A 230,686-nucleotide genomic window follows, 5' to 3' on the forward strand; every position below is an offset into this window, starting at 1 on the left:
GCCTGTTCGAGCACACTTCACGTATGTTTTTAACGATGAACAGCCAGTACTATCGAGCGATCGATATCCCCATCATCTACTTTGGGTTTATTGGTGCAGGGATAAGTTTGCTGCAAATTGTATTGGCAGGGCAAAGTCGAAAGTTAGCGGAAAGCATCGGTCCAAGAAGATTTATTGCCATCATGGGCATCGCGACGATGGCGACCTATTATTGGATTAGCTTAGGCTGGTCTATTTATGGGGTGATTCCGGTATTGCTGTTAATCTTCATCATAATGACGATGAATATCTTTATTAGCTATCACCTCAACAAAAACACTGAATCACACAACCGAGCCACAGTACTGAGCTTTAAAGGGCTGATGTTTAATCTCGGCTATGGTCTGATTGGTATCTTGTACGCCTACTACTACAAACTGCTGTCTAAAAGCTATAGCGAAGAGCAGATAGAGCAGCACATTGACTTTATTGCGTCTCTTTCATCATTTTTCTACTACTTTACGTTTTTGTTTGTTGCTATTAGCCTGTATTTCTATGTAAAGGATAAGAAAAAGGCGATTTTTTGAGCCCAGTAAAATTTAGGGGTTAGCTTATTCTTAGTGATTGATTATATTCAATATTTAGTAAAGATTTAGCTTCCTCTACTGTTCCTGTAACCCAGTTTAGAACATGGCTTGCGTCAATCAGTAGTGGCATGCGGTGATGATATTGGGCACATTGCGAATTGGGCTTAGTGGTGAGAGTGACCACGTTTGAGTTATTTTCGAGTGCGATAGCTGCCATATACAGAGCCCCATTGCTTGGCTTTTCAAATAGGTATTTCACCTTTCGTCCTTGTTCCTCACGCCACTCATACCATCCACTGCAAGGGACAATAACCCGACTGAACTGAAACGAACTCGCAAAGGTGGGTTTCTGTGCAATAGTTTCTGCTTGGGCGTTAATGATAATCCGCTTTGCCCAGTCAGGCTTGATGCCCCAAGCTAGGTTACGCTGCTGTAGCTTGCTACCATAACTGGCTATACAAGCCACTTGTTCTGTCGGACGTAAGTCGTTGTTGCTATGAGTATTAAAATCTAAGCCAAGCTGTTCACAGACGATATTGCACAAGGGGTCGTCGATGACATTGAGTCTTCCGCACATTGCTTCCACCTTTCTCAAATGAGCTTAGTCAGTATAGCAATCACGTTGGAACCGTTTTAAAAAGCCGCGCTAAGTGGCGCGGCTATTTGAGAGATAATTAGTACCTTTTAGCTCCGACACTCGGCTGGAGCCGGTCTGTTTTGCCTGATGGCGAGTATCGCTTGAGGTAACAACGACATCACAATCATGCCGATCATCAAGCTGTACTGGAATGGGGTGAAGGATTCACCAAGCAAGACGAGTCCAGATACGATTCCCGCGATTGGGTTGGCGATTCCGCCGAAGGTAAAGTCGACCACAGACATACGTTGCAATAGCCACACATACATACCGTAACCCAGTGCAGTGTTCAGCCCGACCACCCATAGCAAACCAGACAGGTTGGTGATTGAGAAGTTAGCGAAAATCGCCGCATATTTCGCCGGTTCCATTGCCCCCTGAACACCTGCTGCGATAGACAGAATCACACCACCGAGGATGAGCTGCCAGGTTAAGACTGTCCACCAGTGCATACGGTTTCCGAGTGATTTAGTGATCGAGCTGCCAACCACAATACACATGATCGCCGCGAGCATAGCCCCCAAACCAATCGGGTTTAGGCTAATTGAACCTGGGTCAAACAGCATCCAAGCGAGTGCTATCAGGGTGGCACCACATACCGACTGAATCAAGCCTGGGCGATGTTTGTTGATCAGCCAGTTGTAGAGCATCGCAAATACAGGCACTGAGATCATGCCAACACCAGAAATGGCAGAAGGCAAAGTCAGCGCCATGACAAAGATCAGCCCGAAGAAGGTCGCAATATTGATCAAACCTAAGCTAAACAAAATCTGCCAGTCGCCTTTTTTCGGCAGGCTTGGCTTAAATGCCAACAACAGAAGTCCGGCTGGTAGTGCACGGATCGCACCCAGTAATAGGGGAGGCCAGTCCGCAAGTGTGTATTGCGTGACGGCATAAGTGGTTCCCCAAAAGAACGCCGGAATCATGGCAAGTAATATATTCATAACAATTATCTTTACGTTAAGATACTTTTGTGAGGAATGTACGCCTAAAAACGCTGTTTGTAAAGTATCTTTATGTTAAGATATTCAAAACAGCATTTTGTTACTGGAGACAAATATTCATGGACGCTATTGATAGAGTAGTAGACCAGTGGGCTAAGGAAAAGCCAGAGCTAGAAACTGAACCTATGGCGATAATGGGTCGATTGATGCGCATTGCCAAGTATATGGAGACAGAAGTGGCTCAGCTACATAAGCGCTATGATTTGAAACTTGGGGAGTTCGACGTGTTGGCGACTTTGCGTCGTAGTGGTAAACCTTTTCGCCTAACCCCTTCAGAGCTGATTGATTCTATGATGCTGACATCTGGCGCGATGACGAACCGATTAGATAAGCTTGAGTCTAAAGGTTTGATCAGCCGCGAGCACAGTAAAGAAGACCGTCGCAGCGTGACGGTTGAGCTAAGCCAAGATGGTTATGTGCTGATCGACAAAATTATTGAAGAGCACGTCGCAGTACAGGAAAAGCTGGTTAAAGGCATTAATGCTAATCAGAAGAAACAGATGAACACCATTTTGAAAGGCTGGCTCACTCAATACGAGTAATCTCCTTGAAAATACGAAATAGAAAAACGCCCTCATTTGCGTGTGCAACTGAGGGCGTTTTGTTTTGCTTTGTTAGTCAGTGCTAAGAGACGGCGTCATCACAATAAAGCTGGGCGTGGTCAATTCCCCCGAGTGCGCAGCTTTCATCGATATCAGATAAATCACCACTAACCCCAACTGCGCCAAGAATGTTTTTCTCGGCATCGCGAATGAGCAATCCGCCTGGAACGGGAACCATATTACCGTGTGCGAGAACATTAACAGCGGAGATAAATGCAGGTCGATTGTCGGCATCCTGAGCGAGCTTTCGTGAAGAACACCCGAGCGCTAGCGCGCCCCAAGCTTTAGCAATCGCGATATCTGGTCGCATCATGCTAGAACCATCTTGGCGTTGTAGAGAGATGAGTTTCCCTCCACTGTCGAGAACGGCGACCGTGAGCGGTGCGCATTTGCTCTTGGAACCTGCCTGAAAGGTACCGTCAATGACGGAGAGTGCTTGATCTAGAGTTAAACTTCCCATGTTATCTCCTGTTAATGTCCTACCGTCCTAGCTCGAATAGACGAACTAGGTTGGTATTACGCAGCCCCGTTAAGAAGCTGATAGCTTGGTAAGGTCAGGAAGGTGGCGAACTCTTTCGCTGTTGACAGCTCGAAGAAAAGGTCAGCGGTTTGTTCAAAGCGGCCAGCTGCGAATCGAGCATCGCCCACTTCCTGTTTGATAGTGTTGAGCTCTTGATACAGCCATTGGTGGAAAAGCTCTTTAGTAAAGGTTTGTCCATCATCAAGTTCGACTGAGTGATGAATCCATTGCCAGATATTAGCGCGCGAGATCTCAGCTGTTGCGGCATCTTCCATTAAGCCATAGATCGGCACACAGCCATGGCCTTGAATCCAAGCTTCGATGTAATAAAGCGCAATACGGATATTCTTGCGAACACCTGCTTCATCGCGTGTCCCTTCACACGGTTTTAGCAGCAGATCAGCGCCAATTTCATGTGTTGGGCTGACAAAATCGAGTTGGTTTGGCTTTCCGCCGAGATTTTTATCGAATACAGACATTGCCAAATCGACCAGCGCTGGATGTGCAACCCAAGTTCCGTCGTGGCCATTGAGAGATTCACGCTCTTTATCCTCGATCACTTTGGCGGTCACACGCTCCATCTCTGCAGGATCTTTGGCGGGAATGAAGGCTGACATACCGCCCATTGCTAAAGCGCCACGCTGATGGCAAGTACGTACTAACAGCTGGCTGTAGGCATTAAGGAACTCTTTATCCATCCCAACCACATGTCGGTCTGGAAGAATGCGGTCGGTGTGGTTTTTGAGGGTCTTAATGTAACTGAAAATGTAATCCCAGCGACCACAGTTCATAGCAACGATATGGTCACGCATGGCGTAAAGCATTTCGTCCATTTGGAACACGGCAGGTAGCGTTTCAATCAGAACGGTCGCGCGAATCATTCCTCGTTCGACGCCAAAGTAATCTTCAGTGAAAGAGAAAACGTCATCCCACCATTGTGATTCTTCCATGCTTTCTAGCTTAGGAATGTAGTAGTAAACCCCAAGCCCTTGCTCTGCTCGTGATAGGTAGTTGTGGTAGAAGTAGAGCGCGAAATCCATCAAGCAACCAGGGATGGGTTTATCGTCAAATTGGATCGATTGCTCCGGCAGGTGCAGGCCTCGCGGACGGGCAATCAGTAGGGCTGGGTCATCACTGAGCTGATAATGTTTGTTTTTTGCTTCATCGTGATAACTGATCGTGCGGGCATTGGCATCGCGCAAGTTTATCTGCCCTTGAACCATGTTCTCCCAAGTAGGGGAAGAGGCGTCTTCAAAACAACACATAAAGACCTTAGCACCTGAATTCAGTGCGTTGATCACCATTTTGCGATCAATCGGGCCGGTTATTTCTACTCGACGGTCTAACAGTTCAGGTGGCGGAGTGGCGACTTTCCAGCTCTTGTTGTCACGAATAGATTGTGTATCCGCACGGAAATTCGGTAGTTCGCCAGCATCAAAACGCTTTTGTTGCTCTTCGCGAGCAGCAAGTAGTGCATCTCGGCGTGGAGCAAACTTCTTAACGAGCTTGGTTAAGAATGAGAGCGCTTCTTTGTTAAGGATGGTTTGGTATTCAGGGTTGTCCATGTTACCGACTACGCGCAGACAGGCGGTTTCTTCTCTTTCTGCTACATCGTTCAGACTCATTGTTCGTCTCCTTTAAACAATATCGAATGATTTTGTGTACAAAAATCATGTTGCACGAATACTTATATTTCAATTCATGTAAACAATCAAAGAGTATTTAACATTTATTTTTCATTTGCTCTCTTAGGAAAATATTTTTATGTAAAGATATTTTATATAAAGCAATGATTTCTAGGGTTTTCGGGGTTAGTGTTCGCTTAGAGTAATGGCTCTATGTTGAAAAAATGTTGCATTTAGGGGTTGCCAAATTCTGAATATGATTCATAGTACACAAAGTATCTTTGAATTGTATACAATCGAAATGGAGGTTCGCATGGCAAAGATGAAGGCAATTGAGGCGGCGGTAGAAGTACTTAAGAAGGAAGGTGTAGACATTGCCTTCGGTGTTCCTGGCGCAGCGATTAACCCAATGTACGCGGCAATGAAAAAGCTCGGTGGTATTGATCACGTACTTGCTCGCCATGTGGAAGGTGCTTCGCATATGGCAGAAGGTTACACGCGTACCAATCAAGGTAACATCGGCGTGTGTATCGGCACATCGGGTCCAGCAGGCACAGATATGATCACTGGATTGTATTCTGCATCAGCGGACTCAATTCCAATCCTTTGTATTACAGGGCAAGCGCCACGAGCTCGCCTGCATAAAGAAGATTTCCAAGCAGTAGATATCGAATCTATTGCCAAACCCGTCACTAAGTGGGCGACAACCGTACTCGAGCCAGCACAGGTGCCACGTGCATTCCAGCAGGCGTTTCACCTAATGCGCTCAGGCAGGCCTGGCCCGGTACTGATTGACTTGCCGTTAGATGTTCAGCTGACGGAAATCGAGTTTGATATTGATACTTATGAACCGTTAGAGGCATACCAGCCAAAAGCAACACGTGCTCAGGTAGAAAAAGCCATCGAAATGATGTGTGAGTCTGCTAACCCAGTGATCGTTTCTGGTGGTGGTGTTATTAATGCGGGAGCTGAAGCGTTACTGCAACAGTTCGCTGAAATTACAGGTGTTCCTGTGATTCCAACTCTGATGGGGTGGGGCTCCATCGCGGACGACCATGAACTGATGGCAGGTATGGTTGGTCTGCAAACGGCGCATCGTTACGGCAACGCAACCTTGCTTGAATCCGACTTTGTGTTTGGTATCGGTAACCGGTTTGCTAACCGCCACACGGGGTCTTTGGATGTGTATACCAAAGGGCGTAAGTTCGTTCACGTTGATATAGAGCCGACTCAAATTGGGCGTGTGTTCTGTCCGGATCTTGGCATTGTTTCTGATGCCAAAGCAGCACTTGAACTGCTGGTGGAAGTGGCGCGTGAATGGCGTGACGCAGGTAAATTACCAAACCGCAGCGCGTGGGTTGGCGAATGTCAGCAGCGTAAAGCAACGATGTTACGTAAAACTCACTATACCGATGCACCGATTAAACCAATGCGCGTTTATGAAGAGATGAACAAAGCGTTTGGTCGCGATACTTGTTATGTCAGCACGATTGGTCTCTCTCAAATTGCGGCAGCACAATTCCTACACGTGTATAAGCCACGTCATTGGATTAACTGTGGTCAAGCTGGCCCGCTAGGTTGGACGACACCTGCCGCTCTCGGTGTACGTGCCGCGGATCCTAATCGCGATATCGTGGCTATCTCTGGTGACTATGACTTCCAATTCATGATTGAAGAGCTGGCGGTTGGCGCGCAGTTTAACCTGCCGTATATCCATGTTTTGGTAAACAACTCTTACCTTGGTCTGATTCGCCAAGCGCAGCGTCAGTTCGACATTGATTATTGTGTTCAGTTGGCGTTTGAGAACCAGAATGCACCAGAGCTCAACGGCTACGGTGTAGACCATGTGACGGTTGTTGAAGGCTTAGGTTGTAAAGCGATTCGAGTGACTGACCCAGAGCAGATGCAAGAGGCGTTTGCTCAAGCGAAAGAGTTAATGAACAAGCACAAGGTGCCTGTTGTGGTTGAAGTGATTCTAGAGCGCGTAACCAACATTGCGATGGGCGTCGAGATTGACTCAATCAATGAGTTCGAAGCCTTGGCAGAAAGCGCTGACGACGCACCAACAGCGTTAATCAGTAACAGCTAACAGAATAAGGAAATCAAAATGGCAAAGTTTGCAGCAAATTTATCCATGTTGTTTACCGAATTGGACTTCAAAGATCGCTTTGAGGCCGCAGCAAAGGCGGGTTTTAGTGGCGTAGAGTATTTATTTCCTTACGCCTTAGAAGCCGCTCAAATCAAGGAGAAACTTGATGAAAACCAACTTACCCAAGTGCTGTTCAACCTTCCGGCCGGCGATTGGGAGGCGGGCGAGCGCGGTATCGCGGTGGACCCAAACCGAATTGAAGAGTTCCAAGCAGGTGTCGCCAAGGCCATTGAATACGCCAAAGTATTGGGTAATACCCAAATCAACTGCCTCGCAGGGATCGTTCCACAAGGGGTAAGCCAACATGATGCGCATGCGGCGTTTGTTATCAACCTACGTTATGCCGCGCAGGCTCTAAAAGAGGCTGGCATTCGCTTAGTGATTGAAGCCATCAATACGCGTGACATCCCGGGATTCTTCCTCAACACCACTGAGCAGGCGAAAGCGGTGATTAAAGAAGTGGGTAGTGACAATCTGTTAATTCAGTACGACATCTACCACATGCAAATCATGGAAGGGGATCTAGCGCCAACCATGAGTGCCAACATCGACCAAATTGCCCATGTGCAGTTAGCCGACAACCCAGGCAGACATGAACCGGGTACTGGGGAGATTAACTACCCATTCGTCTTGAAACATCTTGATGAGCTTGGTTATCAAGGGTGGGTTGGCTGCGAGTACAAGCCGAAAACCACCACCACTGAAGGCTTAGATTGGATCAACCTATACCGCTAAGTGCGGTCTGTGCCCGCCAAAGGGTGGGCTAACGTTACGGAGAACAGAATATGAAAATAGCATTTATTGGTACAGGTATTATGGGCCGCCCAATGGCAGCGAACTTGCAAAAAGCCGGTTATGACATTGTGCTATCTGATCACTTTAATCCCGCGCCAAAAGACTTGGTGGATGCGGGAGCTCAAGTTGTTAACTCTGCGCAAGCAGCCGCTGAAGCGGCAGACGTTACTATTCTTATGGTGCCAAATACACCACAAGTAGAAGATGTGCTATTTGGTGAGAAAGGTGTTGAAGCTGGCCTGAATGCAGGTGGCGCTGAAGGTAAGCTTGTGATCGACATGAGCTCAATCTCACCAATGGCAACCAAAGCGATTGCTGCGCGCATTAATGAAAGTGGTGCACAGTACCTAGACGCACCAGTGTCTGGGGGTGAAGTCGGTGCGGTTAACGCTACGCTAAGCATCATGGTGGGTGGCGCGCAAGAAGCGTTTGATAAAGCTCGCCCTCTATTTGAGGTGATGGGCAAAAACATCACGCTAGTCGGTGAAAACGGCGCAGGTCAAACTTGTAAGGTCGCCAATCAGATTATTGTGGCACTTAACATTGAAGCGGTTTCTGAAGCGTTGGTGTTTGCTTCAAAAGCGGGCGCTGATCCAGCACGTGTGCGCCAAGCGCTACTCGGTGGGTTTGCAAGTTCTAAGATCTTAGAAGTCCACGGCGAGCGTATGATTGAAGGCACGTTTGATCCTGGCTTCAGAATCTCGTTGCACCAGAAGGACTTAGATCTAGCGCTAACGGGTGCCAAAGAATTGGAAGTTGCACTGCCTAATACGCAGAACGCGCAAGAGCTGTTTGAGGAGTGTGCGGCTCAAGGCGGACAGGACTGGGATCACTCAGCGCTGATTAAAGCGATTGAGAAGCGCTCAGGACATTCGATTCGAGATTAGGGTCTACTGCCTCTAGTTTCCGTCTGGGATAGCAAGGACTCCTCTCCCTCGCTATCCCATACCAATCACGACAAGCAATTGGTGGTGATTGGTAGCTATATATCAATCTTGCTGACTAGCCGTTGTGGGGGAAATCAGTCGGGTTGATATTACTTAAATCGCGTAGTTTTTCGTCTCCTTTTGTACGCGTTCCCGTTGTAAGGCAACAGGTAGAGGCTCGTTCGGGCCTCGTCTTAGCAGGCACCTCGCGTGCTTACATCGGGATTTTTTCTTGGTTACTCAGCTGCAGGCACTGTTGGCGCAATAAAAGCGCGGGGGAGTTGTGCTATGTTAGCCCTAGGAAGAGTAAGGCTTCGAGTACGAGTAAAGAGATGCAGTTAAATACGTTAATCGCGAGACAAATCGTTGAGCGCGCGACAAAAATTATCCAGTTTCCTGTCAATGTGATGGATGAGAACGGGATAATTATCGGCTCAAGCGATCCTGCGCGATTGCACCGAACCCATGAAGGCGCCTTATTGGCGATACATGACAACCGAACAGTTGAAATTAATCATACGGTTGCCAGTACTCTGATTGGTGTAAAAGAAGGGATTAACTTGCCTATTTTGCATCAAGATAGTGTGATTGGTGTGGTCGGTATTTCAGGGCAGCCTGAAGAGGTCAGACGCTATGGCGAACTGGTTAAGATGACCGCTGAACTCATCGTTGAGCAAGCTGATTTAATGGCTCAGATTCAGTGGAATAAACGTCATAGAGAAGAGCTACTGCTGCAGCTAATACAGGGTTCTACCTTAAATGAAACCCAGCTGCTATCGATAGCGGAACGATTAGATTTGGATTTAGCTCAGCCAAGGGTAGCAGCCACAGTTAAGGTGATACCTAAGCAAGGTCAGCCTTTGACTTTAGAGCAGTTGCAGAAGTTGGTGCACCTGTTGGAGTACCCAGAGCGAGACAACATTGTTGGTATTGTGTCTGTCTCTCAAAACGAAGTTGTCGTGCTCAAGCCAGTGACCTTAGTCGACAATACATGGAGCAAAGCTGAAGAGAAAAAGCGGGTTAAACGCCTGCTTAAGCGGATCGCTCAAGAGGCGGACTTTACGGTCAAAATCGCCATGGGAGAGTATTTCCCCGGCCTTACCGGGTTATCTCGCTCTTATGAAACAGCCAAGGCGACCCTAGCTTGTAGCGATGAAAGTAAAGACGCGATCTTGTTTTATCAGGAGCATAAGCTGTCGGTTCTGATTGATAATTTGAAGCAAGATGAGTGGCGTCGTAATCAGATAAGTCACCCGATTGAAATTTTGCAGCAACACGACAGTAAAGATGTTCTGGTTAAGACGTTAAAAGAATTTTTTGCTCAGGATTGCGATCTGGCTCAAACCTGTGCAGCTCTCCATATTCACCGCAATACATTGCGTTACCGAATAGAAAAGATTGAAGAAGTTACAGGTTTAAAAATCAATAAGTTAGACCATAAAGTTCAACTGTACTTAGCCCTAAAATGTGTGTGATTATTTGAAGGTTTTTGTCAATTTGCACAAAAATGCTCGTTTCAGATAATAATAAATCTGTCATTTTGCATAAAGAATTTATTTGTCTCTGCTCTTACTCTTCAGGCAGTTCACAAAATAATCGGAAATAACAACAAAATGATAGAAGTCACTACCCTTGGTGCGTTGACCGCTTTGGTCGTCGCCATTGCCCTTATTTTGAAAAAAGTGCCGCCTGCATACGGCATGATCATTGGTGCCTTAATTGGTGGTGTGGTCGGTGGAGTATCACTGACTGACACGGTTTCACTGATGATTGGTGGTGCGCAAGGTATCGTTACTGCGGTACTCCGCATACTTGCCGCTGGTGTACTAGCGGGTGTCTTGATTGAGTCGGGTGCGGCAACTTCGATTGCCGAAACCATAGTGAAAAAAGTGGGTGAAACACGCGCACTTCTTGCTCTCGCTATCGCGACGATGATTTTGACTGCGGTTGGTGTGTTTGTCGATGTAGCTGTTATTACGGTCGCACCAATTGCACTCGCGATTGCACGCCGCGCTGATATCTCTAAGACCGCAATTTTGCTAGCCATGGTGGGCGGCGGTAAAGCGGGTAATGTGATGTCACCAAACCCGAATGCGATTGCAGCAGCCGACGCGTTTAATGTCCCACTGACATCGGTGATGGCGGCTGGTGTGATTCCTGGTTTGTGCGGCTTGGTATTGGCTTACTTCATCGCGAAAAAACTTGTAAACAAAGGCTCTAAAGTAGATGCGTGTGAAGTGGTAGAGGTGGATCATTCGCGCCTACCCGCTTTTAAGGCAGCGATTGTTGCACCGTTGGTTGCGATTGCACTGCTGTCGCTACGCCCGATAGCTGGTATTAACGTTGACCCATTAATTGCGCTTCCTTTAGGTGGTCTTATCGGCGCCGTAGTCATGGGGCGCTTTGCAGATACCAATCACTTCGCTGTTGCCGGTCTTAGCCGTATGGCACCAGTGGCAGTAATGTTGCTTGGTACAGGTACTTTAGCGGGCATTATCGCTAACTCTGGCCTAAAAGATGGATTGATTGATGTATTAACGGCATCTGGATTGCCTTCATTCTTACTGGCACCAATTTCAGGTGCAATGATGGCATTGGCAACAGCGTCGACAACGGCGGGTACGGCAGTCGCTTCAAGTGTGTTTAGCGGCACAATTTTAGAACTCGGAGTGCCAGCATTAGCAGGCGCTGCAATGATTCACTCGGGAGCGACAGTTCTCGATCACATGCCACATGGCAGCTTCTTCCATGCGACAGGTGGCGCAGTGCACATGGATATTCGCGAGCGTCTGAAGTTAATTCCATACGAGTCTGCGGTAGGTCTGATGATCGCATTCGTCTCGACCATGATGTTCGGTGTGTTTGGTTTATTTGTTTAAGGAATGAAAATGAAGATTGTAATTGCTCCTGATTCGTACAAAGAAAGTTTAACTGCTATGGAAGTGGCGACTGCGATTGAAAACGGCTTTAAAGATGTAATGCCAGACGCAGAGTTTGTTAAGTTGCCAATGGCTGATGGCGGTGAAGGTACCGTGCAGTCATTAGTTGATGCAACGGGTGGTCGCATTGTCACTGCAACAGTGACAGGGCCGTTAGGTCAGCCTGTTGAAGGTTTCTATGGCTTGTTGGGCGATGGCTCTACAGCCGTGATTGAGATGGCCGCGGCATCGGGTTTACACCTTGTTGAACCAGCGAAGCGTAATCCACTGTTAACGACGACCTATGGGACTGGCGAACTGATTAAAGCGGCGCTTGATGCTGGGGTTAAACATATCATTGTCGGCATTGGTGGCAGTGCGACCAATGATGGTGGTATTGGTATGGCCCAAGCGTTAGGGGCTCGCTTGCAAGACGAACAAGGCGCTGATCTAGCCTACGGCGGTGGGGCGCTTGAAAAGCTTGCCAGCATTGATTTGGCTGGTCTAGATAGTCGCTTAACTGATGTTAAGTTAGAAGTGGCATGTGATGTTGATAACCCACTGTGTGGCCCGAAAGGCGCGTCGCATATCTTTGGCCCGCAAAAAGGCGCAACACCTGAAATGGCAGAGCAGCTAGATAGCAACCTAGCTCACTACGCTGAAGTAATTCGCCAAACTAACGGTAAAGAAGTGATAGACCAAGCTGGCGCAGGTGCTGCGGGTGGTCTTGGTGCTGCTCTACTTGGTCTGTTTGATGCGAGCCTACGCCCAGGTATCAGCATTGTCATGGATGCGGTCAATCTGGCGGAAGTGGTAAAAGATGCGGATTTAGTGATTACTGGTGAAGGTCGTATTGATAGCCAAACCATTCATGGCAAAACACCAATCGGTGTCGCTCGCACTGCCAAACAGTACGACTTGCCTGTGATTGGTATTGCGGGAAGCATCGCGCAAGATTGCCACGTTGTGCATGAGCACGGCATTGATGCTGTCTACAGTGTCGTACTCGGGGCAACCGATCTGCCTACTGCGCTAAAAGAAGCGGCATTCAACGTCGAGATGACCTCACGCAACGTTGCCGCTGCACTGGCAATGACGTTTAAATAACTTCCCTTTACACTGTAAACGGCCGCTAGTTAGCGGCCGTTTTTGTATGCAGGTTGTGAAAGTTGGTTACCTTAAGGTGTTTTTGGACAAGGCAATGTTAGCCACTGCTGATGCAAGTGGTGGCAAGACAGATTTACCCGCTTAGGCTATTTCGAAAAGTACTGGCTCATTGTCTGCTCGACGTCGATTTTTTTCAGCCCAGCGTCGACAATCTGCTTCCACTTTTGGCCTGTTTCATCATTACCGAACGCGACATATAACTGCTTTTCTTCCAAAAGCTTAGCGTTCATCTGTAAAGAAGCTTTTGCCTTGGTAACTTCTGGGTCACTCTGAAGTAAGTAATTGAACACATTTTTGTCTATTACCGCGAGTGGGATACGATTCGCCGCCACCTTTTTCAGGTTTACGTTGTCTGCAGTCACTGGGATTCCTTGAATAGCACCACTTGCAATCATCGCATCTAACTCTTCAGTGTTGATATAACCGCGCACGACACCAATTTTATAACTTTTGAGATCTTGTAGGCTCGACCAAGTCACTGGCTTAGATGTGTTCTCTGCAAACCCTAGCGGACCAGTTCCAATGGGGTCAGATAACACCAAATCATCAGATTCAAAATAATATTCAGGAAAGTAGCCCGCGTACTTGGGCTGAGTTTTCGCCAAATGGACGGCTCTTTCCCAAGGGTAAAACTCCACTTTTAGTTCGTGCCCCATTGCTTCTACTGCAGCTTTAACCACCGCTACTGAGGCTCCCTGCTCTGGTTGGCTACGACTTGCATAAGGTGGCCACTCCAACGATGTTAAGGTAAGAACCTCTGCCTTGAGTGGTAAAGTCAGAAAGAGAGTAAACAGCGCGATTTTTAAGTGTGTCATGTCAAAGCCCTTCGTGATATCGACGTTTTCAGTATAGGTGCTGAAAAACAAGTGTGTTTTCACTAAGGACGAGTGAATGCAAATAGACTCAACATAACTGAGCCATAAGACAGTGATACGAAAGTGTGTAAACGAAAACCGCTTTAATAGAAGAGATTTTGTTTATAGCTATAACTCGATATTGGACAAAGGTGAGCCAGCGCTGATCTGGCTGACTCGAAGACGGACAAAACTGTTAAATCATGCGGCATCACTAAGACGGAGGCTTTCGAAATAGTCTTCCGCCAGAGCGGTCATTTTGAACTCAGCATCTACTCCAGCGATCTTTTCAACGGCATCTTTAATTTCCTCTAGATCGACACTGAAGAACTCCTTGCGAAGGTTAACTGCATTAACACGTTGAGAATGGAATTCACGGTGCAAAGCTGTTTCGAGTGCAGGCGCATCATCAGTATAAATCATGGCATGTACGTCAAATGGGAATGGTACACTGGCATCACCAAGCTCTTTAACTCTGTCCATAGGCTCTAGCCTGCGCGTTAAACCTATCTTGTAAACATCTTCTCCAAAGGAACCAATGTTACTTATCACGTACACATGTCCCTTACGAGTTTGTTCCGCCATACTCTTGGCACGCTCTTCTTTGGCTTCAGCTTCGGCCAATTGCTGCTCTAGAATGGCTATTCTTTGTTCCATTTCACTACGTTCTTGTTCATTAGCTTGAGCAAGCTCTTGCTGAGCTTTATCAAGAAGGTTTCGATACATTTTTTCTTCTTTCTCAGCTTCAGCAATAGCTTTTTCGAACTCCTTTATTACTCTCTGCTCTTCACGAATTTGCTCTTTGATGAGCTTCTGCTCGGCAATTTCTTCCTGTTTCTTCAGGGTATATTGATACTGAAGCTTACATTCTTCGAATTTTAGTTCGATGTAATCAATATCAAAGCCACACTCCAGTGTCGCAGCCGACTTTTCTAGATTGTTTGCTAGTTTCTCGATTCGTTCCAGCGTACGACCAAATGAGCTTGGAGAAACCTTGCCAATAAGCATGTCACATTCAATATTGAACGCTGTTAGCATTAGCTTAATTTGACCATTGAGGATTTTTTTATTCAAAGACTTATCATTAGAAATAACGGTCGTTTCTGGGAAGGTGACTGCGGTCTTCGCTTTAATCATGTCTTTTTGTTGCTGCCGTATGTCTTTGATCTCTTCAGAATAGCGAGTTGATGTTTCGTAGAGATATTGTGGCATTTCAAAATGACCATGAGCAGCATATTCATCGAGTCGTGAATACAAGTCTATCCCACCCATTATCTCGTTCAGATCCAGTTCGCCTTTTTCAATATTGGCATTAAGTTCATTTAGAGAGTTTTGGGCCGCGTCAAGGGACTGTTGCTGTTCTAAAATACTAACTTTAAGAGAGTCATCTTGTCCTTTCAAAGCTTGTAGGTCGGCAGTTTCAGCGTTAATTTTGGAAAGTGCCTGCTTTGCTATCTCAGTAGTTTGCTGTAGTGATTCATTTGCTTTCTTTAATGTCTCGTGCTCTTCTTTGGCTTTCGTTAACGCTTCATCAATTGACTTGTACTGTCCAACTTTTTTATCCGCAGAGCGTTTCGTCACTATATAGGTCAGCAAAACTGCTAACAAAGATATGCCTGCTAATATCAATAAATTGTTATCCATTGTTTACCTTAAAACCTCTTGTATGAATTGCTTTCTAAGGGCGGCTCGTTCTTCACAGCGGTCTTGGTATTCTTCATTTGCATTTGATAGCGCAATTTTAAATGCTTGCTTTGCTGCGGATTGTTGCTGTCTTACTTGCCGCTTTAATTCTCGCTGAGCTTCACGCACACCTCTTTCATGCTCTCTAAGTGCTTGAGCTTCAGCACGTTGCCGAGCTTTCTCTCTACGCTGAGCTTCGCGGGCGGCTTGTTTGTTGGCTCTATCTATAGCTTTAACAACCTTTATAGCCGTCCTTAAACCACTTCCTCGTCTGGCCAATGCATTTCTCCTCTGAGCAAATTAAAATTATGCTTCCGATGCTAGCACAACAAAATTGGAAAGGTTGTTATTGAAGTCAAACAGATTGCATAACGTCTATAGCTATGAGAGTGCTAAGGTTCCAAATATCTATGTTTCTCACAGGCAGATTAGCCCCTTGCTCTGGGTTAGAAAAAATATTCCAAATGATGGCATGGAGAGCAATGGTTCATGCAGTCGCTGACTCATTTTGGGGCAGGACTAATTTAGGGCAACCTGTCAGATCTAATCACACCTAGGTTAAGAAACTGACAGATTGTATTCAGACTAATTCAAAGATGCTCTTATGGTGTCGAAATAAGCTTTTGTATCAAATGGTAAGTTAAAAGTACCGCTCTTGCTTAAAGTCAAGATTTCATCTGCAAATCTATTTGCCACGGACTTATAGTCCTCAGGTTGGTTTCTGCTATTTAGCTCAAACCATACATTTAAAGGTTTTGCATCACCTGAACTGATGGACTTTTGAAACAAATGATAAGTGTAATCCTTAAATTCAGTCTCAACACATCTAGTTAAAGCGGAACGGTTTAGCTCCAAGAGAACAACCTTTAACTCAAAATCTGACAGTGAAGATAACCACGCATCATTAACGTGTTGTATGCTCCTCTTTTGCAAGCTAAGGCAGGAGTCTGTTCTATCATTTAGCTTTTCGTAAGCAACATCTAACTCACTTGCAATCAGTGAGTTAGAAATTAACAAAAGAAGAAAACTACCTAGTCGCATCATATACACAGCCCCAAAACTTAACTTCTTGTTGGTTCTTACTAAACAAGCGGGCGTCGTCTGCAATGTTGTTGACTAAACGTCTAGTATTAGAGTGAACAGAAGACATCGCAGTACCAAACTGCTCCCAATCATATTCCCCAATTTCTTGGATTCTAGTATGTGGAGCAACTCTCTTAGTAAAAAGCTCGAGAATCGGGATACCGCTCAAAGAGATTGCCAACAAGTTACCCAACTCAACTTTACTCTCTATTTCTTGTAGGTAGCGAGCCATAGTTGGGGATACTTCCATTTCCTGAATTTTGCAATACGTTAAAACGCCTGCCATGTATAGACCTAACAATATCATTAAACTAACCAACCAGTATCATAGCAAAAGTTAAAATAGCAATGCGTCGGTTTTAATAGGCAATTTAACAAATTTCAATAAGATGGAATGGTATGAGACTTTCACCCGTATTACATCATGGGGGTTAGCAGCGAACAGCATGAGAAGAATGGATAACTTTTAGAATCGCAAAAGCTCATGAACAGGATGCGAATAAGTAAAAGGTCTAGGCAACTTCGGGGCATTTTCGTTCTAGAAAGTGCCGAGTGAAACTGTTCAGGACAAAAACGTGTTTCAACTTGGCCTCGTGAATGTGCGAAAGTGGCACTGAATCAGCGCCTTTCAACATTAAATCTCTATTACGTTGTTTCGTGATAGTGATAAAATCTTTACATCAGAATTATCGAGAGCATCTATGTTTATCCACCATGTAAACGGCATTGACTGGCTGGTGATTACCGCCTTTGAAGAACTTAAACCTCTATTTATTGAAGAAGCCGGTTCGATCCCCGCTTGCTTCTCTAGCGCCAGTGAATTGGGTCTGATTGAGCAAGCCAAGCGCGCTTATGGATATTTACCTACACTCAGCGGTGTTATTACCGATACTGGTACTTTTCAAAGCCAAGATAACGATGAAGATTTGAATCCACAGCTTGCCTGCCTAGTTGAGGGGCGTGGTCGAGTATTTATCTATCACGGCAGTTATGTGGCTTTTGTGGATGATGAGCAAACCTTTATTACTCGAATGGACTAAACATTATTCAGTAAGTTGAAATCGGCGAATTGAATGGATCCGGATCCTAGCTTCAATAAGAAAAGCTAGGCTGCGGTTAGCTGGCGGGATGTATCTGTATTTATTCGCCTATCAGCTTTTTTGCTCATCTTTTGGCCTAAGGAAGGTTGAATATATAAAGCTCTCTATGCAGTTTTTGCTGTCCCACTTTTTTTTACTAAAAAGCTTCGTCTTTTTTTGTGTCCTCTCGTCTTACTGGTGTGAACATTCTAACTTTAGAGAGGAAACAAAAAAATGTTGAAAGTTGTTAGCTTCAAAATCTGTCCATTTGTACAACGTGTTACTGCTGCTCTTGAGGCGAAGCAGATTCCTTATGAAATAGAGTACATCAGCCTTAAAGATAAACCGCAGTGGTTTCTTGATGTATCACCAAATGCTCAAGTCCCAGTAGTACTGACGGAAAATGGCACGGTTTTATTTGAGTCTGATGCGATTATTGAATACATCGAAGATGAATATGGTCCGTTAGAGCAGGACGTGTCCAATGAGCAGCGCGCATTAGATAGAGCTTGGAGTTACTTAGCCTCAAAAAATTATCTGGCACAATGCGGAACAATGAGTAGTAAAGATAAGATAACTTTCGAACAGCGAGAGAAGAAGTTAAGAACCGCATTTGAAAAGGTCGAAAAGCAACTTTTAGATAATTCAAAATTCTTCAAGTCTGATACCTTAAGTAACGTTGACATTGCTTGGCTACCTTTATTGCATCGTGCCGCTATTGTAAAAGAACGTACTGGTTACGACTTTTTGTGTGGTTTGCCTAAAACTCAATTGTGGCAGAAAGCTATACAGGGTTCGGGATTGGCTGATAAGTCGGTTTCCTCTGATTTTGTAGAGAAGTTTACAGATTTTTACCTAGACAATACCTATCTGGCTGAGGGTAAGGATGTCCAAAGAGCAGGGTGTAGCACTAGTAACTGTTGCGATTAGTGTTTTTTCTAACAGAAGTGCTCGTATGGGCACTTCTGTTTACAAGTACTAAAAGACAATAAAAGAAATCTTTGGACGAGTATATGGTAGTGAATGTTGAGAAAGTATGGTCTGAGTATCAAAGTAGCCTCAGAGGTTTTTTACATAAAAATGTCTCTGACGCAGATGATGTAGAGGATCTACTCCAAGAGGTTTTAATTAAGACTTATAAAAACCTTCCGAAAGTGCGTGACAACAAGAAGATCAAATCTTGGTTGTTTCAGATTGCCAATAATACCATTATCGATTTTTACCGACAGCGGAGAGTCGAAAGCGATATAGATATGATTGTAAACGAGTTTTGGCACCCCGAGCCTACGCAAGAAGTGTTGGAGCAACTAGCCGAGTGTGTTGTTCCATTCATCAATGTCTTACCTAAAGAAGAGGCTAATTTGTTAACGGCCATCGAGATAAACGGCATATCTCAAACACAGTATGCCGAAAAAATGGGAATTAATTATTCAACACTTAAGTCCAGAGTACAAAAGAGCCGCAAAATGCTCTATAACCTGTTTGATGAATGTTGTACATTTTCTATTGATAGCCAAGGCAATGTGATTGATTATCAAGCAAAAAATAACACTTGCACTAGTTGTCCCAACTCGACAGCAAACGCAATCACTACCACCAGCGAAACCAGCCATTTGACGGGCATGGATAAGTAGCTTGCTTAAACGTGTTCATGATTCGCCTTTGCGCTTTCATCTGCTTTCTTATTTCGAGCATACCAGTCGATGTTGCGTGTAATGACCATAGTGAAGCTCAAAATCGCGAAGCACAGTAATGTACCCATGACCAATGCGTAACTCTCTGCTTGTAGCAAGCCAAACAGCAATCCGTAGAGAGTGAGCAAGCATGCTCCGAATATCACGCCGTGTTTGGAATTGTTCAACATGCCGCTCACGTACACGCTTAATAGCCCCGTCGATGCTATCGCCGACACCACGTATGCCCAGTTAAAACCTAAGTGTTCACTCATCGAAATCAGCAGCAGATAGAAAAGCGCCAAAGCCAAACCAATGAAGCCGTATTGCACCGGGTGAACTGGACGCGCTTGGAACAGCTCAAGTAAAAAGAAACTTGCAAACACTAACGTGATAACCAGTAATGAGTAGTTTACCGCTCGATGAGACTTCAAATAGTGGTCTACTGGGTCAATCAAATCCACGCCCATTTGTCGCTGTTCTAGTTCATGACAGGCGTTGTTGGATGATAAGCAGCTTTGGAACAGTTGTGCGATATTGGTAGAGAAGTTGTTGCTCGCCCATTGCGCTTTAAATCCGTCGTCAGATACGTCGGACGACACTGGTAAGTAGTCACCGATAAAGCTAGGATGTGGCCATGAAGAAGACAGCTCAACCGTCGTTTGGCTGCCAATTGGTGTCACTTGTAGCTGCCCCATTCCTTGCAGCATGAAGTTAAGATTAAACGCTAAAGGTTGTTCTGTGTTTAGGTCGACTAGTTTCAATGCGCTGTGGAAGCCCTGTGGTAGCTGATCTAGCCCTGTTCCCGGCATTATTACGATATCGGAGCTCGCCAGTGCCATGTCATCGAAACGAATCAATCCGCGACTGTCTTCAATGCCGACTACCAAGCTGATGTTTTCAATATCGAGATTTTTCAGTTCGGCTATGTCGCCAGCATCAAAAGTGCCTTTCAGTGCCACTTGCGCTTTGTATAAACGCGCGCGATAAATGCCGCGATACTTTTCAAAACTGTCCAGATTGGCGCTCATGTCAAAAGTGCTGGGTAAGAGGAATTTACGGCGATCTTTAATCTGTACTTTATCATCTCGGTAACTGGTCTCGGTGTAGTTGACCATAATGAAAGGACCAATGATTCGCTGTTCGCCACTGCTGCTGCGTGCAATGTCGTTTCTGACTTCATCTTGGCGATAGGAGCGTTCTGAGATCAGTCCTGTAACCATTGAAAGGGGGATTTGCAGTAAGACAAACAAAAACAGCACGAAAGCGAACTTCGTGCCGAGTTGGTTATTAAGGATCTTTTTCATTTTTCATTCTCCATTTGCTGATGGCAGTAATCTAAAGCAGCAATTTGGAGAACGAATGAAGCTAATGTGGAGTTTCTATGGAGTTGGCAATGTCAGGGTTACTTTCACGCCGGACTCAATGTTTTCTACACGCAAGTCACCTTTGTGTAGCTTGGTAACTTGTTCAACAAAATTCAGCCCGAGCCCTGTGCTCTTAACGCCACTTTCGCGAGCGAGAGAATAGAAACGCTCAGTTAATCGGGGCATCGCGTAGTTCGGAATGTGAGGGCCAGTGTTAAAAATCGACAGGCAGACTTTTTCTTTCGTAACTTCTGCTTCCCATTCAATACATCCTTCTGAATGAACAAAATCCAGCGCATTGTCCATCAAGTTAAAAACGGCTTGTTTGAGTAAGAAGGCGTCACCGAGCACAGTGAGATGTCTGTCAATATCGATGTTGGCAGTGACCGATTGAGCACTCAAGCGCGCATCCGCCGATGCAACCACTTCACTAACCATTTGGTTTAGCGAGATAGATTCGACTTGTTCTAGCTCGGGACGCTTTTCAAGACGAGCGAGTTCCAACAACTTATCAATCAATGACTGCATGCGATCGCTTTCCCGCTCAATGTTGCCAGCAAAGCGAGCAACCTTTTCTTCTGATAGTGGCATCTGCAGTATTTCGCTCGCGCCTTTAATCGCTGACAGTGGGCTTTTCAACTCATGAGTCAACGTCTGCACGTACTCTTCGACATACTGTTTACCATCGAGCTGGTTGCGCATTTTCTCTAACGCGTCGCTTAGCGTGCCATATTCGTAAAAAATACGAAATGTCGGTTTAGAAACCTTTACGCCTTCGCCCATTTTCGTCGCGTAGTCTTCTAGCTTGTTCAGTGCCGTATGAATTCGCCAAGCGAACAGTCCCCCAGCAAGTAGTACTAAGCCACTCATCCACACCATCCAAAACAGCACATTGCGTTTAGAAAGATCGATGAAGGGTTGCACAGAGCGATTGGATTTTGCAACCGTCACACTGCCAATGATTTCGCCTCTGTGGTAAATGGGCGCGGCAACGTGCATAACGGTTGAAAGAGGGTCTTTTGGATCTTCAATAGTACTACGTGCGCCATACTGACCGCGCAGTGTGAGATACACATCGTTCCATTGTGAGTAGTCTTTACCAACATCTTGCTGCCAAGAATCCGCAATCACAATACCTTGTTTGTCTGTGATGTAAATTCGATGGTTAATCGCCTTTTTGCCAATTTCCCAAATGCGCGCTTGTGGTTCTCGCTGCCCGTAAGCCGCTAGCAGTTTAGAAAAGCGACTCTCAGATAATTTGCCGTTAGCAACGTCTTCTTCTGCTAATACCGCAAGCAGGTTCGCCATATCCACCAGCGTTTCTTCAGTGGTTTGGCGCACGGTCGGCTTTAGCTCTTGAACTACGGTTTTACTCACCGTGTAAGCTGTCATTCCTACTAAGATGAAGTAGAGAAAAAACAGTCTTAACCCAAGCGGAATCCTTGGCCAGCGATTCATCATTCACCTTTAATGCAGTAGAAGTAACCAAAGCCACGCTTGGTACAGATTCGTTCAGACATCTCGAACGGCTTCAGTTTATGGCGAATGGCTTTAATGTGGGTATCGATATTGCGCTCGTATGCGGCCTCTGGTGCCATGTCTGCGGCGACCATGAGTTGCTCTCGACTCAAAACATTGGAAGAAACCGAAATCAGCTTATCGAGGATCTTGAATTCGACCGCGGTTAGCCCGAGCATTTGTCCGCCGACACCATAATCGAAGTTTTGCGCGACCAAATTATGGTTAAGTTGAGCTTGTTCAGTAATGGTACTGAGTTCTGGCTTAAGCTCTGTCATCGGCGCTTTGGTTTTGATTCGAAGCTTGATACGAGCCAGCATTTCACGAGGGCTGAATGGTTTAGTCACGTAATCATCCGCGCCAATCTCTAAACCAACCACGCGATCAATTTCATCGCTTCTCGCGGTTAGAAAGATAATAGGTATATCAGAAAACTCACGGATGGTTTTGCACAGTTCAAAACCATTGCCATCAGGTAAGCCTACATCTAACACGAGTAACGCTGCTGAATTGCGCTGCAAAAAGGTCAAGCCTTCTCCCGCTGTAGCAAACCACTCTACGTGGTAGCCATCCATTTCTAATACATGAATCAGGTTTTCTGCGATGGCAGATTCATCTTCAATAATGACGACGGTCAATTGGTCGCTCAATGTCTTAACCTCGTTGACGATGTGTATTTTTGTCGTGGGGTTATCCACTACTTTGGCGCAAAGGCTAGCGGATTGATACGATAAAGGCAAAATCCGTGAAGCAATATATAAGGGAAGATGAGAAATGGACTCGGATTTAAAATTCCGTTTTGTCACATTTCAATAGTCAAAGCGATGTATCATCGCTTATAGAAGGCCGGCGGAAAAGCTATTCAAATCCTCTTGATTAAATAGCTCTCCATAGGTTGGTAGTTTCCGGAATATTTACGGATAGTACGTTGCATTTGTTATATCGAGAGATGGTAGTACGTAGTTAACTATTAGCTCTAGAGGATAGTCTTCATCCTGTTGTTGATAATTTCCCGATGTGATCAGAAAAATAAGCTGAAGCTCAGGTATGATGAACATGTCTTGACCACCTGACCCTCTCATGCCCGCGATAGACAATCGTTTATCTCCAATTTTTATCAATGGAAACCACCAGTTATGTCCATACTGAATTTTTCTATCTTCCCAAAAACGTCCTTTGGGAATTAAACTGGCATCGGCCCATTTTTCGGAAAAAATGCGCTGATCGTTCCATTGCCCTTTATTCAAATACAGTTGCCCCAATTTGGCAAAATCTCTAGACGTCAAATACAGCCCTGAAGAGCCTAAGAAATCTCCTGTGATTTCATGAGGAAACCAATGGTAATTGACAATATTAAGAGGGGAGAACAGCGCCTCATTGGTGTAGGTTTTCAAATCTTTTTCCGTAACCCTCTCAATCAGACCGCCTAAAAGTACACTCATCGCGCCTTGATAGACATATTTTTCACCAGGAGGATAGCGCATGTCTTTGTTGAAGATATACCTATAAGGGTCGTTAGATAACCACATGTTCATAGCATCGCTATTGATGTCATTCCATTCCGACCAATTCAGACCGCTGTTAAAGTCCAGAGCATGCCTTATTAGAACGTTTCTCTTTAGTTCAATGTTTGGGATTTCTTCGTCTAGATAGTAGTTAAAAATGGGGGCATTAATGCTAGGAATATCTTCTTGATATAGTAGGTGGCCAATTAGGGTTGCTGTAACTGTCTTTGTTACAGATTTCATGTGGTGAAAAGTATCAGGAGTTGGAGGGTACGGATCAGGCATGGGAGTGCCGTCTGGTGAACTCCTATTTAAGTAGTATTGTTCGTAAACAAGATTACCATTTCGAACTATTAGCATTGACTGAACTTTTTGGGATGAGTTTTGGTCAACATCCTTGTGTAACTTGATTAGTTGTTTTGGATTGAAACCTTCCTGCTCTGGCAAACTTACAGCCCAGTCATTTTGTGTCCCTTCTTGTGTCCAAGTAAACGTGTTTTCATTCAATAGGTTAGTGTGATAAACATACGAAGAGACCAACACCAAAATGATTATTGCCAACCAATTAGCTTTGTGACTCAAAAATCCCATTTTTTTCATTTTACTTCCAATGTAAGTCTTGCCGCAGCGGTTGACTGTCACGTTAGCGTATTACTGAATTCGTTTTTTCGAGGCACAACAAATAACTAAATAATTTAGAGCGCTTAATGTTCAGGTGGCCTCTCGTAATGTCGCCGTAGCCTAGCAGTGATCTTTAAATAATCATCGCTGCTTTAAGGCTCTTTCACGGAAATGTGTCAGCGACTTCAGCAGTACAATCTGCCTCTGAGTAGTTACGTTAAGGGGGGAATGGGACAAAACTGACTTAGACGCCTAGCCCGAATTTATTACAGCAGGGTTCCTACTAAAGAACTCAACTTTGGCTGTCTTTGTATTTGAGGCTGGTACTTTACAAAGATCACTTACTCTGGTGCGCTTTTGACCAGCACCTAATCCTATTTATTTCCTCCTCCTCAATTCCTAACGATTCCAAAAAGTTTTGATGATTTTCTGGATCTAGCAATTCGAATTGCTTGTGCCACTCATGCATGTCATCTTCATTTAAACCAGATGTCCTCATTACCTCTGTCCATTGCTCTTTAGTTATTGGTTTTTCACTGACTAATGAAGGTGCTCTTAACATAACGACAATAGCGGCTTGCTGCTTTTTTAACCTTTGAATTTCTTCACCTAATGATGAAAATTGCCCACGTAAAATTTGTTCCCTCTCCTTCTCACTGTTGTTATCCAATAGCGTCGAGATTTCTTGTACGGGGACACCAAACGCGCGATATGAAATAATTTTACTCAGTCTATCGATCTCTTTTTGTCCATACTGTCTATAACCACTCGCGGTACGTAAACTAGGATATAGCAGCCCTTCACGTTCGTAATACAGTAATGTTGTTCTAGATATGCCGAATTTTTTAGCAAGCTGTGTAACAGTGAGCATGACTTACCCTCAGAATTTAGAGTTGGACAGAATTCGTTTGCTAATAAACGTTGGAATAATAGCACTAAGTAAAATGATCAAGCTGCCTAGTATTGCAAAAGCGTCAGGTACTTCGGAGAACAAAAAGAAACCGATAACTAGTGAGTATATGATTTTCACGTATTCCACGTTGGCGACAACATTCGCTTCAGCCCATTTGTAAGCGCTAACCCCAAACCACTGTGCTACTGATGAAATCAAACCAACCAATACCAACAACATAAGATCAGGGAGTGTTGGCCATACCCAAGCATATAATGCAGGCACCAAGGCAATAAGACCTACAAAAATAGCCTGATAAGAGAGTAGTGTTATCTTAGGTTCTGTCTGAGCGACTTTTCTCACGCAAATTACCGCTATTGAAGCACCAAACGACGCCACAATACCAAACATTACGTAGGCGAAATTGGCATCTTCAAAGGTTGGCTGTACAACAAGCATCACTCCGACAAACCCTGCGACAATCGTAAAAACTCGATTGAAACCAATAGTCTCAGATAGAAATACTTTAGAAACCAGCGCGACAAAAAGTACTTGAACAAATCCAAGAGCTGTCGCGTCAGCAAAAGGTAAACCGCTAACGGTTAAAAATCCAAAATACAAAGCGACGAAAGCTCCTGAAACCCTCAATAAATGCAACCCTACTTTGTTCGGTCGAATCAATACTTTGATATTAGATGCAATGACAGGAAACAGCAGTATTACGAATACAACCTGGCGGAATAAAAGGATTTGAAAAGGATCAATTCGTTCACTCAGCGTCCGTACAAGTACACCGACTATAACAAACAAAGCGGTTGAAATGAGGGCCAGTAAAATTCCCTTATTAACTGGAGACAAGGAATGTGAGAAGTGCTCTAGCAAAGGATGGCTCTTAGCTTTGTTTATGGTCTGTTGTGTTACTGACATGATTACCTCTCTTGTTTGAAATCAACAGAATGATAAAGCCTTCACTTATAGACGGGTCAAGAGACGAAAATATCACTTTGACCTGTCCACAGGTGAAAGCTTTAAGGTGGCATTCACTCAGATGGATTCTAAGACCGATTCCTCTGAAATCAGAGCTCAGGCACCAATCTAGATAAATAGGTGATCAGGTATTTATTCTGGTTGGCAGGAAAGCTTGTGTATCTAATTAACAACCATTAAGGAACGCCACAATGTTTAAGAAAGGCCTTACTTTTTTTACGACTTCAGCTATAGCAGCAGTCACTTTGGCCAGTACTCATATCCTTGCAGCCTCAAGCAGCCATTCATCTCATTCGGGTCACTCGGACAATACGGTGAGTTCTTATGGGTATAAAGGAATTGAAGAAACAAGAACATCGACCTTCGAAATCCCACTCCCAAAAGAAGAAGCATTCTATTTGTTTACTCCAATAGGTGAGAAAAATTGGGTGCCTCCATTTAACCCTGCTTTTTATGGTGGAAAAGAAGAACCCAAAAGAGGTAGAGTTTTTTCTACATTGTTAGACGGGCAGTTTATTGTCTGGCAGATAACTGATTATGACCCAGAAAACAACGAAATCGCTTATTCGAGATTTATCCCTGAACGAGATGTGACTCTACTCACTGTTGATGTCGATCAGCTATCGGGGCAAAAGTCACTTGCCACAGTTACTTATTACTATACGAGTACTTCAGAAGCAGGTGATGAGTATGTACAAAAAATGGCTCACAACTTCGATGATTATATTCTTGAATGGAAAAAGGCTGTCGATAAATATCTTGAATCCGGTCGGTAATCTATCTCGCTGAAGGCTTTGATAAAAAAGGCATCGGTTAACAGATAAACCTATGCCTGACCCTGTAAATAATTCTGTGTAACTGTCGGGGTTACATGTAATCAGTGAGTCGGTCTTCGTACATAATCATAAAGCGGTTTAGAGCTTGTCGCCAGTTTCTAATCGACATCGTCCACTTCTTGGAAGCATCTCGGATAGCTAGGTAGATCACCTTTCTAGCTGATTCATCCGTTGGGAAGAGCTTGCGCTTCTTAATCGCTTTTCTAATAACGCTGTTGAGGGATTCAATAGCGTTAGTCGTGTAAATGGCTCGGCGAATATCCTCTGGGTAGTTAAATAGGGTGTTGAGGTTGTCCCAATGCGCCGTCCAAGAGCGACTGATTTGAGGATACTTACTATCCCATCGGTCAGAGAACTGCTCTAGAGCCAGCAGAGCCTCATCTTCTGTGGCTGATTGGTAGATTTTCTTCAGGTCAGTCGTCACCGCTTTGTAGTCTTTCCAAGGGACGTATTTGACCGAGTTTCGCACCATGTGGACGATACAGAGCTGTATTTGCGTCTCTGGGAACGCAGTGTTGATGGCGTCAGGAAAGCCTTTTAGTCCGTCAACGCAAGCGATAAGGATGTCTTTTATCCCACGGTTTTGAAGCTCAGTCAGCACGTTAAGCCAGAACTTGGCACCTTCCGTTTCAGAGAGCCACATACCGAGCAGTTCTTTTTGGCCTTCCATGTTCACGCCTAATGCAAGATAGACTGCTTTGTTGATGACTTGCTTGTCTTGACGCACCTTAACCACGATGCAATCGAGATAGACGATAGGGTAAATTTCGTCGAGAGGTCGCGACTGCCATTCAATCACTTGCTCAAGCACCGAGTCGGTTACTTTCGATATCAGCGTTGGCGAGACATCAGCATCGTATATTTCCTTGAACGTTGCGACGATTTCACGCGTAGTCATGCCTTTCGCGTACAGGCTCAATATCTTGTCGTCCATGGATTGGAATCGAGTTTGGTGCTTGCGGACGAGTTGAGGTTCAAAACTAGCTTCACGATCTCGAGGGACGTCAATATCGACCTCTCCATCATCGGTGATGATTGACTTACCCGAGTAGCCATTGCGGGAGTTGGAGCTGGTTCTAGATTGGTGTTTTTGATATCCAAGGTGCTCATCGAATTCAGCGTTTAACGCCGTTTCAACGGTCACCTTGGTTAACATTTTTCGGAAGTCATCAAGATCAGATTCTGTTTTAATTGACTTTGCTGCTTCACGAGCAAAAGCTTCGAGTGCTTTCTTATCCATATTGTCCATCCTTAGCCTTTAGGCTTAAGTCTAGACAGTTACACAGAATTCAGGACACTCTTATGTGATCAGAAAAATAAGCTGAAGATCAGGTATGGTGGACATGTTTTGACCATCCGACCCTCTCATGCCCGCAATAGACAATCGTTTATCTCCAACTTTAATCAATGAAAACCACCAGTTATGTCCATACTGAACATTTCTATCTTCCCAAAAACGTCCTTTAGGAATTAGACTGGCATCGGCCCATTTTTCGGAAAAAATGCGCTGATCGTTCCATAGCCCTTTATTCAAATATAGTTGCCCCAATTTTGCAAAATCTCTAGACGTCAAATACAGCCCTGGAGAACCTAATAAATCTCCGTTTCTTATTCTAGTCGTGTTGAAACATAGCTAACTAGTTGTTCAATTGGCACTTGGTCTATTTTATGATCTTTTCGGTTTTTAATAGAAACCATACCTTGAGCTGTTTCACTGTCACCAATAGTGACGATAAAGGGAATCTTTTTGGAGTGGAAACGTTTCATCTTCCTACCAACTGAACTTTGGCTGAGATCTGTAAGCACAGGTATGTCATTCTCTAGAAGCTTTTCAGCTACGTTTTTAGCAAAACCACAACTAGACTCCTTTACGGATGCGATTGCTATTGGTAAAGGATGTAACCATAAAGGTAAGTCACCCTGAGACGTTTCCAGTAAGATACCAATCCAACGTTCGATAGAACCATACATTGCTTGGTGCATGATCACTGGAGCCTCAAACTCACCTTGTGCATTGACATATTGAACGTCGAATCTGTTGGCGAGATTGAAATCGAATTGAATCGTTCCACACTGCCAACTTCTTCCCATTGAATCCGTTAAAGACAGTTCAATTTTTGGTCCATAAAATGCGCCCTCTCCTTCTTGTAGTTCGACTGTGAGATTTTCATTGCGACAAGCTGCAATGAGGACATCTTGCGCTCGAATCCAATCTTCGTGCTCGCCTAATGCTTTGCTAGGTTTAGTCGATATTTTCACTTCGATCTGTTGATACCCATAATTGTTATAAACTTTACTAGCTCGCTGGAGGAATTGGCGAACTTCATGCTCAGTCTGCTCCCATTGACAAAATACATGGGCATCATCTTGAGTAAACTGACGTGCACGCAAGCAATCGTTTAACGATCCTGATGATTCATTGCGATGAACGAGTCCAAACTCAAACAATTTGATAGGTAGTTCTCTATGACTATGAACTCCACGCTTGTACAGCAAAATGTGGGCAGGGCAAGACATTGGCTTGAGTACGTATCTGTCGTGACATTCATTGCTTCCTCCAAAGAACATGTTGTCAGCAAACATAGCCATGTGACCGGATTTTTCCCACAGTTCCTGCTTCATAAAGACAGGAGTATTGACCTCTTCGAATCCACTTCTACGGTAAACTGCTCTCATATGACTTTTAATTCGTTCAAAAAGTCGCCATCCATTAGGGTGCCAAAATATCATGCCAGGTGCTTGTGGCTCTGAGTGGAATAAATCAAGTTGCTCTGCTATTTCTCGATGTGTCTTCATATTTCATCTCCAGTTGAGTCTGAGTGAAATACAAAGCCTAGATACAAAAAAACCTCTGGCGATGACTCACTCAGAGGTTTTCGATTGACGCAAAAAACTACCCCCTGAGTATCCTCATGGTGGTAGTGGCGGTGATTGCATCTAGATAAGTTCTTTTCATAGCCAATAGTACTAACATCAACGGTTAAGCCTTTCAAGCATAAATTTGATTGAGTCTTAGACGATATTAATGTCAGTAGCTATATGATAACGTCAATTATCTCATTGAATTGCTTGTACTTGGTGTTACCTCTATGACTGACTGATTAAAGCCACATCCCAACGAGCATGCCGATGAAAAAAACACATAAAATACGTGTTGGAGCAGGGTGGGTGTCACCAGTAATTGGTTGTTTTATTTCAGGGTTGACTAAATAGTCCTTCCCACTCAATGTGTAAAGTGCATAGCCTAAAGGGTCCATAAAATCTCTCCTGCTTTCTCTGTCTCTGTTGGTTATTATTGTTGAATAAACAGGAAGTAATAATGATATGGTAGAAAATCAAAGTTCACCTTTTATCACTCAGATCCACTTACAGCGATTACAGCAGTTAAGCAGACATTACCCGCTAAATAAGGCCTCAGCTACGGATGTCCAGACCCTAGCGGAGCAACTTAGCTGCTCTGAGCGTAATGTTGCCAAATTAATGAAAACACTGGCGAATATTGGCTGGCTTTCTTGGAAGCCGGGTAGAGGGCGTGGCAACAAATCAGAGATCAGCCTGCTAGAAAGCTTTGAGTCAGCAATGATGAGTGTCCTTGAGCAGCATTGCCACAAAGGACATTTGAGTGAGGCAGCAAGGTACGCGGATCACTTTGGTTATGAGGAGATGTTTCGTAATAGGTTGCCAAGCTGGCTGTCTCAGGCACAGGAAAGTTTAAAAAACCTGAACACCCTCATAACCCTAGTTCCTTATTCTCTTCCTATTATGCATCCGTTGTGGGCGTATAGAGCCAGCTCACGACTTTATATTGAGGCCATGTTCGATACTTTGCTTAGATACGATAATGAGACAGGGACTATACGACCACATCTAGCGCATTACTACGAGTTTAGAGGGGATGAACTTTGGCTACGAATTAGACCGGATGTCTATTTTCACAATGGTGAAAAACTGACTGCGCAGCATGTAGCGAAATGTATCGAAGACCGAGTGAGCAAACCACACACCTATCAAATTCTTTATCGCCACATATTGGAAGTGGTTGCCGAAGGCCTTTGGGTGGTGGTCAAGATGTCCCAACGGCATGAGTCTATCCTACATTTACTTTCCGAAGCCCATGCACCAATCTATCTAGACAGCGCAAAGTTGGGTACCCCATATGGAACAGGCCCCTATATGCTTGAAGCATGTTCTGAGCATCACTGGGTTTTGGTCAAAAACACTGATTATTTTGCAACAGGTGGGTTTATTGAGCGTGCAGAGTTTTGGACTAGTGATGGTGCTGATCATAGTGTTCAAGGGCATATTGTCCATCATAGGTGTCCGGCCTCCCAAGAGATGGGAGCAGATAAGATCTCGTTGCAAACAGGGTGCGATGTTATTGAATTTCAACATCACCGAGCAGTGCTTTCAATGAATGAGAAGGCATGGATCTTTCACCAAGCGAGAGATTTTTGTCGACAACAAGCCAATGAGTTTCTTCCTATTGCCAACTCGATAACAGGTTACCATCAAAACAAAGGTGTGTTTCTCTATCACCCCAAGCAAAGCAAGCCTACTCGAGCACTCCGAGTATGTATTACTGGGGAGACAGAGCCGAGACTCCAGTTAATAGAGTATCTTCGACAGCAAGGTGTGGAGATTGTTCTGGTTAGCGTTGAGCAGTCAAAACAGACATGGATTGATTTTGCTGTAGGGGGGTATGTTTTCCCTAATAACAATGTATTTGGTTACTGTAAATGGTTGCTTACTAGTTCGGCGTTTACTTCTTGTTTATCGGCGGATCAGCAGCAAGCGTTTCTCTCTATTGTTGATCAACTGATGCTCGCGAGTGATACCGAACAAGACTTTCTCAATGAGCTCCATCGTTGTGAGGATTGGTTGATCCAGAATGGTGTTTTTGTACCATTGTGGCGTGATTCTGAGAGTTACGATGTTTCCAATTCTCTGCACGGTTTAGAGACGGACAGCGCTGGAATTATATCGTTACAAAAACTCTGGTTTGATAGCTGAACTCGTACTACAAATGTAGGTAACACTAATTGTTTCGGTAAGCTATTTTTGACCTAGGGAAAGGGTGAAAGAATATGATTTATCGAATGCTGGCCGATCTTGTCGTCATACTTCATCTATTGTTTATCATCTTCGCTTTGTTTGGAGGTGTGTTAGTGCTATGGCGTCTCTATATGCTGTATATCCATATTCCTGCAGCACTATGGGCTGTTGCGATAAGTTTTAAAGGCTGGATTTGTCCTTTAACACCACTAGAAAACAAACTCAGGTTTTCTGCAGGTGCGGAAGGCTATCCGGGAGGGTTTGTCGAGCACTATGTCATTCCCATAATTTATCCGGTTGGATTGAGTACTGACATTCAGGTTTTTCTGGGTATGGCGGCAGTGGGAATAAATATAGTGGTTTATGGGTTTGTCTATTGGCGACATAAGAGTAAGCCTTGTGGGAGGCAAGAATGAAAAGCTTGCTAATTACTGTGGTGGTGAGCTACTTACTTATTGCGCTGACTATCTACTCCTTGCAACGTCGCCTTATGTATTTTCCTCAGCCAGCCAGCAATGTCTACGGAGAGATGAATACCAGCTTCGTTGTTGATGGAATCCAACGACATGGCTGGGTACTCAATGATGGTCAAGATAAGGCGCTAATCTATTATGGTGGCAACGCAGAAAGTATCGAGGCCAATATTCCATTGTTCACGTCAGTGGCCCCAAACTATACCATCTACTTGGTTCCCTACCGTGGCTACGGTAATGATTCAGGTATGCCTACGGAGAAAGCACTATATAGCGATGCCATGCAGATTTTTCAGTCAGTGGAAAGCAAACATGATTCCATATCCTTGATGGGCCGAAGTCTGGGATCTGGTATCGCTACATATATCGCTGCTCATAGACAGGTAGATAAGCTTATATTGGTGACGCCATTTGATAGTATCGAAAACGTCGTAAAAGATATCTATTGGATGTTCCCCGTTTCTTGGTTGCTCAAAGACAAATACCAATCCGCAGATAGAGTAAAAGATATTACGGCTAAAACCTATATCTTCATTGCGGAAGAGGATCGAGTGATCACGCGGGCTAGAACCGAGCAGTTAGTCTCCAAATTTAGCGATCAACTGATAGACGTTATAGTCATATCCGGTGCCGGCCACAATACGATTTCACAGTTTCCTTCTTATGGAACGGAGCTAAAGCGGCTCTTGAGGTAACTGCGTTAGCCGCTGCCCAATGGCGTCTTGTTTCCCTGAGTTGGTTGCTCTTCGCGCTGTGTTGTAGTGTGCAAGTTTGCATTAATCGTTTGGTCCCCTTTTAGTCGCTCCCACAATTGACCAAGCTGCGCCAAGCTTCTTTGACTGGGGTAGCGCTGAGTTGTATCGAGTAGTCGCCAATTGCCATTCTCATTCATACGAGCGAAGATAAATTCAAACGGCAGATTATCAGACATTCCCAAGCGTAGGTCAGTGACAATTAAAGCGTCGCTTTCGACTCGATAATTTACGTAGTTATGAGCAAAGGCTTGCAAACCTTTTAATGTCTCGGGATTATCTTGCAGGGGCCATTGCCCTAATGGGCGTGACACAAAATCAATACGAGAGTGGCCGTCTAATATTGAGGCTAAGCCTTCCCAGTACTCTTCTTCATCCATAACAATGACTCGCCATAACAGCGTATTGAAAGGGGTCGGTGTAATCAGTACTTGTTGCCTAGGGAGGTTTTGTGACACTAAGTTGTCTTCAACTCGAGAAGCAACGATCTGCTGGGAAGCATAGCCCCACCCCAAATAAAGCGTGGAGGTGAGCAGCATAGATAAGCACCATCGGCTACCTCTAGAGTTTGAGAACAGACTTACACCAATTGCGACCAAAAGCGGAACGGTGTACAGAGGGTCGATGATAAATACACTGTTAAGTGAAAAGTAACCTTGTATCGGCCATATAAGTTGTGTGCCATAAGTCGTCATTGCGTCTAACAGAGCATGGGTGACTAACACACATGCGGTGAGTGAAAATGTGCGGGATAAGTTCCAGAAATTATCTGGTTTCCAATGACAATACAGCCAAGAAATAATCCAAGAAAATGGCAACAAAACCAACAGAGAGTGACTAAAACCACGGTGCTTAATGGTATTTTGTACCGCATCGCCATAATCGAGTATGACATCAAGATCAGGTAAGGTACCTAGAGCGGCTCCGACTAACAGCACTTTTGCATTGCACTTTCTGCCCGCAATGGCGCCTGCTACTGTTGCACCTAATGCTGCTTGAGTAATTGAATCCATTTATTATTATCTCTTAGCTGGTTTCCCACCCCTTTAGGCTTATCTTTACAATCTAAGGTAACAGGGTTGAGCATCTACTTGTTTATTTTTATCTGCTTACTTTGGCAGCTACGTAGATCAATTGCGACAAAAATCGCAAAAGATTAACGGAACAGTTCAAACTGACTATCCCAATTCTCTGATAGTGACTATTTTTCCCCGAATCTAATCACTTGTTAGGCTATGCGTATTCACTAACCCTATACTGAGAAGCGTTAGGGAAGAATAAAAAGGAACAAGCCAATGAAACGAGCTTTCACTCTGACATTACTCGCGAGCTTATCAATGAGTACTCATACTTTTGCAGCAGACAGTGCGGATATGGTGTTAACCAATGCCAACATTTATGGTCACCAAACGGCAGATTCGATAGCCATCGCCAACGGAAAAATTCTTTATGTTGGCCAAAGTGCCGAATCAGATAAATTCACCAATCGTCATACCGAAGTGATTGACTTAGAAGGCGCCTATGTAATGCCTGGTTTTGTCGATAACCATAACCATGTCTTTGAAGCTGCGTCGGAAGCGGGTGGACAATGTGAAGTGAGCATGGATGCAGAATTAGAGGATCAAATCCCATACCTTAAGGCGTGTCGCAAAGACGCGACCAACGGGGAATGGGTGATGGGCTATGGCTTTTCAATTGAAGCGCTTCTCGCAGAGGATAACGAGAGAACTCCACTTGAAGTGATCGATGCCGTTTTCCCAGATCAGCCAGTTATTATTATGGAGCAAACCTCTCACTCTATGTGGGTCAACTCGGTTGCTTTAGAGCTTGCAGGTATCACTAAAAGCTCGTCAGAGCCACAAGGTGGTAAGATCCTAAAGGATGAGGTCACAGGTGAGCTCAGTGGTATTTTGTTTGATAACGCTGGTGATATCGTAATGGAAATGGCTTGGAACAGCTTGGAAGAGCAGTTTGACCAAAGCTATGAAGGACTAATGGCAGGGCTAGAAGAGGCGCGATCTCACGGTATTACCACGATCGGTGATGGTCGCCTATATTGGAAGCGCGGCTGGTATGAAGTATGGCAAGAAGCAGAGAAGCGCGGTGATCTGACCGCTCGTGTTTCGCTTAGACCTTGGATTTACCCTACGGACAGTATGCAGCCTCAATTGTCGTTCTTAAGCGAGATATATTCTGCGGATACGTCAGGGTTGCTGCTAGTTGATCAAGTTAAAATGTACAGCGATGGTATTTTGGTCAATGGTACCGCCAAGACGCTCGCGCCTTATCTTGATACCTATATTCCAGATGAACCGTATGGCATTAACTATATTCCGCCACAAGCGATGGAGACGTGGTTAAAAGCCCTAGATAAAATTGGTTATGGGGCTCATATCCATGCGATTGGTGATGGAGCGATTCGCGAGTCGTTGAACGCGATCGAAGCAATGCGCGGCCAAGGTGGCGATAAAGATTACACCTTAACTCACGTAGAGTTAGTCAATTCTAAAGATGTGCCACGTTTTGCTAAATTAGATGTGACTGCGGACTTCCAAGTCGGCTCTGATTACGTCGCTTACCACGATCACCAGTGGGCAGAAGCCTTCTTAGGTGCTAAACGCACAAGAGCCTTGATGAACCTAAAAGCTATCTTTGATACTGGTGCTAACGTATCGTTAAGCAGTGATTGGAACGTTCACGACATCAATCCACTGGTGGGGATCGCTAACAGTGTGATTATGGGCAAGACAGGTTTGCCGAGCGTTAAAGACGCCATTGAGGCCTATACGATTAATGCCGCTGTTAGCCTAGGTATTGATGATGTAACGGGCTCGATTGAGCTAGGTAAGTCGGCTGATTTTGCCGTGCTTTCTCATGATATTACCCAACTTTCACCAGAAAAAATTAAATCCACTGATATTTGGATGACGATCCTAAAAGGTAAGATAGTGTTTGATTTAGAGCAGCAGTAAGCACTCGCATTATCTAAATTGGTGCAGGTTTTTAATCGCCTCAATCACCTTGTTTCCGGTCTCTGATAATGTGAGGCCGGAACGCCAGTTGAGTTCAACACGGCGTGGGATAGCGCCTTGCTCAAAGTCAGAGTCAAGAGCGACGAGGGAGCCCGATTCAAGCTGTTGATGGAGATTATCCAGAGGTAGGAACGCAAACCCTTGGCCGTTTTCTAGCAACCGAATGAGTAGCGTTAGATCATTGATCACTGCATAATCGGGGCTAAACCCTTCTCCCTCTTCTTCTCCAAGCTCTCCCCAAATCAACTCTTTAAACAAGCTTAAGTCGTCAACAGAGACAGGCTGCGATTGTTTTAGAGTCATAGAAGGGTGGCAGACCAAGCCTTCTTGATAGCAGCCTAATTTAGCGTATTCCATTTCAGTTTGATGCAGCTGTCCTGATTCATGGCGGATGACGATATCTGTGTCGCCATTGCGCAGATCTTCGCTGAGTTCTTGAAACTCTGCGCGGTAAATCTCTAGGCACAAGTTAGGCAGTTGAAACAGAGTAGTGATTGCCTTGGTTAACGGGGACTCAGGAATATAGTGCTCAAGTCCGATGCGAATGGACGATGGCTCTCCTTGGCTAAGTGCTGCTGCTCGATGGTTGAGTTTATCAAGTTGCGCAAGGGTATGAGTTAGGGAAGGGAGGAGTTGTTCACCTTGAGCACTTAGGGTGCTTTTGTTGCCTGTTCGATCGAAAAAGCTGACACCTAAATCAATCTCAAGGTCAGAGATCCACTGGCTGACCTGAGATTGTTTTTTACCTAACTTACGCGCCGCAGCGGAAATCGACCCCAGCTCGATGGCAAGTAATAGTGCTTTGAGGTGAGTGACATTCATAAGGCGGAGCTCCGGTTGGAAAAAACACCGCCTATTATCCTCGATTACGCAATGTGCGTCATCTTGTTGAGGGTAAAACTCTCGATTGCGCCCTCTACCGCTGCTGAGTATGCCGCAATATGCTCGCTTGCCAAGTGTTCATCAAGCGCGGCTTCTGACTCCCAGTTCTCGTGGAATACAAAGTGAGCTGGGTTTTGATTGTCTTGGTGCAAGTCATAGTTAATACAACCCCGCTCAACACGAGTCTTGTCGATTAACTTGATAAGCTCAGATTTTACTAGCTCTACTTGACCGTCTTTAGCAATGATATTGGCAATGATGGTTAACTTTGTCATGGTTGATGCCACTCTCTTGGTTAGTTACTAGGTCAATAGACCCTAAAGTGTAGTGATTACGTCATCCATTGGAAGACGCGCTTTTGGCAAACCATGGTTATAGTCTTCACCTTCTTTGTGGTAACCCATAGCCAAAGCAAAATCACACACGTAGCCGTCTAGCTCATCTTTGAAGACTTCTCCGATTAGCTCTGGGTCAACCCCTTCCATTGGAGTAGATGCAATGCCCATACGCGCAAGAGTGTGCAGCGTGTTGCCCAAAGCGATATAGGTTTGAGCTTTAGTCCAGTTACCGTTAAAGCCAGTTTCATCTGTATTTAGCTCAGCAAAACCGTAAGCGCCGTTTAGCATGTCGTTGTAACGCTCTGCTGGCAAGTGTCCAGAAGTTACTTCTGCATCGACAACTTTTGCGTATTGCTCTTTAGTAAAGTGCGGGTTATGAGCAAACAAAATAGTGTGTGATGCTTCTTTTGCATGCGGTTGGTTGAACTGGTGCATGTTAGCAAACGTATTGTGGAAGCGCTGTTTGGCTTCATCACTTTCAAGTACGATAAATTTCCAAGGCTGAGAGTTGATTGAAGATGCAGATAAGCGGATAGCTTCTTTGATTACTTGCATATCTTCTTCTGAAATACGTTTTGTTGCGTCGTATTTTTTCGCTGTGTAACGAGTGTTTAAATCTTTGATGATTGGATGAGTCATGTTGGCTCCTAACTATCTAAAAATTACGAATTCATTCGGGTTTGATGTTCGGTGCGTCAACAATTAACGTGTGGCTGGAACATGCCCCAATTATCGAAAATCCGCTTTTGCTCATGTCGATGGGGCTAATTTAGTGCAGTAGCTCGCAGAGAAAAATAGCCAATTGTTCCAATCACTATGGAAGAACATATCCATAATTGGCAGAGGCGAGGAGAATGCTTTACAGGGGGAGTGAGGACAAGCCAAGACATGGCGAGACAATTCGATGCTCGCCTGTGCCTTACCGACTGAGTGCAATCTGTTTAGATTGGCACTACGAGAATATCAACCGGTGATTTATCAACCAAGTGTTTAGAGTAAGAGACAATCTTGCTCCAAAAATCATGGTGATGACCGCATATCAGCAAATCAACGTTGTTCTCTTCTATCGTGCCTTTGAGTTTGTCAGCTAACTCTCCGGTGCCGACAAATATCTGTCTTACAGCGAGTGGGCAATAATCTTCAAAAGCGATGATTTGCTCTATGGCGTGTTCGCCTAATGGTTGCTGATCAGGGCTCTCTTTCAAATCAACTAACTCTGGATAGATTTCTCCATGTGAGCCATCAACGTGGATAAAAGAGATTTGTGCATCGGCCAGTTTGGCTAGGTATACTGCCCTGTCAATTAGAGCATTGGTTTCTTCTTCAAGCTCTAGGGCAACAAGAATATGCCGGTAGTTCATAATCGAGTCCTCTGTCGAATATCCTACAGTAAGCATAATATCTGTACTGGCTAAATGTTGTCGTTAAGGTCTCGAAATGGTGAAAATTATAATCTAAGCTGTGGCAAAAAATAGGAAACAACGGCTAATCAATCAGACCTCATTTGTTCCTTGTTTCATCTCTACAATGATTGGCAGATGTTAATGCTGATTTAGGAATCGAATATGACTACATTTCCCAATCACTTTCTGTGGGGAGGCGCTATTGCTGCCAATCAAGTAGAAGGGTCTTTTGATTTATATAACAAAGGATTATCTACATCAGATATGTTGCCAAATGGGATTTTAAGCCCCCATCAAACCCGCGAACAGCGAACCGATGGGATTAAAGATTTGGCCATCGATTTCTACAATCGTTACCCTGAAGATATCGCCCTATTTAATGATATGGGCTTTAACTGTTTACGCCTTTCAATCGCGTGGACACGCATCTTTCCTAATGGCGACGAGCGTGAACCCAATGAGGAAGGGCTAGCTTATTACGACAAGATTTTTGATGAGCTTGCCAAACACAATATCCAGCCATTTGTTACCTTGTCTCACTATGAAATGCCTTACGCTTTAGTCGAAAATTATGGTGGTTGGGCGAGCCGTGAGTTGATTACTTTCTTTGAGCGTTACGCCAGCACGGTATTTGAACGTTACAAAGATAAAGTCAAGCTGTGGCTGACGTTCAATGAAATCAATATGTCGTTACACGCCCCGTTTACTGGTGTCGGGCTCGAAGAAGATGCCTCAGAGCAAGCGATCTATCAGGCCATTCATCATCAATTAGTCGCGAATGCTAAAGTGGTTAGGCTGTGCCACCAAATCATACCTGATGGAAAAATCGGCAACATGCTACTGGGTGCGATCAATTATCCATATACCTGTAACCCTGATGATGTGATTGCAGCGATGCACGAAAACAATAAGTGGCTGTTCTTTGGCGATGTGCAAACCCGAGGCAAGTACCCTGGCTACATGCTGCGTTACTTCCGTGAGCAAGAGATAGAAATTGCAATGGAACCGGGTGACCTAGAAGAGCTAGCGAGTTCAAGTGTCGACTTTATCTCATTTAGTTACTATGCAAGTGGCTGTGCCAGTGCCGATCCAAAGCAAAAAGAGGTGGGCAACATCGTTGATAGCGTGCCAAACCCATACCTCGAAAAGAGTCAATGGGGTTGGCTAATCGATCCAAAAGGTCTGCGGATTCTGCTCAATTTCCTTTATGATCGTTACCAAAAGCCACTGTTTATCGTTGAGAACGGTCTAGGTGCTCGTGATGAAGTTGATGAAAATGGCGAAATTATCGATGACTATCGTATCGCTTATTTGAATGATCACCTTGTTCAGGCAAGGGAAGCGGTGCTTGACGGTGTCGATCTGATGGGCTTTACCAGTTGGGGACCGATCGATCTTGTGGCGAATTCAACCGCAGAAATGAGTAAGCGCTACGGATACATCTACGTTGACCGTCACGATGATGGAAGCGGAACTCTAGCGCGAAAACCTAAGAAAAGTTACTACTGGTATCGGGGGGTCATTTCAAGCAACGGTGCGAGCCTATAAAGTCTGTTCCTAACGCCAACAACGATAAGGTGTGTCGGTGGCACTATCGACACACCTTTAGCAAGATTCCATTCACTCTTGTTCTTGAATACGGTTGTTTAGCTAGTATTTGGACACTTCTGTGTCATTGATTGCACTAAATTAGTTTTTAACGGATTACCTGTAGTACAACAAAACCTTTAAAGTTCATTCCCCCACTAGGAGGTCTCGTGTACATGAACGGGAGTTTCCATAGTACGATGAGTCATTGCAGTACGACTGCAATCTTTTCGATTGATGGCCTTGGACTGTTGGTTTGTACCGCGGTGTCAACTCACAAGTGAGCGTCTATTCGGCTGAAGGTGGGGTCGTATGGATTAGGAACTCGATCGCCCGTCCAATCACCACATGTTTGAGACGTAATCATATAACCGGAGCGAGAAGAATAGGCTGCGCAATGGTCCAATACATCAACCGACTCTCCATGATCAAACGTTATCGTTTTACTTCTGTACTTTGCCTAACCACTACATTGCCAAAGTTCATAAGGGTAAGTGATTACTATGCGCACTCATCGACGCAATTCTTATATTACTAATATAAAATCTAATTTTGTGAGGTTACTAATTTCTCGACAGGCATTTACGCTGCCTATAGGATTAATCTCAATCATCATTTAGACCCAGTGCGTAACCTATGTGGAACCAAAAATTTAAGCAAACTCTTGTATTACTCTCTCTGTCGTGTCTTCCTTTTACGACAATCTCAGCGCCTAATGAATCAGCACTTTGGTTTACCCAAACCGATATCGCTCTAGATTCTCGTTATCAAACGGTTCTGCTTGATAACGGGTTGCGCGTTATCACCGTTGAAAACAGCACGCCCAAACAGGGGCTATCTATTCGTATGTTTGTGGACGCAGGCTCATTTCAAGAGAAAGGTAAAGAGCCAGGACTTGCACACTTTTTAGAGCATATGGCATTTAATGGCTCAACTCATGTTCCAGAAGGCGAAATGATTTCAATGCTTGAAAGGCACGGTTTAGCTTTTGGCGCAGACACTAATGCCACCACAAGTATGACCAACACTAATTACCGACTCGATTTACCTAAGGCAGATATTGAAAGCATTAATACGGCATTATTTTTATTACGAGAGACGGCTTCTGAGTTAACGTTGGATCAAGGCGCAATAGATAGGGAACGTAAGGTCATTAAGTCTGAAGTTCGTGAGCGTCAGTCGGTAGGGCTGGACCGTTTCCTTGACTCTTCAGATTATATTTATGCAGGAGCAAATCTACCCAATAAAATTGGCCTTGGGACAATCAAAGGGATGGATCAAGTCATCCAAAAGGACCTAAGAAGTTTTTATCAAACTTATTACGCTCCAAGGAATACGACTCTGGTTTTGGCTGGCGATGTGAGTCATGACGTTATGCTTGAACGCGTTAAACATTTCTTTTCTGACTGGCGTAATAAAGAGTTTCAGCCCGCTGTTGACCCAGAGTTTAACGTCGTGTTGCCGAGTAAAGTTGAAGCGAAAGTGTTTACAGATCCAAATGTAGAGACGCGAATAGAATTTAACTTTCTCGAGAAGGAGTCACCTGAAGCCAACAGTAAGGCACTAAATCTAGAGTACTGGACTCACTTACTTAGCACTAGGGCTTTGATTAATCGTATTGACACATTAGCGTACGAAAGTGGCGGTCGAATTCTGTCACCGAGTATGTCATCAGAGATAAGCTTAGAATCTGTTCGTGTAAGTCAAATCGGGGTGACAACAGCAGATAGAGATTGGGAATTTGGCCTCTCAACACTAGAGCAAAAATTACGTCAAGCGGTTGAGTTCGGTTTTACCGAAGATGAGATCAAGAAGCAGCTTACAGCGTTAGAAAATGAACTACAGCTTAGTGTCGAAACGGCTGGGGATTCGTCAAGTGCCACTCTTGCTAACAGAGTCATGAATGCCGTTGATAGTGGTTACGTTATCGCATCACCACAAACCGACCTATCCATATTCTATGAACTACGAGACCAATTGACCGTTAAATCAATTAATGAGGCCTTTCGGAAAAGGTGGGCATCTCAACCACCTCGTCTCTATTTAACCGAGCGTAGCAATGCCCCAGGCCTTGAGAAGACGTTGCTTGAAACATATGCGGAAAGCCAACAAACTAAGGTAACGCCCTATGTGGAGAAGGCTGCCACTGAATTTGCTTACCAGAACTTTGGTAAGCCAGGCAAAGCTAAGCTAATTGGTACGTCCAAATACGGACATATTCTTCGCTATCGTTTTGATAATGGTGTCATGTTGAATATTAAACAGACCGATTTTGAGAAGAGCGTTGTATACATCTCTGCCCGTGTTGGTAAAGGGCTGATGGCATTAACTCAAGAGCAATCTGCTCTGATTAATTTGTACAACGTCGGCATGTCTACTGGTGGGCTTAAAGCTCATGATATTAATGATTTGAAGCGCATATTTGCAGGCACGACCATGGGCCTTGAAGCCACGGTAGAGACTAACGCATTTGTTTTGAAACAGGCAGTGAAAATTGAAGATGCGCTTAATCAACTTCGGGTATTTGCCGCCTTAATGATTGACGGTGGCTACCGTGAACAAGGCAAGTCTTTCACGCTACAAATGTTAAGTAATTACTTAGAAACCTACCAGGAAAGCCCAGAAGAAGTTCAGGCTGTTAATATTAGGTCCAAACTGCATGGTGGTGACTTGCGATGGGTCGAACCTTCCATGAAAGAGCTAGATGCATTCTCTATGTCTGACTTGAAACCGATAATGGATAATGCCATTTCGAATGGCCCAGTAGAGATAGGTATTGTTGGTGATATTTCTCCTCAAGAGGCGATTGACTACGTGGCCCAAACTTTCGGTGCATTAGATATTAAGGCACACGCAACAATAGAACGTTATCAGGTAGAGTTTCCAGCAATTAAAAAGGAAGATGTTACTTGGTATCACAAAGGTGAAAAAACAACAGCACTTGCAAGTAGCTACTGGGATCTGCCTGATGCTCGTAATACGAAACAAAGCTTACACTTTTTGTTGTTGGAGAACGTCATTCAGCAACGCGTAACAAGAGAAATCAGAGAGGCTATCGGTGCCGCTTATAGTCCTTGGTCTGGGCGCACGCAATCTTACAATTTTAAAAACTTCGGTTACCTAACAATCAATAGCAATACGACCATCGCTCAAGTTGATAAGGTTTTTTTAGCCTATAAGAATGTGCTGAAATCGTTGCAAAGTGAGCTGATCACGGACGATGAACTTAAGCGAGCAGCAACGCCAATTATGGACGCTGTAGATCAGCAGGTAGAAAGCAATAGTTATTGGTTCGACTTAACTTCAACAGCGCAAACTTACCCGGATATAATTGAAGCCGATGGGATCACTGCGCAAGAATTAGCTGCAGCAACAAAAGAAGATATTTTGGCGGCAGCTAAGCTCATTGATATCGACAATGTACTTCAAGTAAGAGTGCTTCCAGAAAAATATATTGACCAGTAAAACAAGCTCTGGCAGGGCAAAAGCAACGCTGTTGGGGTGCGTTTAATCCAATTTGATGAGTGTTACTTTTGTATATTAAGTTAATTGCTCAAGGATGAGCTTCAATGACGACAACAAAGGCCCGACTATTCAGGCCTTTGTTGTTTTCTGTTCTGACTCATGCATGTTTAAAAGCACAGGTGATCCTATGTGTCCTACCCGTTTTCTCATGCTGGTATCCCGCCCATTGCAATAGTGCTTATCCTAAAGCAACTCACTAAACCTAAATTCATGTGGCTGCTCACCGCCACATGCAAGCCTTTAGACGCGACTAGGGGCTTTTTCATTTCATATGATTGGTATATTTTTGAACTAACTTTTAGTCTCACTATGCATCTGTCGTGAATATGCAAACTTTGTCATGCTGTGAGATAAGGACAAATAAGTCAAATAATGCTTTGGATTAATGTGTCGAATCAGTTGAAACAAAGAAAGGGGCAAAGACATGTTTGCCGAAATGGTCGTCAGCACGTCCTTGGGGATTTAGAGCCCAAAGAGCCGCCTGACATTATTCCATCCTCAATCTTAAAGAGTCATTCCGATTGGGGGCACTCAACAATTACTGGTTTGGGGTCTTTGATTTTATGCCTTGGCAGCCAAGAAAGAAGTCTATCGCAGATTCTAAGTTGGACTGACGCTCAGCTGAGTCGTTAGCTGCCATACCCAGGAACTCGGGGAAAAAAGTTCTACCTTTTACCAATGCCCAAAGATTGGTAGCCAGTTCTGCTGTGTTTTGCTGCGGTAAAGCGCCGTGACGAATTGCCTCTTCAAGCCAAGCCTCCATTGGGCAGGCTTTAATGCTTTCTACTTCATTTAAGTGACATTTGCCCTGACACATAGCTTCAATGGTAATAGCGACAAGTAGACGGCGCTTTTCACACTGCATGATGTGTTCAAGCTGCAGGGTAAAAATGTCGATCAGTTGTTGGCGAATATCGATAGCCGGATTGAAATCAGGTAAAGCATGATTGAGCTTTTCTTCTTCCATTATGTAACCGACAACCGCTTTGTATAGGTTCTCTTTAGATCCAAAATGAGAATAGACAGTGGGCTTGGTCGAATTTGCCTTCTTTGCAATGAGTTCTAACGAGGCGCCTTGTACGCCCATTTCCTTGTAGCACTCAATGGCAGCTAAGATGATACCGAACTTGGTTCTCTCGCTGCGCTGGTTTCGTTTATCCATACCTTTATCCGTACAGGATGGGGAAAGAAGCAAAGCTACCATAAATAATCATGCCTTCTATCACTAAAATAGCTTATTGAGAGTTTTTTCATCTTTTATCGACTTGTTTGCTGCTTTTACCATCAAGATTGGCGATTGAGTATCTCATTGAGCTGATTAACAAGGTTAACCATTGGGTCGATTTTCTTGCCGACCAACTCTGGTGCTTCAGGTGTTGTCAGCACGAAGTCGTTGGGTTCCAATCCTGATTTTATGGGTACATAACCAGTGTAGCTCTCTTTGATTTTTGCGATTGTCACCTGCTTTGGCCTCACCACGCGTTTATCATCCAATACAAACAGCGTCGGTGTGCCGTCGTTAGTGTGGATGGCAGTGACCGGGACAAATAACTGAGGCTCTTGTTGTGGGCTATTTAAATAGAAAGCGGTTTTTGAGCCAATTAAATGTTCTCCGTTTCGGTTGTCGAAGATCGCATAAGCACTAAGCTCTTGGTTGGCAAGCTTAGAATCAATATATCGCAATTTGCCATCAATATAGCTGCCTTCAGGACTGACAATTGAAGCCTGCAAACTGTCAGGGTCGTGGCTTAACACCTGACGAAATACGTTCAGCACTTGAGGTGAAGCGGTAAAGTGCAATTCGACCGTGTTCGTTGCCACCAGTTCGGTGATCAATTCACCTTCATTGACATAGTTGCCTGCATTCAAATGGAACTGGCCTAGTGTGCCTGAGAATGGGGCGTACATGGTGGTCGCCTCATGATCTTGTTGTGCGATCAGTAAGTTACTTCTGGTCGCTTCTACTGCATTGACAGCGCTTTCAAACCTTGGGTCATCCTCTCCGGTGGTACGAGTAAGCTCGATGATGTTTCTGGTTGCCATTTGATACTCATTTTGGGCGGTCTTGACTGCGAGAGCTGCCAAGGTGGCATCGAAATCTAGCAATGGCTGACCTTTTTCAACGTATTCACCATCTTGGACGTAGATATTGGCAATTTTTCCGCTGTTTTCCGCTTGAATCTTGGTGTACTTAGATGGTTTGAATTCGCCTTCGAGCGCAATCAACTTAGTCGCTTTTCGTTCAATAGGTAATTGAACCATGTAAGCGGTCGAGTTAGCTGATGGCTTTGCTTGAGAAAGTTGGCAGCCGAAAAATAGTGTTGGAGCAAGTGTTAAGGTTAGGCCAAGTGAAAGGGCGAGTTTGTTCATATCTGTCCCTGATTCGTTGTTTTATTGGTATGAGTTATTGAATTTGGTCATTCGCTTCTCATTTTTTATGGATGCTAGGGTATTTTAACTTTACCGTTAAGTAAAGTTTTGTGACTGTCTAGTGGGGTGCTATTTCTAGAATGATGGCTAGAGAACATTGTATTTAGCTAACGAAAACCACCAATTGCTGGGGTCTTCGTCTATATAAGCTAACTAGTGGTTTCTTAAGCTAGTCGACTTCTGAGTTTGGCATATCCTCGATAAACTGTCTCAAATAACCCTATTACCCAACATACAGGGCAACCACGGAATAGATATAATGAGGTGATGCCTAATCCTAAAGATACAAACGGATTGGAAACGGATAACTCAACGGCAAGCCACAAAAGTAGCACTCCCGAACCTCCACGCAGGAAGTGCTCGGTTAAAGACCGACTAGCAAATATTGTTGTTGGTTTCATTTCTAACCTCGATATTAAATCAAATGTTCTCTTACCAACATTCTTGCTCTATAAAGCTGCCCTTTTACGCTATCTCGCGATTTACCTAGCCTATGGGCAATTTCTTCTATAGCCATACCTTCGACATCCCTAAGCAACACGATGTGCTTGTAGTGGTCGGGTAGTGAATGAATTGCTCTTGTTAAATCATACCTAAGTTCATGTTCAGGTTTGCTAGAAAGCAATATATCGTCCTGGTATTCATGAATGTCTTCTGCATGGTGAACAATTGAGTTTGCTTTTGAACGCTGTGCCATCCTATAACACTCTCTCTTTGCAATGGTAAATAACCAAGCAGGGAGTGATGCAAGCATTTTTACTGTCCCTATCCTTTTAGATAATACCCACAGTGTTTCTTGAACAGCATCATCAATATCCGCAGAGAAACAGTTGCGCTTGGCATAACGTCTAATATCTGGTTGTGCTTCAATTAAAAGGTCTCTTAATGCATTTTCATCACCTAAACGAGCCAATTCAAAGGCTGAAGCGCTATACTTTTCAAACCTCATTTCGTTCCTCATTTGCTCTTCTTAACTGCTATCGAGCACATTGGACAAAAACCAACTACACCAGTCAAGCCAGTAATTATCCCAACGCCTGCCATTAGGAACCCTATTGGTAGTCCAGAGAAACCGATTAAGCCACATCCTAGCATCACGAAACCAGCTACAGCACGAGTTGCTCTTTGCCATAAAGGCAGGTTTTTCATATAAAACATACATTCCCCATGATCATTTATTTGGTTTTCACAATTGAAGAGGGGGGAATTTGCCAAAGAGGCTCAAAAAAAGTGTATTGATGATTTGATGGTAGTGGAATGCTTTGTTTTACGAAAGGAGTGGATTAGGTGTATTCGCTATTCAGCTTTCAGGCTATAAAAACGCAAAAGCTGGCGGTTAAGCCAGCTTAGTTGGGTGTTAGCACATTAAGACGATTTGTTCGCGTCTTTGTTCGACTCTTTCCAGTATTGAATGCGAACGCGATGCAATTGTGCTCTTCTCATTTTCTTCATGATAATCCCTCACTTAGAAACAATGCAGCTCTTCATTGAGCGTATGTGAACGTAGTTCCTCATGAACAGGGTTCAATTTAGTCGTCAAAATCGAAAAGATCTAGGTTTTAGATCACATTTTTTTGCATGTACGCCATACCTTATTAGCTAAAAGTGAACTATGGCGCAGTTTAATAAGTTTGAAATGTAACTTGTCGCTAAGTGTCGTTTTTTATTAATTAATACTAAACAATAACTTAACTGAAGTGTCATCTTTCCCGTCTACGATTTCCTCGCATTTATATAACTATTACTTAAGCAAGGAGTCAGCAATGCGTCCGGTTTCAAACAAGAAGTGTGACAATCAGGATTCTGAATTTAGCCAAATGATCGACGCGCGTTTATCTCGTCGTCGGTTTTTGGCTGGAACAGCAGCAGTAAGTGCCAGTGCTTTTCTTTCACTCAACCCAATTACCAAAGCATTAGCGGCAAGCACTGACAGCCGATTGCTTAATTTCGAAGCGGTACCAGCATCAACTGCTGATGCGTTTATCGTGCCTAGAGGTTATAAAGCCACACCACTGCTTTCTTGGGGTGACCCAATATTCGCCGATGCGCCAGAGTTTGACCCAAGTGGTAAGCAAGACTCCAAAGCTCAGTTGCGTCAGTTTGGTGACAACACCGATGGCATGAGCTTCTACCCAATCAGCGAAAATCGTGCTGTTATTGCGGTCAACAACGAATACACCAACTATGATTTGTTGTTTGACCACGGCGGTAAGGCGATGACTGCTGACGACGTGCTTAAAGCCCAAGCGGCACACGGTGTCACAGTGTTTGAAATCGTTAAATCTGGTGAACAGTGGAAGCTGGATAGAAACGGTAAGCTTAACCGTCGTATCACTGCTAACACTGAAATGAAGCTGACTGGCCCGGCAGCAGGTCATGAGTTGATGAAGACCAAGCTAGATCCATCGGGCATGAAGCCGCTTGGCACATTTAACAACTGTGCGAACGGTCAAACCCCTTGGGGGACTTACCTGACGTGTGAAGAAAACTTTAATGGTTACTTTGGTACAAGTGGTAGCGCAGATGTCTCAAGTGATCATAAGCGTTATGGTGTCAAAGCAGCTAAGAGCAAATATCAATGGCACGATACTGATGAGCGATTTGATGTTGCTAAGCATCCAAATGAACCGCACCGTTTTGGCTGGGTAGTTGAAATCGATCCTAATGATCCAGACTCAACACCACTTAAGCGTACAGCGCTAGGTCGCTTTAAGCACGAAAACGCAGCGTTACTAGTCAACGACAATGGTCATGTTGTGGTTTACCTCGGAGATGATGAGCGTGGTGAACACCTGTACAAGTTTGTGTCTAAGAACAAGTACCAACCAGGTAACGATAAAGCGAATCGCGATCTGTTAGAAGAAGGCACGCTGTACGTAGCTAAGTTCGAGATGGACGACAAAGAGCTTAAAGGAAACGGCCAATGGCTAGAGCTGACCCATGGTAAAAATGGTTTGACCAAAGAGAACGGCTTCAATGACCAAGCTGAGGTGATGATTTTTGCTCGCCGCGCAGCAACACAAGTTGGTGCTACGACAATGGATCGCCCTGAGTGGGTGGCTGTTCACCCAGACAACAAGCACGTATTTTGTACGCTTACCAACAACAAGCACCGTGGTGTGAAAGAAGGCCAGCCAGTCGGTGGTCCGAATCCACGCAAAGAAAACCACTATGGTCAGATTGTTCGCTGGGTGCCGAAAAAGGGTGATCACACCAGCGATGGCTTTGAGTGGGATCTGTACTTAATCGCAGGTAACCCAGAAGTGCATAAAGGTGACTTGTACGCGGGTAGTGAAAATATCAATGCTGACAATATGTTCAACAGTCCTGATGGTATTGGGTTCGATAAGGCGGGTCGTTTGTGGATTCAAACCGATGGTAACTACTCAAACAAAGGTGACTTTGCTGGACAAGGCAATAACCAGATGTTGTGTGGTGATCCAATTACGGGCGAAGTGCGTCGCTTCTTAACTGGTCCTGTCGCGTGCGAAATCACAGGCCTTACCTTCTCGGCGGATAACAAAACCATGTTTGTCGGAGTTCAGCACCCGGGTGAAAAGGGTGCACCTTCTCACTTCCCTGCTGGTGGTAATAGTAAGCCACGTTCAACTATCATGGCGATTACACGTGAAGATGGTGGTGTGATCGGCGCTTAACTTAAAGTGAAACAACGTAAACCCCGAATGGCAGCATTCGGGGTTTTCGTTATTGTGTGGATATTTCCTGACATTGTTTACATTGCTCGCACATAACAGAATGCGGTTATTGATAACGTCTGCGACAAATGTAACTAAATGTAAAAAAATAAAGGGTGGCGTTTGGGCTGGCCTTTATCTCTGCCTATGAATTTTCATCATCAAAGCAAAGCGATAAGAAATCACGATCAAGAAGCAAAATTGTTTCGCAATCGAGCGGTTGTTGCCTTTGTCGCCATGATTGCTCTGCTTGGCGTGCTGGTCGCTAACCTTTACCGTTTAGAAGTAAAGCAAGTCGAGTACTATAAAACACGAGCCAATGACAACCGTATTCAAGTTTTGCCTATCGCGCCGACGCGTGGATTGATCTATGACCGCAACGGTAAAGTCCTAGCCAATAATTTTCCTGTTTATGTTTTGCAAATGATTCCGGAAAAAGTCGAGGATTTGAATGCCTCTTTGGACAAGCTAGGGCGGTTTGTTTCGCTTTCTGATGTTCAATTAGAAAAAATAAAAAGCCATCATGGTAAACGCTTTAAACCTGTTATGGTCAAAAATGGTCTCACGGAACAAGAGATCGCGAAATTTTCAGTTCATCAATATGAACTGCCGGGCTTTTCTATTGATGTCGATATGAAGCGAGATTATCCATACGGTGAAATATTAACGCATGTTTTAGGTTATGTTGCCCACATGAATGACCGTGATATTAGGCAGCTAGATGAAAGTGGGGCGCTGGCGAACTACCGAGCCACGAAAACGATCGGCAAGCTAGGAATCGAAAAGTACTACGAACACATATTGCATGGCCAGCAGGGCTACCAAGAGGTGGAGGTAAATAGCCGCGGTCGTGTTATCCGCACGATCAAATATGTTCCTCCAGTGGCTGGTCAGGATTTGGTTCTAAATATTGATATTGATTTACAGAAGTTTGTCTTTGATAAGCTAGATCACCGTGAGGGAAGCGCTGTGGTACTAGATCCTCGTGATAACAGCGTTCTTGCGATAGTCTCTAGTCCGAGTTATGACCCTAATCTGTTTGTTGAGGGAATTTCTAGCAAAGCCTACAGCAAATTGCTTAATGACCCATTCCATCCTTTGGTTAATCGTGCGACGTTGGGGGTTTATCCACCAGCTTCTACAGTTAAGCCATTTATGGCCGTCGCGGGGCTTAGCGAAGATATCATTGCACCAGATACGGTTCGCGATGATCATGGCGCTTGGCATATCCCGGGTTCGACTCGAAAGAGTAAAGTGTGGCGTGACTGGAATCGCTGGGGGCATGGGCCAGTAAACGTAACCTTAGCGATTGAAGAGTCGGTGGACTCTTTCTTCTATCATATCGCCTATGAGCTTGGCATTGACCGTATTTCTGACTGGATGAATATGTTTGGTTTTGGCAGATTAACCGGCATTGATATTCCTGAAGAGACGCGAGCCAACATGCCGACTCGAGAATGGAAAGAGTCTCGCTACCGTCAACCTTGGTACAAAGGTGACACTGTGCCCATTGGTATTGGACAAGGTTACTGGACAGCAACTCCCTTGCAAATTGCTAAAGCGACTTCCGTCTTGGTTAATCATGGCCAAGTCGTTGCTCCTCATTTATTAAAAGCGACTCTTGCTCATAGTGCGCCTTTTAGCGAACAAAAAACTAACCCAATTCAAGCTGAAGGACAGATAAAAGGGGTGAGCAATCAGACTTGGGATATTGCAATGAACGCAATGCGTTTGGTTAATTCTGGTAGTCGAGGTTCAGGGCGTAGGGCATTTAAGGGCGCCAGCTATTGTAGTGGTGGTAAATCGGGGACTGCGCAGGTATTTGGCTTAAAGAAAGATCAGGTCTATAACTCCAAAGAGTTGAGTTACGATCTACTCGACCACGGTTTGTATACCGCTTTTGCTCCTTGTGATCATCCGAGGTATGTTGCAACCGTGGTGATCGAACATGGTAATGGTGGCTCAAAAGTTGGTGCTCCTTTCGTGCGTCAGGTATTTGATTACCTAGATATAGCAAGCAAGGACAAGCAGAATTGGCATCGTTCATAGCTGAAAAAGAGCTTTAATGGATAATTATGCGCATGGAAGCATAAAATTTGTGATCTTATGTCGATATGGCACTAAATGTAGTTGCGACATTTGTACGGTATCACTATATTGAAAGGGTATCCCAATAACTTAAAGGTGTAGAGAAACGAGTAAACTCCCAGCGTAAATACGAATAAACTGAACGCAAAAAGAGACACAGGGCTTAACGAACTTCTCGTTAAGGGTGCATCGAAAAACGTATAAGAACTCAGTATTTTCAAAGGCCTTTTGCTTTACCCCTCTCAAATAGTCGCATCTTCAAGTTATCGATACTGTTTTGATAATCAAGGAGGAGGTTTGGCTATGTTATCACTAGGTTTGGTTGCGTTAGGCGTATTGGTATTCTTCCTCTGCTGGGTCGTTCAGCACGGATTGCCAGTATTGGGCATGAAGCTTGATGAAGATGATCTACTGTTGATTTCTGAGATGTCTGGCGAAGACGTTCTCGAAGCATAATGAAAATATCACCAGAAAAAAGGAGCCGTCGGCTCCTTTTTACGTTTTAGTCTGAGCGACCCCTAGCTGCAATTGGCCAGCGTTCAATCACTTCACCTTGTTTAATGACATGCAAATAGTCGAAGTTATTTAAAGTGGTATCGCAGTGGCTTGGGGTCAACACAAGGGTGCTGCCTATCTTTAGATCTGGGTTGTCATCGAAATGAAGAATGCCATGCTCATCACCACCACATTGATAGCGAATATCAGGATGAGACTCAACGGCTGACATACCGAGATCAATAGAGAGCGTTTTCATACCTGCATCAATAACTGCACGGTTTTCTGCGGGTATACTAATAACGGTGCTCAGCACCTTCAGCGCCGGAACAAATTGTTGGTTTTGTGTCGGGTGCGTTTCATCACCAATGGAACCGTATGAAGCATCCATAAATAAGTAAGAGCCTGCTTGTATTTCGGTAAATCCCAGCCCTTGGTAGGCTTGATAGGTTCCAGTACCTCCACCGCTGACAATATCAGGATCTAGTCCGCGAGGTTTCAAATCTGTTTCAATATAGTCAAACAATTCGGTAACGGCTGTGCGCGCCTGAAGTTGACGATGTTCAAAACCTTTAATGAGCTGGAGGTGGCCGCTATAAGCTTGAATACCCGAGTAGTGAACACCAGGTGTGTTCATGATCTGTTCTATCAACGCCAAAAGTTCTCTGCCTACAGGAACGCCGCAACGCTGCTGCCCGCTTTCAACTTCAATTAGAAGTTTGACCGTGATTCCTTTATCCATTGCCAGCTTAGCGATAGCGTTGACATGCTGTGGATGGTCGATTACTTGATAAAGTGTGGCGTCTGGGTACTGGGTGCAAAGGTCTATCAAGCGTTGATATTTTTTTGTACCAGCAATCGGCGTGGTGATAAGAATATCTTGAATCCCCCCTGCCATCATCACTTCTGCTTCACCAAGTTTGGAAGTACAGATCCCTTGTGCACCATATTCAATTTGCTTTTGTGCCAATTGAGGAATTTTGTGCGCCTTAGTATGCGGGCGAAGTGTTAAACCTAGCTGGTCTATCCTTTGTTGCATTGTTACAAGGTTCGACTCGACTGCGTCGATATCAATGAATAATGCCGGAGTGTCAATGTGTTCTAGCTTCATTTTTTTGTCTTTTTTTTATGGAGTGAGGAGATTAACACTTTAAGTTGGAAGCTACGCAAAATGATTGTAAATATTTCGTTGCCAATTTGAGGGTTTCGTCTTGTTTTGCTTCTCATTTTGGGAATGAACGGGAGCAATTTTTCCGTCCAAGATTATCTATTTGAAAACAAGAGATAATATTCACCCTGTTGAGTATTGTTTTCTGGCATGCACATTGCGTTAGCTATAGATATAGGCGCGCACGGTCGCTGAGTTATCTTAAGGAGAACGTTATGGCTTACTTGCATCAAATGACCAATGACGATCATACGGTGAACTCTTTTGTCGCACAGAGTGATTTCTTCCCACTACTTTTTGATTCGGGTAAGTTGCAGATTAGTGGAGAAAATCGTCGATGTGTACGTTTTAATCCTAAAAGCGTCGTGGCAAAAACGGGGACGTTAGGTTCTTTGGTGATTAGCGAATCAGGGTATTGGGACTACTCGGTGTACAGCATTAAGACCCAGTATTTAGCTATAGGGGAAAGAAAACTAGAAACTTTTTCTTTGCGCTCGAAAGAAGGCAAACGCTTTACGGTGAATATAGTCCTGATTGGAGCGATAGGTGGCGCTTGGATTGAAGAGTTGGAAACCAACTTTCGTTTTGGTTAGCCTACTTGTTTCGCTATTAACGAAAATGTTTAGTCATCTCGGCTTTGATCGTCTCAAATCTTTTTGGCCGTTGGCGGTAACGTTTCGTTAAGAAATAGAGTGTTTCAACCACTTCATTACAAGGTTCAAATATTGAAATGCGGTCATTTTCTACAAATGTATCGAGCGCGCTTTTGGGCAACACGGTGAAGCCTAACCCATTGGCGACAGGTAGTAAGATTTGGTTCAGCTGATTGATGTAGCCCGTCACAGGAATATCATCAATATTTACTTTCTCTAGCTCGGGTTCACCACATTGCGCAAAGTAAATCGAAAGATAATGATTTGCATCTGGATGCTGAACTAAACCTATTTCCTTCAAGCTAGCTTGTGTTAGCGGCCGAGAGGTATATTTTTTAGGTAACATTAAGCATAGTGGTTCATTGCCTAATCTTTCGGTATCAAATCTCAAATCAGATGGAATATGAGTGACGATACCGATATCCGTCATACCAGACAAAACATCGGCAACAATTTTTTGGTGTGGTGCAGCTTCTAATCTTGGAATGAGTGCAGGATATTTACATTGTAAATTGAGCAGATTCGGATAGAGCAGAAGAGCCAAAGAGCCAGAACAAGAAATCGATACACTACCAGAGAATGGGTCCTCCATATTAAGTGACCTGAGTAGTTCTGACTCTTGACGCTCCATATGCGTCGCGTATTGATAGACTTTACGTCCCGAGTCGGTCACTTCAAAGCTTTTGTTGTGCCTTTCAATTAAGGGATAACCACAAGCCTGTTCGAGCTTTTTGATGTGTTGACTGACACCTGGCTGAGTCATAAACAACTTTTCTGCAGTTTTAGTGAAGTGACCAGTGTCGATCAAAGTCACAAAGGTTTTGAGCCAAGCAGGGTTTATCATCACATCCTCACATAACAAAAATTTATCTAGATTAGTTTATGCGATAACAATAATTTCTGATAGGAAAAAGGCGAGCAGAGGGCTCGCCTATAAAGTTACGCTGCATTGAGATAAGCAGCGAGGTCGCGACCATTCCCTCGGTATTTATCTATAGTCGGGGCAAAGTCAGCTGAAATATGCAAAAGGCGAGAGTCTGGGTGTTCGGTTAGATAACGGGACTTTCCTTCATTGCTTTCGAGTTTATCCCAGTCGCGATGAATAGAACGAGCTAAGTGTAGCGTCGTTGCCATCTTAGGTGAGATCTCTGCATCGCGTGGCTCGTCAAAGTTGGCAATTGCGTCAACCATATCGTCAGGAAAATTCCATGATTTGGCTAACTTTGCACCTAGAGTTGGGGCGGTAATATCGAGAATCTCTTCCTGCACAGCAATCGCGCTTTCACCTTGCTCTGCGCGTTGTGTGATCACTTTTGCCTGCTCAGGTACTAAAGTATGAATCATCAGTTCGCCAATGTTGTGTAGTACCCCTGTGGTAAAAACTTCATTGCTGTCCATCCCCGTCTCAAGCGCTATTTTACTAGCGATAATTGACACTTCGAAAGTTTCCTCCCAATACTTGCCCATGTCTAAGGTTTTGATTCTTGGAAAAGCGCTTGAAAGGACGGAAGCAACAACTAAAGTTCTGACTGGCCCAGTCCCGACTCGAAGCAGTGCTTCATTGACTGAAGAAACACTCTTGTTGCCCCCAAAATGAGCCGAGTTGGCGAGGCGGAGTAGTCGAGCGCTAAGAACTTGATCGGTTGATATTTTTTTGGCTAATGCTCTAAAGTCAACCTCGCTGTTATTGACCATATCAAGCAATTCTTGAAGTACTCGTTGGATTCTAGGTAATTCGTTTAAACGAGATAGTAGTGCCTCCTGGCTCATCGCACTCTCCTTATTCCATGTGAGATTAATTAATATAGTTCACAAAAACTGACTCTTACAAAGATGATCAATCGAATCCATATAGGGAGTTGTTCGATCTGTCTAATAGGGCTAAATAAGTGCTGCAATAATATGAAAATTATTGTTATCATTTGCGCAATAGTCGGGGAGCCTACCCTATAGGGAAAGGGCTGAGATCGCGAAGCGAGACCCGTTGAACCTGATTCAGTTAGCACTGACGTAGGGAACTATCTGCATTAATCCAGTAACAATGTTTAGTGCAGTCGTATTCGATGGCTAAGCTCATTCTCTGAGCTTTCTTTCGTGGTCGAGAGTTCCTGTACGTCATGTCGTAGGAGCATCTATGCCACACTCACAAGATTTTACCCCGATCGTATTAACCATAGCTGGCTCTGACAGCGGTGGTGGAGCAGGCATACAGGCTGATATAAAAGCCATATCGGCGACAGGCAGTTATGCGTGTTCAGTGATCACTGCCATTACCTCGCAAAATACCCAAGGCGTAACCGCTATTCACCCCATCCCGATTGAGCACATTGAAAGCCAATTGGATGCTGTATTTACCGATCTTAATGTTGCTGCAGTCAAAGTGGGCATGCTTGCCGATACCGAGATCATTAAAGTCGTCGCCGCTAAAATCCGCCAATATCAACCAAAGCATTTAGTGGTTGACCCTGTTATGGTGGCAACAAGCGGTGATTTACTGTTAGAGCGTTCGGCCATTTCGACATTAAAGCAAGAACTACTGCCGCTTGCCGATTTAATCACACCTAACTTGCCTGAGGGCGCGGCCTTGATAGGGGGAGAAATACCTCAAGATAAAGATCAAATGGGTGCGATGATCGAGTCTCTACGAACACTTGACGCCAAGGCAGTACTGCTTAAAGGTGGGCATTTAGAAACACACCAAAGTAGCAATGACCTCCTTATCCAACAACAGAGTAGTGAGTTGTTGTGCGCAAAACGAGTGGCAACCAAGAATACCCACGGTACAGGTTGTACGCTTTCGTCGGCCATTACTTCTTATCTTGCTCAAGGGAATCGCCTGCATAAAGCCGTTTACCTTGGTAAGCAATACATCTCTCAAGCTATCGCTCATGCCGACCAGCTAGAGGTGGGTAACGGGCATGGTCCGGTACACCACTTTTTCTGTGGACATACGAATGTGCGTTAAGGGCATCTGGCTCTACATCGTAACCCTTCACACTCTAGTGATGGTGACACTGAGACAAATCGTCAATTACGTGCGGAAACCTTACACATGAAATACCAAGACATTATCGAAGCCTGTCAGTCCGATTGGCACCAGTACACAGACCACTCCTTTGTTCAGCAACTTTCCAGCGGGTTGTTGCCGCAATCTTGTTTTTTACATTACTTGAAGCAAGACTTTTTGTTTCTAAAACAGTATGCCCGTGCCTACGCGCTAGCTATGTATAAAGCCCGTAGCTTAGAAGAGATGCGCCGAGTGCTCCCAAGTTTTCATGCGTTGTTAGATTCTGAGATAGCACATCATGTGGACTATTGCGACCAGTGGGGGTTAACCGAATCTGACTTAGAAAATGAACCGGAAGATGTCGCTACCGTCGCTTATACACGCTATGTACTAGATGCTGGCATGACAGGAGAGTTAATCGAACTGTATATCGGTTTGGCACCTTGTTCGATTGGTTACGCGGTGATTGGTAAAACGCTAAGAGAAAGTAAAACCGCGAAGCTAGAAGGGAACCCTTATCAAAGTTGGATTGAGCTATACAGTGGAGAGGAGTTTCAATCTACCGTCGCACGATGGGCAGCTCATCTCAATCAGTTACTAGAAGAGATTGATATCCATAGCCAGCGTGGTCAGAACTTAATTCAAGTGTTTAAAACAGCCACACGTATGGAAGTAGCATTCTGGCAGCAAGGATTAGATGCAAAGCGTTAGGATTTGATTGCAAACGGTGGGGCTTTTAAGGTTATTGTTTTTTTACTTACGGATGGTTGCCCTAAGCAACAGAACTTGAAATATATTGGTCAACTTTCAGACATCTCTAGATTCGGCTGCTAGAATTTTTATTATGTTTCCACAAGTATCTATGATGGCATGCAGGTACCTAATAAACCCAAAAACGAAGCGCAGCGCATTGAGGAGCTTGAACAGCTCGACATTCTAGATACGGAATCTGAAGAACGTTTTGATCGCGTTACTCGCCTAGCAAAAAGGTTATTTGATGTGCCTATCGCTGTGGTGAGCCTTGTCGATAGTGATCGACAGTGGTTTAAGTCTTGTTATGGGATGGATGCGCAACAAACACCTCGTGATATTTCGTTTTGTGGTCATGCTATTCTTGGCACCGAGCCTTTCGTCATTTCGGATGCGACCAAAGATGATCGCTTTGCTGACAATCCTCTTGTTGTCGGTGAGCCAGGTATCCGTTTTTACGCAGGCGTTCCTCTTGCCCATCATGATAATACAATGCTCGGTACTTTGTGTGTCATAGATACTAAGCCTCGTCACTTTAACCAAGAGCAAATAAACGACCTCATTGACTTAGCTAAAATCGTTGAGCAGGAGTTAGTGACGCGAGTGACAGCAACGACAGATCCATTAACTCAAATATCTAATCGGCGCGGTTTTTCTTCTTTAGGAGAAAAGTTACTCGACTATTGTCGCTTTGGTGGTTTTCCTGTTTCTCTTGCGTATTTTGATCTAGACAACTTCAAGCAGATTAATGACCAATTTGGTCACCAGCTCGGTGATGAGGCACTCAAGCAGTTTACTCGGCTGTTGGAGTCTTCTTTTAGAGAGTCTGACGTGTACGCGCGCATGGGGGGAGATGAGTTTGTAGTACTGATGTCAGGAACAACAGAGATGGTAGCTCATATTGCCATTGACCGCTTTACTCAATCGGTGGAGAAATTTAACCAAGATTCGACACATCGTTATCAAATAACGTTTAGTGTCGGTGTCGCCTCTTCTAAAGTTTTGAATGACACAACTTTAGAGTCATTAATTGATGTGGCCGACAAACGAATGCTAGAGGTGAAACGTGGCAAGTCTCGTTGAGTTGCGATGCTTAACCGCGTCAATCAACACGAAATTTCATTAAATTGACATTGTATTGATAAAATTTCCACCTTAACTCGACTAAACTTCAGCTCCGGTTTTAGTTGTAGTGAATCCCTATCGTGAAAAACTTCATTCAGAACAAGCGCGAAGGCTTAGCGTTGCTCATTGCTTTTTTGCTCGTTATTGCGCCAATGACACTGTTTGTTAGTCACCTTGACCTATTGGGCAAGGTGTCTGAACTGACGGGATTGAGTTACACCATTCTGACTGATTCCGCAGGTTCAAAGGGGTTTTTAATTACACTAACTCTACTGATACTTTTTACTTGGAAGATAGTGGGCACTAACTCACTAATTCTCAGCAAGATAGTTCAACTAGGCATCATCTTAGCGATTGGGTTTGCAGCGAAAACTGGGCTCAAGCATATGACAGAGAGCCCTCGTCCATATACAGAGCTTCTTTCACATCAACTCTTGATTCCTCAACCTTCGCATTTTTACAATTTAGATAGCGCACAGAAAGCAGAGGTCATCAATAAGATCTCGAACCAGGTTACTACGTGGAGAACTCGTCACTGGCAAGGGGAAAAAGACTATTCGTTTCCATCTGGGCATACCATATTTGCGGCAATTTGCTTGGCGTTTTTTGGTGGTTTTTTTTGGCAAAGCAAGCATTATGGTTTAGTGGTGTTAGTTGGTGTGTGGGCGATGGGGGTTGCTTACAGTCGTTTGTGGCTAGGCATGCATCGACCGATAGATCTAATCGGCTCGATTCTTTTTGTCGGGCTGGTTTACCTTCTAATGCCTAATCTAGACAAACCTGCCGAAAAGGTCTGGTCGATGCTTGAGACTTTGTGGCTAGATAAGGGCAAGCAAGCTAAACGTTAATCTCTAAACCATATTCTGAATTATTAGTGTTCGATATAAAACTTATCACAGTGTGGGAGGCATGGTTTGCCTCTCTCCCATGACTTTAGATTGGGAAAGTTAGCAAATATCCCTATAGTGGCATTTATCTTTCATAGCTAACTAATAAATCACGCCTTTGTATCTATCAAGAAAAGTAATCACTCACATACATGCATATCTATTTGCACAAATTCACAAAATAAATAATAAAGTGTGTCGGAAATGCTTTTGTATCGAACTAATAAATGGATAATAGGTAAAGAACTTAAATTGGAAGATCACAATGTCTGAAGAATCAAAGAAAATATTTGAAACTACGGTCGGTATGAGTTTTATCGCAACTCGTATGATTCAAAACGCTATTCAAAATAAAATTTCGAAGCTTCGCGACGATGTGAATTTTGAGCAAATGCTGGTGTTGATGGAGCTAGACTATGAAGATGGTCTTCGCCCAAGCGTGATCGCGGAGCGTTTGCATCGTAGCAAGGGAACTATGACCAGCCTCATTCGCCATGCGGAAAAGAATGAATTGATTGCGAGTGCAAAAGATCCCCATCATAAGAATGCTAAACGTCTTTTTTTGACACTGAAAGGTAAGAAAGTTCATGACCAGTTAGCGCAGATGATCAAAGATGAGATGGCGTTTGCTACTCAAGACCTTACTGAAGAAGAGCGCGCACATGTATTTTCTGCAATGGAAAAGGTCATTCTTCGGTATAAACCAGACTTCTACGCAATGTAAAGTTACGAATCAGTTTAGGGTGTCTTACGACACCCTTTTTATTGCCTAATGTTCGCTCAAGAGAAACACCGCAATAGATAATGTGCAGAAGTTGCTAGAGCGATTACTACCAATGGCAACGGAACCTGTATAACAATTTGATTGTTGTACATCATTTCTCATCCCATTCTGCACTATTTGTCTAAACCGACCACCTTATTGATAAAAAAATGTATTATCCTTGCAAATGTATCAATAAAACAATGACAGCAATTCATAAGTTCTGGGTTGCATAAAAATAATTGCGAGGCTTGCATGCAGGTTAAAATTTTAAAGCGTCTAATTAAAGACAAAATGTTTGGTAAAACCAAAAATACTGCGTTGGATGTTCAAGTTGCCCAAATGGCGGATGCGCGTATGGGGGCAATGTACATGTTAGCGAGCACTGAAATCTCGAAGGTTTCGTCTTTTTCCAATGCGCATTTCTTTGACAACTTTGTGATTGGCTCTGAACCATTGAGTGATCTTAAGTCGGCCGCATCAGGTCTTCTCGATAAAACCAATGCGATCAACAAACTGCAACAAACTAAAGCGGGCAAGAAGATTGTTGGTGCTGCCAAGGTAGTGGGTGATACGGCTTCTGCTGTGGTGACTAAGGTCAAGCAGGTGATTTCTGATTTCTTTCGTATGCTGATGAACAAGGCTCGTAATATATACGGTGATTTGCTCTATGGCGTAGAATGGTTTGCTGACTTTGCTACTTGGATGACTGGAGAGTTTGCAGGAAACTTCTCAAGTTTTATTCCTGGCTGGGGCTACGTTCAGAGTGCATCAGATATTTACTCCGGCGTAAAACAGGCTGTGTGTAAGTCCAAAGACCTTATCACGCAGATATACGCCGGCCGTGGTGTAGAGCTGCTGGGTGGTCACCCGAGTATTATAGCCAATGCGTTGGCGCGTCATGCTGCGACAGGTGCTTTAGGTGGCATTAAGAATGCCGCAGTGGGTATCACTAAGATTGGTTTAGAAGCAGCCGGCGATGCCTTTGCAGGGGTTGGAACGTTAGTCAGTGTACTAACGGGCTTGTTTGAGCGCATTGTCAAGCTTGTAGATTACATGATTCAACGTTGCTTGGTGGGCAAAGTACTAAAGCGTGCCAAGAAAGAGTGGTCTAACCGTAATGCTAACGGAAGCCTAGTTCAAAATCATAAAATGTTCTCTGAATGGTTTCAAAGTGCGGTGATTACGACTCCAATCATTGCGGCTTTGGTTATGGGCAGTGGTTTTGTTGCTCACCCATACAAGTTTGCCCAACTTTTGACACCAAAACTTGAAGTGGTCTCTCAAGGAGAGTTTGATAAAGCGGTTGTGTACATTGATAAACTTAAGTCGCTATCAAGTAAATATGTTCAAGAGTATGTTGATAGTTACAGTGTTGATTTTACAAGCAGTGATGGTGTCGTGACAGCTCGCCTTAACGAGATCAAAAGCGGGAAAGGGATTCTGGATGGACATGAGTTTGTTGTGACGAAAGCGACGCCTTAACCCATCAATACTTTGGTCTGTAAGCCATATCAAATCTTATAATTGATATGGCTTTAAAGGGGCCTAGTAAAGCGCGGCGTGAGTCAGAGATCACGCATCAAGGTTTCATATTCTTCACTGGCCGCGTCGATTAAGCGGTTAATTTCTTCTGCATCTTTATTCTCAAGCTCGACTTGCCAAGGCTTTTTATTCTGCTTTCCACATAGCCTTGTGTGGCCACCAACCTTTTTAAAAGATAGCTCACTAAATTCTGCTTGAAGATGTAGCTTATTCTCCATGATTTCAACATCAATCAACCCAGTAGGATTAATTTCAATGTGGGCATGAGAGTGATTCATCCCGACAAGTTCGTAATCTCTGTGTACTGTAATCATGGTGTTCTCCTTGATCTAGTCACTGGTATTTTAAACAAGTGTAGGACATCAAATTTGAATGATTAGTGAAATAAATAAGAATATTGATTCAAGTTAAGTTAAGGGTGTTTTTAACTGAGTTAATGCATATTAACTGCTCTTCAATTGCGTCTCGCGCCATCGAAATAGCGAACGGTGGGGTTGATGAGTAAGGATTTAGACAGTGCGAATATTCCTGCCGATTTTGCTATCGCACCGCCGTCAACAATGTGCATAAACAGGGTCATTAAACGATGTCTAGTTGTTCTATTGTTCTCTTTTTTCGAACAGTAATTTCTTATTTGTTTGTTTTTTCATTTTAATCATAACACTAAGATAAGGTCATCAACTTAGAGGAGAATAAGAATGAGTCAATCAGTATTAGAAGCCTGTCAGGCAGGTATTGCGGCGTGGAAACAAGCATTCAACAACCAAGATGCGAGGGGTTGTTCTGAACAGTATCAAGAAGGAACAACAATGCATGCCAAGCCATTTGGCGTTTTTGAAGGTCGTGAACAGATCCAAGCATTTTGGCAAAACATTATTGATCAAGGTTTTAGCGATGTTGCCTATACAGATACTGCATGGGAGAAGGTAGACGAAGGCAGCTATATCCTGACTTCCAAGTGGACAATGAATAAAGCATTTGGAGTGGTACATAAAGAGGTATGGTCGTTGCAGGCGGATGGTAAAGCTCGTTTGACTTATGACGAGTTTGAAGTGCTGGGTGAAAGGTAAACTTTCAACCTAAATGCCAGCCTGAAAACAATGTTCAGGTTGGCTAGTTAGTGTCTGCATATTGTTCGGATATAATTTCTATCCAGCGAGATCTTAGATATAGATTCAAAGCAGTAGAGTAAAGTGGCATTAGCATTTCTATAACTATTCAGAATGTGACATGATTAATTATTAAGAATAAAAAAATATTATCATTTTTATAATAAATGATAATTTCATTTAATCATTGTGTGTCCATACACTCTCTCCATCGAAACAAAACATCGAATTGAATTTGGAGAAAGCTATGAAAATGAATCACGTAGGCATTATGGTCGGTGAGATGAACAAAGCGGTAGATTTTTACACTCAGGCACTAGGTCTCAAGGTGGTAATGAACAACACTAAAGTGGTTGAGGAGCGAGAAACCGCCATTGGTCGTATGTGTATCGCGGTTTTTGGTGAAGGGTTTAAAGGCTTTAACATCGCGCATCTAGTGACCACAGATGGCATCGGCGTTGAGCTTTTTGAAATGAAGGATCGTCAGGAGCAGCATGAAGTAGATTTCTCGCGTTTAGGCATCTTCCATTTTTGTCTGCAAACCAACGACTTTGAAGGCGTGATGGGGAAAGTAGAACAGTTTGGTGGCAAGATACGTATGGATGTGATGCGTTACCACCCAGAAGATGATAGTAAGCCAGCGAAAATGGTTTACCTAGAAGACCCGTTCGGTAACTTGTTTGAGCTTTATTCTCATACTTACGAAGAGACATATGCTTCAGATTATGAGTAATTGACTCTAAATCAAAAAAAGGATTGGCACCAATGCCAATCCTTTTTTGGTTATTATCCAAAGATTAAAGTATATAGGAAGCCAGCACCAATCGCCATGCTCAGGATGACAACGAGGAAGGCAGCAATCATCTGATTTTTAAAGATAGATTTAAGCAAAATTACCTCAGTCAAACTTGCGCCTGCGCTACCTATGATCAGGGCCATCACAGAGCCTAGTGCCATGCCTTTTTGAACTAAGGCTGCACTAAGAGGAATCACCGCTTCTGCGCGAATGTACAAAGGTATACCGATAATGGCCGCGACAGGAATTGCGTACCATTTGCCCGCGCCAGCGTACTCAGCAATCAGCTCAGTAGGAATAAATCCGTAGATAAATGAACCAATAGCAATACCTAGCATTAAATAAGGGAAGACTTGTTTAAAATCTTTCCAAGTTGAGGACCAAATTTTAACCCAACGGCTAGGCTCTTTGTTTTCGACGACAGTAGCGGTTATCGTGCCATCAGCAGAGCAGCAAGAGACTTCTACTTTCGTTTCGCTACTACAAGCTGCCTCTTTCGCTACAACAGGCGCAGTGTCACCGCATTTAGAGGTTCCACATGATGGCTCTGACTTGGCCACGGTGTTATTTTCCCCGCAGCTCGAACCGCAGTTTGATGAATCAGCTACTTGGTAGGCTTCTGGTTTTACGTAGCGCTCGAATCCTAGTTTTTCCAACGCGTAGCCCGCAACCACAGATACCATCATGGCAATAGCAAAGTAGAACAGTGCTACTTTCCAGCCAAAGGTCACCACGAATAAGCCGATGATGATAGGGTTCAGTAGTGGGCTACCAAATAGGAATACCATCATCGGACCGAACCCCGCTCTGGCTCTTAGTAGACCTTTTAAGAAAGGAATCGTTGAGCACGAACAGAATGGTGTGATTGCACCAAGCAGGGCTGCCACCACGTAACCTTTACCGTTGCGAGAACTCAGGATCGCTTGGATCTTTTCTGGTGTTAAAAACTCCTGCAGCACACCAACAAGGTAGCTTATCGCCAAAAACAGGATGATTAGTTCTGTCGCAAGAAACGTGAACATGTCGAGTGCTTCGCTCGCCATAGTTATAAATTCGTTATTCATAATGATTGACTCCAACTTCATTTCTATATTTCTCGAATTATAGTTTTAAAGAAGAATTGTTCAAGATAAATATTTCCAATAAAGTGGAAATATTTTAAATGTAGAATAAAATCAATCATTTATTGACTTTTTAATTGTTGAAAGAAGTACTCACAAGAGCGCTAAATTGAATGGTTTACTTGATGGGTTTGGTTAGTTCAAAGAGGACAGTTTGTATGATATTTATTGTAAGCACCCGCGCCAGTGGGGCGCGGGTTTAGGGTTTTGATTTCAGGCTCCGAACAATAAAGTAAAAACTAGCTTTGAACGGCGCTTTCACTATCGCCATCTTCATTGAACTCGAGAATATCTCCAGGTTGACATTCAAGTACTTCACAAAGTTTATCTAATGTGGATAAACGTACTGCTTTTGCTTTGCCATTCTTCAAGATTGACAGATTGGCTTCGGTAATCCCTACCAATTGTGCCAATGTTTTTAAGCGTATTTTCCGTTTGGCCATTATTACATCTAAATTAATGCGGATGGTCATGTTAAATCCTTAAATTGTATGACTATTTTCTTCGGCAAGAGTGTAGCCCTCCTTCATTACCCAGGAAATGATCAAAATAATCAAGCCTAGTACTAAGGACAAAAAGTCCATTCCCACGAAGCTAATAGTCAGAATTCTCTCACCTGGGGGGTTGTTGAACGACAAAATAACCGACATCAATGAGTCGTAGATGACTGAACCTGCAACCCAGTAAAATACGATATAGCCCAACTTCTGATAGTGTCTTGCGTTATCGAGGGTAAATATCTCATTGCGTTCATAGTTTCGGAACAGCTGAATAAGTACCTTCAAGGCATACATAATGATGCCACTTAGCATCAGACTTGCAACAGTTGCAAGCAGTCTTGTTGAGGTAGTTAGTGGTAGTAGAGTGTAGTCATCTAGTTCATAGGAGAGCTGGATTATTCCCAAAGACGAAACAATATCGTAGGTGGTTTCAACTGTAAGCCAGTAATAGCAAACCGCAATAGGTACCAGCATGAAAAGACATTGAAATAGCGCCCGCACTCGGCGGCTTTGTTTTTGAATATTAGACATAATTAATCCTGTTGAGTTTTCGTAGAAGGATAATAGTGTTTGGAAGTGTGTTGGTCAACAATTATTTATCGATAAACGATAATAAATTATTGCTTTAAGAATGTTGGAATTGATGTCTGTAGAGCGGCGCCAGTATTTATAGCGTCGATTCAAAGATAACAACGTCGTTGGGTGAGTGTGCTGAGAATAGGTTACGTTTGAGTGATTTTTAGTGTTATGTTATAACGTATCTTTTTGTGGGTTTCTATTCTATGAAGCTTGTTCGCCTCGTTTTGACTGCTGTTGCTGTCACTGCATTTTCACTCGCCACTGTGCTGACTTTTAAGCCCGAAACTAAGAGTGGTCCTATTCCGATAAAAGTGACCGCATATCAAAATCCTGAAAACACTATTTCTTCTCAGCCAAGGCCTTTGATTCGCGCCCACTACTTTGTCAAAGTCGGTGATACCTTAAGCACGATATTCTCGGCATGGGATATACCATACGAGACGCTACAAAGTATTCTGGAGGCCGATCTCGAGTCGCTGAAGTTAGATACTATTAAGCCGGGTGATCACTTGGAACTTTTGCTTGATAGCGATTCTAAACAACTCGCGACCTTGATTTACCACCAAAGCTTGGTTGAAAGGGCGGTGTTTACTCGTGAGGCGGACAATAGCTTTAGCTACCGCTTTGTCGAAGAAGCGGGTGTATGGCAGGAAAAGCTCTATTCGGGCTATATTCAGGGGAGCTTTTCCTTATCTGCCTATCGTGCGGGCTTAACCCCTAAGCAGATTGCTGGCATTACCCGTGTTCTACGTGACAAAGTAAACTTCGCCAAAGAACTGCGTGCAGGGGACCGATTTAATGTATTGGTTAAAGAGCAATATTTGGGTAACCATCTTACAGGCAACACCGAAGTTCAAGGCATTGCCATTTACCTGCGCAGCAGAGAAGTTGCAGCCTTTCTAGCTGAAGACGGCCGTTTTTACGATCGGCAAGGGCACAGCCTTGAGCAAGCATTCGATCGTTTTCCGGTAGCAAAACAGTATCGTCGTATTACTTCACCCTTTAACCCGCGTCGTAAACACCCAGTAACAGGGCGTGTCACGCCACATAATGGTACGGACTTCGCAACTCCAGTTGGCGCGCCAGTCTATTCTACGGGTGATGGTAAAGTGATTGCGGTGCGCAACCATCAATATGCTGGTAAATATCTTGTGATTGAGCACAACAGCGTCTACAAGACTCGTTATCTTCACCTTGATCGTTTCTTGGTGAGGAAAGGGCAGCAGGTAAAGCGTGGTCAGAAGATCGCGATTGCTGGTGCTACTGGTCGAATTACGGGGCCACATTTGCATTTTGAAGTCTTGGTCCGTAATCGAGCAGTTGACCCAATGAAAGCTAACTTACCGCTGGCTAGCTCAATCTCCCAGCAAGATAAACCGGCGTTTTTAGCACGTGTCTCCGAGTTTGATAGTCGTGTTGCAAGCCAGACAACAGTGTCTATTCGCTAGGCTAAGGTTTAATCCGAAATGCTTGAAGTCTTGGTGGCTAAGTGTCGAGCAAAGGAGTGGTAAAGGCCTCAGAGTCATGGATGACTAACTGTTCAATTTCATTGATCAACCACTTTAGTGCCAAGCTAGGCTGGTTACGTGTGTGCCAAGCAACAGATATCGTGGGTGAGGGAACAGAAATCGGGACAGCTTTTTGAACCAGTTGCCCTGAATGGATTGCTTTGCTGGCGACAGTATATGGCATAACGCAAATCAAGTTAGATTCTTGCAGTAAGTTGATTGCGCATGAAAAGCTATTAACTGTCATCGCGACTCTTCGTTTCTCTCCCTCCTGTTCAAGGCACTTATCAACCGAGCCACTAGGATCACCTGATAACGAAATCAGCAGATGGTCGGCTTGGCAAAATGTTTTAAGTGACAGTTTCTGCTTAGCGAGAGGATGGTTAGGTCGCATAACACAGGTAAAGTGATTCTCGTACAAGTGTTTTACGGTTATCTGATGATGTTTGGTTGGGAAATAATCCAGCACTAAATCCACTTCTGCAGCGAGCAACTGTTGTTCGCCGTTACCGATAAATGGGACGGCAAAAAGATCAATAGCATTCGCTCTTTGCTCGATAATGGTACGTAATCGGGGCCAGAACAAACCACTAATACCATCTGTTAGGGCAACTCTCAACTGGGTAGAAGACGTCATAGGATCGAATTTTGGTGTTGAAATAGAATTGTTTAATTGACGTAAAGGATCAGCAACTTCTAGCCACAGTTTTTTTGCGTAAGGGGTGGGGGTAATCCCTCGACCTTGTTTGATGAATAGTGGATCTCTCCAAGCGTAGCGCATTCTAGACACTGCTTTAGATACCGAGGGCTGGGTCATCGCCAGTTGTTCTGCTGCAATTGTGATCGACTGCTCGCGCATAATTGCATCAAAGATAACAATCAGATTTAGATCAACCTTAGCCATATGATTCATTCCTCTGTGGAATAGTGTTTATATCAACTATTGATTAGAAGAAATAGGTTAATCACTGAATACTGAAGCTGTTCTCATCACATCTAAGGAAGAAAATCATGAAAGCAGCGTTTATCACACAATACGGCGACGTGACCAATCTCAAAGTAGGACAACTGGAAAAACCACAACCAAGGTCAAACCAAGTTTTGATTCGAGTGGCCGCTTCGGGAGTGAACCCGGTCGATTTTCATCTGAGAAACGGCATGATGGCAGAGACAGATACTCATACTCTGCCGTTAATTCTGGGGTGGGATTGCTCAGGAGTTGTGGAAGCGCTGGGCTCTGAAGTCGAGTCACTGAAAGTGGGTGATAAAGTACTGTCGTTTACCCCAATCGCTGAGCAAGGGACCAATGCAGAGTTTGTCACCGTAGATGCGAATTTAGTCGTAAAAAAACCTCAAGCGCTAAGTTTTATTGAGGCAGCCGCATTACCGCTAGCGTCGGTGACAGCATGGCAAGGGCTATATCGACACGGTCGATTAGAAGGTGGCAAATCGGTATTGATACACAACGCTTCTGGTGGGGTTGGGGCATTTGCTGTTCAGATTGCTAAAGCTGCCGGTGCCTACGTTGTTGCGACAGCCTCAAAGGAGAAGCAGGAATACTTGCAGAGCCTTGGGGCTGATGAAGTTTATGTAGAAAGTGATTCTGGCTGGCATTCTTCGATGCATTACGATCTCGCCTTTGTAGCAAAATCGGGATCATATCTACTACACAGAACGATACCCTGCGTTAAATCAGGTGGTGTGATTGTCTCTACCTTCGATGAACTCCCTGAAGCAGAGGTTGGGATATACGGTATCGCTTTTCATCGTATGTGGGTGGAAAATAACGCACATGATTTAGACCAAGTAGTTAAGCTGGTCGAACAACACAAGCTTAAGATTCCCATTGATACGGTTTATCCGCTTGAAGAGATCCAAAACGCTCACCGTCGTAGTGAGCAGTATCAAGCGGTAGGTAAAATAGTATTGACGGTTGATCCAACGCAGAAGTTCTGATTTCTATGTAATTCGCTTTGGGCGTAAATTGATGATCTGATTAAGTGCTCACAACCTCAGTCTTAGCAAGGCAGAGGTCAGAAAAACGTTTAAGGATTTGCTGGGCATGTGGAGTTGAGGTGACTTGTCGTTTTTTGGTAGTAACGACCTGTTCACCTAGCTCATCTTGAAAGTTTTCAAGTACATCTATCATGATCTCAGCGGTAAATTCTGGATGAAATTGCACGCCCCATGTGCAGTCGCCAACACGAAATGCATGATGCTTGTCCATGCTGCTTTCAGCCAAGCGGACAGCACCGTCTGGCAGTGAGATCACCGATTGAAAATGTACCGCTTGCGCTTGGAAATTTTCCGCAAGTTGGTCGAGTAGTTGGTCATCTTGGCTACTTGGTAAACGGGAAACATTGATGGTGCCAACCTCTAACCCGTTTGGGTTGATGTTTACTTTACCACCGAAGGCATAACTAATAAGTTGATGGCCGAAACAGATCCCCAATGTTGGAATGTTAAACTCGGCAAGCTGAACTATCTCGGCTGCCAGTCGTTTCATCCAGTCCGCTTCTTCTGTCACCATTGACAATGAACCCATGATAATCACGCCTGCAAGGTTCTGCGGTTTCGGGAGAGGGTGATTGATACCATCGTGAAATGCAATATCAAGAGTCGTGTTGCCAATAGCTTGCTTAGCCCACAGCTCAAAATCACCAAATTTGTTTAGCTGACTTTCGGGGGCTGAGCCGACATTAACAATTAGCAGTGTTTTCACTCTATACCTCACTTAACATACCTGCAACCCAATCAAGTTATCGAAATGAAGGGCTGAGAGCAATGAGATTTGCTCAAGAAAACCGGAACAGTGACTTATCAGGGAAAGATATGTGTGCTCCGGTAATGGGTATTCACTCGACGAATTGGGGAGGCGCAAAGTGAGCCCTAAAATTGAGTTAATATTCGTTCAGGCTAACCTTGAAATACGATATCTTGGCCATCAGTTGTAAACAAAACAGCTTTATTCTGCTCGATTAGCCGTGCAGCAGAAGAAGGTGTGACTGCATGAATTTCTCCTTTTGACTTAAGGGTTAAGGCTTCCCAAACTCGATCTTTGTATTTGCCTGTTTGAGTGTATTGGATTAGCACTTTCATTGGTTCCTCACTGACTGCTGTAGCACATGCAATTAACAGTAGCGCTGTCGTCCATGTTTTACATCTGTTAAATGTGCAACATTAGATTAACCAAATGTAAGTGGTGAAATCTGTGCCATATGCTTGGATAAAATGTAGAGCTTATTCCTATTGCAAATTAATTATATTTCGACTACTTTGGAAATATATTAAGTCATGTGGAGTCTGTCGTGGAACTTGAAGTCGTTGCTAAAGCACTTAAAGAGCTGGGTCATCCAACTCGTCTCTCTATTTATAAAAGTGTCGTCAAAGCGGGTTACCAAGGTATTGCTGTTGGTGGTTTGCAAGACAAACTGGGCATACCGGGCTCAACGCTCTCTCATCATATTTCAAGTCTTGCTTCAGCGGGGTTGATTAGTCAGCGCCGAGAAGGTCGAACGCTTTACTGCGTTACGGACTATCAGTGCCTAGAGGGGGTGATTGGGTTCTTGCAAGATGAGTGCTGCGCCGATGAAGAGTGTTAACCTTGCTTCCAACATTGAGCCAGTTTGGTTTTAATATTCGGCCCTGCTATTCAGCGGGGCTTTTTTATGCTTAATTAGTAATACTTAGATATGAGGAAAATATCAGGTGTTAGAAACCTGAATCACAAGGAGAATATTGATGGTTACAGCGCTTTACGCTGCAATTCTTGCTGCACTAATGATTTGGCTCTCTATTCAGGTGATTAAGCAGCGTCGCAAAGCTCAGGTGAAGTATGCGGATGGTGGGGTAGATGCCCTGACGATCGCCAGAAGTGCACAGGGCAATGCGGTAGATTACATCCCAATTACCCTGATTCTGATGGCTATGGTGGAGCACAACGGTGCAAGCCCTTGGATGATCCATGCGTGTGGTATTGTGTTTGTTCTGGGCCGTATATTACATGCGAAAGGTATCCTTGCAGACAGGCTCAAAGGCCGCATTTCGGGGATGAAGATGACCTTCTTAGTGATGGCGGTGCTGATCGTGCTTAATATCGCCTATTTGCCATTTGATCGGATGTAGTAATGATGTTTCGCTCTCCTCCTGCATGGGCGCTAGTGCTGACGGGGCTAGTCCTCAATGTCTTGGCACTTTTGATGTCGAGTATTGTGCTCGACAAGTTGAGTGGAGAGATTGGTCAGCTATCTGAGCAAAAAGATGAAAACATTTATTCAATTCAGTTAGCGTGGAACAGTGTTGAAATGCTCGAACGTAAGCGTGAAATGTTGCTCCTGCATATCGCTCACGAGGGCGAAGTTCAACAGCAACTGCAGGCGACGCTACAGGGTCAATTGAGTCAGTGGGTTAATCAGCCAATCCCAGAGATTAACTTGGACAATCTTCCGCAATTGATGATGCTGATAAACCAAGCCCAGCAATCGTATCGAAATCAGATTGATAATTTTTATCTAGAGAATCTCTCTATCTCTGAACTGATGACATCGCTTAATGAAAGGATCGCTTGGTACAAGAACATTGGCTTGTTTCTGCAGGTATTTGGCTTAGCACTGATTCTTGCCAGAGACTTGGCTCGTAAGCCCAATTAACGACAAAGCGATGGATTACCCATCGCTTTGTTTTTGTCTATTGTTCAACGATTACCTAAACAATGCTCTCTATAATACTCCAACATAGCTACCTAAATAGAAGTCGATAGAGGGGTGTTTTCTCTAACCCTTTAATCAATCCAAAGGTTATCACTATCGTGCCAAACAGTACGGTCATATCTTTGGCAAATCCAGTCAGGCCCAATACTCCAGATACGTTCATCATCATAATAATCATAGGTAGGTGAGCCAGGTAGAGAGGTAACACATACTTAGATTGCTTGGTTAGCCAATAATGAGTTCCGAGTGCTGGTTTTGATAGTAACCACATAAAGCAGCCCGTTCCCCACAGCACAGTACCAAACAGGAAGTCGTTGCCATTAAACGGTTGCTGATAGTTATTGAGGATAAAGGCTTCAGCGAAATGTAACAGCATACCGACTAACGCCAGCAGCAAGGCCTGGCGGGAAGTGGCATTTATCGTTTGCTGACGAATCGAAAAACCAATCGCAAACAACAAGGTACTAAAAAACGGGCCGTTTCGGGTAAAGAATGGAGACCAGAACTCAGTCAGACCCTGATAGCTGCCTGCAAGAACACCATAAACATACAGTGCGATGCCAAGCGGGACAAAAAGCTCTATCTGCTTAAACTTTTGTAACCCAGCACCAATCGCAGCTGCAAAAATCAGCGCGGGAATAAACCATAAGTGGACGAGGCCGCCTTCTAGCAGCGAGTTTAGTGGTGCTTGACCAAGGTAACCCCAATAACCTTGACGTTCGGCGAGATACCCATGCTCAGCCACAGTCGCCCAGTTAAAAGGCATAACAAGGCATATCACACTCCAGACAACAAAAATGCGCAGCAAAGGAGTGGTGTAGCGCTTAAGCGTCGCGATTGGGTCAACGGTTAGCTTGGGTTGGATCAAATAACCTGAAATCAAAAAGAACAAAGGGACGGCAAAGCGTGTTGCTTGGTTAAACACGTATCCAACCCAGGGCGTCTCATTAATTTGCCAATAGCTGAGAAACATCTGACAGTGCATGGCGGCAATCGCTAATATCGCTATCACTCGGCCTAGCTCAATACTTTGAATTTTCTTACTTTCCATAACGACATCAAAACCATTAAAAGTGTTCAGGGTATATCAATAAATTCGCCTTAAGGAATGAATCTAAATCAATTTATGCTGAGGCTACTATCAGTTACCACAGTAATTTGAGAGTCAAATCTAACCCTAAGAATTGTTACATTTACGGGTTAGACTTTGTGATTTCATTCAGTCGCAAGAGAGATAAAATTTGCAAAAAAGAACGAGTGTGCTAAAAATAGCATTAACAGTAACGAGAGAGCAGTATGAGTAAAGGCAAAGTTACCCGAGAAAATATCTTAAGTAAGGCATTTGAGCTAGCGAGTGAAAATGGGCTTGAGAGCTTGACTATTGGGGAATTAGCCAAGCAATGCGGGATGTCAAAGAGTGGCTTATTTGCTCACTTTAACTCCAAGGATAACCTGCAAATAGCGGTTTTGGATTACGCCAACCAGATCTTTACTCAGCGCGTGATTGCGCCCGCGAGGGAGCGAACTTCGATCACCATCGAAGAAAAGCTCACACTACTGCTCGATAACTGGTTAGGGTGGAACCACTCTTTTCAAGGCAGCTGTATGTTCTTAGATGCTTGGAAAGAGACAAGCGTGGAAACGGCCCCTACTCAGCAAGTACTAAAGAAAACCATCGCAACTTGGATAGAGTACTTACGAATTCAGGTTGCGAAAGGGGTCGAGAATGGTGAGTTTCGCCAAGATCTTGAGCCTAGGCAGGCCACGTTCGAATTGTATGGCTTATATCTAAGTGCCCATCTGTTTTATTCGATACACGGAGAGCAGGCGAGCAACGAGCACTTCTGGCAGGGCGTTAAACGCCTGTTAGCTGACTGGAAGTAAGACGAATTTAAGCTAAGTGAAGTTCACTTAGCTAATTATTTAACTAGAAATAGCACGGTCGTTCGCTTTTGGGCGAGAAGTAGAGACTGGCACCAAAAGGATAAAACCATGAGTGAGAAGATTTACTTTAATACCTCGAAAAAGTTCAGTGTGAAGAAGAGTTTAGTCAACATGACAACGCGGCTTCATCACACTTTGGCACCTAACCATGCCAAAAATACCGCGCGTAAATTGCTGCTGACCCCTGCGCGCACCAAGCCTAAGAATGCTGAGCCAACCGGATTGATTAAAGGCGAAGTTGAATCGAAGGAAGGAGTACTTAAAACTTACCGATTAGGCACAGGCCCAGTGTGGGTGCTGACCCATGGTTGGTCGGGGAGTGCGAGTCAGTTTTACCCCTTGATGGAGCACATTGCGAGCCGAGGCTACACCGCATTGGCGTATGATCACCCGGGTCACGGTCAAAGTGGCGGTGTGTACGGGCATATTCCGGCATTTGTTCATGGCTTAGAAGCGATTTTGGATAGTGTTGATGATGTGGCTGGGCTTGTTGGTCACAGCATGGGAACGGCGTCTTCGATCGAGTGTCATCATCAGAAACTAGTCGATAAACCTTTCTTGTTGATTGCGCCTGTATTGGATTATCTCGATAACCTATTTGGTAGCGTTGCTCGCTCAGGCTACTCAATGCGTTTGTTCAATGCTGTCGTTTCTGAGGTTGAAGATCAGTACCACTACCCAATTCAATCCGTCGACCCGTACAATAAGCTTAAGTTACGCAGTGCGCAAACCATTATCGTCCACGATCAAGGTGACAAGTTTACTAAGTTTGAAGTGTCACAAAAGGCGGCTCAAGAAATGGAAAACGTAATGCTGGTGGCAACCCAAGGGCAAGGGCACGGCCGAGTGATGAAGTGTGCTGAAGTAATGGAAAGCTTTGAACAGTTAATCGCGTAAAAGGCAAAGTGAAGAGGGGGGACTTGATTCCCCTTTTTTACACTCTAAGAGAGACTAAAATTAATGTGAATGTTTGCGGACAGGTCGTACCTAGAGCTACATGCTTGATAGTACTCTAGTATCATCAATTTATATGAATGACGAGCGTGCATGTAATGCCCGTGATGATTAAATGTTCATTCTATTCATACTGTTAACATTCATAACCTCATTGTTGATACGGTTAACAAATTTGCAATGAAAAATATTTCCAAATGGTGTTTATGTGGGATCATTTGCAATGCCACAAGGCCCTAATAAGGAAAAATAATAATGAATAGAAATGATAGTGTCCCTTTGCCCAACAATACTAGAGAATGGTTTTTTAACCGCAATAGCCTGATTATCCTTGCTGACGTTGCTCTATTTCTCACCTTGTACTTTACCCTGCCATTTGACCCTCAAGTCGTGCTTGGTATCAGTATGCTGACCTTTATCGCGATTTTATGGCTGACAGAGGCGTTGCATGTCACGGTTACGGCCATTTTAGTGCCGATTATGGCTGTTTTGTTTGGTGTATTTGACACTCAAACCGCGCTGAACAATTTTGCTAACTCAATTATCTTCTTGTTCCTTGGTGGCTTCGCCTTAGCGGCGGCTATGCACCGACAGGGGTTGGATAAAGTTATCGCAGACAAAGTACTGATCCTCGCCAAAGGTAAAATGAGTGTGGCTGTGTTTATGCTGTTTGGCGTTACCGCTGCACTGTCTATGTGGATCAGCAATACCGCGACTACAGCGATGATGCTGCCCTTGGTTCTTGGCGTATTAAGTAAAGTGAACTCTGAAAGCGGTCATAAGACGTATGTCTTTGTGTTGCTGGGTATCGCCTATAGCGCAAGTATTGGTGGTATTGCAACGATTGTTGGCAGTCCACCAAACGCGATTGCAGCGGCGGAAGTTGGCTTAACCTTCACCGAGTGGATGAGTTTTGGTGTGCCAACAACACTGATTTTATTGCCTGTTGCTATCGCAGTGCTTTATGCCGCTCTTAAACCTAACCTATCTGGAGAGTTCGAGTTAAATCGCGAAGCGATCAACTGGGATAAAGGTAAAGTTGTCACTCTCGCTATTTTCGCCGCAACCGTCTGTTTATGGATCTTCAGCAAACCAATTAATGCGATGCTTGGTGGATACGCTAAGTTTGACACGCTTGTTGCTCTTGGAGCCATTATCGCGGTTAGCTTTGCCCGCGTTGTACACTGGAAAGATATCGAGAAAACCGCTGATTGGGGGGTTTTACTCTTGTTCGGTGGTGGTATTTGTTTGAGCAATGTCCTAAAAGCAACGGGGACAAGTGTCTTTCTCGCCAACACGTTAAGTGAAATGATCGCGCATTGGGGCATTTTTCTCATCATAGCGGTTATCGCTATTTTTGTCGTATTCCTAACTGAATTTGCCAGTAACACGGCGAGTGCGGCTTTGTTAATCCCTGTTTTTGCTAGCGTTGCAGAAGCGTTTGGCATGTCGCCTGTAATTCTTTCTGTGCTCATTGCAGTGGCTGCATCTTGTGCATTTATGCTGCCAGTTGCGACGCCTCCGAATGCGATCGTGTTTGGCTCTGGGTACATCAAGCAAAGAGAGATGATGCGTGTTGGGATTATCCTTAACATAGCGTGTATCGCTGCGCTAACTGTTATAGCCTTAAGTTTCTGGACTTAATCAGTAGCGAAATTTTCATGTATCTCAGCTAAGCCTACCTTTTTCACGGTAGGCTTTTCTGTCTCTACACGATGTCGAAAATCTTCAATCATAGAGTAAGGGGAAGCAATAATCTGAGCGTATCTATTAAAGGAGATAACACTATGACTCAGAGATTAGACTATTTTAATGCTGCCCCAGAAGGGATTCAGATTCTACTAGGTCAAGAAAACTATTTAAGAGCGCAGTTTGAGCAGCAATCAACGCTATCATTAGCCCTATGGGAGTTGGTTAAATTAAGAGTATCCCAAGTAAATCAGTGCGCTTTTTGTGTCGATATGCATAGTAAAGAGGCGTTGAGTAGCGGGGAGTCTGAGCATCGCTTAATTGGATTAACTGCATGGCGAGAGATGCCTATATATAGCGACGATGAGAAAGTTGCGCTACATTGGGCTGAAATGGTCAGTAATAATAACGCTACATCTGATGACGATTTTGAGTCGACATTGGCGGTCTTTGGTGAACAAGGCCTAGTGGTGTTAACACTTGCGATCAATGCTATCAATAGCTGGAATCGCGTGGCTAAAACATTCAAGCCAGAAATCGGCAGCCTGTCAAAGTAGTAATCTAGCTGAAGGAAACTTAACAGCGAAATGGATTTTCGAATTCTGAAACCGCGTGGCAAGTTATCTGACCATATCCAAGCTATATGGTCGGTAAAGACTATTGGCGGGCAACACGGCACCATAAAAAAACCATTGTACTGTGATGGCGGCTCGGGGGTTACTTTCTTATTGAGTGGTGAGGCTTGCCTATCAAGTTCGCTGATTAGTGATCCGATAATTGTTCAAAAGTATAATCATAAAACTCAAATTATTGAGCTTTCTCATGGCGCCCAGCTATGTGGAATTCGTTTTCAGCCAGGGATGATGTTACCGTCATTGATCAACAATGATTCGCAGATTATGTCTGTACTTACGTCACTTCATGAGCAATTGTCCGAGCAAAATCAAAGTAGACATCTGACGACACTTTACCGATGGTGTGGACAGCAAATACTTCCGAGGGAAGCTGCTTTTGCTAAACGGGCGAAGCTAATCAAGTTAGCGACACAAGGGAAAATTGGAGAGCAGTTTCCATACAATCAAAGGCAAGTCGAGCGTAGGTTTCACCAGTGGCTCGGAATGAGCCCGAAATATTTTCAAAGGTTGCGTAGAGTTCATTCCAGCTTGAATAAACTGAGAGAAAACCCGGATGTCTCGCTTGCAGATTTCGCACTTGAGCATGGTTTCTCGGATCAAGCACATATGACCAGAGAGTTTAAGACATTTGTTTTGACGACTCCCGGGGAGCTAAGTCGTCGCATGAAGAATTCGCTCTCAATGAGCTTAAAAAAGCAGCACTAATACAGTGCTGCATTTAATGTTAAAATATGCTCGGTTAGCTCTCGACGTTGAGTTGCTGAAGAGGTGCTTCTTGTTCTGGTACTTCTGAAACTGGCTTGCCATCTTCCACCGGGTTAGCAATCCATTTAAAGAAACCATATAGCATAATAAATATAACAACCATCAGAGGCAGAGAAGTCACGATAGCTAGAGTCTGTACTGTGCTTAATGGGGCATCGATGAACATCATCGCAAGTGGTACTGCGGCGAGAATCATACACCAGAACAATCTTAGACTGGTTGGTGGGTTAGCATCTTCATCAAGTTGGTTAGCCACTGTTGTCGCAAGAGTGAAAGAAGCTGAATCTAATGTTGTAGCTAAGAATAATGTCGACATTACAGCAAAAATCAGGATGAATACCGAACTAAATGGCAGCGTTTTAAGCACCGCGACAACGGTTTCCGATCCACCAACATTGGATAGCATATCCGTGACGTTAACAAGTTCATTCAAATGTGTGCTCATACTGTAGCTGCCAAGCACGCCAAAGAAAATGAAACAACCAGCGCTACCACCAAGAACCATACTGATGATGACTTCTTTGAGAGTTCGACCACGTGACACTTTAGTCACAAACAAAGCCATAAATGGCACGTAAGTCATCCAGTAAGCCCAGTAGAACACTGTCCAAGAGGTTGGGAATGAACTACCTTCAATTGGGTCAGTCCACAAGCTCATACGGACAAAGTTTTGTAGCATCAAGCCGTAGCCATTGGTCATCTGATCAATGATGAAAGAGGTTGGACCAACAAGCAGTACTAGAAGGACAAAAACAACAGCTAACTTGGTATTCATATCGCTAAGTTTCGCCATACCTTTCTCGATTCCAACATACGAGCTCACCGTAAATAGGGCAGTAATAGCCAGCATCAATGATACATTCATACCAAAGCTACTCTGAACGCCTAGTAATTCAGCAATACCTTCCGTCACCATGGGCACGCTTAAGCCTAGAGTGATTCCCATTGCACCAACACAGCTAAAAATAAAAATAGTATCAATGATTTTTCCGACAACTGGGTTGTAGTATTTCCCCATGATGCTCTCGCATACAGCGCTCAGTTTCAGCTGAGGGTTTTTACGTACATGGAAGGAGTAGGCGACAGGTAATGAAGCAATGCAGTAAAGAGACCAAGCCGAAATACCCCAGTGAAACATGTTGTAACTGGTTGCCCATTCTGCGGCAGTGGTTGAAAATGGTTCAATACCCATTGGTGGTCCCATGTAATAATAAGCCCATTCTACGAATGCCCAGTAAACTGTCGCTGAGCCCAAACCCGCGCATATCATCATTGCTAAGTAGGTAAAGAATGAGTACTGAGGTTTGGCTTCACCAAGCCTAATACTGCCGTGTTTACCAAAACCTAGCCAAGCAAGGATAATGACGCTAAAAAAACCAAACAGAAGGAACACTTCGCCAAATTGCTCAGTGAGAATGATAAATAGTTTTTTTGCGATAGCATTGCCTTGCTCTGGATAGAGTGAAAGCCCTGCGACGATTACAAATATCGTCGTCAAGCTTATCATCATCAAAGGCTTATCTATCTGTCTATCTTTATGTTTCATATTGGATAATCCCTGTAATATTAATTATTTAATAAGCATCGGTACGGAATTTCTCGATGATGTCGTCATTGAGCTTAATACCGAGTCCTGGACAGTCTGGTACGGGGACGAATCCGTCTTGAAACGGAAGTCGATTGGTGACCAGATCAGTAAATAAGGGGCTGGAACTTTGTGAATATTCCATCAAGGTTCCGTGTTCACAGGCCGCTAGAAAGTGCACAGAAGCCGCGAGCAAAATACCTGTGCTGAAACCGTGAGGGACAAGTTGCACTCCGTGCAGTTGTGATAAATCATAGATCTTCTTCATCTCAGTGATACCGCCACATCGAGTAATGTCGGGCTGTACGATGTCAACTTGAGAACGTTCGAGAAAGTCTAGGAACTCATAACGAGTGGTCAGTGACTCACCACCAGCCAATTTAGCTTCTGTTTTGGCAGCCAGTTTTGCATAACCTCTAAGATCATCGGCAAGAACAGGTTCCTCAATCCAATTGAGATTAAAAGGTTCTAGCTTCTTACTCATGTATGCCGAATGGCCTGATGTGCGCCATTTCGATGCAAGATCGATCTGTACTTCGATATCATCTCCGACAGCTTCTCGGACATGCTTAACGATTTGATAGTCGAGTTCTGGGTCGTCACCAAATACACCGCCGCCGAATTTGATGCTAGTAAAGCCTTGCTTGACCAGACGTAATGCAATGTCTCGGTTTTCTTCAGGTTTGCTAGCTGGGATAAAAGTTCCGTAAGCCCGAATACAGTCACGATATTTTCCACCTAGCAAGGTATGGACAGGTACATCGTAAAATTGGCCAGCAATATCCCAGAGCGCGATATCGATCGCGCTGATGGCATGTATCCCAGCCCCGCGGCGTCCTACATAGTTGGAAGCCCAGTACATTTTGTTCCAAAGTCGCTCTATCTCTAGTGGGTTCTCACCGAGTAAGAGTTCTTTCAATCCATAGCAATAGAGGTTGGAATGGGGCGTTTCGATACAAGCTTTAACGACAGCAGGTGAGCTATCCGCTTCACCGATGCCGACAAGCCCATTATCGGTGTGAACTTTGACGATCACGGCGTCCTGACCCCATTCGCAGGCCTCACCATTCTGTGGGACGCGAAGACATATCACTTCAATATTAGTAATTTTCATTGGTTTTCCTCTTAAAGGTGTATCCTTTAGAGTGCTGACTTGTTTTATTGAAATTAAACCGATTGCTTGCAGAGAAGCTGCTCTAGTCTTTGGTCTTTCTGATACAGAGAGCAGAAGGCATAGCCAACATCCTCGATGGCGGTTTTTTGGCCTTGAACGACATTATCTAGTTGCTCTAAAACTCGTTCACTTGCTTCAACCACGCTTAGTGTGGCCGACATAATGCCGCTAACATCGACGTCAATGTCATCAGTGATTTGGGCGCTATTACCACTGACTCGAATAACAGGGACGATCGGATTACTGAATCCAGCTCCACCCGTTGTCCAGAGAATGACGTGCGCGCCTAGGGCCGCAAAATGCATCCCTGAACCGCCACACAAATGCGTGACTTCAGAGAGATAAAAGCCAGGTTGGGCTGGTTTCTGAATGCCACTTGGGTTGATTTCAAGTACATCCTGAATGGGTTTAGTCCCCGTTTTATGCAACGCACCAAGGGCTTTTTCTTCTAGTGTAGTGAGACCACCAACGCTATTGCCGATGCTCATTGTTTCTACGTTAGTCCCGTCGATATGCCAGCGGCGTTCCTCTTCAGCAATCAAGCGCTCCATTTTGTCTGCAACATCTTCATTCACTGCTCGTTTACGGAGGATTTGCTCACAGGTAATCAATTCGATTAACTCACCAGCAACACAAGTTGCACCCATTTCAACAAGTCGATCCGCCGCCTTTCCTACTGAAGGGTTTGAAGCAATCCCTGAACTGGTATCTGATCCTCCGCACTTGATCCCGACAATCAGTTCGGAAATTGGTGTTGGCTCCGCCTTTACTTGATGAGCCATATTGACAAGTTCATCAACAATCTGAACGCCTTCATTGATTGTTTGTCGAGTACCTTTAGATTTGATGATAGAAAGACTAAAAACGGGTTTCTTAGCGTGTTTTATTGGTGTCGTGATAATCGTAGGGTCAATGCTGCCACAGCCCATATTCAATACCAGTACACCCGCAATATTTGGGTTTAGTGCGGCACCAATCATGACGTTAACCATCTCTTCATTACCACCATACATACAGGTGTAATGGTTGGTTACAACGACACAGTCGGAGATCTTTTGTTTGATTGCTTGAGCAATACCTTCAGCACATTCATCAATTGCTAAAATCAAAATGTGATTACGAATGCCGACTTGACCGTCGGCGCGTCTATAGCCTTGGAAAGTTTTCATTATTCACTCTCGATCTGCATTTGTTGAATGATCTGTTCAATGATGGGGGCAGGAATATCAACGCGAGTACTGCGCACGTTTTGTACATGAACGAGATCGCCGAGATGGATCCCGGCGCAGGTTAATCCGATCGGATAACCACCTTTGTTTACGATTGTGTGGTTTGCAAAATTCCTAAGGGCAATCTTATTGCCAAATGGAATGGCTTGAAGGGCGGTGTATACACCGATCACTTTGCTCTTATCATCAATGATCTCTACTTGTTCTCCCTTACCTACGTCTGAGAGTAAGGTTGCAACGTTGTCGGAGGGTGACAACTTTATCGCCTTTTTAAAATTGCTCATATTCTTACCTATTGTAGATTGTCGGACAATCGACCTGATGACAATTATACAAATTATTTATGAATGAAATGAGAAACGGATCATGGATATATAAAAACTGGTGTTTTTTGTCGGATTGTTAGACAATCGTCACTAAATTAAACAGTACAAGTAATCGCTAATAAATGCTGCTTTGCAGTGTGTAATTAGTTGATTTAAAATGATTAAGCTTTGGTTTTTAACGGGTTTAGTGATGGTGAAGTTCAATAAAAGCAGTTTAGAAGATCAGGCAGTCGGCTATTTGCGAGACTTGATCCTGAATGGCAGCTACAAAATGGGTGAGCGAATCGTCGAGAGTTCACTAGCAAAAGAGTTGGAGCTCTCGCGAAGCACTATCCGAATGGCTTTGAATACTTTGTCTCATGAAGGGTTAGTAGTGCAAAAACCTTATGCTGGTTGGCAGGTTATTGAGATAAATGAGCAAGACTTGTGGGAGATTTACCACCTGAGAGTGGCGATTGAATCACGTTCTGCTTGGCTTGCGGCGATAAAAGCCGATGATGAGAACAAACAGCAGCTTAAGGAGCTAATGGCCGATTTCGAAAAAGTGGCCAAAACAGACAATGTCACGACTCAGACTTTAAGTAAATACGAACTTGAGCTGCATTCTTTGATTGTTGCTATGAGCCACAACAGCCGATTCGTTAATATCTATCGTCATGTCTCCAACCAAATGTTGCTGTTTTTTAATATCGACTTGGCAAGCCACGAGCCTGCCAGTATTGTCGATGCGCACAAGCCTTTGGTCGATGCGATCTGCAATAATGATCCTCAGGCTGCGGCGTATCATGCCGAAGAGCATATATCTACGTTCAAGGACGTTGGCGATAAGTTTCGCGAGCAAAACCCCTAAATCAATTTATGTTAGCCTTTCTAGAATAGTGAGGCTAACTAGTAAATAGATTGTTTGTCGCTGCTAAAGGCTTCATGCTTTTAAGAGGTAATTCTATAATCCGACTCTAGGCAATATGCACGAAAGCTAACCTACCACAAATTGTCTCATTACCGCATAAATCCAACCTATACTGTAAAGGTTTAGTTTTATTGATTTTGTTGTCAATAAAGGTATTGTTAGAGCGGGCTCATTACAAGGTGTTGATTTGAAAAATAAATCTTGATTTGAATGAGTTGCTCTGATTGTTGTTTTGATAGCGTCAATAAATAGCTAGCGTTTAATAAACCTGACAATGATGGGAGTTGAGTTATGAACCCTTGTATAAGAAAACTGGTTCTCACCGGAGCCTTAGTACCTTCGTTAATGTTTAGCTCTAATGCATTAGCGTGCAGTGATACCCCTCTTATTGGAACTATGTGTGCGTTTGCTGGGAACTTCGCACCTCGTGGATATGCCTTGGCTCAAGGGCAGCTATTAAGCATTTCACAGAACACGGCTTTGTTCTCTATCTTGGGAACCACCTACGGCGGAGATGGGAGAACGACGTTTGGTTTGCCAGATACCCGTGGTCGCGCTCTGATAGGTGCAGGAACTGGACCGGGCCTAAGCAGCTATTCACTGGGTGCTCGTGGCGGTGTTGAAAGCGTCGTTCTTACTCAAGATCAAATGCCTTCTCACACTCACACGGCTTCCACTCAGATGTCTGGTGATATCGATGTCGATGGCGTGATCAGCTTACATGCGTTTAGTGGTAATGCAAGCGAGAAAAGCCCAACAGGCAATGTATTGGCAAAAGGGAAAAGCAAATCTATGTACTCTGCGGATGTACCAGATGTCGACATGAGTCCTGATTCAATATCTTTTAGTTTGGTTGCCTCAAATAATCTCTCCGCTTCGACTACAGTTGATAGTGCTGGTGGCGACCAGTCTCACGAGAATCGTATGCCTTATGTCGTGGTGAACTGGATTATTGCGCTACAAGGTATTTTCCCAACGAGAAACTAGTTGAATGATAAATATTATAAATAAATGTTTTGGGCTGATGATGCTTAGCCTAGTTTTTACGTCGTTGAGTTATGCAGAAGACCAGAAAGAACAGCTAACGCGAGCTTATGATGCGCTTGCAATTGAAGATTACTCGTTATCGTTCGGCATGTTTGAGCGTTTAGGACAGAAGGGATCTTCCGAAGCGCATTTCGCGTTAGCGCTGTTCTATAAGTTCGGCTGGGGAGAGGTTAAGCAAGACTTAGAGCAGGCTTGTCATCTATTTTCGGTCGCGGCTAAAAAAGGTATACCCGCAGCGCAACAAGAGTACGGTTTTTGCTTATTGCATCACGAGTCCAGTGAAAATCCGAGTGATTGGTTTGAACTGGCTTATGAGAGTGGCGTTTATGAAGCGGCCTGTGATAAGGGCCGATTGTATCTAGGCACAAAATGGTATGTACCCAACGTGCATAGCGCGATTGAATGGTGTCAAAGAGCGGCGGAGAGAAATGCAGTTAAAGCTCAGGTGACGCTAGGAGACATCTATAGTACAAACCATAAAGTGTTTGATGCCGCGACAGCAGAATACTGGTATCAGCAAGCGATTAACAATCGTTCGGGAGATGCAGCATATAAATTGGCACTGCTTTACTTAGAAGCGACCGGAGAAACTCAGGGAGACGAACATAGTTCGAACAAAGCTCTCTACTTCTTCGAAGTGGCGTCATCGTTGAAATTGGAAAAAGCTTACCAACCGACCGCTCAGTTGTATTGGAAAAAATTGCAGCAAATGGATCAAGATGGTTCACAGATGATGGCGAAAAGTTATCTTTGGGCTAAAGCCGCGCAGCAAGTGATGCCGAGTGACGAAACGGCACTTCTACTGGATGAGATCGAACGTGAAATACCTCCTCAGTGGAAGCATAAACTTGACACCCAAGTTGAAGCGTTTCTCAATAATAAAGAGCACTAAACGCGACTAAACCTCTCAATTAAAAAGTCAATAAACAGCCGGATTCTTTTTGGTTGGTACTGCCTGCTTAGATAGATAACATTTAAGTCTGCACCCGCCGAAGAGGTTGAGGCATTGAAGTTCTTCATATAGCCATTCAGCAGTGTCACTAAACGCTGCTGTTTGATGTCTTCTTGCACATCAATAACCGATTTCAGCGCAATTCCTGCACCTTCGAGTGCCCACTGGCGTATGACCTCACCATCATCAGAAAAGCGTTTTGGCACCACAGTAATCGCATTGTGTTTGTCATCGTCTTGAAAGTGCCATGTCTTGAGCTCTTCATTACTTCTCACCATAGCTAAACAGTCGTGATTGGCTAGATCTTGTGGCGTGATAGGCGTCCCTTTCTTCGCTAAGTAGGTTGGAGAGGCACAAAGCACTCGTCGACTTGGTGCTAGCTTGCGAGAGATAAGATTGCTATCTGCAAGTTCTCCATAACGAATCACGATATCCAATCCAGACTCTGCCAAGTTAGACAAGTTATCATTTAGGTAGAGGTAGGGAATCACTTCTGGATACAGTTCACTGAACTCAGATAACATTGGCGAGATGTATTGTTTACCTATATCTCTGGGCGCTGAAATCTTTAATGTTCCGCGTACTTCTTTGATACCCGTTTGAAGCAGGTTTTCTGTTTCTTTGACGCTGTCGATGATTTCAAGACAAGCCTGATGATACATAGCGCCCGAATCAGTCAATGAGATGTGCCGAGTACTTCGATTGAGCAGTTTAACGCCATAATGATCTTCTAATGCTTGCAATCTTGCCGTCACCGTTGCTGGCGATAGACCGAGTTCTCTCCCAGCGGCCGCTAGCCCCTGATTTTTGATAATGCTGACAAACAGTGTCATATCGGAAAACTTGTCCAACCTTCTCTCCTTTACTTTTATTATTCGGTAAATACGAATAATCAATTCAAATATTACTCAATTATCAAATTTTATCGAGGTAATAAACTAACGGAACGAAAATAGATATCAAGGAAACCATGATTATGTCAGCAAGCAAAATCTTTCAACCAACCCAGCTTCAATCCCTTAAACTACAAAACCGTTTGGTAATGGCACCAATGACTCGGGCGCGAACCAGTCAGCCGGGCAATATTCCTAATCAGATGATGGCGACTTACTATAAACAACGAGCCAGCGCTGGATTGATCATCTCCGAAGCGACTCAAATCTCAGATGACTCGCAAGGTTACTCATTCACCCCAGGGGTTTATATCGATGAGCAAGTCGCTGGTTGGAAGCAAATCACTCAAGGCGTTAAGCAGCAAGGCGCTGCAATGTTTTGTCAGCTATGGCATGTTGGTCGAGTCTCACATCCTGTGTTTCAAAACGGTGAGTTGCCAATAGCACCTTCGACATTAAAGCCAGTTGAAACGCAAGTTTGGATTGCCGACGAGCAGGGCAATGGCAATATGGTGGACTGTGTTGAGCCAAGAGCTATGACGCAAAAGGACATTGATCGCGTGGTTCATGACTTTGCCAATGCGGCGAGGCGGGCTGTTGAAGCAGGCTTTGATGGTGTCGAAATTCATGGCGGCAATGGCTATCTTATCGACCAGTTCTTGCGAACCAACTCCAATCATCGTACAGACAACTATGGAGGTAGCAGAGAAAATCGCCTGCGCTTTTTATTCGATGTTGTCGATGCAGTCAGTGCTGCTATCGGTGCAAATCGCGTTGGCGTGAGGCTTGCTCCCTTTATTACCTTTAAAGATATGAACTGCCCAGATATTGTGCCAACAATTTTGCAAGCGGCGAAACAGCTTCAAGAAAGAAACATCGCCTACTTACATCTGTCAGAAGCGGATTGGGATGATGCCCCTGTGATACCAGAAAGTTTCCGCATTGAACTACGCGAGTATTTCACCAATACCATTATCGTCGCGGGAGGTTATACCCTAGAAAGTGCGAATGAAGTGCTTGAGAAAGGTTATGCCGATCTGGTCGCGTTTGGGCGTCCGTTTGTCTCTAATCCGGATTTGGTTGAACGCTTAAAATACAGGCAGCCGCTAGCAGAACTCGATGGTTCAACCCTATTTGGTGGTAATGAAGTTGGCTATACCGATTACCCCAACTTACCGGGAGCCAGTATTTAATAAATACAGCATTGAATGCACAGAGACCTTTCGTAATAAAAACAGTTCACGAGTAAAAGATCTGCCCTATCAATATTTGATAGGGCTTTTTACGCAATTTATATTATCAAAAACAGTAAATGCTATTTACGTTTAGCTGACGTAAAAGCCAAGTGCAGTATGATAGATAGTAAGGACTACGCGCTTATCCATAAGGAATTACCATGCAGTTACTCACTAATCAGAGTTTTGTCTCATTCATGGCAGCAGATAATGACCAAGGTCTTGAGGTCACAAACCCTGCGACGGGTGAAAGTTTAGGCTTTGCACCTATATCCACTGAGCAAGACATAGTTGCTGGTATAGAGAGAGCACATTGCGCTCAAAAAGAGTGGGCGATGCTACCTGCTAAGGCTCGCTCGAATATGCTGCAACAGTGGTTCCGATTGCTGTTAGATAACAAAGATGATTTAGCAAGATTAATGACTCTGGAGCAAGGTAAGCCTATTATCGAGGCCCAAGGTGAAGTGCTCTATGGTGCGAGCTTTATCGAATGGTTTGCTGAAGAAGCGAAACGTACCTACGGTGAGACAATCCCTTCCCCTAGTCGAGACAAGCGTTTGGTGACTATTAAGCAGCCCATTGGAGTTGCATGCGCAATAACGCCGTGGAACTTTCCTATCGCGATGATTACTCGCAAAGCTGCCCCAGCTTTAGCGGCAGGCTGCAGTTTCATTGTTAAGCCTTCAGAATTGACGCCTTTATGTGCGTTTGCGGTGGTTGAGTTAGCGTATCAAGCCGGAATTCCACGCGATGTGTTGCAAGTCGTTTTAGGCTCTGATCCTAAGGAAGTGGGGGCGATCTTTACCTCTCACCCGTTGATTCGTAAGCTCTCTTTTACTGGCTCAACTCAAGTCGGTAGCATTTTGATGCAGCAGAGCGCTTACGATATTAAGCGCACTTCAATGGAGTTAGGAGGTAATGCACCATTTATTGTCTTTGAAGATGCTGATGTTGATGCAGCAGTTGCTGGAGCGATGGCATCTAAGTTTCGTAATGCAGGGCAAACCTGTGTGTGTGCCAACCGCTTTTACGTTCATAGCAATGTGTATGAGGAGTTTGTCGCTAAGTTTGATGCGAAGGTACAAGAGCTTCAGGTAGGGAATGGGCTTGATAAAGGGGTGAATATAGGGCCTGTAATCAGCAGTTCAGCCAAGCAAAGTATTCAAGCACTCGTTGATGTGGCGATTCAGCAAGGCGCTAGCCCCGTTTCTCCCCCGAGGTTGTTAGATGGGTTATTCATGCAGCCATTGGTACTGAAAGATGTCTTACATAGTATGGATATCGTACAGCAAGAAATCTTTGGCCCTGTTGCCCCAGTGATTGCATTTGATAATGATGAGCACCTGATCGAGATGGCGAATGACACCATCTACGGCTTAGCGTCTTATTTCTACAGCCAGAATATCCATCGTGTTTGGAAGATTGCCGAAGCACTCCAGTACGGCATGGTGGGTATTAATGAAGGGATCATCTCGACTGAAGCTGCTCCATTTGGCGGAGTCAAACAATCGGGAATTGGTCGTGAAGGAGCCAAAGTTGGTATTGATGAATATATGGATGTGAAGTATCTCTGCTTTGGTGGCAACTAAGCAGAGTGGAGCGGTTAAAAAAGTAAAACGCCCTAACCGTTCGGTTTAGGGCGTTTTTTTGCGTTGCTAGCTAAACTGAAAAGCGGTCGACCAGCTCGTAGAGCTCATTGGCTCTGTGGTTAAGCTCTTGGCTCCCTGAGCGGTTCTCGTTCGCCAGTTCGGCAGACTTGGAACTCTGGTCAGAGATAACAACGATACGTTCTGATATCTCTTGGCCAACTAAACTTTGCTCTTCGGTTGCAGTCGCAATCAGCGAGTTCATGTCCATGATAGTGCCAATAGATTCTTGGATTTGAATTAGGGCTTGAGCTGCTGCATTGGCTTCTTCTACGGTACTTGCACCACGTTGTTGGCTTGACTCCATGGCTTTGACTGCATCATCTGAAGCCGCTTTCAGTTGCTCAATCATCTGATGGATTTCACCTGTACTGTCTTGAGTGCGGCTTGCTAGCTTGCGAACTTCATCTGCTACTACCGCGAAACCGCGACCTTGTTCACCTGCACGTGCTGCCTCAATAGCCGCATTAAGTGCCAACAGGTTAGTTTGCTCAGCGATATCTTGAATCACTTCAAGAGAAGATGAAATGTTTTGCACGTCGCCTTCTAAGCGCGAGATCACACTATTCGCTTGAGATACCTCTTCAGCCAAGGCTTCAACTGACTGTGCTGCGGAGTTTACAATGCCCTGAGCTTCTTTGGCGTTGTCGTCAGCTTCTTTGGCTGAGTCCGCTGCTTGGCTAGCATTATTTGAGATTTCACTTGCAGTTGTTGTCATTTCTGTCATTGCAGTGGCGACTTGTTCAGTCTCTTCACGTTGCCCTGTTGCAAGTTCATCAACTTTTGCAGCACGCAGTGACATGTTGTTAGTCTCAGAAACAACCTGTTGGCCCACATTACTAACACTGCTAATAATGGTTTGCAGGCTTGCCACAAAGGCGTTGAAGTTTTTACTGAGTTGCGAGAATTCAGGCGCTGTGAAGTCATCCATACGCGCTGTGAGATCTGCATCCCCGCTAGCAAATGAGCGAATAGATTCATCAAACATCTCAAGTGGTTTCATAATGGTACGGTTTACAGCAACGGCGAACACAGCAACAATACCAGCGATGACTAAGCAGAAAATAATAATCGCAGACAAAGTGGTTTGCAGAGCGTTGGTGGTTGCATTTTCCATTTCAGCGATAATTGCATCGATGTCATCAGTATAGAAACCAGTTCCGATCATTAAGTCCCATTCAGGAATATAGATAGAGTAGCTGAGTTTAGGTAACGCGACCGTTTCACCTGGTTTAGGGAAATAATAGGTTGTAAACTCACCAGTTTTGGCATTACGAATTAGGTCTTGGATAAGATAATTGCCTTGCTTATCTTGCAAGTTCCAATAGCTGTCACCAATGCCTTTTTCGCTGCTGCCTTGGACTCGGCGAATACCTTTGGAATCGTAACCAAAGACATAGCCTGTTTTACCATATTCTAGCGTTTTTAGGGTTGGATAAGCTTCTTCTAAGCTTGCCCCTCGGTTGAGGAAAGGTTGAACCGCCGACTTTGCCATTTGAAGGTAGTTTCTAAGCTCCGCTTTTTTCATGTTCATCATGTTAGTGCGGGTTACTTCAATCTGCTGCTCATTGAGTTCGGTGGTTTTCATATAGGTAAAGCTAAGCATACCTAATGCAATGACTAGCAGCGGAACCAGTGCCAAAATGTAGAGGCGGCTACGAATAGTAAGACTCATACAAACATCCTGTTATTAGTAATAATCGCTTCTTAACTTAAAGAAAAACTTGGTCGTTCTCCATCTAAGAAAAGCGCTTGTTTATTGGAATCATGCTTATAGACCCAAATGTATATCTATAAGACTAGCCAATTTATCGACAGTTGACTGTGAATCTTGAGGGGTTTATAGGTCTAATTGGTTAGACATTAGTAGAATCAAGCGTAAATATTGATAATGCTCTCACTTAGTCTTGTCTGTCAGATACTTAGTTGAAGAAAATCTAGTGCTAGCAAGAGTGTTGCCAGCAATAAAATAAATCGGTGTTTGTAGTTGTAGCTGATTCGCAGGTATTAGGTAGTCTTACTCGATAACTATAAGTGCGTACCACTATTATTCAGAGGCTTCTACATTAAGATAGTTGTGCCAATTCTGGGCGACATGCTGGTATTGGAATACACAGAAGTCTTTGCGATCAGCAAGATAGTCATTTTCCACTTCGTCGAGCAAGTTTTGATGTTTTTCTGGGTTGCTGCCGTACACTAAACAAAGCGTTGAAAAGTAGCGTTGTAAGTCGAAGCTGTGTTCATCAATGTACTCGCCAAACTCATAGAAATCGGGCTTATCTTCTGATTCAAAAGCAAACATATCCGCTGCGCTAATGGCGGCATCTTCACCGTTTTCAACGTATTCAATCATCATCACGGCGGCAAAGTTATCTACGGCATCTTCTTCTTTGCCTAATATAGGGATATTTTGATCGGCAATATAAGCGTGTCCAGCTTCGTGAAGCAAGGTGTGAAGGACCGTATCCATCGCTCCAAGCTTGGCTGGTTTTCCGTACTTTTCGTCATACTTGTTGTTTTTAAAGTAATCCAACGCCTCTTGATAAAAGTGGTACGGCATCTGCACAAGGTGTTTTTCCGGATCGTACAGCGGCCCATCTTCGCTGCCATACTCTATGGTGAGCGTTTTGTTGAAGGGGAACAGGTCGTCAGACAGGTCAATGAGAGTTTGATTAACGCCACTTTGTTCAATCTCTGATTTCAACTTAGCTTCAGCGCTACTGTTCGGCTCAAGATAACGGATAGTGACGTTGTCTGATGCCGAAAAAGCCTGAGCAGAGAAAGCGAGCATAGGCAGCAGCACTAGGCGCAAAAACATAAATCTTCCTTATTATTCTTATACATAAATAAACTCACTTAATACTGACATAAATTGTAAGCTTTGGCTTATAGTTTGCGCACAAAGGAGTCTTAACATGAAAACTCTACCACTATTAAAACAACCTCGAGTGCAAATGGCGTTGTTTAGTTTGAACGTCTAAACAACGCCACGAAAATTCGTTCCGTGGCAAAATTAAATTAATCAGAGGAATTTGTCATGACAAAAAAACATTGGTCTAAATTTCAGTTACTTCATGAAGTGGTCAGTAACGAGAACATCCATATAAAAGGCACCCACAGCTACTACAGTGATTGTTGGGATAATGGATTTGAGCAATCTGTTGTCCGTTACTTGCATGGTGATGAGATAAGCAAGCAATGGGAGCCACGTTGGAAAATAGACCAGCTTTATATTGGTGATTATGTTTGCATAGCTGCTGAAGCCGTTATTTTGATGGGGGGGAATCACAACCATCGAGTCGACTGGTTTTGTCTCTATCCGTTTCTTGATGAGGTTGAACGCTCTTACCAAAGCAAGGGCAACACTATCATCAAAGATGGAGCGTGGATTGGCATGCGAGCAATGATCATGCCCGGTGTCACTATTGGTGAAGGTGCCGTAATTGCCGCGAATAGCGTCGTGACCAAAGATGTTGAACCATATGCCGTGGTCGGTGGGAATCCTGCCAAGCTAATTAAATATCGCTTTGCATCTGAAGAAGTGGCAAAGTTGTTGGCCATGAAGATTTATCAGTGGGATGAAGATAAGTTCTCAGCACTGCAAAGCTATCTAACTCAATCAGATTTTCAACGATTGGAACGGGCTATTAATCGGTACGATCAATCTCGCTAGTGAAAAATTGAACTGAGTGATTATAATTAGGGCGGTGAGTGGGCTTATGCTACACTCCCCGCCCTTTTCCATTTCTTTATGAGTGTGACCCATGAGCCTTAAGCAAGAATTACAAACGATCAATAACCGTCTAGACAACTGCAAACGCAAGCTAGAGGCAGCAAAAGGCCGTGGTGACCAAGAAATGATCACCAAATTTACCAATGACATCGACAAACTGACCAAAAAAGCCAACTCGATGAAGCATAAGCAGAGCTACGACATGAACAAAGAGCGTAAGAGCCTTTTGGATATGCCGTTTTCTCGTGAGATCACGAAAACAGAACAAGCAGACATGGGTAAACTGAAGAAGTCAGTGAAAGGCCTTGTTGTTGTTCATCCGACGACCAAGCTAGGTAAAGAACTTCAGCTAAAGGTGATGACAGGTTACGCACCGAAGAAGTTTTAATTGGATTCGAGATTTAAAAAAAAGCGCCGAAATGGCGCTTTTTTACTTTAAAATCTGACTGTTATTGAATATCTAGCTTTTTGAGTAGAGAAGGGTAACCCCAGCCGTTTTCACCTTCTACTACAGCTTCACCAGTTAAATACTCGAATAGTGTTGGTGCTAATGAACCATTAGCTTCTGACTTTAGTGGTATTGCTTGCGATCCAATGGGGGTTCCCCAGAATCCGATGAAGGCATCTTTTTCAAGGTAGCTTTCACCTGCGTGTCTCCCTGGAACTTTAGTGTTGTAGCCAATGCCTTCTCTAGGGAATAAGTTAATGGTTCCTGCTCTATCTTCGGCATATAGTTGCGCTAACTGAACCACAGAGTCTGGTCTTGGCGTATAGTGTGTTAACTCTCGCCATTGATCCCCATTACACCAAGTTTGACTGTCTTCTAAGTTAGCCCGATGGAGACACTTTTCTACTAGATAAGCAAACCGATTAAGCCCAGAATCATCTGGTATAGGAAGATAAGGGTTGAGAGATTTGACATCGAGAAGTCGAACCATCGCGTTATCACTGGTAATACTCCCATAGTAATAACGCTCTCCTTGCTTGATGACCTGTTCGTCATACCTGACACCATCGCGATTTGCTACCAATCGAACTCGACACTGCTTTTCATTGCATGTTTGCTCGCGAACGGCCAAGTAATCCAATGTGTCATCGAGGTAGCTAAGTGACTCTGAGACAATGTCGACCGTTTGGCTGTCAGGTGCATTAATAGGGCGCCAGTTTATAAGTTCGCTATAGATAGGTTGGCTTGCCCATCCTTGTTGCGAGTTAAATAGGTCGAACATAAAGTTGCCACCTGCGGTTGAGGCAACCACCACATCTGTCCCTTTATTGCTAGGATAATTCAAAGCGTTAGTAATCTTTGGCCCTTCTCCTTCATCTGAAGATATTTTCCTAATAATCAGTGGGTAGCCTACCTCTTTCTCTAAAGGCCCGAAGATGGCCTTTTCTGGGTTTAGTGTGTAATAGACAGGCGCTAAGCCATGATCGCCAGCGATTCCCCACAGAGTTTGGTCGTAAACACCTGCATTTTTGTAACTTTGTTCTACTCTGCTAATCCAGTAATCAAGCCTGTTTAGTTCACCGGTCGGCATAATGATTTCGTCACTAAAAGGGCCAACAAAGTGAGCGAAATGATCGGGCCATGGGTTGTAGATGAGTGTGAAATCAGGCATACCTTGGCCGTCTAGTTGGGTGTAATTTGAGATATCTTGCTCAATCTTCCATTTGCGAGTTAGCTTGGTGTAGAAGTCCCACCTTGGGAGTTGTTGGTAGGAGGCTATGTTGTCAATGAGTGACTGACGTTGCTTGGTGAGTACAGTTTCAACTTTGGCGCGCTCATCTAACTCTTTTAGACAACGCTTTTCGCCGAAATCCCTGAGGGCTTCCCCCGCCCCGAGATTGACCAAGCCGTCATAGCTAGTATGTGCGTTCCAATCATATTGCGCATTGCAGTTAAGCGTTTTCAAGTGCACAAGTCGATCAAACATGGTCTGCACCTTATTCGCTTGCATCAATCGATCAAGTTGCAAGGCATCGTTGCCGAAGAAGTAGTAGGCTCTATCTTCGTGGCGATCAACAAAGTGGAAGTTAGGGATACCTGTCCCTCTTTTTCCCGAAACTTTTGCTCCTGTTTTTATAATCGGTAGGTTACGCACACTGATGGTAGGAGTAGAGGAAACACCAGTACGGGAAATTGACGCTTTATTCTGCGCGTAGAATTTTTTAAAAAAGGGTAGATAGTGCGGGTCATTATAGGTTTGCTCAGAAAGGATTTCTAAGAAACGAACATCCTGTTGGTGCTCTGGGCTTGACTGAGCCAGTGGCGTGTTGAGTTTCTCATGCTCCACATGGCGGCTGTATGCGTAAGGAATAAATGGCTTACTCTGGTCAACCAACCCTTCCATCAATCCTTGCTGTAAACCATCCACTGTGATTTGAACGGCGAAACGTCGTTCTTGTTGAGACTGAAGAAAATCAATGGCTTTGTTTGGTTCATTATCAAAAGCGTTTTGTAGCCAGTCGTTAAGGCGCTTCTGTCTTTCGTCTTGATAAACGAATTGACGATACGCTTTGAGCACATTTAAACGCACGAAATCAACTAGGGTAATGGTTAGAGCTTGGGCTTTGTTATTGGGCAGTGATGCGCGTTCAGGAGCGTCATCTGCGACAATCGCCAGTAAGGCATTTTTCATTTCACCTTCGTCCATCCCTGAGGCCGCTTGTTTGAGAATGCTGACCACAATCGGTTGGACTTTTGTCACTAGAGCGAGATCCTGCGGTGATTTTGTGAGATAGGTGTATTGCTGAGGAAGACGTTCCATATCTTGCCATTCGCCAATCTGAATTAATGCGTCGTACACAGTCACCATGGCTGCGACAAATTCCCCATCGATCTTTAAGCCTTCTTGATGTGCTTGATCTTTGGCATGCTGCTTTTTTTTAGGCTGATGATCGTTAGTGAGTTGAAACAAAGAATGTTCGAAGCCTTCAAGTGTTTTCTGATCATAGACAGTTTGGAGGTGCGATTTAAATTTGTCTCCATTCTCAATTCCGGTATAGCGATCGTAAAACTGATAGAGAAAGTAACCGAGTGGTATGGAGTAGGTGGGATCCGCTATTTGGCCCATCACTCTTGCTTTCGTTCCAGTATCTAGAGGTAGTGTAAGTAAGTAGGTTTCAAGGGTCATCCCGCCGATGGTAAATAAGGTCATATCACGAGCGAATCGGGTTGAGTAGGAGAAGGAGTTAACGATTTGGTTTTTGAGAACTTCGGTTGAATTGAATAGCCCACCGACAAGAGGCGCATTACCAACCTCGGCATAAGTTGGTGACGAAAATGCGCTAGCTAACGCAAATGAAAGGGTTGTCGCTTTGGACCAAGTCATTGATATTGCTCTCATTCATTCCATAAATTATCTACATTGTGGCATTAAAGTATGAGAGTGCAAGGTTTCAAGGTGAAGTAAAGCGACTGTTTTTGTTTTAAGTGATAGTCGTGGCGCAAGGGAGACTTGCGCCATAGACAATTTAATTTTTGAACCCAAACTTACCGTTGTGGTTTTTCCATTGACTTTTAGGCGCGATGGCTTCGACAACATCCCAGTGTTCGACAATCTTACCAGCTTCTAGTCTAAATAGATCGTAGAATGAAGTGTGCTTTCCGAGGAATTCGCCCTCGCTGATGGATAGAACGAAGTTACCTTGACCAAGAATCAAATGGTTTACATTGTAAATCATAGGGGTACCAGCTTCTGCAAGTGCGTTGAGAGCCTTACCTAAACCGCTTAGGCCATCGGCTACCATAGCGTTGTGCTGGATGTAGGCACTATCTTCATTAGCGATAAACTGATTGATTTTTGTCATATTTCCATCGATCAAGATGGTCTGTACAAAATCAGTGACGATCTGCTTATTCTGTTCGGTTTTCTCTATATCTACCACTTGTGTCGGACCATCGAGCTGAGTACGGCCACTGGGGTTTTTGGGCATAATGGTTTGCAAGTTATCCCAATGCTCGACGATTTTCCCGTCTTCGAATCGGAACACATCAAATCCTACTTTAGGGCCAAAAAAGTTGTATTCGGTGTGGGTGACGGCGTAGTCACCGTCTTCAAATGCACGGACTACATTTGCTTTCGCACTACCTTCTGGTAAGGCCGCCATAACTTCGCCAAAACCGGCTAGGCCGTCACCAACTGCCAGATTATGCTGGATGTATTTGTCTGGGTTGATATAGCTAATTGCTGTGTGATCACCAGTTTCAATACTAGAGATAACGGCAACTGCTTTTTGTGTTTGACTCAGCTCTGTTACCTCTGGCTGTGTAGCGCATGCGCTTAAGCTTACCGCTGCAGCAACAAACGTGGTTGTTTTTAATGTTGTTAGCACTTTCATCCTAATGTTCCTCAATGTTGGTTCGAGAAACATGTTAGGGAGTTCGGGTTAGCTGAGCATTGTGGATCTAAGATAAAAAATGGTAAATCTCGTACTCCATCGCTCTCTCGGTCACAATTTTGGTGTGGTGTGCTGTTTGGTAAATTGCCCTGGTGTCATCTGGCTATGCTTTTTAAAGAACTTTACGAAGTTGCTTGCATCTTCAAAGCCGAACTCATAGGCAAGCTGTTGAGAGGTAGATTGATTGACAACTAAGCGTCGTTTGATCTCAAGGGTGGTGAACGCGTCAATAAGCTGTTTTGCCGTTAAATCTGTTGCCGCTTTGCAAGTAAGGTTGAGTGTTTTATAGGTTGTTCCTAATTGATTTGCGTACCAGTTGGCATCGCGTGTTTTATGGAAGTTGGCCTGAAGTTGTTCGAAAAAACGCGCAAACTTTGTACTTTGCTCGTCAGATAACTTATCCAGAGGTACTTCAGGTCTTAACCGATGTAATATAAGAGCAAGTGCTGAAAACAAATACATCACGATTAGCGGATCAGTGCTTGGTTGAGTCATCTCCTGTTGCATTTGGTCAATAAGTGTCTCGACACGGTTCCTGTGATCGGCATCAAGGTCCAGCAACGGGGAATGTTGGGGGGTTAAGTGAGTAGGGGTGTAGTTGGGCAAACGCATGTTGATGTGCACTTGATCAAGAAAGGCCTGCGTAAATATTAGCATTTTGCCTTGTGGGAACTGACTGAAATCAAATGCTTGGACTTGTTCTCGCTGAACAAAAACGATCGAGCCTGGCTTAAACGGGTAGGGCTTAAAATCAACTTCATGTGTACCAGTTCCATTTTGCACAAAAATCAAAGCAAAAAACGAGACTCGGTGTGGCTCGCTAGGATCATGGGCCAGCCCCTTTCGTTGGTATAGGCTTTCAAGATCAAAGATTTCCAATTCAGCGTTGTTGGCTTTGTTATGGTTGAATGCAATTTGAGGAATTGTCACCAGTGTCTCCCTTTCTCTCAATTTCAGTTTAGACCACAAAAACAACCAGTCTAATCGCGTAGCTTGCAGTTAAGAAGTAAATAAAGTGATATTTATTAATACCTTGTTACGTATGACTTTGCTTTTTTGTCTCCGAATTAAGACATTTCTATTGAGTTTCTTGCCGTATTCGTAGTGACTCGCATTGATGAAACGAATTAATTCTCTACGCGAAATATTATTTTGAAGTATGAAGGTGGTATCAAATATTCACTATGCAAACTGATATTTTGGGCGCGTATTTGCTAGAGCTTTGCATCCTATAAGTTCCTGCATTTTATCGACAAATTCCGAATATTTGGAGACAGTTTATGGTGTTAAAGCACTCTTCAATCGCCCTCGCAATAGCCGTTACTTTAACTGCATGCGGTGGATCAGATTCAGGTTCAGCCAGTAGCAATTCTGATTCGAGTTCAGATTCCTCATCTTCTTTAACTGCCCGAGCAGCCGATGGTTATCTCATAGGAGCCAATGCGTGTTTAGATTTAAACAACAATAAGGTGTGTGAATCTTCAGAACCGAATGCGGTGACCGGAGATAACGGAGAGTTTACTCTTAATGGACTTACCGCTGAGCAAATTACAAAAGGAGTGTTGTTGATCGAGGTGGTCGCAGGGCAAACTATCGACTCAGATAATCCAGGCGTGGTTTTAACTCAAGGCTACAATTTGACGGCGCCCCCAGGCTCCGATTTTATTAGTCCACTGACGACTATGCTTCAAAATGAAATTGAAAAAGGCAGCTCAATTGAAGAGGCTAAGTCAAAAGTTCAACAAAAAATTGGTACGAGTGTCGATTTAACCAAAGACTATATTGCTGCAAAAAACTCAGTTGGCCTGAGGGATACAGATAAAGCAGTCTACGAGAGGTTACATAAAATCGCTCAAGTTACGGCGAGTATTATGGCTTCCAAAACGGACTCACTAAAAGAGCTCAGCGCTGGTGCCGGAATCAGTGAACATGAACTGATTTCTTTGATCGTCGAAGAGGTAACCTCGGTCCTTGAAAATGTTGTCGCAGATATATCGACCAATGCAGGTCGTTTTGATGCTAAGGCAATCGCTACTGAGATTGAACGAGATCATATTGACCTCGACAAAGACAACTTACGCGATAAAGTTAAAGAAAATGAGGCCAAAAAAAATGGTGTAACGATCAACCATGCGAAGTATCTATACCAAGAAGGAGCCCATTGGCTATCAGGTCGAACTTATGCAGAACAACCGATGGCGTTGCAGTTTGGTTCGGTGCAGCTTGTCAGTGATGGTGGCATTCAGAAAAGTATCAACGTCTATGACTATACGGTCGGTGATTTTGTATTAGCGGTAGAGAAGCTACCGAGTTTGCAAATGGTATTGGCTAGCAATGGTTGGCAAAGTGAAGATAGTGCTATTACTGCAATTGAAGTGTTAGACGATTACAAACTCAAACTAATTTCGGCTGACTCCGTCTTGAGTGACATTGTCAGCGTAACAAAAATAGATGTAAGCGGTGTTAATGTTCGCTCTATAGCGAAACAAGTTGATAATAGTGGTGCTTGGTCAAATACTTTACCTGCCGATCTTGTGTTCCCTGATAATACGGTGATGTACAAACAGTCGCTAACAAAGAATATCGGAGGTTACTACTCATTCTATAAAGGAAATGATTGTCAAGGTGAAGACCGCTACGCTGAACTAAATAATTCTTGCAACGGCTTTGCCGTGTTTAAAGATAATAAAGAAGAGTGGCTCACTAGTCTTAAGCAAACTAAAGCAGTTGATCAATCAGACAGGAGCGGTACGTCTAACATCGACGAGTTGATTCCAGTAGGGACGATGAATCGAGGAGACATTAGAGCCCAATTGCTTGATGAAGGAGTGGTAAAATACTACTTCTACTCTTGGTATAACGAGCCTTTAGAACTGTTGCCTGAGACTGGGCAGTGGCACGATATTATTGTCAATGGCGTTCAGCTTCGTGAAGTGTCCATACCGACGACGATCATTGATGGAGCAACTTCTGTAGAGGTGAATCTGAAAGATCGCAAATCTTATCTATCGGTTGTCGATGGGTTTGTGCGCAATACTTGGTATAGCTCGTCTCCAATAACGCGAGAAGAGTATGTATTCGACAGTACAACGCAACAATTTATCTTAGATAATTCAGCTCAGCCGTTAAACTTACAAGTTTGTCTAGACTCACTGGCAGACGCTGGTTATGAAAAAAAGATAGGTGACAAGATTGTTTATGATGTCACGCGCACCTTTACTGGTGGTGTACCAACTTCATTACAATTCCATTCGGAGTATCTCGGAAGTACTTTCTCTTGGCTAGATGATGTCACTAATGTAACCGGGTTACCAAGCTGGATCTCAGATTGGGCTGGCAGGTTAGAAAAAACTAAAGTGAGTGAATTTGATCGACAGGGAGCGCTAGTTGGATATGAGTACGCATATAGCACAAGTGAACACTATCTAGGGCAAGAAGGCTTTAACCGACAAGATGAACGAGTATATGGAGCTGCTAAGGTTGGTTTGCCTGCTGTAGTTGCTCACAATACTAAACAGCTTGGAGTTGAAAAAGTGCATACAACAGCAACTAATGCTCCGCTAACCAGCGTATTTGACAATAGTACGGTTCCGGCTCAACTCGTTACTCCCGGATTACGCACAGCAAATTCTGACATAGCTCTCAGTACGATAACGGGTGCTTGGTCTAAGTCAGTGTTTGATTATAGTGAGACATATCTAGGCAAAGAGAGAATCACGGTTCCAGCGGGTACGTTTGATACATGTAAATTGATCAGTAAAACACACTACCCAACAGCTAATAAAACTGATACTGCAGTGGCTTGGCTGACTAATAAAGGCATAGTGAAGAAGGACCGAAATGAACCTTCATGGAGCACGAAGATTGAAATGGAGGCTAAGTCCCGATAAATAAAAAAGCCAACGGCGAAAGCTGTTGGCTTTTTTTGATCATTCTCGCGTCTTTCGACTTGAGTTAGGTATATCTAATATCCCATTAACTGCAGCAGGTTTTCGGCTGTCTTGATCGCTTCTTTACGGTTGGCAATATTAAGCTTTTGGTACAGGTTGCGAATATGGGTTTTGATCGTTGTGCCTGCGACATCCAGTTCTTGAGCAATTTGCTCGTTGCTAAATCCTGAATAGATCAGGCCAAGAACTTGCCATTCGCGCTGAGTGAGAGGACTTGTGCGAACAAGCTCTGGTATGTTTGGGTGGTTGACGAGCTTTTCAACAAACTCTTCATCAAAATGAACCGAGCTGCTACGCTGAGTGGTCGAAATATCTTTAAGTAATTGCTGAGCACGGTGGCGCTCCAAATCTCCCAGTTCACTTTTTTGATTGAGCTTCTCTAGGATATGGCCAATCGACGCTCCATCGACTAAGAAGTTGCCCAACATGCCAGTTTGGTTGGTTAACTCTAGTGCGTGCTTTAGGTGCTCGCGTGCAGTATTTTCATCATCTTGAGAAATTGCTAGTACGGCCTCGACAATCAGGTTGCGATTAATATCGGTTAGTAGTTCATTTTGTCGGGCTTGTTGCTGTAAGAATTCCAGTGTCTTGGCCGCGTCGGCATACTGCTCTAAAGCGATTTGTGCACGTGCAATATTGCGCCATTGAAGCTGAGTAAAGTGGTTACAAGCTGTTTCAGGGCGCACAGTGGTTTCAAGCCACTGTTGGATAGAGTCTAGGTCACCACGCGCTTGCCAAAATAGAATCAGTGATAATGATGCATTGGCTGTCCAGTCAACGTGATAGGTTGACTGTTTAAGCAAGTGGGCAATTTGGTCAATAAATTTGCCTGCTTTATCCAATTCGCCACGGCCAATGGCAATACGCGCTAGCATCGAGTAGCTGTGTAGGTGCTTACTAGGGCTGTGATCACCAAGTACTTGCAGTCCTTTATAGGCGCACTCTTCCGCTTCATCAAGGCGATTCCAACACCATAGAATTTGCGCGCGAACACGGAGCAAAAACTCGTGCAATGGTACTTGCTGTAGATGATGTTCCTCGATCAATTTGAATGCGTTATCTTGCACTTCATACGCAGCTTGGACGTAACCTTGAGCAATCAAGATTTCGCTTTGTTGAAGCATAGCCCAAAGCGCTTGATGATAAACTTGATATTGGCGAGCGAGTTTTTCGGTTTGCTGCATCATCGGTAGAGCGCGGCTTAGGTGCCCAAGTACGTGATTGACTTCACCTACCACTGATGTCGCGACAATACGGCTACGATAAACGGTGCTGTCTACTTGGCTAAGTGCTAACTCAGCAAGATCGAGTGCTTTTTCTGGTTCATCTTGGTTAATCGCCACTTGAGCGCGTAGCGCGTTAAACTCACCTTGTTCTTTATCACCCAATACAATGTCGAGTTGCTTCATTTGCTGGTCAGCTTTGGAGAGCAAATCACCTACATCGTTATAGCGATGTTGACTCTGAGCTAGCCAAGCTTGCAGCATACAAAGTTTTGGTTCGCTATAGAGCTGTTCTGGTGTGAGTGAGTTAATTGCTTTTTCGAGCGTGACTAGTTCACCACCATTAAACATTTTCCATCCGTATTGGCTTAAGATGTCTGCGGTTAGTTGGCTATTATTTGCTTCTTGAGCGTGGCGTAACGCTTGGTGAGGCGATGAAAGTTTTAACCAAGCTTTTGCCGCGGTTTGATGAAGTTGTGTTTCTTGCTGAGGAATCCTCGCGGTACGTTCATGAGCAAGAAACTCGGCAAAAAGGTTGTGGAAGCGATACCAGTTCTGCTCTCCCTCTAGCGGGTGGATAAATAATCCGAATCGATTCAGAGACTCTATCATGCTCAGCGCATCTTCGCGTTCAGTTAACTCACTCACCAACTGGTCATTGAAGTGGTCTAATACTGAGCACTGAAGCAAGAAAAGGCGTGTTTCTTTGTCAAGAAGATCAAATACCTCTTCAACCAAGTAGTCCCAAAGATGGGCATGGTTGAATTGAGAGAAAGACTCAGCCGATTGTGCCAGTGTTTTGTGCTGATGCTGAGCTTGCAACGCAATCAGTTGTAGGGCTGAAGGCCACCCTTCGACGTAATTTCGCAGATTGTTCGCAGTTATATCATCAATGCCATCGGTTACTCGCTGATTAAAGAAGCGTGTCGTTTCTTCTATGTCAAATGCTAGTAACTCGTCACCAATTTCGATCATTAAGTCGCGGACACGAAGGTTAGCAGTGCCAAGAGGTGGTGTCGCGCGGCTAGTGACGACTAGTGTGACATTGTCTGGCATATGTTTAAGGAAGAAGCGCATCGCTTCATGAATCTCGTCTTCCGCAATAAGGTGGTAGTCATCCAGCACCAAGTAGCATTCTTGGTGGAAATTAGACATCTCAGTAAAGACTTCGCCAAATAAAGAGTGAAGAGAAGAGAATTGGCGTTTTTCTGCTAGTTTCTGCGAATTAGGGCAGCTACCATCGGTCGCTTTATTGAGTGCTTGTAGTAAATAGTTGATGAAACGAAACGAGTCATTATCGCTTTCATCAATGCTATACCAACCGACGTGTGATTTATCTGACAACCATTGTGCAGCCATGGTGGTTTTACCATAGCCAGCGGGCGAACGAAACAATACCAGCTTATAAAAGGGGGCTTGTTGAAGAAGGTCTAATACTCTTGGTCTTACGATTGCGTTATGCAAGCGCGCCGGGCGAGTGAGTTTCGAAGGAATCCACATCTTTTTATTCCCTATTTTTTCCCTTAACTCAGGGCACTGAGTCCTAAAGGGTGGGTACATCTTTGCGCAAATATTGAGCAATAAAGCTTATTGGCAAGGATGTTACTTGAGATTTATCGTTACAGTTATTGATCAACGATGGGTTTTTCGCGTAATTCACATTTTGACGCTAACTACGCCCCGTTTTTGTGATTTTAATCACCTTGCGATCAGTCTGGTGAGAGCGTTAAACACATATTTGCACCAATGTGCGTGCAACTTTCATTTTTTATTCAATCTTATTGTGATCTAGTATGCATATTGCTCAATTGAGTATGTTGCTTTACACATATCTTTTTATACATCAGCTATAGGGTAAATACGTTGATGGTGTGATCGTTATCACCAGAGCTCGAATGTTGTGAAATTTAAATGAGAGTTAGATCACTGAGCCCTAGGTAATACACCCTCTACGCCCTATGCCCTCCTCCCAATCAGCCGTGTTGTTAGGAGGATGTTTTGCTGTTCATGTCAATGCACGATATGGCACAGATGGATTAGAACTAATAAGTGAGATTTCTCTAATGAAACCTACGCAACAGAAAAATTTTAACAAAGCGACTTTCCAAGCTGATGTGAAAATGCACCTCTCAGCGACTTACGCTAAAACTGAAGATACAGCAACAGCGCGTGAGTGGTATCTCGCAATGGGTAAAGCGCTTGCTGAGTTAACAACGCTAGATCTACTAAAAACTGAACAAGACCCTAAGATCAAAAATGCTAAGAGCGTAAACTACCTATCACTAGAATTCCTAATTGGCCGACTAACGGGTAACAACCTAATCAGCCTGGGTCTATATGACCAAATTACCGAGGCGATGGCAGAATTAGGCCAAAACCTAACGGATCTATTAGAAGAAGAGCGTGATCCTTCACTGGGTAACGGTGGTCTAGGACGTTTGGCTGCGTGTTTTATGGATTCATGTGCTGCGCAAGAGTTCCCAACGGTAGGTTACGGTCTGCACTACGAATACGGTCTATTCAAGCAGTCGTTTAAAGAAGGACGTCAACAAGAAGCACCAGACGCATGGCGCGGTGTTGAAGGTTATCCTTGGGAAGTAGCGCGTCCTAAACTTGCGCAAGAAATTGGTTTCTACGGTCACGTTGAAGTGTCACACGAAAACGGTAAAGAAATCCGTAAATGGGTACCAGGTATGAGCGTAAGAGCAATGCCTTGGGATCTACCAATCGTAGGTTACGAGTCTGACACTGTTTACCCACTACGTTTATGGGAATGTCAGGCGATTGCACCGTTCTCACTAGCTAGCTTTAACAACGGTGATTACTTTGAAGCTCAGCACTCATTGATTGATGCAGGTAACATCACAAAAGTTCTGTACCCGAACGACAACCATGAGAAAGGTAAAACTCTGCGCCTAATGCAGCAGTATTTCCACTCGGCAGCGTCGGTACGTGACATTCTGCGTCGTCATGAAGAAGCAGGTTTTGCAATTGCAGATCTGCCTAAGCAAGAAACGATTCAGCTTAACGATACACACCCAACTATCGCAATCCCAGAACTAATGCGCATCCTTATCGATGATAAAGGTCTATCGTGGGATGAAGCGTGGGAAATCAGTGCAAATACGTTTGCTTATACCAACCACACGCTACTTCCAGAAGCGCTAGAGACTTGGCCTGAGTCACTAATCCAGCGCCTACTGCCTCGTCATATGGAAATTATCTTTGAAATCAACCACCGCTTCCTAAAAGAAGTTCGTAAGATGTGGCCTGGTGATGGTGAGAAGCAAGCGAAGCTGTCGATTATCCAAGAAGGTTTCAATCGCATGGTTCGTATGGCAAACCTTTGTGTAATTGGTTCGTACAAAGTAAATGGCGTAGCAGCACTTCACTCTGAGCTAGTTAAGAAAGACCTATTCCCAGAATTCAACGAAATCTTCCCAGGTAAACTGACTAACGTAACCAACGGTATTACACCACGTCGTTGGTTGAAGTTCTGTAACCCTGGCCTATCTCAGTTAATCACAGACAAAGTGGGTAGTGAGTGGCCAGCAAAACTAGAGCTGCTAGAAGGTATTGCTAAGTTTTCAACTGACGCAAAATTCCAAAAAGAGTTCATGGCAGTTAAGAAGCAGAACAAACAGCGCCTAGCGGACTGGGTTCAAGAGAACATGGGTATCGAGCTAGACACTAACGCGATTTTTGACGTACAAATCAAACGTCTGCACGAGTACAAGCGTCAGCACCTAGACTTGCTACATATCTTGTCTCTGTACCATCGCATTATCAACGAACCTGGTTTTGAATGTGCGCCTCGCGTATGTTTCTTCGCAGCGAAAGCCGCGCCGGGTTACCACTTAGCGAAAGAGATTATCTTTGCAATCAACAAGGTTGCTGAAAAGATCAATAACGACCCACGTATTGGCAACAAGCTAAAAGTGGTCTTTATCCCTGATTACCGTGTAAGCATGGCAGAAATCATCATTCCTGCAGCTGACGTTTCTCAACAGATTTCTCTAGCGGGTAAAGAAGCGTCGGGTACTGGTAACATGAAGATGGCCCTTAACGGTGCATTAACTATCGGTACGATGGATGGTGCAAACGTTGAGATTCGTGAAGAAGTGGGTGATGAAAACATCTACATCTTCGGTCTAGATGTTGATGGTGTACAAGCAGTGAAAGCTCAAGGTTATAATCCTTACGACTACTACCATGCAGACCCTCTGCTGAAAGCATCTTTGGATCTGCTGCTAACGGATGAGTTCACTCCTGGCCAGCCTGGTTTATTACGTGCAACGTACGATAGCTTGCTAGATGGCGGTGACCCATACCTATGTTTGGCTGACTTCGCATCTTATGTCCAAGCGCACGAGGATATGGGTAAACAGTACCAAGACCAAGCTGGTTGGGCTAAGAAAGCTATTTTGAACACTGCGTTGGTGGGCAAATTTACCTCTGACCGTTCAATTAGAGACTATGTCAATAACATCTGGAAATTAGAAGCTGTTAAGCGCTAATTGAATAAAAAAGCCAAGGCCAGAGTGCCTTGGCTCTACTCTTTTTATAATAACCCTACAAATTTTGAAGGTATTAGCAGTCCTTCGGAGAGAGCGATGAAACAAGATAACGCATTAAAACAAGTCGCTGAAATGGCGAGAATTGCCGACAGCTACGTTAGCGCGTGGGGAGATGAAGCTAAAGTTGAAGACGAAACCATTCGTCACTTACTTGCGTCTTTAGGCTATGACACGACAAATGATGAGACTCTTCTGAAATCAGCAGAAAAAAAGCATAAGAAAGATGTGCTTGACCCAGTGCTGGTGGTTCGCGATGGTGAACCTGTTGAAGTAGCCCTTAATTTAGGCTCTAGTGCTCGCGAAAGTGAGTTTAGCTGGCGCTTAGACACTGAGCAGGGAGAGGTACTTGAAGGCTATCTTCAGTCGCAAATCGTTCGCGATGAGCGCAAAGAGGGTGGCCCTTTAGTGTTTGCATTACCGAGAGACATTGCTTGGGGTTACCACAAGCTGACAGTCACTCGTAAGCGTCGTAAAGCCCCGTATGAGATGACTCTAATCGTGACACCAAAAGCGTGTTTCAAACAAGACGGTATCTTAAACGGTAAGAAAATGTGGGGCCCGAGTGTGCAGCTCTATACCCTTCGTACCCAACACAACTGGGGCATTGGTGACTTTGGTGACCTAAAACAGCTTGTCGCAGACATCGCATCACGCGGTGGTGATTTTGTTGGTCTAAACCCAATTCACTCACTATTTCCTGCCAACCCTGAAGGTGCGAGCCCATATAGCCCATCATCGCGTCGTTGGTTAAACATCATGTACATTGATGTAAGTTCTGTCCCTGAGTTTGCATTGAGCATCGAAGCGCAGCAAAAAGTGGGCAGTGCGGAGTTCCAGCAACGCTTACAAAAAGCACGTGAATCTCACTGGGTAAATTACACAGAAGTGTCTAGCTTAAAGATGAGTGTGCTTCCTCAGCTATTTACTGAATTTAAAAAGCGTCATTTAGATAAAAATTCTGAGCGTGCGCAAGCTTTCCTAGCTTTTGTGGAAGAGGGCGGTGATAGCCTAGTGCATCAAGCGGCGTTCGATGCACTTCATGCCACACTCCATGCCGAAGATTCCAACGTTTGGGGCTGGCCTGTCTTCCCTGAAGAGTTACGTAAATTTGACAACAGTGCAGTACAAAGCTTTATCGAGAAGAACCAAGATCAAGTGCACCTTTACATGTATCTTCAGTGGATTGCAGATTCACAGGTCAAAGAAGCACAGGCACTGGCTGAAGAGAAAGGCATGTCAGTAGGACTTTACCGTGACCTGGCTGTTGGTGTAGCAGATTCTGGTTCTGAAACGTGGGCAGATGAAGGCAACCTGATCATGGATGCAAGCATCGGTGCGCCACCAGATGTTCTTGGCCCATTAGGTCAAAACTGGGGGTTACCTCCGCTAAACCCACAAGTGCTGCAAGCGACGGGCTACGATGCTTACATCAATCTACTACGTGCAAATATGAAGCATTGTGGTGCATTACGTATAGACCACGTATTAGGTCTACTACGCCTGTGGTGGATTCCAAAAGGTGAAAACGCAACTAAAGGTGCGTACATCTATTACCCAGTTGAAGATATGCTAGCTATCCTAGCTCTAGAATCTCACCGCCATCAGTGTTCTGTGATTGGTGAAGATTTAGGTACGGTTCCTGACGAAATCGTAGAGATTCTTCGTGATGCGGGTGTACACTCTTACAAGGTATTCTTCTTCGAAACGTCTGAAGATGACGGTGGCTTTATTTCTCCTGCACACTACGCAGAGCAATCTATGTCTGCCTTGTGTACCCACGATATGCCTACTTTACGTGGTTTCTGGCATTGTGATGACCTCAAAATGGGTGAAGAGCTGGGTCTATACCCAGACGCCGAGCAGCTAAAGGGTTTGTTTGCTGATCGTCTTGAATGTAAACAGGGTATCCTTGATTCTGTCGCATGGCATGGTTATTTGCCAGAAGGTGTTGGCCGCGACGCACAATATGTACCGATGGACTCCCACTTAGCAGAAGCGCTGCAACTGCATGTCGCAGCGGGTTCTTCGACGTTACTGAGTGTTCAGCTTGAAGATTGGTTAGAAATGGACAAACCAGTTAACATTCCGGGCACGGTAGATGAATATCCTAACTGGCGCCGTAAGCTGTCGATGAATCTCGACGAAGTGTTTGCGCATGAAGGAGTTAATCGTATTGCTCACAAGCTCACCGAAGTTCGAGCGAAAGTAAGCAAATAGTCGTCAAGTTGCAGGGTGTACTTAGAAAATTTTAAGTTACATCACTCTATGTAAAGCTTGAATTCGGTAAACTGCCATAACGCTAATTAAGCCCGCTGCATAGCGGGCTTTTTGGGTCATATGGCCCGTAAATAATACAACCGAATTTATTCGGTTTTTGAAAGTTAGGTTAGGGAGAGAAGTAACTTGAAAACACCAACGTTAGGTAAGGCAACAAAGATATATAACCGACTTTCACACGCGACGTTTGCTGACCCATTTTCTTTTATCGGCCCATTTATTAATCCAGAGCATGGAGCACTGCGTGTATGGATGCCGGGTGCTGATAAAATTGAGATAGTGATCAATGACGAGCGTGTAGAACTCGAACGTGAAGATGCTTCAGGCTTTATCCTTAAGCAGGCGCAAAACCTGCATTTAACGCACTATCTGCTAGCCGTAGATTGGAACGGAACTGAGCAGCTAGTCGATGACCCTTATCAGTACCACAATATCTATGCGGAATACGACGATCTGCATACGCCAAAAGAGATGTACAAGCACATGGGTGCCCAGTTTATGACGTTGGAACGCGGTGGTAAGCAAATCTCTGGTATCCGTTTCTTGGTTTATGCACCCCATGCGTCTGCATGTAGCTTGGTCGGTGAATTTAACCAATGGGATGGACGCCGCACGCCAATGCAACGCTTAGATTATGGTATCTGGGGGATCTTTATTCCTAACCTACCTGAAGGTACTAAGTATAAATTTGAGCTGAAAGGACCTAATGGTGAGGGTTTACCACATAAAGCTGACCCTTGGGGAGCGTTTGCCGAGCAGTACCCATCTTTCTCTTCTGTAACTTACGATCACAGTCGTTACCAGTGGCAAGATAAGAAATGGCAAAACCGGCCTGTCACCGAAAAACGCAAAGAAGCTCTCTCTTTTTATGAATTGCATGCTGGCTCTTGGCGTCGCGGCGCTAATGGTGACTTTCTCAACTACCGTGAACTGGCAGAGCAGCTCATTCCTTACCTAGTCGATATGGGCTATACGCATGTAGAATTAATGCCTGTATCAGAGCACCCATTCTATGGTTCTTGGGGATATCAGCCGGTTGGTTTATTCGCCCCAACCAGCCGTTTTGGTACGCCGGATGATTTTAAATACTTTGTAGACCAGTGTCACCAAGCCGGTCTAGGTGTGGTGCTCGATTGGGTTCCTGCGCATTTCCCATCCGATGACCACGGCTTGGCGAACTTTGATGGTACGCCTCTGTTCCATGACCCAGACCCTCGTCGTGGCTGGCATCAAGATTGGAACTCATACATCTACGATCTTGGCCGTGAGCATGTACGTCGCTTCATGGTTTCGAATGCTCTGTATTGGTTTGAGCAGTTTCATATTGATGGTATTCGAGTTGATGCAGTTGCCTCAATGCTGTACCTCGATTATTCGCGTAGCCACGATCAATGGATTCCAAATGTTGATGGCGGAAACGAAAACTATGATGCGATCGCAACGCTAAAATGGATGAATGAGGAAGTGTACAAATACTTCCCGAATGCGATGACAATTGCCGAAGAATCAACGGCATTTCCAGGTGTTTCTGCACCAACCTTTATGGGGGGGTTGGGCTTCGGCTTTAAATGGAATATGGGTTGGATGCATGATTCGCTTTCTTATATCCAAGAAGACCCTATTCATCGTCAATATCATCACAATACGATCACTTTTCCACTCGTATATGCTCATAGTGAAAACTACGTATTGTCGCTATCTCATGACGAGGTCGTTTACGGTAAGGGCTCAATCCACAATAAGATGCCAGGTGATGAGTGGCAGCAAACGGCAAATTTACGTGCTTATCTCGGTTACATGTATGCGCAACCAGGCAAGAAGCTCAACTTTATGGGGGCAGAGTTTGGACAGACAGGAGAATGGAACCATGATGATCAGTTGCAATGGTTCCTACTCGACTTTGAACGCCACCAAGGTGTTCAGGCTTTAACTCGTGATCTGAACAAGCTCTACAGTAGCGAAAAGGCAATGCACGATCTGGATTGTGAACCGCGAGGTTTTGAGTGGCGTTTACAAGATGCAGCACAAGCGTCAATCCTCGCTCATGAACGTCTGAGTGACAGTGGCGAGCGTATTTTGGTAGTAAGTAACTTTACACCTGTCCCACATGAAGAGTTTCTATTGGGTGTACCACATAAAGGGACCTATCAATTGCTATTGAATACTGATGACGCTAAATATCACGGCAGTGATTTCGAAGTATTGAGTTCTGTGGTGACGCAAGAGATCGAAAGTGAGGGCTTAGAGCAATCTATTCAATTGCGATTACCGCCATTATCGACGGTTTTCTATAAGCTAAGCTAAGCTGAGTGAGATAATCTAAGCAAATAGGCAAGCTAGGCGTGCAGCCCCCAATAATTGGTAACTCATTATTGGGGGCTTTTTTATTTACCTATGTATAGAAGGGTGTCAATTTCTGTACATTTTGCCTACCAATCATCGGCTTGCTAGCCGTACTGGGATGTTGTCTATACTGACATTGATTCGAGTCATCTCTCCAAAATGGTGAAACTGGATTTGTAGTTGCACTAGTATGCAGCGAGATTCAATCGCGTAGTTGCACCAAAATTGCAGGGCTTACAACTAAGCTATTTATAATCAATATGTTAATTAAAAAAACTACCCTTCGATTAATTTGGCATTGATTTTGGATTTATCTCCTTAGACATAAAGAATTGAATAACAATTCACTATAAGGAGATATTCAATGAACATGAAGTTCAAACTCAAGCTTGCAGCATTCGGTAGCGCATTAGCATGTATGTCTGGTGTGGTAAACGCAGCTGATACAATCAAAGTCGGAGTCTTGCATTCACTATCCGGTACGATGGCGATCAGTGAAACCACATTAAAAGACACCGTTCTGATGCTGGTGGAAGAGCAGAACAAAAAAGGTGGTCTACTAGGCAAAAAGCTTGAGGCGGTAGTGGTCGACCCTGCGTCAAACTGGCCGTTGTTTGCAGAAAAAGCTCGCGAGCTGATTGAAAAAGAGCAAGTCGATGTGGTGTTCGGTGGCTGGACATCCGTATCGCGCAAATCCATGTTGCCAGTATTCGAAGAACTCAACAGCCTGCTTTTCTACCCGGTTCAGTATGAAGGTGAAGAGTCGTCGAAGAATGTGTTCTACACTGGCGCTGCGCCAAACCAACAAGCGATTCCCGCGGTTGATTACCTAATGAATGAACTTGATGTCGAGCGCTGGGTACTGGCCGGTACCGACTATGTGTATCCACGTACTACCAATAAAATCTTAGAGTCTTACCTCAAGAGTAAAGGGGTGAGCGAAAAAGACATCATGATCAACTACACGCCATTTGGTCATTCAGACTGGCAGTCGATCGTGTCTGACATTAAGAAGTTTGGCGCTGAAGGCAAAAAGACCGCTGTGGTCTCGACCATTAATGGCGATGCCAACGTTCCTTTCTATAAAGAGCTTGGCGCTCAAGGTATCTCCTCAGAAGATATCCCAGTTGTGGCCTTCTCTGTTGGCGAAGAAGAGCTGTCTGGCATGGACACCTCTCCGCTTGTCGGCCACTTAGCGGCATGGAACTACTTCATGAGCGTCGATACGGAGAAGAACGATGAGTTCGTCGAAACGTGGCAGAAATTTATCGCCAGCGAAAAGCGTGTGACTAACGATCCTATGGAAGCGCACTACATCGGTTTTAACATGTGGGCGCAAGCGGTAACCAATGCAGGTACGACGGATCCTGAAGCCGTGCAAGATGCCTTGATTGGCGTGTCTGTACCAAACTTGTCTGGCGGTTACTCAACTATGCTGCCTAACCACCATATCACTAAGCCTGTGTTAATCGGTGAAATCCAAGATGATGGTCAGTTCGATATCGTTTGGGAAACGACGGGCCTCGTAGCAGGTGATGCTTGGTCAGAGTATCTTCCTGAGTCGGCGAAACTCTTCTCTAGCTGGTCGAAGCCGTTTTCTTGTGGTGCGTTTAACGTTGAAACCAACAAGTGTTCAGGGACAAATTAAGACTTAACACCCCGATTAAATTACCTGAAAAGTTAGGCGCTGCATGTGGTAACGCAGCGCATTTTTTTTGCCATAAATTCTAACGCAAGGATGCATATCATGACGACCGTATTACGGATGCTCTGTGTGCTCGTTTCTGTGCTTATTGGATTAACGACAGCGTCGGCCGAGAACGTTAAGCCACTGACTCAAGACTCTTTTTTCCAGACGTTGACTGGAAAGAACACACACGAAAAACAGCAAGCGGCTAGCTGGCTTGCCTCAAACTATTCTCATGACACAGCCAAGCCCATTTTAGAGGCGTGGCTGAATGGACAGCTCTATTACCTTAAAGATCACAAACACGCTCAGCATCAACAGCTATTTATTATCGAGAGCGCTCAAACAGGGGCAGAGGCGAGGCAGGCATGGAATAACGATTCTGTGATTATTGAAAACAAGCGCAGGTTTAAAAAAATAAAAGTAAACAACAAGCTTCGTGTTTATCTTCGAGTTGAAATCGCTTCACTGGGCTTAAACAGCAAGGATCTAGATGTTCGCAAGCAGTCAGTCAAAACCCTAACGGGAAACCCTGAAGTAATAGATAAGCTTGCGGCATTACAACAAAGTGAAACCAACGCAGAGATCGTTTCTATGTTGGCGTTTGCCATTGCGATTGATACGGCGCTTGATCCGGAGGCTTCCAATCGTATTGACGCTGTCGAGTCTATCTCTCAATCCAATCAACCCATTGTACTTAAAACCCTTAACACGATTTTGGCGCAAGAGACCGATCCACAACTCATTGCGGCAGCAGAGCGTGGTTTACAAGATTACCAACAAAGCCAACGACTCTACACAGGTGTCGAGACGCTGTTTTTTGGACTAAGCCTTGGCTCTGTACTGGTGCTGGCGGGAATCGGTCTAGCGATTACCTTTGGGGTCATGGGTGTGATAAACATGGCGCATGGTGAGCTGATTATGTTAGGGGCTTATACCACCTATGTGATGCAGCAACTTCTCCCTGCTCACACTGGAGTTGCGTTGATTTTGTCGATTCCAATGGCATTCGTGGTGTCAGGCTTGGTTGGTATCTTGATTGAACGCAGCGTGATTCGTCACTTGTATGGACGACCTCTCGAAACGCTACTGGCAACCTTTGGTATCAGTTTGATTCTCCAGCAGGCAGTTCGCTCTATCTTCTCTCCGTTAAATCGTTCGGTCAGTACGCCAGATTGGATGGCGGGTGCGCTCGAAATTAACCCCATACTGTCGCTGACATACAACCGTCTCTACATCATCTTGTTCTGTGCCATGGTGTTTATGGCCTTAGTGATGATCTTGAAGAAAACACCACTAGGATTGCAGGTTCGCGCCGTTTCGCAAAACCGCCCGATGGCAAGAGCAATGGGGATTCGTTCTGAGCGTGTCGATGCAATGACGTTTGGTTTAGGTGCGGGTGTGGCAGGTGTGGCAGGTGTCGCTCTGTCTCAACTGACCAACGTTGGGCCAAATATGGGCCAAGCCTACATTATCGACTCCTTTATGGTGGTGGTGTTTGGTGGCGTAGGTAACCTTTGGGGAACGCTGGTCGCCGGTTTAGGCTTGGGATTGTTTAACAAGATCTTGGAGCCATGGGCCGGAGCGGTGCTGGCTAAAATTTTGGTGCTGGTGTTTATCATCTTGTTCATTCAGAAGCGACCAAGAGGATTGTTCCCTCAGCGTGGTCGCGCGGCTGAGAGTTAAGGAGGCGCTATGACCAATCAAACACATACGAAACCCCTTCGCTCTTTTGTCCTTTCTGCACTGCAAGGCGATAAGGGCGGTCAGATGACAATATTGGCCATCTTGGCAGCAGTGATCTTCATTCCGCTGGCGAATATGATGTTGCCTGCTTCGCACCCGCTTCACGTCGAAACCTTTACTATTTCATTACTGGGTAAATACCTTAGCTATGCGATGTTGGCGCTCGCCGTCGATCTGGTATGGGGCTATTTGGGTATTCTCAGTTTAGGCCATGGCGCATTTTTTGCGCTTGGTGGCTACGCGATGGGGATGTATTTAATGCGCCAGATCGGCGATCGCGGTGTCTATGGTAATCCCATCCTGCCTGACTTTATGGTGTTCCTAAACTGGCAAGAACTGCCTTGGTTTTGGCATGGCTTCGACCAATTCTGGTTTGCGGCTCTGATGGTGGTGTTGGTACCTGGCGTAATGGCCTATGTGTTCGGCTATTTGGCGTTTCGCTCTCGAGTATCAGGGGTCTATCTTTCTATCATTACCCAAGCCCTCACCTACGCGCTGATGTTGGCGTTTTTCCGCAATGAAATGGGCTTTGGCGGCAACAATGGCCTAACCGATTTTAAAGACATTCTGGGCTTTAGCTTGCAGCAAGACAGTACTCGAATCGCATTGTTTATTGCGACTGGCATTGCTCTTATTGGCAGCTATTTGGTCTGTCGCAGCGTCGTAGCGAGCCGTCTTGGCCGAGTGTCGGTTGCGATTCGTGACTCAGAATCGCGCACTCGCTTTATGGGTTACGACGTCGATGGTATCAAACTGTGGGTGTTTGTTCTTTCTGCGGTGATCGCAGGGATAGCTGGGGCACTGTATGTGCCGCAAGTTGGCATTATTAATCCAGGTGAATTTGCGCCGCTCAATTCGATAGAGGTGGTAGTTTGGGTTGCCCTTGGCGGTCGTGCGACCTTGTTTGGTGCGATTGTTGGCGCCTTGGTGATCAACTATGCCAAAAGCTGGTTCACGGTGGAGTTTCCAGAAGTGTGGCTGTTTGCCCTCGGAGGCTTGTTCGTACTCTCAACGCTCTACTTCCCGAAAGGCTTAATCGGCTTTGTCAGTGATAAGTGGCATTTAGTCGTCAATCGAAACCGCGGGCATAACGCCGCTGAGTTGAACACTGACGAAGAGAAAAGTAAGGAGGCCTTTGTATGACTGAGTTAAAGCGCACCGAGCAATTTAAGCAATCACTCGCTGAAGTTACGCGTCGAGATCAAGTGTTCTCGTTTCTTAAGCCGGACGTCCATCCACTGATTGATACCAGACACAACATCTTGCTCTATGTGGAAGGGGTGAACAAAACCTTTGATGGTTTTAAAGCGATTAATGATCTCAATCTGTACATCCGTGAAGGAGAGCTCAGATGCATTATTGGCCCAAATGGAGCTGGGAAGACCACCATGATGGACATCATCACGGGTAAGACGAAACCGGATACTGGCGAGGTTTGGCTAGGCTCGAACCTCAACTTGCTCAATATGAATGAAGCACAGATCGCTAATGCGGGAATTGGCCGTAAGTTTCAAAAGCCGACGGTGATCGAATGCTTAACTGTGTGGGAAAACCTCGAACTGGCCATGTCCGGCGTGCGCTCTGTGTGGGGTTCGTATGTAGCAAAGATGACAGGAGAGCAAAAAGACAAGCTCGAGTCGGTACTGAGCTTAATTCACCTGCATGACCATCAAACGCTGCTGGCAGGCAACCTTTCTCACGGCCAAAAGCAGTGGTTAGAGATAGGAATGTTGTTGATGCAAAACCCTAAGCTGCTGCTTATTGATGAGCCTGTGGCTGGCATGACCCACCAAGAGATGGATCGTACATCAGAGCTACTTAACTCATTAACCGGTAAACATTCTGTGGTGGTGGTTGAGCATGATATGGACTTTGTCCGCTCTATCGCGAGCCATGTCACTGTACTTCATCAAGGGCATGTGCTGGCAGAAGGCACCATGGATGAGGTTCAAGCGCACCAGCAAGTTAAACAGGTTTATTTGGGGGAGTAACATGCTATCAATTTCTGGATTGAACCAGTTTTACGGTGAGAGCCACACGCTTTGGGATTTGGAGATGGAGATCCCCAAAGGAAAATGTACTGTGTTAATGGGGCGTAATGGCGTGGGCAAGACCACTTTATTGCAATGCATTATGGGGCTCGTCAAAACTGAAAGTGGCGACATTGCCCTTGAAGGTAACTCTATCATCAAAAAAGAAGCCGAAGCTCGTCCCAGAATGGGGATTGGCTATGTGCCTCAAGGCCGTCAAATCTTTCCAATGTTAAGTGTGGAAGAAAACTTGCAAGTAGGTTTACCTATCCGAGCAAGAGGAGACCGTCACATCCCTGAATTTATCTTCGAGCTATTCCCTGTGTTAAAAGAAATGTTACATCGCAGAGGGGGCGATTTATCGGGAGGACAGCAGCAACAATTGGCCATAGGTCGGGCACTGGTGATCAACCCTAGCTTGCTGATTTTGGATGAACCGACGGAAGGTATTCAGCCCAATATTGTGCAAGAAATCGGCGATATTATTCGCATGTTGAATGAGGAATTTGGACTTACGGTTTTACTGGTTGAGCAAAAACTGCCGTTCGCCCGTAAGGTCGGCGATCAGTTTTGCATCTTGGATAGAGGCCGTACTGTCGCCCAAGGGGACATGGAAGAGCTGGATGATAGATTGATAAAGGAGTATCTCACCGTATGATTTGTGAACCTGCCGTTGCGTTTGATTTAGGTGATAATAATCAAACGCTTAAAAAGAACATCGAGTCTGATGTAGAGAAAGGCTGGAAGGCCATGTTATCGCTTTTGTTTAAAGACAGAGGGGATAAAACCGTCATCAAAGAGCGTCAACAGAAAGGGCCTTTAGCGATTCAACGCCCTTTGTATCCGGAAGGAAAAACATGCCACACCTATTTGTTGCATCCACCCGGTGGTGTGGTCGGTGGCGACACTTTGCAAATAAGTACTCGCGTTGAACAAGGGGCTCATGCCCTAGTCACCACACCGGGGGCGACTAAGTTTTATCGCTCTGAAAAACGTTACGCTCATCAGAAACAAATATTGCATGTCGAACGTGGTGGCTTACTCGAGTGGTTACCGCAGGAAAACATCTTCTTTCCTGACGCTCATGCTCGCCTTGATACTGAAATACACCTTGATCGTGATGCCCGATTTTTGGGCTGGGAAATGCACTGTTTTGGACGCCCTGCACTAAATGAGGGATTTCTGTCCGGGCATTTAGTCGGGAAAACAGAGGTTTACCGCGATGGAAGGAAAATTCTGACCGAGGGGTTAAATATTTTTGGCGGTGATAAGTCCATGATTGAAAAGGGCTTGCTCAATTTCTCTCTCGCAGGGACGCTGTATATTTCTGTCGAAAATGAGGAATTTTTTCAACTGGTACAGAGCTTGCTCTCTAACATACAGCAAGAAGTCGGCACAGAGGACTTAGTGATTGCTGCGACGCAGATAGAACAAATGGTCGTCGTTAGAGCACTGGGTCGATGGAGTGAGGTGATCTTGGAGAGCTTTCAACAGGTTTGGCAGCAAGCGCGTCAATACTGGACAGGTGAAACTCCTCAGCCCCCAAGGATTTGGGCAACCTAACTCCATGTTTCTCTTTGCGCCTTCTCCATCATGTTAAGGGAATGGCAAGGAAACCAATGGAATTATCACCGAGAGAAAAAGACAAACTGTTGATCTTCTGCGCTGGCATGCTAGCGCAGCAACGAAAAGAGCGAGGGTTAAAGCTTAACTATCCAGAGTCTGTAGCGTTTATCAGTAGTGCCATTCTTGAAGGTGCTCGCGAAGGCAAAACGGTGTCTGAGCTTATGGACTTTGGACGAACACTTCTTACTGTTGATGACGTTATGGAGGGCGTACCTTCCATGATTCCTGATGTACAAGTCGAAGCCACCTTTCCTGATGGGACCAAATTGGTCACCGTTCATGAGCCAATCGTCTAGGAGATCATATGTCAGCATCAACAAGTCAATATTCTGGTTTCATTCCCGGTCAAATTGAATCCGCCCCCGGTGAGATTGAACTCAATGTTGGCCGCGCGACCATCAAGGTCAAAGTGGAAAATATCGGCGATCGACCAGTACAAATCGGCTCGCATTATCACTTTTTTGAGGTCAACGATTCACTTCGCTTTGAGCGCGAAGCGTGCAATGGGTTCCGTCTCAATATCCCTGCTGGGACTGCGACACGCTTTGAACCTGGCCAGTCTCGCACGGTTGAGTTGGTTGAGTTTGCAGGTAAGCGAGAGATATACGGATTCCAAGGTAAGGTCATGGGCAAACTCGCCCAATAAAAAATTAAGACAAGGATAGGTAATGGCAAACATTTCTCGTCAGGCATATGCCGAAATGTTTGGGCCAACAGTGGGCGATCGCGTGCGACTCGCAGACACCGAGCTGTGGCTTGAAGTGGAAAAGGATTTCACTGTTTACGGCGACGAAGTTAAATTCGGCGGCGGTAAAGTGATTCGTGATGGCATGGGGCAAAGTCAACGACCAAGCGCTGAAACGCCAGATCTGGTCATCACCAACGCAGTGGTATTGGATTACTGGGGTATCGTTAAGGCAGACGTGGCGGTTAAAAATGGGCGTATTCAAGCGATAGGCAAAGCCGGCAACCCTGATGTGCAGCCAGAAGTGACAATAGTGATTGGCCCAGGGACAGAAGTTCTCGCTGGGGAAGGCTCAATCTTAACTGCGGGTGGCATAGATTCGCACATTCACTTTATTTGTCCCCAGCAAATCGAAGAAGCACTGGCTTCAGGCGTCACCACTATGATCGGTGGAGGTACCGGCCCCAACACAGGAACCAACGCGACAACTTGTACTCCCGGCCCGTGGAATATGCACCGTATGCTTGAAGCACTGGATGAGTTTCCAATGAACTTTGGTCTACTCGGTAAAGGCAATGCTAGCCAGCCAGAGGCACTAACAGAGCAGGTTGCGGCGGGTGCGGTAGGATTGAAGCTGCATGAAGATTGGGGCACGACGCCAGCATCGATTGATACCTGTTTGTCGGTGGCTGATGAGATGGATGTTCAAGTCGCGATTCATACCGATACGCTGAATGAATCAGGGTTTGTTGAATCGACCTTAGGTGCGATTGGCGATCGCGTGATTCATACCTATCACACGGAAGGAGCGGGTGGTGGTCACGCACCGGATATTATTCGAGCTGCGGGTGAATCCAATGTTCTGCCATCGTCGACAAATCCAACTCGTCCTTACACGGTTAATACGGTTGATGAGCACCTCGATATGTTGATGGTGTGCCACCATTTGTCGCCTTCTATTGCCGAAGATGTGGCATTTGCTGAATCTCGAATTCGCCGCGAAACCATCGCCGCGGAAGACATTCTGCACGATCTCGGCGCCTTCTCGATGATTGCATCAGACTCACAGGCTATGGGGCGTGTGGGCGAAGTAATCACTCGCACTTGGCAAACGGCGCACAAGATGAAAGTACAGCGCGGCAGCTTGAAAGAAGACTCATCCTACAGCGATAACTTTCGACTCAAACGCTATATCGCTAAGTACACCATTAACCCAGCGATTACTCACGGTATGGCGCATGAAGTCGGTTCAATTGAAGTGGGTAAGCTTGCCGATCTTGTGTTGTGGAAGCCCGCTTTCTTTGGCGTTAAGCCGAGCGTGATTCTTAAAGGGGGCATGATTGCCATGGCGCCGATGGGCGATCCTAATGCTTCGATACCAACACCTCAGCCTGTCCATTATCGCAGCATGTTTGGTAGCTACGGCAAGGCATCGAAAAACACCTCCATGTTGTTTGTCTCCCAAGCGGCGGATCAAGCAGGCATCGCGAGTGAGCTTGGTCTGGGCAGCCAAATCGGGGTTGTCAGCCATTGCCGCGATATCAGCAAAGCCGACATGAAGCTTAATGACTGGCAGCCGAACATCGAAGTGGACTCTCAGACCTATCAAGTTCGCGCTGATGGTGAGCTGTTGGTGTGTGAGCCTGCTGACGTGTTACCCATGGCGCAAAAGTACTTCTTGTTTTAACGCTGCAACGAAAATAGCCAACCAGTAAACGAACTGATAAGGAGATGAGATGATCGAACTTACCGAAATCAGCAAAGAAATTTGTACTAAACCGAATGCGTTTCTGAGCTTGCCAATAGATAGCCGAATTAAGAGCCGACTTAAAGTTGAGCTAGATGATGGTCGCGAAGCGGGTTTGTTTCTGCCGCGCGGACACATTTTACGTGGCGGTGAGCAACTCAAAAGCCAATGCGGCATGATCGTCGAAATCAAAGCCGCGCCGGAAAAGGTCTCCTCGGTTTATTGCAGCGATCTGCATCTACTGACGCGCGTGGCCTATCACCTTGGCAACCGGCATGTACCGTTGCAAGTGGAATTTGGCTGGGTCCGTTACCAGCACGATCATGTGTTGGATGAAATGGTCGAAGGCTTGGGTGCAAAAGTCACCACAGAAGACGCGTCATTCGAACCAGAAAGTGGCGCTTATGGTGGCCGCACTGGTGGGCATCATCACTAATAACACACAAATTAAAGCAATAACAACAAGGAAGTTCTCATGAAAAAACCACAACAATTCGCTGCATTCATGTCTCTGGCTCTTCTCTCATCATCGGTGATGGCGCATCCCGGTCACGAAACTGGGTCATTCTCAGCCGGCTTAACTCACCCAGTAACTGGTTTCGATCACCTGGTTATGTTGGTCGCATTTGGTATTTTAGTCGCATGTGTACAGACGTCAGCCGCACGTAAAGTGGGGTTAGTGATCAGTGCGCTCACCTCACTGTTAGTCGGTCTTGCTGCTGGGCAGGTGTTTGGTGGATTTAATGGCGTCGAGCTTGCGATTGGGGCTTCGCTGTTTGTGGTGAGCGGCGCAATCTGGCAAGCCTTCCACGCTTCGAAAGATATGCTGCGCTTGGCGCTGACCTTGTGTGTTGGTTTAGTGTTTTTCCACGGTTATGCGCACGGTGTTGAAGCGCAAGGTGCAATCTCATCATTTGCCGCGGGTATGACCATCAGCGCCGCAGCGCTCATGGTTTTGGGCTTGCAGTTTGGTCGCGCGCTTTCAAGCCCTTGGCTCTCTGTCGGTGTTGCGTCAGTTAGCGCCCTCGTCATCCTGTAAACCTTAGCCTATGTCTTATCAAAATAGGCCAAACGATCTGGTGTTGTATCGACTGTTTCAGCTGATAAGCCCCTCTCTGCCCATCGGCGGCTTTACCTATTCGCAAGGTCTGGAGTGGGCGGTTGAGGCGCAGTGGGTATCGGATCGCGCCTCTATGCAAGATTGGTTAGAGAACATGTTGATGAACAGTGTCGCAACACTCGAACTGCCAATCCTTGAGCGTTACTACCAAGCGCTGAGAAATAATAACCAGCAACAGTTGGTTGCGCTGAGTGAGTTGCTCTATAGCAGCCGAGAAACCAAGGAGCTTAGAGCAGAAGAGAAACAGCGCGGGCAAGCGCTGTATACCTTACTCAAACAGCTCGATATCTATCATGTCAGCTTTGATTATGCCGACACTGAGCCGAATCAATTGCTCGGACTTTGCGTAGCCGCGCAACACTGGGGTATCGACATTCGACAACTCAAACAAGGTTACTTATGGAGCTGGGCTGAGAATCTGATCATGGCGGGAGTAAAACTTGTGCCTTTAGGTCAAACGGACGGGCAACGTGCATTAATTCAACTCAGTGAGTTATTTCCTAAAGCACTAGATAGAGCCATTTTGATTGAAGATTGGATGATCGGTAGCTTCACTCCGTCAATCTCTATCGCCAGCAGTTTGCATGAAACTCAGTACACACGGCTGTTTCGCTCATAGCGAAGTCGCAAGCAAAGAATTAGAAGGAATTAACAATGGAAAGTTACAAACAACCTTTACGCGTCGGTATTGGTGGTCCTGTAGGTTCGGGGAAAACAGCGCTGCTTGAAGTGCTGTGTAAAGCGATCAGAGATAAACTCAATATCGCGGTTGTGACCAATGATATTTACACCCAAGAAGATGCCAAAATCCTCACTCGTGCTGAAGCATTAGAGCCCGATCGTATTATCGGTGTTGAAACGGGCGGCTGCCCGCATACTGCGATTCGTGAAGATGCTTCAATGAACTTAGCAGCGGTTGAAGAACTAGCAAAGCGCCATAAAAATCTCGATGTGGTGTTTGTCGAGAGCGGTGGAGACAACCTCAGTGCTACTTTTAGCCCAGAGCTAGCGGATTTGACCATCTACGTGATTGACGTAGCGGAAGGAGAAAAGATCCCGCGTAAAGGTGGCCCGGGTATTACTCGCTCAGACCTGCTGATCATTAATAAGATCGATTTGGCTCCTTACGTTGGCGCGTCACTGGAAGTGATGGAGCAAGATACCCAGCGGATGCGTCCAACTAAACCTTTTGTGTTCACCAATCTAAAGGAAAGCAAAGGGCTCGATACCATCATTGATTTTATCGTCACTCAAGGTATGTTAACCATGAAGAGCTAAGCCTCTCACTTAGAGAAAAGGCACCGAGTTAGGTGCTTTTTTTGATCTTAGAGTAATCCAAGTTATTGGTTTTACCAGTTATTTATAAATTGTACTGTGCGTTTTATAAATATATGGTTAACGAATATTAACTGGAGAGAAAACTATGCCTATTAATGGAATATGTCACGACTTTGCTTTCACTCGATGCTTTCCGATCGAGAGTAAAGATAGAACACCAAGTGCAAAAGAAAGTGTCGACCTATGGCGAATCTTGCGCACCAAGATGGAGCTTATTCACCCAGATAGTATCGAAACCCTAAAACCTGGTGTACTAACGGTAACTAATGCGACAGGGCACCCGACATATACTCCGCACTCTTATTATGTTGGGGAAGGTAACGTTTTATATAGCACTAATGACCCATTCTTTGACAAAGTAGAGAAGAGTAAAGTGGATGTGAGTACTCAGCATGGGGTTGGGGCGATCACCTATTCTCTTGCAACGCTTAAGGCTGCGTTAAACAATGTTACTGATGGTCCAAATGGCGCGAGTGCAAGAATTGGTACCGATAATCGTGACTTGCAGTTCTACTGGTGTTCAACCGCCGTTGCGCGTCTAGGCTGGTGGTCTAAATAGCTGAAAGCGCCCTCAACAAGTGTTGAGGGTTCTTTTGACTAACTATCTGCCAGAATCACTTCTTGGTCTTTTTCCTTTTTCTGGCGATCAAACACTGATAGCAGAGCTGTCATCGTTAAGGCTGTAATACCAGATAGTGTCACCGGAGAGCCAAAGATACTTTGTACCAGCTGCGGGGCATTGCTCAATAGATCAGGTACTAACATGACCCCTAAACCGAAACCAAATGATAAAGCAATTGTCATTATCTTCTGACGATTGAGAGTTTCGCAGGCGATGATCTTGATTCCCGCTGCCGCTACTGTACCGAACATAACTAATGTTGCTCCACCTAGCACTGGCTTTGGAATGGTCATCAATAGTGTGCCTAGCATGGGGAACAAGCCTAATAAGAACAATACCCCTGCAATGAAGTAACCGACATAACGACTCGCAATACCAGTTAAATGGATAACCCCATTGTTTTGGCTAAATGTAGTGTTAGGGAACGTATTGAAAGTAGCGGCAATCAGTGAGTTAACACCATCACCCAGAACGCCAGCTTTAAGGCGTTTTAAGTATTTCGGACCAGTCACTTCTTGCTTAGAGAACATGCAGTTTGCAGTGATGTCACCGGTCGATTCTATCGCTGTGATTAGGTAGATGAACGCGATTGGTATAAATACTTCCCAGTCGAAGCTGAAACCGTACTTGAAAGGTATAGGGATGCTTAGCATAGATTGATTGGAAAAATCGATAGGACTGACTTTTCCCATTAATGCTGCAGCAATCCAACCTACGATAAGGCCAACAAGAATGGACGAGAGACGAACCCAAGTATGACGGCTTAAGTTCATGATAACGATAGTCGTGAGTACTAAACCGCCTAACATCAAATTTTCAAGGCTAGCAAAATCTGGTGCGTTAAAGCCGCCAGCCAAGTCAGTTACCCCCACTTTAATTAGATAGATACCAATGGTTGTGATGACAATGCCTGTGACAATCGGTGTAATGACAGCTTTAAGTTTGTCGATGAGCTGAGAGAGAAATATCTCGATAAACGCGCCAACGAAACAGACACTGAAAATGACGGCCAGAATCTCTTCTGCACTTCCACCGCGCCCTTTGACCAAAAAGCCACCAGCCAGAATCGATCCTAGAAAAGCGAAACTGGTACCTTGAACACAAATAAGCCCTGCACCTATCGGACCAACTCGCCTTGCTTGAATAAAGGTGCCGATCCCTGACACCATCAGCGCCATACTGATCAGATAAGGAACATGTTCACCCAAGCCTAGCGCAGAGCCAATAATAAGCGTTGGAGTTATGATGCCTACAAAGCTTGCCAGTACGTGCTGAATAGCAGCCCACGCGGCTGCTTTTGGCGCGGGTTTATCATCAAGTGCATATATTAAGTCGGAAGTCTTTTCCATTGTGTTCTCCTTTGTATTTTTGCTTGTATACAATGACTGACCAGCTATTGAGCAATCTATGTGCCAAGAGGTTTATTTGTTTAGAAACAATGGGGTAGGCATATTTGGAGTGTTTCGTAAGTCTCTAACGCACTGATTAGGAACAATCTGCAGCATTATTGGTGCAGCGTAGATAGTGAGATCAAGATCATTGGTGAAAGTGATCGTTTAGGTAAAAGGAAGTAAATTGTCTTCGATTCAATGACATACCTTTGTTGATTTCCATCCCACTCTCGATCTTTGTCTATACTGACTTGATAGACCTAGATTACAGCGCTAATACTCAACTACCGGATGTTAGAGGCGATTATGCGAAGAGCTCTAATTATTGGTGCGATGAGCACTTTACTGTTTGTTAGCCAATATGTGTTGGCGATATCACCTCCAACCGAGGAGCCAATCCTTTGGATATCGGGTAATGTAAGCCAAACGAACTCTCCACAGGGCGTTGAGTTTGATGAAGCGATGATCTTTGGATTAGAGCAAGGGACTATTCATACCAATAATCATGTCGTCGCTGAAGTGGTCGAATATAAAGGCCCCAAATTAGCCAGCTTACTTGAATACGTGGGTGCTAAGGGTAAGCAGGTTCAAGTGATTGCGTGGGATGATTATGTTGTCACTATCTCGCTAGAGGACATTAAGAAGTATGGCATTCTACTCGCAACGCATGAGGCAGGGGTTAGAATGACTATTGATGACAAAGGCCCCTTGTTTGTTGTATTGCCTTTCACCGAGCACGCTGAACTTAGAAACGACTTTTACTATAGCCTGTCGGTGTGGCAGGTAAGAGAAATAGTTGTGGAATAGAGCAATGAGTTCCCGTCTTTTACCAAAGGGGCGCACCTTCATAGCCATTATTGCGAGTGTCTGCATTGTGCTGCTGATAATGGCTACCTATTTCTTCTACTCGTTAAGTGAAATTAGAAAAATATCCCCTCAACCCTATGTCACAATCGTGAATAACAATATTTCGGCAAAGTCCAAATTGTTGTTGTTGAAGGCCGAAATACTGAACTTCTCGATTCAACAAGATCCTCGCTCGTTGGCGCGACTAAAAATACAAGCGAGAGTACATAAAGCCAGCATCTTACAAGACCTACAAGCGCAGCGAACGCGAAATATACATGCTCAGTATGGTGACTTGGATGAGTTGGCAGAATTGGAAGAAAGAATTACTCAACTAGCGACGCAAATATCTGGTATTACGCTTAAAAACGAAGAGAACTTAGCAGACTTATTGAACGCGGTAGAAAAAACGTATTTTGACCTCAACAAGTACTTATCAAGTTTTGTCGCAGAAGTACAAAGGAATCAACTCGAGTTTACTCAGGACAAAGAAGATCTCTATGACCGTCTGTATTTGTACATGGTAGTGATTGTTGCCTGTTCAATCATTCTGGTCGGAGTGATTTCTTATATGTATCTGCACCAAATTAAACTTAGTCAAGACTTGACCGAACGCGGAGACAAACTGGAAGAAGCAAAAAAACTCGCTGAGCAACATGCAACGGCTAAAGCTCGCTTCCTTGCCAATATGTCTCATGAAATGCGGACTCCATTAAATGCGATTATCGGCTTAAGCCATAAAGAGTACTATGAAGCTACCGATGAGCAGACGCGTAACTTTTTGTCGATGATCAATAGCTCTGGTCAGCACCTACTCAAACTGATTAACAGTGTGCTCGATATCAGCAAAATAGAGCAAGGAAAGATGAAGCTGCAAATTGAATCTTTCTATTGCAGTGAGTTGATTGAGCTGTCTAAAACCATTTTTGTCGATATGAGTAAAACCGATGTCGAGATCTTTTTTTCTACAGAGCTGGATAAAGACTACAAGCTCATCGCAGATAAAACCAAGCTGCTGCAGTTGATCAATAACCTAAGTTATAACGCACTTAAGTTTACTGAGCGGGGTTATGTTGATGTCCGCCTTTCATTAGAGCGCTCACAACAAACGAGCTTCTTAATACTCAAAGTGTTAGATACTGGTATTGGCATGTCACGAGAGCAAATTGATAAAGTATTTGAAGAATTTACTCAAGCCGATGATTCAATCACAAGAAAATATGGCGGTACGGGCTTGGGGCTGTCTATTTGTCAGTCGTTGGTGAAGCTGATGAATGGAAGTATCGAGGTTGAAAGTGAGCTAGATAAAGGCACTGAGTTTAGCGTTGTAATTCCAGTTAAAGTGGAAGGGGAGAAAGCGATTCATTGTGCAACGAATCTCGAAAGCCGATTAAGAGTGGTTAGCGCAGACCTTCACGCCAAAGAGTTAATCAGTAATGAACTCAAACGCTTTGGCTTGTTTGATGAATCTGGCGAGGTGGCTGTTTACTACCAAAGTGGCGGCAGCGCGATAGATAACAATTTGCCAGCGGTTCATATTGATGACCAAATGAGCGTTATGATCACTGATTTAAATGCTTCAGTTCGCATTTCAGAAAAGCAGATAAAGCTGACCAAACCTTATGATATTTTCAGTCTGCTTAGTGCCTTAGGCAGCCGAAGTGTGATGGTAGAACAAACGGATATACCGTTAAAAAAGAGTTCTGGCTTATCTGCTTTGATCGTGGAAGATATGCGAGTTAATCAAATTGTCGCGCAGAAAATGTTGGAAACATTACAAGTAGAAACTATCACTGCAAACAATGGACAAGAGTGCCTAGATATCATTAAACAGCGCCATTTCGACATCATCTTCATGGATATTCAAATGCCAATTATGGATGGTATAGAAGCGTTAAAGAGAATCCGCCAAGATGATTTAGCGCCCGATACCGCAATCATTGCGCTGACGGCCAACACCTTCGATAAAGATGTACTGCATTATTTAGAGCTAGGTTTTAATGATGTTGTGCCTAAGCCTGTGCGTATGGACTTGGTGCAGCGTATTTTGGACAAGTACGCGTCTGCGCCAACTTAGGACTGACCTAAACCACTTCTGTGAAGATTAAAACGGTTGATCTGAAGTGTCGCTGTAGACATATTGATGCCAGTCTCTTGGTATTTCTTCATTACGGCAACGCCGCTATACACCCTAATAATTGTGATTTAATTCTAATTAATCGATTTGTTTGATAATTGATTAATCAGTTACTACTTTTTTATTAACTGTCGAAAAACTTGGGAGGCAGTTTTGAAAAAATTAAAAGTCGTATTTTTGGTGCAGGTCATTATCGCTTTGACCTTAGTGTTACTAGTATCGGCATTCATTAAGTATCAAAGTTTTAAAGACAATTTATTAGTCGAACTGCAACACTCCGTAGAGAACACGACTCAGCGGATGATGATCAGCTTGCCTAAAGCGGTGTGGGATTTTGATCTAGACTCTGCAACAGTCTCTATGTCTGCAGAGCTTAACTTACCAGAGATTTCTGCTATTCAGTTAATCGATAATGATGGTAATGATCTTTTGTTCTTAACTCAGACAATGTCGGGTGAAGAGCGAGAAACCGTTGTAGTAGAGAACAAGTCCCTATTTTCCGCTGAAAACGGTATCACAGAGAACCTAACATTTGTCGAATATGGGGAAGAAAACCCTGTAGGTAAGGTCACGGTCTATTTTGATACCCATGCTCTCGATGCCAAGCTTGCTGATTCATTAAAAACCAACATTATCGAGCTGATTATACTCGATATCATTCTGTCTATCGTGATTGTCGTTGCCTTGTCTATGACGGTTATTCGCCCTATTTCCGATCTTACGGAGGTGATTAAAGATCTAGCCTCTGGTGATGGTGACCTGACCAACAAATTAGCCCCCGCCAAGTATCGAGAATTTGCGGAAATTACCGATGGGATAAACAGTTTTACAGAATCACTTCGGGTGATTGTACAAGATGTGAATCAGTCCTCAGACAACCTTAAGGACAAGGCGCAAGCCAATGGAGCAACCGCTAAAGCAAATGCTGAAAAACTGGAGATGCAAAAGCATCAGCTCACGACAGTTGCAGCAGCTGCTACGGAGTTAAATCAATCGGTCTCTACCGTTGCTGATACGGCTTCAGAGACAGCGCAACAGGCTCATACAGCGACCTCCCTCGCTTCAAATGTTAATGATGCGATTGAAAGTTCTGCCAGCGATATCATCAACATGCGAGAAGAGATGAATCATGTAAATGCGGAAATGCATATTTTGATTGATGAAGGGGAAAAAATTACCACGGTTCTCAACGTTATTAATGATATTTCTGAGCAGACCAATCTATTGGCGCTCAATGCTGCCATCGAAGCAGCAAGGGCTGGTGAACAAGGGCGAGGCTTCGCTGTTGTCGCCGATGAAGTACGCAATCTGGCAGTGAAAACCAGTGAGTCGACCGAACAGATCCAAAAAAACATTTCTGCATTAGGTGCAGCAACTAAATCGGTTGAAGATGAGCTTACACGGATTGCAACATTACTAGAAAAGACGGCTACTCGGGTGAGTGAATCGCAAAGCTCTGTGAGTGAGGTGCAAAGCCTGATTACAATCATTTCAGATAGAAGTGGGCAAATATCTCAAGCGACTGACGAACAACGTATGGCAGTGGAAGAAATCAGTCAGGCGATTGTTGAGGCATCGGAGGCTACCAATGATGTTTCTTCGGGCGCGACTAAGAATGCAGAAAGGACAGAAGAAGTATTGAGCTTAAGTCAAAGTATTGCCAATCATATGGCTAAGTTCCGTACCTAAGATATAAACAGAGGACATGTTATGAGAAATCTCATCTTATTAGTGGTTAGCACATTATTATCTTTTGCTGTTAATGCAGCGGTGGTAACGGCTGCGCAAGACCCTTGGGCCCCATTTGTTCAAAAGGATAAAGCCAATCCAGGAGTATCGGTTGAAATCATTACCGAAGCCTTTAAATCTCAGGGCCATAGCGTAGATTTTAAAATCATGCCTTGGACTCGAGCGCTCAATGAAGTCAAAAGTGGCAAGGTTGACGTCTTGGTTGCGACATGGTTTACCAATGAACGTACCTCATTCTTGAAGTACAGCGAGCCCTACTTAGAAAACTCTCTAAAATTTATCATGCGTAAGGGCGAAGGATTCGAGTACAACGGTTTGGACAGTTTATCAGGCAAAACTGTGGGAATTATTCGCAATTATGGCTATGGTGATGAGTTTTTAGCAGCGACTAACTTTAAAAAACCTGAAGCTAATGACTTGGTCGCTAATGCCAAAAAGTTGATGGCAAAACGTGTGGATTTGACCCTAGAAGATGAACTCGTTGCTAAATCCACCTTATCTGGCGCAGGTATGAACTTAGACGATTTTGATTTCACCAACAATGCCTTGTCAGTTAACCCGCTGCACGTTACTTCGGGTTTAGCAAACCCAAATCATGCAGAGTACATTGAGGCGTTTAATAAAGGGCTAGCCGAGATAAAAGCCAACGGTACGTTTGACAAGATATTAGCTAAGTACGGCATTAAATAGAGATACCTGCTTGGCTAATAAAAACGCTCCCATCAACCGGGAGCGTTTTCTATTTGGAGCGATATTAGTTTGCTTCCACTTTAGCTAGCGAACTTCTTTCCGTCTATCTGCCCTTTGGCATCATACGCTTTCTCACCGTAGATAAAGGTTTCGCACACTGTTCTATCGTCCCCTAAGCTCATCAGGACGAACAGTTTCTCTTCAAGGGTCGTTGCTTGGTTCATTCGGAAACGCATTAATTGAGTTGCATGTAGGTCGAGGACGACAAAGTCGGCTTCTTTACCCACTTCAAGGTTGCCTATCTTGTCCTCCAAGTGGAGTGAACGAGCACCGCCTAATGTTGCGAGGAAGAGAGACTTAAGTGGATGCAGTTTCTCTTGTTGAAGCTGCATTATCTTATACGCTTCACTCATGGTCTGAAGAATCGAGAAGCTGGTTCCGGCTCCGACGTCAGTTCCCATCCCGACTCTTACGCCATGCTCTTCTAGTTTAGGTAGTTTAAACAGGCCCGAACCTAAGAAAAGGTTAGACGTAGGGCAAAAAGCGATGGCTGATTCCGTGTCGGCAAGGCGCTGGCACTCACAATCAGACAGGTGTATCCCATGCGCGAATACCGAGCGCTTGTGCAGTAAACCATAGTGGTCATAGACATCGAGATAAGAATCTCGTTCAGGGAATAGGTCCAGTACCCATTCGATCTCTTTCTTGTTCTCTGAAAGATGAGTGTGCATATACACATCTGGGTACTCTTCGAGCAGGTTACCCACAGTGGCTAGCTGTTCAGGTGTGCTAGTGGGAGCAAATCGAGGAGTAACAGCATAAAGCAGTCGCCCGCGATTGTGCCATTTTTCAATCAGTTCTTTTGATGCTTCATATCCAGATTCGGGCGTATCGGTTAGGTAGTCAGGCGCGTTTCTATCCATCAATACCTTGCCTGCAATCATGCGTAGGTTACGACGTTCCGCTTCACCAAAAAATACGTCTACCGACTCTTTATGTACCGTACCAAATACGAGGGCTGTAGTAGTCCCGTTGCTTGCCAGTTCATCAAAAAACAACTTAGCGACCTTGAGTGCGTAAATTGGATTCTTAAAACGGCGCTCTTCTGGGAAGGTGTAGTTTTCTAGCCAGTCGAGCAGTTGTTCACCGTATGAAGCGATCATACCCGTTTGCGGGTAGTGAATATGGGTATCGATAAACCCAGAGGTAATCAGCTTGTCTTCGTACTCGGTAATATTGAGGTCTTTGGGTTGGCGAGCGAGCACTTCTTCGGTTTCACCAATATCTACAATATGCCCGTCTTCGACAACGATGATACCGTCATCAAAGAATTGATATGAATTGTCCAGTCCGACATCTTTCGGATCCGCGATACTGTGCAAAATTGCTGCACGATAAGCGTTGCGTTGCGTTGTCATTTTTACTTCCTTTTTCAACCCAAATTAAACGGCTGATTGGGTTAGGCGATTTTCTCTTCCAGTGGCGAATCGCTCATATGATTACTTTTACTGTGTGCCGTAGGGCGCTTTTCTTCAAGTGGAATGCCCTGATAGTGTGCGATTAGTTCACCTGCAACCGATACCGCGATTTCTGCCGGATGCTTGCCATTCACCATGCTGACGCCAATGGGGCAAATCATAGTGTTGATCTGTGCATCACTGTAACCACGCTGGGCTAAGCGCATATCAAATTTCTTGCGTTTAGTCAGTGAACCAATCATGCCGAAATAGACGCTGTCGTCTCGGTCAATAATGGCTCTAGTCAGTTCAAAATCGAGTTGATGATTGTGAGTCATGACTAAGTAGTAACTGTTCGGTGGCAAATCTCGTACCTCCGCTACCGGATCATCGGTGACTAACTTAGTCACATTGCGTGGCAGTTCTTCAGGGAAAACATCATCACGCTCATCAATCCAAGTCACTCGGAAAGGAAGAGTTGAGACGATATGTAAAAGGGCTTTGGCGACATGGCCTGCTCCAAACACAACCAGATGTTTTTGCGCGGTGCCAATAGGTTCAAAGCTCAGTGTTGCCATTCCGCCACAACACTGGCCCAGGCGGGCACCAAGATTAAAGCGTTCTACTTTGAGTGAGCGTTCACCTGCGATCAGCATCTCTCGAGCCATTTTGGTCGCGACATGCTCAAGATGACCACCACCTATAGTGGCAATTAACCTGTCACGTGTGACAAGCATTTTGGTGCCTGCATCCCTTGGCACAGAGCCTCGGTCTTCCAATACAGTCACCATCACGCACGGTTCGCTGTTTTTCTCTAGTTGTGCCAGTTCATGAATCCAATTGTCCTTAAACATACGTCTCTCCTTGAACTATTTATCTTGTCGTCATTCTCGGCAACAAGGACTCTTTAACCATTGTCATCCTCAAGATCGAGGAACGGGAGAGTAGGGGATCTCTTATAGATAGTGCTGATTTTAAGAGATTCCCTACTCCTTCCTTCGTCAGTCGATGGAATGACGTTGGTTAGGCTTTCTCTGCTTGCTCTGGTGCCGTTTGTGGCTGGCTCACTTTCGCAATTGCCATCAATACCCGTTCTGGTGTTGCTGGTGTATCCAACTTAGGAACCGCTCCCTCGACGGCGATAGAGGCAATCGCATCTTTCAATGCACTCCAAACAGACATACCTAACATGAACGGCGGCTCACCGACGGCTTTTGAATTAAATACCGTATCTTCTGGGTTCGCTCGGTTTTCCAGCAAGTGGGTATGGAACTCAATTGGCATATCTGCAATCGCCGGGATCTTGTAGCTTGCAGGGCCATTGGTCATTAAGCGGCCTTGCTCATTCCAGATTAACTCTTCGGTGGTTAACCAACCGACACCTTGTAGGAAACCGCCTTCAATCTGACCGATATCAATGGCAGGGTTTAGCGAAGCACCTACATCATGCAGAATGTCTGCGCGTAGGATCTTGTACTCACCCGTTAAGGTATCAACGATCACTTCCGAGCAAGAGGCTCCGTAAGCAAAGTAGTAGAATGGGCGACCGCGAGCTTTTTCATGATCGTAGTAGATCTTCGGAGTACGGTAGAAGCCTGTGCTCGATAGCGATACTTGGTTGAAGTAAGCCAATTGAACAAAGGATTCGAAGGTCATGATTTCATCACGGATCATGATCATACCGTTTTTGAATACCACCTCTTCTGGCGTTACCTTAAAGTGACTAGAAGCGAAATCAATCAAGCGCTGCTTAATGGTTAGTGCGGCATTTTGCGCGGCTTTACCATTGAGGTCGGCGCCCGATGAGGCTGCTGTTGGCGATGTGTTCGGTACTTTGTCGGTATTGGTAGCGGTGATTTGGATACGTTCAACATCAACTTGGAACTCCTGTGCAACAATTTGTGCCACTTTGATATTCAAGCCTTGTCCCATCTCTGTCCCACCGTGATTCAAATGAATACTGCCATCGGTGTAGATGTGAATGAGCGCGCCAGCCTGATTGAGGAAAGTCGCCGTGAACGAGATACCAAATTTCACTGGAGTGATCGCCAAGCCTTTCTTCAAGATAGGGCTCTGCTTGTTGAACTCGGCAATCGCTTTACGGCGAGCGTGGTAGTCACTGCTTTGTTCTAGCTGCTCTGTGATCTCTGGTAAGAAGTTATCTTCAACCTTTTGGTAGTAGTGAGTGACGTCACGTCCTTCCCCACCGTAGTAGTTGGCTTTGCGTACTTCGAGTGGGTCTTTGCCTAAGTAGCGGGCAATTTCATCCATGATGTGTTCAATGGTCATCATACCTTGCGGGCCACCAAAACCACGATAGGCCGTATTTGAGGCAGTATTGGTTTTACAGCGATGGCCTGTGACCGTTGCATCACCTAGGTAGTAGGCGTTGTCTGAGTGAAACATTGCGCGGTCAACAATCGAGCTCGATAGATCTGGTGAGTAACCACAGTTACCTGCAACGATGATCTCTGAGCCTTGAATGACGCCATTATCATCAAAACCAATTTTATATTGGTTGTAGAATGGGTGACGCTTGCCCGTCATGGTCATATCTTCTGCACGTGGTAGACGCATCTTAGTTGGCCGCTTGGTGAGATGGGCAATCACAGCCGCCATACATGCTGGCGCTGCTGCTTGGGTTTCTTTGCCACCAAAACCACCACCCATACGGCGCATGTCAATCACGACTTTGTGCATAGGTACGCCAAGAACTTCAGCAACTAGCTTTTGTACTTCAGTTGGGTTTTGCGTTGAGGTGTATACGATCATACCGCCATCTTCGGTCGGCATAACGCTACTAACCTGAGTTTCAAGGTAGAAATGCTCTTGACCGCCAATCTCTAAATCACCTTCAATGATGTGTTTAGCATTAGCAAGTGCTGCTGCCGAGTCACCACGTTTTTGCTGGTGGCTTTCAGTCACAAATAGCTCTTTTTCTAGTGCTTCTTTGACATCCAGAACCGGTGGCAGTGCTTCATACTCAACAATGGCGGCTTGCGCGGCTTTGCGCGCGGTTTCCATGTCGTTCGCCGCAACTGCTAGTACAGGTTGTCCATAATATTGTACGAGCCCATCAGCAAGCAGTGGATCACCGGGTAGTATGGCGCCGATATCAAGTTGCCCAGGTATGTCTTCATGGGTAATGGCAATTGCCACGCCTTCGAATTCATAACATGGAGACACATCAAGCTTGGTAATTTTCGCATGAGCCTGGGTACTCAAACGGGCATACACATGCAGTTGATTTGGGAATTCAAGGCGGTCATCAATATAGACCGCTTCACCGGTTACCTGCTTTGGGGCGCTGTCGTGTTTTACGCTTTTACCAACGCCAGTTTTGAGATCCTGCTTTACGATGGCGACCATCTCGTCATGAGATAGGGTCTGATGGTGTGCGTTAGACATAAGACGTTACCCTCGTTTCAATCTGGTTGTTTTGATGGTTCTGCTCGATAAAGAAACGGCGCAGCATGTTAGCGGCGGTCATAGAGCGATACTCTTTGCTGGCGCGGAAGTCAGACAGCGGCTCAAAATCGCTGTATATCTCTTTCATTGCTTTATCGATAGTCTCTTGTGTCCAGCTTTGACCAATTAAGGCTGCTTCACAGTTCGAAGCGCGTTTTGGTGTTGCTGCCATTCCACCAAAGGCAATACGAGCGTCTATTACTTTGTTGTCTTCGATCTGGATATTGAACGCCCCACATACTGCTGATATATCGTCATCTAAGCGCTTAGAAAGTTTGTATGCACGGAAAGTGTCATTGCTCTTCGGTTTAGGAATAATGACTTGTTCAATAAACTCACTTTCTTGCTGAGCTGTCACCTTGTAGCTGATGAAGTAATCTTCAATCGGAAGGATTCTTGATTGCTTACCACGGCGCAGTTTAACCTGAGCATTGAGGGCGATAAGAAGTGGTGGCGCGTCTCCGATTGGTGAAGCGTTACCAATATTGCCGCCAAGCGTACCTTGGTTGCGTACTTGCAGTGATGCGAAGCGATGTAGCAGTTCGCCGAAATCAGAGTAGTGGTGGGTCAGCAGTTGGTAAGCATCGCTAATCGCCACGTTGGCACCAATGTGTAGGGCATCTTCGCTCTCTGCGCAGACCTTCATGTCTTTAACAAGGTTGACGTTGATTAGTGTTTCGATTTCTCGGTGAAATTGAGTCACTTCTAGCGCCAAGTCGGTACCGCCAGCAACCAATTTTGCCTTAGGATTTGCAGCGTAAATTTCTGCTAGCTCATCGACGCTACGCGGAAGGTACGCGGTCAAGTTTCCATGACTTAAGCTAGCTGGTTGTTCTTGCAAGGTTTGTAGTCTCGCGACAGTTTTCTTCTCAAGCTCAACAAACTGATCCATTAGTGGCTCGTTTGAAACCAGTGACAAGGCAGCATCTACGATAGGGCGATAACCCGTACAGCGACATAGATTGCCAGCCAGTGATTCCATGACATCTTCTTTGTTCGCTGCTGGTTTGTTCTTACTTAGAGCGAACATGGACATGATAAAGCCCGGAGTACAGTAACCACATTGAGAACCATGAAAGTCCACCATGGCTTGCTGTGTTGGGTGCAGTTTGTTCTTGTTCTGCAAGTCTTCGACGGTAATAAGCTGCTTACCATGAAGGCTAGAGACGAACGTCAAACAAGAGTTAACAGAGCGGTACTGAAGTTTTCCTTCGATGACTTCACCCAGTACAACGGTACAGGCTCCACAGTCACCTGAACCACATCCTTCTTTAGTACCGGTTTTTTGTACATGTGTTCTCAGGTACTGAAGCACTGTCATGTTAGGTGACAGCTCACTTTCTTGTTTGAGTTCTTGATTGAGTAGGAAAGTAATCAAGAGACCTCCTTGTGCATTGACACTACTGTTCTGATGTTGTTTTCTGACCTTGTGGTCAATAATTGGATAATTTGACCATAAGGTCAACTTTATTTTTACAAAAATGCAACACAAAAAAAGTGCGTTTTAGGCGCTTCCAAATAGAGGTGTTTTCGCTAAGTTTATGATTATTAGGATAAATGTACGTAATCTTTGAGTGGGAAATCTTTACGTAAAGAAAATTAATATTGTGTTTTTTATTGTGTACAATCTGCGAGATGAGAGATGAGAGATGAGAGATGAGAGATGAGAGATGAGAGATGAGAGATGCGGGATGGAAGCACTGTCATCCTCAAGAAGGAGGGAGGAGTGAGTTGGGGAGCTCTTGCAGCGAGTATTGAGGGAGAGAAATTCCCAACACCTTATTAAACTAGCGTTGGGATTTTGGCTTTTTTTGGTAGCGCAGCGGTCTCGCATCTCACCACTCTATCAACGTCCTTTAATCAAATCAGAGAACACAACGTGCAGATCGTTGGAAGCGGCGCCACTGTCTAAATTGAGCTTGGAACGAATATGATCGATATGCACTCGCATTAGCTCGACGGCCGGCTCGGTCTTACCGGCTTCAATGGCATCAAGTAACACCGTATGTTCATCTAAAGAACAGTTAGCATGGTTGCCTGTTTCGTACTGGGCGATAAGCAGTGACGTTTGAGAAACTAAGCTACGTTGGAAGGCAAGCAATGGAGCGTTGTTTGCTATCTCGGCTAGCTTAATATGGAACTCACCTGATAAACGTAGCCCTTTACCATAATCACCATTATCGAAAGCTTGATTTTCTTTCTCAACCAATCGACGACACTCGTCAATCTCGGCGGGTGTTGCGTGCTCAACGGCCAACTCAGTAATCGCAAGCTCCATAACTTCACGCGCTTTAATGATTTGCTTAGCCTCTTCCTTAGTTGGCGCTGCGACCATAGCCCCACGGTTTGGACGAATACTGACAACCTGCTCCATAGAGAGTCTAAGCAGAGCGCGGCGAATGATGGTTCGGCTCACACTAAAGATTTCGGCTAAGGCTTCTTCATTGAGTTTCGTTGCTGGTGGAAGGCGTTGTTCCAGAATTGCATCGAAAATGTGGCAGTAAACGACATCATCTTGGGTCTGACCCGCGACTTTAGTCTTGATATTTTTTGCCACAGAATTTTTTAGATTTGCCATAGGCGGCGTTCACTCTTAAACCATTTATTTCCTTTATAAAACAATCATACTTTACTTTGTATACATGTGGCTAGAGTAGGGCTTATTTTGCGACTTTGAACGCATGCTAGAGCCAGTCGATTTTACAATATTTTAACTCTAGTACTTGTTCCACTTCAGATTCAATTGAGTTGGGTATTTCACGAGTTCATCAAATGTTATCAGTTAGGTTATGAATTACAGGGAGCTGGACTGTAAATGATGAAAATGCACATAAAACTTTAGGCGTAAGTCACGTGCTTCTTGCTGATAATTTTGTGTGAATAAATCGGCGCACACATTTGTCATTAGTCGTAACTCATTGTTTCTTTGTGGATCAATTATTTCCTCCAGTTATCTAATCAATGTTATTGATTAGTTTGCGTAAACTGTGTGTGACGTAAAGTGAAAATTAATTTTGTCGCGAACTTGCAGATTTCTGTTGTGATCTTCCATGGTTAATGCGCGATTTATCGCTAAATACTTCCTATCTAGCGGTTGGGAAGAGGGAATTTCTACAAAATCACAGGAAAGAATAATGAACCAACAACGTCAATTAAGCTGGATGATCGCTGCTATCATGGGCACATCACTAAGTTGGGCTGCAAATGCGGCAGAAATGGTGCAAGTCAAAGACGATGCACTGCTACAGCAGACTCTACAAGCTCAGTCGAACAGCGTCGCTCCAGTGGAGACAGGTTTCGTTGAAGTAAAACGTGTCGTATTGCCAAATGGGAAAACCAAAGTCCGTTATCAGCAAACGCATTTAGGGTTACCTGTATTTGATACCTCAGTGGTTGCGACGGTTTCCAAAGATCAGCCGAGCCAAGTGTTTGGTATGATGGCACAAGGTATTGGTGCCGATCTTGCAACGATCAGTCCAACTCTTGATGAGAAGCAAGCGGTTGCTGCTGCGGTTTCAGCCTATCAAGGTCATTCTGTTGCAAAGCTAAATGTTGAAAACGAAAATGTTAAGCTAATGGTGCGTTTGGATGAGTCTCAAACCGCACAAGTGGTATACCTGGTGGATTTCTTTGTCGCGGCAGAGGAACCTGCTCGCCCTTTCTACTTTATTGATGCGATGACAGGTCAGGTACTTAAGCATTGGGACGGCTTAAACCACGCTGAAGCAACTGGTACTGGACCGGGTGGTAATTTAAAAACCAACCGTTATGATTATGGCAAAGACTTTCCAGGTTTTGCTATCGATAAAACGGGCACTAAGTGTAAACTTGAAAATGCAGCGGTTAAAACCATCGATTTGAACCACGGGACATCTGGCAGTCAAGCGTACACATACGACTGTACTGATGGAACAAACTTCACCGACCACAAGTACATAAATGGTGCTTATTCTCCCCTAAACGATGCGCACTATTTTGGCAACGTTGTATTCGATATGTACAAGGAGTGGATGAACACCGCGCCACTGACGTTCCAGTTAACCATGCGCGTGCACTATAGCTCTGGGTATGAAAATGCGTTCTGGAACGGTTCTTCGATGACATTTGGTGATGGCAAAAACACCTTTTATCCGCTTGTCGATATTAACGTAAGTGCACACGAAGTGAGTCATGGCTTTACTGAGCAAAACTCTGGTTTAGTTTACGAAAACATGTCTGGAGGTATGAACGAAGCATTCTCTGACATCGCAGGTGAAGCAGCAGAGTACTACATGCGTGGTAACGTGGACTGGATCGTCGGTGCAGATATCTTTAAATCTGAAGGTGGGCTGCGTTATTTCGAGCAGCCTTCAAAAGACGGGCGCTCAATTGACCACGCATCTCAATACTACGATGGTCTAAATGTTCACTACTCAAGTGGTGTATTTAACCGTGCTTTCTATTTGTTATCGAACAAGAGTGGCTGGAATGTACGCAAAGGTTTTGAAGTCTTTACCGTAGCCAACCAACTTTATTGGACTGCAAACAGTACCTTCGATCAAGGTGCGTGTGGTGTAGCAAAAGCTGCTGCTGATATGGGTTACAATGTAGATGATGTCAAGGCAGCATTTACTACAGTTGGAGTTGATGCAGGCTGTGGTGTTACTCCTCCAGGAGGCGATGTTCTTAAGAAAGGTGAGCCTATCGCTAATCTAAGTGGCAACCGTTCGGCGCAAGATTTTTACACCTTCACGGTAGACGCTGCATCAAATGTGGTTGTTTCTATCTCAGGTGGTTCAGGTGATGCTGACTTGTATGTCAAAGCAGGCAGCAAGCCAACGACCAGCAGCTACGATTGTCGTCCATACCGCAACGGCAATAGTGAGCAATGTAGTGTATCAGCACAAAAAGGCGTGACTTACCATGTGATGCTGCGCGGTTACACAAACTACTCTGGCGTGACACTAAGACTTGATTAAACTTACGATCTTAGACATATGACTTAGGGCATCTTCGGATGCCCTTTTTAGTCTGGTGCTATTCGCAACATTTCTCTTGATTGAATGCACAACTTGTGGTCTACTCTCGCCCCTTTTTTAGCTAGTATACAAGGAGTTACAATGCATAAAGTGAATGTTGTAGGGACAAGTGGTAGTGGAAAATCAACCTTTAGTGCTCAGCTAGCAAGTGCTCTTGATTGTGAGCATATCGAGATGGATCGCTTGTTCTGGAAGCCTGATTGGCAGGAGGCCCCAGACCTAGAGTTCTTTGCCAAGATTCGCAATGCATTGAAAGGCTCAAGTTGGGTGCTCGATGGCAACTACAACCGTACACGGAAAGTGAAATGGGAGAACGTCGATACCGTTATTTGGGTAGATTATTCTCTCCCACGGACTTTGTATCAGGCGATAAGCCGAGCGATACAGCGAAGTCTCACAGGCAAAGAGCTTTGGCCGGGAACAGGGAATCGAGAATCTCTTGCTAAGTCTTTTCTTAGTCGTGATTCGATAATCCTCTGGACGCTAAAGACTTACCGCAGCAACCAAAAGCGTTACCTAGCAGACATGATCAACCCAGATTATCAGCATATTCGGTTTGTTCGCTTGCGTAGCCCTAAACAAGCACGGCAGTTACTTGAAGGCTTGCGCAAAGAGCACAGTGTCGACGGTTAGTCTGTTACTGATTGGCTTCTTCTATAGGCTGTTTTGAATCCTTTGTTTCAATAGCCACGGGTTTATCAGTGGGAGGTGCAATCAAGATCATCAGCCTCTGTCTTAATGACATATGCTTGTTGCGCGCATCATGGAACATATCTCGCCATTCGGAGAAGGTGACCGTCAGCGGATTGTAGCTGTCGATAGGCTTAGTGATCCCATAGCGGACGGTTTCCACTTCAGGTTCAAACGTACCGAACAGTTTGTCCCATATGATCAAAACACCCGCGTAGTTCTTATCGATATACTGTGGATTACGTCCATGATGGACTCGATGATGCGAGGGTGTGTTAAAAATGAGCTCGAGCTTACCCAGAGAGCGAATCCACTGAGTGTGGACGAAAAACTGTAGCCCCAAATTTAGCAGCACGGCGAAGACAACCCATTTCGGCTCAAAACCTATGATGACCAAAGGAACCCAAAACAGCCACATGCCAGCAATAGGGTACATTAAGCTTTGGCGAAATGCGGTGCTAAAGTTCATTCTTTCCGAGCTATGATGCGCGACATGAGCCGCCCACATCCAACGGATACGGTGGCTAGCGCGATGAAACCAGTAGTAGCAGAAATCTTGTAAGATCAGCAAGGCAACAAAGGACATTACGTTCATTTCAATTTGCAGTAGCTTCCAACCAAATAGCCACAAATAAAGTTTTACGATAACTAGACCAGTAAGAAGGTCGGCTAGCTGATGCATTCCTGCTAAAGAGAAATTACATAGCACTTCGGGCAGTTTGTAGGCGGAGTTTTTAGGCAGCCTTCCTCCTCTTTGGCCTATGATATATTCTGCCACCATCAAACCAATAAATAGCGGAGCGAGCAGCATGAGTAACCATTCAGGATGGTCAATAATTGTTTGAAATTCCATATATTGTCTCCATCAAAGAAGGTTACCATTTGGCATAGTGATCTTCTGTTAGCCCCAATACGTTATTGAACGGATGTTTTTGTCCATTTCCGTCGATAATAAAACCATCAAAACGGCCAATAAACTGACGAAAATTGCTTTTAAGCACCAACAGATTGAGCTTTTCACTGCGTTTATTGAGGGGTTTAAAGCTAAGTTCTACTCGTCCATCGTCGGAATATATGTGCCAATCTTGCTCAACATGGTCGCGATCAAGCGTAAAATGGACTGGATTGAGCAAGTGTCGTTGGCCATTGACCCAAAGTGCATTCTCGCAGCTGCCGGTTTCATTAACCCCTGCGGCTAGGTTCAACCCAAGCAAGGTGTTTTCATCACGGGTATTGATGCTCGCCCAGCGCCAACTCGTTTCACGGCGCATATACCCCGCTGAAAAGTCATAACTGGCGAGTGCACTGTTTAGATCTACGCTATTGCCAGCGATTTCTAGCTTGCCAGTCACGGTAAGTGCGTTGTGCTTTTGAGTGTAAGTCCAGCCGGAATAGGCCGTAGGCGTGCATACGGAAAGCGGTAAACTATTGGCTGGAGCATGTAAAATAATATCGAGCTTCAGATTGTTGCTCATCGCTTTAGCACGCCACTGGCCTTTGGTTAATTCAAACTGCAGCTTAGCTCGCGCGAACTGTGTCACACCAGAGTAGGGCGATTCGGTCATTTGTTTATCAAACGACAGTGGTCTTAACCAGCTTTGTTCGCTTAGCGAGTCGCTTTCGGTGTCGTAGATATAGCAAAAAGACGAACCAAGGTAGCGTATATCTGCGATGGCGAATCCTATGATGTATCTTGCCGTTTTCAGGCTGACAAACTGAAACTGCTTGTAGTGGAAATGCTTGGCAAGCTTGCTTGCAGGTTTGTCCATACTATTTCGATAGTCAAAACACGTTGCATTGAGCTGTTTAGGCGTACCATCAAAATGACCATAGGTGGGTTTGCCTTCTGACGATACAAGGCTCTCTGGAGCACATTGGGTAGAGATCATAGCTTTGATTTACAAATAATTAACACTTGGCTTAGCTTGAGCCATTTTGAAGTGATTAATCAGGTCACTTTCGGACATAAAGTCACCTACGATCACGAAAGTAAACTCATAATGTCAGTATGCTAGAAACACCAAATAGCCATCAACCCTCAAATAACCTAGTTATGAAAATTGTCGCTGAGTATCTACCTACAGACCACCGTCACCAGTTAGGCGTAATGGACATTGCCTTGCTGCTAAAAGCGGTGGAAGGATTTGGAGTCAAGACCATTCCCATATTAGAGGAACTAGGCTTAGTTCACTTAGATTGGCAAAGCGAAAAAACGCAGTTGACCTATGCGGATAAGTTGATGTTGTTTCGCCATGTGTCTCAGCAGTTTCACGACGTAGGGCTGGGTTTATTGATTGGAGAAAGGGCCAACTTGAGCCATTTTGGTCTTTTAGGTTATGCCATCTTAAGTAGCCGTACTTTAGAAGAAGCGATCAAAACGGGCTTTAAATATCTCAACCTAAATGGTCCGGTATTTGCTGTAAAAGTGACAATAGATGACGATATAGCGTCTATCGTATTGGAAAATACGCTCGAAATTGGTGAACTTCTGCCTTTCTGTAGCGAGTATTTTTTTAGTGCGTTAGTGTCTATGTTCGAGGAGCTAACAGGGGAAAGACTCGCGATTACTCGCCTCTGTTTACCTTATCGAACTCCTGCTTATAGTTCGAAGTATTGTGAACGATTTGACTGTGTGGTCGAGTTTGAAGCGCCTAGTCTAAGTTTGAGCTTTTGTTCGTCGCTATTGTCTCTGCCGCTTAAAACATATAACGCCGACATGTTGAGCAATTGCCTTCAGTCCTGTGATTCAGTGATGGTAGCCTTGCAATCGCCGTATTTACTGACCAACCAGATCAAAACGATTTTGTATCAGAGTGCAGGTGTGTTTCCATCGATTGAAGCGCTTGCAATGCAGTTTGGCTGTTCTTCACGCACGTTAAGAAGAAAGCTTGGACAGGATGGGACGAGCTACCAGAAATTGCTTGGCGAAGTGCGTAGTGACGTTGCCAAAGAGTTTCTGCTCCGGACCGAATTGACCATCGAAGAAATTGCATTTCGTTTGGGATACAGTGATACCGCCAATTTCAGAAGGGGGTTTAAACGCTGGACAGGAATTACGCCCCAGCGATTTCGAGGGTCTCAGTGAAAGCCTGCCATTTTTGATTTGACAGGCTTTATTTAGCAGGTTTATCGCCGATGATGTTACGAATAGCGCTCAGAACTACCTGATGTGCCATATCTAAAGGTATGTCGAGTACCGCTAGAACTGCGAGAAGCGAACCAAAACCGGCAAATTCAGTTGTTTCTGTTTTAGCTTAGAGACGATGATTTTCTATTCCTTTCAACTGGGAATTTTATGAAGGATGAAGTCTTTATTTGACTGCATTGAATCGTTAAAATAGACGCAAATTGATGACTTACTTGTGGAAGAACAATGGCAAAACTGACACTTCAAGAGCAAATGCTTAAAGCAGGATTAGTGAACGAGAAGAAACTGAAGAAAGCAAAGAAGGGCTCGAAGAAATCTCGTGTACAAGCGCGCGAAGTTAAAGCAGCAGTGGAAGAGAGCAAACGCCAACAACAAGAGCGCGATAAAGCACTGAGCGAAGAGCAGAAAGAGCAACGTCTATCCAAAGAGATTAAAGCGCAAATCAAGCAACTGATTGAGATGAACAAACTTGATCAGAAAGATGGCGAAATCAAATACAACTTTACCGATGGTACGCTTGTTAAAGCAATCTACGTAGAGCAATTGATCCGCGACCAACTTGCAAAAGGCATTTTGTCGATTGCGCGCGCCGATGATACTTATGTGGTTATTCCAAGTAGCGTAGCGAATAAAATTGGGATGCGTGACGAGAGCGTAATCATCGAACAAAATGCACCAGCGGAAGATATCTCTGCAGAGGATGACCCATACGCAGATTTTGTCGTGCCAGATGATTTGATGTGGTAATCGGTTTTAACGTTAGCTCTACTTTGGTAGGGCTTTTTGTTGGTTGCTTTAGGTAATAAAAAACCAGCCACTAGGGCTGGTTTTTTGAATCTTATAATTGACGTTGAAGTCAATCTAAAATTAAGCTGGAACTACGTTAGCAGCTTGTGGGCCTTTTTGGCCTTGTTCAACTTCAAAAGAAACCTGTTGGCCTTCTTTTAGAGTTTTGAAACCTTCAGAAGCGATTGCACGGAAGTGAACGAATACGTCAGCACCGCCGTTTTCAGGAGTGATGAAACCGAAGCCTTTCTCTTCGTTGAACCATTTTACGATACCAGTAGTTTTGTTAGACATGATGTCTTCCTTATGTAAGTTAAGTTAATCTTCTATATGCACTGAAAATTTGAACTAATTAATGTAACGATGAAGCTAAGGGAAACCTAAGGATAACAACGGTAACGCGGTTTACTAAGAATTTACTTTCGACTTGCTGTTTCACTAATAACTCTGAATTGCAGAGCACGTAGATAGTACCTGAACTCTGGGCTTTGTAAAGGTTTATTATACTGGTAGGGCAACTTTCGTAGCAGATTGTTCAAATTTTATAGAAAAGCCCGCAATAAAACGGCTCTATATTGTTAGATTTCACCTTTACCAGCTTTGCGAGTAGCTTCTTGAGCCGAGGTGATTTTGAATAGAACCCCCACCATTACCTAAATTCGTTCTTTATCACTTCCTTATTTATCAAAGGTGAGCTGATTAAGTGCTTTAATAGTAACAATTTTAAGCTTATCTTGAAAAAGCAAAAGCTCCCGAAGAGTGGGAGCTTTTTTCATTATTACAACAATGAAAGATTATTGAGGATTTAGACCCAGAGTTTGCAACACAAGCTTGAAGTTGTCCTGACGTTCTTTAACCGCGTGAACTTCACCACTTACCGGACAATGACTATCAGGACAGCCACGGTTTACGATGCCTGAGACTGCGTCGATAAACTCAGTGCCTTGTAGGCCACCGTCAACGTATTTCTTCAGCTCGGTATGGTAGTTCCATTGTGCGTAAGGCCCACCTTCATCATTGTAGGTTTGTACTGAACTCACCCAGTAGAATAGACCAGCAATCCATTTAATTTCTCGGTTTTCTTCTGAGCTACAAATTAAGCCAGGGTTAGAACAGAAGTCGAGATCAGCATAAAGAGGGTTCGCAGGAGGTGCTTCAACCACAACACCATTCACTGTAGTTCCTACGGTATCTGGGTCAACATGAGAGCGCCCCATGAAGTGGTTTAGCGTACCGAAGTTTTGGCGACCTGTAGTTTGAATCACACCACGGCCCCACCAACCACAACCTTCGACAGTTCCGTTAGTGTCGCTACCATCCCAGATGAATTTACCGGCTTTCTGACCTTCGTAGACTTTACACTCACCACGTTCCCAAACTTGCTTAGAGGTGTCTACGCTGGTAGGGACTTCCATACAGTGACCGTCGTTTGTCCACCGGCCAACGTTACCGTTAACCAGTAAACCTTTCTCTGCAAGTACGGAGTCTGGTGCTGCGAAAACAGGCGCTGGAGCACCGTACCATTTCGCATTGGTTAGTGCAGTGACTTCCATCTTCGGATCGCGAGGGCACGAGTAAGGATGGTCAATGCCCGTAACCGGGTCTTTACCATAATCGGCGTATTTCTGACCTAGCTGACCACAACTCGCTGTCATCGGGTAGTTAACCGGAGCGCCGTACCTCACCTCGGACCAGTTGTTTTCATCACAAGCATTGTAGCGAATGGTTTCTTGCATACTTTGCGCTAAGAATGCGGCAATGGCGACTTTTGCGTAAACTGAGTTCGTCGCATCGTTAGCATTGTCATCCAATAGCCAGAAGGTGTTACCAGCGACACCGACATTGTGCATCGAGTTAAGACCTGCTAAGAAGTCATTCCATTTGTATACCGTAGATGGTGCCCATTGTGCTTGAGCCACTTCATAAAGGAAGGCTTGGTTGTTCATTGCATTTTCAGCACTTGCCAACTCAGCATTCAATGAGGTGATTCGAGTGAGTGGTCCATTCTTCACGCTTTCGCCAACGTAATACAAAGGTACGGTCGCAGTCTGGTAACGAGCGATCTTAGTATTTAGGTCAGCACTGTCTGTATCAAATAAAATCGCAAAAATGTTGCTGTGTGCAGCTTTGCGAATATGGCGGTCACCAGAGTTATTGCCTAAGAAGTAGGTGGAAGCCTGAGCGGTTGGAATCGAAGAAAGTAGCACCGGTGTTTTGATATGGTCAGACACTTGTTTAACGTATTCTAGCGCATAGTGCCATTGCTCATTTGTGAGCGCAGCCGTTGAAGCGGATTTAGTAAAGGCAACAAAATCGGCCTTGTTGAGAGAGTCTGCTTTGTACAGTTCGAAACTCGCCAACAGGTCTGAAGACGCGCCAGAAGCGGCGTTCCATACGGCTCGTTTACCTGAATGAGTGTTGTAAGCAAAATCACCAATGCTCAATGTCCAACCGAATGTCGCCTGCGGTGCCAGCGCTGAAATGACAAGGTTATGAGCTTGCGCCCATCCTTTAACATCATCCGTAAGCGCATTGATCGCGTTAATATCAATTTGGCTTTGGGTGCCAGTAGCGTCTACTGCTGCAGTTAGTGCTTGTTTGACCGCAACAGTACCAAGGGCTGCACCTTTATCGGCTGTTGCTGTGTCTAACACATCGCTGTTAATAATTATTGAAGTCGAGCCAGCAAGGTCTGCCACTTGAATCAAGGCCACGAAGGCGTCAGTCAGTTTGGTAATACTTGCAAGGTCTTGACTATTGACTGCACCAATGGTCAGGGTAGATGGTGCATCTAAACTCGCAGGGCTTGCGACCACAAAGTTACTTGGCCAGCCGCTGACTTCGAGCCGAACTGGGTCCATGGGGTTTGGCAGTTGCAGTGCAGTTGTTCCACCAGAAGAGTTATTGTCACAGTCTAGGTGGTGTCCCCAGCTGCTGTCACTACCTGGAATGGAAGATGTCCACCAGTTTGCTTTGTAAGCGACATTTTCATTGACCATGATATCACCGCCAGTGGCATGATTTCCTTGTGTCCAATTTGGGTACACGTTGAATTCAGCGCAGGCATCACCAACTGGGCCTGGTGTAGGGTCCGGTGTTGGATCGGGAGTTGGATCAGGCGTTGGGTCTGGTGTCGGATCTGGAGTAGGGTCAGGGTCAGGCTCTGGCTCTGGTGTAGTCCCGCTGACCAGTTTCCATGGAGAATCCCATTCATTGGCGTAGTTATCGGTAGGGCTTTGTCCTGCATTAACCCACCATTTTGCTTCGTAGGTATTGCCCCCAACGGTCACTTGACTGCCACCGGAGTAGGTCTTCGTTGCATCGTAAGGCTCTGCAGCGTATAGGCTGCCACTTAAAACAATACACGCTAACGAAGCCGCTAACTTGCTTATTCTAAACATAATTGTTCCTTTCTACTCGTTATTTTATTATTTCCGTTTCACGTTCAAACGCTTATAAATTGCGTATGGTCAGATAAATAATTACCTAAAAATAAGTTAGCAATTCTTGAAAGGGATATGTGGAAAATCGGTTGTATTAAGAGCTTTATGCGGCTGAAATCACGAGATAATGAGTAATTCTTTGTATGTTACTTAATTGTTAAAAATAACTTGTGAGATTGCTTCAGGTTTGGATGTTAGCTAAGTTTTACTAGCAGATACTGTGCGCAAGTGCATAAAATTATTAGAGAAACGAGAAACGAGAAACGAGAAACGAGAAACGAGAATAGGGAGAATGAAATGAGGGGAGAAGTCAGCCAAGTCACGGTTGGACTTGGCTGAGAAAGAGACCTTAGGGCTAGATCTTCTTAAAGATAATTGATGTGTTAATGCCACCAAAAGCAAAGTTATTGCTCATCAGGTATTCCACCTCAAGTTCGCGACCGTTACCAGTTATATAGTCGAGGTTACCACACAGCTCATCTAAAGAATCTAGATTGAGTGTTGGGCTAAACCAGCCTGTGTGCATCATTTCGAGACTCAACCATGCTTCAATGGCTCCACAAGCACCAAGAGTATGGCCGAAGTAACTCTTAAGTGAACTGATTGGCACTTTACCTAGTGCATTCGCGGTGGCGTTACTTTCAGCGATATCACCACGATCCGTCGCAGTACCATGCGCTGAAACATAGCCGATTTTCTCCGGTTCGATTCCCGCATCTTGCAGCGCCATCTCCATACAAATCTGCATGGTTTCCATCTGTGGTTGGGTTACATGAGCGGCATCGCAGTTGCTGGCAAAGCCAATTATTTCAGCATAGATCTTTGCGCCACGTGCTTTAGCATGCTCATACTCTTCAAGAACTAATGTACCAGCCCCTTCACCAATCACTAGGCCATCACGATGAGTATCGTATGGGCGAGGAGTACTTTTGGGAGTGTCGTTCTTTAAGCTGGTGGCAAATAGGGTATCAAAGACAGCAGATTCAGTCGGGCACAGTTCTTCACCGCCACCAGCCACCATCACCGTTTGGTAGCCATGTTTAATCGCTTCGTAGGCATAACCAATTGCTTGGCTACCCGAAGTACATGCGCTGCTGGTTGGAATGACACGGCCTTTCAATCCAAAGAACAGCCCAACGTTGACTGCTGCGGTGTGTGGCATCATTTGAACATAGGTGGTTGCTGTGATGGCTCTGGTTGATTTCTCATTAAGCATCACGCCAAATGCACCAACCGCGTCGGTACTACCCGTAGATGATCCATATGCTATGCCAGTTTGACCATTGGTCAGGATATCTGCCCCTAACAAACCAGCTTGATCTAGGGCATTTTCTGTCGCCACGGTCGCCAAGCGAGAAACACGACCCATACCACGCACTTGTTTGCGTTTGTAATGTTTTGGTATTTCAAAGTCATCGACAGGGGCGGCGAGTTTTGTGTTTAAACCATCGTACTGCTCGTAAGATGGCATATATTGTGTGGCGTTTTCACAGGCTCTAAGCTTTGGCTCAACCGTTTGCCAGTCGTTACCAAATGCAGTAACACCCGACATACCCGTAACTACGACGCGGCGGCTCATATTAAACCTCCATTAACTGAGATTACTTGGCGAGTCACATAGCCAGCAATGTCAGACATCAAGTAGCTCACCAGACCTGCGACTTCTTCAGGCTCACCCATGCGGCGGAGCGGAATTTGTGGCATTGCGTGCTCTTTGACGTGGGTATCGACCATGCCTGTATCAATCAGGCCAGGAGCGACACAGTTTACAGTGATCTTACGTTTAGCAAGCTCTAGTGCAAGAGATTTAGTTGCACCAATAACGCCCGCTTTTGCTGCGCTGTAGTTGGTTTGTCCACGGTTACCCATTAGACCAGATACCGAAGCGAGAGTGACGATTCGTCCACCTTTTCGCTTTTGTACCATAGGCATTACACATGGGTGAAGTACGTTGTAGAAGCTATCTAGGTTGGTATGGATGACACCATCCCACTCTTCTTCAGTCATGGCTGGAAAAGCGGTATCGCGTGTGATCCCTGCGTTATTTACTACGCCATAGTATGCGCCATATTCTGCGATGTCGACTTCTAGCTTAGTCCGACATGTTTCGCGATCACTGATATCAAATTGAATTAGACGGCCAGTACCACCGTTAGCTTCGATAGTGTCTAATGTTTCCTGAGCGCCTTGCTGGTCACCCATGTAGTGGACTGCAATGGAAAATCCATCTTTAGCCAATTGAATGGCGATGGCTTTACCGATGCCTTTACTTGCACCTGTCACTAAAACTCGTCGGGTCATTGTTGACTCCTGATTTTCATTTCTTTTAATTTTTGTTCGGATGGTACGTAAACATTTAACTGACAGCTAGCAACTATCTTCTGTTCGAACTCGATACGGGCTGTAAATACGGCCATACCATTGTCTTCCATCATTTTCTCTGCGTATACATCAAGTACCTGACCTTGTGCGAAATGGTCACAGTGAGACGTGTAACGGCGACTACCTAGAAGAAAACCTATAGGAGGCTTTTGCTCTTGCCGCATGGCATGATAACCAGACCAAGCCGCTACCGATTGCGCCATAAACTCAATCCCGACATAGGCAGGAATGCTTTTTGACTTTAAGTTGAAGAAAGGGTTCTTGGCACCAATATCCACCTGACAGTGAATGGTTTCTTGTTGTATGTCTAGCGCACGATCAATAAGTATCATGGGCTCATCGTGGGGCAGCAACTGCCCAATAGCAGGATAGTTAGTCATGGGTATAACCAAAAATGAGACTAATGTTATTACCACCAAATGCAAAAGAGTTACTTAAAATGGCTTTGCCTTGCAGTTTCGTTGGTGCTTCAACCAGTGAAACATTGATGTCATCTGCTTTGTTTTGGCAATGCTGAATGGGGAGTGGTAAATCGTGTACTAAAATATGCCACGCAATCGCGGCTTCGGTAGCGCTTGCTGCGCCAAGCGTATGACCTGTAAACGGCTTGGTTGAGCTGACAGAAACCTTGTTACCAAACAGCCGATAAATGGCTTTGCTTTCCATGCTGTCGTTGAGTTGGGTAGCTGTACCGTGCGCATTAATGTAACCAATGTCAGCAGTGGTTAACCCTGCGTTATCCAATGCTTTTTGCATGGCTTGCTCTGCGCCAATTCCTTCTGGATGAGGGGCAGAGATATGGTGAGCGTCTGAACTATCACCTGCGCCAAGCAATGCCACTTTTGACGGTTTTTTACTGAGCAGCATTAGAGCGGCCGATTCGCCGATATTGATGCCGTCACGAGAGTCGCTAAAGGGCTGACATAGATTCTTAGATAGGGCCTCTAAGCCGTTAAAGCCGTTCAATGTTAGTCGGCAAATGGTATCGACACCACCAACAATGACTGCATCGGCGAGTCCACTGTTGAGAAGGCGCTGAGCAGTAATGAATACCCGACCACTAGAAGAACAAGCGGTAGAAATCGCGTAACAAGGGCCTGTAATACCGAAATAAGTGGCGATAAAGTCACTGGCGTTGCCAAGTTCTTGCTTACGATAATGGTAAGTGTCAGGAAAGTCGCCACTAATTAACTTCTGTTGGTAGGCTGTTTCGCCATCAGCAATCCCCGATGTGCTAGTGCCGATAATCACTGCAACTCTTGATGCACCATATTCGCCAATAACTTGTTTTACAGACTCTTCGATCTGCTTAAGGGCGGATAATGCAAGCTGATTATTGCGTGTATTGAAGGCTTGTAAGTGTGTGGGAATTTCGGGCAGCGATTGTGCTATACGACCGACAACCGTCGAGGACTTAGTATTGAGTATATCGTCATCTCGCACCATGTTAGATGTGGATTGATCGGACAGGCATTGATGAATCTGAGAGGCCTCAGATCCCATTGCAGAATGAAAACCGCAGTCTTGGATAAAAATGGGTTTTGAAACTTGTGTCAACATGATGGCTATCTATGGAGTTGTCTAAGCTTTACTAAATTGAAGCGTTTTAATCTTAATAGTGTAGTTTTCGATTAAGTGATGGAACAAGATATCTCCGCTTAACCTATCTGTGTTGCTATATTGGATGTCGATGACCTTTTCACCACGGCTATCGACAATAGCTCTGGAATTATTACTATCAATTATTTGCCACCTTACCTCATTTAGTGAGGCTTCCCAAGCAGAAACAGGCCACAGCGTGATCATCAGGTTAAATAGTACCTGTTCAGGTGCGGGTAGTACGCTACCTAAACCACTTAAAATATCGGTTGTTATTTCATCATCTTGATAACTAACGGATAAAATGCGTGTCCCCCAAGATGAAAAACCCGCTAACACCAGTTTGTTGTCACTGACTTGCAATTGAACGGGCAGTTGCTCTGATTGGCTTTGTTCATCGCTGTTCCATGTTGCTTCAATCAGTTGACTGGCCGTTAGTGAATAACCCAAGTCGCTTGGTGCTGGTAAGTCAACTTTTTCCTGCTTGGTAATTTGCACACTTGGCGTGGTTGATTGTGGTGTTGAGCTACAGGCACTCACGGCCAAGCCAAGCAATATGGTTAATAGCGTTTGGGCTAGAAAACGTGACTTCATGATGGTTTCCTTTCTTCAATTGCCAAAGGGGACAGCAACCAAGCAACGAAAATACCGCTCAACACAGTGATGCCAAAACTATGAATGGCGTGCGTCTGGCTAAGTGAAAGCAAGCCAAACGAGAGCAATGTGGTCATCGCCGAGAGTGTAATTGCCAGTAATGTACTTTGGCTACGCGCTTTTTCAGCAAAAAACAGTGTGTAGTCGATGCCAATCCCAATAATGAGAATAAGTGCGAGTAAATTGAACAGATTCAGTGTGGAGCCTACGGCTGAAGCGGTCGCTAAACCCGCAACGCAAGCAACTAAGCAAGGCATTAATATCTTTATTGATTGCTTGAGGCCGTAACGTTGCATTAGTAACAGCGAAATGACGGCAAGCGCAATAACGACCAGCTCCATCACCTTGACTCTATAGTTGGCAAATAAGTCTGAGATTTCTTCTGCTTTGTCGAGGTAGCTAATATCAGAGTGGGCCTCAGTAAATGCTTTGATCTGTTTGGGTTGCGACAACTCACTCAGGACGACGACACTGGCCACTTTATCTTCCACCTGACCAATATAAAGAAAACGGACGGGTTCAGATACCGTATACGTCAGGTATTCTTGTAAGGACACAAGCGATAATGGCGCAGTTAAGCTTGGTGGCTGCGCTAGCTTGAGTGTATTGCTAAGAAGCGTACCTTGCTGTTGATATAAAGTCTTAATCAGCTGATAGTTTTGCTCTTGGCGAGCGGTTGAACTCAGGTATTGGCTTAGGCTCTGATGGCCTTGAATCACACCTTCATGCTGCCATGATTCTAGCTGTGGTTCTAAAGATTCGAGGCGCTGTAATAACGCTTCATCATTTTGAGCCGTAACAACGAGCATTTGTTGCGATGATTGTAGCCCACTGAGCTTAGAGATGAACTCCTCTTGCTGTTTTAGTCTTTCAGGCATAGCTTGTAGTTGCCTGATATCATCGTCGTAGTGCAAGCTTGTCAGAGGTAAAACAGCAATGGTTAAGCATGCTAAGGGCACCCCGTACTTCACTACAGGCTGTGTCCATAGCGCGAGCCATCTATGCCAAAACCATTGTCCTGGTAGTTTTCTATCCGCGCTGTGTTTAACGGCCAAAACAGGGTACCAAGCCACTACGGTTGCGTAGGCGGCGACCAAGCCGATCGAAGAGAACAGAGCCAGCTGTTGCAACCCCGGGAAAGGAGCTATTAGCATCCCAAGATAGCCAATTAGACTCGTGATCAGTCCTAGGGTGATGGCTATAAAAATGTGTTGAAGACCTTTGTGGCTGTCCCACTTGCGACCCGCGGCAAGACGTTCAGTGAGGTAGTGGAAAGCATAGTCGATGGAAACCCCAATCAAGCTTGCGCCAAAGACCAAGCTAAATAGGTGTACACGACCAAAGATCCAAGTGGTCAGAGCTAGTGCCGACAAAAGGCCGACGCCAATTGAGAGTAGTGCGAGGGAAAGTGGTGCTGTACTACGAAATACTCCGACGACTAAGATGATTACTCCAAGTAAGGAAAATAGGCCGATAGTACTGATTTCTGATTTCGCGCTTTGAGTGCCAAACTGGGCATAAAACAGCACCCCAGTATGTTGGGTTTTGGCATTAAACTGTTCTGATAATGTACGTTCAATTGATTCAATCTCTGCGACACCTTGTTGTGCTGTCAGGCTATAGGGTGAGTCTTTCAAAGTTGCACTAACGAGAACATATTTTTGTCCTTCGAATTCTGTTGCGAGAAAGCCTTGCTCAAGGTGAAAAGCTGAGCTGAGCTGAGTTAACTCAGAGAGATAGTCACGAAACAGCAAAAACGGGTCGCTGGATAACTCCTGGCCAGTAACACCGGAAAATGGATTATAAAGAGACTGAAGTACATACTGTACTTGCGCTTGTGGTTGGTTTGCTAATCTATCGCGTTGTTCAGAGGTCAGTTGCTGGTACCTGCGGTCAAAATAATAGCTTGCCCACTGGCTCTGTTGCGTGGCACTAACCTTTCCTGAGACCATATTAAATAGCCCCGTCTGGGTGAGAGAACGCTCTAAATGGCTCGCGGCAGCGAAGGCGGAGTCAGCGTTGTCTGAGGTGACAACAAAGACGACTTTGTCACTTAAGTTGCTTGATACAGATTCAAAGGCTAATTCCGCGACAGGATCTTGCTGATTAATAGGCAGCAGCTTGAGGATATTCGTTTCAATCGGAGATTGGGCTGACCAGATCCACTGCTTCGCGAGCATAGTAATGAACAGCATGACTAAACCTAGCCATGCGAGTGCGATCTTTTTCGTCTTTTTTGCTTCTGCCGAGTTAGGGAGCTTAGAAGCTGAATTGCGCTTGTTCAGCATCCGTTAGGCTCTCTGGTTGATGAGTTTGATTAGAGAAAAGAATCTCGGTTTTATCACCACGAATTTCTCTTAGGGTGAGTTCATCAATGTTCTGATTTCCAACCAAGGTAATCGTTTCGAATACCGCATTCAAAGGCGCTTGCTTTGGCGTCAGCGTAATAGTCCAGTCGCCAGAGGTAACCTTGAATGCAATGTCGAACTGTTGTTGCAATGCTTGCGTATCACCGTGAAAAACAGCCAAAAACACATGACTAAAGTAAAACGCCATTGGGTTGTCATTCGCGGTGATGACTTGTGGCTCTTGCCCAGAAAACGTTTGGCGCAGTTTATCTTCCGTTAACACAAGGTTGACTGGAAATGGTACATCTTGTTGCCAAAGCAATCCTTGTTGTTTACTCAGCGTAAAGTGGCCTTGCGAACTAAGTGGCTGCTCGAACATCTCAATATGACGCAGTTGAGTAAACTCTCCGCGAACAATCGAATGTTTGGCGAGTTGATCTTGTAGTGAAACGAGATCCGTCACTTCAGCCCATGAGAGAGGGGAAACCGCCGCTAGGACAAGTAATAACCACTTTTTCATTGAGCAATATTCCCGTGCTGATGCCAACGTTCCACTTTATCAATCAGGATGTTAGGCGAGGCAAAACACATCTCTTCAGTATCCATGGTAACCGCTACTTGCATGGTGTGACCTTTACACATTCTTTGACCTGTTTTTGCATCAAAGATAACGTAGTCGATGCGTAGTCGGTTTTCCCACTCGGTCAACTTGGCAGTCACACGAATTTCGTGATTAAACGGGATCGCTTTAACATACTTAACTTGAGTACCTATGATGGGCCACATGTAGCCCGAGGCATTCATCGCCAGATAGCCGTAGTCGATCTTATCCATCATGATGCGACGTGCTTCTTCAAAAAATCGAAAGTAGTTGCCGTGATAGATCACACCCATAGGATCGGCATCTTGAAAAGAGGTGATGAGTGTCACCTCAGCTTCGAGTGGAAAGACAATCTTTTGCTCCATTATGCCTCCGGGTATAACGACCAATGGCGCTGTTGAATTAGAGCGATAAAGTGGCGTAGATCTTTCTCTAGTGGGCGATCTTCTGCAACAAATTCAAACTCGCTCAGCACAGCGTCACGAATCATTTTCAGGTTGTCACTCATATGGTGTTCATCAAGCTCATTGTGGCGGCGACGAATCTCTACCGCCTGAACACTTGCGAGCAGTGATGCGGCAGCGACTTGTTCGGTAAGTTCTAATACTCTGATACAGTCGCGTGCAGCAATCGTACCCATGCTAACTTTGTCTTGGTTGTGGCACTCGGTAGAACGAGAAAACACGCTGGCGGGCATAGTATGTTTCAGTGCTTCTGCCGTCCAAGCCGAGATACCAATCTGCACCGCTTTAAATCCGTGGTTAATTGGCTTGCGCTCACCTTCGGCACCCGTAAGGTTAAATGGTAAGCCATTATTGAACTTGTAGTCCATAAGCTGCGCCATTTGGCGGTCAAGTAAATCTGCTAGGTTGGCAATACCAGTTTTAAGCGTATCCATCGCCATCGCAATGTGACCACCATAGAAATGACCACCGTGAAGCACGCGTTCGTTATCACCATCAATGATTGGGTTGTCGTTGGCACTATTTAGCTCGTTCTCAATCATTGAACGCAACCAAGGTAGTGAATCTTGCACGACACCAATCACGTGTGGTGCACAACGTAGCGAGTAACGGTCTTGTAGACGGTCGCTATTTCGCGGCGGGCGCTCCGCCTTTAGATCGTCACGTAGCCAAGCCGCGACTCGTTGCTGGCCAGGATGAGGTTTTACGGCAAATAGAGCTTCGTCAAAGTGGAAATCGTTGCCATGCATGCCCACAGAAACCATTGCCGTAATCTTGGTACACAATTGAGCTAAATATTCAGCGCGTTTGTAAGCAAGGCAGGCTAGTGCTGTCATAACGGAAGTACCGTTCATGAGCGCTAAACCTTCTTTCGGCTTAAGGTGGATTGGCTCAATACCTAGTTGGGTGTATACGTCTGCGGTTGGGCGAACTTCGCCTTTGTAAAGTACGTCGCGCTCACCAATCAGCGCGGCTGCTAAGTACGACAGCGGAGTTAAATCACCACTTGCGCCAACGGAGCCTTCTTGAGGAATGCGTGGTGCTATGTCTTGGTTAATCAGAGTTACGATTTGGTTAAGCAAGTCATGGGTGACGCCAGATACACCTTGAGCTAGAGAGCATAGTCGAGTCGCGAGTACTGCTCTTGCTTGCTCATGAGTCAGAATTTCTCCAAGACCACAGCCGTGGAAACGAGTTAAATGCAGTGGTAGCTCATCGACTAAGCTCGGCGGAATCGCAACTGTACAAGAGTCACCATACCCTGTTGTTACCCCGTAGATGACGCCTTCTTCTTTAAGTAGACGCTCTAAAAAAGCCACACCACGATCGATCTTTGTAGTGAACTCTGGTGAGTTATTCAGGCTAGCATTGGCACCTTGGGCAATGGCAACCACATCTTCAATAGTTAGCGCTTGGGCGCCAAACTTAATGGTGTTATTTTCTTGCGTCGTCATCTTGTTGATTACTTAATGTCCAAAAATTGAAAAAATTATACCACTGCAGTGGTGCTTGCAGGGTGTAGTGTTGCAGACGGTTAGCATAGTCTTGCACCACTTTCTCTAGTGCTTGTTGACGCTCTTTGCGAGGAAGAACGATTTTGTCTCTAAACGGTTCGAAATAGACGTTAAAGTGAGGTTCGTCACTTGAGTCATCTCGAAGGCCGAACAGAAGGTAAACCGGCGCCTTGAGCACCGATGCCAACATGAATGGCCCTTGTGGGAAGGGGGCTGGTTTACCTAAAAAGTCTGCCCATACCGAGCGACTCTCTTTGCTGGTGGAAGTACGATCGCCAACAATCACCACCCACTCACCTTGTTCTATCTTTTGCTGAAGTAATATCGCAGTATCTGGCCCTAGCGAGCTGACTTGAATAAGGTTCAGTTCCGAATTGGGGTTTACGGCTTTCATGACCGTATTAAAACGCTCGGCATGTTCGGTAAATACTAAAGCATTAATTTTGATATGAGAATGGCGTCTACCCAGCGCACGGCATAGCTCAATATTGCCTAGATGGGAGCCAAGTAGCAGGACACCTTGGTTTTTGTCGACCATACCTTGGAAGTGTTCTTGGCCGTGAATCGTCAGATTGTCGACATTGAAATCACCTTTCCATGCGGCCAATTTGTCGATCATGGTATGACCAAAAGAGAGCAAATGCTGGTAGCTATCCAAGCGTTTCGGTAGCGCGATGGTGTGCTGCCTAGCGTAGCTCTGTAGCTGCTTTAGATAGAGTTCAGAAGCTTGTTTGGCTTCTTTACCAGTTAGGTGATAGTAACGCATGACAACTTTAAGGATCAGGTTAAACACCTTACGCCCAAGCAGGCTGTATACCGAAAGCATTAGCTTGATGCCAAGCAGAGTGCCTTGTTCTTGCCTTTTTGACCAGTGGGCATTTGTATTCGTGGCTAGGTTGCGGCGATGACGCGCTAACAACCGAGGTATTCTTGGTAACATACCGAAGAAAAGCCTAGTGTGCATCCAACTGATCTTAACGTTGTCCCACAATGCATCGAAGTGGGAAATACCACCTTCAGGGTATATTACGCGTGTATCAACAAAATCAATCTCGATGCCTTCCCAGTACATACGCACTAAGATCTCGATGTCGAAATCCATTCGTGTGCCAATGTCGTACTTATTGAGTACGCTAACGGTTTTCGAGACTGGATAAGCCCTAAAGCCACACATACTGTCTTTTATGGTAAAAGACAGTGTCTCGATCCAGACCCAAACATGAGTGGCGTATCGACCATACAGGCGGGATTTAGGTACACTATCGTCATAAACTGGCTGACCCGAAATTAGATGACTTGGATTCTGCTGTGAACAAGCTAGCAGCTTGGGTAGAGCCTCAATGTCGTGCTGACCGTCGGCATCGATCTGGACAACATGACTGTAGCCAAGCTCGTTGGCTTTGTGAATCCCTGCCATGACTGCACCACCTTTGCCTGAGTTTTCAACCAAGGTAACCAAAATAAGGTTATCTCGTTTGGTCAGGTGTTGCAGCGCTTGCTTGGTTTCACTGTTACTGCCGTCATCAATCACAATAAAAGGGAGCGAAAAAGGTTCGAGTGATGACACCACGGCAGCAATAGTGCTGCCATGGTTATAGCAAGGGATAAGGAAACAAGGTTGGTACTTTTCCACTTTATTCACCCAACTTCATTTTTCCTGAAGAGTGAATAACCAGCCGTTCGCCTTGTTTAGAGCTGTATTTGAAGGCCAGCTTTTGCTTAGCGCTATCCCATTCCAAAACAAGGTTGACGGTCATATCGGGTAGAATTGGCTCTTGAAACTTAATCACCTCCATACCTTTAAATGTAGGTGGTGTATTTAAGTGCTTGATGGCGTAGAACAGTGCCCAATCTATTTGGCTAACGCCCGGCAGTAATGGGAAGTCAGTAAAGTGACCACGAAAATCCAAAATATCAGCATCAACTTTAAATGTTAACGTCGCTTGTGAATTTGTAGTTTCTACGTCTATGATGGTTGGTTTTCTTTTGTCCATGTTCATTTATTCTTGGAATAATCTTTCTATTTCAGCGACTTGTCGTTTGCCTTGGCTGTTGAGTGGGATCTCATCCAACAAGCGATATTTTCTTGGAATAGCGATAGGCTCAAGCCAATCACGCAGATTTTTACGTAACGAGAGCCAAAATTTTCCTTTGCCGAGTTGTTCAATTACTTGTTGTCCAACATCTGTTAATACTATGACTGCGCAAAGTGTTAAACGGTTCCCGTCTTGCAAAGGAATGACGGCGCTTTCTTGGATCCAATCGAGTTGTTCTAAGCGCCTTTCTACTTCAACCAATGAAACACGTTTTTCTTCAATTTTCACAACTCGATCAGTGCGTCCTTTAAGATCAAAGGTCACCTTATCATGGAAGTGGCACTCATCTGCAGTTTGATACCATTCCTCTCCAGCAATGTGCTCAGCGCGAAGTCGCAGGCAGCTTTCACTATTTAGCTCGGCCTCTACGCTAGGGAACAATTGCCAAGGTGTGATTGAGGCGTGTTGTTGCCTATATGCAATGCCGCCTGTTTCGGTACTGCCGAAGACTTCAATCGGCAGGTGGGCAAACAACGCTTTGCTATGATTCGCTGCGCTTGATGGTAGAGGCCCACCGGAAGAAAAAACACAGCGCAGAGCGGAGCCTCGGTGCTCTTCAGTTAAGCGTTTAAGTAAGGCAGGGCTACTAATTAGAACCGTGTTTTTATCAGCATGATGGATTACTTGCTCGGGAAACTCTAGGTTGTTTTTTGCAAACGCTCTACCCGCGCATAGAGGCCACAGAACGCGAAACAATAATCCGTAGATATGCTGGTGCGACACGGTACTTTCGATACGAGCATTAGCCAGTTGCTCTCCCCACAATGACTCGAGTATTGCGATTTCGGTATCTAGCTGTTTGAGGGTTTTATTGATCGCTTTTGCTTTGCCACTAGAGCCCGACGTGAACAAAGTAATTGATATCTGTTCAAGTTGTAGAGTTTTGAAGCAAGGCTTTAAGTATGTGTCAAAATCAGCACTGCCTACCTCAAGGGTGGGCACTCCATCGGCGACAATGACTTGGTCGTCGTGGATAAGGAGATCAAAATGATCGTTGAGTTCTGCTACGGCTTGTGTTTGATAGTTACCGGGAAGAATGATGACTTTATTTGCATAGCAACTCGCGAAGAAGCCGACCGCAAACAAATAGCTACTACTAAAGCAAAGGGCAACTCGTTGCGCAGGGTGCGTGATTAACTGCTGTGATAGTTGAGCTACATCACCTTGAAATTCGTGCCAAGTTCTCACGCTATTATGGGCAAAAGCAACGGGATCTGTATCCTGATGCTTAGTATTCATAACATTAGCGAGTGATGAAAACTCAGCGGTTGCTAGGTTCATTTTGTTTAGTGATCCTTACGAATAAACTGACGAACGACCCACTCAATGGCAAACAGACTGCCAGCAAGGATATAGCTGATGAGTCCATTGTATAGTGTCCACACCTCTAGCGGTTGGAAGCAGGTATATAGGGCTGTCAAGCCATTGAATACAAAGAATAGGCACCAAACAATGGTGACTTTACGCGTGTATTCAATGCCACTTTGAGGTAACTCTGGTTCTTGTAGGCGCGCTAAACGTTCTATGATGGTTTGTGGTTGCCTAAGGCTCGTCACAAAGACAATAAACATGCATAGGTTTACAACGACTGGGTAAAAAGTGAGCCAACCGTGTTGCTTAAATAGGATACCCAAGCCTACTAAAGAGATGCCCGTTAGTGCAGTAATTTGTGCAACATACTTAAGCTCTTTTAACTGACTACGCTGCACTGAGAGTAAACGGACTCCCAAGGCAGCGATTAGTAATATCCCCACCATGGAAAGGCCGAATTTATCTATGCCGAAGTAAACGGCGAATGGATAAGCGAGCAGGACAACTGCGGACAGGATTGTCAGCAATCGGCTCATTAGGCTTCCTTCAGAAGCTCTGTCACTGCGTCAACCACGTCTTCGACAGTACGGACCGTACTGAATTCAGCGGGTTTGATTTTTTTGCCCGTTACATTTTGTAGATGAACAACGAGGTCAACAGCATCAATGCTGTCTAAATCAAGATCTTGATACAAGTGTGCTTCAGGTACGATGTCCGCAGCATCGATCTCAAATAACTCTTCAAGTGCGTCTTTTACTTGAGAAAATACCTGTTCTTTAGTTACTTCTGTCATTGGGTGTACCTACGGATTATTCACTAACTTGTGAAGATATATACTTCGCTAAGCTGCTCACTGAGGCAAAGTGCTCGCGAGTATTAGAGTCATCGGCATCAATGACAATGTTGTATTTCTTCTTAATAGCTAAGCCTAGCTCCAATGCGTCGATCGAGTCTAGACCTAGACCATCACCAAATAGTGGAGCTTCTGTCTCAATATCTTCAATCGTTAAATCTTCTAGATTGAGTGCATCAATTATAAGTTGTTTTATTTCGTTGTGTAGTTTTTCCACTGGGGCCTACTTGTTCACTATCAATTTTAGGAAAAATCGTCTCTGATAAATGCTGCTGCAAACGGCGAGCTGCAATTGTTGGGGACGTAGTTTGCTCTATAAATGGCTTAACCTCAACTTTATCCTTAACTTCGACAAGGAAAAAAGGTTTAGTTGGAGGTACTTGATACCACTTTTTCTCTTTTGTGAGAAAGCTCGGAGATACAGTAATATGAATAACGCGCAAATCTCGCTCAGTTCGTACGGCGATTTGTGCCGAGCCTCTTTGCAGTTTTGATTGAATACCTGGTGTCGTGCGGGTACCTTCAGGGAAAACCAACAGCACGTTACCCTGTTCAAAGCGCGTTTCGCATAATGCCAATAGATCATCAGGTGTCTCATTGGGAATATAGCCTGCAGCTTTGACAATGTGCTTCATAAACGGATTTGCCCAGATGGCAGACTTGACTAAGCAATCACAGCGTTTTAATTGTGAAGCGATCAGTACATAGTCAATGAGACTAGGGTGGTTGGCGACGATCAAACAGTCCCTATCTTGCTGCAAGATCTCACTACCAATTATTTTGTAGTCAATAGCGCCAGTGAGTCTCATCAGTTCGCAAAATAAATTAAACGATCGCTGGATTGCGCCTTGGACTCTATACTCCCTAACGGTTTGACTTTTAGTAAAAAGGTGTATGGCTGGAATCACAACAAAACTGAGCGTGAGCCCCCCAAGTCCAAAAACAGAAAAACAAAAGCCTGTTGCGAAAACACGCCAATATTGATCGATTGTTTTCATTACTTTCTTCGCCAGCTCCATGTGTTCCTAGGAGATTCAATAGACCACTGGCTACGATTAGATAAGAAGTGACGGATAAATTCTAGCCCTTGGGGAAGAGTTGTGGGTGATGTCTCTTTTGCCTCTCGTTGCGACAGCGAGAAATCTTCTCCATTGGAGAGCACTAGTCCAAATCCATAACCTTGGTAGTGTTGTGCTTCATATTTCGCGTAAGCTTCTGGTAGGGGTTCATCGAAGTCGATGACCAATACTTTGTGCTGTGGATTAGCGTCTAGGTATAGCCATGCTTCAACGATGGCACTTTGGAACGTATTCTCTGAGGCCGCGATAGAGGTTAATGGAATCGGCTTTTTTGTTGCGATTGTTGCTAAACCAGCAGCGGTATTGTGAACAGATTGAGAAAACGCCATAGGTGAGGCTTCTTCACCATGTAAGATGTCATCGATTATCTGTGTGCTACGGTGTAGCTCACCGTGGCGACTGGCAAAGACGAGATAGTCAATCTCATGTTCACTCAATAACTCAATGGTGGTTTGAACAGCAAGCTTACTTAAATTGCTCATTCTACGGCGCATCATTGGGGGAATGGCTGTGGTAATCAGCTTACCTTCTTCAGGCCATTGCAGGTTATTTGCCCAGCTTTCCCATTCATGAGACAGCGATAAGCCGTTAGAATGCGCACGCCACGCGTCGATGTTAAATGAGATGTTGATATCTGAATTTAGCATAAGATATTGAATTGTCGTTTTTTTAGCGAAATACTAATAGAGTCTGTTGACTCTATAGACTTAAACACCTAATAAGGAACTCTTAATATGTCACCATTAAAGTTACTCAGCTCGCTATTGCTAGCTTTATTACTCGTTGGTTGTGGTCGTGTTCAGCCAGTTATGAATGTTGAGGATACTCCAGTTGTTTATGATCTTCAAAATAAACAAGTTAAGATGGCGATCATACAAGCAGCCATGGATCGTGGCTGGGTTGTGGAAGAAGTCGCTCCGAATGAGTTGAATGCGAAATTGCATGTTCGTACACACTTTGCGGAAATAAAAATCCCATACAATGATAAGTTCTATTCAATTATTTATCTCAACTCAGAAAATTTAAAAGCGAGTGATGGCAAAATTCACCGCAACTACAATCGTTGGATTAACAACTTAAATGTAGACATTAAAAAGCAGCTTGCTTTAACCGCTTCTGCACAGTAATTCATTTTAAATAACTTATAGTTAGGTTTTTCGTGGTACAAAAAAATAAAGATCCGTTTAATGCTCTAGAAGCAAAATCGGAAGCTCAAAAGCTATCATTTGCTCCAATTGTGTTCCAAACTGCACGAACTTTGCGTGACTTAGGCATTTTGTCTGCTCTTGATAAAGCCGGAGAAAAAGGCTTAAGTGCAGTAGAGTTGGCTCAGAAAACTCAGGTTTCTGAGTATGGTGTTAAGGTATTGCTTGACATGGCAATCAGCGCCAATATCGTGCTGTGGGAAAAACCTAACTATTCTTTAGCTAACTTAGGTTTCTTTATCCTCCATGATGGAATGACAAATGCCAACATGGATTTCACTGCTGATGTTTGTTATGCCGCGATGATGCACCTGACGGAGGCTATCGTTGAAGGTAAGCCAGCAGGTTTAAAAGAGCTGGGGGAATGGGAAACTATCTACCAAGGTTTATCTACTCTACCTGAGCAAGCGAAAGAGAGCTGGTTCAAGTTTGATCATTTTTATTCTGATCGCTCGTTCCCAGTTTTGCTTGAAGAAGTATTCAAAAGCCAACCCAAGACACTTGTCGACATTGGTGGCAATACGGGCAAGTGGGCAATGCAATGTTGTAACCACAACCCAAATGTAGAAGTGACGATTGTTGACTTGCCTCAGCAACTTGAAATGGCAATGAAAAACGCCCAAGAACAAGGCTTTGCAGAGCGTGTTCATCCTCACCCTGCCAATATGTTAGATAAGCAGCAATTGTTACCCAAACAGGCCGATGTTTGGTGGATGAGCCAGTTCTTAGACTGTTTTTCTCCGATGGAGATCTTAAACATTCTTAAGAAAGTGAAGGCTCAGTTGCGTGAAGGTGATGCGATTTATATTCTTGAGTTGTTCTGGGATGCACAAAAATACGATGCGGCATCTTATAGTTTGAACGCGACATCGCTTTACTTTACCTGCCTAGCAAATGGCAATAGCCGTTTCTATCGTAGCGATGATTTCCTAGAGATTATTGAGGCGGCAGGTTTAACAGTAGAACAAAGAACAGACAATATTGGCCTTGGTCATACGTTACTTAAACTAAAATCACAATAACCCTTAAAAGTTGCCAGACAGTCAGGAATTATGATTAAAGAGTCAACTCAAGTTGTCATTGTCGGGGCCGGGCCATCGGGTTCTACGGCTTCTGCATTGCTTCATGCGCAAGGTATTGAGGTGATCGTTATCGAGAAGGCGCGATTCCCGCGCTTCTCAATCGGTGAGAGTTTACTTCCTGCTTGTATGGAGATAATTGAGCAAGCGGGTATGCTTGATGCAGTTAATCACTATGGCTTTCAGTACAAAGATGGCGCAGCGTTTCGGTGTAATGGGGTATATACCGAGTTTGAGTTTACCGATAAGTTTAGCGCAGGGCCTGGAACGACGTTCCAGGTACAACGTGGCAACTTTGATAAGGTACTGGCTGATAGTGCGCAACAACAAGGCGTGGAGATTCGTTATCAGCATGAGCTAGCCGAGTTGAAATTTGTTGGCAAACGCTCTTTATTGACAGTCAAAGATCAAGCCGATGATAGTTACCAGATTGAGGCGGACTATATACTAGATGCGAGCGGATTTGGTCGAGTGTTGCCGAAAATGCTGGATCTTGAACAACCTTCTTGCTTACCTCCGCGCAATGCTATCTTCACCCATATAGTTGATAATATAGACTCGCAAGATATCGAATATGATCGCAACAAGATTCTAATTTCTGTTCACCCAGACAATCATGATGTTTGGTATTGGTTGATTCCATTTTCAAATGGCGTGTGTTCTTTTGGTGTGGTGGGAGAACCAGAGTTCTTCGAACGTTACCCTGAGGATAAGATTGCTGCGATCAAACAGCTTGCTAGTGAAGAAGCAGGCCTAGCTAAGCTACTGGTAAATGCCGAGTACCCTAACCCTGCTGGGGAGTTGGGCGGTTATTCGGCAAATGTAAAGCAGCTTGCCACTCAGCACTACGCGTTGTTGGGCAATGCTGGTGAATTCTTGGATCCGGTGTTTTCTTCTGGCGTAACCATTGCGATGAAATCAGCTCAGTATGCTACCGAGTGCGTTGTTAAACAGCTTAGCGGCGAAGAGGTTGACTGGGACAAACAATACGCTGAGCCACTGATGGTTGGGGTCAACACTTTTCGTACCTATGTAGAAGGTTGGTATAACGGCGATTTACAGGATGTTATTTTCTATCAGAGCCCGACCCCACGCATTAAACAGATGATCAGTTCTATCTTAGCGGGATACGCTTGGGATCAAGACAACCCATACGTTAGAAATAGTGAGCAACGTCTTCGAACTTTAGCCGAATTGGTACGCGAGAATACAAACGCTTAGAGTTTGATTTATCTCAAGGGTTTAGTTGGCGAAAACCTCCAAGTTTGCTCATACTTCTAAGAGTGAAGTCGGTGCCCATCTAAACGTCACGATCCTTGTTTGGATGGTAACAGGAGGTTAGCGTATGAAAAATGAACTCGACCCAACCAAAGTTTTACAAGCTTATGAAACCGTTATGGAGAATGGTTCCCCAACAGAACATGGTAAGATCTATGAAGGGGTAGAAGCTTTCTCTGATTACGATGGTTATAACGTTTATATGCGAGGTAACGGTGTGGAAATTAAAATTGGTTTCCACAATACCTATCATTTGGAGTACGACCAAGAACACCTTCGAGATAGTTTTCTGAAAAAGGTCGCCATGCTAGCTAAATAAGAAAAGCCCAGAAAGCGAAACGCTCAGGGCTTTTCTGTTTGACAACGGCTATCGAGTTAACTCGAGCCGTTACCTGTACTTATGATTAATGGGGTTAGCTTTCTTCAGCTAAGCTAACTTCATCTGAATAGTCCTCAATGCTATTGGTATCAATTCTGTTGCGACCATTAAGTGTGTGGAAGCGTTTTCGGCCACGAGCCAGTTGAACGTATTTCAGCCACAAGCGTTCTAACTTAGATTTGGCTTTACCTGGGTTAATCAAGACTTTGACGAAGTGTTTTTCCTCTGCATTCTCGGGTTGAAGAGCGCCAGACTCCAAACCAAGCATGGTATCCCCATAAAGGTTTAAGATATCTTCTTCGCCGATCGTAAAATCACCAGACTTAGCAAAACCGCGTGGAAACTTAGCGTTGTCGTAAAAACGTTTTTTGCCATGACGAAATTGAGTGTCAGACATTTTGGTAGCCTCTATAAAAACCTACATGGGTGAACTAAAGCGAAAAGTAGGCGCAAAATTCATAAAAGAAAAACAAAACATTTCTATCGTAACTATCGAATAGTTTTATGAAATCTAGATAACAGTTTCGTGACTTGAAGATGATTAATATTTATTGTTCTTTCTAACCTTCCAAGATTGTCGGTAGAGGAAATCCAATGGACGTAAAAGTCTTTAGAACGTTTTTAGAACTGGCTCAAGTTCGGCACTTTGGCAAAGTGGCAGAAAATTTATATATCACCCAAGCAGCAGTGAGTGCACGGATCAAGCAGCTAGAGAGCTACTTTGACACACAACTGTTTATTCGTGACCGCAATAACATCAAGCTCACCTCGGCAGGTGAGCGACTTATTGGTTACGCAGACGTCATGGTGAGCACCTTACAGCAAGCGAAACTGGAATTGTCGTTGGAAAGCGGTAAGGCGTTGCAATTGACACTTGGCGGTACGCCTAGTATTTGGGATGCATACTTGCAAAACTGTTTAAGCTTGGTGACAGATGAATTCGACGGCTATGGTTTTATGGCTGAAATCATGGGGCGCGAAGTGTTATCCCGTAGCTTGCAAGAGCGTACCCTTGATATGGCGTTTGCTTTTGATCAAATCAAAGCGGACGAGCTTACCTGTAAGAAAGTGGCCGACGTGATGTTAATTTTGGTCTCTACCCAACAGCACGGACTTGATACCGTATTCCAAGACAAATATGTCTATGTGGATTGGGGCACTAAATTTGCTTCGGAGTACGTTGAGCGTCATCCCAAGATATCAGCGCCTTACCTAAGAACATCAACTGCTCGTATTGCTTTGGACTTTATTCTAGAAAAAGGTGGTAGTGCATATTTACCGGTGTCTTTGGTGGAACCTTTTCTTGCTACCGGTCAGTTATTTAAGGTTGACGGAGTGGAAGGTTGGCAGCGTCCAATTTATTTGAGCTACCGTAAAGCGAGCACTTCGATAGAAGCGATCGAGCAAGTCGAAGAGCTAGTCAAAACCATCTACCCCGTAACTGCATTCAGTCTTCAACAGATGGCAGAGTGTCCTGTAGAGAATGAATAGCTAATCAGTTTTTATGTAGCACGCCTCGATTGTGTCGAGGCGTTAATATCTCGACCACTCCAAATCGATTGATACCATGTAATCACGTAACCCAACGTAGCTTTGACACTTTATTTGGGTGTCAGCGATCGCCTCTAGGCCTTTCTCAAAGACTCATTAAACTTTCTATGGATTCTTCAATACTGAGTTCATGATAGCTCTGTATGGAGCGTCCATCATGGGCATCGATCAAGATGCGTTGTATGTTGGTGGGGCCGTGATGATCAATGAGACCTAATGTTTGTTCCACATTGTCACACGTCATGGTGAGCTCATCATTGAGTACAATGGTGCAAGAGTGCAGGTTCATAGCCAACTTCCTTATTATTTTTTGGGTCTGCATAAATAACTTTAGAAGAAGAAAAACAGTTGGCAAATTCGATTGAGTTCCGAAAATGGCTAGTAATTGTTGTGTCACGAATTAGACTGTAGATAACAGTTTGAACAATATTGGAAAACCGCATGGAAAGTGGCTTTGCTATCTTGACTCAAAAAGATTGTCACAATGCCAGAATCGCGCGTGATAGCCGATTTGATGGGCGCTTTTATGTGGCAGTTAAGACGACGGGGATTTTCTGTCGACCTATTTGCCCGGCCAATCTGCCAAAGGAAGAAAACGTTGAATATTACTTCGACAAGGCACAAGCGTTGCAAGCTGGTTATCGTCCTTGCTTGCGCTGTAGGCCCGATAGTGCGCCAAGCTCTTGGGCGTGGAAAGGGGTCGAAGTGACTTTTCAGCGTGCTGTAAAGCTTATTGAACAAGGGGCTTTGCACCATTCCTCTTTAGTTGAACTCTCGGAGAGACTTGGCATTAGTGATCGCTATTTGCGCAAATTGTTTAATCAGTATCTTGGTATGTCTCCCAAACAATATTCGCTTTATTACCAGCTGATGTTTGCTAAACAACTGCTACATACTAGCCGTTTGTCGATTACTGATGTCGCTTTGGCAAGCGGTTTCAATAGTGTTCGCCGCTTTAATGATGCCTTTAAACAGGTAATGAAAATGCCACCTTCTCAGATAAGGAAAAACTCCGCAGTGCGAATTGAATCAAATCATATCGACCTTGCATTTCGTGGCCCGCTAGATTGGCAATACATGTTAGATTTCTACCGACTAAGAGCGATTGATGGATTAGAAATAGTGACGGATGATAGTTACCAAAGACACTTCGAGTTTGATGATCACTCCGGATGGTTTTCTATATCAAATCCCAAAGCTGGTGTTATGCGAGTGGAATTTAGGTTGGATGATATGGCATTACTACGCAGCTTGGTCAATCAGGTAAGGCGTATGTTTGATTTAGACAGCGATATCTTACAAATTGAGCAACACTTATCTCAGATCGAACCGCAACTGGTCACGCATTCTGGGATTCGGATTCCGGGTGTTTGGAGTACCTGGGAGGCAGGCGTTAGGGCAGTTTTAGGCCAACAAGTGTCTATCAAAGCTGCGATTGGTCAATTAAACTTACTCGTCCGTACCATGCAACCTGAAGGAATCACACATTTCCCCACTCCTTCGGAAGTTGCAGGTGCCGATCTGAGTTTTCTGCGTATGCCAAAAAGTCGTAAAGAGACCTTAGCGCGTTTTGCTCAGTTTATGATTACGCATAGACAAGCTCCGCTTGAAGAGTGGCTAGAACTAAAAGGCATTGGCAGTTGGACCGTCAATTACGCCCGTTTAAGAGGTGCCTCAGAGCCCAATTGTTTTTTAGACGGTGATCTTGTGGTTAAAAAAGCCCTTATGCAGTTTCCCAATTTATCGACGACGAATGTGTCTCCTTGGGGAAGCTACGCGACCTTTCATTGTTGGAGCCATGCATGAATAAAAGATACACGACCTATACATCACCACTTGGCATTATGACATTACAAGCGGATGATGACGGATTGCTTGGAGCCTGGTTTGAGACTCAGACTACACAACCTAACAACTTAGGTGCATATAAGGAAAACGATCCTATACTTACTAAAGCAATCAAACAGTTAGAAGAATATTTTTCCGGATTTCGTACCGAGTTTGAACTTCCTATTTCAGCCAAGGGAACAGTATTTCAACAGAAAGTTTGGCAGGTGCTCACCACAATTCCTTTTGGTGAAACGTGCAGCTATCAGGATCTTGCCAACGCGATTGGTAATCCTAAAGCAGTGAGAGCCGTAGGACTTGCAAATGGTAAAAATCCTGTATCGGTAATTGTTCCATGTCATCGAGTGATAGGAAAAAGTGGTAAGCTAACTGGATATGCTGGTGGAGTTGAGATAAAAGCGAAGCTTTTGGAGCTTGAAAAAAGAGGTAGTTAGATGACAAAGCAACGGCAAGCAATAGTAGTAATGATTGGCAGTTTAATATCTACTGCACTGCTTGGTTGCTCGGAAGAAAAAACCGAGCGAATGCTGAATCAAGAAACTTACTCTTTTACAGGTGTTTTCGAAAACCAATTTAATGGTGATTTGCTTGAGTTTAAAGACGCTAAAGTCACTATTATTAAGGAGGAAGGGCTCGATTATACTAAGCCCTTTGAGGTGGAAGATAACTACCTAACTATTCAGATGCGCAATAGCTCTAAAGAAAAGCGCGAAGACATTGTGATGCGCATCCATGGTCAACAAGAACTTCTTACCTGTAGTATTTGTGCCAAGTACCAGCTATCTAGTACTTGGCAAAAACGAGATTTTATCCCTTTGCCTCGTAATTAATTTAGGTGAATAGACCGCCATTCAGCATCATATGGACGGCGATACTCGCTGCATACCCTATTGAGATAACAGGCATCCATTTTAAGTGACCGAAGAAGGTGTATTTACCATGGGCAGCTCCCATCAGTGCTACCCCCGCTGCTGAACCAATAGACAGTAAGCTCCCCCCAACCCCAGCAGTTAAAGTGACAAGTAGCCAGTTGCCCATACTCATGGTTGGTTCCATGGTAAGTACGGCAAACATCACAGGAATGTTATCGACAATCGCAGAAAGAATACCCACCATGATGTTGGCCCATACTGGATCCCATTGGGTATACATAACTTCAGAAATCATTCCAAGGTACCCGAGCAAACTCAAACCACCGACACACATTACTACGCCGTAGAAGAACAATAGCGTGTCCCACTCGGCATGTGAAACACGGCGAAAAACATCAAATGGCACTACAGAACCTAAACGCTTTAGCGCGTTATCATCTCGGTTTTCAATGGCAATCAGAGACTTCTTGTGTAACGAAGCTTTAAGTGTTCTGCGGAGGAAAAAGCCGAAGAATTGAAGATAGGCTAATCCCATCATCATGCCGATCACAGGAGGGAAGTGAAGTACAGCGTGAAAGGCAACCGCTGTAGCAATAGTAAGAATAAATAACCCGACAATACGTCTTGCGCCGCGCTTCAGCTCAACATGTTGGTGAACAACATTTGGACTCGCGTCCGGTACAAACATCGACATAATAATCGCCGGCAGAACGTAGTTAACCACTGATGGCACAAACAGCGGCATAAATTCGGCAAAAGAGACATGGCCTGCCTGCCAAACCATTAGGGTGGTGATATCGCCAAATGGGCTGAATGCGCCACCAGCGTTGGCGGCGATGACGATATTAATACAAGCAAGGTTAATAAACTTAGTGTTGTCGCCTGCAACTTTCATCACCACGGCACACATCAGTAGCGCTGTCGTCAGGTTATCGGCAATAGGGGAGATGAAAAATGCTAAAATACCAGTCAGCCAGAAAAGGGTTTTAAAGTTAAATCCTTTGCCCACCATCCAGGCTTGCAAAGCATCGAACAACCTGCGTTCTTCCATCGCGCTAATGTAGGTCATGGCAACGAGCAAGAACAACAATAGTTCTGCGTACTCTAACAAATTGTGTTCAAGGGCGGCTTTGGCGACCTCAATTTGCTCATGTTGAGAGTAGACATAACCGATCATCGCCCAAATCACGCCAGCAGCGAGTAATACGGGCTTAGACTTTCTGAGCTGTAGATACTCTTCAAGCATGACTAAGGTATAGGCGATAGCGAAAATGACTATTGCGGCATAACCAATCGTCGATTGGGTAAGAGGAATAATTTGGTCAGAAGATGGTGATGAGAATGCTGAAAAGGGCAGAAAAAAGAGTGTTACAAAGATCGACCACTGTAATTTCATACTTTCACTCCTTTGAAAGCTGATTGTTGTTTTATGTTTTGTGGGTACATTCTAAAGACGAATTGATTTTCGGTATGTGAGGTAGGTTTGATCTGTTTGAATTGTCAGGGATAAATTAACAGATTATGAATCTTTATGATATGCAATGTTGATTTTGTTGGTTGGTTGTATCTTCTATCTATGCGAGTAATCACAAAATATGATCGCGACCAACAGTTAAAAGTTTGTTCGGATTACTACTTGATACGGATCATCATACTGCGGGTGACTTTAAGTCAAGATCTTATGTGTTCTGTTCCACATATGAATACATAGGTGACTTATGTCTAATCCAACTCAAAAAGAGCGTAAGGTGACATGGGGTTGTTATGCCGCATTAGCCTTCGCAGTAGTGTTTTTCTCTGGCTTGATGAAGTCAAACGAATGGTATGGTGTACTTGACTTTACCACTCTGAACGGCTCGTTTGGTTCAGTGGCTTACGATGTTAAAGAGACAGCGGAAGGCGTTGCAGCAGCAACCACTTCGTTGCGTGGTAAAGGTGGTAGCGGAGCTCGTGACGGCTTTATTTTTGCTTTGACTTTGATTCCAACCGTCATGTTTGCGCTTGGAGTAATAAACGTACTTGAACATTACGGCGCACTCGACGCAGCACGTAAACTCCTATCGCCGCTACTACGTCCTTTGATGGGTATTCCTGGCAGCTCAGGTCTTGCATTAATCGCTTCTTTGCAAAGTACCGATGCGGGTGCAGCCATGACTCGTCAGCTTAAAGATGAGGGCCGCTTGACCAAGCGTGAAACCGATGTCTTTACCATGTTCCAGTTCACCGCTGGTGCTACGATTGTGAATTTCTTCTCATCGGGCGCGGTACTTTTCACACTCACCATGACAGACGGCTCACTCGCCGTAACATCGTCCATCGGTTTGGCGGTCGCCATTATGTTTATCTTTAAGTTTATCGGTGCGAACTTGTTCCGCATTTATCTAAACATTACGGAAGGTAAAGAAGACAAACAAGATAAAGACAATGCGCAAAACCTAAAACAGGAGACAGCATAATGAGCGAAGTCAAAGCGAAAAAGCCGATGGTGACAGATATCTTCGTTGAAGGTGCAAAAAAAGGCTGGGTTATTGCGACAACCTCAACGGTTCCCAATGTTTTGATGGCATTTGTGATTATCAAAGCGCTGCAAATTACAGGTGCACTTGATTTAATGGGGACCGTGTTCTCACCCATTATGGCGGTATTTGGCCTGCCGGGAGAGGCGGCGGCAGTACTTATCGGTGCGTGGATGTCGATGGGCGGCGCTGTGGGTGTGGTCATCACGCTATTTGATCAAGGTATTCTTAACGGCGCTCATATTGCGATTCTTGCCCCTGCGATATACCTAATGGGCTCTCAGGTGCAGTACATGGGGCGCATTATGGGCCCCATCGGAACTGAGGGTCGTTATATCCCGGTTATGATTGCGATCTCTGTGCTAAACGCATTCGGTGCAATGCTAGTCATGAACCTATTTGTCTGAGGGTAAGTATGAGATTTTCTTTAACTGATTATTTAGAAGAGTTGCGTCCATTAATTGATGTTGACTGCGGTACTTACACAATCAAAGGTATTGAGTTTGTGGCATCTCAATTTGAAGCTAAATTCACAGCATTGTCCGGTTGGAGCATTAAGCGTGTTGATTGTGGTAAAGCAGGGGTGGGTCTAGAAATTCGCAATCAGCCGCAAGCTGAGCAGATCGACGTGATGCTGATTGGTCATATGGACACTGTATTCCCAGTTGGCACAGTGGAACTAAGACCGATGACATGGGATGCTGAGAAAGCCTATGGCCCTGGGGTTTCAGACATGAAGTCTGGGTTGCTTAACATTGTTTATGCAATGCGCAATCTTGAAAAAACAGTTCTAGATAAGCTTTCTATTTGTATCTGTATGAACCCTGACGAAGAGACAGGCTCATTAGACTCTGTTGAGTGGATTCAGTCGGTCGCCAAACAGGCAAAAAACGTTTTGGTAGCTGAAGCGGCGCGTGCTGATGGTGGTTTAGTCAAAGCCCGTAAGGGTATGGCGCGGTACAAGGTAAGTTTTAGTGGTGTGGCTGCACACGCAGGTAATGAGCCAGAGAAAGGTCGCAGTGCAGTTACTGAAATGGCTAACTGGGTCCTAGCCATCAATGGTATGACGAACTATGAGTCGGGTACGACGCTCAATGTTGGAATTGTTTCTGGGGGCGCAGGCGCGAACATTGTACCAGAGCACGCGGAAGCGATTGTTGACGTCCGTTTCTGGAATAATGCGGAATACGATGACGTGGATACGCAGCTTCATGGTTTGTTGAAAACGCCGTTTGTCGATGGCGTGAAGATTGAACTAGATAGAGAAGCGTATAAACCGTCGATGGTGCCAAGTGCTGCGACTGAGTCTTTAATGATTTTGGTCGAGCAGTCAGCACAAGAGCTGTCGATTGATATCAACTGGAAAGAAGTCGGTGGTGGCTCCGATGCTAACAACACGGCTATTCTGGGTGTCCCAACATTAGACGGCCTTGGCCCGATTGGAGCAGGTTTTCATAGCGACCAAGAGTACTTGCTTTTAGAGTCGATTGAGCCACGAATCAAGATGTTAATGCGAGTGATTGAAAAGCTAGCAAACTAAGATCGATTCAAAGCCTACTCAATCCCCAGAAATTACTCTGGGGATTCGTTGGTTTGGTGGCAGACTCGATTTTCATAGTTGTGTGCGAGCGTTGAACTGGGTTGATTCAATAATCTTGACTGTTACACCCTCGATAGTTTCTGGTATCTCTTCTAGTAGATAAGCTGGCCGCGAGCTATATATCACCAAGCACGCTTCTCCATTAGTTTGACCAATAGCGACACCAGTGACTCCGTCTATTTTCATCCACTCACTTTGCCACTTCTTTTGTAGCTTTTCTAGCTCAGACATGTCAGTTGAAGTTAAAGCCCAGCCAGTGCTGGGCTTTCTGTCATTAGAAATGAGTCGATGTGGTATTTGAACATGTACTGGTGCCAGTTTCACAGACCTTGTGGCTATAGCTAGCTCCGCCTTTACTATTAATATGATCGGTATAGAAACCAGAATTACTAACCGTATCGATAATTGCATCATCTCGGTAAATATCCACGATTGCAGCTTCACTACCAGACCAATCCAAGTTCACCTTGTGTAGCCCTTTCACCTTGTATCCTGAGGCCGTTAAGGAAAAGTCACCGCCCGGAGGTGGTGGAGCTGAGTCAACCGTTACTCCAAACCGAGTCAATACAGGTTGAATAGGTGAGGCAATAGTGTATGAGGAGGAACCCGCAAACAGCAATCCGACAGGATCGTCACTACTCGTTACGATCAAGGATCCAGAGTCACCACCTGCGCTAAATGTCCCAGGGGTAACAACAATTTGGCCAACAAACAGAGCCAATTTGGTACAGGTTGACGAGCCTTCATAACAAACATTAACCGACGCATTAACAGCATCAACAGTCCCTTGGGTAAAGCCCGTAGTCCGACCATACTTTTTAACTGCTAAACCAACAAAAGCGGTCGCTACTGAGCTATTAGGAATGCCATAGCCATCTTCTGGTGTGGAAGTGGTTAACTCTCCTGGGCTTGTTATTGCGATAGCCGCATCCATGATGTTACTGGAGCCGTCAAACCATATCGGCTCGTAATCTATCAATGTGGCAAAAGTATCGTTTTCTTCTGTGCCGCCATCAAAAGGTCCTGGCTGGAGCATGTTTTCAGGAATGTTGGTGTCATTTGAGTTAGCAAACACATGATTGTTACTTAGTGCAAAAACATTTGTACCGTCTGTGACGCGAGCGCCTATGGTGCCCGCAGTAATGGCTGGATGGCCAGTAGAGACCCCAATAGGCACCGGCCGTTCAAAACGTGCCGTTGGGTCGACGGGATCAGGATCAGGGTCTGAAAAACACTCAGGTGGGCGTTGCGACGGCGGACCTCCACATGTGGGTGGAGCTAAGGAATAGAATTTTCCCGTATAGATTTCTTTAACAGCGACGCCGTCTAACCACTTAGGGGTACCTCTTGGGCTGGGACTATCGGTAAATACAACAATGATTCCCTGCCCATTTTCATTAATGGAAAGACCGTGTCCAACGACACCAGATGTCTCAAGGAGTGAGTTACCGTGCTTGGCTTGGGCTTGTGCGGCAACCGCTAATCCAGGAGGCACGTCAAATGGTGGGGAGGCTACTGTGGTTAGCGACCACAAAACACTAGTGATTAGGGTAACTAGCGATATAAACCAATGATTGGATTTCATGAAGCGTACTCCCCAATTAGTTTAATTGATTCATTTGTCAATTATGGTATTGATTGAGAGTTTTTGCCTTTGAATACGCAAAGAAATGAAGGAATCCAGAAGGGGGGGGGGAGAACTGTTTGAGTAGAAAGAGAAAACCCGAGAAACAAATCTCTCGGGTTTATAGTGATGAAAATGCGGTTAAGCTTGAGAATGTTTCAGATGAACTTCTTCTTCTTTTACGCCCGCCATAGGATCGTTAAATCGAGCCTCATCCAGCGCACCTTCAGACTTAGCCACAATCACAGTAACTGCGCTGTCACCTGTGATGTTTACTGCAGTACGAATCATATCCAGTAAGCGGTCAACACCCATGATAAGTGCGATCCCTTCAAGTGGTAGACCCACTTGGTTAAGAACCATTGCTAGCATGACTAGACCAACACCTGGGACACCTGCAGTACCAATAGATGCAAGAGTGGCCGTCATGATCACCATCAGGTAATCACCCATGGTAAGATCAATGTTGAATGCTTGTGCGATAAAGGCTGTCGCAACACCTTGCATGATCGCTGTGCCATCCATGTTAACTGTGGCACCTAATGGCACTGTGAATGAGGAGACGCGGTTCTCGACACCCATGCGATTCTTAGCGGTTTCCATGGTTACAGGAATCGTTGCGTTTGAAGAAGCCGTTGAGAAGGCAAACATGACGGCATCTTCCATTTTCTTCAAGAAGGTAATTGGGCTAAGACCAGTAAAGCCTTTTAGCATGACACTGTAGGTCACCAAACCGTGAAGTACCAAAGTTCCCGCAAGTACCAAGAAGTATTCCGCAAGGTTAACGATCGCGCTTAAACCTAACCCAGTGAATAGCTTCGCCATTAGGAAGAACACACCGTAAGGGGCTAGATTCATTAGAATAGCGACGAGCTTCATGATCACTTCATTTAGATCAGTAAAGAATGCAGCAATACGTTCGCCTGGCTTGCCTGCAGCACTGATTGCGACACCGAATAGTACTGCGAATACGATAACCTGTAGCGTCTTACCTTCTGCCATCGCGCTGATCGGGTTAGTCGGGAACATATCAATGATAACCTGACCAAGAGACGGCGCTTCCGCTGATTTAAACGAGCTAGCGGCAGTTAAGTCTGCGCCTGCACCCGGTTGGAAAAGATTACCCATGGTGAGGGCTAGTGTGATTGCAACGGCTGTGGTTGCAACATAGAACGCGAGCGTTTTACCGCCCATACGACCTAGTGTAGAAAGGTCTTTAAGTGAGCTTGTACCGCAAACTAGTGATACAAAAACTAGTGGGACAACAAGCATCTTCAAGCTAGCGACGAAGATCTGGCCGCCGACTTCAAATAATCCATTTACAATGTATGCATCGACAAATCCGTTGTCAGCAAAGAGACTGCGAATCGCAAATCCCGTCAAGATACCTGCAACCATACCTAGAATTACGCGGCTGGTTAGCGACATTGGTTTCTTGGTATTCATAGTGAACACTCCTTATAGTTATGCACCTTGAGTTCACTTCAAGGCGAGCTGGAGGTTATCAGGCAGATCGAAAAATAAAAAAGCAAAATAACTGAGTAGAGTAATAGATGTGACATTTATCACTCGAATTCCGGGCTGTTTAACAATGTCTTAACTGTGCGTGCTGATTGAATTACGACTAATTTACATTCTGTAACAGTTGTGGGTCTGTCTGTTAATAATTGCAGTTTTCTCATTACTTGAGAGCCTAAATGCATATACTGGTATGAGGTGTTTTCAAGTGCATACATAATCGACATCTATGCAGTTTTGTACTTGAAATCAATGAACTAAAGCTGGTCTTCTATCGGCAGTAATCCCTCGATCCTTCCTATAGTGGTCTAGCCATTAACCTAGATGAGCAAGCTCCGCAACCTTCAAGTGATTGGGATTTGGTGGTGCAAGGCTTTGTCACTGCGATCGCTAACCCTAAGGGCTGGGCGTTTATGATCTCTTTACTTCCTCCGTTCATCGACCAGAGTGCTGATTTAGCCCCTCAGCTTATCGTGTTGGTCTCGATAATCTTGGTATTCGAGTTTATCTGTATGACCTTGTACGCAACTGGTGGGAAAGGGCTGAAACGCCTACTTGGACAATCGCAAAACGTTCGACTTCTTAATCGTATTGCTGGAACGCTAATGATGGGTGTTGGTGTTTGGTTGTTTATGAGTTAGCTATGAATTTGTTGAAACGAGTTAAGTCACAACTGCTTGAAGTATTAGATTTTCAATCTCGCGTCTGGGTTGTCAGTGTGTATCAAGGAGTGCATAAAGGCGAGTCTTACGCGGTGAACGAAGATAGCTTTTCTGAACCAATGCAGTGGATGAAACGCAAAGGCTATTCCACAGTAATGATAGAGCAAGTAGATCAGATGCGACGCTCGCAAGTCGAAGAGTTTGAGTTAGAGGATGTTAAGCATCGCCTTATGCGCGTGAAATAACACTCAGCCCGTATGGCATGGGCTGAGTATTGGTTTCATTATACTTGTTGTAACCTCAGTGAACGCTTATCCAGTGTTCCGCTTATGCGAGTGAGGACGAGAGCGCCCAACACGATCATTGCACCAACCCAAGGTGTGTTCATTAATCCCGCTTGATCAACAATAATGCCTCCTCCCCAAGAGCCCAGCGCAATACCTACATTAAATGCGGCGATATTTAAACCAGAGGCAACATCGACTGCATCAGGTGCGTATTTCTCCGCTAGCTTGACCACATAAACTTGTAAGCCGGGAACATTGCCAAAAGCAAAGGCGCCCCAAACGAGAATGGTCATTACTGAGGCGATTGAGTTGTATGCAGTGAAGTTAAACACCAATAGAACCAGAGCGAGACCGACAAAGATAACCGTTAAGGCTTTAATCGGTCCCAGGGTGTCGGCCATTTTTCCACCCCAAATATTGCCAATGGCGACTGATACACCATACACCAACATGATTAGGCCGATTGCGCTTGAGTTAAACCCCGACACCTCTTCTAGAATTGGCGCTAAGAAAGTAAACGCGGTAAACGTACCGCCGTATCCCAGTGCCGTGATCGCATAGACGAGTAGCAGTCTCGGTTGAGTAAGCACTTTAAGTTGAGCAGACAACTTGGTTGCTGGTGGCTGTTTCAGATTACTTGGTATCAAGGCCGCACTACCAAAAAGAGCAATCAATCCTAGCAAGGCTACGATGAGAAATGTCGCCTGCCAGCCAAAGGTTTGCCCAATGTATGTACCAAGCGGCACACCTGTAACCAAAGCAACTGTTAGACCAGTGAACATTATCGCTATCGCGCTGGCTGCCTTTTCTTTCGATACTAAACCTGTCGCAACGGTGGAGCCAATTGAGAAAAATACGCCATGGGCAAGGCCGGTCAGTATACGTGCCATAACAAGCGTGTTATAGCCGGGAGCTTGCCAAGCTAACAAGTTACCTAAGACAAACAAACTCATCACGGTCAGGAGCACTTTTTTACGTGGCCAATTGCCAGTTAAAGCGGTTAATACAGGCGCACCGATCGCAACGCCCAAAGCATATAAACTCACCAGGAGTCCGGCGGAAGGGAGCGAAACGGATAAATCGGCAGCCATGGTTGGAATCAACCCAACGATGACAAATTCAGTTGTGCCGATAGCAAAGGCACTGAGTATTAATGCGAATAGAGCGATTGGCATTGTTGTTCTCATTAGTTGTGTATTAGATGGCGAGCATTATTAAAGAAAAGTTATTTGCGAAAAATGGTGCTTTTATCAAATTACTTTTGCTATAAATGAAGGTAATGGCATTATTGGAGAGATTGGATGCTGACCCGTTCAGATGATTTGGATATATTGCTTACGGTCGTGGATAGCGGTGGATTCTCTGCGGCCGCGGATGTGCTTGATATTCAGGTTGCTAGGGTATCGCGAGCAGTAAGCAAAGTAGAAAAGCAGCTTGGTGTTTCTATTTTGAACCGGACGACTCGACGTATTGAGCTCACTTTTGAAGGGAAGCAGTTTATCGAGTCGGTTCGACGCGGACTTGATATTATCAAACAAGCTGAAGAAGAAATCGTAACGCGAGGTGAGCTACCCAAAGGTCATCTTCGTGTAGATGCTGCAAGCCCGTTCGTTTTCCATCAGTTGGTTCCTCTCATTCAAGAGTTCAAACAAGCCTTTCCAGATATTGAGTTGGAGCTGACTTCTAATGAAGGCTTTGTTGATCTGTTAGAAAAAAGAACGGACGTGGCAATTCGAATCGGACAGCTAAAAGATTCCACATTACATGCAAGACTGCTTGGTAAAAGCCCACTCTACATTGTGGCGTCACCAGAATATCTCGCCCAATATGGTGTACCTAAAACAGCTTTGGAATTGTCTCAGCATCAAGTGATTGGTTTTACTACACCAAAAGTATTGAACCAATGGCCTATAAAAGGGTTCCAACCTTTGAAACCACTGATTACTTCAGGAAATGGTGAAACCATACGTCAGTTATCCCTCAATGCAAATGGTGTGGCTTGCTTGTCTGGTTTTATGGTTCAAAAAGATATTGAAGAAGGTCGACTCGTCTCTTTACTAGAGGATCAAAAACTTCACAACACAGAGCGAGAGTTGGTCAATGCGGTTTACTACAAGTCATCGACGGTGGCTCGTCGTATCTCGGCATTCATTGACTTTATAAAGCCGAGGCTAACCTTGTAAGGCCTTCTATACCACACACTAATAAGGAAAGAATGATGATCAAAACTACCACTTCAGTTGTTGAAGGTCGCCCGGTCCAAGACTATCTGGGTGTTGTTGTTGGCGAGGCAATATTAGGTGCCAACATCTTCAAAGATATGTTTGGTGCGATTCGCGATGTTGTTGGCGGTCGTTCCGGTGCCTACGAGCGAGAGATGGGGCGCGCGCGTGAAATCGCCTTCCAAGAGATGGAGTCCAGAGCTAGTGAGTTGGGTGCAGACGGTATTGTCGGTATTGATATCGACTACGAAGTGATAGGTAGCGGCGGTAGCATGATGATGGTGAGTGTTAGCGGAACGGCGGTTAAGTTTAAATAACGCTATTAAGTCCTTATTAATTACGGTCTAATAGCGTCAGTAGACCGTTTTTAGGAATTATGAATAATGAAAATTTGGGTAGATGCGGACGCTTGTCCTGTAGTTGTACGAGACATCTTGTTTCGCGCTTCTGAGCGAACTGGGGTCGAAGTGACCTTGGTGGCTAACCAGTTTATCCGCACTCCAGCCTCACCAAAGGTAACCATGCTGCAAGTTCAAGCCGGATTTGATGTGGCTGATAATGAGATAGTAAAACGTTGCCAAACGGGTGACTTGGTGATCACCAGTGATATTCCGCTTGCGGACGAAATCATCACCAAAGGCGGCCATGCACTGAGCTCGCGCGGTGAGCTGTTTACCAAAGAGAACATCAAATCACGTTTGAATATTCGTGACTTTATGGAGACCATGCGTAGCAGCGGTATCCAAACAGGAGGGCCTGCGCCATTAAGTCAGGCTGATCGCCAGCAGTTTGCCAACCATCTTGATAAGTGGCTGGTACAATGGCAGCGAGCTCAAAAGTAAGGTTGTAATATGGCGTTAGTGAATCAACTCTCTCTATTTATCGATGTCGTCCAGCAAGGCTCTTTTACTAAGGCAGCCGCTCTGCATGATATGGACAACTCCTCTCTCTCAAAACAGATAAAAAAACTAGAGTCTGATTTAGGCGTTCAGCTTCTTAACCGTTCGACGCGCTCATTCTCACTAACGCCTGCAGGAGAAGAAATTCTCGAACAAGCTCATAACCTTGTGGGGACTTTGACTCACGTTCAATCAATCGCTGACTCTTATCATGCTCAGCCTAAAGGGCGAATTAGAGTGACTGCTCCGTACCATGTGGGTCAAAACTATCTTCGCCCAGTGATCAGTCAGTTTATGCAGGCGTATCCAGATGTTGAGATTGAACTGCTACTGGATGATAAACGTTCAGATATAATTTCTGACCACTTTGACGTCGCTTTTCGTTTAGGGCGCTTAGATGATTCGAGCTTAATTGCGAAAAAGATTGCTGATATTAGGGCGGTGGTCCTTGCTTCACACAGTTTTATCGAAAAGTATGGAGAGCCGTTAACCCCTGAAGAGCTAGTGAAGCTTCCTTCTGTGGTGTACAGCAACCGCTCCTTGACTGTCGATACAATGAGACTTAGCGAGCAACCAAACTCCAGTAATATCATCAACTACAAGATGAGAGGCAAGCTCAAAGTGAATGATGTCCCGACATTGATTGCATCGGTACAAGACGGGCTGGGCTATGTAACACTCTCTTCTTCCAATCTAAATTGCTCTATCGAAGCGTTAGGGCTTAAGCCACTTCTTACTGATTACACCCTATGCAATCAAGGCTTAGCACTGTATGCACTCTACCCACATCGCAAACAGACTGCACTGGTAAGAGAGTTTATTGCTGCGGTACAACAACACATTGGTACCCCTCCCATTTGGGAGCAGCACGTACCGAATTTTGACAATCTCTATCGAGCTAAAAAACTCTAGATGCAACGAATGCTAACAGTGACAGGACGCTCATAACAGAGAAACAGATGAAGGATTAGGCAGGGACGTTTATTTTAAGTAAGTGCACAAGCGCACACTTCATTGAGTTATTCGTTGCTATGGTTAAAAAATGTACAGTTATTTTTTGCCATGGAGGACCACATATGCTCGGTGAAGACCACTCTCTAATTAAAGAATTTCCTCAATACAGAGATGCCATTCTCGCGCTTGTAGAAACCAATGATGACTTTGCTCGGATGATGAGAAACTACAACTCTTTGGATAAAGAAATTCGAACACTTGAATTACGCGACTCTCCAATTAGTGATGGGGAAATGCATCAAATGAAACATGACCGGGCAGAGATGAAAGATGCTTTACATAGCTGGGCTAAAGCATTTTAGTCAGCATACTTCGATTCACAATCGCATTTCATAAAAGCGTCACTCGGCGCTTTTTTCTTTATGTTCAATTAATTAGATGGAAATAAATCAATTTTTTGCATGGGCAATCCGTGTGATGCGCTCCAATTCGTGAGTTTTTCCTCTACGCTGTAAACCAGTACCTCCCCCTTTTCCGCTGAATAACGGGCAAGCTTATATTCTGAATCTGAGCGTCTTACAAAGTGAGACTCAAAAAATGATTGTTAATGATTTGTTTCAAAGTAAAAAGTTTCGGGTCTAGATTAGTGAGTGATTTCGCAACATGCGAGAGCCGATAACGGTGATGCCGTTTGTATAAAATATTCAAAGGTAGAAGGGCGAAGATGGAACTTAATAAACTAACAATTGCAGTGGCAGGTGTTTTATTTTCTGTGAATGTGTATGCGGTGAGTGAGCCGCTACCTCAATTTGTCGACCGAAGCACTCTTCACGACCATGAACATCATGGGGTTGAAGATCACGAACCAGACAACGCACCGAAAAAAACGCTAATTCAAAAAACAGAACCAACGTTGAAGATGTTTTCTGCTGCTAAAGATGAAGCAGCGGTAACATGTGATGTAGAGACATTTGCCACCTCAAATAGTACGGCACTTATTTCTGCGATTACAACGCAAGGAGCAAGTTGCGTAAACAAGCTTTTTTCAGCAGAAAGTCGTGTTCAAGAGACTGCGTTTGAGTCTAGAAACATGTTCAATGTCGCCAAACATACGGTGAATGCTGCAAAAGCGTATCAGGGTGGTGGGAGTGATGAGTTAGAGGCGTTATTTCTCTTCCTGCGCGCAGGTTACTACGCTGAATTTTATAACGACAAGGTCAGCTTCCTACCTTCAGTCACACCAGCAGTGAAAGATGCGGTTGATGCCTTTGTAAACAATGCAAACTTCTATGAAAGTAGTGATGCTCACGGCAGAGTATTACGTGAAGTGATTACTACGATGGACAGCGCAAGTCTTGAGCATGCCTATCTTGACGTGGTCACTCAATGGTTGAACCGCTGGAATGCAGACTATGCACAGCATTGGTATATGCGTGATGCAGTCAATGGCGTTTTCTCAGTTCTTTTCGGTGGCCAATGGAATGACCAATATGTTCAAGCGATTGGATCGCAGACCGCTTTGGTCGATGCACTGGCGAAAATGGCACTGAATCGAGACTCCATTGCACGAGCCGATGAGTTTATGACCGCTAATGCGGGACGTGAGATGGCAAGGTTGCTTAAGTACAGTGGTACGGCGATTGAAGCTAAGGTGAAAGCTAAGGTCACTGAAGTTTTCAGTCAATACGAGATGTATGGCTATGGAGATACAGTTTGGTTAGCAACGGCTGATACGGCCTCTTATCATTCTGATTGTTCACAATTTGGTATCTGTAATTTTGAGCAGCAACTGAAATCACAAGTCTTGGCGCAAAACTACACTTGTAGTCCAACCGTTCGTATTCTCTCGCAAAATATGACTCAGGCTCAACACCAAGCTGCTTGTGACAAAATGGGTTTTGAAGAAGGCTATTTCCATACGCGTTTAGAAACAGGCAACCAACCCGTCGCTGACGACCACAATACCCAATTGCAAGTGAACATTTTTGATAGCAGCGATGACTATGGAAAATATGCTGGTCCAATCTTTGATATTAATACCGATAATGGTGGCATGTATCTAGAAGGTGACCCGTCTAAGCCGGGAAATATTCCCAATTTCATTGCCTATGAAGCATCTTATGCCAACCCAGATCATTTCGTTTGGAATCTTGAGCACGAATATGTCCATTATTTAGATGGCCGATTCGATATGTATGGCGATTTTAGTCATCCAACTGAAAAGGTTGTGTGGTGGAGTGAAGGTGTTGCCGAGTATGTTGCTAATGAAGACAACAACCCTAAAGCAATAGAGACAATTAAAGATGGTTCTACGTACACCCTTAGTGAAATCTTCGAAACCACTTACGATGGCTTTGACGTAGATCGAATTTATCGTTGGGGGTATCTAGCAGTGCGATTTATGTTTGAGCGTCATATGGATGAAGTTAATCGTATGTTGGTCGAAACGCGCAGCGGAAACTGGTCGCAATATAAAGTGATCATCAGTCAGTGGGCAACTCAGTATCAGCCTGAGTTCGAACAATGGCAACAACAATTGGTCAGTGGTGGTACAGAATCACCGACCGCTGTAATCAACGTAAGTAGCGAGGGTAAAGTTGGTGAATCCATATCATTCAGTAGTGCAGGTAGCTCAGACGAAGACGGTCAAATCACAAAATACCTCTGGGACTTCGGTGATGGCTCGACAAGTTCAGAGGCCAATCCGTCGCACCAGTTCAGTAGCGAGGGTAGTTTTACGGTCCGCTTAACGGTGACCGACAACGATGGCAATACAGGGACGACGTCCACTTCGATTGCTATATCACAACAAGGAGGCAACCCGTCTCTACCCACTGATTGTGAAGTCCAAAACAAAGTGTCTGGTGGACGTTTAGTCGCTGGTGAGCCTGTATGTCTCGCTAATCAGTCAGTGATTTGGTTGAGTATCGAGGGGGTCAACCAGCATCAGTCTATGGCAATCACTTCAGGTAATGGTACAGGTGATCTCAAGCTGGAATACAGTAACTTTGGCTGGCCGAATGATGAAGGGTCTAACCTGCATGGCTGGTCAGACAATGAAGGCAATGGTGAATGTATTACTATCGCGGGCCAAGCTAACTATTGGGGCTATTTGAAAGTCTCGGGCACTTTTGAAAACGCGGCAATAGTGGTCGATTTCGACACTTCGAAATGCCGTCAGTAGTTCTCTCAGACAAAAAAGCTCAGCATCCGCTGAGCTTTTTTAGTTTTACATATTCAGTATTTAAGCAACGTAACTTAGTTTAAGACCACACCGCCATTTTCAAACGTTATCGTCACTTAGTTATGATTTTTGCTTAATTCGATCTAGATTGAATTCAGTTACTTCGTATGCTTTTTGTGCCACACAGTAAGCATCTGGGTAGGCGTTGGGCTCATCGACTTCTGGTATCCAGAACTTACGCCGAGTAAGGCGTAAACCTTGGTCAAATGCACCTACAGCATTAAAAATCTCGACAGCAACGGGGCCCTGATAGTGTTCCAAAATCGGGGTAAACATAGCGTCCCAAGGAAGCCAGCAGTGCTGAAGGTCACCTCTGTCGGGTGGTGAGGCTTGTGCGTAGTGCAGCCTGTGCTGATTAGCTAAATACTGCACTTGCTGTTTAAATACTTCTGGCCCATCACCATCGAGGACTTCTTGAGCGCTATCGATAACGACACCAACGGTGGGGTCAGCTATACCGTCTAAGAACTTGATCAACTGAGTTAGTTTATTTGGTCCGGGTGTTTCCCAATGGCTAATGGGTTCAATGGCAAGTTTTACTCCTCTTTCTTTTGCGTACTGGCCAAGTTGATGAAAGCTTTGTTGGGCAGTTAAGTAGCGCTGGTCGAGTGTATTTTGCAGGTCATCACTCCACACTGGCTCACCATTAGGCGCATTGTACACGAAGCCACCATAAGGGATTACCATCGGGCCCATCATGATCTCTCCCCCCATCGCTGCAGTAATATCGATTCTAGATTTGAGATATTCGATACCAGCCTGACGAATGTTTGGGTCTGACGAGCTAGGATCGCAATCAGTGGTGGCGCCCACATTGGTGGCGAACTTGATATGACCGAGCCCCTCATCATCTAAGCGCTGCTTAAAACGGGTGTAAGCTGCCAGTTCTTTGGTATAGGTTGGAAAAGCATAAACGGTAGCGTCTTCTCGACCTGGATGAATTTCAAATCCGGTATAGCCCATATTGGCTAGGTGGCGAATATGAATCATCGCTTGGTCTAGGAAGGTCTCATCTTCGATTGGAAAATTGGAATCGAACATGAAAAAGCTAAAGTACAACTCTGTCTGCTGTGACATAGTTTTCACTCCATAATATCGAGGTCAGATTACTGTCCGGTAATCTCTTTCAGGTACTTACGAGCCATTTGTGCATACAAAAGCGGTGTTGCTTTGGCGGGGTCTTGTTCGGCTTCTACTATTAGCCAGCCAGCGTAGTTCTTGTCTGCAAGCGCTTGGAAAATCGCTTCAAAATCTATGCAGCCCGCAGGATCGCCTGGCACAGTGAATACGCCTTGAAGTATCGACTCTTTGAACGACAACTTGTTGGCTAAGCAGTATTCCATCACGTCTTGGCGGATATTTTTCAAATGTATATGGCGAATTCGGTCACCATAAAGCTTGATGAATTCAAGGTTGTCTCCACCCGCGAAATGCAAATGGCCGGTATCTAAGCACAGATTCACTAGGTTTGGGTCGGTCATCTCCGCCAAGCGCGCAATCTGTGGCATAGTCATCACACCTGTGCCCATATGGTGGTGATAACACATGGTGATACCTTGTTTATTGGCCTTGTGTCCGAGTTCGTTCAATCCGTCTGCGAGTTGCTTCCACTGATCTTCGTTGAAGTCTGGTGCGTTAGGCACCAGTGCAATAGGCTGCTGGTGTGATGAGTGCCCAAGCTCCGCCAACACCATATCGCCGCTCTTCATCGCTTGGATGAATTTGATTTCATCTTCAAAGTTGCTGACCGTTTTTTGGTGCATGTCTTTGATGGTGAAATAGGTGCTGACCCAAGGCTCGGACATTTGAAGGCCGCGCATGTCTAGCTCATGTTTCAACACCGTAGGATCGGAAGGGTATTTGTGTCCGCGACTGCAGCCACAGAATCCAGCAAGTGCCATTTCACTAACGATCTGCCCAAAGGGAATACCGATATCAATATCAGGGAAGTCGTCGTTAACCCACCCAGTTGGAGTGATACCGAATTTGATACTTCCTTCTGGAAACATTGTTTGTCTACTCATTTTATTTTTCCTCTAGCCAATTGAGATCGTGGTTACCAAGCAATACTTCTTCGATTATGCGTTACTCGAAGTTAAAGCTTGGCTTGTAAGCCCATCTGTTATCGAAATTAATATTGGGTGGACTTTGCCAAGAGCCATATCCCGGCCCTTTGGCTCCGGATGGATTGGCACCTATGGCGAGCCATAGTAAACCTTCCATGTATGAAGAGGGGCTGACAAAAAAAGTCCGGTCTTGCTCGCTTTTTCCATAAGCTTCTCGCCATGTATTCGGCAACTGATACCAAGTACCTGTATACCAAAGTTTGATAATGTTACGCGCGACGGGACCAAGCTTAGGATCACCAAGGATGTTTTTTCTTACCGCGTCGTTGAAGTCGGCTTCTGTATTGGTTGATTGGTGTATTTTTTCAAACGTCTCTAGCAGGTGTTTAGTGATGTCAGAGCCAGCAATAGTTTGCAAAGTGTGAAGATAATCTTCTACCTGCCCAGTGCCATTGAGTGTAAAGGCATTAAAATCAGTTAACGCCCCTGATAACTCAGTAAACAGAATAATTTGCTTGGTAGTTAAGCTCATGAGACGGCCTCTTTAACATTGGTTTTCATACTGATGTTTTCCGCAGGAGTAAGGCTCATTTCAAACGTTGGTGCGCCGTTAAAGTGCGTGTGTCCTGGGATTGGGTTTCGAATCAATTGGGTGGCGTGTTCTTTGAGCCTGAACATGTCGCAAACCGCGCCTAGTAGAAGTGATTGTTCAGAGTTGAACGCTCTGGTTACTAAGACTAAAAACTCTTGGTAGTTTTGGTTAAATTGTTGAGCGGCCTGATGAAGTTCAGATGTTTGAGGGAAATCGGTCATTTTGGGGTTGCTTTTAACCGGGTATACCTTGTCATAGTCGACGTTAAATGCCTCTCCCGTTGGTTTTCCAGGTTGGTCTCCGGGTTGATAATACTGCCCTAGCTTTAGCTGCTCAAAGCGGTAGTAGTGGGAGATTTCCCCCTCTGAGTCAAAAATAGATCCGCCGTGACCTTCTCCCTGCTCTTTTATCAATTCGAGAGCTTGATGCGCAGATGCCAGGTCAACGACTTCTATGACTTCACCGCCACCAGAGTAGTAATACTGATTGGAAACTTGCACAACTGGGTCACCAGTAAATATGGTGCTGTTTGTTTGCTGGGCTTGGGCTTCAAGGAAGTCGATGCCTTCCAAAATAGCATCGTAGAAATCGCCAATACTGTAGAAGCGATAGCTAGGTACTTCGGGGGGAGTAATCGCTTTCAAATTGAACTTACTGATGTTCTCGCATTGGCAGCAACCCTTGAGATGGGAAGTGTCGGCTATATCAGCCGGGCGTTTTGAAGGGCGCTCTATATTAAGAAATGTTTCTAGCGTTTCAGGTGAGAACTTAGCAATAGACACTTGAAAGTCATCTTCTCCATCTGGCAGATAAGTGGGAAAGTCAGGTACAAAGCCTTGTTCGGTTAAATTGGGTCTTTTCCCAACCGCATTGAGCACATTCGCAGCCAGAGTCATATGCAGCATCTCTTCAACCAGTACAGCGCGAATTGTCGCAGTTGCTTCGATGTTCGTATTTGGATAAATGCTATACAAAGCGGTTAAATACGGCGGTATGGTTGCGTGTTCAAGTTGAATGGCAGCTTCTAGCATCGCGTGAAGATCGTCTATGGTATTGATAATGCGCTTATTCATAACAACCATCCTTAGTCAGTTGGAATTCTGAATCTGAGACAATGTCAATGTTGTATTGGCTTAGTTGGCCGATGATATGCTCGGTGGTTTTGTAGCAGAGGGCGGCGAGTGTTAGCGTAGTATTGGAGGTGCCAATACTAGGCATACTGCCTGAGCCTATAAGATAGAGGTTGTTGTGATCCCATGACTTTTGGTTTGCATCAACGACAGAATTTGTCGAATCTGTGCCCATTATATGTGTGCCAGAGAAATGGTTGCCTCCTCTGAAGTAGTAATCTTCACCTTGATAGTTGAAGTAGCCGTAGTCCAATGGAGAGTAGCTAGAGTAGTCTTCGGCTCCCAAACGTTGAAAGAATACCTTTGAGGTCTGCCTAGCGTAAGCAATGCCAGCTTTGGAGTAATCAGACAAGTTGTAGTTAACGATAGGTCTCATGTTGCCTATTGCATCTTTATAAGCAGGATCAACGGTTACACGGTTACTCTCATCGGCAACTTGCTCAACCATATAGGCAAACAGGAGCTGGTTAGAAATACGTTTTACAACACTTTCGCGTAGGTCATGGCCAAACTTGTTTTGGTCGTCAACCAATTGTTCGATATCAGTGAATGGAGCGCCAGTTGCCCAACCCCAGCCATCGTTGTGAATATCAATGCCAAATGGCGCTTGTTTGTGGCGAGCGTTACCGTGACGAAAATCAGCGACTCCAGACGTACATTTGGTACCGCGCATTGTGCCGGCTGCTTCCGGTAACAAACCCCATGTCAGCAAGTAAGTATGATCCATCAGGTTTTTTCCGATCAAGTTACTGGAACTTGGCAAACCAGAAGCGAGCATTAAACGCGCATTTTCGATCGCATTAGTTGCTAGAATAAAGAGTTTGCCGCTAACTCTCGCTACCGTATGTTCTGGACTTTTTGTTGATAGATAATGCTTGAATTCGATGTGACTGATTGCGTCGTTGTTGCCGGCCACTACTTTACTTGCGACCGCTTGAGGTAAGAAGTCTAGTCGACCTGTTTGGGCTGCGTCGAGCAGTGTTTTACGCGCATCATACTTAGCTTGCACCGGACAAATCGGCACACAGTTATTATTGCCCTGGCAACGTCCTCCTTGCTCAACTTGATAACCACTGACTGAGCCTTTGGGTTTGAAGCCAGCGTCATTGTTGTAGTTTTTGTTAGGTATCCCATTACGCCCCTGTGGAAAAGGTCTAACTTGGACGCGATGGGTCTCACCATACAGATCAAATTCGCTACCATCGATCCCTTTCGCGACGACCTGATCGAGGTAAGATGGAGGTAATCCATGCATCGGATAGACATAGCCTGGCTCATACTTAATACCATAGAAGCCTTGTTCTTCAACATTCGCCGATACCCCGATTTCTCGCTCGGCGATACGGTAATAAGGCATCAGGTCGTCATAACTGATGGGCCAGTCTAAGCCGACACCATAGGTACTTTTGAGCGAGAAATCTTCCGGTAACATGCGCAAAATTTTGGCTTCCCAATGCATTGTTGTGCCACCGGCAACGCGCGTATAAGTGCTATCGAGTGCCAACGGTCCGTTTTGAACCATATAGCCTTTTTCATCGGGTACGCCGGGCTTGAGTTTACTGACGTCTGTCGAGCGAGGCATACGGGCATTCGGATTGTCTGGATAAGGGGCGTTGTTGTCTTTGGAAGCGTTAGAGTAGTAGTTGCTTAAGTACTGTTGGAAGCCATGATAGGTGAAATCCTTAGCGGGTCCCGCTTCGAGCATCAGTACCGATAAGCCTTTTTTAGTGAGTTCTTTTGCCGCAATGGCACCGCTGATACCTGATCCGACTATCACCGCATCATAACGTCCTTCTGTGGACTTTATTACGGCTTGCTCTGCTGTTATTGCTTGGACTTTCGTTGTTGGGTCATGCATACAAAACCTCGAATTTTATTTAGCCAACTTGCCATCAGTGTGTGTGGCAAAAATCAGTGTAGCAGCTAAATCATTGGGTCAAGGTTAAAATAAGCAACTATATGCATAATTTGTTCTGGCGCAATAACATGAAAAAAAATATCCCAATAAAATCATGCTGATAAAAAATAGTTATTTTTTGAATGAGCAGAAAAATAATTTGCGCATATACTTCGGTATGCATCTAGGTGCTTAATTGAGGGTTTGCTAGTGTGGGCTTAACTTTCGCTAATATCGTAAGTTTTAGTAGTCCAAATATAGGCATATCCAAACAACTAATCTAAACATTATTCGTGGAATTTTTATGTCAGTTTACAGCAACAACTTAGCTAAGTTAGATAGCGGCTTAACGGCTCCAGAGCCAGTCAAACCTTTGGAAGAATGGATTGTGACGGCTAGGTCGAACATTCTGAAAAACATGATGGCTAATATCTCTCCAGAAGACGGAGAGCGTGGCTCGGTATTAGCGTCTCCTTCGCGCACTAACCCTGATTATTACTACCACTGGATTCGAGATTCGGCGCGAACCATGGCTGAAATAGTCAAACTCAATGGGAGTGATAAAAACCAGTTAAAAGATCGTTACTATCAAATGATGGTTGATTATGTCGAGTTTTCTAAGATCAACCAAACGACCCCAACACCGAGCAATAGTCCAGGAGAGCCTAAGTTTTATGTCACTGGGCAAGCATTCACTGGTCCATGGGGCCGACCGCAAAATGATGGGCCTGCACAACGCGCTTTAACCTTGACCCGTTGGGCAAGCATACTCTTAGAAAACAACGAGAAGGGTTACGTATCAAATGTGCTATATGATGGCCAAGAGCCATCATTTAGTCTCATCAAGTGCGATCTCGACTTTGTCGCTAACCATTGGCGAGACGCTTGTTTTGACTTATGGGAAGAGGTGGAAGGAAGCCATTTTTATACACGAATGTTGCAGCGTACTGCTTTAAGAGAAGGAGCGGATCTCGCCAATCTATTAAGTGATCCTGGTGCGGCTGACTTCTACAACCAGCAAGCCGAGCTTATTGAGCAAGCAATGGAGGAGTTCTGGAGTGAAGAAAAGGGTTATTACCAAGCTACGCTCAATCGAGTCGGCGGATTAGATGGCAAAGTATCTAACCTTGATGTGGCAGTCATCCTCGGCTCTTTCCAGTCTCAATCAGCCAGCCATCCATTTTTAGATCCTGACAATGATAAAGTTCTGGCAACTGCCTTCGCGCTGCATCAAGCGTTTGAACCTCTTTATCCGATTAATGCGATTGGAAAAACCGCCAATGGTGACCCTGTCGCACCTGGAATAGGTCGCTACCCTGAAGATAAATATACAGGTAGTGGTCCTTTGGGAGAAGCAAACCCTTGGTTCCTGTGTACCGCCGCTCTTGCAGGTACCAGTTATAAAGCTGCTGCACTATTTTCAAAACAAAAGTGCATTTCGATATCTCAATACAACCTTGAGCAACTGCAACTGGCGGTATCGTATGTTGACCCTAACTTGATCCTAAAAACAGGTGATGAATATGGAGCCAAAACTAAAGCGTTTAAGACCATTGTCAGTGGCCTTAAAGCATTGGGTGACGCCTATCTAAGACGAGTTCAAATTCATGCAGGTGAGAACGACTCGCTTTCAGAGCAGTTCAGTCGTTATGACGGCTACATGACTAGTGCTTGTGACTTAACTTGGAGTTATGTGTCCGTTGCTATCACTCTGGACATACGCGACGAGCTTTAATCTGGCCTAGATTCATTTACCCACCTTGTAAATTGGGTGGGTATATGATCGATAGATGAATTCAGAACTTTTCCTTAAGCGAATTAATGTGAGTCAATATTATGAGTACCCCGATTACCAGTCCGATAAAAATAATGGTGAAAAATACGGGAGAGGTAAAAGTGCATACTTTTATCTCTTCTTACGAAGGCAACAATATTGCTAATGCTACCCACATCATTGAAAGCACCAATATGCTGGTGGTGATTGACGGACAATTTCTGCGACCTTATGCAAAAATGTTCCGTGAATATGCCGATAGTCTAGGTAAGCCTATCGGGCGTGTTTATTTGTCGCACCGCCATCCAGACCATTGGTTTGGGCTAGGGGATGCATTTGATGATGTTGAAATATATGCTCTTCCCGAAACTATCGAGTTCTTAAAAGAACATGGTGAAGCCTCGCGCGAAGACCATATCTCTAAGTTAGGTGCAGATTTAGCACCAGAAAAAGTGGTGATACCCCAAAATGCTGTCTATCCAGGTTTGCAGGTCGTCGATGGTGTTGAATACGTCATTGAACGTGTGGTTGACACAGAAATCGATTATGCACTGACGATTAAATTACCACAGTATGGTGTCTATATTGTTCAAGATTTGTTGTACAGCGGTACGCATCTATATCTCACTCAATACATAGATCATTGGTTAGAGATTTTGCAGCAAATGTTGATATCGGATTACGAAGTATTTCTCCCTGGGCACGGATTTCCAGCGGATAAGAAAGAAGTGACAGAGAATGCTAAGTACTTGCTTGCTGCCAAACAGGCCATTGATAACGGCCTGAAAGATGAAGCATTCAAAACCTTTATGCTTTCAAGATTCCCCGAACGAGAGTGCCCTGCCATCTTTGATATCTATATTCCGAGATTATTCGATGGTGCGCGTGAGTATTAAAAGTAAAAGCGAAGCAACAGACGTCAGCAATAGGTGAAATAGTATGGAAACGAATTATACCGTCGGTCAGTATTTGGCAGACAGACTAGAAGAACTGGGTTTGGGGCATTTGTTCTCCATCGCCGGTGATTATACGATCGAGTGGATCAATAATTATATTGAACCAGGTAACATTGAGTTGATAGAAGAGGTTAATGAACTCAATGCAGGATACGCAGCAGATGGCTACGCGCGTCTCAAAGGAATAGGAGCCATGTGCTTTACCTATTCGGCGGGAACATTAAGCGCGGTGAATGCGGTTGCGGCTTCCTATGCTGAACGGGTACCTGTTGTGGTGATTAACGGCTCACCAAGTATTGAAAAACGACTTACTGCGCAGCAAACAGGATTTGTATTTCACCATATGATTAATGGTGAAACGGATTTAAATATTTATCAAAACATAACTGCTGCAGCGGTTAAGATTGATAATCCTAGTTCAGCGCCAGGGCTGATTGATTACGCGCTCACACAATGTATTTCTGAGAAACGCCCCGCTTATATTGAACTGCTAGAAGACATGGTTCAGTTGCCGTGTACTCCACCCGTTGGCAAGCTAACACCAAATAAACCTGTCGCATTGCAAGCGAATGTAGACAGTTCGGTTGCTAAAATTCAGCAGCAGTTAGTAAGCGCCGCCAAGCCAATTGTCTGGTTAGGAGCCGAAATTGATCGCATGGGGCTCCATCAGCAGGCTAGTCAGTTGATTAAGCAACTTAATCTCCCGTATGTGACAGAGCTGGTGAGCAAAGCGGTCGTTTCTGAAGAAGACCCATTATTTGTTGGTGTATTTGATGGCAAAGCGTCATCACAAGTTACGCAAGATCTGGTCGAGCAATCGGACTTTGTTTTAGCACTTGGGGTATGGCTGTCAGATATCAACTCGCTAGGTGAAAGCGTTGATTACAAAAAAATTGCGTTGATCTCCTATGATACGGTTAAGTATGCGACTTACTTTATGCCACAAGTCCCGTTGGGCTTCTTTATTGATGGTTTACTTGAGAAAAAAACTAGTTGCTCATTTACCGGCGGCATTCCGAAACCTGCTATTGTTGAGGAAAATCAGTTTGTAGGCGCCATTTCTTACCAAGGCTTCTATGAGTTCATTAAAGCCAAACAGTACATCAATAACAATACCATTGTCGGCAGCGATGCCAGTCTCAACTTTTTCGGTAGCATGCTACTTGAAGTGGGCGCACCACGAGGTTTCATTGCGCAACCGACGTATTCATCAATTGGCTATATAGGACCAGCCGCGACGGGGTTGAGCTTGGCAAAAGAAGACCAGCAAAGAGTCATTGTCTTTACTGGAGATGGTGGTTTTCAAATGACGCCGCAGTGCCTTTCAACTCAAAGCCGATTTAGTCTTAATCCGATCATCTTTGTCATGGATAATGGCGTGTATGGCGTAGAACAGTGGCTGTACGATGCTGAGGTCTTCTCGGGAGATAGAGACTTCTACGATTCATGTATATTGCATCGGTGGGATTACAGCAAGCTAGCGGAGGTGTTCGGGTGTAGGGGTTGGCAAGTTGAAACATACGCGGAGCTTGAGTCTGCTATTCTAGGAGCGTTGGAAAATTCAAACGGCCCATCATTGATACAAGTGAAAGTTCCTGCCAAATCTATTCCTGACAATGCTAAGTGGAAACAAAAATAGCGCTACTCCAAACAGCAAAATCAATAGAATGAATTAATAGCTTTCTCAAATGAGGAGGCTATTTTTCATCAGTAACTTTGTTGTCCAAAGACTTACAATTGATTATTAAACTTTGATCTGTTGTCAGGTTTGTAGTTATGAAATTTCCACTTGTTACACGGAAATGGCGTGTAATTCACGATTTTGTATCGACAACCCCTACTATTTTTAATGTCACATATTCATAACATTTATGTAAAGCATATGCTCTAGATTCAAGCCTTCAAAACAAAACAAGGATAACGTAATGAATTTAAAGCAGTGTTCCGTCGCCTTAGTCGCAATGATGGCAAGCTCGGCTTTCGCTGACACAGATGTTTACCTAACCAACAATTCTCCTCAATCTTTGACTATTCAGGTTAGCCATGATGGAACTGACCAACTCAAATATGGTGAAGAGTGGCAACAGCATGTTGAGACTTTAGGCCCTTGGGAGACCAAGCAGGTGATGAGCTTTAACCGTTGGGAAGGCGTCAAATCAGGTAAAACCTACCGATTTAATACGGTCGTTTCTAACCCAGTGGGTGAAAGCGTGACGCTAAACCAAGTGATGAAAGGGCATTGGTACAACTCAACGATTGAGTATGGTGTCTCTGCGTCTGACGTTGCACTGAGCTTGAAAGATGATCGCAATATTCACCGCTACAATAGTCTGTCATTTGGTCAGCGAAGCGCAGAGCTTGCTTTTAAATCAGCCAAAACAGCTCGTTATGATGATCTTTACTACACCATCACCCCGCAAAAGGTGGAAGAGCAAGTAGAGAACGATGAAAACACGCTTAAAATAATGACCTACAACATCTGGGCCCTGCCAGTTATCGCCTCTCACATCAGTGATCGCTATGACCTTATTCCTGACCATGTGAAAGGATATGACGTGTTGGCTTTACAAGAAGTGTTTGCCAGTGGGCGCGAAGCTTTTTTAAGAGAGCTTGCTAAAGAATACCCGTACCAGACCAAGATGCTCGACAAAGAAGGTGTCAATATTTACGATGGTGGCGTGATGATTGTGAGTCGCTATCCTATTGTTAATCAGGCGCAATATGTTTTCCCTGATTGTACCGGTACGGATTGCTTTGCGGATAAAGGCGTAAACTACGCAGAAGTGATCAAAGGTGGTAAGGCTTACCATGTGTTTGCCACGCATACCGCTTCCTTTGATACCGATACTGCTAGGGACTACCGTCAGCGTCAGTTTAAGCAGATTCGCCAGCTAGCGACTTCACTTAACATCCCAAACACAGAGACTGTCGTGTATAGCGGTGACTTCAACGTAAACAAGCTGAAGTTCCCGGGTGATTACCAACAGATGATTGCAAACTTGAGCGCTATTGAGCCAACTTACTCAGGTTACACGGCATCAACTTTTGATCCTCGTATCAACGATTTTGCTGGAGAAGCCATGTCAGGTGGAGAAAATGTTGAGTATCTAGATTACGTTATGGTGAGTAACGAGTATCAGGTGAAATCACATAACGATAACCGTGTGGATGTTCCTCGCTCCACTGGCGAGCGATTATGGAAACACTATAATCTGTCGGATCACTTCCCTGTTACTGCGGTCGTTAAATAATGCTGCGTTTGTTGTCACTTATAATGCTCGTCGCTTCGGCGAGCATTATTGGTTGGTTCGTCATTGAGGACCAGTCGCCGATATTGATGAGCCATAGTGGTAACCCCATTAATTCAGCAGTTGAGGCGACCGTAACGTCTATTGACGGTGATTATCAGGCTCCTGCAGACACAGCAGAAGCTGAGGCGTCACCGATTCAACCAAGTAAGCCCAATGCTAATGAGTGGCTAGAACGTTTTTCTACTCTTGAAGGAATGGCGCTAAACCAAGAACTCGAAGCATTCTGGCTCAATTGCCAATTGGTAAGAAATTGTGAAGAACAGTTGGCAGAGCTGAAGCCGTTGATGGCAGACTCTGGCTATTTCTTATTGGCAAACTACCTACAATTAAAGCAGCAGTGGCAGGATAACTTGGGTTCTCTGGAGTTAAACCAATTGGCTACATTGGCAGAAAAGGTGGCTGAGTTTCAACGTCAAGCTAAAGCTGTCTGGGGTCAGAAAGCTGAAACGCTACTCGCTGACCAATTTGCTGCTTATGATTTTGTTCTAGAGTCCCAATCACTCGCTGATAGCTCACCAAATGATTACCTAGCTGAGTTTCAATCGCTAGCGCAGCGTTGGCAAAAAGATGCTTCTTCGGTGGGGTTAGACGGTGGTGTTGAAACATTTGAAACGGCGGTATCTCTAATTCCGGCTAGCTACAGCCAGCAGCAAAGAGAGTTGGTCATTAGTCAGCTTTCTGTCACTTATCTTACTCAGGAGCAGGCCAGAGATATCTTGGCTCGCCAGCAGCAGGTGCGGGTTCAACTGCAAGAAGTGCAAGACTACCAAAGCCAGTTATCTGCGCTGGAAACTTCCCTCAGCCAATTGCGAGCATCTACTTATGCGGCTTTGAGTGACTCAGAATGGCTCAGTTATTATGATGAGCAAATACGTCAGTTTCGTATTGAGTTTTTTAAGTCTAAATGATTGTTAAATAAGTGTTTAATAAAAACGTTTGCTATTTGTCTGGAGAGTGAAATTTTTGAATGGGAGTCTAAAAGGCTCCTGTTATGTTTTTAGTCATTATATTGATGTTTGTTATAACGCGCAGGCCAACTATTAATAAAAACAGGGTGTTGCAATGAAACAACGTCAATGGGCTCTCGGCAAGTTAGCGGGAGCATGTTTACTAACGGGTTTGAGTGGTTATGCTCAAGCCTCTCCACAATGCGAATTTAACGACCTCTCTCAAGGTAACTTATTGGTTGAGAGTATCGCTTCTGCACAATCGTCTTGTTATCAGTCCTGGTTTAATGCGCCGGCTGAAGCCGCTGTTTCACTTTATAGTGAAGCTTCATTAAACCAAGTTGTTGGTACGTTAAGTGCTGAAGTGAATCAGTATAGAGGCGAAGATGCTCAGGCTATTCGTATCGCCAATTTAAGTGAGTTTATCAAAGCCGCGTATTTCGCTCGCTATGGTACACAGGAGCAATATGGTTACTTTTCTGATGAATTTAGCCGTACGATTGCACAAATCTCAGATCGTTTTATTCGTTCAAAGTACGCGATAGATTTAGGACGCGAGCAAGTTCGGGCTATGTCCTCTATGACTCTATTGGTTGATAGCGTCAAGCAACTTCAATTGACGATGGATTCCATGCTGATTTTACTTGAGTCGTTTGACCGTGAAAACAGCAAGAATCTTCAGTATGTTGATGGTTTAAACAATCTCTTCCGAGCCATGAATGGTCATATTGTTCGAGATGCCTTCTATAATGAGTTGGTACAACATCCTCAGTACTTGTATAGGTTAAAACAATTTGTCGATAGTAACTTGTGGACGTTAGGTACAGATTCTGAATTTTTGGTTTATAACGCGGTTCGTGAAACAGGTCGCCTGCTGGCTGGCAGAAACGATTCACTTAACCAGCAAGTTATGCCGTTTTTAGAAAGTATTATGGCTCAGCATAAAGTAGGGACTGAAGGTGAAAAACTTTGGCTGGCATCCGCTGAAATGCTGCTGTTCTACGCACCTGAAAAGGCGAAAGAGCTCAATATTGAGGGGAAAAAGCAGCAATTAGAGCGACGCTTGCTAGTGAATCGCTATGAGTGTAGTGGTCCGGCCATCATTCGCTCTCAGAATCTTACTCAGCAGCAATCGCAGCAAGCATGTGAAATATTGAGTTCGACTGAGGCTGATTTTCATCGAGTTGCCAATACAGGGCAAGCTCCCGTTAAAGACGATCTTAACAACAACGTGGAGGTTGTTGTTTGGCAAGACAATGATTCGTATACCACTTACTCGAACTTCCTATTTGGCAACAGTACCGACAATGGCGGTCAGTATTTAGAAGGCAATCCATCGGATGAGAACAACGTAGCGCGATTTTTAGCTTATCGATACGCATCAGAAGAACTCTCAATCCTGAACTTAGAGCATGAATACATTCACTATCTTGACGGTCGATTCAACTTATATGGTGGATTTAGTAAGACATTAAGTGAAGGAAACATCGTTTGGTGGCTAGAAGGTTTTGCTGAGTACATGCATTACAAAAATGGCTATCAGGCTGCGGTGGATCTTACTGGTGATAAACACTACTCCTTAGCCGAAATATTCGCCACCACGTACGATCACGATCTAAACCGAGTCTACCGCTGGGGTTATCTAGCCGTTCGATTTTTGTTAGAGCAACACCCAAGTGAGGTTGATCGTATTCTTCAGTACGCTCGATCTGGCGATTACTCGGCTTGGAGTCGAGAAGTAAAGTTGTTGGGATCAGAATTAAACACTGAGTTTGCGACTTGGTTGGACAGTGTGTCGGTGGAATCTCACACCGGAGACGGCAGTGAAGGAGACTCAGGCTCAATCGAAACACCTCAGTCTCAAACGTTTGAAAGCATTGGCTTAAACCGATTGCATAGTTTTAGTGCAGAGGATTACCAAGAGCGCTTATTCTATGTCGATGTTCCCAATGGTGTGTCTGAGTTTAGCGTGTCGATCACAGGTGATGGAGATGCCGATCTTTATGCTAGCTACGAAAAAGTTGCTCACTATTATGACTACCAAATGTCAGAGTTTCAGCGTGGAAGTGAAGAAACGATTGAATTTGAAGCCCAATCAAATGGATTGATTGCCCCTGGGCGTTACTACTTTAGTTTGGCGGCGCGCGAAGCATTTCAAAATGTTGAAGTCGTTACGTTTGCCAAAAAGCAAATTCAAACTCACAAACCTAAAGATGATCTGTCGCCACTATTGATTGAAAACAACAAGGCGAAATCACTAACGGTTAATGAGCGCCGTTATATTGGCTTATACGTTGAACAGCCAGGTACTGTTCGTGTTTGGTTGACACCTAAACAGCAAGATCAAGGAAAAGTGGATATGTACGTTGGGCTTGAGGCTTGGGCATCTGAAAGTCAATATGATTTGTCCACAACTTCGCAAGGTAAATACCAGTATCTAGAGTTCAATGTCGATAAAACGGGCTATATTCACTTCACGCTCGCTACTTCTCATGCAGACAGTGAAATAGAACTATTTGCAAGCTACTAAAACTAAACATAAAAGAGTGCTTATGCGCTCTTTTTAGTTAATGATTTTACAAATGTGTCAATAGGTGGATGTTAAATTCGCTGTTGCTAAATTAGACAAAATTAAATATTGATATTTTATGTAATAGAGTGATCTTGAGCAGAAAAATTGACCAAAATCTAATCATTTTACTTCCTCTTATCCATCAAGCTGATAGGTTGTAGTTGTAGATTAATTACTCTACTACTGATAATTATTACAATGAGGATCATTTATGAGACCGAATATTTCTATCAGCTTAATGCTTGCAACGGCAGTGGTTGGATTCCAAACCAACGCAAAACCTCTAATTGCACAAGACATGACTTCCTTGTCTAAAGCAGAAGAAATTTCCAAACAGAAACAAGAGCTCGCACTTCAGTTCAGTGAAAGGTATCAATCGCTGGAAACTAACCTGAAAGCGCAAATCACTGAGAAGAATCTATCTGCTTCGGTCAGTCAGATTCAGTCAGCACAACCTTATTCTGCGTTTAGTCGTCAGTTACAACAAGCTGACCAAAACTATCGCACCATGAAAGGGGTCGAAGACTTTACGGATTCTTTGATTGAGCTTCGCATTGCGGATGCCTCGATGGTAGAGCAGTGGAAGCAGGGTGAAAGTCCGCTCTTTGCATTTGAACCATCGGGTGATGACTCAAACTGGCAATACGTTGAGGCTTATGATGTTTATGGTCAGCTTCACCAGTTAGATGTGTATGAAATGCCGGACGTGCCTGTATTCGTCGTCGACAGTAACGGTGCTGAAGAGTTACGAGCGGGTCTTGAGGCGATGCAAGCAGAGATGCAGCGTCTAGGGCAGCCAACTAAGTTAACCACAGACGAACCAGTGGCTAAACCAAAAGCTCAACGGGTTAGACGCTCTGTCATGACAGCGGATGTTCAGCCTCTTAGCACAACCCAACTAACTAAGATTCGCCTAAACGATGACCAAGAACCTTGGATTTCTGGTAAAGCAGAGATTTACGCCATCATTACTGGGGTCGATCCAAGCCGCGATGCGCCGCAGATCGATTTGGTTGAAATGCCGTATCTAGATTACGACGGTCAAGATTATTACCCTGGTCAAACAATGATCATCTGGCCTCGTTACCGTTGGGGAGCCGTTGATATGGTTCTGATGGAGCAAGATGACGGTACGGATTACAAGGAACTGGCAAAACTACTGGTGAAAGCCGCAGAAGAAATCTTGAAAATGATTCCAGATCCAGAAGTACAAGGCTATGCCATTATTGCTCAAATCACAGGTAAAATTATCGATGTCATCCCCGATGGATTGCTGACAAACGATGATGACTACGTTGATGTTTACTACACCTTAATGCAAAACACACCGTACGTTGATCGACCAGGGGCGGGGGGCAATGCGACGGCAACCTTTACGCCAGTAACCATAAACCCTACCGAGTAAACCTTAAACGCAAAATGGGACTGATTAGTCCCATTTTTGCGTTACAGTATATTCCTAAGCTAACAAAGTTTGCAAAACTTGCACTGAAACGAAACTAATCAGCTTAGAGATTAAAACGATCCAGATGCACCCTTCCAAAGGTGTTTCAGTCACGTAGTAGAGGAGGCTCACAAACAGCACAAGACTTGCAATCCACCCAACAACAGGGACTAAGGAAACGAGCGCAACGGCGACGACAATCCCAGCTAACGAGGCTAAATGAACGTTTTCAAGCGCAATTTGAGCCGCGACATACAGGCAACAAGCAGAAATAAAAACTTCAAATGCAAAAGCAATGGCTTCTGACACCATGAGTTCTCCTCATAAATGCGTTTATGGTGTTTGCAGCCATTGACGTCAATTAAGTTATGATTATTGTTATCACTACCAGTTTAGTCGAACTTGTAGCTTTTAAATTTATTCCGATTATGGCTTGGTTAAAACAGGTGAACTAAACGTATCGGGTTTGAGCGTGATCACCGAGCAATCTAGTTGATTGATCATTGCTTCCGCAGTATTACCCAATACAAAACCAGATATTCCAGAACGAGACATAGAACCCAAGATAACGAGATCCATCTTGTAGTCGGCAACGTATTTTGGGAATACTTCACGAGTCTCCCCTTCTAGCACTTTAGGCTCTATTTTTATTGGGCTATCTTTATGCACCTCTAATAGTGCATTTAAACGGGATAGCCGTTCTTTGCGCATTTCTTTGGCTATTAAGGCAATCTCAATGTCACTATAGCCACTCCAATCACGTAAGAAACCTTCTGACTCAAATTTCCACACATGGCAAAGAGTGAGCGAAGCGCCAACGCTTGAACAAAAATCTATTGCCATAGACAGAAGCTGGGCATTGAAATCTTGATATTCATCGTTAGTTAGGTCGACGGCGACAACAACATTGCGAATGGAACTAGGGACTCTGCTTAGAGACCAGATGGGGGCTTCTGACTTACGCATTAGATTTAAAGTATTGCTGCCTCTTTCGCAGGCGTCTTTTTTAGATTGTCGATAGGAGTTAATGATGATCATGGAGGCATCTGATTCATCAGCCTCTTTTATGATTTCAATGAATGGAGTGCCAACACGTACCTTGGTACTAAAACGTATATTGGAATATTGGTCTGATAGGGTACGGGCTTGTTTTTCTAAATCGTTTTTTAAGTGATGGGTCGCTTTGTCAAGAACGTTTAATGATGATCCTGATAGGTGATATATTTCCTTGAACTCGGCCAGTTCTTTAATAACAAGTAGCAAGGTCACCTTTGCTGAGCACTTATTGGCGAACTGAAATGCTTGATGGTGGGAATCATCAATCTCTTGACCAGGAGCAATCGGTACCAAAAGTTGAGTGAATGTCATATACCTTCCTCCAAATTAATATGAAATCGATCATTTAACTCTTCTAACTATAGGTAATGTGTCCTAGATTATCATTTTGGTTTCGTACTGTTTTTGAGATTTTTGTCGAGCTACAGGGATAAAAAAGGAGAACAACTGTTCTCCTCTGCTTTATTCAGCTTATTGGGTGAGTTACGCCACTTGTCTGCTGTCTAGTTCAATTACAGCCAGCATATCGTCGTGCTCTATATCGATGCCAGTTTCTACGAAACCAAATGTATTATAAAAATCTTTGGCGACAGGGTTGGAAGGGTTGTAACGGATTTCAATCTCGCGAACGCCTTGTCTTAGTTTCATTTCATCGAGTGCAAGATTTAACGCCGCTCTACCGAAGCCTTGAGCCTGATATTCTGCTGCAATCATAAAGCGCCATATTGATGATTTGGTTTCTGTTTCGTGCACCCACATCAAGAACCCAACCAATGTATCGCCTGCGTAAATCGCCCGAGTGATATAGCCTTCATTGAATGCCGCCTCTACCAACGACAACGTATTTGGTGCAAGGAAGTGTTCTTGCTCTTGTGACACTTGCAAGTGGCAGACTTGCATATAGTTACTCTTATCTATTTTTTGTAGTGAGCATTTCATTGTTTTCTCCTAGATAACCGACTTGTTAATCTTTAAACCAAGACTGATAAACAGGGTTTAAATCCTTAGTATCTTGATAAATCCATACCATGCGATCGACAAACCAAGCCTTGGTCGCCATAAGCCAAAGCATGCCAAAAAGCATGGACTCAATGTGGAGCGAGTAGACACCATAAATCCAAACGGGCAACCCTAATATTTGTAATATCATCAATAGATTACACATAGATAGATGATGCTGAGGGATGATAGCTTCTTTACTGCGGTTTAGATAGATACGCTCACCAAATGTGCCCATTGAAGCCCAGTTGTTGGTTGATTCAGGAGCAGGGAATAGGCGTGGATTCAGCCATACCCAAGTTAACACCAATAACGTTGGGATCAGTGAGTACCACCCTAGCCAGTCGCGCGAGGCCAGCGCTAGTGTGAGCAATGGCAAAATTGTAAACCGAGAATAGACACTCCAAGGGCTAGAGTGTTTTGCCCAAGCACTGTCATCCATCGACATGGCTTTTTCAGCGAATTTTAAGATATCCATTTCAATCCTTTAGGAAGTGGCATACCGGCTACGATAAAGTTTCGCATGTGACAAACAATATTCATCAGTTAACTCAGCTCGAATATCAGCGTCTACCAGCATTTCTGGCGGTTTACCATAAGCATACACGGTCAGTGATTCCCCGGTTTCCACGCACTCCACTTCAAGTGAGATTCTCCGATAACCGTCCTTCGCATCAATACGTTCGAGCTTGTCCATCGCCGACAAAGCTTGGTCAGTAACGTTAAAAATTTGGCCTTTGACTGGGTAGCCTTCTCCGTGTTGTAAGACTAGCCAAGGGGAATGGCGTTCACCAATCAGGTAAAGAGGGAATCGCTGTTTGGTTTGGAACGTATTGCCATAGCGAATCCCTTTATTAGTTTTAAAATTAGGAAAACCTTCCTTTAGCGTTCCAAAAACAAATACCTTGTACACCCAACTCTCCCTAGTTTGATGGCGAATACTAGCCATCTAATATGCCATTAATATACTATGCCAGCAATGGTGCTCTATAATACGGTATTGATTTCAAAGCGTATGTTTAATAACCTCCGACCAACTTATCTAGAGACTTAAAGACGACCATGACACTTATTCGTTGACTATCTTTACCTAACTTCAAACACATAGACACTCACTCTTTCTTAGCGGAGAGGGAATAAACTTGAATTGAAAAAGGTAATTCTCAATGAATACCCATATTATTGAATCTGGAGATTATAGCCTTAAGGTTATTATTAAAGGTGCTGGTAAACCCCTGCTGATTATTGGAAGCGCTGATTATTATTACCGCGTTATGCCAGAGTCCATTTACTCCAACTTTCAATGCATCTACATCGATCATCGAGGCTTTGCTTCTTGCAGTAGGGAGCCAGATATTAGAGATGCTTCTCTTGATATCATCGCTGATGATATTGATCTTGTTTGCCAATCTCTAGAATTAGATACAGTTGCTATACTTGGCCACTCTGGCCATGGATATATGGCAGCATACTTTGCTATTCGATATCCAGCACGTATAAGTAGCCTAGTGTTAAGCAACATTTCTCCCAGTCTGTCGCCCGAGATGCAGTCGAAGCAATTCGAACGTTGGGAATCTGAAGCCGATGAGACCCGAAAGGCTTATTTTTCTGAAAACATCGCAAAGCTACATGATGATATTCAAGCGCAACCAGAACGTAAATTTGTTCATATGTGTCATCGTTTGGGAGCTATGCGCTGGTTCGATTTCGGCTTTAACGAATTGCCGTTGTGGGAAGGTTTCCCGGCACATACGGTTCTTTTAGATAAGTTATGGGGTCAAGTTTTCACTGAGATAAGTGGAGATTTCTATCAAGCACTACCTGCGATACCACTATTGATCATAGGATCCGATCATGATTTTAGTATTGCGCCATTGGAGTGCTGGCAATCCGTTGATTTTGGACCCGCTAAGGCAGAGTTTGCAATGATCAACCACGCGGCACATACACCAATGCTAGAGCAGCCCGAACAGTTTCTTGAGGCTCTAGAAAGGTTTATGAGTCGTAGCGGCAACTACGCTGGTTAGACAAAAGCTAAGTTTTGAATAACCAAAGAGCATAGCTACTGGTGTGCTCTTTTTAGCCACATCATTTTCAGCTTGACGGATTATGCATTATGGATACACTTTATATACGTTATATATATAGAGTGTATTTGATGGGTATTGTTAAGATTTCAGACGAGTTGCACGAAGAGCTCAGAAAAGCGAGCTCTGTGATGGCGCGTTCGATTAACTCGCAGGCAGAATTCTGGATCAAGATTGGTATGCTTGCTGAGCTGCATCCTCAGCTCTCTTTCAATGACTTGGTGGCAGATTTAATGAAATCGGCAGAAGTGTCAGTGAGCAATGTTTCTGCGACAGAAGGCGTTGCTAATGAACAGTAATGTAGCGATCAAGTCAGAAAGCGAGATTGAATTGATGCGCACCTCCGGCAAGTTGTTGGCTAAGGTGTTTCATATGCTGGATCACTACGTGAAGCCGGGTATTTCAACCATGGACATTAATAACCGAGTTGAAGATTTTATTGTCAATGATCTACAGGCGAGACCAGCCAGCAAAGGGCAGTATGATTACCAGTACGTACTCAATACTTCGTTGAATGAAGTGGTTTGTCATGGTGTGCCTAAAGCTAGCCAAATCTTAAAGAGTACCGACATTATCAATCTTGATATTACGCTAGAGAAAGGTGGCTTTATCACTGACTCAAGCAAAATGTATGTGATGCCCGATGCAAACCCACTGGCGCGAAAGTTAGTGAAAGTCACTTATGAAGCGATGTGGCAGGGAATCAAGCAAGTCAAACCAAGAGCGCGTCTTGGTGATATTGGGCATGCCATTCAGAGCTATGCAGAGACTTACGGCTACAGCATAGTAAGAGAGTATTGTGGTCACGGCATTGGTCGAGAAATGCATGAAGAGCCGCAAGTGCTTCATTATGGTATTCGCGATACCGGTTTGCTGCTAAAAGAAGGCATGGTGTTTACCATTGAGCCTATGGTTAACCAAGGGACCGAGAAAACCAAGACTAAGAAAGATGGCTGGACGGTGATAACCCGAGATAAAAAGCTGTCTGCTCAATCAGAGCACACTGTGTTAGTCACTAGTAGTGGCTATGAGGTGCTGACGTTAAGAGAAGAAGAAAGCTTGCCTAGTTAATAATAAGAATAGGGAAGCAAGATTAACTCTGTTAGAATCCGCGCCACCAAGTGTTGCTGTCTTTGTTCTGTTATTTTGACATCTACTCAGCAGGGTATCGGCAACACTGGCTATTTAACCCGCTGCAATTAGTAAGACACCTAGGATCTCAATATGATGACCGATGAAGAAAGAATTGAACTACAACAAAATAACCCTCTACACGGCCTGAAACTAGAGACTTTGCTACAAGAGCTAGTAGACTTTTATGGTTGGGATATTCTAGATACAGCAATGCGTTTCAATTGTTTCCATACCAACCCTTCGATTGCTAGTAGTGTCAAATACTTAAAGAAAACCGACTGGGCGAGAGAGAAAGTAGAAAACTTTTATCTGTACCGTTTTAAGCGTATGCCTAGAGCATCTAGTGAAGAGTATGATTTACCTCCACGCGCTCGTACTTTCCCACACGGCCTTAAACCTAAAGAGCCGATGAAACTGACCGTTGAATCAATATTGAATTCACAAGCAAAGGCGGCCTCGGCGCATAAAGAGCGTTCTTCGCGTGGCGGTCGTTCACGAAAATAACGGTTCAACAAAACCTATTGATTCTGCCAGATACATCATGGCGTATCTGGCAGAGTGACTGCATGAAGTTAGATCGCCTGCGTGGCTTTCTCTAACCAAACTTTTTCTTGCTCATCAAGGTCTGGTGATAGCTTGATCCAACACTGCTGATGGTAGTCGTTGAGCCATTGAATCTCACCGCTATCAAGCATCGATTTATCAATCATCTTGGTCGCGATTGGCGCTAGGGTTATGGTCTCAAAGCCATAAAAAGTGCCAAATTCGTTCTCTTCTAACTCGATCACTTTCATGATGTTTTCAATCCGCACCCCATGCACACCTTCGCGGTAAACACCGGGCTCATTAGTAATCACCATACCTGGTCTAAGGGTGACTTCGGCAGGATTTTGAGAAAAGTTTTGCGGCCCTTCATGAACATTCAAACATACGCCGACACCATGACCCGTACCACATTTATAGTCGATGCCATGTTGCCACAACACGCCGCGCGCCATGATATCGAGATTGGCTCCAGTCGAGCCTTTCATAAAGCGAGTTTGTGTTAGGCGTATGACGGCCTTTAGCACTAAGGTGTAATCTTTTCTTTCTTGTGCTGTAGGGCTACCAAAGTGGAAGGTGCGAGTGATGTCTGTTGTACCACCTGGATATTGCCCACCCGAATCGACAAGGAAGAAACGGCTCTCATCGACTTGGTAGCAGCTCGATTCGTCTGCTGCGTAGTGCATCTTAGCGCCATGTTCAGCAAAACCCGCGATGGTTCTAAAGCTTTCGCCTAAATAGCCGTCAATCTGCTTGCGGTAGCCCATTAATTGTTGTTCGGCATTTAACTCGGTGACTTTGCCACTGGGTACTTGTTCATCTAGCCATTGCATGAATTTTACGACTGCTACGCCATCTTGGCGCAAGGTCTCTTCCATACTTGCAAGTTCGGTTGAATTCTTTTGGGCTTTCATCAGTGTGACAGGGCATGGGCGGTCAAGCAGACTGAACTCAGATTTAATCTGGCTTGCTAACAGGCTGTCACAGTTTTTAGCGGTATAAATGACCCTAGCGCCTCTTTCGATAAGGTTTAACGCTGTGCTAAGGTGTTCGTAATCATGGATATGAACCAGAGACTCTTCAAGTGCGGCGACAACTTGCTGAGTGAGCTTTCGATTATCAATAAACAAACGACAACTTTGCTTATCGACAAGCAGGTAGCCCTCAGAGATTGGGCAATAGGCGGTATCGCCTCCGCGAATGTTGAGCGTCCACATCACGTCGTCTAGCGTTGAAATCAATAATGCATCGGCCTTCTCAGCATCGAGGTATTGACGAATCTGAGCGACTTTTTCGCCACATGTTAGCCCTGCAACCTCTATTGGATGGTTAAAAACAGGTGCAGTCGGTCGCGACGGTCGATCATGCCAAATGGGGGAAATAAGGTCGTGCTCTAGTACCACTCGAATCGATTTGTCTGCGAATGCGCTAGTAAGCTCATCGAAAAACTGCTTGCTGATACTGCGACCATCGACACCTACCCTCGCGTTTTGTGGCAAGGATTGAGCTAACCATTGCGCAATTGTTGGCGTCTCGGCTAGGCGCGCTTTAAACAGCGATAAACCAGAGCCTTCGATTTGCTCAGCTCCTTGAATGTAGTAGCGTCCATCTGTCCAAAGCCCGCCGCCATCTTTAGTCACCACCACGTCGCCAGCAGAGCCAGTAAAGCCCGATATCCACTGCCTTGCCAGCCAATAATCGGCAGAGTATTCACTAGCATGCGGGTCATTATTGGTGACGATATAAGCATCAAAATTATGTTTTTGCATGCCGTTACGTAAAGCGTTAAGTCGTTGTGGAACAGTGGTTAGAGTCATAGTGGTTGGCTTCCTAACAAAGTATGAGTACAGAAAATGTGGTGGTCTGGCAGACCACTTCGAGTCGGTTTTTGTTGACCACACAAATCAGTGGCACTTGGGCATCGGGTACGAAATACGCATCCACTTGGTGGGTTGAGCGGTGATGGAAGATCGCCAGGCAGTAGTTGAATATCACGATTGCGAGCGAGTGTTGGATGAGCGATAGGAACTGCAGATAATAAGGCTTTCGTGTATGGGTGCTGGGCGTCATCGAAAACCTTATCGTAGCGCCCAACTTCCATCGGTTTACCTAAATACATCACCATGACACGATCGCTTATGTGTCTTACTACACTTAGGTCGTGGGCGATCATGACCAGTGTTAAACCCATCTCTTGTTTTAAATCATCAAGAAGATTAATCACCTGCGCTTGTATCGATACATCAAGGGCGCTGACAGGTTCATCGCACACCACTAAGTCGGGTTTGAGGATCAGAGCACGTGCGATGCCCACGCGTTGACATTGACCGCCCGAGAACTCGTGCGGATAGCGATTTCGCTGGCTTGCAAGTAAGCCCACTTTGTCCATCATCGCGATAACGCGACTTTCTACCTCTTGGCGGCTTAAATGGGGTTCATGAGTCAGTAAGGGTTCAGCGATACATTCGGAGATCGTCAGGCGAGGATTCAAACAGGCAGAAGGATCTTGAAACACCATTTGAAACTCACGACGTTTTTTCGCTAGCTCTTGTTTACCAAACCCACGCATATCTTGCCCCTTCCATGAGAGCTCGCCACCTGTCGGTTCTATCAGGCGAAGCAGTGCTCGTGCTAGGGTTGATTTTCCGCACCCAGACTCACCGACAATGCCTAAAGTTTCTCCGCGGAACACTTCTAAGTCGATACCATCGACGGCTTTCACCACTTTGCGCTTACTTGGCAATATGTGTTTATTGATTGCGAAGTGAACTTTTAGATCACGCGCTGAAAGTAAAACTTCTGGTTGGTTCATGTTACCTCCTAAGCTGAACGCGCAATGGATGTGATGGAAGCGGGGGCATTGACATGGCAAGCTAACCCTTGGCTCGTAGAGAGCGCTCTAAATGGCGGCATTTGCGCACTGCACTCCGCCCGATACTCGTTGCAACGTTCTTTAAAAGGGCAGCCTTTGTTGTGAATCAGTGCGCTAGGGGGATTGCCGAGTATGGTAGGTAGGCGATCCATATCTTCACTGATTGAAGGTATCGCTTTGAGAAGACCTCGTGTGTACGGGTGAGAAGGAGTCGCGAATATTGACTCAGTATCCGCCTCTTCCATTTTACGACCGCCATACATGACCAAGACTCGATCACACATTTCTGCGACCACGCCCATGTCGTGCGTAATTAGCAGAATGGCGGTGTTGAACTCTGTTTGCAGCTCGCGTAATAGAGTCAAAATTTGCGCTTGTACCGTTACATCCAATGCGGTGGTCGGTTCATCCGCGATCAGTAGCTCAGGTTTACACAATAGTGCCATTGCTATCATTACTCGCTGGCGCATGCCGCCGGACATTTCATGCGGATACTGCGCCATCCTTGTGGCAGCTGATGGAATCCTTACCGCATCAAGCATCGCAATGACTTCTTTATCGGCTTCTTTGCGTGACATGCCTTTGTGAATCATCAAAACTTCGGCAAGTTGTTTACCAATTTTCATAAACGGGTTAAGTGAGGTCATCGGATCTTGGAAGATCATGCCAATCTTTTCTGCACGAATATGATTGAGTTGGCTCTTTGACATCGAAAGTAGGTTTTCACCGTGGAAATTGGCTTCACCGCTGACCAAACCGTTGTCAGCAGTTAAGCCCATCAGCGCAAAAACCGATTGGCTTTTGCCCGAGCCAGACTCACCGACAATGCCCAAGGTTTCGCCCTTGTTTATGCTATAGGACAAATCACTGACCGCTTGCACTAAGCCATCAGGGGTTTGGAAGCGCACATTCATCTGGTTAATCGAGAGAATACTCATCACTACTCCTTAGCGATCTTTTGGATCGAGTGCGTCACGCAGACCATCACCGATAAAGTTAAAACAGAACAAGGTGGCAACAAGGAAAATTGAAGGGAACACCAATTGCCAAAGGGCAACATCTATTGTTTTCGCACCCTCAGCAATTAAGATGCCCCAACTGGTATCGGGTGGTTGAACGCCCAGCCCCAAAAAGCTTAAGAAGGATTCAAACATAATAAATCCCGGCACCATTAATGAGGAGTAAACCATCACAATGCCCAGTACATTGGGTAACACGTGACGGCGCACTATGGTCAACCGAGATACACCGATAGAATGGGCTGCTTCGATAAACTCTCTTTTCTTGATACTGAATGTGACACCGCGTACGACCCTAGCAATTCCGAGCCAAGAGACCATGCCGATCACAACAAAGATAAGGTAGATATTATTACCAAATAGGGTAACGAACAGAATGACCAGAAACATAAATGGGACAGAGTCGAGCACTTCGATAATGCGCATCATAGTGCCGTCAACGATGCCACCAAGGTAACCAGATAAGGCTCCCCAAGCGGTTCCAATCACTACCGCAACCAGTGCGCCCATAAAGCCAACCATGATCGAAAGCCTGCCTCCCTGCATGGTTCGGGCGAAGATATCTTGGCCTAAGTCATCGGTACCAAAGTAGTGACCAGAACTGATTGAAGGTTTGCCCAACTCATAAGGGTCAGCGACCACGTTCCAGTCAATTTCATCGTGACCGAAGGCAGCGAGCTGAGGGCCGAACGTGATGCACAAGACGATAAACATCAACACATAAATGGATGTCATCGCGGCACGGTTTTTACGAAAGCGAGTCCAAGCGTCTTGCCATAAGCTGCGCCCTTCAACCGCTTCGACTTGAGATCTTACTTGATCCGCTAGCTCCTTGGCGTCAATACGTTTGGTTAACATTGGTTACCTCCTAAACACGAATGCGCGGGTCGATGACGGTGTAGAGAATATCGACCACCAAGTTAAACAAGATGGTAAGAGAGGCGACAATCAGGGTTATGCCCATGACTAAGCCGTAATCTCGATTAAGTGCGCCAGAGACGAAGTGTTGCCCCATGCCTCCGGTACTAAAGAATATATCGATAATCACCGAACCAGTGACAACGGCAACAAAGCTCGGGCCTAGCATAGCGATAATCGGTATTAATGACGGGCGAAGCGCGTGATGAAACAGGATGTAGCTGGTGGACAGTCCCTTTGCTTTTGCGGTGCGTATATAAGGTTGATTGAGTGTCTCAATCATTGCGCCGCGCATGACCCTAGCGATACTTGCTACAGAGCCAATCGCCAAGCTAAGTACCGGTAAAATCAAAAACGAAGCTTGTCCGCCTTCCCATCCGCCTGCGGGTAGCCAGCCTAAATGAATAGAGAAAATAGTCACAAGCACGGGCGCCAAGACAAACGCTGGAATCACAACACCTGTCATTGAGAGTGACATAAGTAAGTAGTCTAGTTTTTCATTGCGATTTAGCGCAGCTATGGTGCCTAGAACCATTCCTAGTGGGACGGAAATACAAAAAGAAATCACGCCTAATACAGCCGAAACTGGCCATGATTGAGCGACAAGTTCGGTGACACTAAAGTCTTGGTAAACGAAGCTGGGGCCAAGGTCGCCCTGAATGAAGTTTCCAACGTAGATAAAAAACTGAACAATAAAAGGTTCATTAAGGTGAAATTTGGCTTCAATATTGGCGCGTACCACTTCTGGCATCGGCCTTTCCATATCAAATGGGCCCCCTGGGGCAATATGCATTAGCCAAAAGGAAACCAAGGCGATGAACAGTAATGTGGGCACTGCGATAAGCAAGCGACGGAGAATATACAGCAACATGACGCATCCTTTCGTTTAAAAAATCCCGCTACCGATGAGTAGCGGGCAAACCGTCCCAATTAGTGGGCCTTTACGTAAACATTCTTGCGATAGTATGAAGACTCAGGATTGGTGCGCTCGTAACCACCGATATGCTCCTTAACAAGGTATTGGTCGTTTCCGTTGCGGTACATTGGGATGATCGCCATATCCTCAATCAGAAGTTTTTCTGCGGCAATGTACTCAGCCGAAGGGTCACTGAGGCTCTTAGACTCTGCCATCAAACGATCGTATTCAGGGTTGTTGTATTTAGAGTCATTGTACTCGCCAGTCGAGACGAAAATATCTAACCAAGTCGATGCTTCATTGTAGTCAGCGGTCCAGCCGCCGCGACTGATGTTGCCTGGATCTTTTAGTGCATAGAAGACTTTAGGCTCTAGCTGTTTGAGCTCGATTTGTGCACCTAGCTTGCTCTTCCACATACCAGCCATTGCAGTCGCCATCTTCACATCTTTAGAGAAGGTAGGGACAGTGAAGGTCAGCTTAAGTGGGTTACTCTTGCTGTATCCCGCTTCTGCAAGTAGCGCTTTTGCTTGAGAATCTCGCTTAGCTTGCTCCCAAGTCGCGAATGTTGGTGTGTGAGTTTTAAAGCCATCGGTTTGCGGTGGTACCAAAGTGAACATAGGGATGCCACCATTCTTAGCAATCGCTTTGGTAATGATGTTACGGTCAATCGCAAACGACAGAGCCTGACGAACGCGAAGGTCTTTGGTTGGGCCTTTTTGCGTGTTCAAGTAGTAGAACGTCGATCCTAAAGAGGCACTGGTGTCAGCGACTTGCTCAGGATATTTTTTAAGTAGCTTGTTCTTCTGCGCAGCTGGAATTGAAAGGGCTTGATCTATTTCTCCTGCAAGATAGCGGTTAAGCGACACGTTTGCATCACCTATTGGTAACCAAGTGATCTGTTCTAGTACGACATTGTCAGCATCCCAATAGTTGTCGTTCTTAGCCATGACCATTTTCTCGTTGACTTTCCAGCTTGAAACTGTGAATGCGCCGTTGGTCACGATGTTTTCGGGTTGTGTCCAAGCATTGCCATGCTTTTCTACTGTCGCTTGATGAACCGGAGCTAGAACGGGGTGACTCAGCAGTTTGATGAAAAATGGAACCGGCTTTTCTAACGTTACCTCAAAGGTATAGTCGTCAACGGCACGCACACCTAAGGTATCTGCCAGCGCTTCGCCTTGCATAATCTTATGTGAGTTTTTTATGCCTGGAATTGCCGCAAACCATGCGTATGGAGAAGCTGTCTCAGGGGTGATTAGGCGTTTCCAGCTATATACGAAATCATGTGCTGTTAGAGGCTCGCCATTTGACCACTTAGATTGGCGAAGCTTAAAGGTATAGACAGTGTTGTTATCATTGGCCTGCCAACTCTCAGCAATTCCCGGAATAGTCTTGCCTTGTTTGTCTTGGATTGTTAGTCCCTCAAACAGGTCGCGGCCTAAGTTAAATGCAGGCTCTGCTGCTTGTTTCGCGGGATCTATGGAGGTGACTTCTGCTCCGTTGTTTAACACGATCTCTTGTTTATCTGCGAGCTGCGTTCCAACAGGAAAGGGTTTAGCTATCGCATTGCTAGTCAATAGCGCAGCAGCGATGGTACTCAGTGCGATTAGTTTTTTGGCTTTCATAGCTTCCTCGTTATGTCCATATAGAAGTACCCCTTTGGCCTAACACTGCGGGGGAGGCTTACTGTGTAAACGGTATAGGCGTAAGCTTTTAACCAAAGGGATAAGAGAAATGTATATTGTATAAAATAATCCAACAAACAATAATTAACATGTTTGTAACAAGGTGGCAGAAAGAGAGACTAGCAGTCTTAGAAATTGAGACTGAACAATAAATGAGCGGTCAATATACAGATTACTCGTGTTTGGTCACAGTAAGTTTTGAACAAAAATAGATCACTGGCGACGGAAACGAGCGGAAACTTCTTTCAATAACCCCCCATCTATGTTGGGTATATCATCAGAGAAGAATATCTGCTGTCCTGGAATGTTTCGAAACAGAACATTGGTTAGCTCTCCTGTCCCATTAGCGCTGTTCGCTGCGTGCATCTCGCCGATTTTTTGATCGACTTCTTTTTCAAGTTGTAGCCGTTGTTCTGCGGTTAATCGCACGCGAGCATGGCACACTTGTGATAGGGTTTCATGCGCCATAGAAACTTGCTCGAAGCGTCTTTTAAATAGAGTATCGAGCGCAGTTCCTTCTTCCATAATGAAGCGTCGACCAGAACGATAGAAAATCTTATCTCCAAGGTTTTCTATGTATCCGAGCATCTCTGCGATACTGAGATAAAAACGCACACTGGTATCAGATAGCTGGTACTCCTCGGCGATTTCTTCTGGGGTTTTATTGCATGAAGTAACCAGATAGATAAAGTCGAGCAGGTAAGGATGTTCGACAAACAAGGCGTTTTGCTCATCTGATAGAAACTGCTCGTTATCGCGTTGAATTTGGATAGCAATATCTGATAAGCCTTGCAAATCGGTGTTAAGGTGAGTGGTATACAGCAAGATTTTGTCTAACCCCAGAGACGGGTTGTGCAAGTGGCGCTTAATCGTCGATAACGGTATACCTGTCTTCTCGGATAATTCGCTGTAACACAAACCTTCGTCTTTAATCTTGTGGCGGATCGCCGCCAATAAGAACTCTGGACCTAGATGCATGGTTTTTACTCACTCTATTGATTGTTATTACGCTCAAGCAGTAAGTCACGAATCGCAGCGCCAGCCTCTAAAATATGCTTTTTCAGCATATACTTAGCGCCGTCTATATCGCGATTCTGGCACATTTCGAGTAGCGCCTGATGCTCTTTATCTGCTTTTGCGGTCCCTTCAGTGAAAAGAAGCTGCATACGAATGTAGCGGTCACATTTAGTGTTAAGGTTATAAATTACATCCATGGTTTCAGGCATGTTAGCCGGAGCATAAAGCGCTTTGTGCAGCTCATAGTTGTAGTTGCTCCACTCTTCGACTTCGTCTCCACGATTAACAACATCATCAAAGCGCTGTCGAATTTCATTAGCTCTTGCTAAGTCTTCATCGGTCATGTTCTGAATCGCGCGTTCCAATATGTGGCACTCAACCACAGCGCGCAGCTCAAACAGTTCGTCTATTTTGTCTGGCGAAAGCTCGGTTACCGTTGCACCTTTATGGGCTTCGAAACTCACTAGCCCTTGCGCTTCAAGCTGCATCAAGGCTTCCCGTACAGGAATTCGGCTAACATTAAACTCTTTTGCCAACGCATCTTGTCGTAATGGCTGACCAGTTTTTAACTCACCTTTTAGAATTTTACTGCGGATAGCTTCTTCCACTAACTGGGTTCGAGTCTTAAAAACAGGTTGTTGCGACATCCAAGTCTCCGGTATTTCTTTTTGGTAATATTGTATTCAATATACCATTTGAGTGATGCAATGCGACTTTCTGCTCCAAAAACAGTTTCTTTTTGGGGGATTGGTCAATAGTTGGTGTATATACAGGATTAACTTAAGAGAGCCATTGTTGTTATTTGTTCTTTTATTGTTTTAATTAAGTTCTCACTATTCCGTATTCTATTTGCACTTAATATCTATATCGTTACTATATTCAACTGATCTATAAACTTTAGTTTCAGGTTGGCTACTCAGACTGTGATTGCTCAGGGCTTGAGCACTGTTTCATTGAGTGCAGAAACAGAAAGTAATAAGTATAAATTCAAAGGATTGATATGGAAGTTTCCAAACGCCTAATGGTGGCTTTGTTGTGTGCAGTGTCTTCAATTGCATCTATTGGTATTGCCTACGCGGACTCAGATGCAAGTTACCCCGAGGGGTGGGAAGATTGGCCAGTGGTGAAAGAGTCGATGAACCTCCCTGCTGATACTGTTTTACCCCCAGATACCTCTTTGTTTATTCAAGAATCCGTGCGTGCATATGCTTGGATCAATGAAGGGAGAGGCTCGCCTCTGACGATAAGAGTCAACCCAAGCAAGTTAGAACAATACAAAACGCATGGTCCATATACAGATGGAGCAACTGTTGTCGCGGTTTCAGAAGTGGAAGGCATTATTTGGGTGACTGAACATATTGGCGGACTTCCACTTTATGGAAGCTACAACCGAGAAGGTAAAGACATCAGCTCTATGCATCCATCTTTAGAGCCTAGTTTTTGCGCTAGCTGCCATACCACCTACAAAGACATTTGTATTAATGGTACCTGTACAGAGCCAGTGCTTGATACGTATGCAGAAGCTAAAGAGTAACACTATTGAGTGAGCGCTTGTTTGGCTGGCTAACTATTAACCAGATGTTGTTTATTTCGCATCTGGTATTGGTGCTATCGATCATTTTTGGTCTGTCATACAGCCGTTATCAAAATGATTGGTCAACCAAGGTGGAATATCTTGCTGATATGTCTGCCAGTCATCTTGCTGCTTACAATACTTTCTTCTCCGGCTCAGTTGCAGGTCGAAATTATGCAAACCTGCTTATGCAATCGACTTTGGATAACCTGAAAGCGATTCCCAACTTAAAATATGCGGAAGTGTCCGGTACTAGCGACTATCTAAAACACGAAGTTAAGGTCAGGTATTCGATTGATAGGAGTAGAGGCTGGAGGCTAGATGTATCTGAAGATGAAATTCGATTGCTTTCCAATAAACTGAGTTCACTCGAGAATACTCTCGCTGCTACACCTGTGACAAATAAGGTACATATCAAGAAGCTTAACCATCTGATCAATAAGCTCAAAGTGGATCTCTCGGTTATCAACGAGAATATTCAGTTACAGTCTCTGCCTATCCCAACCATTCCTGAGGAGCGGTATGAATCTACTTACTACCTGGATGAAGGTGCTGATCTTCTCCATGTTCAGATAAAATTGCGCAATAACAATGGCGGTTACTTCAGAGCTGTGGTCGATGCCGCTGCGTTGAAACAGATAAAGGGCGATCTGCTAGCGAGAGTGTTATATGAAGCCTTTATTGCTTTAGTCATTTCATTCTTACTTATCTATTTCGTCACTTTTTGGTTAGTTAGTCCGCTGAAAGTTTTAGCTTCTTCTATGAAGCAAGATATCGAAAAGATAGATCAGGCGAAGATTCCAGAAATAAAAAGAGCAGACGAAATTGGTGATCTGGCTCGTTCATACTCTAGCTTGATCACTAAGATTAAAAACCAACTGCGGATTTTACATAACCAAACTGAAACTGACCCTCTTACAGGCATAGGCTCTCGCTTCAAATATCAGAAACGCGCAGCGCAGGCTGTGCAGCAAGCTTTGCAAAATGGCGAGGTTGTCTATTTCGTTATATGTGATATCGACAATTTTAAATTGTTCAATGATTCTTATGGCCATACGGAAGGGGACAACGCCCTTACTGATGTTGCGAATGCCATGAACTCTCTTCTTGAACCACATGAGTTAGGTTGTCGCTTAGGTGGTGAAGAGTTTGTATTCATTCTTTCCAGTAAAGGGGAAAGTAAGCTGAAACAAAGAGTTGACGAGCTTAAGGTTGCTGTTCAGGATTTAAACATTGAGCATAGCAAAAACGTTCCGCATAACGTTGTCACTGTATCTGTCGGTGCTATCCCTATATCTTCTACATTGCATAAAGTCACGATTGAGCAATCAGATCAGTGTATCCAACGAGCAATTGTCAAAGCCGATGAGCAACTATACCTAGGCAAAGAGGCTGGCCGTAATGTGGTGATGTATAGCCAGTCTCTAATCATTGAATAATAAACTACCCAAAATCTACATGAAATAACCCCCTTAAAAAACGGAAAAACAAAGGAGAGTCTATGCAGAGTCTTGATTCGAAAGACTTCTTAAATCAGCCTCAAAAACGAACATGGATCGATACGGATATTACAATCGATCATTACAATGGCTTGATCCCCTGTGATGTTGACGATGGGTACGCGCTAGGTGTTTTGTTCCGTAGCCAGGAAGTCGATATCGTTGGCTTGAGCTCGACCCTTGGCAACTCAGAAGATATAGAAGTGACGACCGAGATTGCTACCCAGTTTACCGCCAAGTTTGGACCAACCAGTTTGACGGTATCTAAAGGGAGTTCTGTTTTCTATTCTGATGCGGAGGGCAAAGAGTTACCTGAAGCTGTTAAAAATCTTGCTCAAGAGTTAAAGCAAGGCCCATTGACCATTCTAGCTATTGGTGCATTAACCAATATTGCATTGTTAATCAAACATTTCCCCGAGCTAGTGGATAACATTCAAGAAGTGGTATGTGTTGCTGGAAGAAGAAACACAGAGCAGCATTTTGTAGCGAGTAAGCGTCAACTGAGACCATTTAGAGATCTTAACTTTGAGGTGGATGAAACGGCGTTTAACGTGGTTCTAAACAGCGAGGTTCAACTAACGCTGATTCCGTTTGAAGTTTGTGATGATATCTGGATTGATTTCCACGAGCTAAGAAAGATGCGCAACGGCAGTTCGCTGGCAGAATATCTTGAAAAAGAATCTCGTATCTGGGCTTTGGAGTGGGCGACTTTGTTTGGTTCAAGCAAAGGGTTTATCCCGTTCGATATGGTTGCTGCCGCGTATGTCGTGAATCCTGAGTGGTTTACTGTTAAGCAATGGCATGTGCAGGTTCAGTCTGGTCCTAGCGATACGAAAAAGGGTGAAACCAAGGAATATTTGGTCTGCAACGAGCAGTTAGATATGGGGAGGTTGGTTAATTACGCCGTCGAAGTCTCTCCTAGCGCTGAACCTGAATTATTCAAACGTCTTACTCAGCAAGATATTAGCAGCTTTATTCTTGGACTGTCTCACGTCAACATCATTGTAGAAGATGTTGATGGTGCTGCTGAGTACTATCATAAGGTACTCGGCTTTGAACGCGCTATTGATGACCAAGGCCAGAAGATGGATTATCGCAATGTTTCAATGGCGGAGTTCAATCAGGATGCTGGATTAGCAGACCAAGATGTCGAGCTGGATGTGCTTTTCCTTAAACACCCATATGCTTCGATCTATTTGGAGCTGATGCGTTATCACAAGCCGATAGGTCAATCAGAAATCCCGCCTCAACCAAGAACCTACGATCTAGGTGGCCCGCGACATATAGCTCTTGAAGTCTCGAACTGTACTGCGGTGTTTAGATACCTTAAGCAGCAAGAAGGCGTGGCGATGATTGACCCGTCTGATGATTACCACCCTGAGAAGCTAGACGGTTTCCCGATTTCGTTTTTCTACTGGATTGACAAGTATGGTGTGCAGTGGGAGATGGAAGAAGGGCGCCGCGTCGGTGTCGCTAGAGGAATCATGTAAACCTAATTAGCAATGTGAAGCAGTAATGCTCTACTGCTTCACTTACTCCATCATCTAATTGCTTTCTGCGATAGCAATAATGCGTTTTATCACTGTATCTGGCTCAAGATCTTTGTCGCGATAGAAGCGGAAAATGGCTGAGTTGATCGCTTGCTGGGCTACTGGGTTAACCGCCATCGAATCAATCATACTCGGCACTACTTTGTTATTGGTTGTTCCGACGTGGAAATCTTGATATGACTTTATCTGACAAGGGTTGAAGTCACTGATATCAATATCTTCTCTTACGGGAATAGAGCCTTTTATTCGGTTGAAGTCACGTTGAAAGTCTTTATCTGCCAGAATATCAGCGGCATGATTGGCTTGAGAAAAGCTAAAGGATTTGCTTGCCATAAATATGAGACTATCCATGTTAAACAGGAATACGCCGGCACTTTCTGGGGTAGCGTAGCAACCGATGTCATTGGGTACATTAATGTTGTTCGCCATTAACTCGCCTAATATCCAGTCTCCTCCGAGTTGGAACAGTGCTTGGTCTAAAGCCAGCGCACGAGTTGCAGTGTCCCATTTGGTGTCCGGTAGCGAGTTTTCTACCAATAAACTAATTTGTCTTAGTTGTTGCAGCGCGAGCCTCAAAGGTTCACTGTCGATACTCTCTTTTTGTAGCTCAACCATCGCTTTGGTATAAAACTCTACGCCTTGCGTTGAGATAACTAAATTCTCAAACAACATGGCGATTTGCCACGGTTGCTCACCGACGGCAAGTGGGCTGATTCCGCTTTGCTTAGCCAATTCCATAGTGGCGAACATTTGCTGCCATGTTTTTGGTACAGGCTGACCGAGAGAGTTTAGAAGTTTATGGTTCACCCATAACCAATTTAGTCGGTGCAAGGTCAATGGCAGGGCTACGTAACCATTTTTTGTTTTATTAATGTCTCTCGCTAGTGGGTATAAAGTCTCATCCCAATGATGCTTCTGCGCAACGGAATTGACCTCATGGAGAATGCCTATCGCATCCCAAGATTTGATACTCGGTCCTTCTGTCTGAGCAAAACTTGGTGGATTTCCCGCTAAGGCACGTGCTTGCAGAACCGTCATGGCGCTGTCACCACCGCCACCTAATACTGGGCTAGGGGAGAGTGCTAAGCCGTGGCTAGCGAGTTGTTTTTCAAGCACGTTGAGTGCCTGCTTTTCACCGTCCGATGTCCACCAATGAAGAAACTCGACATTAGCGTGAGCGGGTAGCGAGAGAAGAGAGAGGGACAATAGTGATACAAGTTTTTTCATAGCGAATCTCTCGGGAAAGATAACGTAGCGCATAATCCACCAAGCTGAGAGCGGGACAAGGTGAGAGAGCCGCCGTGCGCTTTGGCAATGCTCTGGGAAATGGTCAAGCCAAGCCCAGAGCCTTCATGCTCAGTGTTGGCTCGGAAATAGGGTTGGTAGAGCTTTTCGAATAGCTCTGGCTCTATCCCCTGACCATGATCCTCAATCCGAATATCAACATGCTCGATCTCTTCAAGCAAAGTGATTTCAGCTTTATCGCCGTATTTAAGCGCGTTGTCGACTAGGTTCTGAACGCAGCGTTTGATGGCTAAAGGCTTACCTGATAAGGGTTTATCAACATGCCCTAAGACTGTTAGGTTATCGGCTTTATGAGGAAATGATGTAGTAATATGTTGGATCAACTCATTAAGGTTGATAGGTTCAATTTCCTCGTGGATATCGGTGTCTTTTATGCATTGAAGGGCACCTTTGACCATGAGGTCGAGGTCATTAGCTATGCGAGTAAAACGCTCTCGGTCTAATTCATCATCAAGCATTTCGGCTCTGAGCTTGAGACAAGCAATCGGGGTCTTGAGATCATGAGAAATCGCGCCGAATAGCATTTCACGATCATTAATATGGCTATCTATTCTACGATTCATTTTGTTAAACGCTCTCACCGCCGCTTTTAACTCTTTGCTCCCCCTTTCCTTCACATTTGGCACATCGAGCCTGCTCGACATTAAGGTCGCAGCTTTAGCGAGCTCGCGAATAGGTAGTATCTCGCGGCGAACGATAAACCAAGTACAGAGCAAAAGTAGCAAGGCAGATAAACAGAGCGTTAACCATTCTCTAAGCTCGAAATAGCTAGTCTCAAGATTCACATAGGGGGCGGGTAGGACGGCAGCAAGGTAAAACCATTCATTTTCGGCCACTTCAACTTGCATCACTAGAATCGGCGGATCTAAATCCCCAAACGAGAGTGAGTAATGTGCCCAGAGTAGTGGCAGTTCATCAATAGGTAACTCGTTATTAAACACACGCAGGTTTTCTCTTTCAGTAAACTCAACGTCGATCTGTGGAACGCCTTGTAACTCATTCTTTAACACTTGCTCGACCTGATTGACGACCAGTGTTTTGGTCTCACTTTGAGCAATTGGCGGGACATCAATACGGTGGTTGTTAAGAGAGACAAAAAAGCGCGTGCCGCCCATATTTCTCAATTGGTTTAGGACTAAGTGCCGATATTCAGCAGGAAGAGTCTGGAAAAATGAAATCGTCGATGAGGCGCTTAACGCTAAGCTTTTAACGGTATTGGAGAGTCCTTGCTTGTCCCGCTCACTGGCATGCTGATACCAAATCAGTCCAGATAATAGCTGCGCGGCAAGAATCACCACCAACAGGAATGCGCTGGCACGAAAGGCTAACGACTGACTGAGTGCTCTAATTTTCATAGTGGACGTCCGTTGTCAGCATGTAGCCTTTGTTGCGAACTGTTAAGATCAAAGAGCGATCTTTATCTTCGAGATGATGTCGGAGGCGACTGATTTGAACATCAATACCTCGTTCAAACGGGTCGGCGTCTCTGCCCCATATCTCGCGGGCGATATCGTCGCGAGACAAGATAGCTTGAGCATTGTTTATAAATAGACCAAGCAAGGAGAGGTCTGCGCCACTGAGTTGTTTGACATGTTTGTTATCTAGGTGAGTGAGCTGACGAGTGACCGTATCGAGTTGCCATTCATTGAATATAACTTTACGGGTTAGCTTTGCCTCAGTGGTGTGTTGGCTGCGTCTTAAAATAGTCTTTATTCGAGCCAAGAGTTCACGAGGGCTGAATGATTTGGTGATGTAGTCATCCGCGCCCATTTCGAGTCCTGCTACTCGATCGGCCTCCTCGGTTACTGCAGTGAGCATGATGATCGGAATTTGCGAGTCACGACGAAGTTTTTGGCATAAGGTAAAGCCATCTTCACCGGGCATCATGATATCGAGAATGATTAAATCGGGTTGATTGGATTGTAATAAGCGCCACATCGCTTGACCATTCTCAGCACCAATGACCTCAAAGCCTGCTCGGCCAAGGTAGTCTGATAGGGCTTCTCTTAGCTCTAAGTTATCATCTACCACCAGTATCTGTTTGTTTTCCATTGTCATGCATCCTAGCTTGTGCGCACAAATATGATGCATTTTTGCTTACTCTTTCTCAATCGAGGACGAAGCAATTTTCAGATTTTGAAGCAACACTTTTGTAAGTCATCACTTACAAACTGGCAGTGTTTTGTAACCTTCAAAATTTCTAGACTCGATAAAATTTCCCTGACTTTACGTGAAACACAAAACCCGAGGCTTTCTCGGGTACTAAATGACTGACATAAGTCAGGAGGGAACCATGTTTGGAAGTTTATTTGGACAACTACAAAAAATAGGGCGGTCATTGATGCTGCCAGTTGCGGTGTTACCTGTTGCGGGCCTGATGCTCGGGATAGGTAATGCCGGATTCGCCTTCATTCCAGAGTCCTTAAGTAAGATTATGCTGGCGGCGGGCGATGGCGTATTTGGCAATATGCAGCTGATGTTTGCGGTCGGCGTAGCGCTTGGGTTATCTAAAGGTAATGATGGCGCCGCTGCACTCGCTGGCTTAGTCGGTTTGATTATTATGAACGCCTCGCTCGGTATCGTCACTGGTTTGAGAGGCTTTGAAACGGATGCGACTATTATGGGCGTCAGCACCCTGCAAACTGGGGTGTTTGGCGGGGTGATCATTGGTGCCGTCGCCGCTCTGATGTACAACCGTTTCTACAATATTCGTTTACCCGAGTATCTCGGCTTTTTTGCCGGAAAACGTTTTGTGCCGATTGTTACTGGTTTAAGTGCCATTGTCGTTGGTGCATTTTTGGCGTTTGCTTGGCCACCGGTAGGGCAAATGTTAGATGCATTCTCCCATTGGGCCGCTTATCAGAATCCAGTTTTGGCTTGGGCTGTTTATGGAGCAGGTGAGCGCTCACTACTTCCAGTTGGCTTACATCACATATGGAATGCGCCTTTTTTCTTCGAAGTTGGTAGCTACATTGATCCTGAGACAGGCAAAGAGATCACTGGTGAGTTAACTCGCTTCTTTGCTGGAGATAAAACCGCGGGTTATCTATCTGGTGGCTTCATGTATTCAATGTGGGCGCTACCTGCAGCGGCTCTTGCTATCTACCACTGTGCAACACCAGAGCGTAAGAAAATCGTCGGTGGTTTGATGATGTCAGCAGCTCTAACGTCGTGGCTAACAGGTATTACAGAACCTATCGAATTCACTTTCTTATTTGTTGCGCCGGTGCTGTACATCATTCATATCTTTTTGACTGGTATTGCCTTTGCTATTACTGCGTTCTTGGAGATCAAGCACAGTACTGACTTTGCCCACGGTGCGATTCAGTTCTTCTTGTACTACCCAATGTCGACTAACGCGTGGATGTTTATCATCATAGGTCCGATTTGGGCGTGTCTATACTATGGCTTGTTCCGCTTCTTAATCGTAAAACTGGATCTTAAGACACCGGGTCGTGAGACTGAAACTGCAGAAGTCAAAATTGCTGGTCAGCCAGATGAGATTGCGGTTGATGTGATTGCCGCGCTAGGTGGTAAAGCGAATATCAAGTCTGTTGATGCGTGTATAACCCGCTTGAGAGTATCAGTAAAAGATATTGCCAATGTCGATATAGAAAAACTCAAGCAGCTCGGTGCCCATGATGTGCTAGTGATAGGTGACAGCCTGCAAGCTATCTTTGGTACTCAGTCAGATACAATTAAATCTGAAATTCACGGAGTGCTCGCTACCTCCTGATCTTACCTTTCCCCCCTAAATCACCTGATTGGTAAGATTTTGCCAACCTCAAACGAGGTTGGCTTTTTCGTTTTACACTGATTTACTTCCCATCGACGCTCATACGTACATTTAGTGGATTAGCCGACTTCAATGCTTGAGGCAATAACTCTTCAGGCACCGATTGATAAGCGACCGGCCGTAGCCAACGTTTAATCGCCTCTGCGCCGACAGAAGTACTCGCGGGCATAGTGGAGGCAGGGTAAGGTCCGCCGTGTACCATGGCGTAACTGACTTCGACACCAGTCGGCCAACCATTAAACACGATGCGACCTGCGACTTCTTCCAATTCAGAGAGCAACAATGCGACGATCGCGTGATCATCACGATCCGCTTGTATGGTCGCGGTAAGGCTACCTGCTAAGTTTTGGCTAAGTTCAAGCATATCTTGGTCGTCTTCACACAAAACGACAATGGATTGGGGACCAAAGATCTCTTCTTGCCACTGAGGGTTTGAGCGCCACTTCTCGCTGGTGGTTTCAAACAGCATTGACGGTACGCCTTGCTCCGCGGACGATAGTGTGCGAGTAAGACCTGTTTGCTGTGCTCTTAGCTCACTTTGCTCTAGATAATTGTGCCTAATGCCGGCAGTGAGCATGGTTTGCCCTTGTTGTGCGGTAATACCTTTGCGTACGGCAGCTAGGAACTCATCGGTTGCACTGCTTTTTGCGACAAATACGACCGCGGGCTTGGTGCAGAACTGACCGCAGCCCATATTCATCGACATTACATATTCTTCAGCTAAAGACCTTGCGCCACTCTTCATTCGATTCGAAAGAATGAAGACAGGGTTTGAAGCGCCTAGTTCACCATAGAAAGGAATCGGTTCTGGTCTTCGCTGGGCGAGATCAAACAGTGTTCGACCTCCATGAATGGACCCCGTAAAACCAACCGCTTTAATTGCAGGGTGAGTGACTACAGCCTGCCCTAGTTCATGAGTGGTTCCCTGTAACAAAGCAAAAATGGCTTGAGGTAAGTTTACTGCGTCGAGTGCTTTTGCTATGCACTTAGCGACAATGTCACTGGTTCCAGGATGGGCTGGGTGACCTTTTACAATCACAGGGCAACCTGCCGCAAGTGCAGAAGCGGTATCGCCACCAGCGGTTGAGAAGGCAAGAGGGAAGTTAGAAGCGCCAAACACGGCAACAGGACCTAAGGCGATGTTTTGGCGGCGAATATCGGGTTTAGGTAAAGGCTCGCGAGATGGATTGGCAGTATCAAATATTGCCTCTTGCCAAAGACCTCCTTCGACTACATCGGCAAAGAGACGGAGTTGAGCCGTAGTGCGGCTTAGCTCGCCATTAAGTCTTGCGAGCGGGAGGGCAGACTCAAGATTTGCTCTTTCTACAATCGCTTGGCGCTCCTCTTCTAAGCAGTCGGCGATGGTCTGTAACAATTGACTACGTATATTGGGATAGGTTTGCCTATATGCTTTTGCTACTTCGTGAGCAGCAGTAATCGCCAGATCAACGTCTTGATCAGAATGCTCGGCGAATACCCCTTGTAGAGGCTGCTGTGT

The 230,686-nt window shown here is 44.7% G+C and carries 211 protein-coding genes, 1 pseudogene and 1 riboswitch (2 of these 213 cut by a window edge); of the genes and pseudogenes, 107 read left to right on the forward strand and 105 right to left on the reverse strand.

What is annotated here, in order from left to right; all coding sequences use genetic code 11:
* Positions 1 to 566, forward strand: partial view of an MFS transporter gene (locus APB76_RS05555; protein ID WP_054961182.1) — the 3' end only. Its footprint begins 766 nt before the window's first position; the window shows 566 of its 1,332 coding nt (coding positions 767-1,332); the start codon falls outside the window, past its left edge; its stop codon occupies positions 564 to 566.
* Between the two features lie 19 nt (positions 567 to 585).
* On the opposite strand, the gene APB76_RS05560 is transcribed toward APB76_RS05555, so the two are convergent.
* Complete coding sequence (locus APB76_RS05560) at positions 586 to 1,143, reverse strand: SOS response-associated peptidase (RefSeq protein WP_054961181.1); 558 nt, start codon at positions 1,141 to 1,143, stop codon at positions 586 to 588.
* 107 nt (positions 1,144 to 1,250) lie between these two features.
* Positions 1,251 to 2,147: a DMT family transporter gene (locus APB76_RS05565; RefSeq protein WP_054961180.1), complete on the reverse strand. Its 897-nt coding sequence runs from the start codon at positions 2,145 to 2,147 to the stop codon at positions 1,251 to 1,253.
* 119 nt (positions 2,148 to 2,266) lie between these two features.
* Between APB76_RS05565 and APB76_RS05570 the strand changes: the two genes are divergently transcribed.
* Positions 2,267 to 2,749 (forward strand): MarR family winged helix-turn-helix transcriptional regulator, encoded by a 483-nt coding sequence (locus APB76_RS05570; protein WP_054961179.1) that lies wholly within the window; start codon positions 2,267 to 2,269, stop codon positions 2,747 to 2,749.
* Positions 2,750 to 2,831: 82 nt separating this feature from the next.
* Here APB76_RS05570 and APB76_RS05575 read toward each other — a convergent pair whose 3' ends face one another.
* Both APB76_RS05575 and aceB read right to left on the reverse strand, forming a co-directional pair.
* Positions 2,832 to 3,269 (reverse strand): GlcG/HbpS family heme-binding protein, encoded by a 438-nt coding sequence (locus tag APB76_RS05575; protein WP_054961178.1) that lies wholly within the window; start codon positions 3,267 to 3,269, stop codon positions 2,832 to 2,834.
* 56 nt (positions 3,270 to 3,325) lie between these two features.
* Positions 3,326 to 4,954, reverse strand: coding sequence for a malate synthase A (aceB, locus tag APB76_RS05580; RefSeq protein WP_054961177.1), 1,629 nt, complete (start codon positions 4,952 to 4,954; stop codon positions 3,326 to 3,328).
* Between the two features lie 313 nt (positions 4,955 to 5,267).
* Here aceB and gcl point away from each other — a divergent pair, with 313 nt between their 5' ends.
* From gcl to APB76_RS05610, 6 genes are all read left to right on the forward strand, one after another.
* The gene (gcl, locus tag APB76_RS05585) at positions 5,268 to 7,043 is read left to right on the forward strand and encodes a glyoxylate carboligase (protein WP_049845905.1); all 1,776 of its coding nucleotides are present in this window, start codon (positions 5,268 to 5,270) and stop codon (positions 7,041 to 7,043) included.
* A gap of 18 nt (positions 7,044 to 7,061) precedes the next feature.
* Entirely contained in the window at positions 7,062 to 7,838 is a 777-nt protein-coding gene (gene hyi, locus APB76_RS05590) for a hydroxypyruvate isomerase (RefSeq protein ID WP_049845906.1), read from the forward strand.
* Positions 7,839 to 7,888: 50 nt separating this feature from the next.
* Positions 7,889 to 8,785, forward strand: a complete 897-nt coding sequence (locus tag APB76_RS05595) for a 2-hydroxy-3-oxopropionate reductase (RefSeq protein ID WP_054961176.1) — start codon at positions 7,889 to 7,891, stop codon at positions 8,783 to 8,785.
* Positions 8,786 to 9,156: 371 nt separating this feature from the next.
* Positions 9,157 to 10,299 (forward strand): sugar diacid recognition domain-containing protein, encoded by a 1,143-nt coding sequence (locus tag APB76_RS05600; RefSeq protein WP_054961175.1) that lies wholly within the window; start codon positions 9,157 to 9,159, stop codon positions 10,297 to 10,299.
* Positions 10,300 to 10,437: 138 nt separating this feature from the next.
* Positions 10,438 to 11,703, forward strand: a complete 1,266-nt coding sequence (locus APB76_RS05605) for a GntP family permease (RefSeq protein WP_004412799.1) — start codon at positions 10,438 to 10,440, stop codon at positions 11,701 to 11,703.
* A 9-nt stretch (positions 11,704 to 11,712) separates the two neighbouring features.
* A complete protein-coding gene (locus APB76_RS05610; protein WP_049845909.1) occupies positions 11,713 to 12,849 on the forward strand; it encodes a glycerate kinase in 1,137 nt (378 codons plus the stop codon).
* 146 nt (positions 12,850 to 12,995) lie between these two features.
* Here APB76_RS05610 and APB76_RS05615 read toward each other — a convergent pair whose 3' ends face one another.
* The 5 genes from APB76_RS05615 to APB76_RS05635 all read right to left on the reverse strand — a co-directional run bounded on the left by APB76_RS05615 (position 12,996) and on the right by APB76_RS05635 (position 16,815).
* The gene (locus APB76_RS05615) at positions 12,996 to 13,724 is read right to left on the reverse strand and encodes a substrate-binding periplasmic protein (RefSeq protein WP_049845946.1); all 729 of its coding nucleotides are present in this window, start codon (positions 13,722 to 13,724) and stop codon (positions 12,996 to 12,998) included.
* Positions 13,725 to 13,964: 240 nt separating this feature from the next.
* A complete protein-coding gene (locus APB76_RS05620; protein WP_049845910.1) occupies positions 13,965 to 15,407 on the reverse strand; it encodes a DUF4041 domain-containing protein in 1,443 nt (480 codons plus the stop codon).
* 3 nt (positions 15,408 to 15,410) lie between these two features.
* Positions 15,411 to 15,725 carry a hypothetical protein gene (locus APB76_RS05625; RefSeq protein WP_049845911.1) on the reverse strand — a complete coding sequence of 105 codons (315 nt, stop codon included), beginning with the start codon at positions 15,723 to 15,725 and terminating at the stop codon, positions 15,411 to 15,413.
* A 306-nt stretch (positions 15,726 to 16,031) separates the two neighbouring features.
* The gene (locus tag APB76_RS05630; protein ID WP_054961174.1) at positions 16,032 to 16,490 is read right to left on the reverse strand and encodes a hypothetical protein; all 459 of its coding nucleotides are present in this window, start codon (positions 16,488 to 16,490) and stop codon (positions 16,032 to 16,034) included.
* On the reverse strand, positions 16,474 to 16,815 hold the full coding sequence (locus APB76_RS05635) for a hypothetical protein (protein ID WP_049845947.1): 342 nt from the start codon (positions 16,813 to 16,815) through the stop codon (positions 16,474 to 16,476). The genes APB76_RS05630 and APB76_RS05635 overlap by 17 nt, the downstream gene beginning before the upstream one ends.
* A gap of 415 nt (positions 16,816 to 17,230) precedes the next feature.
* Here APB76_RS05635 and APB76_RS05640 point away from each other — a divergent pair, with 415 nt between their 5' ends.
* The 3 genes from APB76_RS05640 to sigZ all read left to right on the forward strand — a co-directional run bounded on the left by APB76_RS05640 (position 17,231) and on the right by sigZ (position 19,242).
* Positions 17,231 to 17,569, forward strand: coding sequence for a hypothetical protein (locus APB76_RS05640; protein ID WP_049845913.1), 339 nt, complete (start codon positions 17,231 to 17,233; stop codon positions 17,567 to 17,569).
* A 273-nt stretch (positions 17,570 to 17,842) separates the two neighbouring features.
* Complete coding sequence (locus APB76_RS05645) at positions 17,843 to 18,538, forward strand: glutathione S-transferase family protein (RefSeq protein ID WP_049845914.1); 696 nt, start codon at positions 17,843 to 17,845, stop codon at positions 18,536 to 18,538.
* 89 nt (positions 18,539 to 18,627) lie between these two features.
* Positions 18,628 to 19,242, forward strand: a complete 615-nt coding sequence (gene sigZ, locus APB76_RS05650) for an RNA polymerase sigma factor SigZ (RefSeq protein WP_082880286.1) — start codon at positions 18,628 to 18,630, stop codon at positions 19,240 to 19,242.
* Between the two features lie 5 nt (positions 19,243 to 19,247).
* Here sigZ and creD read toward each other — a convergent pair whose 3' ends face one another.
* From creD to APB76_RS05680, 6 genes are all read right to left on the reverse strand, one after another.
* On the reverse strand, positions 19,248 to 20,588 hold the full coding sequence (gene creD, locus APB76_RS05655) for a cell envelope integrity protein CreD (protein WP_049845916.1): 1,341 nt from the start codon (positions 20,586 to 20,588) through the stop codon (positions 19,248 to 19,250).
* A 75-nt stretch (positions 20,589 to 20,663) separates the two neighbouring features.
* The gene (gene creC / locus APB76_RS05660) at positions 20,664 to 22,106 is read right to left on the reverse strand and encodes a two-component system sensor histidine kinase CreC (RefSeq protein WP_049845917.1); all 1,443 of its coding nucleotides are present in this window, start codon (positions 22,104 to 22,106) and stop codon (positions 20,664 to 20,666) included.
* A complete protein-coding gene (locus APB76_RS05665; protein WP_054961173.1) occupies positions 22,106 to 22,816 on the reverse strand; it encodes a response regulator in 711 nt (236 codons plus the stop codon). The genes creC and APB76_RS05665 overlap by 1 nt, the downstream gene beginning before the upstream one ends.
* A 264-nt stretch (positions 22,817 to 23,080) precedes the next feature.
* Complete coding sequence (locus tag APB76_RS05670; RefSeq protein ID WP_049845919.1) at positions 23,081 to 24,271, reverse strand: serine hydrolase domain-containing protein; 1,191 nt, start codon at positions 24,269 to 24,271, stop codon at positions 23,081 to 23,083.
* A gap of 358 nt (positions 24,272 to 24,629) precedes the next feature.
* Positions 24,630 to 25,163 (reverse strand): MerR family transcriptional regulator, encoded by a 534-nt coding sequence (locus APB76_RS05675; RefSeq protein ID WP_049845920.1) that lies wholly within the window; start codon positions 25,161 to 25,163, stop codon positions 24,630 to 24,632.
* Between the two features lie 9 nt (positions 25,164 to 25,172).
* A complete protein-coding gene (locus tag APB76_RS05680; RefSeq protein ID WP_049845921.1) occupies positions 25,173 to 26,111 on the reverse strand; it encodes a DMT family transporter in 939 nt (312 codons plus the stop codon).
* A 251-nt stretch (positions 26,112 to 26,362) separates the two neighbouring features.
* On the opposite strand from APB76_RS05680, the gene APB76_RS05685 reads away from it, so the two are divergent.
* Positions 26,363 to 26,947 carry an SRPBCC family protein gene (locus APB76_RS05685; protein ID WP_049845922.1) on the forward strand — a complete coding sequence of 195 codons (585 nt, stop codon included), beginning with the start codon at positions 26,363 to 26,365 and terminating at the stop codon, positions 26,945 to 26,947.
* A gap of 91 nt (positions 26,948 to 27,038) precedes the next feature.
* On the opposite strand, the gene APB76_RS05690 is transcribed toward APB76_RS05685, so the two are convergent.
* The 3 genes from APB76_RS05690 to APB76_RS22910 form a co-directional block, all read right to left on the reverse strand.
* Positions 27,039 to 28,247: an IS256 family transposase gene (locus APB76_RS05690; RefSeq protein ID WP_054961172.1), complete on the reverse strand. Its 1,209-nt coding sequence runs from the start codon at positions 28,245 to 28,247 to the stop codon at positions 27,039 to 27,041.
* A gap of 368 nt (positions 28,248 to 28,615) precedes the next feature.
* Complete coding sequence (gene thrS, locus APB76_RS05700; protein WP_054961171.1) at positions 28,616 to 29,803, reverse strand: threonine--tRNA ligase; 1,188 nt, start codon at positions 29,801 to 29,803, stop codon at positions 28,616 to 28,618.
* Positions 29,804 to 30,108: 305 nt separating this feature from the next.
* Positions 30,109 to 30,264, reverse strand: coding sequence for a hypothetical protein (locus APB76_RS22910; protein WP_157633184.1), 156 nt, complete (start codon positions 30,262 to 30,264; stop codon positions 30,109 to 30,111).
* Positions 30,265 to 30,331: 67 nt separating this feature from the next.
* Here APB76_RS22910 and APB76_RS05705 point away from each other — a divergent pair, with 67 nt between their 5' ends.
* From APB76_RS05705 to APB76_RS05715, 3 genes are all read left to right on the forward strand, one after another.
* Positions 30,332 to 32,017 (forward strand): SgrR family transcriptional regulator, encoded by a 1,686-nt coding sequence (locus APB76_RS05705; protein WP_054961170.1) that lies wholly within the window; start codon positions 30,332 to 30,334, stop codon positions 32,015 to 32,017.
* A gap of 74 nt (positions 32,018 to 32,091) precedes the next feature.
* On the forward strand, positions 32,092 to 32,475 hold the full coding sequence (locus APB76_RS05710) for a DUF2784 domain-containing protein (RefSeq protein ID WP_049845927.1): 384 nt from the start codon (positions 32,092 to 32,094) through the stop codon (positions 32,473 to 32,475).
* The gene (locus APB76_RS05715) at positions 32,472 to 33,227 is read left to right on the forward strand and encodes an alpha/beta hydrolase (RefSeq protein WP_049845928.1); all 756 of its coding nucleotides are present in this window, start codon (positions 32,472 to 32,474) and stop codon (positions 33,225 to 33,227) included. Before APB76_RS05710 ends, APB76_RS05715 begins: the two co-directional genes overlap by 4 nt.
* Positions 33,228 to 33,232: 5 nt before the next feature.
* Here APB76_RS05715 and APB76_RS05720 read toward each other — a convergent pair whose 3' ends face one another.
* Entirely contained in the window at positions 33,233 to 34,297 is a 1,065-nt protein-coding gene (locus APB76_RS05720; RefSeq protein ID WP_054961169.1) for a metal-dependent hydrolase, read from the reverse strand.
* 282 nt (positions 34,298 to 34,579) lie between these two features.
* Here APB76_RS05720 and APB76_RS05725 point away from each other — a divergent pair, with 282 nt between their 5' ends.
* Positions 34,580 to 36,256: an amidohydrolase gene (locus APB76_RS05725; RefSeq protein ID WP_054961168.1), complete on the forward strand. Its 1,677-nt coding sequence runs from the start codon at positions 34,580 to 34,582 to the stop codon at positions 36,254 to 36,256.
* A gap of 9 nt (positions 36,257 to 36,265) precedes the next feature.
* Here the strand turns inward: APB76_RS05725 and APB76_RS05730 are convergent, their stop codons facing one another.
* From APB76_RS05730 to APB76_RS05745, 4 genes are all read right to left on the reverse strand, one after another.
* A complete protein-coding gene (locus tag APB76_RS05730; RefSeq protein ID WP_054961167.1) occupies positions 36,266 to 37,138 on the reverse strand; it encodes a LysR family transcriptional regulator in 873 nt (290 codons plus the stop codon).
* A gap of 44 nt (positions 37,139 to 37,182) precedes the next feature.
* Positions 37,183 to 37,473 carry a putative quinol monooxygenase gene (locus tag APB76_RS05735; protein ID WP_049845935.1) on the reverse strand — a complete coding sequence of 97 codons (291 nt, stop codon included), beginning with the start codon at positions 37,471 to 37,473 and terminating at the stop codon, positions 37,183 to 37,185.
* Between the two features lie 42 nt (positions 37,474 to 37,515).
* Positions 37,516 to 38,175: a nitroreductase family protein gene (locus tag APB76_RS05740; RefSeq protein WP_054961166.1), complete on the reverse strand. Its 660-nt coding sequence runs from the start codon at positions 38,173 to 38,175 to the stop codon at positions 37,516 to 37,518.
* Positions 38,176 to 38,477: 302 nt separating this feature from the next.
* Entirely contained in the window at positions 38,478 to 38,897 is a 420-nt protein-coding gene (locus tag APB76_RS05745) for a universal stress protein (RefSeq protein ID WP_049845937.1), read from the reverse strand.
* Between the two features lie 204 nt (positions 38,898 to 39,101).
* Between APB76_RS05745 and APB76_RS05750 the strand changes: the two genes are divergently transcribed.
* A complete protein-coding gene (locus tag APB76_RS05750) occupies positions 39,102 to 40,487 on the forward strand; it encodes a glycoside hydrolase family 1 protein (RefSeq protein WP_054961165.1) in 1,386 nt (461 codons plus the stop codon).
* Between the two features lie 675 nt (positions 40,488 to 41,162).
* Positions 41,163 to 43,991 (forward strand): M16 family metallopeptidase, encoded by a 2,829-nt coding sequence (locus tag APB76_RS05755; protein WP_054961164.1) that lies wholly within the window; start codon positions 41,163 to 41,165, stop codon positions 43,989 to 43,991.
* Between the two features lie 598 nt (positions 43,992 to 44,589).
* Here the strand turns inward: APB76_RS05755 and APB76_RS05760 are convergent.
* The 4 genes from APB76_RS05760 to APB76_RS05775 form a co-directional block, all read right to left on the reverse strand.
* Entirely contained in the window at positions 44,590 to 45,213 is a 624-nt protein-coding gene (locus tag APB76_RS05760; RefSeq protein ID WP_049844581.1) for a TetR/AcrR family transcriptional regulator, read from the reverse strand.
* A gap of 122 nt (positions 45,214 to 45,335) precedes the next feature.
* Positions 45,336 to 46,421, reverse strand: a complete 1,086-nt coding sequence (locus APB76_RS05765; protein WP_049844582.1) for an efflux RND transporter periplasmic adaptor subunit — start codon at positions 46,419 to 46,421, stop codon at positions 45,336 to 45,338.
* Between the two features lie 475 nt (positions 46,422 to 46,896).
* Positions 46,897 to 47,430 (reverse strand): RNA polymerase sigma factor, encoded by a 534-nt coding sequence (locus tag APB76_RS05770; protein WP_049844915.1) that lies wholly within the window; start codon positions 47,428 to 47,430, stop codon positions 46,897 to 46,899.
* A gap of 8 nt (positions 47,431 to 47,438) precedes the next feature.
* Positions 47,439 to 47,639, reverse strand: coding sequence for a YgaP family membrane protein (locus APB76_RS05775; protein ID WP_049844583.1), 201 nt, complete (start codon positions 47,637 to 47,639; stop codon positions 47,439 to 47,441).
* 605 nt (positions 47,640 to 48,244) lie between these two features.
* Here APB76_RS05775 and APB76_RS05780 point away from each other — a divergent pair.
* The 3 genes from APB76_RS05780 (at position 48,245) to APB76_RS22915 (ending at position 52,720) form a co-directional block, all read left to right on the forward strand.
* Positions 48,245 to 50,137 carry a PhoX family protein gene (locus tag APB76_RS05780; RefSeq protein WP_049844584.1) on the forward strand — a complete coding sequence of 631 codons (1,893 nt, stop codon included), beginning with the start codon at positions 48,245 to 48,247 and terminating at the stop codon, positions 50,135 to 50,137.
* Positions 50,138 to 50,323: 186 nt separating this feature from the next.
* Positions 50,324 to 52,225 carry a penicillin-binding protein 2 gene (mrdA, locus tag APB76_RS05785; protein WP_054961163.1) on the forward strand — a complete coding sequence of 634 codons (1,902 nt, stop codon included), beginning with the start codon at positions 50,324 to 50,326 and terminating at the stop codon, positions 52,223 to 52,225.
* Between the two features lie 336 nt (positions 52,226 to 52,561).
* Positions 52,562 to 52,720 (forward strand): hypothetical protein, encoded by a 159-nt coding sequence (locus tag APB76_RS22915; RefSeq protein ID WP_157633185.1) that lies wholly within the window; start codon positions 52,562 to 52,564, stop codon positions 52,718 to 52,720.
* Between the two features lie 46 nt (positions 52,721 to 52,766).
* Here APB76_RS22915 and APB76_RS05790 read toward each other — a convergent pair whose 3' ends face one another.
* Positions 52,767 to 53,870 (reverse strand): DSD1 family PLP-dependent enzyme, encoded by a 1,104-nt coding sequence (locus APB76_RS05790; RefSeq protein ID WP_054961162.1) that lies wholly within the window; start codon positions 53,868 to 53,870, stop codon positions 52,767 to 52,769.
* 272 nt (positions 53,871 to 54,142) lie between these two features.
* On the opposite strand from APB76_RS05790, the gene APB76_RS05795 reads away from it, so the two are divergent.
* Positions 54,143 to 54,520 carry a VCBS domain-containing protein gene (locus APB76_RS05795; protein WP_054961161.1) on the forward strand — a complete coding sequence of 126 codons (378 nt, stop codon included), beginning with the start codon at positions 54,143 to 54,145 and terminating at the stop codon, positions 54,518 to 54,520.
* Positions 54,521 to 54,536: 16 nt separating this feature from the next.
* Here the strand turns inward: APB76_RS05795 and APB76_RS05800 are convergent, their stop codons facing one another.
* Both APB76_RS05800 and APB76_RS05805 read right to left on the reverse strand, forming a co-directional pair.
* Entirely contained in the window at positions 54,537 to 55,424 is an 888-nt protein-coding gene (locus tag APB76_RS05800) for a LysR family transcriptional regulator (RefSeq protein WP_054961160.1), read from the reverse strand.
* A gap of 95 nt (positions 55,425 to 55,519) precedes the next feature.
* Positions 55,520 to 56,350: an HDOD domain-containing protein gene (locus APB76_RS05805; protein WP_054961159.1), complete on the reverse strand. Its 831-nt coding sequence runs from the start codon at positions 56,348 to 56,350 to the stop codon at positions 55,520 to 55,522.
* A gap of 154 nt (positions 56,351 to 56,504) precedes the next feature.
* Positions 56,505 to 56,614, forward strand: a riboswitch (TPP riboswitch).
* Between the two features lie 100 nt (positions 56,615 to 56,714).
* Between APB76_RS05805 and thiD the strand changes: the two genes are divergently transcribed.
* The 6 genes from thiD (at position 56,715) to APB76_RS05835 (ending at position 62,597) form a co-directional block, all read left to right on the forward strand.
* Positions 56,715 to 57,545, forward strand: coding sequence for a bifunctional hydroxymethylpyrimidine kinase/phosphomethylpyrimidine kinase (thiD, locus tag APB76_RS05810; protein WP_054961158.1), 831 nt, complete (start codon positions 56,715 to 56,717; stop codon positions 57,543 to 57,545).
* Between the two features lie 87 nt (positions 57,546 to 57,632).
* A complete protein-coding gene (gene tenA / locus APB76_RS05815; RefSeq protein WP_054961157.1) occupies positions 57,633 to 58,298 on the forward strand; it encodes a thiaminase II in 666 nt (221 codons plus the stop codon).
* Positions 58,299 to 58,457: 159 nt separating this feature from the next.
* Entirely contained in the window at positions 58,458 to 59,420 is a 963-nt protein-coding gene (locus tag APB76_RS05820) for a sensor domain-containing diguanylate cyclase (RefSeq protein ID WP_054961156.1), read from the forward strand.
* A 122-nt stretch (positions 59,421 to 59,542) separates the two neighbouring features.
* Positions 59,543 to 60,310, forward strand: coding sequence for a phosphatase PAP2 family protein (locus APB76_RS05825; RefSeq protein WP_054961155.1), 768 nt, complete (start codon positions 59,543 to 59,545; stop codon positions 60,308 to 60,310).
* Positions 60,311 to 60,614: 304 nt separating this feature from the next.
* On the forward strand, positions 60,615 to 61,073 hold the full coding sequence (locus APB76_RS05830) for a MarR family winged helix-turn-helix transcriptional regulator (protein ID WP_054961154.1): 459 nt from the start codon (positions 60,615 to 60,617) through the stop codon (positions 61,071 to 61,073).
* 294 nt (positions 61,074 to 61,367) lie between these two features.
* Positions 61,368 to 62,597, forward strand: a complete 1,230-nt coding sequence (locus APB76_RS05835) for a hypothetical protein (protein ID WP_054961153.1) — start codon at positions 61,368 to 61,370, stop codon at positions 62,595 to 62,597.
* A gap of 83 nt (positions 62,598 to 62,680) precedes the next feature.
* Here APB76_RS05835 and APB76_RS05840 read toward each other — a convergent pair whose 3' ends face one another.
* A complete protein-coding gene (locus tag APB76_RS05840; protein ID WP_054961152.1) occupies positions 62,681 to 62,971 on the reverse strand; it encodes a hypothetical protein in 291 nt (96 codons plus the stop codon).
* A gap of 384 nt (positions 62,972 to 63,355) precedes the next feature.
* On the opposite strand from APB76_RS05840, the gene APB76_RS05845 reads away from it, so the two are divergent.
* Entirely contained in the window at positions 63,356 to 63,727 is a 372-nt protein-coding gene (locus APB76_RS05845; RefSeq protein WP_054961151.1) for a nuclear transport factor 2 family protein, read from the forward strand.
* A 286-nt stretch (positions 63,728 to 64,013) separates the two neighbouring features.
* Positions 64,014 to 64,499, forward strand: a complete 486-nt coding sequence (locus tag APB76_RS05850) for a VOC family protein (protein WP_054961150.1) — start codon at positions 64,014 to 64,016, stop codon at positions 64,497 to 64,499.
* A gap of 53 nt (positions 64,500 to 64,552) precedes the next feature.
* On the opposite strand, the gene APB76_RS05855 is transcribed toward APB76_RS05850, so the two are convergent.
* From APB76_RS05855 to APB76_RS05865, 3 genes are all read right to left on the reverse strand, one after another.
* Positions 64,553 to 65,626, reverse strand: coding sequence for a permease (locus APB76_RS05855; protein ID WP_054961149.1), 1,074 nt, complete (start codon positions 65,624 to 65,626; stop codon positions 64,553 to 64,555).
* 296 nt (positions 65,627 to 65,922) lie between these two features.
* Positions 65,923 to 66,156: a helix-turn-helix domain-containing protein gene (locus APB76_RS05860; protein ID WP_054961148.1), complete on the reverse strand. Its 234-nt coding sequence runs from the start codon at positions 66,154 to 66,156 to the stop codon at positions 65,923 to 65,925.
* Between the two features lie 9 nt (positions 66,157 to 66,165).
* Positions 66,166 to 66,714, reverse strand: a complete 549-nt coding sequence (locus APB76_RS05865) for a DUF2975 domain-containing protein (RefSeq protein WP_049844601.1) — start codon at positions 66,712 to 66,714, stop codon at positions 66,166 to 66,168.
* Between the two features lie 251 nt (positions 66,715 to 66,965).
* On the opposite strand from APB76_RS05865, the gene APB76_RS05870 reads away from it, so the two are divergent.
* Positions 66,966 to 68,210: a peptidoglycan DD-metalloendopeptidase family protein gene (locus tag APB76_RS05870; RefSeq protein ID WP_054961147.1), complete on the forward strand. Its 1,245-nt coding sequence runs from the start codon at positions 66,966 to 66,968 to the stop codon at positions 68,208 to 68,210.
* Positions 68,211 to 68,247: 37 nt separating this feature from the next.
* On the opposite strand, the gene APB76_RS05875 is transcribed toward APB76_RS05870, so the two are convergent.
* Positions 68,248 to 69,174 (reverse strand): LysR family transcriptional regulator, encoded by a 927-nt coding sequence (locus APB76_RS05875; protein WP_054961146.1) that lies wholly within the window; start codon positions 69,172 to 69,174, stop codon positions 68,248 to 68,250.
* 107 nt (positions 69,175 to 69,281) lie between these two features.
* Here APB76_RS05875 and APB76_RS05880 point away from each other — a divergent pair, with 107 nt between their 5' ends.
* The gene (locus APB76_RS05880) at positions 69,282 to 70,226 is read left to right on the forward strand and encodes an NADP-dependent oxidoreductase (RefSeq protein WP_054961145.1); all 945 of its coding nucleotides are present in this window, start codon (positions 69,282 to 69,284) and stop codon (positions 70,224 to 70,226) included.
* Between the two features lie 40 nt (positions 70,227 to 70,266).
* Here APB76_RS05880 and APB76_RS05885 read toward each other — a convergent pair whose 3' ends face one another.
* Positions 70,267 to 70,992, reverse strand: a complete 726-nt coding sequence (locus tag APB76_RS05885; protein WP_054961144.1) for a glutamine amidotransferase — start codon at positions 70,990 to 70,992, stop codon at positions 70,267 to 70,269.
* A gap of 194 nt (positions 70,993 to 71,186) precedes the next feature.
* Entirely contained in the window at positions 71,187 to 71,369 is a 183-nt protein-coding gene (locus tag APB76_RS05890; protein WP_054961143.1) for a hypothetical protein, read from the reverse strand.
* Between the two features lie 209 nt (positions 71,370 to 71,578).
* On the opposite strand from APB76_RS05890, the gene APB76_RS05895 reads away from it, so the two are divergent.
* From APB76_RS05895 to APB76_RS05905, 3 genes are all read left to right on the forward strand, one after another.
* A complete protein-coding gene (locus APB76_RS05895) occupies positions 71,579 to 71,872 on the forward strand; it encodes an ArsR/SmtB family transcription factor (protein WP_049844607.1) in 294 nt (97 codons plus the stop codon).
* Positions 71,873 to 72,011: 139 nt separating this feature from the next.
* Positions 72,012 to 72,395: an MAPEG family protein gene (locus tag APB76_RS05900; RefSeq protein ID WP_054961142.1), complete on the forward strand. Its 384-nt coding sequence runs from the start codon at positions 72,012 to 72,014 to the stop codon at positions 72,393 to 72,395.
* 2 nt (positions 72,396 to 72,397) lie between these two features.
* A complete protein-coding gene (locus APB76_RS05905) occupies positions 72,398 to 72,919 on the forward strand; it encodes a hypothetical protein (protein ID WP_054961141.1) in 522 nt (173 codons plus the stop codon).
* Between the two features lie 88 nt (positions 72,920 to 73,007).
* On the opposite strand, the gene APB76_RS05910 is transcribed toward APB76_RS05905, so the two are convergent.
* Positions 73,008 to 74,030, reverse strand: coding sequence for an acyltransferase (locus APB76_RS05910; RefSeq protein WP_054961140.1), 1,023 nt, complete (start codon positions 74,028 to 74,030; stop codon positions 73,008 to 73,010).
* 245 nt (positions 74,031 to 74,275) lie between these two features.
* Here APB76_RS05910 and APB76_RS05915 point away from each other — a divergent pair, with 245 nt between their 5' ends.
* The 5 genes from APB76_RS05915 (at position 74,276) to APB76_RS05935 (ending at position 78,906) form a co-directional block, all read left to right on the forward strand.
* Positions 74,276 to 74,863, forward strand: coding sequence for a TetR/AcrR family transcriptional regulator (locus APB76_RS05915; protein ID WP_049844611.1), 588 nt, complete (start codon positions 74,276 to 74,278; stop codon positions 74,861 to 74,863).
* 108 nt (positions 74,864 to 74,971) lie between these two features.
* Entirely contained in the window at positions 74,972 to 75,820 is an 849-nt protein-coding gene (locus APB76_RS05920; protein ID WP_054961139.1) for an alpha/beta hydrolase, read from the forward strand.
* Between the two features lie 312 nt (positions 75,821 to 76,132).
* A complete protein-coding gene (locus APB76_RS05925; RefSeq protein ID WP_049844613.1) occupies positions 76,133 to 77,521 on the forward strand; it encodes an SLC13 family permease in 1,389 nt (462 codons plus the stop codon).
* Positions 77,522 to 77,664: 143 nt separating this feature from the next.
* Positions 77,665 to 78,123, forward strand: coding sequence for a carboxymuconolactone decarboxylase family protein (locus APB76_RS05930; protein ID WP_049844614.1), 459 nt, complete (start codon positions 77,665 to 77,667; stop codon positions 78,121 to 78,123).
* A gap of 30 nt (positions 78,124 to 78,153) precedes the next feature.
* Entirely contained in the window at positions 78,154 to 78,906 is a 753-nt protein-coding gene (locus APB76_RS05935) for a helix-turn-helix domain-containing protein (protein ID WP_054961138.1), read from the forward strand.
* A gap of 34 nt (positions 78,907 to 78,940) precedes the next feature.
* Here APB76_RS05935 and APB76_RS05940 read toward each other — a convergent pair whose 3' ends face one another.
* Genes APB76_RS05940 through APB76_RS05955 form a run of 4 tightly spaced genes read right to left on the reverse strand, consistent with a single transcriptional unit; the run spans position 78,941 to position 83,238 of the window.
* Positions 78,941 to 80,512 (reverse strand): BCCT family transporter, encoded by a 1,572-nt coding sequence (locus APB76_RS05940; protein WP_049844616.1) that lies wholly within the window; start codon positions 80,510 to 80,512, stop codon positions 78,941 to 78,943.
* A gap of 28 nt (positions 80,513 to 80,540) precedes the next feature.
* On the reverse strand, positions 80,541 to 81,665 hold the full coding sequence (locus APB76_RS05945) for a mandelate racemase/muconate lactonizing enzyme family protein (protein ID WP_049844617.1): 1,125 nt from the start codon (positions 81,663 to 81,665) through the stop codon (positions 80,541 to 80,543).
* 53 nt (positions 81,666 to 81,718) lie between these two features.
* The gene (locus APB76_RS05950) at positions 81,719 to 82,894 is read right to left on the reverse strand and encodes a UxaA family hydrolase (protein WP_054961137.1); all 1,176 of its coding nucleotides are present in this window, start codon (positions 82,892 to 82,894) and stop codon (positions 81,719 to 81,721) included.
* Positions 82,894 to 83,238 carry a UxaA family hydrolase gene (locus tag APB76_RS05955; protein ID WP_054961136.1) on the reverse strand — a complete coding sequence of 115 codons (345 nt, stop codon included), beginning with the start codon at positions 83,236 to 83,238 and terminating at the stop codon, positions 82,894 to 82,896. The genes APB76_RS05950 and APB76_RS05955 overlap by 1 nt, the downstream gene beginning before the upstream one ends.
* A 199-nt stretch (positions 83,239 to 83,437) precedes the next feature.
* On the opposite strand from APB76_RS05955, the gene APB76_RS05960 reads away from it, so the two are divergent.
* From APB76_RS05960 to APB76_RS05970, 3 genes are all read left to right on the forward strand, one after another.
* Positions 83,438 to 84,130 carry a GntR family transcriptional regulator gene (locus APB76_RS05960; RefSeq protein WP_054961135.1) on the forward strand — a complete coding sequence of 231 codons (693 nt, stop codon included), beginning with the start codon at positions 83,438 to 83,440 and terminating at the stop codon, positions 84,128 to 84,130.
* A gap of 351 nt (positions 84,131 to 84,481) precedes the next feature.
* Entirely contained in the window at positions 84,482 to 85,177 is a 696-nt protein-coding gene (locus APB76_RS05965) for a phage tail protein (RefSeq protein ID WP_049844621.1), read from the forward strand.
* Positions 85,178 to 85,214: 37 nt separating this feature from the next.
* The gene (locus APB76_RS05970; protein ID WP_235431328.1) at positions 85,215 to 86,129 is read left to right on the forward strand and encodes a tetratricopeptide repeat protein; all 915 of its coding nucleotides are present in this window, start codon (positions 85,215 to 85,217) and stop codon (positions 86,127 to 86,129) included.
* On the opposite strand, the gene APB76_RS05975 is transcribed toward APB76_RS05970, so the two are convergent.
* On the reverse strand, positions 86,126 to 87,040 hold the full coding sequence (locus tag APB76_RS05975; RefSeq protein ID WP_054961134.1) for a LysR family transcriptional regulator: 915 nt from the start codon (positions 87,038 to 87,040) through the stop codon (positions 86,126 to 86,128). The two genes, APB76_RS05970 and APB76_RS05975, sit on opposite strands and share 4 nt — an antisense overlap.
* A 125-nt stretch (positions 87,041 to 87,165) precedes the next feature.
* On the opposite strand from APB76_RS05975, the gene APB76_RS05980 reads away from it, so the two are divergent.
* Both APB76_RS05980 and APB76_RS05985 read left to right on the forward strand, forming a co-directional pair.
* Positions 87,166 to 88,275 carry an alkene reductase gene (locus tag APB76_RS05980; RefSeq protein WP_157633187.1) on the forward strand — a complete coding sequence of 370 codons (1,110 nt, stop codon included), beginning with the start codon at positions 87,166 to 87,168 and terminating at the stop codon, positions 88,273 to 88,275.
* Positions 88,276 to 88,478: 203 nt separating this feature from the next.
* Entirely contained in the window at positions 88,479 to 89,906 is a 1,428-nt protein-coding gene (locus APB76_RS05985; RefSeq protein WP_054961132.1) for an NAD-dependent succinate-semialdehyde dehydrogenase, read from the forward strand.
* Positions 89,907 to 89,976: 70 nt separating this feature from the next.
* Here APB76_RS05985 and APB76_RS05990 read toward each other — a convergent pair whose 3' ends face one another.
* A complete protein-coding gene (locus APB76_RS05990; protein ID WP_049844626.1) occupies positions 89,977 to 91,638 on the reverse strand; it encodes a methyl-accepting chemotaxis protein in 1,662 nt (553 codons plus the stop codon).
* Between the two features lie 372 nt (positions 91,639 to 92,010).
* Complete coding sequence (locus APB76_RS05995) at positions 92,011 to 92,781, reverse strand: DUF4344 domain-containing metallopeptidase (protein ID WP_054961131.1); 771 nt, start codon at positions 92,779 to 92,781, stop codon at positions 92,011 to 92,013.
* 219 nt (positions 92,782 to 93,000) lie between these two features.
* On the opposite strand from APB76_RS05995, the gene APB76_RS06000 reads away from it, so the two are divergent.
* Together APB76_RS06000 and APB76_RS06005 are read left to right on the forward strand one after the other, a co-directional pair.
* The gene (locus APB76_RS06000; RefSeq protein WP_054961130.1) at positions 93,001 to 93,636 is read left to right on the forward strand and encodes a CatB-related O-acetyltransferase; all 636 of its coding nucleotides are present in this window, start codon (positions 93,001 to 93,003) and stop codon (positions 93,634 to 93,636) included.
* Between the two features lie 91 nt (positions 93,637 to 93,727).
* Complete coding sequence (locus APB76_RS06005; protein WP_054961129.1) at positions 93,728 to 94,084, forward strand: YibL family ribosome-associated protein; 357 nt, start codon at positions 93,728 to 93,730, stop codon at positions 94,082 to 94,084.
* 61 nt (positions 94,085 to 94,145) lie between these two features.
* Here APB76_RS06005 and APB76_RS06010 read toward each other — a convergent pair whose 3' ends face one another.
* From APB76_RS06010 to APB76_RS06020, 3 genes are all read right to left on the reverse strand, one after another.
* Positions 94,146 to 97,028, reverse strand: coding sequence for an alkaline phosphatase family protein (locus APB76_RS06010; protein ID WP_054961128.1), 2,883 nt, complete (start codon positions 97,026 to 97,028; stop codon positions 94,146 to 94,148).
* A gap of 142 nt (positions 97,029 to 97,170) precedes the next feature.
* Positions 97,171 to 98,037, reverse strand: a complete 867-nt coding sequence (locus tag APB76_RS06015; RefSeq protein WP_054961127.1) for a nuclear transport factor 2 family protein — start codon at positions 98,035 to 98,037, stop codon at positions 97,171 to 97,173.
* Positions 98,038 to 98,148: 111 nt separating this feature from the next.
* Complete coding sequence (locus APB76_RS06020) at positions 98,149 to 99,027, reverse strand: AraC family transcriptional regulator (protein WP_054961126.1); 879 nt, start codon at positions 99,025 to 99,027, stop codon at positions 98,149 to 98,151.
* A 350-nt stretch (positions 99,028 to 99,377) separates the two neighbouring features.
* On the opposite strand from APB76_RS06020, the gene APB76_RS06025 reads away from it, so the two are divergent.
* Positions 99,378 to 101,987 (forward strand): hypothetical protein, encoded by a 2,610-nt coding sequence (locus APB76_RS06025; protein WP_054961125.1) that lies wholly within the window; start codon positions 99,378 to 99,380, stop codon positions 101,985 to 101,987.
* Positions 101,988 to 102,061: 74 nt separating this feature from the next.
* On the opposite strand, the gene malT is transcribed toward APB76_RS06025, so the two are convergent.
* Positions 102,062 to 104,770 (reverse strand): HTH-type transcriptional regulator MalT, encoded by a 2,709-nt coding sequence (gene malT / locus APB76_RS06030; RefSeq protein WP_054961124.1) that lies wholly within the window; start codon positions 104,768 to 104,770, stop codon positions 102,062 to 102,064.
* A 563-nt stretch (positions 104,771 to 105,333) separates the two neighbouring features.
* Here malT and APB76_RS06035 point away from each other — a divergent pair.
* From APB76_RS06035 to APB76_RS06115, 17 genes are all read left to right on the forward strand, one after another.
* A complete protein-coding gene (locus APB76_RS06035; RefSeq protein WP_054961123.1) occupies positions 105,334 to 107,787 on the forward strand; it encodes a glycogen/starch/alpha-glucan phosphorylase in 2,454 nt (817 codons plus the stop codon).
* 96 nt (positions 107,788 to 107,883) lie between these two features.
* Positions 107,884 to 110,064: a 4-alpha-glucanotransferase gene (gene malQ / locus APB76_RS06040; protein WP_054961122.1), complete on the forward strand. Its 2,181-nt coding sequence runs from the start codon at positions 107,884 to 107,886 to the stop codon at positions 110,062 to 110,064.
* A gap of 186 nt (positions 110,065 to 110,250) precedes the next feature.
* On the forward strand, positions 110,251 to 112,428 hold the full coding sequence (gene glgB / locus APB76_RS06045) for a 1,4-alpha-glucan branching protein GlgB (protein ID WP_054961121.1): 2,178 nt from the start codon (positions 110,251 to 110,253) through the stop codon (positions 112,426 to 112,428).
* Between the two features lie 403 nt (positions 112,429 to 112,831).
* Entirely contained in the window at positions 112,832 to 114,115 is a 1,284-nt protein-coding gene (urtA, locus tag APB76_RS06050) for an urea ABC transporter substrate-binding protein (RefSeq protein ID WP_054961120.1), read from the forward strand.
* 99 nt (positions 114,116 to 114,214) lie between these two features.
* Positions 114,215 to 115,840, forward strand: a complete 1,626-nt coding sequence (gene urtB, locus APB76_RS06055; RefSeq protein ID WP_054961119.1) for an urea ABC transporter permease subunit UrtB — start codon at positions 114,215 to 114,217, stop codon at positions 115,838 to 115,840.
* Between the two features lie 9 nt (positions 115,841 to 115,849).
* On the forward strand, positions 115,850 to 117,043 hold the full coding sequence (gene urtC / locus APB76_RS06060) for an urea ABC transporter permease subunit UrtC (RefSeq protein ID WP_054961118.1): 1,194 nt from the start codon (positions 115,850 to 115,852) through the stop codon (positions 117,041 to 117,043).
* Entirely contained in the window at positions 117,040 to 117,891 is an 852-nt protein-coding gene (gene urtD, locus APB76_RS06065) for an urea ABC transporter ATP-binding protein UrtD (protein WP_054961117.1), read from the forward strand. Before urtC ends, urtD begins: the two co-directional genes overlap by 4 nt.
* A 1-nt stretch (position 117,892) precedes the next feature.
* A complete protein-coding gene (urtE, locus tag APB76_RS06070) occupies positions 117,893 to 118,588 on the forward strand; it encodes an urea ABC transporter ATP-binding subunit UrtE (RefSeq protein ID WP_054961116.1) in 696 nt (231 codons plus the stop codon).
* Complete coding sequence (locus tag APB76_RS06075; protein ID WP_054961115.1) at positions 118,585 to 119,493, forward strand: urease accessory protein UreD; 909 nt, start codon at positions 118,585 to 118,587, stop codon at positions 119,491 to 119,493. The genes urtE and APB76_RS06075 overlap by 4 nt, the downstream gene beginning before the upstream one ends.
* Positions 119,494 to 119,549: 56 nt before the next feature.
* Complete coding sequence (gene ureA / locus APB76_RS06080; RefSeq protein WP_008079177.1) at positions 119,550 to 119,852, forward strand: urease subunit gamma; 303 nt, start codon at positions 119,550 to 119,552, stop codon at positions 119,850 to 119,852.
* A gap of 8 nt (positions 119,853 to 119,860) precedes the next feature.
* Positions 119,861 to 120,202, forward strand: a complete 342-nt coding sequence (locus APB76_RS06085) for an urease subunit beta (RefSeq protein ID WP_054961114.1) — start codon at positions 119,861 to 119,863, stop codon at positions 120,200 to 120,202.
* Between the two features lie 22 nt (positions 120,203 to 120,224).
* Positions 120,225 to 121,928 carry an urease subunit alpha gene (ureC, locus tag APB76_RS06090; protein ID WP_054961113.1) on the forward strand — a complete coding sequence of 568 codons (1,704 nt, stop codon included), beginning with the start codon at positions 120,225 to 120,227 and terminating at the stop codon, positions 121,926 to 121,928.
* A 49-nt stretch (positions 121,929 to 121,977) separates the two neighbouring features.
* Positions 121,978 to 122,424: an urease accessory protein UreE gene (ureE, locus tag APB76_RS06095; RefSeq protein WP_054961112.1), complete on the forward strand. Its 447-nt coding sequence runs from the start codon at positions 121,978 to 121,980 to the stop codon at positions 122,422 to 122,424.
* A 39-nt stretch (positions 122,425 to 122,463) separates the two neighbouring features.
* Positions 122,464 to 123,027, forward strand: coding sequence for a HupE/UreJ family protein (locus tag APB76_RS06100; protein WP_054961111.1), 564 nt, complete (start codon positions 122,464 to 122,466; stop codon positions 123,025 to 123,027).
* Between the two features lie 10 nt (positions 123,028 to 123,037).
* On the forward strand, positions 123,038 to 123,727 hold the full coding sequence (locus tag APB76_RS06105) for an urease accessory protein UreF (protein ID WP_054961110.1): 690 nt from the start codon (positions 123,038 to 123,040) through the stop codon (positions 123,725 to 123,727).
* A 35-nt stretch (positions 123,728 to 123,762) separates the two neighbouring features.
* Positions 123,763 to 124,386 carry an urease accessory protein UreG gene (gene ureG / locus APB76_RS06110; protein ID WP_054961109.1) on the forward strand — a complete coding sequence of 208 codons (624 nt, stop codon included), beginning with the start codon at positions 123,763 to 123,765 and terminating at the stop codon, positions 124,384 to 124,386.
* A 145-nt stretch (positions 124,387 to 124,531) separates the two neighbouring features.
* Entirely contained in the window at positions 124,532 to 125,005 is a 474-nt protein-coding gene (locus APB76_RS06115) for a hypothetical protein (RefSeq protein ID WP_054961108.1), read from the forward strand.
* Between the two features lie 38 nt (positions 125,006 to 125,043).
* On the opposite strand, the gene APB76_RS06120 is transcribed toward APB76_RS06115, so the two are convergent.
* The gene (locus APB76_RS06120; RefSeq protein WP_054961107.1) at positions 125,044 to 126,417 is read right to left on the reverse strand and encodes a nucleobase:cation symporter-2 family protein; all 1,374 of its coding nucleotides are present in this window, start codon (positions 126,415 to 126,417) and stop codon (positions 125,044 to 125,046) included.
* Between the two features lie 348 nt (positions 126,418 to 126,765).
* Between APB76_RS06120 and APB76_RS06125 the strand changes: the two genes are divergently transcribed.
* From APB76_RS06125 to APB76_RS06140, 4 genes are all read left to right on the forward strand, one after another.
* Positions 126,766 to 127,266, forward strand: a complete 501-nt coding sequence (locus APB76_RS06125; RefSeq protein WP_054961106.1) for a hypothetical protein — start codon at positions 126,766 to 126,768, stop codon at positions 127,264 to 127,266.
* A gap of 4 nt (positions 127,267 to 127,270) precedes the next feature.
* A complete protein-coding gene (locus tag APB76_RS06130) occupies positions 127,271 to 129,382 on the forward strand; it encodes an ATP-binding protein (protein ID WP_054961105.1) in 2,112 nt (703 codons plus the stop codon).
* Positions 129,383 to 129,595: 213 nt separating this feature from the next.
* A complete protein-coding gene (locus APB76_RS06135) occupies positions 129,596 to 131,131 on the forward strand; it encodes a methyl-accepting chemotaxis protein (RefSeq protein WP_054961104.1) in 1,536 nt (511 codons plus the stop codon).
* A 21-nt stretch (positions 131,132 to 131,152) separates the two neighbouring features.
* Positions 131,153 to 131,881, forward strand: coding sequence for a transporter substrate-binding domain-containing protein (locus tag APB76_RS06140; protein WP_049844652.1), 729 nt, complete (start codon positions 131,153 to 131,155; stop codon positions 131,879 to 131,881).
* Between the two features lie 80 nt (positions 131,882 to 131,961).
* Here the strand turns inward: APB76_RS06140 and guaD are convergent, their stop codons facing one another.
* The 5 genes from guaD to APB76_RS06165 all read right to left on the reverse strand — a co-directional run bounded on the left by guaD (position 131,962) and on the right by APB76_RS06165 (position 139,384).
* A complete protein-coding gene (guaD, locus tag APB76_RS06145) occupies positions 131,962 to 133,299 on the reverse strand; it encodes a guanine deaminase (protein ID WP_054961103.1) in 1,338 nt (445 codons plus the stop codon).
* 41 nt (positions 133,300 to 133,340) lie between these two features.
* A complete protein-coding gene (gene xdhC, locus APB76_RS06150; protein ID WP_054961102.1) occupies positions 133,341 to 134,192 on the reverse strand; it encodes a xanthine dehydrogenase accessory protein XdhC in 852 nt (283 codons plus the stop codon).
* Between the two features lie 169 nt (positions 134,193 to 134,361).
* Positions 134,362 to 136,746, reverse strand: a complete 2,385-nt coding sequence (xdhB, locus tag APB76_RS06155) for a xanthine dehydrogenase molybdopterin binding subunit (RefSeq protein WP_054961101.1) — start codon at positions 136,744 to 136,746, stop codon at positions 134,362 to 134,364.
* A complete protein-coding gene (xdhA, locus tag APB76_RS06160; protein WP_054961100.1) occupies positions 136,739 to 138,184 on the reverse strand; it encodes a xanthine dehydrogenase small subunit in 1,446 nt (481 codons plus the stop codon). The genes xdhB and xdhA overlap by 8 nt, the downstream gene beginning before the upstream one ends.
* Positions 138,185 to 138,652: 468 nt before the next feature.
* Entirely contained in the window at positions 138,653 to 139,384 is a 732-nt protein-coding gene (locus APB76_RS06165; protein WP_054961099.1) for a GntR family transcriptional regulator, read from the reverse strand.
* Positions 139,385 to 139,940: 556 nt separating this feature from the next.
* Here APB76_RS06165 and APB76_RS06170 point away from each other — a divergent pair.
* Together APB76_RS06170 and APB76_RS06175 are read left to right on the forward strand one after the other, a co-directional pair.
* The gene (locus APB76_RS06170) at positions 139,941 to 141,764 is read left to right on the forward strand and encodes a M4 family metallopeptidase (RefSeq protein ID WP_054961098.1); all 1,824 of its coding nucleotides are present in this window, start codon (positions 139,941 to 139,943) and stop codon (positions 141,762 to 141,764) included.
* Positions 141,765 to 141,905: 141 nt separating this feature from the next.
* Entirely contained in the window at positions 141,906 to 142,457 is a 552-nt protein-coding gene (locus tag APB76_RS06175; protein ID WP_054961097.1) for an AAA family ATPase, read from the forward strand.
* Positions 142,458 to 142,461: 4 nt separating this feature from the next.
* Here APB76_RS06175 and APB76_RS06180 read toward each other — a convergent pair whose 3' ends face one another.
* On the reverse strand, positions 142,462 to 143,367 hold the full coding sequence (locus APB76_RS06180) for a sterol desaturase family protein (protein ID WP_054961096.1): 906 nt from the start codon (positions 143,365 to 143,367) through the stop codon (positions 142,462 to 142,464).
* Positions 143,368 to 143,389: 22 nt separating this feature from the next.
* Positions 143,390 to 144,403: a DUF2804 domain-containing protein gene (locus APB76_RS06185; protein ID WP_054961095.1), complete on the reverse strand. Its 1,014-nt coding sequence runs from the start codon at positions 144,401 to 144,403 to the stop codon at positions 143,390 to 143,392.
* 164 nt (positions 144,404 to 144,567) lie between these two features.
* On the opposite strand from APB76_RS06185, the gene APB76_RS06190 reads away from it, so the two are divergent.
* Together APB76_RS06190 and APB76_RS06195 are read left to right on the forward strand one after the other, a co-directional pair.
* The gene (locus APB76_RS06190; protein ID WP_054961226.1) at positions 144,568 to 145,599 is read left to right on the forward strand and encodes an AraC family transcriptional regulator; all 1,032 of its coding nucleotides are present in this window, start codon (positions 144,568 to 144,570) and stop codon (positions 145,597 to 145,599) included.
* A 288-nt stretch (positions 145,600 to 145,887) separates the two neighbouring features.
* Entirely contained in the window at positions 145,888 to 146,409 is a 522-nt protein-coding gene (locus APB76_RS06195) for a DUF2058 domain-containing protein (protein ID WP_054961094.1), read from the forward strand.
* 120 nt (positions 146,410 to 146,529) lie between these two features.
* On the opposite strand, the gene cspE is transcribed toward APB76_RS06195, so the two are convergent.
* From cspE to APB76_RS06290, 19 genes are all read right to left on the reverse strand, one after another.
* Entirely contained in the window at positions 146,530 to 146,742 is a 213-nt protein-coding gene (gene cspE / locus APB76_RS06200; RefSeq protein WP_004744614.1) for a transcription antiterminator/RNA stability regulator CspE, read from the reverse strand.
* Positions 146,743 to 147,242: 500 nt separating this feature from the next.
* A complete protein-coding gene (locus APB76_RS06205) occupies positions 147,243 to 149,849 on the reverse strand; it encodes a cellulose-binding domain-containing protein (RefSeq protein WP_054961093.1) in 2,607 nt (868 codons plus the stop codon).
* 397 nt (positions 149,850 to 150,246) lie between these two features.
* Positions 150,247 to 151,470, reverse strand: coding sequence for a beta-ketoacyl-ACP synthase (locus tag APB76_RS06210; RefSeq protein WP_054961092.1), 1,224 nt, complete (start codon positions 151,468 to 151,470; stop codon positions 150,247 to 150,249).
* Positions 151,467 to 152,192: a 3-ketoacyl-ACP reductase FabG2 gene (locus APB76_RS06215; protein WP_054961091.1), complete on the reverse strand. Its 726-nt coding sequence runs from the start codon at positions 152,190 to 152,192 to the stop codon at positions 151,467 to 151,469. The genes APB76_RS06210 and APB76_RS06215 overlap by 4 nt, the downstream gene beginning before the upstream one ends.
* Positions 152,189 to 152,653, reverse strand: a complete 465-nt coding sequence (locus APB76_RS06220; RefSeq protein ID WP_054961090.1) for a hotdog family protein — start codon at positions 152,651 to 152,653, stop codon at positions 152,189 to 152,191. The genes APB76_RS06215 and APB76_RS06220 overlap by 4 nt, the downstream gene beginning before the upstream one ends.
* Complete coding sequence (locus APB76_RS06225; RefSeq protein ID WP_054961089.1) at positions 152,646 to 153,833, reverse strand: beta-ketoacyl-[acyl-carrier-protein] synthase family protein; 1,188 nt, start codon at positions 153,831 to 153,833, stop codon at positions 152,646 to 152,648. The genes APB76_RS06220 and APB76_RS06225 overlap by 8 nt, the downstream gene beginning before the upstream one ends.
* 21 nt (positions 153,834 to 153,854) lie before the next feature.
* Positions 153,855 to 154,466: a DUF3261 domain-containing protein gene (locus APB76_RS06230; protein WP_054961088.1), complete on the reverse strand. Its 612-nt coding sequence runs from the start codon at positions 154,464 to 154,466 to the stop codon at positions 153,855 to 153,857.
* On the reverse strand, positions 154,463 to 156,814 hold the full coding sequence (locus tag APB76_RS06235; RefSeq protein ID WP_054961087.1) for an MMPL family transporter: 2,352 nt from the start codon (positions 156,812 to 156,814) through the stop codon (positions 154,463 to 154,465). Before APB76_RS06235 ends, APB76_RS06230 begins: the two co-directional genes overlap by 4 nt.
* On the reverse strand, positions 156,786 to 157,394 hold the full coding sequence (locus APB76_RS06240; RefSeq protein WP_054961086.1) for a LolA family protein: 609 nt from the start codon (positions 157,392 to 157,394) through the stop codon (positions 156,786 to 156,788). Before APB76_RS06240 ends, APB76_RS06235 begins: the two co-directional genes overlap by 29 nt.
* Positions 157,391 to 157,840, reverse strand: coding sequence for an acyl-CoA thioesterase (locus APB76_RS06245; protein ID WP_049844672.1), 450 nt, complete (start codon positions 157,838 to 157,840; stop codon positions 157,391 to 157,393). The genes APB76_RS06240 and APB76_RS06245 overlap by 4 nt, the downstream gene beginning before the upstream one ends.
* On the reverse strand, positions 157,840 to 159,393 hold the full coding sequence (locus tag APB76_RS06250; RefSeq protein ID WP_049844673.1) for an HAL/PAL/TAL family ammonia-lyase: 1,554 nt from the start codon (positions 159,391 to 159,393) through the stop codon (positions 157,840 to 157,842). The genes APB76_RS06245 and APB76_RS06250 overlap by 1 nt, the downstream gene beginning before the upstream one ends.
* Positions 159,374 to 161,086 carry a glycosyltransferase family 2 protein gene (locus APB76_RS06255; RefSeq protein WP_054961225.1) on the reverse strand — a complete coding sequence of 571 codons (1,713 nt, stop codon included), beginning with the start codon at positions 161,084 to 161,086 and terminating at the stop codon, positions 159,374 to 159,376. Before APB76_RS06255 ends, APB76_RS06250 begins: the two co-directional genes overlap by 20 nt.
* 1 nt (position 161,087) lies before the next feature.
* Entirely contained in the window at positions 161,088 to 161,447 is a 360-nt protein-coding gene (locus APB76_RS06260) for an ApeI family dehydratase (RefSeq protein ID WP_054961224.1), read from the reverse strand.
* 6 nt (positions 161,448 to 161,453) lie between these two features.
* The gene (locus APB76_RS06265; RefSeq protein ID WP_054961085.1) at positions 161,454 to 162,830 is read right to left on the reverse strand and encodes an AMP-binding protein; all 1,377 of its coding nucleotides are present in this window, start codon (positions 162,828 to 162,830) and stop codon (positions 161,454 to 161,456) included.
* Positions 162,831 to 162,835: 5 nt separating this feature from the next.
* Positions 162,836 to 163,396, reverse strand: coding sequence for a COG4648 family protein (locus APB76_RS06270; protein WP_054961084.1), 561 nt, complete (start codon positions 163,394 to 163,396; stop codon positions 162,836 to 162,838).
* A complete protein-coding gene (locus tag APB76_RS06275; protein WP_049844675.1) occupies positions 163,396 to 163,653 on the reverse strand; it encodes an acyl carrier protein in 258 nt (85 codons plus the stop codon). The genes APB76_RS06270 and APB76_RS06275 overlap by 1 nt, the downstream gene beginning before the upstream one ends.
* A gap of 16 nt (positions 163,654 to 163,669) precedes the next feature.
* Complete coding sequence (locus APB76_RS06280; protein ID WP_049844676.1) at positions 163,670 to 163,930, reverse strand: phosphopantetheine-binding protein; 261 nt, start codon at positions 163,928 to 163,930, stop codon at positions 163,670 to 163,672.
* Positions 163,890 to 164,711: a lysophospholipid acyltransferase family protein gene (locus tag APB76_RS06285; RefSeq protein WP_049844917.1), complete on the reverse strand. Its 822-nt coding sequence runs from the start codon at positions 164,709 to 164,711 to the stop codon at positions 163,890 to 163,892. The genes APB76_RS06280 and APB76_RS06285 overlap by 41 nt, the downstream gene beginning before the upstream one ends.
* Positions 164,711 to 165,439: a beta-ketoacyl synthase chain length factor gene (locus tag APB76_RS06290; RefSeq protein WP_054961083.1), complete on the reverse strand. Its 729-nt coding sequence runs from the start codon at positions 165,437 to 165,439 to the stop codon at positions 164,711 to 164,713. Before APB76_RS06290 ends, APB76_RS06285 begins: the two co-directional genes overlap by 1 nt.
* An 87-nt stretch (positions 165,440 to 165,526) precedes the next feature.
* Here APB76_RS06290 and APB76_RS06295 point away from each other — a divergent pair, with 87 nt between their 5' ends.
* The 4 genes from APB76_RS06295 to APB76_RS06310 all read left to right on the forward strand — a co-directional run bounded on the left by APB76_RS06295 (position 165,527) and on the right by APB76_RS06310 (position 168,673).
* Positions 165,527 to 165,919: a hypothetical protein gene (locus APB76_RS06295; RefSeq protein WP_049844678.1), complete on the forward strand. Its 393-nt coding sequence runs from the start codon at positions 165,527 to 165,529 to the stop codon at positions 165,917 to 165,919.
* Positions 165,920 to 165,951: 32 nt separating this feature from the next.
* Positions 165,952 to 167,019 (forward strand): methyltransferase, encoded by a 1,068-nt coding sequence (locus APB76_RS06300; RefSeq protein ID WP_054961082.1) that lies wholly within the window; start codon positions 165,952 to 165,954, stop codon positions 167,017 to 167,019.
* 30 nt (positions 167,020 to 167,049) lie between these two features.
* Entirely contained in the window at positions 167,050 to 168,297 is a 1,248-nt protein-coding gene (locus APB76_RS06305; protein WP_049844680.1) for an NAD(P)/FAD-dependent oxidoreductase, read from the forward strand.
* A gap of 124 nt (positions 168,298 to 168,421) precedes the next feature.
* Positions 168,422 to 168,673: a DUF3081 domain-containing protein gene (locus APB76_RS06310; protein ID WP_054961081.1), complete on the forward strand. Its 252-nt coding sequence runs from the start codon at positions 168,422 to 168,424 to the stop codon at positions 168,671 to 168,673.
* A gap of 94 nt (positions 168,674 to 168,767) precedes the next feature.
* Here the strand turns inward: APB76_RS06310 and APB76_RS06315 are convergent, their stop codons facing one another.
* Positions 168,768 to 169,130: a DUF413 domain-containing protein gene (locus tag APB76_RS06315; protein WP_054961080.1), complete on the reverse strand. Its 363-nt coding sequence runs from the start codon at positions 169,128 to 169,130 to the stop codon at positions 168,768 to 168,770.
* A 197-nt stretch (positions 169,131 to 169,327) separates the two neighbouring features.
* Between APB76_RS06315 and APB76_RS06320 the strand changes: the two genes are divergently transcribed.
* Positions 169,328 to 170,224, forward strand: a complete 897-nt coding sequence (locus APB76_RS06320; RefSeq protein WP_054961079.1) for a LysR family transcriptional regulator — start codon at positions 169,328 to 169,330, stop codon at positions 170,222 to 170,224.
* Positions 170,225 to 170,369: 145 nt separating this feature from the next.
* Here the strand turns inward: APB76_RS06320 and APB76_RS06325 are convergent, their stop codons facing one another.
* Entirely contained in the window at positions 170,370 to 170,573 is a 204-nt protein-coding gene (locus APB76_RS06325; RefSeq protein ID WP_049844684.1) for a hypothetical protein, read from the reverse strand.
* Between the two features lie 152 nt (positions 170,574 to 170,725).
* Here APB76_RS06325 and APB76_RS06330 point away from each other — a divergent pair, with 152 nt between their 5' ends.
* Genes APB76_RS06330 through APB76_RS06340 form a run of 3 tightly spaced genes read left to right on the forward strand, consistent with a single transcriptional unit; the run spans position 170,726 to position 172,962 of the window.
* Positions 170,726 to 172,090, forward strand: a complete 1,365-nt coding sequence (locus APB76_RS06330) for a DNA-3-methyladenine glycosylase 2 family protein (protein WP_054961078.1) — start codon at positions 170,726 to 170,728, stop codon at positions 172,088 to 172,090.
* Positions 172,087 to 172,566 carry a methylated-DNA--[protein]-cysteine S-methyltransferase gene (locus APB76_RS06335; RefSeq protein ID WP_054961077.1) on the forward strand — a complete coding sequence of 160 codons (480 nt, stop codon included), beginning with the start codon at positions 172,087 to 172,089 and terminating at the stop codon, positions 172,564 to 172,566. The genes APB76_RS06330 and APB76_RS06335 overlap by 4 nt, the downstream gene beginning before the upstream one ends.
* The gene (locus APB76_RS06340; protein ID WP_054961076.1) at positions 172,567 to 172,962 is read left to right on the forward strand and encodes a hypothetical protein; all 396 of its coding nucleotides are present in this window, start codon (positions 172,567 to 172,569) and stop codon (positions 172,960 to 172,962) included.
* Between the two features lies 1 nt (position 172,963).
* Here the strand turns inward: APB76_RS06340 and nhaD are convergent, their stop codons facing one another.
* Positions 172,964 to 174,400 carry a sodium:proton antiporter NhaD gene (gene nhaD / locus APB76_RS06345; protein ID WP_054961075.1) on the reverse strand — a complete coding sequence of 479 codons (1,437 nt, stop codon included), beginning with the start codon at positions 174,398 to 174,400 and terminating at the stop codon, positions 172,964 to 172,966.
* Between the two features lie 322 nt (positions 174,401 to 174,722).
* Between nhaD and APB76_RS06350 the strand changes: the two genes are divergently transcribed.
* The 3 genes from APB76_RS06350 to APB76_RS06360 are packed head-to-tail and all read left to right on the forward strand — an operon-like array spanning position 174,723 to position 177,060.
* The gene (locus APB76_RS06350) at positions 174,723 to 175,460 is read left to right on the forward strand and encodes a nucleoside recognition domain-containing protein (RefSeq protein ID WP_049844689.1); all 738 of its coding nucleotides are present in this window, start codon (positions 174,723 to 174,725) and stop codon (positions 175,458 to 175,460) included.
* Complete coding sequence (locus APB76_RS06355; protein WP_049844690.1) at positions 175,460 to 175,927, forward strand: YjiG family protein; 468 nt, start codon at positions 175,460 to 175,462, stop codon at positions 175,925 to 175,927. The genes APB76_RS06350 and APB76_RS06355 overlap by 1 nt, the downstream gene beginning before the upstream one ends.
* 8 nt (positions 175,928 to 175,935) lie before the next feature.
* Positions 175,936 to 177,060 (forward strand): M20 family metallopeptidase, encoded by a 1,125-nt coding sequence (locus APB76_RS06360; RefSeq protein WP_054961074.1) that lies wholly within the window; start codon positions 175,936 to 175,938, stop codon positions 177,058 to 177,060.
* Between the two features lie 72 nt (positions 177,061 to 177,132).
* On the opposite strand, the gene APB76_RS06365 is transcribed toward APB76_RS06360, so the two are convergent.
* The 3 genes from APB76_RS06365 to APB76_RS06375 form a co-directional block, all read right to left on the reverse strand.
* The gene (locus APB76_RS06365; protein WP_054961073.1) at positions 177,133 to 177,351 is read right to left on the reverse strand and encodes a hypothetical protein; all 219 of its coding nucleotides are present in this window, start codon (positions 177,349 to 177,351) and stop codon (positions 177,133 to 177,135) included.
* Between the two features lie 43 nt (positions 177,352 to 177,394).
* Positions 177,395 to 178,705 carry a chymotrypsin family serine protease gene (locus APB76_RS06370; RefSeq protein WP_054961072.1) on the reverse strand — a complete coding sequence of 437 codons (1,311 nt, stop codon included), beginning with the start codon at positions 178,703 to 178,705 and terminating at the stop codon, positions 177,395 to 177,397.
* Between the two features lie 180 nt (positions 178,706 to 178,885).
* Positions 178,886 to 180,190, reverse strand: a complete 1,305-nt coding sequence (locus APB76_RS06375) for a dicarboxylate/amino acid:cation symporter (protein WP_049844694.1) — start codon at positions 180,188 to 180,190, stop codon at positions 178,886 to 178,888.
* Between the two features lie 380 nt (positions 180,191 to 180,570).
* Between APB76_RS06375 and APB76_RS06380 the strand changes: the two are divergent.
* Together APB76_RS06380 and APB76_RS06385 are read left to right on the forward strand one after the other, a co-directional pair.
* Positions 180,571 to 180,903, forward strand: a pseudogene (locus APB76_RS06380) (LysE family translocator); the annotation flags it as partial.
* A gap of 2 nt (positions 180,904 to 180,905) precedes the next feature.
* A complete protein-coding gene (locus APB76_RS06385) occupies positions 180,906 to 181,169 on the forward strand; it encodes a hypothetical protein (RefSeq protein WP_054961071.1) in 264 nt (87 codons plus the stop codon).
* Between the two features lie 38 nt (positions 181,170 to 181,207).
* On the opposite strand, the gene APB76_RS06390 is transcribed toward APB76_RS06385, so the two are convergent.
* The gene (locus tag APB76_RS06390; RefSeq protein WP_054961070.1) at positions 181,208 to 182,386 is read right to left on the reverse strand and encodes an MFS transporter; all 1,179 of its coding nucleotides are present in this window, start codon (positions 182,384 to 182,386) and stop codon (positions 181,208 to 181,210) included.
* 126 nt (positions 182,387 to 182,512) lie between these two features.
* Here APB76_RS06390 and APB76_RS06395 point away from each other — a divergent pair, with 126 nt between their 5' ends.
* The 6 genes from APB76_RS06395 to APB76_RS06420 all read left to right on the forward strand — a co-directional run bounded on the left by APB76_RS06395 (position 182,513) and on the right by APB76_RS06420 (position 188,470).
* Positions 182,513 to 183,394, forward strand: coding sequence for a LysR family transcriptional regulator (locus APB76_RS06395; RefSeq protein ID WP_054961069.1), 882 nt, complete (start codon positions 182,513 to 182,515; stop codon positions 183,392 to 183,394).
* Between the two features lie 35 nt (positions 183,395 to 183,429).
* Positions 183,430 to 183,750, forward strand: a complete 321-nt coding sequence (locus APB76_RS06400; protein ID WP_049844697.1) for a heavy metal-binding domain-containing protein — start codon at positions 183,430 to 183,432, stop codon at positions 183,748 to 183,750.
* 66 nt (positions 183,751 to 183,816) lie between these two features.
* Positions 183,817 to 184,275: a YaiI/YqxD family protein gene (locus APB76_RS06405; RefSeq protein WP_049844698.1), complete on the forward strand. Its 459-nt coding sequence runs from the start codon at positions 183,817 to 183,819 to the stop codon at positions 184,273 to 184,275.
* A gap of 9 nt (positions 184,276 to 184,284) precedes the next feature.
* Entirely contained in the window at positions 184,285 to 185,244 is a 960-nt protein-coding gene (locus APB76_RS06410; protein ID WP_049844699.1) for a LysR family transcriptional regulator, read from the forward strand.
* 164 nt (positions 185,245 to 185,408) lie between these two features.
* Entirely contained in the window at positions 185,409 to 185,648 is a 240-nt protein-coding gene (locus APB76_RS06415; protein WP_049844700.1) for a YdcH family protein, read from the forward strand.
* Between the two features lie 362 nt (positions 185,649 to 186,010).
* The gene (locus APB76_RS06420) at positions 186,011 to 188,470 is read left to right on the forward strand and encodes a collagenase (protein WP_054961068.1); all 2,460 of its coding nucleotides are present in this window, start codon (positions 186,011 to 186,013) and stop codon (positions 188,468 to 188,470) included.
* Positions 188,471 to 188,590: 120 nt separating this feature from the next.
* Here APB76_RS06420 and APB76_RS06425 read toward each other — a convergent pair whose 3' ends face one another.
* The 5 genes from APB76_RS06425 to APB76_RS06445 all read right to left on the reverse strand — a co-directional run bounded on the left by APB76_RS06425 (position 188,591) and on the right by APB76_RS06445 (position 194,176).
* Positions 188,591 to 189,607, reverse strand: a complete 1,017-nt coding sequence (locus tag APB76_RS06425; protein ID WP_054961067.1) for a sugar phosphate isomerase/epimerase family protein — start codon at positions 189,605 to 189,607, stop codon at positions 188,591 to 188,593.
* Positions 189,608 to 189,636: 29 nt separating this feature from the next.
* A complete protein-coding gene (gene iolE, locus APB76_RS06430; RefSeq protein ID WP_054961066.1) occupies positions 189,637 to 190,554 on the reverse strand; it encodes a myo-inosose-2 dehydratase in 918 nt (305 codons plus the stop codon).
* Between the two features lie 61 nt (positions 190,555 to 190,615).
* A complete protein-coding gene (locus APB76_RS06435; RefSeq protein WP_054961065.1) occupies positions 190,616 to 191,128 on the reverse strand; it encodes a hypothetical protein in 513 nt (170 codons plus the stop codon).
* Positions 191,125 to 192,261 (reverse strand): ferritin-like domain-containing protein, encoded by a 1,137-nt coding sequence (locus APB76_RS06440; protein WP_054961064.1) that lies wholly within the window; start codon positions 192,259 to 192,261, stop codon positions 191,125 to 191,127. The genes APB76_RS06435 and APB76_RS06440 overlap by 4 nt, the downstream gene beginning before the upstream one ends.
* Positions 192,254 to 194,176 (reverse strand): GMC family oxidoreductase, encoded by a 1,923-nt coding sequence (locus tag APB76_RS06445; protein ID WP_054961063.1) that lies wholly within the window; start codon positions 194,174 to 194,176, stop codon positions 192,254 to 192,256. The genes APB76_RS06440 and APB76_RS06445 overlap by 8 nt, the downstream gene beginning before the upstream one ends.
* A gap of 343 nt (positions 194,177 to 194,519) precedes the next feature.
* Between APB76_RS06445 and APB76_RS06450 the strand changes: the two genes are divergently transcribed.
* The 7 genes from APB76_RS06450 (at position 194,520) to APB76_RS06480 (ending at position 205,180) form a co-directional block, all read left to right on the forward strand.
* Positions 194,520 to 195,950, forward strand: coding sequence for a glycoside hydrolase family 15 protein (locus tag APB76_RS06450; RefSeq protein ID WP_054961062.1), 1,431 nt, complete (start codon positions 194,520 to 194,522; stop codon positions 195,948 to 195,950).
* Between the two features lie 101 nt (positions 195,951 to 196,051).
* Positions 196,052 to 196,885 (forward strand): MBL fold metallo-hydrolase, encoded by an 834-nt coding sequence (locus APB76_RS06455; protein ID WP_049844707.1) that lies wholly within the window; start codon positions 196,052 to 196,054, stop codon positions 196,883 to 196,885.
* A gap of 43 nt (positions 196,886 to 196,928) precedes the next feature.
* The gene (locus APB76_RS06460) at positions 196,929 to 198,584 is read left to right on the forward strand and encodes an alpha-keto acid decarboxylase family protein (RefSeq protein ID WP_054961061.1); all 1,656 of its coding nucleotides are present in this window, start codon (positions 196,929 to 196,931) and stop codon (positions 198,582 to 198,584) included.
* A gap of 286 nt (positions 198,585 to 198,870) precedes the next feature.
* Positions 198,871 to 200,196 (forward strand): sphingomyelin phosphodiesterase, encoded by a 1,326-nt coding sequence (locus tag APB76_RS06465; protein WP_054961060.1) that lies wholly within the window; start codon positions 198,871 to 198,873, stop codon positions 200,194 to 200,196.
* Positions 200,196 to 201,164: a hypothetical protein gene (locus APB76_RS06470; RefSeq protein WP_054961059.1), complete on the forward strand. Its 969-nt coding sequence runs from the start codon at positions 200,196 to 200,198 to the stop codon at positions 201,162 to 201,164. Before APB76_RS06465 ends, APB76_RS06470 begins: the two co-directional genes overlap by 1 nt.
* Positions 201,165 to 201,318: 154 nt before the next feature.
* On the forward strand, positions 201,319 to 203,733 hold the full coding sequence (locus APB76_RS06475; protein WP_054961058.1) for a M9 family metallopeptidase: 2,415 nt from the start codon (positions 201,319 to 201,321) through the stop codon (positions 203,731 to 203,733).
* Between the two features lie 253 nt (positions 203,734 to 203,986).
* Positions 203,987 to 205,180 carry a DUF3103 domain-containing protein gene (locus APB76_RS06480; protein WP_049844711.1) on the forward strand — a complete coding sequence of 398 codons (1,194 nt, stop codon included), beginning with the start codon at positions 203,987 to 203,989 and terminating at the stop codon, positions 205,178 to 205,180.
* A gap of 54 nt (positions 205,181 to 205,234) precedes the next feature.
* On the opposite strand, the gene APB76_RS06485 is transcribed toward APB76_RS06480, so the two are convergent.
* From APB76_RS06485 to APB76_RS06505, 5 genes are all read right to left on the reverse strand, one after another.
* Positions 205,235 to 205,531 carry a hypothetical protein gene (locus APB76_RS06485; protein WP_049844712.1) on the reverse strand — a complete coding sequence of 99 codons (297 nt, stop codon included), beginning with the start codon at positions 205,529 to 205,531 and terminating at the stop codon, positions 205,235 to 205,237.
* 114 nt (positions 205,532 to 205,645) lie between these two features.
* Positions 205,646 to 206,587 carry a universal stress protein gene (locus tag APB76_RS06490; RefSeq protein WP_054961057.1) on the reverse strand — a complete coding sequence of 314 codons (942 nt, stop codon included), beginning with the start codon at positions 206,585 to 206,587 and terminating at the stop codon, positions 205,646 to 205,648.
* A gap of 171 nt (positions 206,588 to 206,758) precedes the next feature.
* Positions 206,759 to 207,214: a GNAT family N-acetyltransferase gene (locus tag APB76_RS06495; protein WP_049844714.1), complete on the reverse strand. Its 456-nt coding sequence runs from the start codon at positions 207,212 to 207,214 to the stop codon at positions 206,759 to 206,761.
* A 25-nt stretch (positions 207,215 to 207,239) separates the two neighbouring features.
* Positions 207,240 to 207,752: a DUF6653 family protein gene (locus APB76_RS06500; RefSeq protein ID WP_049844715.1), complete on the reverse strand. Its 513-nt coding sequence runs from the start codon at positions 207,750 to 207,752 to the stop codon at positions 207,240 to 207,242.
* 9 nt (positions 207,753 to 207,761) lie between these two features.
* The gene (locus tag APB76_RS06505) at positions 207,762 to 208,187 is read right to left on the reverse strand and encodes a gamma-glutamylcyclotransferase family protein (protein WP_054961056.1); all 426 of its coding nucleotides are present in this window, start codon (positions 208,185 to 208,187) and stop codon (positions 207,762 to 207,764) included.
* Between the two features lie 253 nt (positions 208,188 to 208,440).
* On the opposite strand from APB76_RS06505, the gene APB76_RS06510 reads away from it, so the two are divergent.
* The 4 genes from APB76_RS06510 to APB76_RS06525 all read left to right on the forward strand — a co-directional run bounded on the left by APB76_RS06510 (position 208,441) and on the right by APB76_RS06525 (position 210,999).
* On the forward strand, positions 208,441 to 209,301 hold the full coding sequence (locus APB76_RS06510) for an alpha/beta fold hydrolase (RefSeq protein WP_054961055.1): 861 nt from the start codon (positions 208,441 to 208,443) through the stop codon (positions 209,299 to 209,301).
* A 131-nt stretch (positions 209,302 to 209,432) separates the two neighbouring features.
* A complete protein-coding gene (locus APB76_RS06515) occupies positions 209,433 to 209,660 on the forward strand; it encodes a ParD-like family protein (RefSeq protein ID WP_049844920.1) in 228 nt (75 codons plus the stop codon).
* Positions 209,650 to 210,432, forward strand: coding sequence for a type I methionyl aminopeptidase (map, locus tag APB76_RS06520; RefSeq protein ID WP_054961054.1), 783 nt, complete (start codon positions 209,650 to 209,652; stop codon positions 210,430 to 210,432). The genes APB76_RS06515 and map overlap by 11 nt, the downstream gene beginning before the upstream one ends.
* Before the next feature lie 153 nt (positions 210,433 to 210,585).
* The gene (locus APB76_RS06525) at positions 210,586 to 210,999 is read left to right on the forward strand and encodes a VF530 family protein (RefSeq protein WP_054961053.1); all 414 of its coding nucleotides are present in this window, start codon (positions 210,586 to 210,588) and stop codon (positions 210,997 to 210,999) included.
* Positions 211,000 to 211,067: 68 nt separating this feature from the next.
* Here the strand turns inward: APB76_RS06525 and APB76_RS06530 are convergent, their stop codons facing one another.
* The 8 genes from APB76_RS06530 to APB76_RS06565 all read right to left on the reverse strand — a co-directional run bounded on the left by APB76_RS06530 (position 211,068) and on the right by APB76_RS06565 (position 220,112).
* Positions 211,068 to 212,855, reverse strand: a complete 1,788-nt coding sequence (locus tag APB76_RS06530; RefSeq protein WP_054961052.1) for an aminopeptidase P family protein — start codon at positions 212,853 to 212,855, stop codon at positions 211,068 to 211,070.
* Positions 212,852 to 213,850, reverse strand: coding sequence for an ABC transporter ATP-binding protein (locus APB76_RS06535; RefSeq protein WP_054961051.1), 999 nt, complete (start codon positions 213,848 to 213,850; stop codon positions 212,852 to 212,854). The genes APB76_RS06530 and APB76_RS06535 overlap by 4 nt, the downstream gene beginning before the upstream one ends.
* 8 nt (positions 213,851 to 213,858) lie before the next feature.
* Entirely contained in the window at positions 213,859 to 214,848 is a 990-nt protein-coding gene (locus tag APB76_RS06540) for an ABC transporter ATP-binding protein (RefSeq protein ID WP_054961050.1), read from the reverse strand.
* A gap of 9 nt (positions 214,849 to 214,857) precedes the next feature.
* A complete protein-coding gene (locus APB76_RS06545) occupies positions 214,858 to 215,787 on the reverse strand; it encodes an ABC transporter permease subunit (protein ID WP_054961049.1) in 930 nt (309 codons plus the stop codon).
* A gap of 10 nt (positions 215,788 to 215,797) precedes the next feature.
* Positions 215,798 to 216,718: an oligopeptide ABC transporter permease OppB gene (gene oppB / locus APB76_RS06550; RefSeq protein WP_054961048.1), complete on the reverse strand. Its 921-nt coding sequence runs from the start codon at positions 216,716 to 216,718 to the stop codon at positions 215,798 to 215,800.
* Positions 216,719 to 216,777: 59 nt separating this feature from the next.
* On the reverse strand, positions 216,778 to 218,388 hold the full coding sequence (locus APB76_RS06555; RefSeq protein ID WP_049844724.1) for a peptide ABC transporter substrate-binding protein: 1,611 nt from the start codon (positions 218,386 to 218,388) through the stop codon (positions 216,778 to 216,780).
* Between the two features lie 273 nt (positions 218,389 to 218,661).
* Positions 218,662 to 219,426, reverse strand: coding sequence for a hypothetical protein (locus APB76_RS06560; RefSeq protein ID WP_049844725.1), 765 nt, complete (start codon positions 219,424 to 219,426; stop codon positions 218,662 to 218,664).
* A gap of 14 nt (positions 219,427 to 219,440) precedes the next feature.
* Positions 219,441 to 220,112 (reverse strand): GntR family transcriptional regulator, encoded by a 672-nt coding sequence (locus APB76_RS06565; protein ID WP_049844726.1) that lies wholly within the window; start codon positions 220,110 to 220,112, stop codon positions 219,441 to 219,443.
* Between the two features lie 374 nt (positions 220,113 to 220,486).
* On the opposite strand from APB76_RS06565, the gene APB76_RS06570 reads away from it, so the two are divergent.
* The 3 genes from APB76_RS06570 (at position 220,487) to APB76_RS06580 (ending at position 224,027) form a co-directional block, all read left to right on the forward strand.
* A complete protein-coding gene (locus APB76_RS06570) occupies positions 220,487 to 220,999 on the forward strand; it encodes a hypothetical protein (protein WP_237767894.1) in 513 nt (170 codons plus the stop codon).
* A gap of 5 nt (positions 221,000 to 221,004) precedes the next feature.
* The gene (locus APB76_RS06575) at positions 221,005 to 222,477 is read left to right on the forward strand and encodes a diguanylate cyclase domain-containing protein (protein ID WP_235431330.1); all 1,473 of its coding nucleotides are present in this window, start codon (positions 221,005 to 221,007) and stop codon (positions 222,475 to 222,477) included.
* Between the two features lie 62 nt (positions 222,478 to 222,539).
* Positions 222,540 to 224,027, forward strand: a complete 1,488-nt coding sequence (locus APB76_RS06580; RefSeq protein WP_054961046.1) for a nucleoside hydrolase — start codon at positions 222,540 to 222,542, stop codon at positions 224,025 to 224,027.
* A 54-nt stretch (positions 224,028 to 224,081) separates the two neighbouring features.
* Here the strand turns inward: APB76_RS06580 and APB76_RS06585 are convergent, their stop codons facing one another.
* Genes APB76_RS06585 through APB76_RS06595 form a run of 3 tightly spaced genes read right to left on the reverse strand, consistent with a single transcriptional unit; the run spans position 224,082 to position 227,444 of the window.
* A complete protein-coding gene (locus APB76_RS06585) occupies positions 224,082 to 225,314 on the reverse strand; it encodes an ABC transporter substrate-binding protein (RefSeq protein WP_054961045.1) in 1,233 nt (410 codons plus the stop codon).
* Entirely contained in the window at positions 225,311 to 226,747 is a 1,437-nt protein-coding gene (locus tag APB76_RS06590) for an ATP-binding protein (protein WP_054961044.1), read from the reverse strand. The genes APB76_RS06585 and APB76_RS06590 overlap by 4 nt, the downstream gene beginning before the upstream one ends.
* On the reverse strand, positions 226,737 to 227,444 hold the full coding sequence (locus APB76_RS06595) for a response regulator (protein ID WP_049844732.1): 708 nt from the start codon (positions 227,442 to 227,444) through the stop codon (positions 226,737 to 226,739). The genes APB76_RS06590 and APB76_RS06595 overlap by 11 nt, the downstream gene beginning before the upstream one ends.
* A 241-nt stretch (positions 227,445 to 227,685) precedes the next feature.
* On the opposite strand from APB76_RS06595, the gene ptsG reads away from it, so the two are divergent.
* Positions 227,686 to 229,128 carry a glucose-specific PTS transporter subunit IIBC gene (ptsG, locus tag APB76_RS06600; RefSeq protein ID WP_074181695.1) on the forward strand — a complete coding sequence of 481 codons (1,443 nt, stop codon included), beginning with the start codon at positions 227,686 to 227,688 and terminating at the stop codon, positions 229,126 to 229,128.
* A gap of 82 nt (positions 229,129 to 229,210) precedes the next feature.
* On the opposite strand, the gene APB76_RS06605 is transcribed toward ptsG, so the two are convergent.
* Positions 229,211 to 230,686, reverse strand: partial view of an aldehyde dehydrogenase (NADP(+)) gene (locus tag APB76_RS06605; protein ID WP_054961043.1) — the 3' portion only. The gene runs 39 nt beyond the window's last position; the window shows 1,476 of its 1,515 coding nt (coding positions 40-1,515); its start codon lies off the right edge, out of view — the gene reads right to left on this strand; it ends in the stop codon at positions 229,211 to 229,213.

The organism is Vibrio bivalvicida (assembly GCF_001399455.2).
Lineage (GTDB): Bacteria > Pseudomonadota > Gammaproteobacteria > Enterobacterales > Vibrionaceae > Vibrio > Vibrio bivalvicida.

Excerpts from the sequence above, each read along its gene's own strand:
- APB76_RS05765 (WP_049844582.1), bottom strand. The coding sequence starts at position 46,421 with ATGAACAAACTCGCCCTTTCACTTGGCCTAACCTTAACACTTGCTCCA.
- xdhC (WP_054961102.1), bottom strand. The coding sequence starts at position 134,192 with ATGTTTAAGGACAATTGGATTCATGAACTGGCACAACTAGAGAAAAAC.
- APB76_RS06540 (WP_054961050.1), bottom strand. The coding sequence starts at position 214,848 with ATGAGTATTCTCTCGATTAACCAGATGAATGTGCGCTTCCAAACCCCT.
- APB76_RS05875 (WP_054961146.1), bottom strand. The coding sequence starts at position 69,174 with ATGGCTAAGGTTGATCTAAATCTGATTGTTATCTTTGATGCAATTATG.
- APB76_RS06295 (WP_049844678.1), top strand. The coding sequence starts at position 165,527 with ATGTCACCATTAAAGTTACTCAGCTCGCTATTGCTAGCTTTATTACTC.
- APB76_RS05855 (WP_054961149.1), bottom strand. The coding sequence starts at position 65,626 with ATGAATAACGAATTTATAACTATGGCGAGCGAAGCACTCGACATGTTC.
- APB76_RS06585 (WP_054961045.1), bottom strand. The coding sequence starts at position 225,314 with ATGAAAAAACTTGTATCACTATTGTCCCTCTCTCTTCTCTCGCTACCC.
- APB76_RS06320 (WP_054961079.1), top strand. The coding sequence starts at position 169,328 with ATGGACGTAAAAGTCTTTAGAACGTTTTTAGAACTGGCTCAAGTTCGG.
- APB76_RS05690 (WP_054961172.1), bottom strand. The coding sequence starts at position 28,247 with ATGGATAAGAAAGCACTCGAAGCTTTTGCTCGTGAAGCAGCAAAGTCA.
- APB76_RS06245 (WP_049844672.1), bottom strand. The coding sequence starts at position 157,840 with ATGGAGCAAAAGATTGTCTTTCCACTCGAAGCTGAGGTGACACTCATC.
- ureC (WP_054961113.1), top strand. The coding sequence starts at position 120,225 with ATGGCAAACATTTCTCGTCAGGCATATGCCGAAATGTTTGGGCCAACA.
- APB76_RS05710 (WP_049845927.1), top strand. The coding sequence starts at position 32,092 with ATGATTTATCGAATGCTGGCCGATCTTGTCGTCATACTTCATCTATTG.
- APB76_RS06035 (WP_054961123.1), top strand. The coding sequence starts at position 105,334 with ATGAAACCTACGCAACAGAAAAATTTTAACAAAGCGACTTTCCAAGCT.
- APB76_RS06570 (WP_237767894.1), top strand. The coding sequence starts at position 220,487 with ATGGTGGCTTTGTTGTGTGCAGTGTCTTCAATTGCATCTATTGGTATT.
- APB76_RS05845 (WP_054961151.1), top strand. The coding sequence starts at position 63,356 with ATGAGTCAATCAGTATTAGAAGCCTGTCAGGCAGGTATTGCGGCGTGG.
- urtB (WP_054961119.1), top strand. The coding sequence starts at position 114,215 with ATGACGACCGTATTACGGATGCTCTGTGTGCTCGTTTCTGTGCTTATT.
- APB76_RS06510 (WP_054961055.1), top strand. The coding sequence starts at position 208,441 with ATGAATACCCATATTATTGAATCTGGAGATTATAGCCTTAAGGTTATT.
- malT (WP_054961124.1), bottom strand. The coding sequence starts at position 104,770 with ATGTGGATTCCTTCGAAACTCACTCGCCCGGCGCGCTTGCATAACGCA.
- APB76_RS06465 (WP_054961060.1), top strand. The coding sequence starts at position 198,871 with ATGAATTTAAAGCAGTGTTCCGTCGCCTTAGTCGCAATGATGGCAAGC.
- APB76_RS05630 (WP_054961174.1), bottom strand. The coding sequence starts at position 16,490 with ATGATGCGACTAGGTAGTTTTCTTCTTTTGTTAATTTCTAACTCACTG.
- APB76_RS06535 (WP_054961051.1), bottom strand. The coding sequence starts at position 213,850 with ATGAACCAACCAGAAGTTTTACTTTCAGCGCGTGATCTAAAAGTTCAC.
- APB76_RS06435 (WP_054961065.1), bottom strand. The coding sequence starts at position 191,128 with ATGAGCTTAACTACCAAGCAAATTATTCTGTTTACTGAGTTATCAGGG.
- APB76_RS06175 (WP_054961097.1), top strand. The coding sequence starts at position 141,906 with ATGCATAAAGTGAATGTTGTAGGGACAAGTGGTAGTGGAAAATCAACC.
- iolE (WP_054961066.1), bottom strand. The coding sequence starts at position 190,554 with ATGAGTAGACAAACAATGTTTCCAGAAGGAAGTATCAAATTCGGTATC.
- APB76_RS05960 (WP_054961135.1), top strand. The coding sequence starts at position 83,438 with ATGATTAAGCTTTGGTTTTTAACGGGTTTAGTGATGGTGAAGTTCAAT.
- APB76_RS05780 (WP_049844584.1), top strand. The coding sequence starts at position 48,245 with ATGCGTCCGGTTTCAAACAAGAAGTGTGACAATCAGGATTCTGAATTT.
- APB76_RS06480 (WP_049844711.1), top strand. The coding sequence starts at position 203,987 with ATGAGACCGAATATTTCTATCAGCTTAATGCTTGCAACGGCAGTGGTT.
- APB76_RS06455 (WP_049844707.1), top strand. The coding sequence starts at position 196,052 with ATGAGTACCCCGATTACCAGTCCGATAAAAATAATGGTGAAAAATACG.
- APB76_RS05725 (WP_054961168.1), top strand. The coding sequence starts at position 34,580 with ATGAAACGAGCTTTCACTCTGACATTACTCGCGAGCTTATCAATGAGT.
- APB76_RS05670 (WP_049845919.1), bottom strand. The coding sequence starts at position 24,271 with ATGAAAAAAATGGGATTTTTGAGTCACAAAGCTAATTGGTTGGCAATA.
- APB76_RS06000 (WP_054961130.1), top strand. The coding sequence starts at position 93,001 with ATGACAAAAAAACATTGGTCTAAATTTCAGTTACTTCATGAAGTGGTC.
- APB76_RS06260 (WP_054961224.1), bottom strand. The coding sequence starts at position 161,447 with ATGGACAAAAGAAAACCAACCATCATAGACGTAGAAACTACAAATTCA.
- APB76_RS06385 (WP_054961071.1), top strand. The coding sequence starts at position 180,906 with ATGAATTTGTTGAAACGAGTTAAGTCACAACTGCTTGAAGTATTAGAT.
- APB76_RS05750 (WP_054961165.1), top strand. The coding sequence starts at position 39,102 with ATGACTACATTTCCCAATCACTTTCTGTGGGGAGGCGCTATTGCTGCC.
- APB76_RS05605 (WP_004412799.1), top strand. The coding sequence starts at position 10,438 with ATGATAGAAGTCACTACCCTTGGTGCGTTGACCGCTTTGGTCGTCGCC.
- APB76_RS06445 (WP_054961063.1), bottom strand. The coding sequence starts at position 194,176 with ATGCATGACCCAACAACGAAAGTCCAAGCAATAACAGCAGAGCAAGCC.
- APB76_RS05945 (WP_049844617.1), bottom strand. The coding sequence starts at position 81,665 with ATGAAAATTACTAATATTGAAGTGATATGTCTTCGCGTCCCACAGAAT.
- APB76_RS06290 (WP_054961083.1), bottom strand. The coding sequence starts at position 165,439 with ATGCTAAATTCAGATATCAACATCTCATTTAACATCGACGCGTGGCGT.
- APB76_RS06230 (WP_054961088.1), bottom strand. The coding sequence starts at position 154,466 with ATGAAGTCACGTTTTCTAGCCCAAACGCTATTAACCATATTGCTTGGC.
- APB76_RS06490 (WP_054961057.1), bottom strand. The coding sequence starts at position 206,587 with ATGACATTCACTCAACTTTTGGTACCGATTGCTCCTGGTCAAGAGATT.
- gcl (WP_049845905.1), top strand. The coding sequence starts at position 5,268 with ATGGCAAAGATGAAGGCAATTGAGGCGGCGGTAGAAGTACTTAAGAAG.
- APB76_RS05840 (WP_054961152.1), bottom strand. The coding sequence starts at position 62,971 with ATGATTACAGTACACAGAGATTACGAACTTGTCGGGATGAATCACTCT.
- APB76_RS06010 (WP_054961128.1), bottom strand. The coding sequence starts at position 97,028 with ATGACTTGGTCCAAAGCGACAACCCTTTCATTTGCGTTAGCTAGCGCA.
- creC (WP_049845917.1), bottom strand. The coding sequence starts at position 22,106 with ATGAATCGCTGGCCAAGGATTCCGCTTGGGTTAAGACTGTTTTTTCTC.
- APB76_RS05565 (WP_054961180.1), bottom strand. The coding sequence starts at position 2,147 with ATGAATATATTACTTGCCATGATTCCGGCGTTCTTTTGGGGAACCACT.
- APB76_RS05740 (WP_054961166.1), bottom strand. The coding sequence starts at position 38,175 with ATGACTCATCCAATCATCAAAGATTTAAACACTCGTTACACAGCGAAA.
- APB76_RS05570 (WP_054961179.1), top strand. The coding sequence starts at position 2,267 with ATGGACGCTATTGATAGAGTAGTAGACCAGTGGGCTAAGGAAAAGCCA.
- APB76_RS06215 (WP_054961091.1), bottom strand. The coding sequence starts at position 152,192 with ATGACCCGACGAGTTTTAGTGACAGGTGCAAGTAAAGGCATCGGTAAA.
- APB76_RS05935 (WP_054961138.1), top strand. The coding sequence starts at position 78,154 with ATGGATTTTCGAATTCTGAAACCGCGTGGCAAGTTATCTGACCATATC.
- APB76_RS05850 (WP_054961150.1), top strand. The coding sequence starts at position 64,014 with ATGAAAATGAATCACGTAGGCATTATGGTCGGTGAGATGAACAAAGCG.
- APB76_RS06530 (WP_054961052.1), bottom strand. The coding sequence starts at position 212,855 with ATGACTCTAACCACTGTTCCACAACGACTTAACGCTTTACGTAACGGC.
- APB76_RS06250 (WP_049844673.1), bottom strand. The coding sequence starts at position 159,393 with ATGACGACGCAAGAAAATAACACCATTAAGTTTGGCGCCCAAGCGCTA.
- APB76_RS06395 (WP_054961069.1), top strand. The coding sequence starts at position 182,513 with ATGCTGACCCGTTCAGATGATTTGGATATATTGCTTACGGTCGTGGAT.
- APB76_RS06370 (WP_054961072.1), bottom strand. The coding sequence starts at position 178,705 with ATGAAATCCAATCATTGGTTTATATCGCTAGTTACCCTAATCACTAGT.
- APB76_RS05620 (WP_049845910.1), bottom strand. The coding sequence starts at position 15,407 with ATGGATAACAATTTATTGATATTAGCAGGCATATCTTTGTTAGCAGTT.
- APB76_RS05800 (WP_054961160.1), bottom strand. The coding sequence starts at position 55,424 with ATGATAAACCCTGCTTGGCTCAAAACCTTTGTGACTTTGATCGACACT.
- APB76_RS05950 (WP_054961137.1), bottom strand. The coding sequence starts at position 82,894 with ATGAAAACTTTCCAAGGCTATAGACGCGCCGACGGTCAAGTCGGCATT.
- creD (WP_049845916.1), bottom strand. The coding sequence starts at position 20,588 with ATGAAAAAGATCCTTAATAACCAACTCGGCACGAAGTTCGCTTTCGTG.
- APB76_RS05865 (WP_049844601.1), bottom strand. The coding sequence starts at position 66,714 with ATGTCTAATATTCAAAAACAAAGCCGCCGAGTGCGGGCGCTATTTCAA.
- ptsG (WP_074181695.1), top strand. The coding sequence starts at position 227,686 with ATGTTTGGAAGTTTATTTGGACAACTACAAAAAATAGGGCGGTCATTG.
- APB76_RS06340 (WP_054961076.1), top strand. The coding sequence starts at position 172,567 with ATGACAAAGCAACGGCAAGCAATAGTAGTAATGATTGGCAGTTTAATA.
- APB76_RS05880 (WP_054961145.1), top strand. The coding sequence starts at position 69,282 with ATGAAAGCAGCGTTTATCACACAATACGGCGACGTGACCAATCTCAAA.
- APB76_RS06590 (WP_054961044.1), bottom strand. The coding sequence starts at position 226,747 with ATGAAAATTAGAGCACTCAGTCAGTCGTTAGCCTTTCGTGCCAGCGCA.
- APB76_RS06415 (WP_049844700.1), top strand. The coding sequence starts at position 185,409 with ATGCTCGGTGAAGACCACTCTCTAATTAAAGAATTTCCTCAATACAGA.
- APB76_RS05830 (WP_054961154.1), top strand. The coding sequence starts at position 60,615 with ATGTCTGAAGAATCAAAGAAAATATTTGAAACTACGGTCGGTATGAGT.
- APB76_RS06330 (WP_054961078.1), top strand. The coding sequence starts at position 170,726 with ATGGAAAGTGGCTTTGCTATCTTGACTCAAAAAGATTGTCACAATGCC.
- APB76_RS06315 (WP_054961080.1), bottom strand. The coding sequence starts at position 169,130 with ATGTCTGACACTCAATTTCGTCATGGCAAAAAACGTTTTTACGACAAC.
- APB76_RS05615 (WP_049845946.1), bottom strand. The coding sequence starts at position 13,724 with ATGACACACTTAAAAATCGCGCTGTTTACTCTCTTTCTGACTTTACCA.
- APB76_RS06170 (WP_054961098.1), top strand. The coding sequence starts at position 139,941 with ATGAACCAACAACGTCAATTAAGCTGGATGATCGCTGCTATCATGGGC.
- oppB (WP_054961048.1), bottom strand. The coding sequence starts at position 216,718 with ATGTTGCTGTATATTCTCCGTCGCTTGCTTATCGCAGTGCCCACATTA.
- ureE (WP_054961112.1), top strand. The coding sequence starts at position 121,978 with ATGATCGAACTTACCGAAATCAGCAAAGAAATTTGTACTAAACCGAAT.
- APB76_RS22910 (WP_157633184.1), bottom strand. The coding sequence starts at position 30,264 with ATGGACCCTTTAGGCTATGCACTTTACACATTGAGTGGGAAGGACTAT.
- APB76_RS05745 (WP_049845937.1), bottom strand. The coding sequence starts at position 38,897 with ATGAACTACCGGCATATTCTTGTTGCCCTAGAGCTTGAAGAAGAAACC.
- APB76_RS06270 (WP_054961084.1), bottom strand. The coding sequence starts at position 163,396 with ATGAGCCGATTGCTGACAATCCTGTCCGCAGTTGTCCTGCTCGCTTAT.
- APB76_RS05995 (WP_054961131.1), bottom strand. The coding sequence starts at position 92,781 with ATGTTTTTGCGCCTAGTGCTGCTGCCTATGCTCGCTTTCTCTGCTCAG.
- APB76_RS06365 (WP_054961073.1), bottom strand. The coding sequence starts at position 177,351 with ATGTCTGAGCTAGAAAAGCTACAAAAGAAGTGGCAAAGTGAGTGGATG.
- APB76_RS05890 (WP_054961143.1), bottom strand. The coding sequence starts at position 71,369 with ATGAAAGTGCTAATCCAATACACTCAAACAGGCAAATACAAAGATCGA.
- thiD (WP_054961158.1), top strand. The coding sequence starts at position 56,715 with ATGCCACACTCACAAGATTTTACCCCGATCGTATTAACCATAGCTGGC.
- APB76_RS06100 (WP_054961111.1), top strand. The coding sequence starts at position 122,464 with ATGAAAAAACCACAACAATTCGCTGCATTCATGTCTCTGGCTCTTCTC.
- APB76_RS06275 (WP_049844675.1), bottom strand. The coding sequence starts at position 163,653 with ATGACAGAAGTAACTAAAGAACAGGTATTTTCTCAAGTAAAAGACGCA.
- APB76_RS06130 (WP_054961105.1), top strand. The coding sequence starts at position 127,271 with ATGAGTTCCCGTCTTTTACCAAAGGGGCGCACCTTCATAGCCATTATT.
- APB76_RS05640 (WP_049845913.1), top strand. The coding sequence starts at position 17,231 with ATGTTTATCCACCATGTAAACGGCATTGACTGGCTGGTGATTACCGCC.
- APB76_RS05860 (WP_054961148.1), bottom strand. The coding sequence starts at position 66,156 with ATGACCATCCGCATTAATTTAGATGTAATAATGGCCAAACGGAAAATA.
- APB76_RS05595 (WP_054961176.1), top strand. The coding sequence starts at position 7,889 with ATGAAAATAGCATTTATTGGTACAGGTATTATGGGCCGCCCAATGGCA.
- APB76_RS05965 (WP_049844621.1), top strand. The coding sequence starts at position 84,482 with ATGAACCCTTGTATAAGAAAACTGGTTCTCACCGGAGCCTTAGTACCT.
- urtE (WP_054961116.1), top strand. The coding sequence starts at position 117,893 with ATGCTATCAATTTCTGGATTGAACCAGTTTTACGGTGAGAGCCACACG.
- APB76_RS06560 (WP_049844725.1), bottom strand. The coding sequence starts at position 219,426 with ATGCATCTAGGTCCAGAGTTCTTATTGGCGGCGATCCGCCACAAGATT.
- APB76_RS06285 (WP_049844917.1), bottom strand. The coding sequence starts at position 164,711 with ATGAAAACAATCGATCAATATTGGCGTGTTTTCGCAACAGGCTTTTGT.
- APB76_RS06485 (WP_049844712.1), bottom strand. The coding sequence starts at position 205,531 with ATGGTGTCAGAAGCCATTGCTTTTGCATTTGAAGTTTTTATTTCTGCT.
- APB76_RS06105 (WP_054961110.1), top strand. The coding sequence starts at position 123,038 with ATGTCTTATCAAAATAGGCCAAACGATCTGGTGTTGTATCGACTGTTT.
- APB76_RS05610 (WP_049845909.1), top strand. The coding sequence starts at position 11,713 with ATGAAGATTGTAATTGCTCCTGATTCGTACAAAGAAAGTTTAACTGCT.
- APB76_RS06185 (WP_054961095.1), bottom strand. The coding sequence starts at position 144,403 with ATGATCTCTACCCAATGTGCTCCAGAGAGCCTTGTATCGTCAGAAGGC.
- APB76_RS05915 (WP_049844611.1), top strand. The coding sequence starts at position 74,276 with ATGAGTAAAGGCAAAGTTACCCGAGAAAATATCTTAAGTAAGGCATTT.
- APB76_RS05805 (WP_054961159.1), bottom strand. The coding sequence starts at position 56,350 with ATGAGCCAGGAGGCACTACTATCTCGTTTAAACGAATTACCTAGAATC.
- APB76_RS05770 (WP_049844915.1), bottom strand. The coding sequence starts at position 47,430 with ATGAGGTTTGAAAAGTATAGCGCTTCAGCCTTTGAATTGGCTCGTTTA.
- APB76_RS06335 (WP_054961077.1), top strand. The coding sequence starts at position 172,087 with ATGAATAAAAGATACACGACCTATACATCACCACTTGGCATTATGACA.
- APB76_RS05715 (WP_049845928.1), top strand. The coding sequence starts at position 32,472 with ATGAAAAGCTTGCTAATTACTGTGGTGGTGAGCTACTTACTTATTGCG.
- nhaD (WP_054961075.1), bottom strand. The coding sequence starts at position 174,400 with ATGAAATTACAGTGGTCGATCTTTGTAACACTCTTTTTTCTGCCCTTT.
- APB76_RS05790 (WP_054961162.1), bottom strand. The coding sequence starts at position 53,870 with ATGAAGCTAGAACACATTGACACTCCGGCATTATTCATTGATATCGAC.
- APB76_RS06475 (WP_054961058.1), top strand. The coding sequence starts at position 201,319 with ATGAAACAACGTCAATGGGCTCTCGGCAAGTTAGCGGGAGCATGTTTA.
- APB76_RS06240 (WP_054961086.1), bottom strand. The coding sequence starts at position 157,394 with ATGAAAAAGTGGTTATTACTTGTCCTAGCGGCGGTTTCCCCTCTCTCA.
- APB76_RS05835 (WP_054961153.1), top strand. The coding sequence starts at position 61,368 with ATGCAGGTTAAAATTTTAAAGCGTCTAATTAAAGACAAAATGTTTGGT.
- APB76_RS05600 (WP_054961175.1), top strand. The coding sequence starts at position 9,157 with ATGCAGTTAAATACGTTAATCGCGAGACAAATCGTTGAGCGCGCGACA.
- APB76_RS05870 (WP_054961147.1), top strand. The coding sequence starts at position 66,966 with ATGAAGCTTGTTCGCCTCGTTTTGACTGCTGTTGCTGTCACTGCATTT.
- APB76_RS06205 (WP_054961093.1), bottom strand. The coding sequence starts at position 149,849 with ATGTTTAGAATAAGCAAGTTAGCGGCTTCGTTAGCGTGTATTGTTTTA.
- APB76_RS05685 (WP_049845922.1), top strand. The coding sequence starts at position 26,363 with ATGTTTAAGAAAGGCCTTACTTTTTTTACGACTTCAGCTATAGCAGCA.
- APB76_RS05560 (WP_054961181.1), bottom strand. The coding sequence starts at position 1,143 with ATGTGCGGAAGACTCAATGTCATCGACGACCCCTTGTGCAATATCGTC.
- APB76_RS06470 (WP_054961059.1), top strand. The coding sequence starts at position 200,196 with ATGCTGCGTTTGTTGTCACTTATAATGCTCGTCGCTTCGGCGAGCATT.
- APB76_RS06120 (WP_054961107.1), bottom strand. The coding sequence starts at position 126,417 with ATGGAAAAGACTTCCGACTTAATATATGCACTTGATGATAAACCCGCG.
- APB76_RS05905 (WP_054961141.1), top strand. The coding sequence starts at position 72,398 with ATGATGTTTCGCTCTCCTCCTGCATGGGCGCTAGTGCTGACGGGGCTA.
- APB76_RS05820 (WP_054961156.1), top strand. The coding sequence starts at position 58,458 with ATGCAGGTACCTAATAAACCCAAAAACGAAGCGCAGCGCATTGAGGAG.
- APB76_RS06545 (WP_054961049.1), bottom strand. The coding sequence starts at position 215,787 with ATGTTAACCAAACGTATTGACGCCAAGGAGCTAGCGGATCAAGTAAGA.
- APB76_RS05980 (WP_157633187.1), top strand. The coding sequence starts at position 87,166 with ATGTCAGCAAGCAAAATCTTTCAACCAACCCAGCTTCAATCCCTTAAA.
- APB76_RS06225 (WP_054961089.1), bottom strand. The coding sequence starts at position 153,833 with ATGTTGACACAAGTTTCAAAACCCATTTTTATCCAAGACTGCGGTTTT.
- urtA (WP_054961120.1), top strand. The coding sequence starts at position 112,832 with ATGAACATGAAGTTCAAACTCAAGCTTGCAGCATTCGGTAGCGCATTA.
- mrdA (WP_054961163.1), top strand. The coding sequence starts at position 50,324 with ATGAATTTTCATCATCAAAGCAAAGCGATAAGAAATCACGATCAAGAA.
- APB76_RS05940 (WP_049844616.1), bottom strand. The coding sequence starts at position 80,512 with ATGAAACATAAAGATAGACAGATAGATAAGCCTTTGATGATGATAAGC.
- APB76_RS05985 (WP_054961132.1), top strand. The coding sequence starts at position 88,479 with ATGCAGTTACTCACTAATCAGAGTTTTGTCTCATTCATGGCAGCAGAT.
- map (WP_054961054.1), top strand. The coding sequence starts at position 209,650 with ATGAACAGTAATGTAGCGATCAAGTCAGAAAGCGAGATTGAATTGATG.
- APB76_RS05705 (WP_054961170.1), top strand. The coding sequence starts at position 30,332 with ATGGTAGAAAATCAAAGTTCACCTTTTATCACTCAGATCCACTTACAG.
- APB76_RS06310 (WP_054961081.1), top strand. The coding sequence starts at position 168,422 with ATGAAAAATGAACTCGACCCAACCAAAGTTTTACAAGCTTATGAAACC.
- APB76_RS06525 (WP_054961053.1), top strand. The coding sequence starts at position 210,586 with ATGATGACCGATGAAGAAAGAATTGAACTACAACAAAATAACCCTCTA.
- APB76_RS06265 (WP_054961085.1), bottom strand. The coding sequence starts at position 162,830 with ATGAACCTAGCAACCGCTGAGTTTTCATCACTCGCTAATGTTATGAAT.
- APB76_RS06325 (WP_049844684.1), bottom strand. The coding sequence starts at position 170,573 with ATGAACCTGCACTCTTGCACCATTGTACTCAATGATGAGCTCACCATG.
- APB76_RS06405 (WP_049844698.1), top strand. The coding sequence starts at position 183,817 with ATGAAAATTTGGGTAGATGCGGACGCTTGTCCTGTAGTTGTACGAGAC.
- APB76_RS06555 (WP_049844724.1), bottom strand. The coding sequence starts at position 218,388 with ATGAAAGCCAAAAAACTAATCGCACTGAGTACCATCGCTGCTGCGCTA.
- urtD (WP_054961117.1), top strand. The coding sequence starts at position 117,040 with ATGACTGAGTTAAAGCGCACCGAGCAATTTAAGCAATCACTCGCTGAA.
- APB76_RS06460 (WP_054961061.1), top strand. The coding sequence starts at position 196,929 with ATGGAAACGAATTATACCGTCGGTCAGTATTTGGCAGACAGACTAGAA.
- thrS (WP_054961171.1), bottom strand. The coding sequence starts at position 29,803 with ATGAAGACACATCGAGAAATAGCAGAGCAACTTGATTTATTCCACTCA.
- aceB (WP_054961177.1), bottom strand. The coding sequence starts at position 4,954 with ATGAGTCTGAACGATGTAGCAGAAAGAGAAGAAACCGCCTGTCTGCGC.
- APB76_RS06235 (WP_054961087.1), bottom strand. The coding sequence starts at position 156,814 with ATGCTGAACAAGCGCAATTCAGCTTCTAAGCTCCCTAACTCGGCAGAA.
- APB76_RS06305 (WP_049844680.1), top strand. The coding sequence starts at position 167,050 with ATGATTAAAGAGTCAACTCAAGTTGTCATTGTCGGGGCCGGGCCATCG.
- ureG (WP_054961109.1), top strand. The coding sequence starts at position 123,763 with ATGGAAAGTTACAAACAACCTTTACGCGTCGGTATTGGTGGTCCTGTA.
- APB76_RS06015 (WP_054961127.1), bottom strand. The coding sequence starts at position 98,037 with ATGAAAGTGCTAACAACATTAAAAACAACCACGTTTGTTGCTGCAGCG.
- APB76_RS06420 (WP_054961068.1), top strand. The coding sequence starts at position 186,011 with ATGGAACTTAATAAACTAACAATTGCAGTGGCAGGTGTTTTATTTTCT.
- APB76_RS06085 (WP_054961114.1), top strand. The coding sequence starts at position 119,861 with ATGTCAGCATCAACAAGTCAATATTCTGGTTTCATTCCCGGTCAAATT.
- APB76_RS06495 (WP_049844714.1), bottom strand. The coding sequence starts at position 207,214 with ATGAAATGCTCACTACAAAAAATAGATAAGAGTAACTATATGCAAGTC.
- APB76_RS05925 (WP_049844613.1), top strand. The coding sequence starts at position 76,133 with ATGAATAGAAATGATAGTGTCCCTTTGCCCAACAATACTAGAGAATGG.
- APB76_RS05575 (WP_054961178.1), bottom strand. The coding sequence starts at position 3,269 with ATGGGAAGTTTAACTCTAGATCAAGCACTCTCCGTCATTGACGGTACC.
- APB76_RS06515 (WP_049844920.1), top strand. The coding sequence starts at position 209,433 with ATGGGTATTGTTAAGATTTCAGACGAGTTGCACGAAGAGCTCAGAAAA.
- APB76_RS06450 (WP_054961062.1), top strand. The coding sequence starts at position 194,520 with ATGTCAGTTTACAGCAACAACTTAGCTAAGTTAGATAGCGGCTTAACG.
- APB76_RS05990 (WP_049844626.1), bottom strand. The coding sequence starts at position 91,638 with ATGAGTCTTACTATTCGTAGCCGCCTCTACATTTTGGCACTGGTTCCG.
- APB76_RS06410 (WP_049844699.1), top strand. The coding sequence starts at position 184,285 with ATGGCGTTAGTGAATCAACTCTCTCTATTTATCGATGTCGTCCAGCAA.
- APB76_RS06425 (WP_054961067.1), bottom strand. The coding sequence starts at position 189,607 with ATGTCACAGCAGACAGAGTTGTACTTTAGCTTTTTCATGTTCGATTCC.
- APB76_RS05775 (WP_049844583.1), bottom strand. The coding sequence starts at position 47,639 with ATGTTTTATATGAAAAACCTGCCTTTATGGCAAAGAGCAACTCGTGCT.
- tenA (WP_054961157.1), top strand. The coding sequence starts at position 57,633 with ATGAAATACCAAGACATTATCGAAGCCTGTCAGTCCGATTGGCACCAG.
- APB76_RS06075 (WP_054961115.1), top strand. The coding sequence starts at position 118,585 with ATGATTTGTGAACCTGCCGTTGCGTTTGATTTAGGTGATAATAATCAA.
- APB76_RS06125 (WP_054961106.1), top strand. The coding sequence starts at position 126,766 with ATGCGAAGAGCTCTAATTATTGGTGCGATGAGCACTTTACTGTTTGTT.
- APB76_RS06115 (WP_054961108.1), top strand. The coding sequence starts at position 124,532 with ATGCCTATTAATGGAATATGTCACGACTTTGCTTTCACTCGATGCTTT.
- APB76_RS06350 (WP_049844689.1), top strand. The coding sequence starts at position 174,723 with ATGTCTAATCCAACTCAAAAAGAGCGTAAGGTGACATGGGGTTGTTAT.
- APB76_RS05910 (WP_054961140.1), bottom strand. The coding sequence starts at position 74,030 with ATGGAAAGTAAGAAAATTCAAAGTATTGAGCTAGGCCGAGTGATAGCG.
- APB76_RS06165 (WP_054961099.1), bottom strand. The coding sequence starts at position 139,384 with ATGGCAAATCTAAAAAATTCTGTGGCAAAAAATATCAAGACTAAAGTC.
- APB76_RS05675 (WP_049845920.1), bottom strand. The coding sequence starts at position 25,163 with ATGCTCACTGTTACACAGCTTGCTAAAAAATTCGGCATATCTAGAACA.
- malQ (WP_054961122.1), top strand. The coding sequence starts at position 107,884 with ATGAAACAAGATAACGCATTAAAACAAGTCGCTGAAATGGCGAGAATT.
- APB76_RS05900 (WP_054961142.1), top strand. The coding sequence starts at position 72,012 with ATGGTTACAGCGCTTTACGCTGCAATTCTTGCTGCACTAATGATTTGG.
- APB76_RS06440 (WP_054961064.1), bottom strand. The coding sequence starts at position 192,261 with ATGAATAAGCGCATTATCAATACCATAGACGATCTTCACGCGATGCTA.
- hyi (WP_049845906.1), top strand. The coding sequence starts at position 7,062 with ATGGCAAAGTTTGCAGCAAATTTATCCATGTTGTTTACCGAATTGGAC.
- APB76_RS06375 (WP_049844694.1), bottom strand. The coding sequence starts at position 180,190 with ATGAATACCAAGAAACCAATGTCGCTAACCAGCCGCGTAATTCTAGGT.
- APB76_RS05720 (WP_054961169.1), bottom strand. The coding sequence starts at position 34,297 with ATGGATTCAATTACTCAAGCAGCATTAGGTGCAACAGTAGCAGGCGCC.
- APB76_RS06005 (WP_054961129.1), top strand. The coding sequence starts at position 93,728 with ATGAGCCTTAAGCAAGAATTACAAACGATCAATAACCGTCTAGACAAC.
- APB76_RS06400 (WP_049844697.1), top strand. The coding sequence starts at position 183,430 with ATGATCAAAACTACCACTTCAGTTGTTGAAGGTCGCCCGGTCCAAGAC.
- cspE (WP_004744614.1), bottom strand. The coding sequence starts at position 146,742 with ATGTCTAACAAAACTACTGGTATCGTAAAATGGTTCAACGAAGAGAAA.
- APB76_RS06195 (WP_054961094.1), top strand. The coding sequence starts at position 145,888 with ATGGCAAAACTGACACTTCAAGAGCAAATGCTTAAAGCAGGATTAGTG.
- APB76_RS05795 (WP_054961161.1), top strand. The coding sequence starts at position 54,143 with ATGGCTTACTTGCATCAAATGACCAATGACGATCATACGGTGAACTCT.
- APB76_RS06595 (WP_049844732.1), bottom strand. The coding sequence starts at position 227,444 with ATGGAAAACAAACAGATACTGGTGGTAGATGATAACTTAGAGCTAAGA.
- APB76_RS05760 (WP_049844581.1), bottom strand. The coding sequence starts at position 45,213 with ATGGATAAACGAAACCAGCGCAGCGAGAGAACCAAGTTCGGTATCATC.
- APB76_RS06220 (WP_054961090.1), bottom strand. The coding sequence starts at position 152,653 with ATGACTAACTATCCTGCTATTGGGCAGTTGCTGCCCCACGATGAGCCC.
- APB76_RS06190 (WP_054961226.1), top strand. The coding sequence starts at position 144,568 with ATGAAAATTGTCGCTGAGTATCTACCTACAGACCACCGTCACCAGTTA.
- APB76_RS05645 (WP_049845914.1), top strand. The coding sequence starts at position 17,843 with ATGTTGAAAGTTGTTAGCTTCAAAATCTGTCCATTTGTACAACGTGTT.
- APB76_RS05920 (WP_054961139.1), top strand. The coding sequence starts at position 74,972 with ATGAGTGAGAAGATTTACTTTAATACCTCGAAAAAGTTCAGTGTGAAG.
- ureA (WP_008079177.1), top strand. The coding sequence starts at position 119,550 with ATGGAATTATCACCGAGAGAAAAAGACAAACTGTTGATCTTCTGCGCT.
- APB76_RS06180 (WP_054961096.1), bottom strand. The coding sequence starts at position 143,367 with ATGGAATTTCAAACAATTATTGACCATCCTGAATGGTTACTCATGCTG.
- APB76_RS06140 (WP_049844652.1), top strand. The coding sequence starts at position 131,153 with ATGAGAAATCTCATCTTATTAGTGGTTAGCACATTATTATCTTTTGCT.
- APB76_RS05755 (WP_054961164.1), top strand. The coding sequence starts at position 41,163 with ATGTGGAACCAAAAATTTAAGCAAACTCTTGTATTACTCTCTCTGTCG.
- APB76_RS05735 (WP_049845935.1), bottom strand. The coding sequence starts at position 37,473 with ATGACAAAGTTAACCATCATTGCCAATATCATTGCTAAAGACGGTCAA.
- APB76_RS06580 (WP_054961046.1), top strand. The coding sequence starts at position 222,540 with ATGCAGAGTCTTGATTCGAAAGACTTCTTAAATCAGCCTCAAAAACGA.
- APB76_RS05970 (WP_235431328.1), top strand. The coding sequence starts at position 85,215 with ATGATGCTTAGCCTAGTTTTTACGTCGTTGAGTTATGCAGAAGACCAG.
- APB76_RS05680 (WP_049845921.1), bottom strand. The coding sequence starts at position 26,111 with ATGTCAGTAACACAACAGACCATAAACAAAGCTAAGAGCCATCCTTTG.
- xdhB (WP_054961101.1), bottom strand. The coding sequence starts at position 136,746 with ATGTCTAACGCACACCATCAGACCCTATCTCATGACGAGATGGTCGCC.
- APB76_RS06360 (WP_054961074.1), top strand. The coding sequence starts at position 175,936 with ATGAGATTTTCTTTAACTGATTATTTAGAAGAGTTGCGTCCATTAATT.
- APB76_RS06355 (WP_049844690.1), top strand. The coding sequence starts at position 175,460 with ATGAGCGAAGTCAAAGCGAAAAAGCCGATGGTGACAGATATCTTCGTT.
- APB76_RS06210 (WP_054961092.1), bottom strand. The coding sequence starts at position 151,470 with ATGAGCCGCCGCGTCGTAGTTACGGGTATGTCGGGTGTTACTGCATTT.
- APB76_RS05955 (WP_054961136.1), bottom strand. The coding sequence starts at position 83,238 with ATGAGCAATTTTAAAAAGGCGATAAAGTTGTCACCCTCCGACAACGTT.
- APB76_RS06500 (WP_049844715.1), bottom strand. The coding sequence starts at position 207,752 with ATGGATATCTTAAAATTCGCTGAAAAAGCCATGTCGATGGATGACAGT.
- urtC (WP_054961118.1), top strand. The coding sequence starts at position 115,850 with ATGACCAATCAAACACATACGAAACCCCTTCGCTCTTTTGTCCTTTCT.
- APB76_RS05730 (WP_054961167.1), bottom strand. The coding sequence starts at position 37,138 with ATGAATGTCACTCACCTCAAAGCACTATTACTTGCCATCGAGCTGGGG.
- APB76_RS06390 (WP_054961070.1), bottom strand. The coding sequence starts at position 182,386 with ATGCCAATCGCTCTATTCGCATTAATACTCAGTGCCTTTGCTATCGGC.
- APB76_RS05930 (WP_049844614.1), top strand. The coding sequence starts at position 77,665 with ATGACTCAGAGATTAGACTATTTTAATGCTGCCCCAGAAGGGATTCAG.
- APB76_RS06025 (WP_054961125.1), top strand. The coding sequence starts at position 99,378 with ATGGTGTTAAAGCACTCTTCAATCGCCCTCGCAATAGCCGTTACTTTA.
- APB76_RS05635 (WP_049845947.1), bottom strand. The coding sequence starts at position 16,815 with ATGGCAGGCGTTTTAACGTATTGCAAAATTCAGGAAATGGAAGTATCC.
- APB76_RS06565 (WP_049844726.1), bottom strand. The coding sequence starts at position 220,112 with ATGTCGCAACAACCTGTTTTTAAGACTCGAACCCAGTTAGTGGAAGAA.
- guaD (WP_054961103.1), bottom strand. The coding sequence starts at position 133,299 with ATGACAACGCAACGCAACGCTTATCGTGCAGCAATTTTGCACAGTATC.